The organism is Pelagibacterium lacus (assembly GCF_003345525.1).
Taxonomy (GTDB): domain Bacteria; phylum Pseudomonadota; class Alphaproteobacteria; order Rhizobiales; family Devosiaceae; genus Pelagibacterium; species Pelagibacterium lacus.
This window is the reverse complement of record NZ_QQNH01000004.1, coordinates 1-194,851: the sequence shown is the minus strand read 5'-3', so window position 1 is coordinate 194,851 and position 194,851 is coordinate 1. Positions and strand designations below refer to the sequence as shown.

Below are 194,851 nucleotides of genomic sequence, written 5' to 3'. Positions count from 1 at the left end.
ATAGGTGGACGACTTTTAAGCCGCCCGCAGCAGGACAATCCAGCCGCTACCGTGGACTAATTTTGCACCGCCGTTCTCAATGCTTCCAGCAGGCGCTCTTCGACCTCGCGGGCACGACGAACCGTGCAGACCGGACAGGCCGATATAGAATCGCAGCGATAGACGCCCGACACGGATGCCCTGCGGTCGTTCATCGACATATGCACCGCGACGGCTTCGGCATTGAAGGCTGAAAAACCGCACCCACACACGGCGGGTCCACGCGAACCGTCGCCGGGCTTGAGCAGGCGGGCGATGCCTGAACGTAGGTCGTAGCGGGCTTTCGTCGTCGCGAGCGGCCCGGATTGCTCCTCGGAGTCGGACACCTCCAAAGGCTCCGCCACCTCCTGAGAGCAAAGAGAGGGAAACGGGATACCTCCACTCTCAAGACCCCGCCCCTGGCGGGGTTCTACGCGGCCTTTGGCCTTGCTCTGCCGGCTGTCGCCGGCCGGCGTGGTCACGACTGCCTCCGAAGGTCGGCATCGATTCGGGCGATCTCTTCCTCTTCGGTCGCCTCGATCGCGTCAAAGTCCGGCTCGCCTGCGCGCCATTCCCAATAATCTTGGTACGAGTCGAAATCGGAGGGCTGAAGGCGATAGCGTTCGTCGGTCAGAAATCCGGCGCGATGCTGTTTGACTTTTCGGGTATAATTCGTCACGATTGTTCATCCTTTGAAGATCACCCCCGCGAGGCCCTGGCAGGCCGATGACCGGGGGTGCATCTTAAGGATCGAACTAAATCCCTTATAAATCAAATGCTTGCGCCCGTCCCGACGATCCCGAAAATCGCGTGAGATGCGTCTGGATAGGGGCTACGTGCGCGCAGGTGGATGGGCGTATGGGGATACGAGTGGGGCGCGTTTGGCGCGCTGGTGAGACGCTATCCGCCTCTCAGCCACCCCGGCGATGGGGGATGTCTGAATCGGGCGATTTCGGCCCAAAATAAATTTAGGGCCCCAAAGGACCCCAAGTGCGCGCCAGGAACAGACACTATATCTAGTGGATCGTCTCGCCAGGGGCACAAGCGAGTTTTCGGACATACCCGAACAAGACTCGCTGACCGCCATCATCCTGGGCGGCGCGCTCTAGCTCGGCAGTGAGCGCATCAACGGCCCCGTCAAAAGGCAGGTCGCGAGACGGTTCGATGATCGTCGCCAAGATCGCCTCGGCCGAGGCGTGACGGACGCGGCAAGGCTCCATCCCAGATTCTTCGCAAAGCCATTCGAAACAGGCGTAGGCCCCGGCAGGCCCGTCGTCATCGACGACGTAGTACTCAAGGAGACGAGCCGGGTCCTCGCGGATCGTCCGGAAGATGACTACCTGCCGCGTGCGGCCTTCTGCTGCATCTTGTACCATTCTTTTGCAATCTCTCCCGTTGCCGCCGCGTCGAAAATGGCATCGACCTGGCTCGATAGCCGGAGCCCCGGCATCCCTTCTTCAAAACGCATCGCCCAGGTTTCAAAGCACCTGGCCCTGCGCTCGACCATGGAGTCCATGTAGGCCGAACCCCATGAGAGAGGAATCAGATGCCCGTCTATTTCGTCAAGTATTTTCTTGTCTAAAATCCTCTCTAACTGGTGCCATGCCTCATGATATGCGGTGGAAATCAAATAACCTGACCAACTATACAAGGATAGTGCAATCAATCCTTCATTTCCGAACGATCTTCCGCCCAGTTTAACGTAATTCTTCTCACTATCCCTCCGGCGAAGGAATTCTCTGCATGGATAGTCGTCGTATGTTGCCTCCGCGACCAAGGTTGGCGCGGCGATCACGGTAGCCCAAGGGGTTACACGGTGGATAACGCTGACTGCGTGGTCCAGAACGTGCCAGGCATCGGTCGGCACCGGGCCAGGCAGACCATAGGTCTCGGCACCGATAGACATGGGCGCCCGGACGACCTGGACGGGCTCGCCAGGGCGGAAAATACGGACCTCGTCAGAGAGCAATGAAGGATTAGGGACGAAATTCGGGTATCGCAAGCGGACACTCCGGAAGGCAAAAGGCGGAGGGCGGGTCAAGGGCTTGGCGCGGCCCGCAGCGTAGCGAGGACACGGGCCCTTGACGCGAAGGCAGCCGTCAGACCGTCCCGTTCCCCCGGTCAGATACATCTGACCGGGGAATGCCACCCGGCGAGGGATTTCTGCTTATCGACGCGGCCCGACCGTCGGCTCGAAACCGCGTTCGGCTTGCGCCTCGGCATATGCAGCGCGGATCGCGTCTTCCCGCGAGAGGCCCTCTGTGCGAGCCAACTCACGGGCGCGCTCGTAGATCGCGAGTTTCGCCTTCAAGGCTGCTTCCTCCCGGCGCAGACGCTCTCGGTCTTCCTCGGTGCGGGCTTCTGCTGCCCACCTCGCATGAAGCGCCTTTAGGTCAGCCTGGGCACGCTCGCAATGTCGAGCGAGAGCGGCGTCAGTGTCGGGCCGCACCGGTTCGGCGGGTGCATCGGACTGGGGAGCGGGGGCAATGCCGCCAGGTGCGGGACCGGCAGAAACATCGTCGTCGGGCCGGGCCGAACCGGCACCGCGCATAGATTCCGCCTGCTCGGCTTCCCATTTGGCGATCAACTTCGGGCTCGGCTCGTAACCCGCATATTCAACGCCTTCCCGCTGACATGCGAGCCACAGGCGCTCTTTGTCGCGTTCGGGCCAATCGCGGCCCGGGCCGCGAAGCGCCAGGGCCCCATCCCAATCATCGCGAGCTTTTTGCGCGATGGCGGCAAGTGCCGCGTCCGTCCGAGGACCATGTATATGTACCCGACGCCCGACATCATGAAGCCGGGTTCCATCCGGCAGCGCAACCCAAACACCGCGCTCGTCCTCGATCACATCGGGGTAACCGCGCTTGCGCCAGCCGTCGGCCAGCGTCTTGAGCTTGTCGTCCGACAGAACGGGGGTGCTGCGGATCGGCGCACCCGGCGCGGACACGGCCCCGGCCTCTTCTTCCAGGTGCTCGATAACAGAGCCATCGCCAGCGATGGCCTTGGCCATCTCAGGGGCGGTGTTCCCCCGGCCCCAGGTGCGCACCACGCGACAGGTGGCGGGATCGATCTCGATCCACGAGCCATCGGCACACATAATACGATGCAGGCGACCGGGGCGCTCGGCGGCCTTGATCATGCGGACGCGGCCGGCGAACGCGTTCGCCAGACCGGCGGCGAGGCCAAGCTGTTCCACAAGGAGCTTGGCCTTGTAGGCGACTTTCCGGGCGTCGTTGATGTTTGCGTCGGACATATGAAGGATTCCTTCTCTAATCCTAGCCGCCGCGATCCGAAGACGGATCCGCTGCACGGTGGAGATTTCGGCTAGAGCTTGACGGGCTCGCTCGAAGAGATCGACAAAGCTCCCTCGATCGTGGCCAAGCGGGCTTCGATCTTGGCGAGCAGTTCCGCGATCAACATGATCGGGTCTTCCCCGCTCCCCTCTTGCTCGTGCAGCAGGGCCAAGAGTGGATGGAGGGTCAGCACGTCCTGGTGCGTCGATTCCATTTCGATCATGAGCGGATGCTTCTGCGGTTCGGTCATTTCTCACGGTCTCCTGTAGACGGCGGATGGCGGCGACGGGCGGCAGGCGAAGCCCGGCAAGGGCGGCGCGAACCTCCCGCGCGCGCGGCGGCTCCGAACCGACGGCCCGGCACGCGGCTCGAAGCTCGCGGGCGAGGCTGTGAGCGGTGCCGGTGCTGTCCACGATGACGACGGACTCGGCGCCTTGCGCCAAGGCAAAGCCGGCCCGGGCCAGGGCAGACCGGAACGCATGGGAACTGGACGGCGGCCAGGCAGCGGCCAGGGTCGCACGCAAGTCGACGGCTGCGATTTCGGTTCGGGATTCGATGTGACGGCGTTGGGGCGAGAAATCCGAAATGCGGGCGGCGCGGGCCAGGTCGTAGTGCCTTGCCATCCATTCGGCGGCGGAGTGACCGTCCTTGATGAGAGCGCGGTAGATCGCTCCGGGGCGCGGGACCGGTGGGGGCGGCAATCCAATCTCGGCAGCGGTGATAACGGCGACTTTCTCGCGTCTTCTATAATCGTTGCGGAGGTCGACGACCCTCCCGTCGGGCTTGACCAGCGAGTACGCCAAGTGCGCGTGGGTGCGGCCAGCCTTGGTATGCAAAACGCCGCATCGCGGCTGCTCCCCAAGGCCAAATTCGGTTTCGAAGTGGTGCACGAAGGCACGAAGGGTGTCGGGGTGGTCCCAACCGACAGGCGGGTCAACATGAACATGGTAGACCGGGCGGGCGGTGCGTCCGTGCGCGGCACCTGCAACGAGGCCTCGCAACTGCCCGGCGAGGTCGTCAGCGGCAAGGTGACGGGGCTCGACAAGCCGGACCTGCTGCCCGCTTCTGCGGGAAAGCAGGTGCCGGGCGAGAGCCGGTCCGCCCTTTCCGCGAGTAGCCCCGGAAAGCACGTCATTTCATCCGCTCGATGATGACGGCGAGGTCGGCGGACTGGCGGCGGAGGTCGGCAAGGACCCTCTCGGCCAAAGCGTGGAAACTGCCATGGCCCGCCTCACGCAGGGCTTTTGCGAGTTGGACGGTTGCGCCGGCGCAACGGCCAACGCTGCCCGCCAACGTGGCGACGGCGGTAACGTCTTTGGGTGGAAGCGAGGTTCCGCCGCGCCGTGCCGCCGTCGCGTCAACCTGACCGAGGGCGGCGAGCACATGGCGCCGCGCGAACGCCGCCCGGCTGACGCCAGCGGCCCGGGCCGCCGCGTCTACATGCTCGGCCTCCGCCTGGGTGAGGCCGACATTGATCTGATGCGACAGACGGCGGTGCTGACTGGTGCTCATGCTCGACGGCCTCCTGCGGCGATTGGGCGGGGTTGACGGGGAGGGTTTCCCTCCCCTCGCCAGGTGGAGTCGGACGCGGAGCGTCTAGACACCATGCCTGGCTAACCCCGGTCTCTAAGCCAAAGGATCGGGTGCCAAGACTCTTTAGTCAAGATTGACGAACAATGATTTCTATTCGTTCGTCCAATGTTGACATGCCGCCAGCAGATCGGGCCCGACTGCTCGGTGCCGAGCACCATGTTCACAAGTTCGTGATGCCCTCGCCGGGCTGGCGTGCCCTCCGAACGAGGGTTCGGAGGGCTGCGCGACAGGGTTTTATCGGTGGTGGGCAGCGTCAAGCGGGCCGTGCCTCGCTGCGCTGCGGCCGCACCACCCCGCTGGACCCAGCCCGCCACCTCGCTGTCGTCCAAGCGGGCGCCGCCCCGTTCCAGAAAACGAAAGACCCCGGGTCCTGGGAACCGGGGTCTAGGATTATAGGGCCGCTGAATACGTTAGCTGATAGCCTCTGCCTGTGCGGGCGCATCCAGAACGGCAGGCAGGTCCATCAGGATAGCCTCCGCCTTCTGGTGGAACGCTTCGACAAGCTCTCGAACTTCGTCCTGGTCGTCGTGTCCGACCGACAGCTCATAATCTTCGTCGATGAGCGTATCGACGTAGAACTCGGTGATCACCTCGAAGCCGAGAATTTCGAGATCAACGACCATCGCGCCGAAAGCACGGCGAAACGCGGCGACGAGGTGGCCATGGATGCGCTGGGCATCGGGGTAGTCGGGATCATACTCGGCGTCTTCGTCGCCGCGCAGTGAATAGTAAGCCGCCGCCCCGGACGTGCAAAGGACCAACTTAGCAAAGAGGGGCGAGTTTTTTGTTGTCATGCGAGTACTACCTTTCTGTCGCCTAGGCGTCAGCAAGCGTTCGGGCCCATGCTCGAATTGGCTACTGCGACCTAATCCGCCCGCATGAGGGGCGGTACAGCCACACCTGAAACGAGGGTGGCGACATACCGGACGACAAGAGGTAGCAACTTGCCATCCTAACAGCCACCGTCTCGCCCAGAATTAGAGCCGGTGGCGACAATCCCCGCTTTCACGGGGGAACCATATGACACGAACGTCATGCATGGTGCATCCCCGCTTGCACGGGGAAATTTGCTAGCGCCTAAGAAGGAAACTCCGGTTCACACCTTTATTTCTGTTCTCTAAGCCGCTTACCCAGCGGTTCCGCCTATCCGGCGGTGATCGGCGCTAGCCAATTCAAGATGGGGGTAGCCCCGATTCTCGTCAACCCCTTGATTCTGTCGAATTTTATTCAAACTTTGTAGCGCGGCAGACGAGCGATCTCGCGGGCCATGACGTGAGCCCACAGGTCACCATACTCCTCTCCCACAGTTCGCGGGACATGGCCGGTGATAAGGTCCCGCACGTCGGCATCTATACGAACGTCTCGGCAAACGCTGTTGAACCTATGTCGCCAGCCATGATTTGGCTGCACGGCAGGGTCGTCAACGCCTATGTCGCGGACCCATGCAGCCAATCTTTCTCCGACTTTCTTATATTGCGGATTACCTCCCGATCCGCCGCGGTGTCGTGCCGGCTCGTAAAACAAATGCCGTCCCTTTCGGTTGGCGACGTACCCAAGAAAGCCCTGCTCGATCAGATGAGGATGGATTGCGACGTCCCGATACGAACCGTTCTTTACCGAACCAGCTTCTGGACTGATGCGCATGATCCAAATTTTTTCGCCACCGCTCTCGACCTGCACGATGTCGGACGCTCGAAGCTGTGTAAGCTCGTTCACACGCGCGCCGCTATAGCAACAAAGCCAGGGCACCCACCGACGCGCGCCCGCATACTCCGATGTTGTCCGGGGCGGCGGTTCGGTCATCGTCGCGCGAAGGATTGTAATTGCCTCGGCTTCGGTAAATCCTTTCTGCCTCGTCCTGACCTTCTTCGTTGCTTTAACCGTGATACCGGATGCCGGATTTGCAGAGACCCTTTTGTTGGCAACGCCGTAATTGAATACCGCCTTGAGGCAAGCAAGATGCGAGTTGCGAACGTGCCTGTTGCTCGCTCCGTCTGCGAGAAGCGCGTTCTTCCATCTCAACACGTCGTCTTCGGTGATACGGCGCATATCGTCGTGGCCGACGAATTTGACCAAGGCGGCGAAGATAGCCCGCCATTTTTTCTCTGTGCTCGGGGCGGTCTTGGCTTCGGATTGGTATTCGTCGAAGAGCTCCTTGGATGTAAGACCCGGCGCGGGAGCCTCTAGCTTCACCGGCTCGATCGCGGCAACCGGTGGAAACCGATCTGCGTCAGGATCATCTCGGTAGTCGCCCTGGGCATGTCGCGCCAGCGTTTGGTGTCCCTGCGCCAGGGCGCTCCCTACAGCTTTCCGGATACGCTCGAAACCGTCGCGGTCGACCAGGATGCCCCGCCCGGAAAGAAACGCATGAATGTCATCGTCATTGGCGGCCATGGTCGATGCCATAGCCTTCTGCTCTTCATACGGTCGCAGCGCCGCAAAAGCAGCCAAGCCCTCACGACCCAAGAGCCCATTTGTCTCCGCGTCGTCGTCATGACTTGGCAATGGATCATCGGTCCAGGCAGCGACCAATGTCCGGTAGAACTCACCCGCTATGGCGTGGGCCTGCTTATTGGTGATGGCCTGGACACCTTGGCGCATCCCAGCCCACTTCGCCTCGATCTCGGCGGCAACGGTCGCGTGGGCCGCCTTCGCGGTGGCCGGGTCTTTGGTTCCGAGACTGCGCTTTTCCTCGCGCCGACCGATTACGGCGCGCAAATCTTCGGGCACGGCCCGCCGATAATAATAGACGCCTGTGGTCGGATGCTTCCAGGGACGCGACACGCTCAAGACCATGTTTGTACCACCCGTTTGTACCAGCGGGGGCTTTACAAGTCCTTGATCTATCTTAATTTCCCGGATTTCCGGGCGTCTTGGGGGCTGATGGCGGAGAGGAAGGGATTCGAACCCTCGAGACAGTTACCCGCCTACGCCCTTAGCAGGGGCGCGCCTTCGACCACTCGGCCACCTCTCCGAGGCGGGTGGTAGCCCGTAAGAAGCACGGGTGGCAAGGCCTTTTTTTCCAAGAGGGCCCGATAGCGAAATTTTCCACATCGCCGCGCGCCCTCGCCTTCCCCGGAACCGCGGCGGCGTCCCGTGCCAGCCGCGCCTTGGGTATAATCCGTAACGCTTTGTGGCCGCCGATGTTACCGTTCCCACACATGCGCTGGCTGGAAGCAATCGGAAAGCGCGTCAATTGCACTTTAGGCTGATTGAGTCGCCCCCCTGCCCCATCGACGGTTTTCGCGGACCCGGCGCGTTGGTCGCCCGGGTCATTGTGGAGGAGGAGCAGTTATGGCTAGACGCTTGAGTTGTGGCATTACCGGTGCGATCGCGTTCGCACTCATGGCAGGCATATCTTCGGCCGCTGTCGCGGAAATGTCCTCGGCCGTCCGGTGGGAACAGCGCGAGGTTCCCGGCCTCGAGGACGCCGCCGAAATCATCATCGACCAGTGGGGCATCTCCCACATCTATGCCGAATCCGACAGGGACGCCTTGTTCCTGCAGGGCTATAACGCGGCCAGCGACCGGCTGTGGCAGATCGATCTGTGGCGCAAGCGCGGCCTGGGACTGCTGTCGGAGAATTTCGGCGCTTCCTATGTCGACCAGGACCGTGCGGCGCGCATGTTCCTCTATCGCGGCGACATGGACGCCGAATGGGCCGCCTATGGCCCCAATGGCCGGACCTATGCGGGAGCCTTCGTGGAGGGCGTCAACGCCTATGTCCAGCAGGTGCTGGATGGCGAACTGCCCCTGCCGGTCGAGTTCGAATTGACCGGCACCCAGCCCGATCTGTGGTCGGCCGAGGACGCCGTGCGCATCCGCAGCCACGGCCTCACCCGCAACGCGTCTTCGGAGGTCCGGCGCTCCCAAATCGCCTGCGCCGCCGACCTCGAGGCCGACGCCCTGCGCAGCCGGCTCGAACCGGCATGGGACCCGGCGATCCCGGAGGGGCTGGACCCCTGCGTCATCCCCCCGGACGTGCTGCGCGACTATCAATTGGCGACGCAAGGGGTGGAATTCGTCGCTCCCGAAGGCGATGTAGCCGGCCTCGACTACGACCAGTTCCTGCGCGCTACCCAGGACAATGTCGACCGGATCGGCTCGAACAACTGGACCATCGCGCCAGAGCGCACGTCGACCGGACGGCCCATCCTCGCCAACGACCCGCACCGGGCCCATGGTGCGCCATCCCTGCGCTATATCGTGCATCTCAATTCGCCCGACATGTCGGTGATCGGGGCCGGCGAGCCTGCCCTGCCGGGCATCTCGATCGGCCATAACGGCACCATCGCTTTCGGTCTGACCATCTTCGCGGTCGATCAGGAAGACGTCTATGTCTATGAACTGAACCCGGAAAACCCCAACCAGTACCGCTACAATGGCGAATGGGAGGACATGGAGGAAGCCACCGAGACCATCGCGGTCCGCGACGGCGGATCCCAGGACGTGACCATGCTCTATACCCGGCACGGCCCCGTGCTCCAGGTCGATGAGGAAAACAACCGGGCCTTTGCCATCCGCACGGTCTGGCTCGAACCGGGCACCTCGGCCTATTTCGGATCGGTAGACTACATGACCGCCCAGAACTGGGACGAGTTCTCCACCGCCATCGAGCGCTTCTCGACCCCGTCGGAAAACCAGGTCTATGCCGATACCGACGGCAATATCGGCTGGATCGTGGGCGCCATGACGCCGACCCGCGAGAACTGGGACGGGCTGATGCCGGTGCCCGGCGACGGCACCTATGAATGGGACTTCCTCGACAGGCAGGAACTGCCGGCCTCCTACAATCCCGAAAAGGGATGGTTCGCGACCGCCAACGAAATGAACCTGCCCGACGATTTCGACTATGAGCGCTGGCGTATCGGCTTCGAATGGTCCGATCCCTCGCGCTACCAGCGGATCGAGGAGGTGCTGACCGAAAACGATTCCGTAACCCTCGCCGATGCCATGGCCCTCCAGAACGACGACGTCTCCATGCTCGGGCGGCGTCTGGTCCAACTCGTCGCCGACATTGAGCTCGTCGATGGCGCGGATTCGACGGCCCAGGCAGCGCTCGCCCTGCTGCAGGATTGGGACGGTGCGGTGGAAGTCGACAGCGCCCCCGCCGTGGTGAGTGAATTGATGCTTCGCGGCCACCTCGGCCGGGCCACCGTGCAGCGCGCCGCCCCCGCCGAGGCGGTGAGCCTTATCGGCAATGGCAGCATCTCGAGCGTTCTGGCCCTGCTCGAAAATCCCGACGAACGGCTGGGCGACGATCCCGAAGCCGCCCGCGGCGAAATCCTGCAAGAAGCCTTCTCGGCCGCTGTCGAGGAAGCCATGTCTCTCCTGGGTGGCGCGCCCGAGGACTGGCAGTGGGGGGCGCTCCACAAGGGCTATTTCAAGAGCAACATGGTGCCGCTGCTGCATGAGCGCATGGTCGATCAGTACAATGTCGGACCGATCTCCATGGGCGGCGCCTCCAGCACGCCCCGGGCCGCAAGCTACAATGCCAACTTCGAAGTGACCTCGGGCGCCTCGTTCCGCATGGTGCTCGACGTCGGCAATTGGGATGCGAGCCGGGCCATCAACGCCCCCGGCCAGTCGGGCGATCCCCTGAGCCCGCATTATCGCGATCTGGCTCCGCTCTGGGCGGCGGGGGAATACATCCCGCTGGTCTATTCGCGCGAAGCGGTGGAGGCCAATGCCGCAAGGGTGCTGGAACTCAGCCCCGGCCAATGACAAACCTTGGAGCCGGCGAGACATCGCCGGCTCTTTCCCTTGCCCGACCGCCATCACCAGGAGCATCGGGAACAAGCCGCCCTTCCCCGGCGTTCAGAGCTCCATGCGCCATCTCGATCTCAGAAGCGGCAAGCCCGTCTGGCTGTCCTACAGAACAAGCAACGTCGCGGAACGACCGCTGGAAAAAGACATTTCCACCGAGATCCTGATTATCGGCATGGGCATATCGGGGGCGATGACCGCGGATCTGCTGACCGAGGCTGGCCATCAGGTGGCGATGATCGATCGACGCGGTCCCTCGCGCGGGTCCACCCCGGCCACCACGGCGCTGGTGCAATTCGAGATCGACGTGCCGCTGACAGTCCTCAAGCGAAAGATCGGCAGCGACAAGGCCATCCGCGCCTGGCGCCGGGCCCGGCTCGCGGTACAGAATCTCTCCGATCGCATAAACGAGATCGGCATCGGCTGCCGGCTGGTTGAGCGCCCCACCCTGTTCCTGGCCGGCAATCTCCTCAGCGGCACGGCCCTGCGTGCCGAGGCGGATGCACGCTCGGCGAGCGGCCTCTCGGCCCGCTATCTGACGCCGGCCGAACTCAGGGACCAATTTGGCATCGATCGCAAAGGCGCCATCCTCTCGCATGGAAACCTGGCCCTCGATCCCGTCAAGCTGACGGCGGGTTTGCTGCGGGCCGCTATCGGCCGGGGCGCGAGGCTTTACGCGCCCGAAGAAGCCGTCGCGGTCCATAATGGCCGCGACGAGGTGCGCGTCGATCTGCGCTCGGGGCGCCACATCAGGGCCAACACCGTCGTTCTCGCCACGGGATATGAACTGCTCGATCCCGGCCAGGACGAACGGCACCAGATTATTTCCACCTGGGCCATCGCGACCCGACGCCAGAAGGACCGGCTCTGGCCCGGCGAGGCGCTGATCTGGGAAGCCTCCGATCCCTATCTCTACCTGCGGACCACCCATGACGGCCGCGTCATCTGCGGCGGCGAGGACGCCGAATTCGAGGACGAGGCGAAACGCGACGCCTTATTGCCGCAAAAGACCGACCGCATCGCCGCCAAGCTGGGCAAGCTGCTGCCCCACATCGATCCCAGGCCTGAATTTGCCTGGGCGGGCAGCTTCGGAAACACCGCCACGGGACTGCCGCTCATCGGCCCCCTGCCCGGAAAACCGAGGCTGTTCGCGCTCATGGGCTATGGCGGCAATGGCATCACCTTCTCGCGCATCGCCGCCGAACGCATTCGCAGCCATCTCAATGGTGTGGAAGACACCGACGCCGATATCTTCGCGCTGTGATAGCGTTGCAGGAATAAGCGGTTAGCCTTTGGGCTTCACGTCGATATCGAAGTGCATGACGTCCTCACGCTGCCCGAGCTTGGTGTAGAGCGCAATGGCCGGGTTGTCGCCATAGTCGGCTTGGACATAGACGACCCACGCCCCGCGATCCGCGGCGATCTCGCCAAGATGCGCGATGAGGGCCGTGGCCACGCCTTGGCGCCGATGGGGCTCCGCGACCGCCAGATCGTAGATATAAACCTCCGAACGGGCTTGCTCGAACTTTTCCAGCTCATAGGCCACGAGGCCACCCACCAGCGTGTCGCCCTCCGAGGCGACCACAACGATAACATGCTCCTTGGCCAGCAGGCCCGTGAGATAGTCGTCGTCCGGCGGCTGCGCCGTATAGGTCTCGACATCATCGAACGCCGTACCGAACAGCGCGTTGAGGTGCCGCATTTCGGCAAGCCCCGTTCGGTCCAGCCGCCTTACCCGCATGGTCATCGCAAAGTCTCGTTTGGACGTGGTTGCGTGAAAGCCCGAAGATTGCCCCAAACAAGCATGCAACGCCATAGGCGGCCAGCCTATTTTCGCTTCTTGCGCTCCGCTTCAGTCGGGTGGCGTTCGCATGGCCGGGAACGGGAGATCAGTGGCATGCTCCTTGTGGGTTCTTTCAGATCTCACCGCCGAGCGCTCAGCCTGCTCGGTCTTGTGGACATGCCCGTCCGCTCCTCGCCAGGTCAGGGCGTCGCTATCGGGTTCATGCTGCGGCAGGTCCTTGGCAATCTTGTCGTTCATCGCGCGTACCTCCTCTGGAGGGGATAACGCCCGAAGTGGCGTTTGAGTTCGCCTCTATCACCGTTGCTGGATTCCCATCGCCGTCAGGCCCGCAACAGGGTGGGCCCCACAACCTCCTGCATGGCCACATAGGTGTGATATTCGAGGACGGTGGGGTCGTCGTGGAACATCTCTTTGGCAAATTCCGCATAGTCCGCCATGCTGGCGATCCGCAGATGGACGACGAAGTCGGCGCCTCCCGTGACATAGGAAGCGTGCCGAACCTCCGGCCGCGCTTGAAGTTTGCGCGCGAAGTCCTTGTAAGTGCGCGATCCCTGGTTGATCGAGACGAGCACATGCACCGACATCGGCACGCCGAGAATCGCGGGATTGACGATGGCGACATCGACCGCGATGACCTTTTCGGCCCTCAGGCGGCGCAGTCGCCGCAGCACCGCGCTTGGCGAAAGCCCCACGCGCTCGGCCAGAACCCGGGCCGGCGTCTGGTTGTCCCGCTGCACCTCCCTGAGCAGCGCGTGGTCGAAGCGGTCCAGTGCGACGTTTTTCGCCATATCGATCCCGAAATGCGCTGTAATCAGTCGCAAGATAGCAAATTTCGGCCAAAAATGCCAGCAATCTGGAGGCAGGATAGGAGGCTGAGGACGATGCAGCGAGAGGAAAAGGTCTCCAGATGAGCACGAGGAACGACGACATCATAGCCCGGATGCTTCACCATCGGGCCTCCACCCTTGATGGCGGCGAGCCGGTCCCCGCCCCCATCGCCATGGCCAGCGTCTATATGCTGCCCGGCACCATCGACGTGCCGCATCAGTATGGCCGCTTTTCCAACCCCACATGGGACGCCCTCGAAGAGTCCCTGTCCATCCTCGAAGACGCCGAGAGCGTTGCTTTTCCCTCGGGCATGGCGGCGATTGCCTCGGTCTTCACCGCCCATCTCTCCGCCGGTGATCGCGTTCTCCTACCGAGCGACGGCTATTGGACCACCCGCGCCTATGCGGAAAAATATATCCGGCCCCATGGCATAGAAATCGACTACTGCCCCACCGGCGAATATGGGGCACGCGACCTGTCCGGCTTCGCCATGGTTTATATCGAGACCCCGTCCAATCCGGGCCTCGATATCTGCGACATCGCGGAAATCGCTGCGCGGGCCAAATCGGCCGGGGCGCTGGTGGTCGTGGACAACACCACGATGACGCCTCTGGGCCAACGCCCGTTGGACCTCGGCGCCGACATCGTGCTCGCCTCGGACACCAAGCATGTCAGCGGGCATTCCGACGTGCTCTCCGGCCATATCGCATCGCGCAACAGCGCGCTGATCGGCCCCATCCGCGAATGGCGGAAGTTTTTCGGGGCCATTCCCAGCCCCTTCGATACCTGGCTCGTCTATCGCGGCCTGAAAACCCTCGACGTGCGCTTCGACCGCATGTGCGCCACTGCCGAGACCATCGCCAACCGCCTCGCCGACCACCCGAAAATTGCGGCCATCCGCTTTCCGGGCCTCGAAACCCACCCTGCCCATGCCCTGGCCAGGCGGCAGATGACGCGGTTCGGCAGCGTGCTGGGGCTGACCTTCTCCGACGCGGCCACGGCGGAACGCTTCATCGCCGAGTCGCGCTTCATCGTGCCGGCCACGAGCTTCGGCGGCGTGCACACCTCCGCCGAGCGGCGCGCCCGCTGGGGTGACCAGGTCGCCGAGGGCTATGTCCGCCTTTCGATCGGCTGCGAGCCGGCCGACGCCCTGTGGAGCGACTTCGCCAGCGTTCTGAACGCCTTGTAGCGGAAAGGCACGGATTGTCATTCCCGTGCCTTTCGACCAATCTGCCCTCAAAGCATTGCGCAGCCCCGGGCTGTGAAGGAGGGCATCCTGCGTTTCATCGACTTCACGTCCTGGCAGAGCATACTCGGCACCGTTTTGGGGCTGGCGCTGTTCGCGCTCATTGGCATCGGCATCCGGCTTCTGGTCATGATGACCATCCAGCAGCGCCAGCAGCGCATGAACCGCCAGATCAACGAGCGGCTGAAGACGCTGATCGCGGCCTACAAGGTCTTGGGCGGCTCGTTCACTGGCAATCTCACCGTCGATCCGACCCATTTCCGCGACCTCAAGATCGAGGACGACCCCGAGGCTCCGGAAACCGGCGAGATGCCGCGTCTGTCGCCGCAGATCAGCAGCACCATAGCCGAACGCAAGCGCCTCGTGCGCGATGCGGTCGAAGCAGCCCTGTCGGATATCTTGCTGCTCGGAACCGAGGAACAGGTGCGCCTCGCCAACACCGCCGCGCGCGAACTGCTCGCCGGCAACCGTGTCCATACCCATGAGCTCGTCGTTTCGCTGCGCGATTTCATCCGCAAGGCGCTCGATCTCGATCCGATCCCGGCCGATATCGAGATCGCCATGCAGGGCCCCTCGCGCCCCTCAGGCTCCAGCGGTCGCGGTGGAAGGGGTGGCGATGGCGGTGGCCGCGGGGGCGCCGGCGGAGGGGGTATGGGTGGTGGCGGTGGCGCCGGAGGAATGGGTGGTGGCGGAGGCATGGGCGCACCGGCCGAAACCGATGCGACACGACCCCGCTGAGAGCGCTTATCCCAAACGGGCTTGCCCCCATGGAGGAACCGCTTCGGCGCTGGAGGCGTTTCCTCTCCACACACCGAAAAGGAGATTTCGATGAACCGCGATCAGATGGAAGGCAATTGGAAGCAGTTTACCGGCAAGGTCAAGGAACAGTGGGGCAAGTTCACCGATGACGACCTCGACGTCATCGCCGGCAAGCGCGAACAGCTCGAAGGCAAGATCCAGGAGCGCTACGGCAAGACCAAGGATGAAGCACGCCGCGAAGTCGACGACTGGTTCGATCGCAATCAGTGGTGACCCCTAGGTCACGCACAAAAAAGGCGGCACCAACAGTGCCGCCTTTTTTCATGGGTTATTTGGCGCGCTGGTTGAACAGAACGCCCTGCGCGTCCTTGTCGTCGGCCAGGGCCACCTGATCTTCCTCAGGCAATTGGAGCGCCAAGCCGCGCTCCACGGCGGGACGGGCTTTCAGGCGCTCCTGCCAGGCTGAGACATTGGGGAATTCGGCAAGATCCATCCCCTGCTTTTCCCACCCCAGCGACCAGCTCAGCGTGGCCATGTCGGCGATGGAATATTCGCCGGCCATATAGTCCTGTCCCTCAAGCTGGGTATTGAGCACGCCATACAGCCGGTGCGTCTCGTTGACATAGCGGTCAATGGCATAGGGCAGCTTTTCGGGAGCGTATTGCTTGAAGTGATGGTTCTGGCCGAGCATGGGGCCGAAACCGCCCACCTGCCAGAACAGCCATTCGTCGACCTTCACCCGCGCCCGGGCGTCGGTGGGATAGAATTTGCCGAACTTCTCGGCGAGATATTTGAGGATGGCGCCCGACTCGAACACCGAAATCGGCTGGCCGCCGGGTCCTTCCGGATCGACGATGGCGGGAATCTTGTTATTGGGAGAAATCGCCAGGAACTCGGGCTTGAACTGGTCTCCCTTGCCGATGCGGATCGGATGCATCTTGTAGGGAATCCCCAATTCCTCGAGCATGATCGAAACCTTGTGCCCATTGGGGGTGGGAAAATAATAGAGATCGATCGGTTGGGTCTGTATTGTCATGGCGACTCCTTTGTGCCGGGCCGAAAAGCGATGCCGGCCAACTCATCGTAATTTTACGATCAATTCAACCCCCGGTAGCGCCGGCCCCGTTGGGGGCCGGCGCGGGGATGATCAGTTCCGCCGGGTGATCACCATATGCGGATCGCCGTCACTGGTTCGGCTGGGCGAAATGCCGTCGCGGCTGACAGTGGCGTTGACCCGCTGGCGATAAGCCGAAAAGCTTTCGAACGTCACCACGTCGACGGGTTCGTCGAACTGCACGGTAAGGCGGAACATGTCCCCCGCCCCCAGGGCCGCGACACCGATGATGGTGCCGGTAAAGGGCTGCTTGAGATAGACGCCCTCGATCCTCTGGCTGACGGCAAACACCGGGCCACGGGTCATCGGCAGGACGCCGGCGGCCGTGTTCCAATCGCGGAATCCATGGAACCGCGCCACCATCTCGAGCGACTGGGCATGGGATATGGGACGACCGGCATCGACCTGGGCAGTGCGGTATTCGCGCGCCTCAGTCTTGAGATCAGTCGTGGTCAAATGGGATGCAGGCTTGCGCATCGTCTTGTCTCCACGGCGGATTTCGTCTTGGGTGTCCGCATTGCCAAGCACCGCCAAGAGTTGGGACGATGTTTTGCAGGTCACGCGGCCCGGAAATCCGGGTTGGCGTGGAAGACTTCACCTTGGAGCATGGGCTCCGCGGACGGCCGGCGCTTCAACCAAGGGCGGAGATAGGCACGCGCGGGCAAAAAGTCAATTGCATTGCCACCATGCGGAAAATGCATGCGAGATGCTGGTCCGGGCGGCGTTTCCGGCTATGGTCGCGGCAAACGACGCTCTGCTGGATTCACCGTGACCTTTCTATTGCTGTTCGCCGCCGGACTGCTCGGCGGAATCATCAACTCGCTCGCCGGTGGCGGCTCCTTCGTTATTTTTCCCGCATTGCTGTTCGCCGGCGTGCCGCCGGTGCTGGCCAATGCGTCCAACACCTATGCGTGCCTGCCCGGATATGTGACCGGCGCCATCGGCTATCGCCGGCACATACGGCCGTACCGGAACCGGTTGCTGCTCTATTCAATCCTCGGTCTCGTCGGCGGCTGGCTCGGCTCCGAAGCCCTGATACGGATGTCGGACGCGCAGTTCTCGGGCACCATCCCATGGCTGATGGCCTTCGCCGTGACGATCTACGTCTTCGGCCAGAGGATCAATCGCTTCCTCGCCAGCCGCTCCACCGGATCGAAGCGGGCCGCACGGGCCGGCGCGATGGGGATTTCGCTTCTGCTGCTGGCCATCAGCTTTTACGGCGGCTTCTTCAATGCAGGCCTGGGCATCGTGCTGCTGGCCTGGCTGGCCCTGGCCGGCTTCGACGACGTTCACGCCATGAACGGCCTCAAGCTGCTGATCTCCGCGGTGATTTCTGTCATCGCCATAGTGCGGTTCGCGGCGACGGGCTCGATCGCGTGGGTGGAAGGATCGGTCGCCCTGGCCGGGGCGATGGCGGGTGGTTTCGCCGCCGCCTATTTCGCCCATCTGGTGCCGGCAAGGGCTATCCGCGGCTTCGTCATCGTCTACGGGATCGGGCTGACGGCCTATTTCTTCTGGAGCACCTATTCCTGATCCGGGGCCAGCAGGCCGGGATCGAGCGCTTCGATGGCACATTGATTGGTGAGGCCGATCAGCAGCGCTTCCTGCTCTGGGGTCCGTTCGCCGGCTTCGAGGATGGACCACAGATCCTCCGCCTCGACGCGGTCGAGCGCGCAGGCGCAATAGGCGGTGCAATAGGCCGCATCGCCCGCGCTGTCGCCACAGCTCGCCTCACAGCTTGCCACAAAGCCCTCGGCGCGGCGCGCATCGGCAGTGCCGGTCGCCGCCGAAAGGGCGGTAAGCGCACCGATGAGGATCGGCTGGTGCAGCAGATAGATGATAAGGCTCCAGCGGCCCAGCCTGGCCAATAGCGCGCCGATCGTCTCCTCGGCCCTGTATCTGGCCATCGTGGACGCCAGCCCCGAAGCCAGTGCCCAGCGCGTTGCGGCGATGCCGGCCAATGCGACGCCGAACCAGGGAAACAGCGGCACGAGGTCCTCGCTGGGCGGCGGCACGTCCCACAGGCCGATCCACGACCAGAGCTTTTCGCCAAACACCGGCGACTGCACGAACAGCGGCAGGCCGATGATCACCACGGCCAGCACCGCAACGAGCGCAAGCGGCAGGCGCAGGAAGGCCAGTCCCATGAGCCCGAAGGCGGCAATGGCGTGCAAGACGCCGAAATAGACGAAGGTCTGGGACGAGAAGGCGAACGTCCCGATGGTCACCAAGAGCGCCGCACCGGCGATGAAGGCAAAGCGGCGCCAGAACGCCGGCCAGCGGATCGCGGCGCCATGGGCCAGCACCAGCGACACGCCGGTCAGGAAGATGAACGTGCCGGCGATCGCCTTCTGGAACACCACCCAGGGCAACGATTGCGTGGGATCGAAGGCAACGAACCCCAGATAGGCGAGATCCCAGGTGAAATGGTAGATGATCATCGCCACGATGGCGACGCCCCGGGCAACGTCGATGGCAGCAATCCGCGAGCGCGTGGTGGGCGAGAGCGCGGTCACGACGCCGACGCCCTGATCCAGACCGTCGCGTCGTGGAAGGCCGCGCCGCCGAACGGCTTTACCGGATCGGACCCGATAAGGGTGTTGATCCCCCTGCCCTTGCGGTGCGCCTTGTGGGGATGCACGCCCTCCGCCACCACGACCCCCCTTCTCAGGCCGTCGAACAGCCGCAGGGTCAGTTCCACCTCGCCGCGGTGATTGCCGATGGTGACCGGCGCGCCATCGGCAAGACCGAGCGCCGCAGCGTCTTCCGGATGCACCAGCAGCGAGGGAGGCCCCTCACGCTTCCTTGTGCCGGGGGTTTCCCCGAAGGTGGAATTGAGGAAGGTCCGCGCCGGCGAGGTCGCGAGGCGAAACGGCACCTCGGGCGTCGCCGGCTCGGTCCAGTCGCAATAGGAGACCACATCGGGCATGTCCGAAGGCTCGCACACCCATTCGACCCCGCGCTTGATGCGGGTGGCTTCCCAATCGGGGTGGAAGCGGAAGCGGCCATCGGGCCAGGCGAACCCCTCCTGATAGCGCGCCTTGTCGTCCGGCAGGGCCCGGTCGACGAAACCGGTTTCCGCGATGGCGTCGAGATCGCCATATCGCGACCGCGCGAACACCGCCGCGACCAGTTCGCGGTCCGTCTTCTCGCTGACGGCGGCTTCGGCGCCCACCCGTCTGGCGATCTCGTTGATCACGAAATGGTTGGGCCGCGCCTCGCTCGGCGCATCGATGATCTTGGGCCCATAGAGCACGCGCGTATGACCGCCGCGCGTGTAATAGTCGTTGTGCTCGACGAACATGGTGGCGGGCAGGACGATATCGGCCATCTGCGCCGTTTCGGTCATGAACTGCTCGTGCACCACCGTGAATAGGTCCTCGCGCTCGAACCCTCTGCGGGTCAGCGCGTGATCGGGCGTCACCACCATGGGATTGGTGTTCTGGATCAGCAGCGCCTTGACCGGACCGCCCGATGCGAGCGCTTGCGCGTCGCCGGTGAGGATCGGGCCGATGCGGCACATGTCGAGGGTGCGGACCCCCGGCTGCTTGAGCAAGGGACGGGTGATCTCGGACTTATCCAGCCGCCACGTGCCCGAATTGGAGTGCAGCGCCCCGCCCCCGCGATGGCGCCAGGCGCCGATCATCGCCGGAAGGCACAGCGCCGCGTGCATGTTGGTGGCGCCGTTGCGCTGGCGGGCGAACCCATAGCCGAGCCGGAAGAAGCTGCGCGGGTTTTCCCCGATCAGACGGGCAAAGGCCTCGATCTCGTCGACCAACAGCCCGGTGATCTGGGCGGCCCATTGCGGATCGGCGGCACGGATATGGGCTTCGGTGGTGGACGAGAAGTCGGTGTGCGAGGCAAGATAGGCGCGATCGGCCAGCCCGTCGCGCAAGAGCACATTCATGACCCCCAGCGCCAGGGCGCCGTCGGTGCCCGGCCGGATGAGCAGCGGCATGTCGGCCTGCTCCATGGTGCCCGTGCGGTAGATATCGACCACCACGAGCTTCGCCCCGCGCTCGCGCCGCGCACGGATGGCATGGGTCATGACGTTGATCTGGGTATTGACCGGGTTGGTGCCCCAGATGACCACGCAGTCGCTTTCGGCCATCTGTTCGGGATTGGTGCCGGCCAGAAATCCGGTCCCAGCGACATAGCCGGTCCAGGAAATCATGGTGCAGATGGTGTCGTACTGGCCCGAATATCCCTTGGCATGGCGCAGTCGCTGGATACCGTCGCGCTGCACATGTCCCATCGTGCCCGCGTAATAATACGGCCAGATCGCCTCGGGTCCGTATTCGGCCTCGATCTCGAGGAAACGCCGTCCGATGGTGTCGAGCGCCTCCGCCCAGGAGATGCGCTCGAACTGTCCCGAACCCTTGGGGCCGGTCCGCCGCAGGGGATGGAGCAGCCGGTCGGGATGATGGGCTCGCTCGGCATAGCGCGCCACCTTCTCGCAGATGACGCCGGCCGTATACGGGTCGTCCCGCGCCCCGCGCACGCGGCCTATGGTGCCCGAATCGAGCACCTCGATATCCAGCGCGCATGTCGAGGGACAGTCATGGGGACAGGCAGTCCGCGCAATGCGGCGGACGAGCGGTTTGTTCATAGGCGAGGCTCGATCGTTTCGCGCGGATACTATGCGCCGCGCCCCGCCCTGTCAGCCGGTTGCGCAAGAAAAAAGCCGATCCAGGCGGCAACAGCCTGGATCGGCTCATTGGGCCGAACCTCGAAAGGAGAAAGATTCGACCTATTCGGCGGCCTGCGGCTCGGCCTTGGCCGGGCCGGATCGGCCCTGGCCGGGCTGGCGGTCCGAGAGGGGGATCTCCACCAGGAACCAGCTCAGGATAAACGCCACCACGGCGGCGCCCGCGGCGACCAGATAGATGGGATGCAGCGCCGAGACATAGGCTTGCATCATGGCGGCCTGCTCGCCGGCCGGCATCGCCGCCAGCGCCTCGGCCGCGAAGCCCGCCGTGCCCTCGGGATGGCCGATGGCCAGGGTCTCATAGGCCAGGCGGTTGGCGAAGATGGCGCCTAGGATCGCCACGCCGAGCGACCCGCCGATCTGGCGGAACATCTGCGCGCTGGCCGTCGCCACACCGAGCACCGTATGGGGAACGGCGTTCTGGATGGCGGTCACCCCCACGCTCATCACCGGCCCGATGCCGATGCCGACCAGCAGCATGTAGAACATGACCAGCAGGAAGGGCGTATCGACGGCGAGGGTCGAGAGCAGCAGCGCCCCCACCACCAGGATGGCCGTCGAGACGATCGGCAGATGCTTGTAGCGCCCGGTGCGGGAAATGAAGATGCCCGAGAGCATCGACGACCCCATGAGGCCGATCATCATCGGCAGCAGGGCGAGTCCCGCCTGGGTGGGCCCGAAGCCCTGCACGATCAGCAGGTAGGAGGGCATATAGGTGATGGTGCCGAACATCGCCGTGCCGACGATGAACCCTACCCCGTTCGAAACCCGGAAGGCATTGTTGCGGAACAGCGACAGCGGCAATATGGGCTCGGCGGCGCGGCGCTCGGCGAAAATGAACCCCACCAGCGCAAGGACGCCGACCACCGGCAGGATCAGGGCCTCCGGGGCCAGCCATGGCAGGATCGTCCCGCCGATCGAGGTATAGATCACCAGGGCCGAAAGCGCGGTGGTGAGCAGGATGGCGCCGGCGAAATCGATGCTGCGCTTGACCCCGCGCGTGCGCGTTTCGAACGCGACGGCGATCACGGCGAACGCCACCAGCCCGACCGGGATATTGACCAGGAACAGCCAGCGCCAGTTGAGCATTTCGACGATCAGTCCGCCCAGCAGCGGCCCGACCACGGTCGAGACGCCGAAAACGGCGCCGAGATACCCCTGCACCTTGCCCCGTTCGCGCGGCGACAGCACGTCCCCGACCGCCGCCATCGCCGTGACGATCAGCCCGCCCCCGCCGATTCCCTGGATGAAGCGGCAGAACACCAGCATGGCGAGGTTCACCGACATGGCGGCGATGATCGACCCGACAAGGAAGATGGCGATACCGGCCTGCAGCATCACCTTGCGGCCATACATGTCTCCCAGCTTGCCGAAAACCGGCGCGGAGACTGTCGCCGCCAGCAGATAGCCGGTGATGGCCCAGGAAATGTGCTCGATACCCCCCAAATCGCCCACGATGATCGGCAGCGCCGTCGAAATGATGGTCTGCCCCAGCGAGGCAACGAGAAGGGTGGCCACGACCGCGCCCAGCACCAGCTTGACATTGGTGGGATTGGCATCGGCCGCCGGCTCGAGGTGCGACATGGAAGGCTCCGGAAACAAAACGTACTTGATATATCTGCTACATACATTTACATGTCAATAGCATGCAATTGCACCTTGCATGTATTCAGGAGCCTTCAATGCCCACACGCCACGACCATTTGCGCTCGCTGTTTGGAAAGCTCGGCAAAAGCGCCAGCCTCGCCGATGCCTTGATGCGCATCGATGCGGTGGCGCAGAACTGGCGTCGCCGCATGCACAAGCGCGAACTCGGTCGCCGGGCCCTGGCCGCGCTCGGGCTCGAGATCGATCTCGCCCAGCTCGACGTGCTGTTCGCCATTGCCGCGCCGGACTATGAGTTCGCGACCAACGCGGAAGCCGAAACAATGGTTTCAACCGTCGCCGAGCGCCTGATGATCGACCCCTCGCGGGCCAGCCGCCTCGTCGCCGAAATGGTCAATCTGGAATATGCGCGCCGCATCGCCTCCCAGCGCGATGCCCGGCGCACGATTCTGGAGCTGACCCCGGCCGGCGAGGCCATCGTCACCGCGGTGCGCAACTACAAATGGCTGCTGCTCGGCGAATTCTTCTCCGGATGGTCCGACGACGATCTGGAAAAATTCGTGCCCATGCTGGAGAGCTATTCCGATTGGATGCGCACCAGTGAAAGCAGCGAGGAAAAATTCGCCGGCGAGATCGCCGAGATGGCGCAACAGATCCGCCACATCCGCCAGGAACCGGCGGCAGCCGACAGCCGATAAAAAAGGCCGCCCCGAAGGACGGCCTTTGCAATGCGATAGAGCCGGCCTCAGCCGACGATTTCTTCGTCTTTGAAGAAATACTTGATTTCCTCGGCAGCGGTTTCGGGGGCGTCCGAGCCATGCACCGAATTTTCGCCGATCGACAGCGCGAACTCCTTACGGATCGTGCCGGGGGCGGCATCGGCCGGATTGGTGGCACCCATCACTTCGCGGTTCTTGGCGATTGCGTCTTCGCCTTCGAGCACCTGCACCACCACCGGCTCGGAGATCATGAAATCGACCAGTTCGCCGAAGAAGGGACGCTCCTTGTGCACCGCGTAGAAGCCTTCGGCCTGTTCGCGGGTCATGTGGATGCGCTTGGACGCGACGATGCGCAGGCCGGCATCTTCGAACTTGGCAATGATCTTGCCGGTGAGGTTGCGCTTGGTGGCGTCGGGCTTAATGATCGAAAAGGTGCGCTGAATGGCCATGATGGTCACTGTCCTTGATGAGAAAGCGAAGTTGGAAAGTGGCGCCTTTTAGCGTTAGTCCATGGCAGAGGCAAGACGGGCGACACCCCTGTCCTTGCCATCCAGCGCCTGCGAACGGCACCTGAAATAATGATGTTGCGCCCATCCCGCTGCAAGGCTACTCACCGCCCACCATGCTGACGATCACCAATCTCCATTACAAAATCGCCGGTCGCTCCCTGTTCGAGGGGGCTTCGGTGACTCTGCCCACCGGCTCCAAGACCGGCTTCGTGGGCAAGAACGGTTCGGGCAAGACCACCCTCTTCCAGCTGATCCAGGGATTTCTCGCGCCGGAACAGGGTTCGATCGAACTCAACAAGCGCGCCCGGATCGGCGCCGTCGCCCAGGAGGCTCCGGCCAGCGAGGTGAGCGTGCTCGACATGGTGCTCTTGGCCGACAAGGAGCGCACCGCCCTGCTGCAAGAGGCCGAAACGGCCGAGGACGCCCATCGGATCGCCGAGATCCACACCCGTCTCGCCGATATCGATGCCCACACCGCCGAGGGCCGGGCCAGTTCCATCCTCAAGGGCCTGGGCTTTTCAAACGAGCGCCAGTCAGCGCCTTGCCGTGAGCTCTCGGGCGGGTGGCGCATGCGCGTCGCCCTGGCCGGGGTGCTGTTTTCCCAGCCCGACCTGCTGCTGCTCGACGAACCGACCAACTATCTCGACCTCGAGGGCACCCTGTGGCTGGAGCGCTATCTGGCGACCTATCCCTATACGGTCTTCATGATCAGCCACGACCGCGACCTGCTCAACAAGGCTGTGACCTCGATCATCCATCTCGAACGCGGCAAACTCACCTACTACAGCGGCAATTACGACACATTTGCCGAAACGCGCCGCATGCAGATGGACCTGCAGAACAAGGCACGCGAAAAGACCCTGGGTCAGATCGAGCATATGCAGAAATTCGTCGATCGCTTCCGGGCCAAGGCGACCAAGGCCAAGCAGGCCCAGAGCCGGATCAAGGCCATCCAGAAGCTGCGGCCCCCCGAAGCGCTGTTCGACGAATATGCGGCGCCGTTCAGCTTCCAGCAGCCTAAAAAATCCCCCGCGACGCCGATGATCACCTTCGACAACGTCTCGGTGGGCTATGGCGACACGGTCATCCTCTCCCGCATCACCAATCGCATCGATCCCGATGACCGCATCGCGCTGATCGGGCCGAACGGCAACGGGAAATCAACCTTCGCCAAGCTCCTGTCGGGAGAACTGAGGCCCATGGCCGGCCAGATGCTCAAGGCCAGGACGCTCGAAGTCGCCTATTTCGCTCAGCACCAGCTCGATCATCTGAAGCCCGAACTGACCCCATACGAGCACGTCATCGACCTGATGCCGCAGGACAGCGAGGCCCGCCGCCGGGCGCGCGTGGCACAGATGGGCCTGTCGACCACGCGCATGGATACCAAGGCCAAAAATCTCTCGGGCGGAGAGCGGGCTCGCCTCCTCATGGGCCTGATCACCTTTGGCGGGCCGGGCATGCTCATCCTCGACGAGCCGACCAACCATCTCGACATCGACAGCCGCGACGCCCTCGTGCACGCACTCAACGACTACAAGGGCGCCGTCCTCATCATCTCCCACGACCGGCACCTCATCGAAGCGACCTGCGACACCTTGTGGATCGCCGAGAACGGTACGGTTACCCCGTTCGATGACGATCTCGATGGCTATCAGAGAACGCTGGTCTCCGGCTCCTCCAATGGCGGCGCCCAGGGCGGCGGCCCGGCCTCCGACCGCAAGCGCGAGCGGCAGGAAGCGGCCGCCCGACGCGCCGAACTCGCGCCATTGCGCAAGGAGATCAAGGCGATCGAGCAAAAACTTGAATGGAAGCGCAAGGACCTCGCCAAAGTCGACAAGCAGCTTGAAGACCCCGCGCTCTATTCCGGCGATCCCGACAAGGCGATCCGGCTCGGCATGGAGAAGTCCAAATTCGAGGGCGAGATCGCCACGCTCGAAGATCATTGGCTGGAAAAAAGCGCCGCCCTCGAAGACGCTCAGGCGGACTCGTAAAAAGCCATTTACAGCCATGGGGCGGGCATGATTGCTTTGGATCAAGGATCATCGCGTCCGGCATGGAGGTGCCCGATGAAGCTCAGGACGATTTTGGCCGCCATTCTCGCACTGGCCGCCCTTCCGGCCTCCGCCCAGCAACTGACCAACGCCCAGCGCAGCGCAGCGGTGGATTTCGTCCTCAACAATACCCGGCACACCATGCTCCATGAGATCGGCCATATGTTCGTCGATCAGCTCGACCTGCCGGTGCTCGGCAAGGAGGAAGACGCCGTCGATACCATGGCGACGCTCTTCATGCTGCAGAGCGAAGATCCGGCCGATTTCGTCGCCCTGCGCGATACGGTCGACGGCTGGCTGTTTTCCGAATCCACCCGTCCCTCGCGCGGCTATGTGAATTCCGATTTCTACGGCGAGCACAGCCTCGACATCCAGCGCTCCTTCGCCATTGCCTGCCTCATGGTGGGCAGCGACTATGTCGAGCACACCAGCTACGCCACGCGCGTCTCCCTGCCCATCGATCGCCAGAAGAGTTGCGCCGAAGACTATCGCATCGCCGAGAAGGGGTGGCGGTCGGTTCTCGAGCCGCACCGGCGCGGCCCCGGCATGGACGGGGCTCCCATCACCACCGCCTATCGCGACAGCAGCGGCGAATACGGCCATATCGAGGACATGCTGCGCTCGGCCGGGGTGCTGGAGATGTATGCGGACTGGGTTCGCAAGAGTTTCGTGCTGCCCAATCCCGTCACCATGACCGCCGAAACCTGCGGCGAGGTCAACGCCTTCTACGACCCCGGCGAGCGGCAGGTCATCCTCTGCTACGAATGGGTCGATTTCTTCTACGAGATGTATGTCGACGAAATCATGCCGGTGCGCGAGCATTTCGCCCTGATGCGCAAGCTCAAGCTCGAAAAGCTGGGACGCCGCGACTAGGCCCTTTTACTCCAGCGCCCCTCGGCATCCTGCTGCCAATAGGTGACGCTGTAGGTCTCGCGAAGCGCCCGCCACACGCCCCGCGCCTCGATGACGGCATCCGGATCGTGGCCGTTAAAGATATAGACCAGCCGGTCATAACCCTGCTCCGCGCGCGGGGTGGCGCGATCGACGAAGAAGCGCACGCTGGCCGCGTTGGGGTTCTGCCGCCCATCGGTCAGAATCACCGGCTGCGCCGCATCGGCATCACCGCCCATCGCCACCCCATGGGGCAGGAAGCTGTCATCGGAATAGGTCCACAGCGCTGCGTCGAGCGCCTCGACACGCTCCCGGCTGCCCACTTCGACGACCGCGCGCCAGCCCCGCTCCAGGGTTTTTTCCAGAAGGGTCGGCAGCACCTTTTCCAGGGGCCGGGTCTCGAGGTGATAGAACAGGAGATCGGTCATCGGCGATTTGTGAACGAGGCGAAAGGGTGTGCGGGCATCAAAAGTCCTGACTTGGCCGGCTCAGCATGGGCCTTCCCGGCGGCGGGGTCAACGCAATGTCGGCCTTTTGCCCTTGCGGCGATTGGGCTAGAAGGAGCAGCGACGCTGGCGCCGAAACGGAATCATGGATCGACTCGCACTCTATCTGCAACGTCAGTTCTTTGCCCAGGCGCTCACCATCTTCATCGCCGGGGGCGTCCTCATTTGGCTGATGCAATTGCTGCGGCTCTTCGATCTCGTCGCGGCCCAGGGGCAGAACCTGCTGACCCTGATGGGCCAGAGCGCCCTCACCACCCCGACCTTCGCGCGCTCGATCCTCTATGTCTGCTTTGCCATCGGCCTCGCCCGCGGGCTGCGCGCGCTGCAGGCCTCGCGCGAACTGCACACCATCCATGTGACCCAGAAGACCGGATCGCTGTGGAAGGGCATCGCCGCCTTCATCCTGATCGGCACGGCGGGCGTGACGCTGGTCACCAATATCATCGAGCCCAATGCCCGGCGCGCGTCGGCCGACTGGTCGGCCGAGATCGCCGCCGATATCGTGGGCCGCGCCCTAGTGCCGGGCCGCTTTACCCAGGTCGAGGACGGGCTGGTGTTTTCCATCTCGGCCCGCCGCAGCGACGGAACGCTTGTCGACTTCTTCTTCGACGATACCACCAACCCCACCCGGCGCACCTATTTCGCCCAGACCGCCGCCGTGTTCCAGGACGAGGACGGCTACCAGCTGGTCCTCAACAATGGCGCCATCCAGTATGAGAGCGCCGATCAGGGCAGCCTGAGCCAGATCCGCTTCACCCAATACCATATCAGCCTCGCAAGCCTCCTTGACGCGGCGGCCGTCAGCCGCGGGATCGACCAGGCCGACAGCCTCACGCTTTTTGCCCAGATCCTCTCCGGCGAGGCCACCGGCAGGACTGTCCGCACCCTGCACGAAAGGCTCGCCGATACCATCCGCACCCTGGCGCTCTGCGCCCTCGCGGCGGCCATCTGCGCTTTCCCCGATGGACGCCGCAGCGGGCGTAGCGTGCCAGTCGAACTCGTCCTGCTTCTCGTCGCCTTTGCCGAGCAGGCCGTCAGCGCCTTTTCGGGCGGCGGCGCCGCGCATTACGTCGCGCCCAGCCTGCTGCTCCTTGTTGCCGCCGCGATCTTCTACGCCCGCTTGCGCTGGGCCTTCATCCTGCCGCGCTGGAGGCGGGCGCCATGAGCCGGATCGGACGTCTCATCTGCATCCGGCTCGCCAGCCGCATCGGGCTGGTGGTGGGGATTTTCTTCGGCATCATCCTGCTCGTCGAATTCCTCGATACCGGCCGTTTCAACCAGACGGCACAACTGGCCGGGCCGTGGACGGCGACCTTCCTCGCTTTCCTGAGCGCGCTGCGCTGGAGCCTGCTCGGCCTGCCGGTGACGGTCCTGATCGGCGCCATCCTGGGGCTGATCGACCTGCACTCCAACCGCGAGATGGTCATCGCCTCGGCCTCGGGGCGCTCGATCTGGGCCCTGCTCCGCCTGCCCATCCTCATGATCCTGCTGGCTGGCGTCGTGACCACCACCGTGGTCGACAGCGTCGCCATCCGCCTCTATCAGGGCCTCGACGCCGCCCAGATCGGCTGGGGCCGCGCCTATGGCGTGCAGAATCGCGAAACCTGGTTCGATCAGACCGGCACGGACGGCAATTTCAAGCTGTTCGCGCGCAACGTCTATGGCCAGGGGACCGACCTTTCCGACGTGACCGTGCTGCGCTACAGTCCCGAGCGGATCAACGGCACCCGCATTCATGCCGAACGCGCGCAGCTCGAGGCCGGGCAATGGCGACTCACCAATGGCGTGCTCCTCGATATCGACACGCCGCCCCGGCCGTTTTCCGAACTGACCATTCCCACTGATGCAAGGGCCTCCGAACTCAGCCTGCAACTGGGGACCGCTGAGGACATGTCGTGGTTCACCTTGCGCACGGCACTGCGCAACGGGATCGGCGATCCCTTCGCGCGGGCGGCGGCCGAAACGCGTTTCCAGAAGCTCAATGCCATGCCCTTCGTCCTTGTGGGCTCCTTGCTGATTGCGTTTGCCTTTACCGCCGGTTATCGAAGAGCGGGGCATTATGGATTCACGATCGTCCAGGGCATCGCCCTGGGTCTGTTTATATTCTTGATCACGGAAATGGCCGACCGGGCTGGGTCGGCCGGTGTCCTCGATCCGATTGCTGCGGCATGGGGGCCGGCCCTCATTGCCATTGTCATCGGGCTTACCGTGATCCTGCGTAGGGAAGATGGGCGCGTTTGATGACCAAACCACCCTTTGGGAAAACCGTTGTCCGTCAAACCCTGCTCGGCGGAGTGGCCACTGCGATTCTGCTGGCCCTGTCCCCTTCCGCTGCTGCGCAACAGATCATTCCGGCCAATTTCTTTTCCCAGATTCCTTCGGGCGCCGCGGGCCAGATGGCCGTCGCCGCCGATACGCTGGTCTTCAACGAGACCAATGACACCGTTGTCGCCAACGGCAATGTGGGCATCAGCTTCGAAGGCTTTCGCGCCACGGCCGACCGGGCCGTCTACCATCAATCCTCCGGCCGGGTGGAACTGATCGGCAACGTCGCCGTCGTCGATCCCGACGGGATCGAATATGTAGCCGACCGGGTCGAGCTGGAAGACGGCTTCCGGGAAGGCTTCATCCAGTCCCTCACCGCCGCTTTCCCTGACGGGAGCCATTTTTCCGCCGCCAGCACGCGGTTCAGAGAAGGCGTGCAGAGGGTTTTCGACGATGGCACCTATGCCCCCTGCGGCACATGCATCGACGCCAACGGCAACCGCATCGGCTGGTCGATCAAGGCGGCGCGGATCATCACCGACGAAGCCGAACGGGTGATCTATTTCGAGCAGCCCTCGCTGCAACTGCTCGGCCATACGGTCGTTTCGCTGTCCCATCTCACCCTCTCCACCGACGAGGGGCTGGACCTGCCGATCCTCAGCTATGACCGCAAATATGGCGTCGGCATCTCCCTGCCCTTCTTCACCTATCCAGTGGCCGATGGGCGCCTCGCGCTGACCCCGTCGATCTACACCAATCAGGGCGTCGGCCTCTCGGTCGACTGGCAGCAGGAAATCGGCGCACTGCGCTATGGTGTGGCGACTTCGGGCGTCTATCAGCTCAATCCCGACGCCTACCGCACCGATGCCGGCGTCGACACCCTTGGCGCACGGAAGGTGCGCGGCGCGCTGCAGACGAGCGGGGCCTTCACCGGGCTCGAGACCTGGACCCTGGGCTGGTCCTACACCGCCTTCACCGATCCCGGCTATCTGGTCGACTACCGCATCGCGTCCGACGACTTCCAGACCAACGAGATCTATGCCCGCCATCTCGATGGCGACACCTATGCCGATATCCGCATCGAGCAATTCGTCCCGGTCGATGACGATTATACCAGCTGGGCCCAGTACGACGCCGATTCCGACCGGCAGGCCCTCACCCATCCCAATGCCGAATTCGACCGGGTGATCGAATTGGGCGACGATGCGGGACGGATCGAGCTCGCCGGGCGGCTGCTGGGGCTGTCGCGGGCCGCCGACCATACCGGATCGGGCTATGTGTTCGGCCATGAGGGGCAGTCCGTCCACGCCATGATGCAGGCGAGCTGGACCAACCAGTATATCGTGCCCGGCGGATTTGCCGTGACCCCCTATCTGGGGCTGCGCGGCGACGGCGCCAGCTATGATGGCGCCAGCACCCATCCGGGCGCACCGGCCGCGCAAACCCTCTTTTCGGCCACCCCGATCGCAGCGCTCGACGTCCGTTATCCGCTGATGGCGCGCACCAGCGGCGCGACCACGGTCATCGAACCGATCGCACAATTGGTTTATCGCGGCGGACCGACAGACCCCGGCATCATCAACAACGATTCCCAGAGCCTCGTCCTCGATACGGCGAGCCTGTTCGATTACGACCGTTTTGGCGGCAGCGACCGGCAGGAGACCGGCCTCAAATCCAATGTCGGCGCGATGCTGACCACGAGTTTCGACGCGGGCGGCTGGCTCACCGCCGCCCTGGGGCAATCCTATCACCTCGCCGGCCCCAACGGGGTGGCGAGCGGTGACGGCTCGCCCGCCGGGTTGGGCAGCAGTCTCGATCGGCCCGCGTCTTTCGTCGTCGGCAGTCTCGAAGCCGGTTATGGCGGCCTCTCCGGCGGCGCCCGCGTCCAGTTCGATCCCGAGACCGGGGCGTTTCCCGCGGTCAATGGGCGGCTTTCGGCATCGGTCGATGGCTATTCCCTGTCAGGCACCTATGCCTGGGCAGGTCCGGTTCCGGCCCTGGGCGTGACCGAGAGCCGCCAGGATATCGGCGTCGAGCTCGGCATTCCCGTCGCCGACTACTGGACGGTGAGGACCGGCGTGTCCTACGATCTCATCGGCGACGAATTGATCAAGACCACGGCCTCCGTGGAATATGACGACCGGTTTCTCGCCTATGGCATTGGCGCGCGCTTCAACGGGCCGGTCGGCAATTGGGCCGACGACTTCGCCGTCGCCGTCCAATTCCGCCTGAGCACCGCCGGCACGCGCAACGTGGCCGGATTCGATTACGACTTCGGCGAGGATTGAGGTTTTCCCTGCCGAATTTGGCCGTATTTGTGATAGAGGACGGGCAAGGACTTTGCCTCGGGAGCAGACAATGATGAGACAGTGGCTCGGAATGCGGACGGCTGGCCTGTGCCTCGCGCTTGGCTTCGTGCTGATGGCATTCGCCGTACAGGCCCAGACGGTTCGGGTGACCGTGAATGGCGTCCCGATCACCGACCAGCAGATCGCCGAGCGCGCCCAGTTGCTGCGCATCGAGGGCCAGGGCGGCAATCGCACCCAGCTTGCCACCGAGCAGTTGATCGAGGATCAGGTCAAGCTCGCCGAGGCGCAGCGGATCGGCGTATCGGTCAGCGATCAGCAGGTCGAGTCCGCTTTCGCCAACATCGCCTCCAACATGCGCTCGAGTTCGGCCAATCTCACCAATCTCCTGACGCAGAACGGTGTGAATCCCCAGGCGCTCAAGGACCGGCTGCGGGCCGCCCTTGCCTGGCAGCAGGTGGTGCAGCAGGTGCTGCGCGGCCGTATCCAGCTTTCCGAGCTCGACCTCGAAATGCAGGCCGCCCAGCAGGTCACGGCTGCGATGAATTTCGACTATATTCTCAAGGAAGTCCTGTTCGTGATCCCGCAGGGGTCGGGCATTTCCGCCTCGCGCCGGACGGCGGAGGCGAACCAGTACCGCAACCGGTTCGCCGGCTGCGATGCCGCCGTTGACCTCGCCATCCAGTTCACCGACGCGGCCGTTCGCGATGTGGGCCGCCGTCACGCCACCCAGTTGCCGGAAGCGCTGGCGCGCGAATTGGCCGGGCTGACCGTCGGGCAGATTTCCTCGCCCCGCGTCGTCGATGGCGGCGTCTCGATGATGGCGATCTGCGAGAAGGCGGAAGCGCGCGACCTCACCTTCCTCACCGAGCAGTTGCGTCAGGAAGAAGGCTCTGATGCGTTGCAGACCGAGGCGGAAGCCTATCTCCAGCGCCTGATGGCCGCCGCCAACATCACCCGCCGCTGATGCGCAAGGGCCCGGCGCTCCCACTCGCCATTTCTATGGGCGAACCGGCGGGAGTCGGGCCCGATCTCATCCTGCAGCTCTATGCCGACCGGCAATCCCTGGGATTGCCGGTGTTCGGCGTCTTCGGACATGCCGGCTTCCTCGCGCAACGGGCCCGCCGCCTGGGGCTGGATATAAGAATCGAGCCGGTCACGGCAGAAGAGGTGGTTTCGGCCTTCGACACCGCCCTGCCCGTCATCGCCATCGACGGCGATGTGGAGGATACGCCCGGCACGCCCGATCCCAATGCCGCGCCGGTCGTCGTGGGCGCCATCGCCCGCGCCGTGGAGGCCATCGAGGACGGAGCGTTCCGCGGCCTCGTCACCGCGCCGATCCACAAGGCGGTTCTGTATGGAGCCGGGTTCGAATATCCCGGCCACACTGAATTCCTCGCCGCCCTCTGCGATGCACCCCTGCCGGTAATGATGCTGGCCCATGAGGATCTGCGCACTGTCCCGCTGACCATTCACATTCCCTTGGCCGACGTCCCCCGGGCGATCACCCGGGATCTCATCTGCGACACGGTGCGGATCGTCGCTCGCGACCTCGCGACCCGTTTCCGTGTTGCATCCCCCCGCATCGCGATCGCCGGCCTCAACCCCCATGCTGGCGAGGATGGAACGATCGGACGCGAGGAGGTGGAGACCATCGCCCCCGCCCTCGACCGGCTCCGCGCAGAAGGCCTCGATATCGTCGGACCACTGTCCGCAGATACGCTCTTTTACCCGCCATATTGGCGCAAATACGACTGCATAATCGCCATGTTTCACGATCAGGCGCTCATTCCCATCAAGACCATCGCCTTCGATTCCGGGGTCAACGTGACCCTCGGCCTTCCCATCGTCCGCACCTCGCCCGACCACGGTACGGCCTTTTCCCTGGCCGGAACCGGCACCGCTTCGCCCAATTCCCTCCTGGCCGCCATCCGCATGGCGGACGCCATCGCATGAGCCCCATCGATAGCCTTCCCCCCTTGCGCGAGGTCATCGCCGAGCACGGTCTGCGTGCCAAAAAGGAACTGGGCCAGAATTTCCTGCTCGATCTCAATCTCACCGCCCGCATAGCCCGCAGCGCCGGAGATTTGTCGCAGGTCACGGTGATCGAGGTCGGCCCCGGTCCGGGCGGGCTGACGCGCGCCCTGCTCGCGGCGGGCGCCAGAAAAGTCGTGGCCATAGAACGCGATGACCGCACCATGCCCGCCCTGGCCCAGATCGCGGAGGCCTATCCGGGGGGGCAGCTGGAGGTCATCGCCGCCGACGCCCTGGAGGTGGACTATGCGGCACTGGCGGATGGCCGCACGAAGATCGTGGCGAATCTCCCCTACAATATCGCCACGCCTCTTCTGACCGGCTGGCTTTCCCAGGAGCCCTGGCCCGCCTGGTTCGAAAGCCTCACGCTCATGTTCCAGCGTGAAGTCGCCGAACGCATCGTCGCGCGCCCCGAGGACAAGGCCTATGGCCGGCTGGGCGTCTTGGCCGGCTGGCGGAGCGAGGCCAGAATCGTCATGAACCTCGATCGCAACGCCTTCACACCGCCCCCCAAGGTCACCTCATCGGTGGTCCATCTCGTGCCCCGACCGGTGGATGGCGACGTGCCCGTGCGCGCAGTGGAGGAAGTCACGCGCCATGCCTTCGGACAACGCAGGAAGATGATCCGCCAGAGCCTCAAGGGGCTTGGCGTGCCGCTGGACGCCCTGTTTGCCATGACCGGACTCAAGGGGGACGAGCGTGCCGAAACCCTGCCGGTTCCCACCTATATCGCTCTGGCGCGCGCCGTCGCCCGTCTCAGAGATTAGGCAAGCGCGTCGATCTGCACCTTGAGGTCTTCGACGAAACCGTCGAGCCGCGTCTGCCGTCCGCGCTGCAGGCGCGCCGCGGCGAGAATGGAGCGCACCATCTGGACCGACTGCTCGAGATCCTCATTGACCAGCACATAATCGTATTCCGAATAGTGCTCCATCTCCTTGCGCGCATTGCGCAATCGCTTTTCGATGGTGCCGGAGCTGTCCTGCGCCCGACGCTCCAGCCGTGCGCGCAACTCAGCGATCGAGGGCGGCAGGATGAACACCGTCACCATGTCCTCGCGGCAGTTCTCGTAGAGCTGCAGCGTGCCCTGATAATCGATGTCGAACAGGATATCCTTGCCTGTCGAAAGCCGTTCCTCGACCTTGGAACCCGGCGTACCGTAATAATTGCCGTGGACCTCGGCCCATTCGAGCAGGTCGCCGGCTTCGCGCATCTTCTCGAAAGCCGGCACGTCGATGAAATGGTAATGCGTGCCGTCGATCTCGTCGGTACGCCGCGCCCGCGTCGTGACGGACACCGAAAGGCGGATATTGGGATCCTGTGCGAACAAGGCACGGGAAATCGACGACTTGCCGGCTCCCGACGGCGAAGCGATCACCAGCATGACGCCACGGCGTTCGAAATCCATCATATCGGCGTCTGTCCCTGCCCTGCTGCCGCCAGACCTATTCGAGGTTCTGGACCTGCTCCCGTAACTGATCGATCACCGCCTTGAGGTCAAGGCCGATGGCGGTGAGACTCACATCATTGCTTTTCGAACACAACGTATTGGCCTCGCGGTTGAATTCCTGCGAGAGGAAGTCGAGCTTGCGCCCCACCGGCCCCCCGCGAGCGAGAAGGTCCCGCGCGGCCTTCACGTGAGCCGTGAACCTGTCGAGTTCCTCGGCGATATCGGCCTTGGTGGCAAGAATGAGGGCTTCCTGATGCAGCCGGTCCTCATTCAAGCCGCGCTCGGCGTCCAGAAGGCTGACGACCTGTTCGCGCAGGCGGCCCAATATCGCCTCGCGCGTCCGGGCGGGATGCTGCCGCGCCGCCTCGGCCAAGGCCTCGATCTCATCGATCCTCGCCCCCAGTATTGCACCGATGCGCTGACCTTCGTCCTGCCGCGCCTCGACAAGGGCATTGAGCGCCACCTTGGCGCAATCGAGGATTGCCGCGTTGAGGTGGAGTTCCTCGGCCGGCGTCAAGGCCTGCTCCTCGACTTCCATGACCCCCTTGAGGCCCAATATGGCTTCGATGGACGGTTTTCTGGCGTCGAGGCGGCGTGAGAGCGTGTCGATGACCGACAATACGCTTTCGAGAGCAACCTCGTCGATCACTGGGCGCGCCGCGCTATTGTGGCGCTGAACGGTGAGAAACACCGAGACCGAGCCCCGGGTGATCCGCTCGGCAATAAGCCGCCGCAGGTCGCCATCAAGCATGTCATAGCCGGGACTAAGCCGCATGCGGATGTCGAGGCCGCGGCCGTTGACCGACTTGATCTCGCAGGTGATCGTGCAGTTCTCGGCCTGGGCGCTCGCGCGGCCAAAGCCCGTCATCGAGGAAAGAGGCTGCCCCATCGGCTTTACTCTGCCTCGCCTTCAGCCGGCGTTTCGCTCGGGGCGTCGCCCACTTCAGCGGCTTCCTCGGCAGCCAGCGCATCCATCTCGGCTTGCGCCTCCGCATCGGCGGCGTCCTGAGCCGCCTGCCGCTCGATCGCCCGGTAAGCGGCGACATTTTGCAGGTGCTCGGCATAGGATTCGGCGAACACGTGACCATCCGAGGGTACCGCGCCCTTGGCGACGAAATAGAGATAGTCGTGCGCGTCGGGATGGGCGACCGCGCGCAGGGACTCGATGCCGGGATTGGCGATTGGGCCAGCCGGCAAGCCGTCGATCTGATAGGTGTTGTAAGGCGTGACCTGGTCGATCTCCGAGCGGCGCAGGCCGCGGCCGAGGGCGCTCTGGCCCAGCGTGATGCCATAGATGATGGTGGGATCGGACTGCAAACGCATGCCCACGCGCAGACGGTTGACGAACACGGCGGCAACCTGTGGCCGCTCGCTGGCCAGGCCCGTTTCGCGCTCGACGATGGAGGCGAGGATCACGAGATCCGCCGGGGTTTCGATCGGAAGGTCGGCCTGCCTGCCCTCCCAGACCTCGGCGACCGCGGCGTCCATTGCGGCGGTCATGGTCTCGATCACCGACTGCCGCGAATCGCCGCGGCGATAGGAATACGCTCCCGGCAGGAGCGATCCTTCCGGCGGCAGCACGTCGATATTGCCGGTCAGCTCCGGATCGGCATTGACGCGCTCCACCACCTGCCAGGATGTGAAGCCCTCGGGGATGACCACCTGATGCTGGATCGGGGTCCCCTCGGTCAGTTCGCGAATGATGTCGTGCATCGAGGCGTTGGCGGCAATGTTGAATTCGCCGGCCCGCAGATTGTCGCCGCGGCGCAGCAACCGCGAGCCATAGTTGAAGACGTCGGCGTTGGAGACGAACCCTTGCTCCTCGAGCCGCTGCGCCACAGTCGCCAGCACATTGCCAGGTTCGACGACGAATGTTCGCTCCTGATCGGAAGGGCCCTCGCCGTTAAAGACCGTTATCCCATAGACGAACAAGGCTCCGATGCCGAGCAAGGCGAGCAGCACCAGGGTCAGCAGACCGTTGAGCGCTTCGAAAAATCCGTTGGAAGAGCTGCGCTTCTTACGTTTGCGATCGGCCATGCGGTCGTGCTCCGTCCCGTAGGTCGCGGGCTTTTCCGCCCGTTAATCCGTGTGAATCACGCCGGGCAAACCGCCGACGCCGCGCCCATATGCTCCAACAATCCCGGCAAAAACAAGTGCCAAGCGTCGCAAGGTGGGGCGCTGGTTCAGCCGACCTTGCGGAATATCAGCGAGGCATTCGTGCCGCCAAAGCCGAACGAATTCGACAGAACGACGTCGATCTGCTTTTTCACCGGCGTGTGCGGAGCCAGATCGATTACCGTCTCGACCGATGGATTGTCGAGATTGATGGTCGGCGGCGCTATATTGTCGCGCATGGCAAGCAGCGAAAAAATCGCTTCCACGGCGCCGGCAGCTCCCAGGAGGTGTCCGACGGCCGATTTGGTCGAACTCATGACCACCGAACCGGCCGCATCTCCCAGAAGGCGGGTTACGGCGCCCAGTTCGATCTCGTCGCCCAGCGGGGTCGATGTGCCATGGGCATTGATATAATCGATATCGGATGGGGCGAGGCCAGCCCGCTTGATCGCCGCGGACATCGACCGGAACCCGCCATTGCCGTCTTCGGCCGGGGCTGTGATGTGATGCGCGTCGCCCGACAGGCCGTAGCCGATCACCTCGCCATAGATATGCGCTCCGCGCGCCTTGGCGTGCTCATATTCTTCGAGGACGACAATGCCGGCCCCCTCGCCCATGACGAAGCCGTCGCGGTCCTTGTCATAGGGGCGCGAGGCCTTTTCCGGAGTCTCGTTAAATCCGGTCGAAAGAGCGCGGCAGGCGGCAAACCCAGCCAAGGAAAGCCGATTAACCGGCGATTCGGCGCCGCCGGCCACCATGACATCGGCGTCCCCCAGCATGATCAGCCGGGCCGCATCGCCAATGGCATGCGCGCCGGTGGAGCAGGCGGTGACCACCGAATGGTTCGGCCCCTTGAGGCCGTGCTCGATCGAGACATAGCCCGAGGCGAGATTGATCAGCCGGCCGGGAATAAAAAAGGGACTGATACGGCGCGGGCCTTTTTCGGCCAAGGTGATCGAGGCGTCATAAATGCCCCCGATGCCGCCAATGCCCGAGCCGATGAGAACGCCGGTGCGTTCCTGCTGTTCGAGAGTTTTGGCCTCGTATCCCGAGTCCCGCAGGGCCTGGGTCGATGCGGCCATGGCAAAGACGATGAAGGGATCGACCTTGCGCTGTTCCTTGGGTTCCATCCAGTCGTCGGGGTTGTATTTCCCCTCCGCCGTCTCCCCCATCGGAATCCGGCAGGCGATCTGACAGGGCAGATCGTCTACCTGGAAGTCTGTGACGCGCTGCGCGCCGCTCTTGGAAGCCAGAATATTGGACCAGACAACCTCATGGCCGACGCCAAGGGGGCTGACGATGCCAAGGCCGGTAACGACGACGCGACGCATACTCATATCCTGTCGACGACCGGCTTACGCGGTGGCCTTGGTCAGGAAGGCGACCGCATCGCCAAACGTCTGGATGGACTCGGCGGCATCGTCGGGGATTTCCACGCCGAATTCTTCCTCGAAGGCCATGACCAGCTCAACCTGATCGAGCGAGTCGGCGCCCAGATCGTCCATGAAGCTGGCCTTTTCGGTGACCTTGTCGGCTTCAACGTTGAGGTGTTCCACCACGATCTTACGGACGCGATCTTCGATATCGCTCATGCTGTCTTCCTTTTTTACAGACTGGAGTTCGTGTTTAACGCATTGGTTCAAGGCAGCTATGGGTTTCACCTTGCGGCTCTTGCTGCCCGATGACCGGAATTTCAAGGTTTTCCGCGCTTGTTTCCGCCCGGCCAGCCACAATGTGCCGGCGCAATTATCACACTTTGTTGGGCATGACCATATCGCCAAAGCAGCCGGAAGCAAGCTCTTTTGCCGCGCTAGATCATCACCATGCCGCCGTTGACGTTCAAAGTATGACCGGTGATGTAGGCCGCTCCTTCACTGGCAAGGAACACGGCGCAGGCCGCAACTTCCTCGGCCGTTCCGAGCCTGCCGGCCGGAACCTTCTGAAGAATGGCTTCATGCTGCTTTTCGTTCAATTCGTCGGTCATGGCCGAGGAAATGAAGCCCGGAGCAATGGTGTTGACGGTAATGCCGCGGCTGGCGACTTCATAGGCGAGCGACTTCGACATGCCGGCAAGCCCGGCCTTGGAAGCGGCATAATTGCCCTGCCCCGGATTTCCCACCACCCCCACCACGGAAGTGATCGAGATGATGCGGCCGAAGCGGCGTTTCATCATCCCCTTGATGGCGGAACGGGTCAGGTGGAACGGCGCCGAGAGATTGATCTTGAGCACATCGTCCCACTCTTCATCCTTCATGCGCATGAAGAGATTGTCGCGCGTCATGCCGGCATTGTTGACGAGGATGTCGACGCTGCCCATCGCCTCTTCCGCCTGGGGCACGAGGCGATCGACGGCATCGAGGTCGGAGAGATTGCACGGCAGGACATGGGCCTTGCCGATGATGTCCTTGGCGACGTCCTCGAGCGCGCCCACGCGGGTGCCGCTGAGGGCCACTTCTGCCCCCTGCTTGGCCAGCGCCTTGGCAATGGCGCTGCCGATGCCGCCGCTGGCGCCGGTTACGAGGGCTCGCTTGCCGGAAAGATCGAACATGATGGGACTTCTTTCACTTCTGGGGTTTCAGCCGCGCGCCGCGAGAAAGGCGTCGATATCGGCAGGCGTGCCGATGGCTTGCGCGGTTACGTCCTTGTTGATCCGCTTTGCGAGGCCGGTCAGCACCTTGCCGGTGCCGATTTCAAGGCACTGGCCGACGCCGCCCTCACCGGAGAGCCACGCCACCGATTCCGTCCAGCGCACCATGCCGGTCACCTGCTCGACCAGGCGGCGGCGGATATCCGCCGGATCGGTGATGGGCGCCGCCAGGACGTTCGCCACCAGCGGCACCACCGGCGCCTGCATCGCGACGGCCGCAAGAGCCGCCTCCATGGCCTCGGCGGCTGGCTGCATCAGCGCGCAATGGAAGGGAGCGCTGACCGGAAGCGGGAGCGCCCGCTTGGCGCCCTTTTCCTTGGCCAGGTCGATGGCGCGCTCAACCGCGCCGACATGCCCGGAAACCACGACCTGGCCCGGCGAATTGTCATTAGCGACGTCGCACACCGATCCCTCGCCGGCCGCGTTGGCGATCGCGCGCACATCATCCATCTCGAGGCCGAGAATGGCGGCCATGGCGCCCTGCCCGACCGGAACGGCCTGCTGCATGGCCCGGCCGCGGGTCTGGAGCAGACGGGCCGTATCCGCGAGAGAAAACGTGCCGGCGGCGCACAGGGCCGAATATTCGCCCAGCGAATGACCCGCCACATAGCTGGCCGCCTCGGCGATGGAAACGCCATTGGCTTCCAGGACGCGCACGACCGCCATCGACGCGGCCATGAGGGCCGGTTGCGCGTTTTCGGTCAACCGGAGCGAATCGTCGGGCCCCTCGAACATGATCTCGGAAAGTGCCAGGCCCAGGGCATCGTCGACCTCCTCGAACACCGCCCGCGCCTCTGGATAGGCTTGAGCCAGATCGCGCCCCATGCCGACGACCTGACTGCCCTGGCCGGGAAATGTAAAAGCAGGTTTGCTCATGAGACCTCGTGCATTCCTTGTGTGCCGTTGCAGCAATTTGAACCGGCGGCACACCGATTGGCAAGCGCGCCGATGCGGCGCTTTGGCGGCGAGGTGCCTCCAAATTCGGGTCAAGTCAAGGCAACCATGCCGGAGGCGGCATCTTATCCTGTGGGCGGGCGAGCCCGGCCCGATCGGAATCAGGGTCGGGGGAACCAGCCCAATCCTTGAGGAAATCCTTGCATTCCCGTGCCGCCCGATATAGATCACCCCAGCATTCGTTTGGCCGGGGGCTGAACGGAGGGTTGTCGGCATGCCGGCAATGGATCGTCAGTGCAAGTGATCCGGCCTCCCGTGTTCCCGCTCTTTAGTAGAACCTTTGTTGCCTTTCCATGGGCTGCAAAGAGGCTCCGCGTCGGCGATGCAAGTGAATCTGGAAAAGAGAAAGGCATTCCATGCCCCTTTACGAACACATCTTTCTGTCGCGGCAGGACGTTTCCGCGCAGCAGGTGGAAGACCTGACCAAGACCTATACCGACCTTTTGGTCGAAAACGGCGGCAAGGTCGCCAATTCGGAATATTGGGGCGTCAAGTCCCTGTCCTACCGCATCAACAAGAACCGCAAGGCGCACTACACCCTGCTCAACATCGACGCTCCGGCCGCCGCCGTAGCCGAGATGGAACGCCAGATGCGCATCAACGAAGACGTGCTGCGCTTCATGACCATCCGCGTCGACGAGCATGAAGAAGGCCCATCCGTGATGATGCAGAAGCGCGACCGCGACGACCGTCCGGGCGGCGATCGCCCCCGTGGCCCCCGCCGGTTCTAAGGAGCAGATGAGTTATGGCTATTCGTGATCTTACCCAGTCCCAGACCCGTCGCCCGTTCCAGCGCCGCCGCAAGACCTGCCCGTTCTCGGGCGCCAACGCGCCGCGGATCGACTACAAGGACATCCGCCTTCTGCAGCGCTACGTTTCCGAGCGCGGCAAGATCGTGCCTTCGCGCATCACCGCCGTTTCGGCCAAGAAGCAGCGTGAACTGGCCCGCGCCATCAAGCGCGCCCGCTTCCTGGGCCTTCTGCCCTACGCGGTGAAATAAGCGGATTTGCAATCCGCTGCGTTGGGCGCCCGAATGGTTCGGGCGCTCTAACCGCTCCGTCGGCGTCTCCAAAACAGGAAACGCGCTCGAGGCGGAGCTGGGACAGCATTTGGAGAACTGAAATGAAAGTCATCCTTCTCGAACGTATCGGACGTCTCGGCACCATCGGTGACGAGGTCAACGTCAAGGACGGATTCGCCCGCAACTTCCTCTTGCCGCAGGGCAAGGCGCTGCGTGCTTCCGACGCCAACCGCGCCAAGTTCGAAGCGCAGCGTCAGGTGATCGAGGCCCGCAACGCGGAACGCCGTTCGGAAGCCGAAAAGATCGCCTCCGATCTCGACGGCAAAGCCATCGTCATGGTGCGTCAGGCCGGTGAAACCGGCCAGCTCTATGGTTCGGTTTCGGCCCGCGACATTGCCGATGCCCTGGTGGCCGATGGCGAAAACGTCGAGCGCAGCCAGGTCGATCTGGCCGGCCCCATCAAGACCGTGGGCCTGCATATCGTTCCGCTCGTCCTGCATGCCGAAGTCTCGGTCAACGTCACTATCAATGTCGCCCGCTCCGCCGATGAAGCCGAGCGCCAGGCCGCTGGTGAAGATCTCAGCCGCAAGGACTACAACGACGAGGCGGAACCCTTCGTTTCCCTCGCCGATGTCGACGAGGAAGACCTCGAAGACGATCGCGGCAGCGAAACCGCCGAGGCCGCCGAAGAAGCCGAGCGTCAGGAAGACGCGTAAGCGATCTCCTTCGCCTGAAATTCAAGGCCGGGCCACGTGCCCGGCCTTTTGTTTTCCCCGGACTTGTCCATCCCTTTCCACAGGCGCAAAATAGCTGCTGGATGGCGCCGAATCTATAAGCGTGCATTGAAGTGTGCGCTGCAGCGTTTATGACAGAGACGCCAATCACCCACGTTCACGCAGATCGATCACGATGGAAGCCGCTAGGCGCCTGACGCCCGTCCCGACTGAACCCGAAGCAAAATACAAGATGGCCCCGCACAATATCGAGGCCGAGCAAGCTCTGCTGGGCGCGATTCTGGTCAACAACGAGGCGTTCTATCGGGTTTCGGACTTCCTCGAACCGACTCATTTTTACGAGCCCATCCACCGCGAGATCTTCGAGGTCGGCGGCAAGATCATCCGCGCCGGCAAGACTGCCACCCCTGTTACCGCCAAGACATATTTGCCCGACGACCTGCTCGAGGGCGTCACCATGGCGCAATACCTTGCGCGGCTGGCGGCCGAAGCCACCACTGTCCTCAACGCCGCCGACTATGGCCAAACGATCTATGACCTGGCCATCCGCCGCAACCTGATCCTGATCGGCGAGGAGGTGATGGACACCGCCTATAACGCCGATGTTGAGACTTCGGCCCAGAAGCAGATCGAGGAAGCCGAAAAGCGCCTGTTCGATCTGGCTGAAAAAGGCCGCTATGACGGAGGCTTCCAGGGTTTCAATCAGGCACTGATCGAAGCCATCAACATGGCGGGCGAAGCCTATTCGCGCGACGGGTCGCTCTCGGGCACCGCCACCGGGCTCACCGATCTCGATCGCCTGATGGGCGGATTGCAGCGCAGCGACCTGATCATCCTCGCCGCCCGTCCCGCCATGGGCAAGACGTCGCTGGCGACAAACATCGCCTTCACGGTCGCCAAGGCCTACAAGGCCGAGCCGACCCCCGACGGGCATATGAAGACCGTCAATGGCGGCATCGTGGGGTTCTTCTCGCTCGAAATGAGCGCCGAACAGCTCGCCACCCGTATTCTTGCCGAACAGGCGGAGATTTCGTCCTCGGACATCAGGCGCGGCAATATCCACGAAAGCCAATACGCCAAGCTGGTCGATACTTCCAACCTGATGGCCCAGGTGCCGCTCTATATCGACGATACCGGCGGCATTTCCATCGCCCAGCTTGCAGCGCGCGCCCGCCGCTTGAAGCGGCAAAAGGGTCTCGATCTGCTGATCGTCGACTATCTGCAGCTGCTGTCCGGCTCCAAGAAAGCCGGCGAGAACCGCGTGCAGGAACTCACCGAGATCACCACCGGCCTCAAGGCGCTGGCCAAGGAGCTCGAGGTGCCGATCATCGCCCTCTCTCAGCTATCGCGTCAGGTGGAATCACGTGAGGACAAGCATCCGCAGCTCGCCGACCTGCGCGAATCAGGCTCGATCGAACAGGACGCCGACGTGGTGCTGTTCGTCTATCGCGAGGAATATTACCTCGGCAACAAGGAGCCCAAGGAAGGCACCCAGGAGCATCTCGAATGGCAGGCCGAGATGGAAAAGGTGCATGGAAGGGCCGAAGTGATCATCGCCAAGCAGCGCCACGGCCCCACCGGAACAGTGCAATTGCATTTCCAGGCCAATCTCACCCGCTTTTCCAATCTGGCCCGGGAAGACTATCTACCCACGCGACAGGAGTAAGCCGCCGCCTGCTTGTCCATGCACACGATTTCGCGTTACCTCCAGACTGGCGAATGGGAATCAGTGGGCCGACATGACGGGTTCTAGGACAATACTTGGCGGCGGCATCACCATCGACCTCGACGCCATCGTGCGCAACTGGAAGGCGCTCGATACTGTCTCGGGTAAGGCCCTGACCGGCGCCGTTCTCAAAGCCGACGCATATGGAACCGGCGCCAAGGTGGTTGGGCAGGCGCTCTACAAGGCCGGCGCCCGGTTCTTTTTCGTCGCGACGCCCGATGAAGGCGTCGCCCTGCGCAAGGCCTTGCCGCAGGCGTTCATTTTCGTTCTCGATGGGCTCGTGCCGCGCACCGCCAGGGACTATGCCGCTCACGGCCTGATGCCCGTGCTCGCCTCCATGAGCCAATTGACCGAATGGCTCGACTTCTGCCTCAACCAGGGCAAGGCCGAACCCGCCGCGCTGCATTTCGATACCGGATTCAACCGCGTCGGCTTTCGCATGAACGAGGCCGAAATGGTCAAGCGCGAACTCGAGCAGTCGGGCTTCGAGCCGCAGATGATCATGAGCCATTTCGCCTGTGCCGACCAACCCACCCACGAAATGACCCGCAAGCAGAACGGGCTGTTCCAGGGGGTGCTGAACCTGTTTCCGGATGTGCCGGCCTCCCTCGCCAATTCGGCGGGGCTCATGGCGTCCAAGGACTATCATTATCACATGGTGCGTCCCGGCATCTCCATGTATGGCGGACGCGCCATCAATGGGCGCCCCAACCCCATGGCCGGTGTCATTTCCATGCACGTGCCCATCCTGCAGATCAAGGACGCGCGGATCGGGGAGACGGTCGGCTATGGCGCGGCCTATCGCCTGCGGCGCGATTCCCGCCTTGCCATCATGGCCCTAGGCTATGCCGACGGCTTTTTCCGCTCCCTCTCGGGGATTGGCGGACAGATCGGAGGACGCGTGGCGATCAATGGCCGGACGGTTCCGGTGCTGGGCCGCGTTTCCATGGACATGTCGGTGATCGACATCACCGATGTCGAAGGCCTGGTGCAGCCGGGAGACCTGGTCGAAGTGCTGGGCCCCACCATCGGCATCGATGACGTCGCCGACGCGGCCCGCACCATCGGATACGAGATCCTCACCACCTTGAACGGCCGGTTCCCCCGCGGCTATGTCAACGTCCCCGATGGGGTATCGCTGGACTAAGTTCCTCTTTTGTTCCAGATGTGCTAGCTGTAGCCTCTCTACGTCCTCCAGCGAGTCGGTATCGGTTTGGCCAAGATCAAGACCAGCTATATCTGCCAGTCCTGCGGCAATGTCACCCCGCGCTGGGGCGGGCGCTGCGAAGCCTGCGGCGAGTGGAACACCATTGTCGAGGAGGTCTCCTCCTCCGGCGTAGGCGCCGGGCCCAAAGCCGCCATCGCGTCGGGCCGGCCGGTCGAGCTTGTGCCGCTTTCGGGCGAGAGTGAACAGGCCGTCCGCATCGTTTCGGGCAATGGCGAACTCGACCGCGTGCTGGGCGGCGGCTTCGTCATGGGATCGGCCATCCTCGTAGGCGGCGACCCGGGCATCGGCAAATCCACCCTGCTGCTGCAGGCCGCGGCGGCGCTGGCGCGTCAGGGCAAGCGCGTGGTCTATATTTCCGGCGAGGAGGCCATCGCGCAGGTGCGGCTGCGGGCCAGCCGGCTGGGGGTCGCCGACGCCCCGGTCGAACTGGCCAGCGAAACCCATGTGGAGACCATTCTCGCCACCGTCGAGAAGGGCAAGGCCCCCGATCTGGTCATCATCGACTCGATCCAGACCTGCTGGACCGAACGCATCGATTCCGCGCCCGGCACGGTGACCCAGGTGCGCACATCGGCCCAGGCGCTGACGCGCTTTGCAAAGAAGTCCGGCGCCGCAGTTGTGCTGGTCGGTCATGTGACCAAGGATGGCCAGATCGCCGGCCCACGGGTCGTCGAACATATGGTCGACGCCGTGCTCTATTTCGAGGGCGATACCTCGCTCACCTATCGCATCCTGCGCGGCGTCAAGAACCGCTACGGCGCGACCGACGAGATCGGCGTCTTCGAAATGGTTGGATCGGGGCTGCGCGAAGTGCCCAATCCATCCGCCCTTTTCCTCGACCAGCGCGATTCCGGAGCGGCGGGTTCGGCGGTCTTTGCCGGTGTCGAAGGCACGCGGCCGGTGCTCGTCGAAATCCAGGCGCTCGTCGCCCCCTCGCCCCTGGGAACCCCCCGGCGCGCCGTGGTGGGCTGGGATTCCTCGCGCCTCTCCATGGTACTGGCCGTCCTGGAAACCCGATGCGGGGTGCGGATCGGCGCCAACGACATCTATCTCAACGTGGCCGGGGGATTGAAGGTCAACGAGCCGGCGGCCGATCTCGCTGTGGCCGCGGCCCTGATCTCTTCCCTGACCAATGCTCCCCTCCCCGCCGACGCCGTCTATTTCGGCGAAGTCAGCCTTTCGGGCGGTATCCGCCCCGTGGTGCACGCCAATCTGCGGGTGCGGGAAGCGGCTAAGCTGGGTTTCGGTTCGGTGCATACCGCAAAGCTCAACGCCGCCGACCGGACGGACGGCGTCGCGCTCAATGAATTCTCCGCTCTTGCCGAACTGGTGGGCCGGATCGCGGCCGGAGGCGATCGCGGCGTAGCGGAAGGCGATGGGGTCGACTGACAGCCCTATACTCTTGTGGAAGATGAAACGTCTCTGCCCTCGCCGCTTGGCATTGCCATAATTAGTCGTTAGGGCATGAAGCATTGGGGGGATGAGTGGCAAAAGTGGGTTTCACTTTTGCATCAAACCCACTAAACGAAGCCAATACGGGGCTTGCTGGAGACTTTTCATGCTGACCGCCTTCGACATTGCCGTCGGTATTCTCGTTCTGATTTCGGCGCTGCTGGCGACGGCGCGCGGCCTGACGCGCGAAGTGCTTTCGCTCGTCACCTGGGCCGGCGCGGCCGCCTTCGCCGCCTATATGTTCTTCTACCAGCCCCAGATCGCGCAGGAATTCGTCGCCGACGAATTATGGGCCAATATCGCGACCGTGGTCGTGAGCTTCATCGTCGCGCTGATCGTTCTGCATCTTCTGACCATGAAGATCGGCGACTTCATCACCGACAGCAAGCTCGGCCCGCTCGACCGCACCCTGGGTTTTGTCTTCGGCGCCCTGCGCGGTATCCTGATCGCCGTGGTGGTGGTGATCTTTGCCGACTGGCTCGTGGGAGCCAATCCGCCCAATCTGCCGTGGTATGGCGAGGCACAATCGCTGCCGACCCTGCGCTCGCTGGGCGATGGATTGATCTCCTTGCTGCCGGAAAATCTCGAGGAACAGGTCAACGACCTGCTCCAGGGCGGCGGTCCGGTCGAGGAATTGGGCGACGCGGCCGTGGGCACCGAACTGCCCCCCGAGCCTATCGAACAGACCACCCCCCAGGCCCCTGCCGCTCCGGCCGTCTGATCGCGCTCACATGGCGGTGAACGCTGGCACGGCGGCGGAGATGTTGACTAGTTATGACCGGAGGCGTAAGCCCCCGGTTGAATGACGGGATAGCCTTTTCTTTCCGGCATGCCGCCGGTTATGCCGCTTACCGTCAAGATCATCGCATTCATGGTGGACAGAGTGAACGCATCCCGCGCGACAAGCGACCATCTTTCCGGACCTGCTTTCGATCTCGATGGCGACACGCTGCATGAAGAGTGCGGCGTGTTCGGCATACTGGGCCACAAGGATGCGGCGGCACTGACGGCGCTCGGACTGCACGCCTTGCAACATCGCGGGCAGGAAGCCGCCGGTATCGTCACCTTCGACGGCGAGCGGTTCAATTCCGAACGCCATCTGGGCCTGGTCGGCGACCATTTCACCGATGCGGCGACCCTGGGCCGCCTTCCCGGCGACATCGCCGTTGGGCATGTGCGCTATTCGACCACCGGCGAAACCGTGCTGCGCAATGTGCAGCCGCTGTTCGCAGAGCTGGAAGTCGGCGGCATCGCCATCGCCCATAACGGCAATCTCACCAATGGCCTGACCCTGCGCCGGCGCCTCATCGCGCAGGGCGCAATCTGCCAATCGACCTCCGATACCGAAGTCGTCCTGCACCTCATCGCCCGCTCCCAGCGGACCGGTTCGGCGCAGCGCTTCATCGACTCCCTCGGCGCCATCGAGGGGGCCTATGCCATGGTGTCCATGACGCGGACCAAGCTGATGGGCGCCCGCGATCCCAATGGCATTCGGCCGCTGGTGCTGGGCGAGCTCGACGGCAAGCCGATCTTCGCTTCGGAAACTTGCGCTCTCGATATCATCGGCGCCAAATTCGTCCGCGACGTCGAGAATGGCGAGGTCGTGGTCTGCGAAATCCAGAAGGACGGCTCGATCACCATCGACAGCTTCAAGCCGTTCAAGCCGCGCCACGAGCGCGTCTGCCTGTTCGAATATGTCTATTTCGCACGGCCGGATTCGGTTGTTGCCGGGCGCTCGGTCTACGCGGCGCGCAAGAATATGGGCGCCCATCTGGCCAAGGAAGCGCCGGTCGATGTCGACGTGATCGTCCCCGTGCCCGATGGGGGCACCCCGGCCGCGCTGGGCTATGCGCAGGAATCCGGCATCCCCTTCGAATACGGTATTATCCGCAATCACTATGTCGGCCGCACCTTCATCGAACCGACGCAATCGATCCGCGCCCTGGGCGTCAAGCTCAAGCATTCGGCCAATCGTGCGGTGATTGCCGGCAAGCGCGTGGTCCTCGTGGACGATTCGATCGTGCGCGGAACCACCTCGCTCAAGATCGTCCAGATGATCCGCGATGCCGGCGCCAAGGAGGTGCATATCCGCGTCGCTAGCCCGATGATCTACCACTCCGACTATTACGGCATCGATACGCCGGACCCCGACAAGCTCCTGGCCAACCAATACGCGACCCTTGACGATATGTGCCGCTATATCGGCGCGGATTCCCTCGCCTTCCTGTCCATCGATGGCCTCTATCTTGCCGTTGGCGGCGAAAAGCGCGACCCCAAGGCGCCCCAGTTCACCGACCATTATTTCACCGGCGACTATCCGACGCCGCTCACCGACCTCGAGGGGCGTGACAAGAACGACCCCAAGCAGATTTCCATGCTCAGGGAAGCCGTATGACCGAAACCAGAGATCTTGCCGGCCGTGTGGTGCTGGTAACTGGCGCCTCGCGCGGACTGGGTTTTGCCGCCGCCAAGAATGCCGCCGCGCGCGGGGCCCATATCGTGGCCGTCGCCCGAACCGTGGGAGGGCTGGAAGATCTTGACGATGAAATCCAGGCCGCCGGCTCGTCGGCGACCCTCGTCCCCATGGACCTTACCGATGGCGACGCCATCGACCGCCTCGGCGCGGCGATCTTCGAGCGCTGGGGCCAGCTCGACGGCCTTATCGGCAATGCCGGGGCCCTGGGGGTGCTGACCCCCGTCCCCCACATCAAGCCCAAGGATTTCGCCAATGTCTTCGCCGTCAATGTCGGCGCGAACTACCGGCTGATCCGCTCCGTCGACCTGCTGCTGCGCCAGTCCGATGCCGGGCGGGCGGTGTTCGTCTCGTCGGGCGCGGCCTTGTCCGCCAAGCCCTATTGGGGGCTCTATGCCGCGTCCAAGGCAGCCCTCGATGCCATGGTGAAATCCTATGCCGGGGAAATGGCCATCACCAATGTGAAGGCCAATGTGTTCTATCCCGGCCAGGTGCGCACCGCCATGCGCGCCAAGGCCATGCCGGGGGAAGATCCCCTGACCCTGCCAGCACCCGACGAAATCGCGCCGAAACTGGTCGATCTCATCTCCCCGGCCTATGACAAGTCGGGCATGCGGGTGGATGTGCTCAAAGGCGAAGAGCCGCTTTAGGCCGCGTTGGCGCAGGAAACCCAGCGCCTATTTCCCGTCCTCGTCGACATAGGGATTCTTGCCGCCGCGCACCCACAGCCGGATCGGGGTGCCGGGCAGGTTGAAGTCCTGGCGCAAGCCGTTGACGATATAGCGCTGATACGCCTTGGGCAGCGCATCGGGGCGCGAGGCGAAGATGATGAAACTGGGCGGCCGCGTCTTCGCCTGGGTCATGTAGCGCAGCTTGAGCCGGCGGCCCGACACCGCCGGAGGCGGATGATGCTCCGTCATGGCGGAGAGCCAGCGATTGAGCTTGGCGGTGCGGATCTTGACGTTCCAGGTGCGCTCGATATCGAAGATCGCCTTCATCAGCTTGTCGATATTGCGGCCCTGCAGTCCGGACATGGTCACAAGCGGAATGCCGCGCAACTGCGGCAGGAGCCGCTCGCACTGCTCGCGCAGTTCAAGAATCTTGGCGTTCTTGTCTTCGATCAGGTCCCATTTGTTGACGGCGATGACCATCGCCCTGCCCTCGCGCTCGACCAGATCGGCCAGTGCAAGGTCCTGCTTTTCGAACGGGATGGTCGCATCGAGCAGCAGCACCACGACCTCGGCGTATTGGATCGACCGCAGGCTGTCACCGACCGAGAGCTTTTCCAGCTTGCCCTGCACCCGGGCCTTGCGCCGGATGCCTGCCGTGTCGACCAGGTTGATCACCCGCCCTTCCCACTCCCACGGCACCATGATCGAATCACGGGTGATCCCGGCTTCGGGCCCGGTCAGCAGGCGATCTTTGCCCACCATGCGGTTGATCAGCGTCGACTTGCCGGCATTGGGCCGCCCGACAATGGCCACGTTGAGATAGCGATTGGGGTTCCAGCGCATGGGCGCCGTATCGCCTTCCTGGTCCTCCCCCTCCTCGTCATCGACGTCCACATCGACGGCGGGCTTGTGCACCATGTCGAAATCGGCGGCCTCGGCCTGTTCGGCCTCCACCTTGTCCACCGCTTGCGAGATGATGGAATAGAGATCGGCCAGCCCCAGTCCGTGCTCGGCCGACAGCGGGACGGCTTCGCCAAATCCGAGACTGTAGGCCTCCAGCAGCCCCGGTTCCGAGGCCCTGCCCTCGGCCTTGTTGCCGATGACGTGAATGTCCTTGTCGGCCCGGCGCAGAAGGCGCGCGAAATGCTCGTCGGTCGGGGTGATGCCGGCACGGGCATCGATCATGAACAAGATGACATCGGCCTCGGCGATGGCCATTTCCGTCTGCCGCCGCATGCGGGCTTCGAGGCTGTCGTCATTGGCGTCTTCGTATCCGGCCGTATCGACCAGGGTAAAGGTCAGCTCGCCAATCCGGCCTGTCCCTTCCCGGCGATCGCGGGTGACGCCGGGCGTATCGTCGACGATGGCGATCTTGCGGCCGACGAGCCGATTGAACAGCGTGGACTTGCCGACATTGGGGCGCCCGACAATGGCGACGACGACCGACATGGATTACTCGACCACCGGCGACATGGGGGTGCCAAGAGCATCCAGATCGATCTCGAAGCTCTCCGCATCGTCCTGCGGCGCAACCTCTTCCACAATGTCGTTGCTGACCGCGACACCGGTCGAGGCCAGTTGCTCCAGATAGACATAGGCGCGCAGCTGCATGTCTTGCGCGGCCATGGGATCGGCGGCAATTTCCTCGAAGCGCGCGCGCGCATTCTCGATATTGCCGGCCTTATAATAGGCAAGGCCCAGCGCTTCGCGGGCATTGTTGCGCAGGGCGTTCTCCTCGCCGGTCATGCTCCCTACACGCGCTTCGACGGCCGCGGCATCGAAATGATCGACCGCGATATAGGCGGACATGACATAGGCCAGTTCCCGAAGCCGCGGCTGGTCGAGGCTGGCGGCCAGCGCATCATAAGCTGCGATGGCCTGCTCGAATTGCCCCTGTTCCTTGAGCGCGGCAGCCTGCTGGAAACGCGAGAGAATGGCATAGCCCTGCGGACCGTTGTTCTCAAGATCGGCGAAGGCGGAAAGAGCGCCGTCGACATCGCCCCCGTCGAGCATCTGCACGGCCGCGTAATAGCGATCCGAAGCCTCTGCGGCGGTGGAACTCCGCCACCACTTCCACACTTCGTTCGCCGCAACCAGCAGGACGATCAGCACGGCCCCGCCGATGATGAAGGGCGCGAACCGCCGCCAAAAGGCCTTCAGCTTGTCGCTGCGCAGTTCTTCTTCGATCTCGCGCAGGAAGGAATCTTCACTCATCCGAGGCACCTGAATTGTCCAGAATTTTGCCGGACAATAGAGGCCCGCCCCCTATAATGCAATCGTCACAAAGCCCGGATTCGCAGCGACTTTCGCGTGATGATCGGGAGCCGGTCAGGCCCTCGCCGCCGTCCAGGCGACGACCTCGCGCAACACGCTGTCGAGCGCGGAATTAAGGGCGGCAACCACGGTCGGTTGCTCGAGCGAGGGAGACGGCAACTGCGCCGCGAAATCCTGGCTGGCCATGACCGAACGGCTGCGGTCGTCGACGAGCTGGATATTGAGCCCCACCCGAACGACTGGCACATCAGGCGTGGTATCGAGCTCGAACGAGCGAATATCGGTCGACAAGATGACATCGAGCGCCACCGGATCGGTAGGCTTGCCCACATTCGTGACGCCGGCATCGCGGAAAGCCTGCAGCATCCGGGCCTGCACCAGAAGCGGCAGCCTGTCCGACCACTGGGAATCCTTGAGATAGCTCAGAATGCCCCCCGGTTGCCGCACGACGATGCGCTCGCTGTCATAGGTTGCAATCGTCGAAGGTTCGCGCACGACGACGATCCTGTTGGAGCGCCGCGTGACCCGTTGCGGCGCCCCGGGGGTGAGATCATACGTAACCGGCGCCGTCGCTCCGAGGCCGATGCAGCCGGCCAGGGTCGAGGTCAATCCCAACGCAGAAACGGCCAGAAACGCGCGACGTCCAAGTACAGCCTTCGTCATGTCTTTAGTCCTTGTCTATCGCGTTTCACGGGCGTCGGCAGCACTCACGGGGTGAACTCACGAACCGATTCCCCACCGAACACCAGCACCTGCGGATTGCGCTGGATCTGATCCAGAACGCGGTTGAACAGCTGAAGGCTCCGCATCGCTTCATTGGCGAGGGTCGTATAGGCCCCCAATCCGCTATTGGTGAAGGAGGTCAGACCCAGCGAGATCGCCGCGGTTCGCTCGTCGAGGGCGTTGGCGAGGCTCTCGACGGAATTGGCCGCCGCCCCGATATTGGCGATCAGATGCTCGCCTTCCTCGGAGGCCGCCATCGCATTGAGACGCTCGGAAAGATCGCGGATCGACAGCGCTGCCGCGCTGAAATCGGCGAACAGGGTCTGCCCATCATCCGAAGCGACCATGGAATCGACCCGCTCGACCAACTGCCGGATCGAGGCCGCCGTCTCCCGCACCTCCTCGAACAGCATCTGGCCGTCCTCGGTGGTGACCATGCCGTCGAAGCGGGCAATCAGCGTATCGGCCCGTGCCGTCGCCGTGCCCAGCGTCTCGGTGAACTGCCGCGTATTGGCGAGGATGCCGTCGACATTTTCGGCATTGTTGCCCAGCACGGCCGAAAAGGCATCGATATTGGCCATGGCGCGGGCGATGACGTCCGGATCGACGGCCGCCGAAGCGCGGTCGATCAGGTCGAGCGTATCCTGAAGCCCGTCGGACACGCCCGACAGGTTGCCGGCCAGGAGGCGCGCATCGGTAAAGAAGCCTTCGATATTGTCGGTATTCTGCGCCAGCGTCTGGGCGAACGCCCCGATATCGGCCACGGTCGAGCGGACTTCGTCGGGAGGAATGGCCGCAACGAGCCGCCGCACATCCTGCGTGAGAATCTGCATTTCGTCGGCCAGGGGCCCGATCTGATCGCTTGTGCGGGTCATTGAGGCGAGGAAGCCGTCTATGGCGTCGGAATTGGCGGCAAGCGCCGCCGAGAAGGTCTCGGCATTGGAGATGGTGTTGGAAAGGCTTATCCGGTTGTCCCGCACGAAGACGTCGAGCTCGCCGAAGGTGGAATCGATGCTTTCGAGCGTGGTGCGGACATTGGAGACGATGACGTCAAAATCCGAATCATCGCCGGCTCCCTCCACCAGCCCGGCCAGCCCCGCAGTCAGTTGGTCGATATTGGCCAGTGTCGTGGTCAGGCGGCTCTCATTCTCGGCGAAAAAGGATTCGATGCGCGCGAAGGTCGCTTCGGCGCTTTCGATGATGTTGGTCGCCCCTTCGAGCAGGTTCTGCAACCCGGCCGCCTCGCCCCGGATGGTGGCGATCCTCTGCCCCTCGGGCGGCAGGAGCGGCCCCGCCTCGAGCGAGCCGCCAAGCAGCTGGATATTGGCGATCCCCGTCAGCCCCTGCACTTCGAGGACGGCCCGGGTGTCGTTCATCACCGGCGCGGTCGCCTCGACGCCGATCCGCGCCAGAACCTGGGAGGGATCGTCCGGATTGATCGAGACCGTTTCGACCGTACCTACGGGCAGGCCGTTGAAGAGCACGGTGGTGCCGGCATTGAGCCCGGTCACAGCGCCATCGAAGACGATCCGGTAGCTGACCCGCTCGCGCACCTGATCAGCGATTGCGAACCAATAGACAAAGCCCGCGAACCCCAGCAGGAGCAGCGTCACGAACGCACCGACAATAGCGTAATTGGCCTTGTTTTCCATTGCGTTCAGGTCTTCTCCAGATGGCGTGCACGCGGCCCGTGAAAATATTCTGTCAGCCAGGGGTCGTCCGAAGCAAGCAATTCGTCGAGCGTTCCGACCTGCAACAGCTTTCCTTTGCCCAATGCGGCAATACGGTCGCAGACCGTAACCAGGCTGTCGAGATCGTGGGTGACCATATATACGGTCAGGCCCAGCGCGTCCTTGAGGCTCAAGACAAGTTCATCGAACTTGGCCGCTCCGATCGGATCGAGCCCGGCAGTCGGCTCATCGAGAAAAACGATCTCGGGATCGAGCGCCAGGGCCCGGGCCAGGGCCGCCCGCTTGATCATCCCCCCGGACAGTTCGGACGGATAGAGGTTTTCCGCACCGGGCGGCAATCCGACCTGGTCGATCTTGAACCGGGCGATTTCACGCCTGAGCTTGCGGGGAACATCCAGATGCTCGCGCATGGGAAATTCGACGTTCTCGATCACCGTCAGGGCGGAGAAAAGAGCGCCTTGCTGGAACAGAACCCCCCAATGGCGCTCGATCTCGACGCGCTGCTGGCGCGACAATGAAGCATAGTCGCGGCCGAACACTTCGATGGTGCCGGCGGTCTTGGGCAACAATCCCACAACCGTCCGCAGGGTCACCGACTTGCCCGAGCCCGAGGGGCCAATGATCCCCAGCACCTCGCCCCGCCGCACGTCCAGACTGAAGCCGTCGATGACCTTGCGGCCGTTGAAGCCCACCACGAGGTCGCGGATCGAGATGATGGGATCGGTCGGCGTGATTCGGGTCATGGCCTAGAACCCGATCGCGGCAAAGAACATGGCGAACACGCCATCCGCGACGATAACGAGAAATATGGCGCGGACCACGGAGGCGGTGGTGTGCTTGCCCAGGGATTCGGCGCTACCGGCCACCTTGAACCCCTCATTGGCAGCAACAAGGCCGATGATGATGGCCATGAACGGCGCCTTGACGAGGCCCACCAGCAATGTCCGCACATTGAGCGCATCCTGCAAGCGATCGAGGAAGATATCGATCGGGATGCCGCCATAGACGAACGCAACGATGGCCGCTCCGGCCAGCCCCGACATCGCCCCTATGAAGGCGAGGAAGGGCAAGCCGATCAGCAGCGCCAGCATGCGTGGCAGGATCAGGGCCTGATAGGGGTCCACGCCCATGACCGAAAGCGCATCGAGCTCCTCGCGCATGCGCATGGAACCGATTTCGGCAGTGATCGCCGATCCGGACCGGCCGGCGATCATGATGGCCGCCAGAAGCAGGCCCACCTCGCGCAGCATCAGGATAGCGGCGAGATCGACCACATAGATCGCCACGCCGAAATTGTTGAGCTGCAGGATCGATTGCTGGGTGATGATCGCCCCCACCACCACCGATATGAGCACGACGATGGGAACCGCCCGGAAAACGATGAGATCGAACTGATTGACCAGGGCGGCGAATCGAAACGGCGCGCGCAGCGTAAGCGTCGCAGCGAGGGCCGCGAGCGTCCGCCCGAGCACCGCATGGATGCCGACCAGATCGCCGAGCGCGGCGGCGGTCATGCGTCCCAGCCTCTCGAACGGCCGCAGCAACAGGGGCAGCCGCAGGGGTTTCTCGGGGGCATGAACCTCTATGGCGTTGACGTGCCCCAGGAGATTGGCCTGGGCCCCACTCGCGCCGGCAATGGTGGTCCGTACCGCTTCGCCAAACGAGGCGCGACGCTGCGCCAGCAGCAGTGCTCCGACGGTATCGAGCGCCGTCACCGCTTCGAAGTCGAATTCCAGCGCATCGGGACGGGAATGGCCGGCGAAAGCCTTGTCGAGCGCCGATTGCATCTGCCGCGCCCAGCGCGTCGTCCAGTCTCCCGCCAGCCGTGCCACGAGAACGCCTTCGGAACCCGATATGTCGATCTGTGGCGCCTCAGACTTTGCCATGCGGATTGCCGATCACTCCTCGCCCACGGTCCAAAGAGGGCGCTCTTTCCTAACAGAGCCGGACGGAATGTCATAGGCCGGGCGAGCGCGGGATTGGGGTATTGCACATTTGTGATGTGCCCCTAAGCCGCAGGCATTGCTCGCCGATTTCGTACAGGGCGCGTGCCTATCGGGTCTCGCGGAACCAGCCGCCCACGATGTCGCGATAGGTGCCCTCCCGGGACAATCTCTCGACGAGCGCATCGAGTTGATCTGCCGTCCAGCCCTCCGGCTGGGTGACCGCGATCCACGCCTTCAGATAGTGCTGGGGCGCATAGACATGGCCGAAGCCGATCGGCGAGGTCTGGGCCAGGACCAGATCGAAGGTGACCTGCAGGAAGGTCACCACCGGATACCAGTGCAGATCGGGCGAAACGTCCGGCGCGCGCGGTTCGTCCAGCCAGGCCGGACGGCGATAGAGCATGCCGGGATCGAAGAACACCACCGGATCGCTGCCATATTGCAGGTAGAAGAGCCGCAGGGGGCCCCAGGGATGCCTGGGGGGATCGAGCCCTTCATACTGGTTGGCATAGCGCACGATCGAGCCCTGCCCGACGCGCGGCAACCATGCCGGGCTTTCCGGATCGCGGGCCCCGGTGATGCTGCGCCAGATCTGGCTGGTAAAGGGCGGGCCGACCCAGAGTGCCCCATCTATGGGGTTGGCCAAGATATCGAACAGATTGATGGAGGCCTGGGACGAATAGGCCCCAAGGCTCAGCCCGTGCAGATAGAGTTCGGGCCGCTGGTCGGGGGGCAAGGCCATCCAATGGCCGTAGACCGTATCGAACAGGGCGCGGGCCGCCTCGACCCCGACATTGGGTTCGGACACCAGCGAAAGCCAGCTGGTGAGATAGGAATATTGCAGGGCAACACTGGCGACGTCACCCCCATGCAGGAATTCCAGCGTATCGATGGCCGGAGGCTGCACCCACCCGGTGCCCACCGGCATGATCAGCACCAGCACGGAGCGGTCGAAGGCGCCGATGCGCTCCATCTCGGCCAGGGCCAGTTGGGCGCGTTCCTCGATGGTGGGCGCCGAACGCAACCCCACATAAACCCTTAGAGGCGTCTGAGCCGGCTTGCCGGTCACCGCCTCGATTTCCGCCGCGGTCGGCCCGGACTGGACATAGACGCGCGCATCCAGCCCGATGGTGTTCCAATCGATGAGCGAGGCGGCGCTGCCCGAGCGCAGCGGATCGGTAGGCTGCACCTCATAGATGCCGGCCAGCGTGTCGAGATCGGCATAGAACCGGTCGGCGGCGGCGAAGGCCCAACGGCCCAGCATGCCGTTGACCGTTATGTTGGTGATGATGGTGACGATCAGGATGCCGCCCACAAGGGCGACCCGGGGCGGAATGATAAGGCGCAGCCAGCCCGAGACCAGCAGCACCCCCGAAACGATCAGCGTGCCGATCAGGATGAGCACCAGCGCCGGGAAGGTGGCGATCGCGGCCACATAGACAGGCTGGTTGGTTTCCACCGGCGGCATGTTCATCACCGTGCGGATCGAATTCTGCCAACCGGTGGACAGCCAGAGGCACAGGAGCGCGAACGCCAGGGCAACGGCCAGCAACGCCCAATGGGCATAATAGGCCCAGCGCCGGGTCGGCAGCTTGAGGCCCATGAAGTTCCACAGCCATTCGACGAACACGCCGATGCCGTAGCCGGCGGCGAAGACGCAGCCGGAAAGCACGCTCTGGATGAGGAAATGGCGCGGGATAAGCGAGGGCGTGAGCGAGAGCGCAAAGAACACCAGCCCGAGGAACAGGCCCCCCACGGGAATGCGGTAGATCAGCACCAGCATGCGCCGGATGATGCGCCGCACGGTCATTGCACCGCCTCTATGGCCGCCGAGGCGAGGTGGTAGCCGCCCAGTATGGCCAGCCCGGCGATCGCCAGGCCGATCAGTGCTACGGCAATGCCCAGCCCGATAAGCACGGCATCGCGATTGACCCACCCGAGGCACAGGATGCAGATGCCGGTATTGGGCACGGCGTTGATGAAGGGCACCGGCAACATCATCGGCAGGCTGATGACGATGATGAAGGCTCCGAGCAAGGGCCGCATGGGCGCTGCCGAGAGCAGGGTGAGGCGCGGCCGGGAAAACCGGCCCACCAGCCGAGCGATCCTCGAAAACAGTTCCGTCATGCGGAGCAGCGCCTTGACCGGCAGGCGGCGGCGCCTGATCCATCCGGGCAGGCGCAGCGGATGGCCGATGATCATGGCGAGGGAAAAGCCGATGATGGCGAAGGCCATGGTGCCGCCATAGCCGGGCGGGCCGGGCACCATGTTGAGCACGGAAAACACCAGAATCACCAGAACATGCGAGCGGGTGCCCAGCGCGGCAATCAGGCTCGAAACCGTGAACCGGGGATTGGCCTTCGTCTGGGACACCGCTATGGCGTCGAGCAAGGTATCGATGCGGACTTCCACAGGCGTGGGATCGCGTGCGGTGGTTGCCATTCGCAGATGCCTTACTGAAAAATCACGAGAACGCGCGGCCGCGATCATGCCGATCCAAGGCATCGCAATCAAGTCGCCAGACCCGCAACGCCGCCAATTGCCGTCCATGGCTTTTTTCCGTATTCTCGCACGCCTATGGAAATGCAAGGAGCCCGTCCCATGGCGAAGCTCGTCTTTGCACTGAACCAGTCGCTGGACGGCTATGTGGACCACACGGCCTTCGCGCCCGATCCCGTGCTGTTCCGACATTTCATCGAGGACACGCGCAGCCTGACCGGCAGCCTTTATGGCCGCCGCATGTACGAGGTGATGCGCTATTGGGACGAGGAACATCCCGAATGGGACGCGGCCGAACGCGAATATGCGGCCGCTTGGCGAAGCAAGCCGAAATGGGTCGTCTCGCGCTCATTGACCGCGGTCGGCCCCAACGCCACCCTCCTGTCGGACGACATCGAAGCGGCAATACGCGGGTTGAAGGCGCGACATGACGGGGTGATCGAGGTTTCCGGGCCGGAATTGGCGGCCAGCATGGCCAATATGGGGCTTGTCGACGAATACCGATTGTACATCCACCCCGTGGTGATCGGCAGCGGCAAGACCTTTTTCGCCGGCCCTCGCCCTCCTCTGCGCCTCGTATCGAGCGACCGGATCGGCGACGACGTGATCAGGCTGACATACGTTCCCGCCTAGCCACGCCATCAACCTGATTCAGTTGCGGAAATATAGCGCTACGAGCGCCACGGCATTGAGTGGCGGGTGGGGGGAGATTCGAACTCCCGAGACGTTCTCACGCCCGCCGGTTTTCAAGACCGGTGCAATCAACCACTCTGCCACCCACCCGGCGCAAGCCGGCCGCTTTGGCGGCCGCTGCATGGTCGTTGGCGGTGTAGCGTCTCACCGGGCCGCTGTCCAGTGAATCGCGCCCACGCTGGGGCGCTATGGAATCAGAATCGTCGAACCGACCGTCTGGCGCCCCTCGAGCGCGCGATGCGCGTCGGCGGCCTCGGAAAGGGCGAATCTCTGTCCGATATGCACCTTGATCGCCCCGGATTCCACGGCGGCGAACAGGGCCTTGGCGCCAGTGAGCAGCGCGCTGCGTTCGGCGAAATAATGCGTCCCCAGAGGACGCGTCAGGAACAGCGATCCCTTGCGCGACAGGATGCCGAGGTCGAGGATGGAAACCGGTCCGGTGGCATTGCCGAAGCTCACCATGAGCCCCAACGGCCGCAGGCAATCGAGCGACTTTTCGAACGTCGCCTGCCCGACCCCGTCATAGACTACGTCGACGCCCTTGCCGCCGGTCAGTTCACGCACCCGAACGGCAAAATCCTCCTCGGAATAATTGATCACCTCGTCGCAGCCATTGGCCTTGGCAAGCGCGATCTTTTCGGCGCTGCCGGCCGTGCCGATAACCCTCGCCCCGAGAGCGTTCGCCCATTGGCAGGCGATCAATCCCATGCCGCCGGCCGCGGCGTGAAAGAGGATCGTCTGGCCGGCGCTGACGGGCCACGTGAGAAACAGGAGGTAATAGGCCGTCAGGCCCTTCAGCATGATGGCTGCCGCGGTCTCGTAGTCGATGCCGTCGGGCAGCAGCACGGCCTTGGCGGCGGGCATGATTCGCTCTTCGCGATACGATCCCAGCGTTCCCTGATAGGCGATGCGGTCGCCGGGCTTGAAGCCGGACACGCCGGGGCCGACCTCCACCACCTCCCCTGCCCCTTCCGAGCCCGGAACGAGCGGCAGCGGATTGGGATAAAGCCCCGTGCGATGGTAGGTATCGATGAAATTGACGCCGATCGCACGGTGACGCACCCAGATTTCCCCGGAGCCGGGCTGTCCGGTTTCGGCCTCGCGAAACGCAAGAACGTCCGGTCCCCCGAACTCATCGACGACAATGGCTTTCATGCTGATTCTACTCTCTTCTGCGCCCGGTACGCGGCCGCATGACCCGATTCCGGCGACCGCTTCTCTTGGTGGGGGACTTTGGCACAGCGCGTTCCTGCCCGCCAAGGGTTTCATCGTCGCGGTCCGGCTGATCCGGTTCGTCCGCGTCAACGTCCACCGTGGGAAGTGGAGCGTCTTCTTCCCGAGGCTCCGGGTGCAGCTCCTCCGCTATCTCCGGGGCAGGAACAGGGTCCTCGAAGGCCGGTTCCACGGGCACGAAGACCGGCGCCGGATCGAACCTTGGCTCGATCTGTCCGCCATTCGCCGCCTCGACCACTCTTTTCGTGCCGAGGATCGACCTGACGAGCTTTGCCGCCGCGAGCACGAGGATGGCAAAGATCATCGCGCCGTAAAAATAGGGGCGCATCACGCTGAACCCCAGCCCATCGGCGACCAGCGCCATGCCCACGACCAGCAGGAAACCCAGGGCCAGCGCCTTGACGGAAGGATGCGCGGCGATGATGTCGCCCAAGCGACTGGCCGCAAAATAGAGAAAGCCGACCGAAACCACCACAGCGATGGCCATGGCTTCGACATAGGGTGTCAGCCCGATGGCGGTGATGATGGAATCGACCGAGAAAACGGCATTGATCAGGACGATCTGCAAGACGCCGATCGTGAGGCTTTCCGATATGCGCATCGGCTCCACCGGGGCGGCAGGGGCCGGTTCGATGAGCAGATACAGTTCGATCACGGCCTTGTAGATGAGGAACAACCCTCCGGCCAGCAAGACCAGTTCGCGCCAGGACGGCGCCCAGCCTGCGATGGCGAAGGCCGTGCGCTGCAACCCCATGACCCAGACGACCCCAAACAGCAGCAACAGCCGGAACAGCGCGGCCAGGGCCAGGGCAACCCGCAGCACCTTGCGCCGGTGTTCGGAGGGGATTTTCGCCGCCATGGCGGCGATGAAAACGAAATTATCGGCGCTCAGCACCACTTCCATGCCGACCAGCAGCACGAGGCTGGTCCAGAAGGCGGGTTGAGCAAATACATCCAGCATGTCATGCCCTCGCAATTGCAAACGCGCGCCCGCCCCGGCGCCGCCATGGTCTGCCATGAACAATGGGCAAGAAAGCGGCAGAATTTCCGCTCGCGCAACCGCAATTGCTTGCCGCTGCCGCTATGCACGCCTATGTCAGACGAAACGTCCAAAGGTGCACCATGTCGACGAAAACGCAAATCGCCGTCATTGGCGGCGGCCTGACCGGAAAAGCGGCAGCCGTGGCCAGCGCCCGCGCGGGCTTTGAAACGCTGCATATCGCACCCGCGGCGCCCCCCGACCGGCGGACATCGGCTCTGATGGGGCCATCGGTCGAATACCTGATGCGCACGCGGCTCGTAGTGGACCCGGCCACGATCGGGGTTCCGCTCAAGCGCATCCGCATCATCGATGCCACCGGCCGGCTGCTGCGCGCACCGGAAACCGTGTTCTTATCGGGGGAGATGGGGCTTGAATCCTTTGGCTGGAACCTGCCCAATATTGCCTTGAATGAAGCCTTTGCCGCCGCCGGCCAAACGGAAGCGAATCTTGCGACGCGGGAGGCGAGCCTTGCGCGCGCCCATCGCGAGGACCACCGCTGGTCGCTCACCCTCGATGATGGCAGCGAAGTGACCGCCGACCTGCTCATCGGCGCCGATGGCAAGGGCTCGCGGGTTCGCCAATGGGCCGGTATCACGGTACGGGAGAGGAAATACCAGCAGGCCGCCCTGGTTTGCGATCTGGAACTGCAGCGACCGCTCGATGGCGAATCCGTCGAGTTTCATTACCCCAACGGCCCGTTCACCCTCGTCCCGGCCGGCGGACTTCGCGCCAATCTGGTGTGGATCGACAAGCCCGAAGCGCTGGAAGCGGCACGGCAGTCCCCCGACACCCTCGCCAGGCTTTTGGCGGAGAAATCGCAGAACCTGTTCGGCCAGCCCAGGCCGATGACCCCGACTTTCATTTTTCCGCTTTCCTCGCTGTCGGTCGATATGGCCGGGAAATCGGCCGCCATCCTGGTCGGCGAAGCGGCGCACGCCTTTCCGCCGATCGGCGCGCAGGGGCTCAATCTGGGGCTGCGCGATGTCGAGGACCTCGACGCATGCCTCGCCGCCGCCAATCCCGGCGCCTATGGCTGGGCCGATGCCGTGGCGCGCGCCTATGCGACGATGCGCGCTGCCGATCTGGGACGAACCGGCGCCTTTGTGGATGGCTTGTTCACCTCGCTTCTTTCACCGCACCTTCCGGCCCAAATGCTGCGCAGCGTCGGCCTCTGGGGCCTCAAGACCTTCCCGCCGATGCGAAAGCGCGCCATGGCCTTCGGCCTCGGCAAATAAAAAGGGCGGATCGAACGATCCGCCCTCAAATCATCTGCAAAACCTGTCCCGTTACTGCGCGGGCGCCTCGGTTGCACCGGGGGTAGCCGGCGCGGACTGATTTTCCATCTCTTCGCGCAGCTGGTTGGCGCGATCCTGCAGGACCTGCTCGAGCACGTTCTCGGTCGAATTGGCCTCGTTCAGTTCCTCAATGCTGATGCCTTCCGGATTGTCGTAGGTCGCGGTGAACCCGGCGAGGTTGATGGCGATGGTAATGTCTTCGTTCTGGCGGTTCTTGGCGATCAGCTTGAGCTGATTGCCGCGCTTGAGGCTTTGAATATAGCTTTCATTGACCACGAGCTGGGCCGAGCAGGCATTGGGATCGCACAGCATATAGGGCACGCGCACCGGCTTGCCGCCGTCGATCTGCCAGGTGAGGCCGAAGGGCAGCAGAACGCCGATCGGAACCGAGGCAACGGCCAGCAGGCGGCTTTCCTGGCTCGGATCGTTGCGCAGCAGGAACGAACCGGTGAAGACGCCGGTATTGGTCACCACCTGCCGCATGATGCAGGCCTGCCCACCATCGTCCAGTTCGCTGCACACCTTCAGCCAGTTATTGGTGGCATCGCTTTCCTCGTTCGCCAGGTCGATCATGCCCGCCTCGGCGGAATCTTGTGCGAACGCCCCACCTGCGAATGAGAACATCAGTCCCGCGGCAACAGCGCCTGCAAGTATCGCGTCGAAGAGTTTCATGGAATGTCCTGTTGCTCTGGGCAGGGTTTCCCCGCCGGAATCATTGGGTTTCAGACACGTTCAAGAGCGGCGAATTCGGGCAATAACATGACCTCTCGGCTCTGCCAATGCCATTGCGGCGGCCCTGTTGCCCAACTGTGTCACTGGGCGCTGGCCAAGCTGGCCAGCCGTGACAGGATCGCCGCGCTGCCCTTGAGACGCTGATCGGCCGTCGGCCAGTTGCGCGCAAACATGATTTTCTGATCCGGGCGCAGCCGGGCCGCCTGGCCAGGATCTGCGATATGGCGCACCAATCCGGCAGGATTGGGGAAAACACCGTTCCGCAATGTGATCAATGCCCCCTTGGGACCGGCATCGACCTTTTCGACATTGGCCGTTCGACACAAAGATTTGATCAGCACCACCTTGAGCAGCCCCTCCACTTCCTCCGGCAAGGGACCGAAGCGGTCGATCATCTCGGCGCCGAATGCATCGATCTCGCGCGGGTCGTTGAGGTCACCCAGGCGGCGGTAGAGTTCCATCCTCACCTGCAAGTCGGGCACGAAGCTCTCGGGGATCATGACCGGCATGCCGAGCGAAATCTGCGGCGACCACTGACCGGCGCTCTCCTCCTCTTCCACCTGCCCGGCCCGCAGCGAAGCCACGGCCTCCTCGAGCATAGACTGATAGAGTTCGAACCCGACCTCGCGGATATGGCCGGACTGCTCCTCGCCCAAAAGATTGCCGGCCCCGCGGATGTCCATGTCGTGGCTGGCCAATTGGAAGCCAGCGCCCAGCGATTCCAGCGATTGGAGCACCTGGAGCCGACGCTGCGCCTGATCGTTGAGCTTGCGGTCGGCCGGGACGGTGAAAATCGCATAGGCGCGCGTCTTGGACCGTCCGATACGGCCCCGGATCTGATAAAGCTGCGCCAGACCGAATTTGTCGGCCCGATGCACGATAAGCGTATTGGCGGTCGGCACGTCGAGTCCGGATTCCACGATGGTCGTCGCCACCAGCACGTCGAACTTGCCATCGTAAAAGGCATTCATCGTGTCGTCGAGCTGCTGCGGCGCCATCTGGCCATTGGCCACGACGAAGCTGACCTCGGGCACATGGTCCTTCAGGAATTGCGCGATGTCGGGCTGGTCGGAAATGCGCGGACAGACATAGAAGGCCTGTCCCCCGCGATATTTCTCGCGCAGCAGCGCCTCCCGCACCACGAGCGGATCGAAGGGCGAGACGAAGGTGCGGATCGCCAGCCGATCGACGGGCGGAGTGGCGAGGAGCGATAGGTCCCGGACGCCCGTCAGCGCCAATTGCAACGTGCGGGGGATGGGAGTCGCGGACAGCGTCAGCACATGCACATTGGCCCGCATTTCCTTGAGCCGCTCCTTGTGCGCCACGCCGAAATGCTGCTCCTCGTCGATGATCAGCAGGCCCAGATCGCGGAACCCCACCGATTTGGACAACAGGGCATGGGTTCCGATGACGATATCGACGCTGCCATCCTTGAGCCCTTCCTTGGTCGCCTTGAGCTCGGCCGACGGCACCAGCCGCGATGCCTGACGCACGCGAACCGGAAGACCCGCAAACCGCTCGGAGAAGGTCTTGAAGTGCTGGCGGGAAAGCAAGGTGGTGGGCACGACCACCGCAACCTGCCGACCGCTCATCGCCATGACGAAGGCGGCGCGCAGGGCCACTTCGGTCTTGCCGAATCCGACGTCGCCACAGACCAGGCGATCCATGATCCGCCCGGAGGTGAGGTCGTCGAAAACCGCATCGATGGTCGCGAGTTGGTCCTCGGTTTCCTCATAGGGAAAGCGGGCGCAAAACTCGTCATAGGTGCCGGTCTGGATCTCCACCGGATCGGTCTTGGCCATCTGGCGGGCGGCCGCGATCTTGATCAGTTGTTCCGCCATGTCGCGGATGCGCTTCTTGAGCTTGGACTTCTTGGCCTGCCAGGCGACGCCACCGAGCTTGTCGAGTTCCGCCCCTTCCGCGCCATAGCGGGTCAGCAGCTCGATATTTTCAACCGGCAGGTAGAGCTTGTCGCCCTTGGCGTATTCGATTTCGACGCAATCATGCGGGTGCCCCTGCACCTCGATGGCCTTGAGCCCGATGAACCGTCCAATGCCGTGATCCACATGAACGACCAGGTCGCCGGCCGAAAGGCTGCTGGCCTCGGTCAGCGCATCGGACGCCTTCCTGCGTCGCGTGGCACGAATGATGCGCTCGCCCAGAATGTCCTGCTCGGAGAAGACGGCGATGCCTTCGGCGATGTATCCGCTTTCCAGCGGCATCACGATCAGGCCGAGCTGGCCGACCTTGATCTGGGAAATCTGGTTCCAGTTCTCGAGCTTCTTGACGGCCTTGAGCCCATGATCCTTGAGCACTTGCCCCATGCGGTCGCGTGTGCCCTCGGTCCAGCAGGCAATGACGGTTTTCCGTCCGCCCCGTGCCTCGGTCTTGATGCGCGCGATAACCGCCTCGAACAGGTTGACGTCGGTCGCCTGCCGCTCGGCCGCGAAGCTCGGGGCCATCTGCCCGGCGCAATCGATGACCGGCAGGGTCTCGCCCGCCGGCATGAAGGGCGTCAGCTCGGCGATCTCATGGCCGCGAACGATCTCATAAGGCCCCTGATCGACCGTATAGAGCAGGCGCGGCGCGATGGGCTTATAGGGTGCTCCGGCGGTCGTCCCCTGCTCCCGCGCTTCCTTGCGGGCGTTGAAATAGTCGAGAACCTGATCCCGGCGTTCGCCGAACGCTTCCTGGGCCTGCTCGTCGAACAGGACCGGCGCATCGCCCAGATAGGCGGCCAGGGTTTCCATCTTCTCGTAGAAGAACGGTAGCCAGTGCTCCATGCCGGCGAAGCGCTGACCCGCACTAATCGCCGCATAAAGCGGATCATCCGCCGTATTGCCGCCGAACGCCGTCGTATAATTGCGCCGAAACCGCCTTATGGTCTCTTCGTTGAGCAGCGCCTCGCTCATCGGCACCAGGGTCACGCGCTTGATATTGCCCGTGGTGCGCTGGCTTTCGGTATCGAAAGTACGAATGGTTTCAAGCTGCTGGCCGAAGAAATCGAAGCGCAACGGCGCATCGTGCCCGGCCGGATAAAGATCGACCAGGCCACCGCGCACCGCGAATTCGCCGGCTTCCCGAACGGTCGGCACGCGCAGATAGCCATTATTGGTCGCCCAGCCGATCAGCCGGTCGCTGTCGACCATATTGCCCGCCACGGCCGAAAAGGTCATGGCCTCGACCACGTCGCGCGGCACCACGCGCTGGATGAACGCGTTGACGGCGGTGAGGACGATGGCGCCCTTGATGTTCGGATCGACCAGTTGCGCCAGCGCCGACATGCGCGCCGAGATCGTCACGGCATTGGGCGAGACGCGGTCGTAAGGCAGGCAGTCCCAGGCGGGAAAGGTGAGGATCGTATGTCCCGGCAGCATGGCCGAGAGGGTATCGGCCATGCGTTGCAGGCGCCGCCCGTCCCGCGCCACGAAGGCAATGGAAACCGGCGCTTGCGGCGCTTCGTTCATCCGCGCCTCGATTTCGCGCGCCAGGACCGCCGGCTGCATGCCGTCGGGGACGTTGGCGAGAATGCGGGAGGGCCTGTCGCGCAGCACTTCGATCACGGGCGGGCCTGCCCGAGCTTGTGGTCGCGGATGAGGTCGATCAGCGCCTGGTCGGCTTCTTCGGGCACGCCACGCTGACCGAGCAGCCAGGCCTGCAGGTCGGTCTCCTCATGGTCCATGAGCGCTTCCAGCCGGTCCAGCAGGGCAGAATCGAGCGTCGCGAGATGATCGGCGACAAACCCGCCGATCAAGATATCCATTTCCTGGGTTCCGCGATGCTGGGCGCGGTAAAGCACGCGCTTGCGCCGCGTTTCGATGTCTTCGGTCAAGTTCGTAAAGGCCTGCATGGACAATGGGTGGGAGTTCATAGCGACGATTGGACCGCCTGTCAGCCTTTTGCAACGGCCAATCTGCGGATAGTGTTCCGCATCCGTTCATACATGCCGGAAACGAGTCGTGCCACGCCCCGTCCTGCTCAATCCTCTTTTCAAGTCCCTGAACTCGATGAAAGGCGTCGGTCCGCAATTGGGCGCACTGTTCGCCAGGTTCTTCGGGTCGCCCGAGGGGCAGGACGCCATCGCACTCGACATCCTGATGCACATGCCCACGGGCATCATCGATCGGCGGGCGCAGAACGGCGTCGCCTATGCGCCGGTCGGAGCCATAGTCACCCTGAAACTCCATATCGACGATCATATCGTGCCGCCGCGCAATTCCCGCTCTCCCTTGCGCATCAAGGCCCATGATGAAACCGGCGAGATCACGCTGAGCTTTTTCGGCGCCAAGGGCGGCTGGGTCGAGCGCCAGTTCCCCATCGGCGAGGTAAGGTACGTTTCCGGAGAGATCGGGTTTTTCGGGCGCGAGAAGCAGATGACCCACCCCGACTATATCGTCGCTCCGGACGAACTCGACAAGCTACCCATGGTCGAGCCGGTCTATCCCCTCACCCACGGGTTGTCCTCGAAGGCGCTGCGCAAGGTCATTGCCGCCGCGCTCGACCTTGTCCCGATCATCCCCGAATGGATCGGCAAGGACCGGCGGACGATCATGAACTGGCCGGGCTTTTCCGAGGCGCTGCGGCACATCCACGCTCCCCAGCGCCCCAGCGAAGGTGATATCGTTTCGCCCTCGCGCATGCGGCTGGCCTATGACGAATACCTGGCCGGCCAACTGGCCCTGGGCCTCATCCGCCAGACCATGACCAAGGCCTCCGGCCGTGCGCGGACCATGACCGGCGAGCTGACGCAGAAGGTGGAAACCGCCCTGTCCTTCGCGTTGACCGACGGCCAGCGCCTCGCCGTCGCAGACATCCGCGAGGACCTGGAAAAGCCGGTGCGCATGTCGCGGCTCTTGCAGGGCGATGTCGGCTCGGGCAAGACGGTGGTCGCTCTTATGGCCATGGCCATGGTCGCCGAAGACGGCGCGCAATCGGCGTTGATGGCCCCGACCGAAATCCTCGCCAACCAGCACTTCAGGACCCTAAAGCCATTGGCGGAAGCGGCCGGGCTCGGCATCGTCATGGTGACGGGCAAGATGACCTCCAGCGAAAAACGCGCCGCGCTGGCGGGGCTGGCCGATGGCACCATCACCATTGCCTTGGGGACCCACGCCCTGTTCCAGAGCGGCGTCGAATTCCACAATCTCGGCTTGACGGTCGTCGACGAGCAGCACCGTTTCGGCGTGCATCAGCGACTGGCTCTGTCGGAAAAGGGCGTGAAGACCGACCTTCTGGTTATGACGGCGACCCCCATTCCCCGTACGCTGGTTCTCACCCATTTCGGCGATATGGACGTCTCCGTGCTGCGGGAAAAACCAGCCGGGCGTCAACCGATCGATACCGCCGTCCTGCCGGTTTCCGAATATGACCGGGTCATCGCCCGGCTGGCGCGCAGGCTGGAGGACGGCGCTCAGGCCTATTGGGTCTGCCCCCTGGTCGAGGAAAGCGAAATCCTCGACGTCGTGGCCGCCGAGGATCGCTTCGCCGAGTTGAAGACACATTTTGGCGACCGAGTGGAACTGGTGCATGGCCGGATGAGCGCCGCCGCCAAGCAGGCGGCCATGGAGCGTTTCCAGTCGGGAGACGCCCAGATTCTGGTGGCCACCACGGTGATCGAAGTCGGCGTCGACGTTCCCAACGCGACCATCATCATCATTGAGCACGCCGAGCGGTTCGGCCTCGCCCAACTGCATCAATTGCGCGGGCGCGTGGGCCGCGGTTCGGCCCGTTCGGCCTGCCTGCTGCTCTATTCCGACCCCTTGAGCGAAACCGCCAAACAGCGGCTCGAGGTCATCCGCACAACGGATGACGGCTTCGTCATTGCCGAAAGGGATCTCGAACTGCGCGGACAGGGCGACCTGCTGGGCACGCGTCAGTCGGGCATGCCCGGCTACCGCATCGCCGTCCCGGACGTGCATCGCCATCTGCTCGAGATGGCCCATGACGATGCCCGGGCTGCCCTTGAGCGCAATCCCGGCCTCAAGGGGCCGGACGGCAAAGCGCTGCGCGCCCTGCTCTATCTGTTCCGCAAGGACCTCGCCATTCCGCTGATCAAAGCGGGCTGAATTTCCGCCCCTATTCCACCGTCACCGACTTGGCGAGATTGCGCGGCTGATCCACATCCGTGCCCATGAAGACGGCGGTGTGATAGGCAAGAAGCTGGACGGGGATGGAGGCGAGGATCGGCGCGACGAAGGGATGCACCCGCGGCATTTCGATGATGTCGGAAATCCCATCGCCCGCCTCGGCGACACCCTCCGCATCGGTGATCAGGATGATCTTGCCGCCACGCGCCGCTACCTCGTGCATGTTGGACAAGGTCTTTTCCATCAACTCGTCCGAGGGCGCGACGACCACGACGGGCATTTCCTCGTTCACCAGCGCGATGGGACCGTGCTTGAGCTCACCGGCCGCATAGCCCTCGGCGTGGATATAGGAGATTTCCTTGAGCTTGAGCGCGCCTTCGAGCGCCAGCGGGAACATCTGCCCCCGGCCCAGATAAAGGACATCCGAAGCCCGCGCCAATTGCCGCGCCAGCCCTTCGATGGACTTTTCGTGCCGCAGCGCCTCGGAAATCGCGCTGGGCAACTCGATCAGGGCCCGCACCAGTTCATGCGCCCGGGACGCGCTGAGCACGCCGCGCGCCTCTCCTGCGGCAATCACAAGGCTCGCCAGCGCCGTCAGTTGCGCCGTGAAGGCCTTGGTGGAGGCAACGCCGATCTCGGGTCCGCACAGCGTCGGGAACACCACATGGCTTTCGCGCGCAATGGTCGATTCCTGCACATTGACCAACGCCGCGATGTGCTGGCCTTCCCTGGCGGAATACCGCAGGGCGGCCAGCGTATCGGCCGTCTCGCCCGATTGGGAAATCACCAGGGTCAGCCCATTTTCGGCCAGAGGCGGCTCGCGATAGCGGAATTCCGAGGCCACATCGACATCGACGGCGAGGCGCGCATAGCGCTCGAACCAGTATTTGGCGACAAGCCCGGCATAATAGGCCGTGCCGCAGGCGGTGATGGTAAGCCGCGACAGCTCTGCGAAATCGAATGGCAGGCTTTCCCTCAGCGAAACCGTTTCATTCGAAAGATCGATGTAATGGGCCAGTGTGTGCGAGACGGTCTCGGGCTGTTCCGCGATTTCCTTGGCCATGAAATGACGATGATTGCCCTTGTCGGCCAAAGCCGCCGAGGCCGAAGAGACCTGCCGTATCCGCTCGACCGGCCGTCCGTCGAAATCGAGGATTTCGACCTTTTGCGGCGTGATCACCGCCCAATCGCCCTCTTCGAGATAGGTGATCTGCTTGGTGAACGGTGCGAGGGCGAAGGCGTCCGAGCCCAGATACATCTCCTCCTGCCCATGTCCGATCGCCAGCGGCGAGCCCTGCCGGGCGGCGATCAGCAACTTTTCGTCGCCGGCAAAAAGAAACGCCAGCCCGAACGTCCCGCGCAGCCTGGGCAGCGTCGCCGCCACGGCTTCGCGGGGGCTGGCGCCCCGGTCGAGCTCTCGCGTCACCCACAGGGCGATGGATTCGGTATCCGTCTGGCTCGCGGGTAAATATCCATCCCGCTCAAGATCCTCGAGGAGGTCCTTGAAGTTTTCAATGATGCCGTTGTGGACAACGGCAACCTTGTCGGTGCTGTGCGGATGGGCATTGGATTCGGTTGCACCACCATGGGTGGCCCAGCGGGTATGCCCGATGCCGATCAGGCCATCGAGGGGATCGTTCTCGAGGCGGGACGCGAGATTGTTGAGCTTGCCTTCCGCCCGGCGGCGATCGAGCCCCACCGCGCTCAGCGTGGCAATGCCTGCGCTGTCATAGCCGCGATATTCCAGCCGCCGCAGGGCCTCGACAAGCCGATTGGCGACCGGCTCGACGCCGATGATTCCTACGATACCGCACATGGCGTTCCCCTATTTCTTGTTCTTGATCGCCTTGAAGCGTTCGTTGAGCGCCTTGCCGTAGCCGGGCTTGTTGATCTGCCGCGCCCGCCCGATGCCCAGGGCGTCCGAGGCCACGGGCTCGGTGATCACCGATCCCGATGCGACATAGGCGCCGTCGCCGATCTCGACCGGGGCGACCAGGGCCGAGTTCGATCCGATGAACGCGTTCTCGCCGACCACGGTCCGCGCCTTGTTGTAGCCGTCGTAATTGCAGGTGATCGTGCCGGCGCCGATATTGGAATGCGCACCGATATCGGCGTCCCCGATATAGGAGAGGTGGTTGATCTTGGCCCCCTCGCCTACTTTGGCGTTCTTGATCTCGACGAAATTACCCGCCTTGGCGCCGTTGGCCAGATTGGTGCCGGGGCGCAGCCGGGCAAAGGGCCCCACGCTGGCGCCCGACGCGATCTCCGCGCCCTCGATATGGGAAAAGGCGTGGATGACGGCCCCCGATTCGATCCTCACCCCCGGCCCGAACACCACATGGGGTTCGATCTCCACATCGGCTGCGATCTCGGTGTCGTAGGAAAAATAGACGCTGGCCGGATCGTGCAGGGTCACGCCTGCCTTCATGAAATCCTCCCGGCGCAATTGCTGGAAGGTGGCTTCGGCCCGGGCGAGCTGGCTGCGGTCATTGACGCCCATCACGTTCTCTTCCGGCGCGACGGCATATCCGACCTTGCGCCCGGCCGCATTGGCCAGTTCCACGAGGTCGGTGAGATAATATTCGCCCTGCGCATTGTCGGTCCCGACCTTGTCGATCAGCTCGCGGAACACTTCGGCCCTGAAGGCGAGGATGCAGGCATTGCACAATCCGATCCGCTGTTCGTCCTCGGAGGCATCCTTATGCTCGCGGATGGCCAGCAGCCTGTCGCCATCGGTGATGAAACGGCCATAGCCAGTCGGATCGCGGGGTTCGAAGCCGAGAATGGCCGCATCGAGCCCGGCGTCCAGTCGCTCGGTCACCCGCCTGAAATCGGCGCCCGACAACAGGGGATGATCGCCGTAGACGATGGCCACATAGCCCTCTGCCACCTCGAAAGCCGGTCGCGCCATGGACGCGGCATGGGCGGTGCCGCGTCGTTCCGCCTGCTCGAAAAAGTGCGTCGCGGGTGCGATCTCCTGCATGGCCCGGCGAACGGCATCGTGACCCGGGCCGGTCACCACGGCCAGATGGGTGGCGCCGGCATCGCTGGCGGCCTGCAGCACATGGCCGACGATCGGACGCCCCCCCACCTTGTGCAGGACCTTGGGATGCGCCGATTTCATGCGCGTTCCCTCGCCTGCGGCGAGCACGATTACTGTAAGCTCGGTCATCAAATCGCTCCCGGTCATTCGCCGCATCTATAGGGCAGTGACGCCATCCCTGCCAATAAGCAAGCTTTCGTAACCGTCCCATTACGATTGGGCGCTAGACTTGTAGCGGCACAATAGGAAAGCCTGCGGGATAATAACGTGGCAACGGACAATCTCACCTCCGACGATCTGCACAGGAGCGGCATAACCCGCTGGGGAATCATGGCGTTAGCCTGTGCCGGGCTGGCCATATTGAGTGCCAATGTGGCAAATTTGATTCCGGCCCATGTGATCGGCGCGCTGCATGCGACCCGGGTGCAGAGCGGCAGCTTCAACCAGATGCGCGGCGCGGTATCGGATCTGCACGCCGACAGCCGGCGGCTGGCCAGCGAATATCGGGCACTGCAGGCGCGGTTCAACCTGCTGGATACGGATCGCAACGAGACCATCCGCAGGCTGGCGGCGGTGGAGAACAGCCTGCCGCTGCTCATCGAATCCCTGCCGCTGCAATCGGATATCGACCGCTCGCTGCTGACTGCCTCGATCGCGGCCTCGGCGCCGGAAGTCTATGAAGCACAAGGCGGAACCATCGTCGTGCGGCGGTCGCCGATGTTCGACGATGTCATGGAGCAGCCCATGCCGCCGGCACTGGCCGGGCCGGTTCCCGGGCGCTGATTCGGCTCACAAAGCGGGTTGACAGCGAGGTCGCAGGGTTTATGTTCCGCGCCACGCCAGTCGGCCATTTTTGGTCGCCCGCACGAGGGGCTCGTAGCTCAGCTGGTAGAGCACTCGACTTTTAATCGAGTTGTCACGGGTTCGAATCCCGTCGAGCCTACCACTCTCCTCCTCTTGCCGTCTCCCCGGGCCCGCTTTAAATATCGCCGTAAAAGGGCTCGAAAGGGTGGTTGTGCGCGATGTCGTTGGTGAAAATTGCGGTTTGTGCGGCAGGTTGTTTGGCGCTGGCCTCGGGTTCGGCCCTCGCCCAGAACGTTCACATCTCCCGCCTCTATGAACAGGTGCTGGAAAACATCGAATTTGCCGAGCCGGGCCATCCCCTCGACTCCTTCGGCGTGTTCCGCATCGACGAAGGGCGTACGGTCGAAGTCGAGCTCGACGTGCCCGCCGAGACCTCGATCCAGATCATGGGCGATTGCGACGAGGACTGCTTCGACCTCGACCTCGCGGTCTATGACGCCAGCGGGGCGCTGCTGGCCGAGGACAGGCTCGACGACTACTACCCCATCGTCAACTTCACCACCGGACGCAATGGGCGGATCACCATCGAGCTCGACATGGTCGATTGCGACGCGGTTTATTGCTACACGGCCTATTCCGTGTTCGTCGGTGGTTAGCGTTTGGGCATGAATCCGGTATCGAGCCGCCTCAAAGCCGTCGCCGTGACGGCCCTGTTCTTCGCGCTCAGCGCCTTCTGCCTTCTGGGCGTGGTCTGGCTGGGCGCCATGCTGCCGATTCCGGGCCAGGACGCACTGGCCGGCTACCGGCCGCACGACACCATCGCCCTCCTTTCCGACCTGCGCCTGCCAGTGGCGCTCACCGCGGCCTTCCTCGTGGCGATTGCCATCGTCGTCCTGTTCTCGAGCGCCTATCTCGATCGCATAATCGCGATCTTCGCCGATGTGCTGCTCATGACCATGGCGGCCCTGGCCGGGTTCGTCGGTGGCTACTGGGTGCTGCTGCGCCTGGCGGGCTATGCCAATTTCCTCGACTGGACCTTCGCCCGCGCCGCCATCATCCCGCCGGCCATCGTCTTCGCCCTCTCGCTCGTATCGCCGGGCTGGGCCCGGGCAAGCTGGTGGCGGCGGCTCCTCATCATCATCGCCGCGCTGGCGGCGGCGCCGGCAGTATTGATCGTCCTGCCCTAGCGCTCGATACCGCTTTGCTGCTAGGAAGCGGCCCAACACTTCTGAACGGACACAATACACACCATGCAGGTCATAACATCGACGCAGGCGCTCGAAGCGTTCTGCAAGGATGCTGCCGGCTACGACTTCGTCACGGTCGACACAGAGTTTCTGCGCGAAACCACCTACTGGCCCAAGCTCTGCCTCATCCAGGCAGCGACCCCCGAGCGGGCCGTCATCATCGATCCCCTGGGCAATGGCATCGATCTCGCGCCCTTCGCCGATCTCCTCGCCGACCACCATGTCACGAAAGTGTTCCATGCGGCCCGCCAGGACATCGAGATTTTCGTCAAGCTGTTCGGCGCCGTCCCCCAGCCGCTGTTCGACACCCAGGTGGCGGCCAGCGTCTGCGGCCACGGCGATTCCATTTCCTACGACAATCTGGTGCGCTCCATCGTCGGCGAGCAGATCGACAAGAGCTCGCGCTTCACCGACTGGTCGCACCGCCCCCTCTCCGACAAGCAACTCACCTACGCGCTGGCCGACGTCACCCATCTGCGCAACATCTATGTGCAGCTGCGCGAGGAAATCGCCAAGGCGCGCCGCCAGTCCTGGGTGGCCGACGAGATGGCCATCCTCGAAAATGTCGGGACCTATGTGGTCGAGCCCGAGGACGCCTGGAAGCGCGTCAAGGCGCGGGTGACCAAGCCGCGCGATCTCGCGGCCTTGCAGGCGCTGGCCGCCTGGCGCGAACAGCGCGCCCAGCAGAACGACCAGCCGCGCGGCCGCATCCTCAAGGACGACGCGCTGGCCGAACTGGCGACCCAGCGCCCGACCAAGTCCGATGCGTTCGAGAAACTGCGCGCCGTGCCGCGCGGCTTCGGGCGCTCAGGCGCCGCGGCCGAAATCATCGAGGTGATCCAGAAGGTCGAGGCGATCGACAAGTCCGCCCTGCCCAAGGCGCCGGAGCGGCCCCGTGGCGCCTCGCCCAAGGGCGCCATCGGCGACCTGCTGCGCGTCTGGCTGCGGGCGGTGGCCGATGCGAACGGCGTCGCCACCCGCATCATCGCCTCCTCGGACGATATCGACGCCATCGTGCTCGACGACAATGCCGATGTTCCCGCGTTGAAAGGCTGGCGGCGCAAGCTGTTCGGCGACAAGGCGCTGGCCATCAAGCATGGCCGCCTGGCCCTCGCCGCCACCAGCAAGGGCGTGGTCGAGGTGCCGGTCGACGCCAACTGATCAGTCGACGACGATCGCGCTATCCTTAAAGCCGGCCTCCGACGCCAGTTGGCGCTGGCGGCCGCGCATGCGGTCGCCGTCGAGAAAGGCGAGGTCGGCCGGAAGGTGCAGCACCAGCGCCCTGCCCTCCACCGCGAAATAGGTGCGCGGGATGATCCCCGGCATGGCGGCGGCCAGGGGATAGGCGACGCGGAAATAGGCGGCCAGGAGGCGCGCCCGTTTCCCCAGCGCGAGCCCGGTGAGGTTGAGCAAGCGCGCGCTGTCGCTCTTTTGCTTGAAGCCCATATAGCGGATGGCAAGCGTGCGGGCCAGGAAGGCCCTTCCGGCATGGTTGATCCCGGCAATGTCGGAAAAGGCGATGGCCTGGATGGATTGCTCGCCGCGATAATCGGGATGAGCGCGCCAGCCGATATCGGAAATAAAGCAGCAGGCCTTTCTCAGCCGTTCCTCGTCGTCGCTCTCCTCGACCCCGATCAGCTTGAAGAGCGCGGTGCTGCCCGCGATGAGGTCATGGGCGAATTCCGGCGCCCGCGAGCGCAGGCAGGAGATTTCCTCGGCCGCCTGAAGCAGCGGATCGAGGGCCTGATCGTCGGCCGGCAACCGTTCGTAGAGATAGCCTTCCCGAACGCCAAAGGCCGAGAACACCACCTCTTCGAACGCGCCGGCCCGCAGGATCTCGGCGAGCACCGCCGAGCCATAGGACAACAGCTCCTTGCGCGAGCCCGAAACCGTATCGATGCCCTTGACCGCCTTCTTGTCGCCATTGCCGGCGATCAGTTCGTCGCAGAGCGGCAATATCTCGGCAACCGGCACCACATAATCCTGCACCATGTGCAGCGGATAGTTGCAGCGCGCCTGATGCAGCTTGGCGAGGGCGCGCCAGGTACCCCCGATGGCCCCGAAGCGCTTGCGCCGTCCCGGCTCCAGAAGCGCCGAACCCTTGAGCCGTTCGCGAACGATGGCGGCGGCCCGCTCGGAGGACATCTCGCTGTCGTCCTGGAGGCGGATGACGCCGACCTGATGGGTTTCCCCGCCGGTGTTCTCACCATCCTCGACCTGGGCCAGTTCGAGGCTGCCGCCGCCCAGATCGCCGACCACGCCCTTGAAGCACGGCATGCCCGAGACGAGCCCCAGCGCGGCGTAATGCGCCTCCTCGGCCCCGCTCAGCACGCGCACCGGCACGCCGATGATCTCCTGCACCGCCCGCGCAAATTCCGGCCCATTCTCGGCTTCCCGGGTCGCCGAGGTGGCGATGGGGTAGATTTCGCCCACATCGGTGAGCCGGCAGACAAGGGCAAAGCGCTGGATGGCCTTGAGGGCGCTGGCGATGCTGGTATCGGCCAGCCGCCCGGTGGCCGCCACCCCGCGCCCCAGCGTCGAGGCGGATTTTTCGTTGTAGAGCACGGTCAGGGCACGCGCCAGCCGCTCATAGACGACAAGACGCACCGAGTTCGAGCCGATGTCGAGCACCGCTACCGGCTTGGCACCGGCAAGGCGGCCCTGTCCGGCCGGATCGGCCTCGACACTCCAGAAGCGTATCAAAGTTCAGTGTCCTCGTCGTCTTCATCGCCATGCAACGCGCTGCCGCGCCCCGAAAGCGAAGGATTGGTCATGAAATAGTCATGGGCGTTGAAGATTTCCTCGCCCTCCTCGGGCGTGATGCGCTGGGCGGTGCCATCCGGCAGCACTTCCCAGCTCTGCTGGTTGTCGCGCAGATTGGCCACCATGATGCGCTCGAGAATCTGCCGATGCACCGTGCGGTTCTTTATGGGCACCAAAGTCTCGACGCGCCAGTCCAGATTGCGCGGCATGAGGTCGGCCGAGGAAATATAGACCGCCGCATCGCGCGACGGCATCTCGCGCCCGTTGCCGAAGCAATAGATGCGCGAATGCTCGAGGAAGCGCCCGACGATCGACTTGACGCGGATATTGTCGGAAAAGCCCGGTATCCCCGGTCGCAGGCAGCATATGCCGCGCACCACCAGCTCGACCTTCACCCCCGCCTGGCTCGCGGCATAGAGCGCGTCGATGAGGTCGGGATCGACCAGCGCATTGCACTTGAACCAGATGGCCGCCGGCTCGCCCCGCCGGGCGAATTCGGTTTCCGCCGCGATATGCTCCATCAGCTTGGGGCGCAGCGAGAACGGGGAGATGGCGATGGCTTCCAGCTCGGTCGGGCGCGCATAGCCGGTGATGAAGTTGAAGACCCGCGCCACGTCGCGCGTGATCACCGGATCGGCGGTGAAATAGCTCAGATCGGTGTAGATCTTGGCGGTGACCGGATGGTAATTGCCGGTGCCCACATGGCAGTAGGACACCAGCTTGCCCTTTTCGCGCCGCACGACCTGGCTCAGCTTGGCATGGGTCTTGAGCTCGATGAAGCCGAACACCACCTGCACGCCGGCCCGCTCCAGATCGCGGGCCCAGCGGATATTGGCCTCCTCGTCGAACCGGGCCTTGAGCTCGATCAGCGCGGTCACCGACTTGCCCATCTCGGCGGCGACGATCAGCGCCTTGACGATGGGGGAATCCTTGGACGTGCGGTAGAGCGTCTGCTTGATCGCCACCACATCGGGGTCGCGCGCCGCCTGGGCGACGAACTGCGCCACCACGTCGAAGCTCTCATAGGGGTGATGGACGACGATGTCCTTTTCCTTGATCGCCGCGAAGCAATCGCCGTGGTGATCGCGGATGCGCTCGGGGAAGCGGGCGTGGTAGCGGGGAAATTTGAGCTCGGGGCGGTCGAGGTCGCAGATCTTGCCCGCATCGGCCAGGGCCATGAAGCCGTCGACCTCGAACGTGTCCTCGGTGGAAATCCCCAGCTCCTCGGCGATCAGGCGCTTGAGCGAGCGCGGCATGGGGCGCTCGATCTCGAGGCGGATCACCTGCCCGCGGCGGCGCTGGCGCAGCGCGGATTCGAATTCCACCACCAGATCGGCGGCCTCGTCGTCGATCTCGATCTCGCTGTCGCGCACGATGCGGAACGAGCCGTGCCCGACGATGTTGTAGCCGGGGAAGATCTTGTGGAAAAACAGCTTCACCATGGTCTCGACGGTGACCATCTCCACCTGGCGGTCGGAGATGGCCTTGGTGGGCAGCTTGATGAAGCGGTCGAGATTGGAGGGGATGCGCACCAGGGCATTCAGCCGCGAATTGTCGGTCGCCCGATCGAGCTGGAAGGCGAGGGAAAAGCCGAGATTGGGAATGAAGGGGAACGGATGGGCCGGGTCGATGGCGATCGGCGTCAGGACGGGAAAGATCTCCTCGCGAAAGATCTTTTCGAGGAAGGTCACCTGCTGCGGGGCCAGGGCATCGGCCTCGTGCAGGACGATGTTCTGCTCGAGCAGTTCCTCGCGGATCGCCTGCCACTGGTCCTGCTGCTCGATATGGAGATGCTGGGCGAGGGTGGTGATCTCCTCGATCTGCTCGGACGGGGTCATGCCGTCGGCGCTCTCGCGCGGCAGGCCGGCCCGCAACTGCCCCTTGAGGCCGGCGACGCGGACCATGAAGAATTCGTCGAGATTGCTGGCCGATATGGAGACGAACCGCAGCCGCTCGAGCAGCGGATGGTTGGGATTGGCCGCCTCCTCGAGCACCCGCATGTTGAATTGCAGCCAGCTCACCTCGCGATTGACGAAGCGCGCCGGGCTGGTCTTGAGCGCCTCGATATCGGGCGACACGTCGTCGGTGGTTTCGGGAGTGTAGGCGATATCGTCCATGGACCTCATCCTTCCGGATCAAAATGATCGCCGTCGCCTTGGGCGCGCATGGCGAGCGCTTCCGAGGCCAAGCCCCGCGTGATCGCCCGCCCGCACGTCAGCGACAGCCTGTCGAGCAGCTCGACCAGGGCGACCGCCTCCTCGTTCGAGCGCTCCATGCGGCCGACAAGGTAGGAAATCACTTTCGGATCGATCAGCAACTGCCTGTCAGCGAACAGTTTCACCAGAATCTGCGACAACAGGATGTCATCGGGCACGGTGATGGAAAAATGTGCGGCGAGGCGGGCGCGGGATTTGACGTCGTCGGTGCGATAGGGCCACTCGCCCACCGGCAGGCGCGCCGTCATCAGCACCGGCCGCTCGTCGCGCATGGACTGGTTGAGGAGGTGGAAGAGCCCCGCCTCGTCATAGGGCAGACGATCGGCGTCCTCGATGACCACCGGCCGCGTGCCGCCCCGGCGCGAAAGGGTTTCGAGATCATCGGGCCCGGCGGCCAGCGCCCCGGCGCGCGCCGCCCATATGCCGGCGAGATGGGATTTCCCCGACTTGGCGGCGCCCTCGATCAGGGTCAGCGGACCCGGCCAGTTGGGGAAGGCGCGCACATGACCGAAGGCCAGCGCATTGCCGGCGCAGACCATGAAATCATGCTCGCTCCGCGCCTCCACATGGGCGAATTCGAGGACGAGCTGAGGATGGGCGGACGGCTGGGGCGCGGCGTCGATATCGCGAACCGCCCTAAATGCGCTCTTGGGGGCCATCGGTCCTCTCAATCGCTGCCGTATCGGTTTCCGAGGTATAGAGCGGGCTCTGCTTGTACTTGGTCACCGCCCAGCGCAACAAGACGCCACTGATCGCGGCAAGCGGCACGGCGAGCAGGACCCCCACGATACCGAACAGGGCGGCAAAAGCAAAGATCGCGAACATCATCCACACCGGATGGAGCCGGATGCTCGACCCTACCAGCTTGGGATAGAGGAAATAGCTCTCCAGCAACTGGCCGAACAGGTAGATGGCGCCCACGATGGCGACGGAAATCCAGTCGGGCCAGAACTGGAAGAACCCCACCCCCATGGACAGGACGAGCCCGAGGAACGAGCCCAGATAGGGGATGAAGCTGAACAGCCCCGTGAAGATGCCGATGGCGAGGCCGAAATGCAGCCCGGCAAGGGACAGGGCCGTGCCGTAAAAGACCGCGAGGATCAGAAGGACCGCCCCCTGCCCGCGCAGGAAGCCGCCGATGGCGGTGTCCATCTCGCCCATCAGGGCCCGCGCCTCGCTCTTGTAGCGCGGCGGGAACAAGCCATCGACGCTCTGGACCATGCGGTCCCAGTCGATCAGCATGTAAACGGTGACCACCGGCGTCACGATCATCACGGTCAGCGAGCCGATGAAGCCGGCGCCCGACTGCATGATCTGCCCGGTGAGCGCGGTGGCGATCCCGATGATGTCGGAGAACATCTGCTCGATGCCGGTTTCCAGCTCGGCCATGCGCTGGGGCCCGAGCCATTGCTCGAGACGCGGCACCACGGATTCGACGAAATTCTGCAACTGACCGAAATAGAACGGCATGTTGCCGACCAGCCCGATCGCCTGCTGGATCATCACCGGAACGATGATCAGGATGGCGAGGATGACGATCAGGGCGACGAAGAGCGTCACCACCAGAACGGCGAGCGGCCGCGGAAAGCCGATGCCGGTCAGCTTGCCCACCAGCGGGTTGAGCAGATAGGCCAGCCCGATCCCCAGCACGAAGGGCAGCAGGATGCCCCGGAAGGTCCACAGGAACAGGCCCAGCACGACCAGCAATACACACCAGGCAATGAGTTGGGTTCTCAGCGACATACCCGTCCTCGGTTGTTGTCCTTGCGCCTAGCGTCCCGAGCCGCTATCAGCCATTCGATTATAGCCCCCCGCGGGCCCGATCAACGTCAATCTGTTGCCATGCCCGTTGCCGTGGCAGCCCAGTGGATAAAAGCCGGCCCATGTCCGATAGTCCGAACCTGCCATCGAACGGTCTTTCCTACAAGCAAGCCGGAGTCGATATCGATGCCGGAAACGCGCTGGTGGAAGCGATCAAGCCCGCGGTCAAATCGACGCGCCGCCCCGGAGCCGATGGCGAGATCGGCGGCTTTGGCGGCCTGTTCGACCTCAGGGCGGCCGGCTTTGCCGATCCGGTGCTGGTGGCGGCCAATGACGGGGTGGGCACCAAGCTGCGCATCGCCATCGACGCCGGCGTGCACCATACGGTGGGCATCGACCTCGTGGCCATGTGCGTCAACGACATCGTGGTTCAGGGTGCCGAGCCGCTGTTCTTCCTCGACTATTTCGCCACCGGCGCCCTCGACGTCGCCCAGGGCACTTCCATCGTCGAAGGCATCGCCGAAGGCTGCCGCCAGGCCGGCTGCGCGCTGATCGGCGGGGAAACCGCCGAAATGCCCGGCATGTATCACGGCGGCGATTACGATCTCGCCGGCTTCGCGGTCGGCGCCGCCGAGCGCGGGACGCTGCTGCCGCGCAAGGATATCGCGGCGGGCGACAAGCTGGTCGCCATAGCCTCCTCGGGGGTCCATTCCAACGGCTATTCGCTGGTGCGCAAGATCGTCGCCAATTCCGGGCTCGCCTGGTCCGACCCGGCGCCCTTCGCCGAAGGCCGGACCCTGGGCGAAGCGCTGCTCACCCCGACCCGCATCTACGTCAAGCCGATCCTCGACGCCCTCAAATCCGGGATCGGCATCAAGGCGCTGGCCCATATCACCGGCGGCGGCTTTCAGGAAAACCTCCCCCGCGTGCTCCCCGCCCATCTGGCGGCACGGGTCGACCTCAATGCGGTGACGACGCCTGCCGTCTTCGGCTGGCTGGCCCGGCAGGGCGGCATCGCCGAGCGCGAAATGCTGCGCACCTTCAATTGCGGCGTCGGCATGCTGGTGGCGGTCGCCGCAGAGGACGCCGAAACGCTGGTGGCCCGATTGCAGGACCATGGCGAGACGGCCAGCATCGTCGGCGAACTCGTCGACCGGCAGGGCGACGCGGTGGAATTTTCCGGCTCCCTCGCCCTATGAGCGGGAAAAAGCGGGTCGCCATCCTGATTTCCGGGCGCGGCTCGAACATGGCCGCCCTGATTCAAGCCGCGAAATCCAGCGACTATCCCGCTGAAATCGTGGGCGTTTTCTCCAACAGGGCCGCTGCCGCCGGATTGGAAACCGCGCGCCAGGAGGGCATTGCGACGGCAACGCTGGCGCAAAGCAGGTTCGAGACGCGGCTCGATTTCGAGAACGCCCTCACCGCCATTCTCGACGGCTGGGCGGTCGATTTCGTCTGCCTCGCCGGCTTCATGCGCATCCTCACGCCCCAGTTCACCACCCATTGGCTCGGCAGGGCGATCAATATCCATCCCTCCCTGCTCCCGGCCTATAAGGGCCTCGACACCCATGCCCGCGCCCTGGCGGACGGGGTGGCGGAAGCCGGGTGCAGCGTGCATTTCGTCACCCCCGGCCTCGACGAGGGGCCGGTCATCCTGCAGGCCCGCGTCCCGGTCCGGCTCGGCGACACGCCCGAAGCGCTCGCTGCCCGCGTGCTGGTCGAGGAGCACCGGATCTATCCCGAAGCGCTGCGACGCCTGGCTTCGGGCGAAACCCGGTATCCGGCCGATGTCAAAACCGGGTCGCATCACAGCGATTGATAGCTCAAATCGCCATAAGTGCTTCGACATTGCATCGGCGCGGGCGTAGCGTCGCGCTGGACTAAAAAGGTTATGACCATGGCATTCCGGGATTGGTTCTGGGTCCTCGTCCTCGGCGGGATCTGGGGATTCTCATTCATCTTCAACGCGGTGCTGATCGTTGAACTGGGCCCGATCTGGATTTCGGCGCTGCGGGTCTGCATCGGCGCGCTGGGGTGCTGGGCGGTGCTGTTCGCCCTCGGCAAGCCCCTGCCCCGCGATCCCCTCCTGTGGATCAAGCTCGGCGCCCTGGGCTGGCTCTCCTATTCCATCCCCTTCGCGCTCTATCCTCTGGCCCAGGGGAGCCTGGCGAGCGGCGTCACCGCCATCATCAATGCGCTGACCCCGATCATGACGGTGATCATCTCGCCGCTGTTCCGCGACGGCGAGCGCGCCACCCCGTTCAAGCTGATCGGCGTCGTGTGCGGCTTCGGCGGGGTGGCGATTCTCGCTTCGCCAGCCTTGGCGGCAGGCGGGAGCTCGCAGCTCTGGGCTATCGGGGCCTGCGTGGGCGCGACGATCTGCTACGCCTTCTCGCTCAACATCACCCGCAGCTTCAAGGCGGTGGAGCCCACCGCCTTCGCGGTGATCGCCCTCACCGGGGCCGGCATCAGCTCCGCGATCGCGGCGCTGGCCGTCGAGGGCGTGCCGAGCATCGCCCTGCCCCAGACCTGGGGCGCGGCGGTGGGGATCGGGCTCATCGCCACCACCTTCGCCTTCATCATCATGTACCGCATCCTGCCCCGGATCGGCGCCACGAACTTTTCGACCGTGACCTTCATCGCCCCGATCTCGGCCATCATCTTCGGCTTCATCCTGTTGGGCGAAACCATCCTGCCCATCCACCTCATCGGCATGCTGGCCATCTTCATCGGCCTTCTGATGATCGACGGCCGCCTGCCGCGCTGGCTGGGCGTGAGGCGGCGCGCCGCGCATTAGCGCTTCCGTTTGCCGCGCGCTAGCGGCGCGAGGGCTGGATCGGGTCGCCCGGATGAGGCGGGATCTCGGGCTCGGGCGGATGCGGCACCGGATCGGACGGATTGGGAATCGGGCTATCGGGCGGGGACGGCACCGGGTCCGGATTGGGTCCGGGAATGGGCGGCAGCGGATCGGGATTGGGGATATCGGGTCCGGGATCGTTGGGCGGCGGATTGGTCATAGCGGCTCTCCAACTCCTTATTTTTTCGGAGAACGGTGTTGCGTGCTGCGCGTTCCGTCATTGCGGCGTCGGGGTCGAGATATCCACCACCACCGAATTGGGATCGCGGACGATCATCTGAGTCTGGCCGTAGTCGAGAGGCGTCGGGGGAACCACGATATCGATGCCCATCAGCCGGGCGCGCTCATGGGCGGCGTGGACGTCATCGACGACGATGGTGAGATAGCCGCCGGAAAAATGGCCGCGCGCGGCGCGGGGGACGTTCTCGTGCACTTGATCTATGATACCGAGCTCGTAGCGCATGGCCTCGCCCGCCTCCCCGTCCGGGCTGAGCACGATGTACCAGTTGCTGGTGTAGAGCCGCTTCAAGCCGCACAGGGTTTCGTAGAAGGCGGCGGTCTCCTCGACGTCGCGAGCGAGGATGTTGAAGACGATGCGGTGGGTGCTGGCCATCTTGCGCTCCTTTTGCGAGGGCAATGCACCGGCCAGCGCCTGGTTCCCGCTCAGAGCCATTCTTGATCTGATTGGATCAGATCAAGAGCTCTAAGTCATCGTTTGGTCGCGCTTCCGAACCGAACAAGTGGTATCCACTTGTTCTGGAAGCGCTCAGTGCGAGTCGATCTTGCTCAGGAAATAGGTGAGCGCCACGATGACGAGGGCAATGGCGGCGCCGAGATAGGCGATGCCGGCCCCCTCGGTCCAGGTCAGCGCGCGGCCGAGGAAATAGACCGACATCACGGTGATGACCACGCCCACCAGCTTGGATTTGAGATCGTCCAGCGTGCGGATCTTGAGCCAGGGCGGCAGTTGCAGATCCTGGTGGAAATAGAGCTGGTAGAGCCCGAGGGACACCACCTGCACCACCGTTGCGAGGAGGAACAGGTCGACGATCTCGATGGCCAGCAAGAGGATGTGGTCGTGGTCGGCCTCGCCACCATGGCCGAACACGATGCCATCGACGAAATGCCAGGTCTCGACCGCGCCGTAATAGATCAGCGCGATGGCGGCGAGCTGGATGGCGATCACCGGGACCAGCATGACGAGGCGCACGCCGACCCCCAGGACGCCCATGATGGGCCCCGAGGACGATGGACGCTCGGTCTCCTCCCCGGCCATCGCGGTCACTCCAGGCCGAGGCGGGCCTTGAGGATGTCGTTGACCGCCTGCGGATTGGCCTTGCCGCCGGTCTGCTTCATCACCTGTCCGACGAACCAGCCCAGCAGGCCCGGCTTGGTCTTGACCGCCTCTACCTGGCCGGGATTGCCGGCGATGATCTCATCGACGATCTTTTCGATGGCACCGGTGTCGGACACCTGCTTCATGCCGCGCGATTCGACGATTTTCGCCGGGTTACCGCCCTCGGTCCACACGATCTCGAACAGGTCCTTGGCGATCTTGCCGGAAATCTCGCCGCTGCTGATCAGGTCGACAATGCCGCCGAGCTGGCCGGCATTAAGGGGGCTGTCCTCGATGGCCAGCCCTTCCTTGGACAGCCGGCCGAAGAATTCATTGATCACCCAGTTGGCGGCGAGCTTGCCGTCGCGGCCCCGGGCCACGTCCTCGTAGAAATCGGCATAGCGGCGGTCGGAGACCAGCACCGAGGCGTCGTAATGGGTGACGCCGTAATCGCGGACCAGCCGGGCGCTCTTTTCGTCCGGCAGCTCGGGAAGATCCTTGGCCAGCATGGCGATGAAGGCGTCGTCGAATTCGAGCGGCAGCAGGTCGGGATCGGGGAAGTAGCGATAGTCGTGCGCTTCCTCCTTGGAGCGCATGGAGCGCGTCTGGCCGGTCTTGGGATCGTAGAGCCGGGTCTCCTGGTCGATGCTGCCGCCATCCTCGAGAATGTCGATCTGGCGCCGCGCCTCATACTCGATGGCCTGGCCGGCAAAGCGCACGGAATTGACGTTCTTGATCTCGCAGCGCGTGCCGAACTCCCCGCCCGGGCGGCGGACGGAAACGTTGATGTCGGCCCGCATGGAGCCCTGCTCCATATTGCCGTCGCAGGTGCCCAGATAGCGCAGGATGGTGCGCAGCTTGGAGAGATAGGCCTTGGCCTCGTCCGAGGAGCGCAGGTCGGGCTTGGAGACGATCTCCATCAGCGCCACCCCCGAGCGGTTGAGATCGACGAAGCTCATATTGGGGTGCTGGTCGTGGATCGACTTGCCGGCGTCCTGCTCGAGATGCAGGCGCTCGATGCCGATCTCGACCTCACCGTCCTCGCCCAGATCGAGCAGCACCTTGCCCTCGCCCACGATGGGGTCCTTGAACTGGGAGATCTGATAGCCCTGCGGCAGGTCGGGATAAAAATAGTTCTTGCGGTCGAACACCGAGCGCTTGTTGATCTGCGCCTTGAGCCCCAGGCCGGTGCGCACGGCCTGGCGCACGCATTCCTCGTTGATCACCGGCAGCATGCCCGGCATGGCGGCATCGACGAAGCTGACATTGGCGTTGGGCGGATTGCCGAACTCGGTCGAGGAGCCGGAAAACAGCTTGGATTCCGACGTGACCTGAGCATGCACCTCCATGCCGATGACCATCTCCCAATCGCCCGTGGCACCGGCGATGAAATATTTGGGGTTTGGGGTGCGTGTGTCGACAATGCTCATAGGGGCAAACCTGCTCGATTGCTCGGGCGCGATACCGCGCGGAAATATGGTGTCGGGGATAAATCAAAAGCGGGCAAGAGACTAGTGGGCGGTGACCACGAGTTGCTTTTCCATACGCACTTTTTCCACCCGCTGGCCGAGCATGCGCGAGAATTTGGTGCCCCGCCACACGATGCCATAGCCCTCGCGGGCGTAAAAGCGGATGGCGCCGCCATTTTCCGCATGGGTCTCGAGCACCGAGACATCGTGCCCGGCGCGGAAAATGTCCTGCTCGACCACCGAGAGCAGCGCCCGACCGATTCCCTTGCGCTGATGCTCGGGAGCGACCCAGAGATCGGAAATATAGTCGCTCATCGGCTCGCGCGCCCCCCAGCCGACCAGGACGCCGTCCTGCTCGGCGACGGTGATCGCGTCGGTGGCGGTGATGCAGAAGAGCTGGAAAGACAATTCGAGCGCCGCCCGCTCGGCGGCGATGCCGGCATCGGTTTCCGGATCGATGATGTGGCGCATGCTCGAATCCCAGGCGGCAAAGCCCAGCCGTCCGAGCTTGTCGGCTTCGGCGATGGAGGCGCGGCGCAGGGTCAGCGGATCGAGCATGGTCTCGCTCTACTTTTTCCGGTTCCGGGCGATGATGATGCCCTTTTCATAATTGATATTCCAGTCAATTAATGTGCGCCAGATCAGTTCGGCCTGATCCTCGTCCAGATCGAGCTCCAGCGCCTGCGCGCGACGCTTGGCGATGACCGCATCGATCCGCACCGGATCGTTGGCCTCGTGGGGATCGGTCTTGATCTCGGCCATGCGCGTCACATAGGCGTGCCGTTCGGCGAACAGTTCGACCAGCGCGCGATCGATCCGGTCGATCTCGGCGCGGACATCGTCCTTGGTTTCACAGGCGGCGGGCAGTTTTGTGGCAGTCATCGGCATGGTCCCGGTTTCTTGAAGCGTGAGGTGTGCATCGCCCGCCGGGATTTTTCAACCTTTGGATGGGCGGGCTTGCCAGCCGAACGGCCGCAGCATAAACTTTTGGTCATGTGTAATCTGTCTGAGACCTGCTGATGCCCGGCCAAAAAGGCTGGGCTGAAATCGAACCCACCGACCTCCCGGCGCTATGCGGGGCGGAGCGGTTTTGTTCGACTGGCGGCATGCCGCCTTTTCTGAAGCAGACAGACATTCATGGACATTTCCAGAGACGAACAGCGCGTGCTGCACGCGCTGGCCCAGGGTGGGCACATACACCCCATCAAGGATTCGCGCGGCAAGATCACCGACATCGAATGCTACAATCGCGACGGCTGGCTCTTTACCCAGTGCGACATGGCCCTGTTCAAAAAACTGCGCCGTCGCAAGACGATCGCCTCGCAGAACGGCGGCCCCTACCGCATTACGCGCCGGGGCATCGTTCTGGTGCGCAGCCAGGTCGACAACCGGTAACAACCTTTGGATGGGTGGGGCAGGCTCAGCGCCCCCCTCATCCGACCTTTCGCTATCGCGAAAGCCCACCTTCTCCCACCAGGGGAGAAGGGAAGTCCCGCGGGACCTAAGGCGTCAGTGGCGGGGGGCGTCGGAAAGCATCATGGCCATGTGTTCCCATTCCTGGGATACAGAGGGCGCGGTGCGGCGTTTGCCGGAGCGGCGATACCAGTAGTCGGCATTGCCCATGTCCGCCTCGATCCAGTGCAGCAGCGCATGCACCCAGTCGAATGCCTGGACGCCTTCCATCTGCTGCACGATGCGATGGGCTTCCTCCCATTCGGGACCCATGCGGAATTCGCCCTTGCGCACCCACCACAGCGCCTGAAGCGGCAGGCTGAGATCCTTGGGCGGGGCGGACCAATCGAGGGAGGTGAAGATGTCGGACATGTCGGAAAGCGGAAACCTGTCTGCTGAAAGGGAGATAAAGGGGTTCAGTTAGTCCCTCGCGGGCCCAAGTGCAACATGGGCCAAGTCTATCGGGACCGGGGGAAGGGCCGGATGCCGAGCGGGCGGACGAGGTCGGCCAACTGGTCCTCCGACACCTTCATGCCGGCAAAGCCCGCCATCTGCGTCACGTCGACGCCGAACAGGGTGCAATCGCGCAGGTCGGCATTGTCGAGAATGGCGCCGTTGAGATTGGCTTCGCTCAAATCCGAACCGCGCAGATCGGCGCCGCCCAGCGAGACCTGGCGCAGATCGGCCTGGCGCAGGCTGCATTCGGCGAAGGTGCAGTCGTCGAGCCGCCCGCCCCGCAGGCTCGCCATGTCGAGCAGCGTCGAAACGAAGGTGACGCGGGAGACGGCCAGCCGGCTCGAAGCCTGCTTGGAAAAGCGGGCATCCTCGAAATCGGCCCCGGCCGCCTTGCAGCGGGTGAAGCTGGTGCCGAACAGCCCGGCCAGCCCGAACCGGGCCATGGCCAGATTGCAGTTCTCGAAGGTGGCGCCATCGAGATCGGCACAGCCGAAATCGCAGCCCTCGCGCGCCTCGCCGTCAAAGAAGGTGCATCCGGAAAACACCGCATCGGTGAGGTTGGCGCCGGCGAACCGCACGCGCTCGAAGGTGCAGTTCTCGAACCGGGCGCCGGTCAGTTCCGCATCGACCAGCCCGCAATGGCGGAAAACGCAATGGCGCGCCACAAGCGCGCCATCGGGAAGGTCGGTCCAGTCGATATCCGACAGATCGGCATGTTCGACCGGCTTGCCGGCGAGGAGCAGCCCTTCGAGCTGCCCCTGCCCCATCACCACCATTTGGCTGGAGCCAGATCGAGCGCGGCGCTTCTTTCGATGACGCGGCCAGCGGCGAAGAGGGTTTCCTCGTCGAACGGCTTGCCGATCAGCTGCAACCCCAGAGGAAGCCCCTGCGCGTCCTTGCCGGCCGGCACGCCGATGCCCGGCAGGCCCGCCATGTTGACGGTGACGGTGAAGACGTCGTTGAGATACATCTTGACCGGATCGGCCGCCATGTCCTGATCGGCGACGCCGAAGGCCGCCGAAGGCGTGGCCGGGGTCAGGATGGCATCGACGCCGGCGTTGAAGGCCTCCTCGAAATCGCGCTTGATCAGCGTGCGCACCTTCTGGGCGCGCACGTAATAGGCGTCGTAATAGCCCGCCGACAGCACATAGGTGCCGATCATCACGCGGCGCTTGACCTCGCGGCCGAAGCCTTCGGCGCGGGTCAGCTCGTACATGTCGGTGATGTCCTTGCCGGTGACGCGCAATCCGTAGCGCACCCCGTCATAGCGGGCGAGGTTGGACGAGGCCTCGGCGGGCGAGACCACGTAATAGGCCGGCAGCGCATATTTGGTGTGCGGCAGGGAAATGTCCCGGATCGTCGCGCCCTCGGCCTTGAGCCATTCCAGCCCCTGCTGCCAGAGCGTTTCGATCTCGGCGGGCATGCCGTCCATGCGGTATTCCCTGGGAACCCCGATGACCAGCCCCTTGACGCCGCGCTCGACGGCGGCGGCGAAATCGGGCACGGCGAGGTCGGCCGAGGTGGAATCCTTTGCATCGAACCCGCTCATCGAAGCCAGCATCAGGGCGCTGTCTTCCACCGAGCGGGCGATCGAACCGGCCTGATCCAGTGAGGAGGCATAGGCGACGACGCCCCAGCGCGAGCAGCGGCCATAGGTCGGCTTGATGCCCACCGTGCCGGTGAAGGCAGCGGGCTGGCGGATGGAGCCGCCGGTATCGGTGGCGGTGGCGCCGGCACACATCCATGCGGCGACCGCGGCGGCCGAACCGCCCGAAGACCCGCCGGCCACCAGGGCCTTGCTGCTGCCCTCGCCGCGCCAGGGATTGACGACCGGGCCGTAATAGGAGGTTTCGTTGGACGAGCCCATGGCGAATTCGTCCATGTTGAGCTTGCCCAGCATCACGGCGCCGTCGCGCCACAGATTGGCGGTGACGGTGGATTCATATTCGGGCTTGAAGCCGTCAAGGATATGGCTGGCCGCCTGGGTGTGGACGCCCTTCGTTGCAAAGAGATCCTTGATGCCCAAAGGCACCCCTTCGAGCGGCCCGGCCTCGCCCTGAGCGATGCGGGCGTCGGAGGCCCGGGCCATGGAGCGGGCCGCGTCGGCGGTTATGGCCACATAGGCATTGAGCTTGTCGTTGCCGGCTTCGATGGCGGCGAGATAGGCGTCGGTCGCTTCGAGCGCGGTGAAGTCCTTGCGGACCAGGCCATCGCGCAGGTCCTTGAGGCTGAGGCGGGTGAGATTGTCCATGATCACTCCACCACCTTGGGCACCATGAAGAAATTGTCTTCCGAGATCGGCGCGTTGGCGACGATCTGTTCGGCATAGCCGCCATCGGTGACCGTATCGTCGCGACGGCGCAATTGCATGGGGGTCACCGAGGTCATCGGCTCCACGCCTTCGATATCAACCTCGCCCAATTGCTCGACGAAACCGAGAATGGCGTTGATCTCGCCCTCGAAGGCGGCGACTTCCTCTTCGGTGATCCGGATGCGGGCGAGGCGCCCGATGCGTCTTACGGTATCGGCGTCGACCGACATGCAAGTCTCCTGGTGACTGTATGAAATCGTAATGCGGCTTTTAGCAATGTGGCCCGCGCAAACGCAATCGGCAAATCCCGCTAGACCTCAACCGCCATTCCCGGTTCGAGAACGATAAGGCTCGCATCGCCCAGATGCGACGCCAGCGCCTCGAAGGCAACATCGATCTCCCCCTGGTCCAGCGCCAATGCAATGAGCCGGGGGCGGGCGATATCGAGAAGCGCGGTTCCATGCGCGGCGCATTGGGCGGCACTGCCCGAAAGGACCGCCACCGCGCCATCGGCCCAGATGCCCCATCTTGTGCCGGCATCGGCGTGGTCGAGGACCAGAAGCCCGTCATCGAGGGAATCGGCGACCAGCCCGCTGTCCCCCAGGCGATAGAGCCGCAGCCCCTCCTCGCCCTCCTCGTCGATCAGCCGCATGCGGCGGCGGGGACGCCAGAGTTCGGGATCGAAATCGGCCAGCGCCGGGCTGGTCGACCCGATGACCGTATCGGCGCCCGAAACCAGTTCCCCGGCATCGATTCCCGCCGGGGCGCTCTGGGGGTCGATGACCAGGATGCGGCCGGCGATCTGGATGCGGAAGCTCATGGCGGCAAACCAGGTGATCTTCATTTTCACGTCGTGTCCCTTGCCAGCGCGGTCGGAACCTGCTGATAAGCTGCCAGACACCAGCCCGCAAGGCCAGACGATGACCGATCCAGAAAGCCCCCTCGCCGCCCTCGCCCCCTCGGGCAAGCTGATGGGGCTCGACCTGGGGACCAAGACCATCGGCGTCGCCATCTCCGACGCGCTGCGGATGACCGCCTCGCCCATAGAGACCATCAAGCGCACGAAATTCACCGCCGATGCCGAGCGGCTGATGGCGCTGGTCGCCGGGAACGCGGTGACCGGCATCGTCGTCGGCCTGCCGCTCAACATGGATGGCTCGGAAGGCCCCCGCGCGCAATCGACCCGCGCCTTCGTGCGCAATCTCAAGCAGAAGATCGACCTGCCCATCGCGTTCTGGGACGAACGGCTCTCCACCATGGCGGTGACACGCACCATGATCGAGGCCGATCTGTCGCGGGCGCGGCAGGCCGAAGTGGTCGACAAGCTCGCGGCGAGCTACATCCTACAAGGGGCGCTGGAGCGGCTGCGGCGGGGATAGGCCGGGGAAGTCACAGGAATTTCCGGACCCGGGCTTGCCGCCCCCTGCCCCATGGGGTACGCACCGCCAGTCGAAAGCGGAAATGACGATGGCACGACGACAGCCGGAACACCCCGATGGCCCCAAGGGCGCGTTTCTTCCCTTCCGTCATCGGCACCTTCTGGGCATCGCCCAGCTCAACCCGGTCGAGATCATCGATCTCATCGACCGCGCCGAGGCGATGATCCCCATATCGCGCCAGCAGAAGACCCTGCCCAACCTCGCCGGCAAGACGCAGATCAACCTGTTCTTCGAGAACTCCACCCGCACCCAGGCGAGCTTCGAGATCGCCGGCAAGCGGCTGGGGGCGACGGTGATGAACATGGCCGTCAACACCTCCTCGGTGGCCAAGGGCGAAACGCTGGTCGATACCGCGGCGACGCTGAACGCCATGCAGCCCGACGCCATCGTCGTGCGGCACGGCTCCTCCGGCGCGGTGGAACTGCTGAGCCAGAAGGTCGGGTGCGCAGTGGTCAATGCCGGGGACGGCGCCCATGAGCACCCCACCCAGGCGCTGCTCGATGCCCTGACCATCCGCCGGCACAAGGGGCGGCTCAACGGGCTGACCATCGCGATCTGCGGCGACATCGCCAATTCGCGCGTGGCGCGCTCCAACCTCATCCTCCTCGGAGCCATGCAGGCCCGGACCCGGGTGATCGCGCCGAAATCGCTGCTGCCGCGCGGGGTCGAGCAGATGGCCTCGGAAGTGTTCACCGACATGCGCGAAGGCCTCAGGGGCGCCGATGTGGTGATGATGCTGCGCCTCCAGAACGAGCGCGCCTCAGGCAAGCTCATCCCCTCGGTGCGCGAGTATTACAGGTTCTACGGGCTGGACGCGGAAAAGCTCGCCCACGCCAATGCCGACGCGCTGGTCATGCATCCCGGCCCGATGAATCGCGGCGTCGAGATCGATCCCGCCGTCGCCGACGGGCCGCAATCGGTGATCACCGAGCAGGTGGAAATGGGGGTCGCGGTGCGCATGGCGGTGCTCGATGCCCTGCTCGACAAGGAGGGCGAGGATGCATAGGCCGCTCCTTATCGAAAACGCGCGCATCGTCGATCCGGCCAGCAATGCCGATTTCTCCGGCGCCGTCCTCGTCGAAAATGGGGTGATCGCCGATATCGCGCAAGGCGCCCTACCCGGCGCGCCGGACAAATGCCGGCGCATCGACGCCAAGGGGCTGGTGCTGGCGCCGGGCCTCATCGACATGCGGGTGTTCACCGGCGAGCCGGGGCATGAATATCGCGAGACGCTGCAAAGCGCCGGACGGGCCGCGGCGGCCGGGGGCGTCACCTCCATGCTGGTGATGCCCGACACCCAGCCGGTGATCGATGATGGGGCGCTGGTGGAATTCATCGCGCGCCATGCGGCGGCGACCACCTGCGTCAACGTGCTGCCCTCCGCCGCCATCACCAAGGGCACAGAAGGGTGCGAACTCACCGAATTCGGCCTGCTGCGCGAGGCCGGGGCGGTCTGCTTCACCGAAGGACGCAAATCGCTGCAAAGCGCCGCCGTGATGCGGGCGGCCATGATCTATGCCACCAATTTCGATGCCCCAATCGTCCACCTGCCCCTCGAGGCGAGCCTCGCGGCGGACGGGGTGATGAATGCCGGCCCCCTCGCCACCTTCCGCGGCCTCAAGGGAATCGCGGTGGAGGCCGAGACCATTCCGCTGGACCGCGACCTGCAACTGGCCCTCGCCACCGGCGCCCGCTACCACGCCGCACAGATCTCGACGGCGCGGGCGGCGGAGATTGCCGAGGCCTACAAGGGCCGCAGCGCCGGGGTTTCGGTGGGCGTATCGATCAACGCCCTCTGCCTCAACGAAAACGACGTAGGCTCGTATCGCACCTTCTTCAAGCTGGCCCCGCCCCTGCGCAGCGAGGACGACCGGCTGGCGCTGGTCGAAGCGCTGAGGACCGGGGTGATCGACACCATCCATTCCGATCATGATCCGCAGGACAGCGAGGTCAAGCGCCAGCCTTTCGCCGACGCGGCCATCGGCGCGATCGGGCTCGAGACGCTGCTCCCGGCGGCGCTGCGGCTCCACCACGCCGGCGATGTCGATCTCATGACCCTGCTGCGGGCCATGACCGTGCGCCCGGCCGAAATCCTCGGCCTCGATGCCGGCCGCATCGCCAGGGGTGCCCCGGCCGATCTGTGCCTCATCGATCCGGACTATCCCTGGATCGTCGAGGAAGCTACCATCCGCTCGCGCTCGCGCAACACCACCTTCGAGAACGCGCGCATGACCGGCAAGGTCATGCTGACCATCGTGGGGGGCAAAGTGGTTTTTGAGGAGGACGCCGCCGCATGATCGACTATGCGCTGGCCATCGTCACGGGATATCTGCTCGGCTCGATCCCCTTTGGCCTGATCGCCACCAACGCCGCCGGGCTCGGCGACGTGCGCAAGATCGGCTCGGGCAATATCGGGGCGACCAATGTGGCGCGCACCGGCCGCAAGGACCTGGTCGCCATCACCCTGGTCGGCGATATCGGCAAGGGCGTCGCCGCCGTGCTGATCGCCCGATGGCTGTGGGGCAACGAAGCGGCGCTGTTCGCCGGCGTCGCCGCCTTTCTCGGCCACATCTTTCCGGTCTGGCTCGGCTTCAAGGGCGGCAAGGGGGTGGCGACCTATGTGGGCATCCTCCTGGCGCTCAACTGGACGATCGGGCTGATCTTTTGCGCCGTGTGGCTGCTCATCGCCTTCGCCCAGCGCTATTCCTCGCTGGCGGCGCTGACCGCGGCGGCCACCGCGCCGATGTTCGCCTTCGCCTTTTCCGGCCCCGAACTCACCTGGGCGACGGGCTTTCTTTCCATCATGCTGTTCATCACCCATCGCGGCAACATCAAGCGCCTGATCGCCGGCACGGAAAGCCGGATGGGCGAAAAGAAGACCGCAGGCTAGCCCCATGACGGCCGGGGCGCGCACGAATTCCCTGTCGTCGCAGCGTGTTTCCTGGCTCCGCCTGATCCGGTGCGACACTGTCGGCCCCTCGACCTTCCGCACGCTGATCAACCGGTTCGGCTCCGCCGAAGCGGCGCTTGAGGCCCTACCCGGCCTCGCCCGGCGCGGCGGACGCACCATCTCCATCCCCTCGCTCGCCCAGATCGAGGATGAGATCGCCCGGGTGGAGGCCATGGGCGCGCGCCTCGTCACCATGGGCGACCCCGCCTATCCGCCGCATCTGCGCCATGTGGCCGGCCCGCCCCCGGTCCTCACCCTCATGGGCGGCGCCCTCACGGCGCAACCACGAACGGTGGGCATCGTCGGCGCCCGCAATGCCTCGGCGGCCGGGCGGCGCATGGCCCAGATCCTCGCCACAGACCTGGGCCGCGAGGGCTATGCCGTGGTCTCCGGCCTCGCGCGGGGAATCGACGCCGCCGCGCATCAGGCGGCGCTCGAAGGCGGCACGATCGCGGTGATGGCGGGCGGGTTGGACAGGATCTACCCGGCGGAAAATGTCGGGCTGGCGCAGGCCATCGTCGACCATGGCGGCGCGCTGGTCACCGAAATGCCGCTGGGCTGGGAGCCCCGGGCCCGCGACTTTCCCCGGCGCAACCGGCTGGTTTCGGGGATTTCGCTCGGCGTGGTCATCGTCGAGGCGGCCAAGCGCTCGGGTTCGCTGATCACTGCCCGCATGGCGCTCGAACAGAACCGGGAGGTGTTCGCCGTACCCGGCTCACCGCTCGATCCGCGCGCCGAAGGCGGCAACCTCCTGATCCAGCAGGGAGCAAAGCTGGTGACCGGCGCCGGGGACATCGTCGCCGAACTCACCCATGCCGACCCGTCGCGCCTGCCGCTGTTTGAGGACGACGACCTCGAAAACGCGCCCATCGATGCCGATATGGAGCCCAGCGAGGACGAACGCAGCCGCCTCGTGCAGGCCCTCAGCCACACCCCGACTGCCACCGATGCCCTGATCGAAGCGACGGGCATTCCGGCCGGAACGGTGCAGATTCTGCTGCTCGAACTCGAGCTTGCCGGGCGCATCGAACGCACGGGACAGCTGTTTGCTCTGCGCGGCTGATTGACAGAGCGGGACGTTATCACCATTTTGCCCGGACCTTGAGGGCGGGCCCTTGCCGCCCCATCTCCACCCATTCAGGGCGTTTTTTTTCCAGCTGTGCGGAGCCGTCAAAGGCATGAAAGTCGTTATCGTCGAGAGCCCGGCCAAGGCCAAGACCATCAACAAATATCTGGGCAAGGACTATGAAGTCCTCGCCAGCTTTGGCCATGTGCGCGACCTGCCCGCCAAGGACGGATCGGTGCGCCCCGACGAAGATTTCGCCATGAGCTGGGAGGTCGACACCAACTCCAAGAAGCGCCTGGCCGACATCACAAGGGCGCTCAAGGGCGCGGACGAACTGATTCTCGCCACCGACCCGGATCGCGAGGGCGAGGCGATTTCCTGGCACCTGCTCGACGCCCTCAAGGACAAGAAGGCGATCAAGAAGGACATGCCGGTCAAGCGCGTGGTGTTCAACGCCATCACCAAGGACGCGGTGACCGAGGCGATGAAGAAGCCGCGCGACATCGACGCCCCGCTTGTCGACGCCTATCTGGCGCGCCGGGCGCTCGACTATCTCGTGGGCTTCACCCTCTCCCCGATTCTGTGGCGCAAGCTGCCCGGCTCGCGCTCGGCCGGCCGCGTGCAATCGGTGGCCCTGCGGCTGGTCACCGAGCGCGAGGAAGAGATCGAGCGCTTCAAGCCCCAGGAATACTGGAGCGTGACGCCGACGCTGAACCAGGCCGGCAAGAGCTTCGAGACCCGGCTCTATTCGGTGGATGGCGAGCGGACCGACAAGCTGGCCGTCAAGACCGGCGAGGACGCCGAAGCGCTCAAGGCCGCCATAGAGCGGGGCAGTTTCACGGTGGCCAATGTCGAGCGCAAGCCCACCAAGCGCAATCCCTACGCGCCCTTCACCACCTCGACGCTGCAGCAGGACGCCTCCTCGCGGCTGAGCCTTTCGCCCTCGCGCACCATGCAGATCGCCCAGCGCCTCTACGAGGACGGACTGATCACCTATATGCGGACCGACGCCGTGCAGATGGCCCCCGAGGCGGTCGAGGCGGCGCGGCGGGTGATCGGCAAGGAATTCGGCGCCGAATATGTGCCCGAGAAGCCGCGCTTCTATTCCACCAAGGCCAAGAACGCCCAGGAGGCCCACGAGGCGATCCGCCCCACCGACCTGGGCAAGCATCCCGATACGCTGCGCAATCTCGATCCCGACCAGCACAAAATCTACCAGTTGATCTGGCGCCGCGCCCTGGCCAGCCAGATGCGCTCGGCCGAGATCGAGCGCACCACCGCCGATATCGACGTGGCCGCCGCCGGGCGCGCCATCACCCTGCGCGCCACCGGCTCGGTGGTGACCTTCCCCGGCTTCCTGGGGGTCTATGGGGTCGAAAAGACCGATGAGGACGACGAGGACGCCCGCGACCTGCCCGCCCTCAAAGTGGGCGATACCCCTGCGCTCGAAAAGGTCGAGATCGAGCAGCATTTCACCATGCCGCCGCCGCGCTACACCGAAGCGAGCCTCATCAAGAAGATGGAGGAGCTCGGCATCGGACGGCCCTCGACCTATGCCTCGACGCTGGGGACGCTTAAGGACCGCGACTATATCCGCATCGATAAGCGCGCCATCGTGCCCGAGGATCGCGGGCGGCTGGTGACGGCGTTCCTGCAGAGCTTCTTCACCAAATATGTCGAATACGGCTTCACCGCCGGGCTGGAGGAAGAGCTGGACGAGATTTCGGCCGGCGAGATCGACTACAAGGAAGTGCTGCGCCGCTTCTGGAAGGATTTCTCCCGGCAGACCGAGGAGATCAAGGACCTGCGGGTGTCCGAGGTGCTCGATGCGCTCAACGATCTTCTGGGCCACCACATCTTCCCGCCCAAGCCGGATGGCTCCGATCCGCGCCTCTGCCCCACCTGCGGCACGGGGCAGCTTTCCCTCAAGCTGGGGCGCTATGGCGCCTTTATCGGCTGCTCGAACTATCCCGAATGCCGCCACACCCAGCAACTTGCCGAAAGCGCCACGGGCCAGGCCTCCGAGGCCGCGGCGGGCGATGGCGTGCTCGGCGCCGACCCGGACACCGGCGCGGAAATCTATCTCAAGACCGGCCGCTTCGGCCCCTATGTGCAACTGGGCGAAGACGCCAAGGACGCCAAGCGCGCCAGCATCCCCAAGGGCTGGAACGCCGCCGAGATGACTCTGGAAAAGGCCATCAAGCTGCTCTCGCTGCCGCGCGAGGTGGGCCCGCATCCGGAAGACGGCAAGCCGATCACCGCCGGCATCGGGCGCTATGGCCCCTTCGTCCTGCATGAGAAGACTTACGCCAATCTCCCTGACGTGGAAGAAGTTTTCACCGTTGGCCTCAACCGCGCCGTCGACCTTCTGGCCCAGAAGCGGGCCGGTGGCGGGCGCGGCGGCCGGGCGGCGGCGCAACCAGCGATCCAGACCTTCGAGCATGAGGACGGGGCGATCACCGTGCGTTCGGGCCGCTACGGGCCCTATGTCAACCAGGGCAAGGTCAACGCCACCCTGCCCAAGGACCTGGCACCCGAGGCGGTTACCCTCGAACGCGCACTGGAACTGATTGCCGCCAAGGGGGGTTCCAAGGGCAAGCCCAAGGCGAAAGCCAAGGCACCCGCAAAGAAGGCGGCGGCCAAGAAGCCGGCGAGCAAGTCCAAGCCAGCGGCCAAGAAGAAGACGGCCGAGGCATAAAGGAGAATCATGGCCAAACGCATTTCGCAGCCCAAGGCTCCGTCCGCGAAAACGGGCAAGCGTGCGGCCAGTTTCTCGCCCGGCGAATTGCCGACCCGCGAAGCCATTCTCGAGGCGATCACCGATTTCCCAGAGATCAATTCCAAGCGCGAGATCGCCCGGCATTTCGGCATCAAGGGCGATGACCGCGTGGCGCTCAAGGTGCTGCTCAGGGACATGGAGCGCGAGGGCCTGCTGGCGCGCAAGCGCAAGGAAATCCGCCCGGTCGGCGAATTGCCCGCCGTGACCGTGCTCGATATCCCCGCCGATGCCGATCCCGACGACCTCCACGCCTTCGCGGCCAAATGGAACGACGAGGAGGGCGAAAAGCCGCGCGTCGTCGTGACCGTGGGCAAGGATGCGCGCGTGGTCCCCGCCCCGGGCGACCGCATACTCGCCCGCATCCAGCGCGGCGAGGGCACGGTGCCGCACTACACCGCGCGGCCCATGAAGGTGCTCGACAAGCCGCGCAAGGCCGATCTGGGCATCGTGCGCATGGACGATGACGGCGCGCGCCTGGTGCCCATCGAGCGCAAGGCCCGCGAGATGCGCATCCCGGCCGGCGATCTGGGCGGCGCCCGCGACGGCGACCTGGTCGAGGTCGAGGTGACGGTTTCCGGCCGGCTGATGATCCCGCGCGCCAAAGTGGTCACCGTGGTGGGCAATCCGCAATCGGAAGGCGCGGTGAGCCTCATCGCCCTGCATTCGCTCGACATCCCCTATCGCTTCCCCGCCTCCGTCCTCCAGGAAGCGAGGGCAGCGCGCGAGGCCGACATGAAGGGGCGCGAGGACTGGCGCCACATTGCGCTGGTCACCATCGACCCGCCCGACGCCAAGGACCATGACGACGCCGTCCACGCCGAGCCCGACACCGACCCCGCCAATCCCGGCGGGCACGTGATCCATGTAGCGATCGCCGACGTCGCCTATTATGTCCGCCCCGGCTCCGACATGGACCGCGAGGCCTTCCTGCGCGGCAATTCGGTCTATTTCCCCGACCGGGTGGTGCCCATGCTGCCCGAGCGCATATCGAACGATCTGTGCTCGCTGCGCGAGGGCGAGAACCGCGCCTCCATGGCGCTGCGCATCGTCATCGACGCCGAGGGCAACAAGAAGCGCCATTCCTTCCACCGGGTGACCATGCGGTCGGCGGCCAAGCTGAGCTACCAGCAGGCCCAGGCGGCGATCGACGGGCGGCCCGACGATGCGACCGGCCCCCTGCTCGAACCGGTCTTAAAGCCGCTCTGGGCGGCCTATGAGGCCCTGGCCAGGGCCCGCGACCGGCGGGGGCCGCTGGCCCTCGACCTCCCCGAACGGCGCATCCGGCTCGACGCGAACGGCATGGTGGAAGGGGTTTATGTCCCCGACCGGCTCGAAGCGCACCGGCTGATCGAGGAGATGATGATTCTTTCCAATGTCTGCGCCGCCGAGACGCTGGAAAAGCACAAATCCGGCCTGCTCTATCGCGTGCACGACGCCCCGAGCCAAGAAAAGATCGTCGCGCTCTCGGAATTCCTCCATTCGCTCGATCTGCCCATGCCGCGCAGCGACTCCCTGCGGCCGCGCGATTTCAACCAGATTCTCGCGCGGGCCGAAAAGGCCGACAAGAGCCAGCAGGTGAGCGAAATGGTGCTGCGCAGCCAGGCGCAGGCCGAATATGCGCCGGGCAATTACGGCCATTACGGGCTCAATCTCGACCGCTACGCCCATTTCACCTCGCCTATCCGCCGCTATTCCGACCTCATCGTGCATCGCGCCCTGATCCGCGCGCTGGGCCTCGGCGATGATGGGCTGACCGAGGCCGAGGAGCACCGGCTGGGCTCGATCGGCGAGCATATCTCGGCAACCGAGCGCAGGGCTATGGCGGCGGAGCGCGAAACCGCCGACCGGCTACTGGCGCAATACCTGGCCGCCCATATCGGCGCCCGCTTCCGCGGCACCATATCGGGCGTGGTCGGCGCGGGCCTCTTCGTGCGGCTCGACGAGACCGGCGCCGACGGCTTCGTGCCGGTCTCCTCGCTGGGCCAGGATTATTTCCGCTATTTCGAGGACCAGCAGGCGGTGATCGGCGAACGCACCGGCGAGCGGTTCCGCATCGGCGACAAGGTGGATGTGCGACTGCTTGAAGCAGCGCCCATGGCTGGCGCTTTGCGCTTCGAAGTTCTATCTCAGGGCGAACGGGTCAAGGCGCCCGGCCCCCTGCGTGGCCGCCGCTCGCGTTCGGCAATGCCGGCCCGCTCGTCGCGCGGCAAGCGCGCAAGGAGATAGAGCCATGGGCTTTTCGGACATCACCCAGCGCCCGGTGCGCCCGCTCTGGCCGGCCATGCTCAACGGCATGAAATGCCGCTGCCCGGCCTGCGGCGAGGGCAAGCTATTCGGCAAATATCTCAAGGTCACCGATGCCTGCGCGCATTGCGGCACCGAACTGCACCACCAGCGGGCCGACGACGCCCCGCCCTATATCGTGATCACCATAGTGGGCCATGTGGCCGTGGCCATCCTGGTGCATCTGGAGATGACGCATGCCCTGCACCCGGCGATCTATCTCGCGACCCTCGTGCCGCTGATCATCCTCATGTCGCTCTGGCTGCTGCCGGTGACCAAGGGCGCCATTGTCGGCATGCAGTGGGCGCAATACATGCACGGCTTCGATCCCTCGCCGATTTTCGATGAGATCGAGCACGACGAGCGCGCCTGAGCCGCTTGACTTTCGACGCAAAATGCATAGTTTGCGCCCAACTCAGATTTCGAGCCGTGCGTCCGTCGCACGGCCTGTTCGTTTAAAAGGCATCCGCGATGGCAAAGTCCAACACGATCAAGATCAAGCTGGTTTCGAGCGCCGACACCGGCTTCTACTACGTGACCAAGAAGAACACCCGCACCGCGACCGAGAAGCTCGCCTTCCGCAAGTATGACCCGATCGCGCGCAAGCACGTCGAATTCAAGGAAGCCAAGATCAAATAAGATCGGTTTCCGAGAAACGAAAAAAGCCCCGCCTTCGAGCGGGGCTTTTTTGTTGCGATGAATGAGTGCGGCTGGTCCGGTCCGGTTTGTCGAAGAGGCTACTCTTGTCCGGAGCCGGACCAGCCCCCTACGGAACAGGAGTTGCGGCGGACCTGAATACCGTAGGGTGTTTGCAAGAACGCCCCGTAAAGGCGTCTGTTTCGATGCCCAGACCCTACGCCCCGCCCCGCGCAAAGCCAAGCATATCCGGGGCTTTCCGGCCCTGATTCGAAATTAATAATGAAAGGTTAACCTTACCGGGGAACCGCTAGGCCGCGTCGGCGACGACCCGGTTCCGGCCCGTCCGCTTGGCGTGATAGAGCGCGATGTCGGCCCGCTTGATGATGGTTTCCGAGGTGTCGTTCTCGAAGGCGTTGAAGGCGAGGCCGACGCTGACCGTGATCGACAGCGGCCGGTCGAGGCCAACGGCGAATCCCTCGTCGGCGATGGCGCCTCGCACCCGCTCGGCGATGCTTTCGGCCTGCCGCAGGTCGGTATCGGGCATCACGACGACGAATTCCTCACCGCCATAGCGGCAGGCGAGATCGACGCCCCGTATATTGCGCTGCAGACGGGCGGCGAACTCGCGCAGCACCGCGTCGCCCACGTCATGGCCATGGGTGTCGTTGACCGGCTTGAAGAAGTCGATGTCGAGCAGCATCACCGCCATGTCGCGATTCTGCGTCTGCGCCTTGGCCAGAACCATGGCCATGTGCCGCTCGAAATAGCGGCGGTTGTAGAGCCCGGTCAATTCGTCGATGACCGCCATGGCCATGGTCGAATTGAGGCTTTCGCGCAGTTCGGCGGTATAGCGCTGGCGGCGGATCTGGGTGCGGACCCGCGCCACCAGCTCGTGGCGTTCGAGCGGGCGCATGATGAAGTCATTGACCCCCAGATCGAGCGCCTTGACCACCTTGGGGCGGTCATGCTCGTCGGCCACGAGGATGATGGGCACCGCCCGCGCCTGATCGAGATTGCGAATCTGCGAACAGATGCGCAAGGGATCGACGCCCTCGATGGCCATCGACACGATGACCAGCTCGAATCCGCCGCCCGCCATCTGCAGCACGGTATCGCTCGGCTCGGTAAGGATGGTCACATCGTGGATGTCGCGCAGATAGGACTGGAGCCGCGCCGCGCGGTTGTGGTCGGTATCGACCAGCAGGATGCGGCCGTGATCCACCCCGATCCCGTATTCGGTGCGGCTGGCATCCTCGAAGGCGATCTCGTGGCTGGTACGGGCCCGGGCGCGCAATTCGTCGCTAAGCGTCTTGAGGCGCGTGAGGCTGCGCACCCGCGCCAGCAGCTGGATATCGTCCACCGGCTTGGTGAGGAAATCATCGGCGCCGGCCTCGAGCCCCTTCACCCGGTCGGATGGCTGGTCGAGCGCGGTGATCATGACGATGGGAATATGGGCCGTCGCGGTATCGCGCTTGAGAATCTGGCTGACCTCGAACCCGTCCATGCCCGGCATCATCACGTCGAGCAGCACGATATCGATATCGCGCGAACGGCAGATGGCAATGGCCTCCGGCCCGGACGCCGCCGTCGCAACCTCGAAATATTCCGCCAGCAGCCGGGCTTCGAGCAATTTCACATTTGTCGGGATATCATCGACAATGAGCACGCGTGCAGTCACGGAATGCCTTCCCTCGGCCCCTGATCAAACCAGCCTACTCGGCCTTGCCAATGTAGCTCTCAATGGTTTCCAAAAAATGAGGCACGGAAATCGGTTTCGATATGTATCCCTCGCAACCGCCCTGCCGGATGCGCTCCTCGTCGCCCTTCATGGCGAAGGCGGTGACGGCCACCACCGGAATGGAGGCCAGCTCCTCGTCTTCCTTGAGCCATTTGGTGACCACCAGCCCCGACACTTCGGGAAGCTGGATATCCATCAAGATGAGGTCCGGTCGGTGTTCCCGTGCCAGATCGAGCGCTTCCATGCCGTTGCGGGTCTGGATGGTGCGGTAACCGCGCGACTCCAGCAGATCGTGGAAGAGCTTCATATTGAGCTCGTTATCCTCCACGATCATCACTGTCTTGGCCATGGCGTCCTCGCTGCCCCGCCCATGCGGCGCTTTCGATTGTCGTTAGGTTGCGGTATCAGCAATATCTTACGAAACCAGAAATACCCTGAGTCCCGGCCATGCGCGAGAGCCCCGAAACCGCTGACCTCATGACCGTCGGCGAGGCCTGCCTCAACTGGCTGGTCGCCGACGTCTCCGAGCTCGAACGCTTCATGGCGCTGGCCGGCTATTCGCCCCAGCGGCTGCGCGAATCGGTGGGCACGCCCGCCCTCGCCGAGGGCCTCGTCGACTATTTCGGCCGCAACGAAGCGCTGCTGCTGGCCATGTGCGCCAATGCCGGGCTCGACGTCAATCGCGTGATGCGGCTCTGGCACGGCCTCAACCCGCAGAGCTGAACCCATGGGCGCGGCGGGTCACCTTTGCCGGGACTGCCTCACCCACGCCGAAAGCCGGCGGGCCCCGCAACGCTGCCCGCAATGCGGCTCGCCGCGCGTGCTCTATCATGACGAACTGTTCGCCCTCTCGATCGCCCATATCGACTGCGACGCCTTCTATGCCTCGGTGGAGAAGCGCGACGATCCCAGCCTCGTCGACAAGCCGCTGATCGTGGGCGGCGGGCAGCGCGGGGTGGTCTCGACCTGCTGCTACCTGGCGCGCATGAGCGGCGTGCGCTCGGCCATGCCCATGTTCCAGGCCAAGCGACTGTGCCCCGACGCGGTGGTGATCAAGGTCGACATGCCCAAATATGTCGGGGTCAGCCGGCAGATCCGCGCCAAGATGGATGCGCTCACCCCCCTCGTGCAGCCGCTCTCCATCGACGAGGCCTTCCTCGATCTTTCGGGCACGGAAAAGGTGCACAAGGCCGCCCCCGCCGTGACGCTGGCGCGCCTCGCCAAGGCCATCGAGGACGATATCGGGGTGACGATCTCCGTCGGGCTGTCGCACAACAAGTTCCTCGCCAAGATCGCCTCCGAGCTCGACAAGCCGCGCGGCTTTGCGGTGATCGGAGTGCAGGAGACCGTCTCGCTCCTCGCCACCAAGCCGATCAGCGTCATCTTCGGGGTGGGCAAGGTGATGACCGAGACCCTGCGCAAGGACGGGCTGGTCACCATCGGCGACCTGCAGGCCCGCTCGGCGGAGGACCTGATGCGCCGCTATGGCGAGATGGGCGCCAGGCTCGCCAAGCTCTCCCGCGGCGAGGATTATCGCAAGGTCTCGCCCGAGCGCGAGACCAAATCGGTCAGCACCGAAACCACCTTCTTCACCGATCTCGCCGATTTCGATTCGCTCTCGACCGCACTGTTGTCGCTGTGCGAACGCCTGTCGGAGCGGCTGAAGAAGCAACAACTGGTGGGCGACACCATCTCGCTCAAGCTCAAGACCGCCGGCTTCAGGACCCGCACCCGCGCCCAGCACGTGATGATGCCGACCCAGTTGGCCACCTCGCTTTATGAGGTGGGACGGCAATTGCTGGCGCGCGAGATCGACGGTACGACCTTTCGGCTGCTCGGCATAGGTGTTACGGGACTGGAGCCAGCCGATGGGAGCGACCCGGCCGATCTGATCGAGCCCGGAATCGCCCGCAAGGCCGCGGCGGAACGGGCCATGGACCGGGTGCGCGACAAGTTCGGCCGCGACTCGCTCGTCCGCGGCAAGCTCTATCGCCAGCCCAAAGCACGAGACACCAAACCGGAGACCGACGATGACGATCGAACAGAAACTCAATGACCTGGGCTATGAGCTGCCCAAGCCCGCGGCGCCCGCCGCAAGCTATGTTCCGGTCAGCCGGTCGGGCAATATGCTCTATGTCTCCGGGCAATTGCCGGTCGGGCCTGACGGGATGATCAAGGGTCGGCTGGGGGACGGCACCGACGTGGAAACCGGGCAGAAAGCCGCCGCGATGTGCGCTGTGAACATCCTCGCGCAAGTCGCTCAGGTCGCTGATCTTTCCACGATCAAGTCCGTGCACAAGCTGACGGTTCTCGTGGCCTCCGCGCCCGATTTCTTCGAGCAGCACATCGTCGCCAACGGGGCGTCGGAATTGTTCATAAAAGTGTTGGGAGACGCCGGTAAGCACGCCCGCGCCGCCTTTGGCGTCGCGGCGCTGCCGCTGGGTGCGGCAGTTGAAATCGACGCCGTCATCGAGATCGCCTGAATGACCGACCCTGTTTTCGACACGCCCATTGCCCATCGCGGCCTTCACGACGCAGCCAATGGCGTGATCGAAAACTCCCGATCCGCCTTCGAAGCCGCGATCAATCGCGGCTTCGCCATCGAATGCGACCTGCAATTGACCGCCGATGGCGAGGCGGTGGTGTTCCATGACGGCGACATGGCCCGGCTGACCGGCCAGGCGGGCCGGGTCCGCGAAACCCCGGCCGCCGAAATCTGCGCCCTGCCCCTCACCGGCAGCGCGGCCGGGGATACGCCCCTGCGCTTTTCCGAACTGCTGGCCGGCGTCGCCGGCCAGGTGCCGCTGGTAGTCGAGATCAAGCAGCAGGATTTCCCCTACGATACGCGCGAGCTCACCGAGAAGGCCCTGGCCGATATCGCCGATTATTCCGGACCGCTGGCGTTCAAATCCTTCGACCCGCTGGCCCTGAGCACGCTGCACAAGGCCGGGTTCAAGGGGCCGCTCGGCATCGTGACCTTCGACTATCGCTCCCATGCCGACCACCTTTCCGGATTGCAGAGATTCCTTTTGCGCACCACCTTGCACAAGGCCGTCTCGCACTTCACATTCATATCGTGTGAGCAGACGCATCTGAGCCATCCGATCGTGCGGCTGCGTCGGGCGCTGGGCATGAAGGTCATGAGCTGGACCATCCGAACAGCCGACACGGCCGCGACCGCCAGGCGCCATGCGGACCAGATCGTGTTTGAAGGATTCGATCCCGACCTTGAGTAATGCACCGGAACTGACGATCTCGGTTCACCCCTCGACCGCCTCCATATCGGCATCCACCTGGAACGGGCTGGCCTCGGGCGGCCGGCAGCGGCCCGGCAATCCCTTTCTCGAACACGCCTTTTTCCGCGCGCTCGAAGAATCGGGCTGCGCGACGGGGCGGACCGGATGGCAGCCCCAGCACATCCTCATCTCGCGCGGCGATGCCCCGGTCGGGCTGATGCCGCTGTTCCTCAAATCCCATTCCATGGGCGAATATGTCTTCGACCATGCCTGGGCCGACGCGATCGAACGGGCCGGCGGCAAATATTATCCCAAGCTGCAAAGCTCGGTGCCCTTCACCCCGGCCAGCGCCCCCAAGCTGCTGACCGCCCATGACGACGCCGACGCGAAAATCCTGCTGCTGCAGGCCGCCGAAGCGCTGGCGGAACGGCTCGGCGCCTCCTCGGTGCACGCGACCTTCGTCACCGAGACCGAAGAAGCCATCGCCACCGCCGCCGACTGGCTGGTGCGCCACGACACGCAGTTCCACTGGACCAATGACGGCTTCGCGCGCTTCGAGGATTTTCTCGACACGCTGCAATCGCGCAAGCGCAAGGCCATCCGGCGCGAGCGGCGCGATGCGCTGGCCGACGGCATCACCTGCGAATGGGTGACCGGCAACGACCTCACTGAAGCCCATTGGGATGCGTTCTATGCGTTCTACATGGACACCGGCTCGCGCAAATGGGGCCGGCCCTATCTCAATCGCGAGTTCTTTTCCTGCATTTCGGCCAGCATGGGCGACAGGATCGTCCTGATGCTGGCGCGGGACGGCAGGGACTATATCGCCGGCGCGCTGAACTTTCTCGGTGACGACACGCTTTACGGCCGCAACTGGGGCGCGGTGCGCGACGTGCCGTTCCTGCATTTCGAGCTGTGCTACTATCAAGCCATCGACTTCGCCATCGCCCATGGGCTGAAGCGCGTCGAGGCCGGGGCGCAGGGCCAGCACAAGCTGGCGCGCGGCTATGCCCCGGTGACGACGCGATCGATCCACCACCTCGTGCATCCCGGACTGCGCCGCGCCGTCGCCGACTATCTGGCGGACGAGCGCAAATATGTCGAACTCCAGAATGCCGAGCTGGGCGACTACACGCCGTTCCGGAAGGGCTGACGCATTTGCCGCCCCGGGCCGATGCGCTATAGCTCTCCAAAGTCACAAGGAGAGAACGATGACGGCCTATGACCCGGACAATATTTTCGGAAAGATCCTCAAGGGCGAGATTCCAAGCCACAAGGTCTATGAGGATGACGAGACCCTCGCCTTCATGGACGTCATGCCGCAATCGCAAGGACACACGCTGGTCATTCCCAAATCGGGCTCCCGCAACCTGCTGGACGCCGAACCCGAGGTGCTGGCGGGGCTGATCAGGAAAACCCAGACGGTGGCCAGAGCGGTCAAATCAGCCATGGCGGCTGACGGCCTGCGCATCATGCAGTTCAACGAGGCGGCGGCTGGCCAGACCGTGTTTCACCTGCATTTCCACATCATCCCCATCTATGAGGGCGTGCCGCTCAAGCCGCATTCGGGCGACATGGCCGACCACAGCCTGCTGGCGACACAGGCGGAAAAGATCCGGGCGCTGCTCTGATCGCAAGAGTGGAAAACCCGGTGGACAATTGCAGGGATATGCTGTGCGGAACCGCACGCTGACGGCGCAAAAAAAAACAACCGGCCGCCGGGCTGCCCCGGCGGCCGGTTCGTCATTCAGGCCCCTTTGGGGATTACTGCGCCTCGACCTGTGCAAAAAGCGCGGTGATGCGATCCTGCGCACCCTCGGGAACCTCGACGGCCTTGGCCTCTTCGAGATTGACCGGATCACCCACGACGATCATGGCCACCATGCCCATCATGTAATGGGGCTCGCACTCGATGCCATAGAGGCCCGGCACGTCGAAGGTGATGGTCACCTCCTCGCTGAGCGGGCTGGAGAAGGCCTCGGCCCCCTCGGGGATCATGCCCTCGATGGTCGCCGCATTGTGGTAGGCGTCGGTGGGCACGAAGGTCACCGTATCGCCGGGCTCGATCTTGAGGAAGGCAGGTTCGAACACCATGAACTCGCCATCGCTGCCCTGATCGAGCATTTCGATCCGATGATCGGCGGCATAGGCCGCGGGGAGCGTGAAAGCGGCAAGAACCAGAGCTGTCGCGACAGATTTCAACATATGCATGTCAATCTCCTGACTTATTATGAATAGTTTTATCATATTAAATTGACCCGGCAATTGCCAGCCCAAAAGCGATCCGGCGCCCCAGGGGGCGCCGGATAAAAGGTCGCAGTCAGGAGTCCTGTTCGGCGTCCTTGGGCTTGGCCCTCCGGGTCGGCTTCTTGCCCCCCTTGGGACCGGTGATGGCCTTGGGACGCGCCGGGCGCGGCGGCACCGAAACCAGTTCGAGCCGCGCTTCGCTGCCCTCCCCGACCACGGTGACCGTGACCGAACCGCCCTTCTGCAGCAGGCCGAACAGCACTTCCTCGGCCAGCGGCTTCTTGACGTATTCCTGGATCACGCGGCCCAGGGGACGCGCGCCCATCTTTTCGTCATATCCACGTTCGGCCAGCCAACTGGCGGCTTCCGGGGTCAGCTCGATGGTGATGCCACGCTCGGCCAGCTGGCCCTCGAGCTGTAGGATGAACTTCTCCACCACGCGGTTGACCGTCGAGGGCGGCAGCGGCGCGAACGAGATGATCGCATCCAGCCGGTTGCGGAACTCGGGCGTGAACATGCGGTTGATCGCATCCTCGTCATCGCCCTCCTGCCGCACCCGGCCGAAGCCGATCGGCGACCGGGCCAGTTCGGACGCCCCCACATTGGAGGTCATGATCAGGATGACGTTGCGGAAATCGACCTGCTTGCCCGAATGGTCGGTCAGCTTGCCGTGATCCATCACCTGCAACAGGATGTTGAACAGGTCCGGATGAGCCTTCTCGATCTCGTCGAGCAGCAGCACCGAATGCGGATGCTGGTCGACCCCGTCGGTCAAAAGCCCGCCCTGGTCGAACCCGACATAGCCCGGAGGCGCGCCGATCAGGCGCGACACCGTATGCCGCTCCATATATTCGCTCATGTCGAAGCGCAGCAGCTCGACGCCGAGCGTGTCGGCGAGCTGCTTGGCCACCTCGGTCTTGCCGACCCCGGTGGGCCCGGTGAACAGATAGGAGCCGATGGGCTTTTCCGGTTCGCGCAGGCCGGCACGGGCCAGCTTGATGGCGGACGACAGCGCGTTGATCGCCTTGTCCTGCCCGAACACCACCCGCTTGAGGTTGGTCTCCAGATTGCCCAGCATCTCGGTATCGGACTTCGACACCGATTTGGGCGGGATGCGCGCAATGGTGGCGATGGTGGTCTCGATATCCTCGACGCCGATGGTCTTCTTGCGCTTGTCCTCGGTGACCAGCATCTGGCGCGCCCCGGTTTCGTCGACCACGTCGATGGCCTTGTCGGGCAGCTTGCGGTCGTTGATGTAGCGCGCCGAAAGCTCGACCGCCGCCGTGATGGCGTCGTCGGTGTATTTGAGCTTGTGATAATCCTCGAAATAGGGCCGCAGGCCCTTCATGATCTCGATGGCATCGGGAATGGTCGGCTCGTTGACGTCGATCTTCTGGAAGCGGCGGACCAGCGCCCGGTCCTTTTCGAAGAACTGGCGATATTCCTTGTAGGTGGTCGAGCCGATGCAGCGGATCGCTCCGGACGCCAGCGCGGGCTTCAAAAGATTGGACGCATCGAGCGCGCCGCCCGAGGTGGCGCCGGCCCCGATCACCGTGTGGATCTCGTCGATGAAGAGAACCACGTTCTCCTTCTTTTCGAGCTCCTTCATGATGGCCTTGAGCCGTTCCTCGAAATCGCCGCGATAGCGGGTGCCCGCCAGGAGCGAGCCCATGTCGAGCGCATAGATCACCGCGCCCTGAAGCACTTCGGGGACGTCGCCCTCGACGATGCGGCGGGCCAGTCCTTCGGCGATGGCCGTCTTGCCGACGCCGGGATCGCCCACATAGAGCGGGTTGTTCTTGGACCGGCGGCACAGGACTTGGATGGTGCGCTCGAGCTCGGCGGCACGGCCGATCAGCGGGTCGATCTTGCCGGCCCGGGCCTTGTCGTTGAGGTTGATGCAGAAATCGGCGAGGGCCGAATTCTGCTGCGGCCCACCGCCGGCGCTGCGCTCCTCGCCGGCCTCGAAGCCCGACCCGCCCTCATCGGCGCCACGGACCGGACGATCGGCCCCGCGGCCCGACTTGGCGATGCCGTGCGAGATGAAATTGACCGCATCGAGCCGGGTCATGTCCTGCTGCTCGAGGAAATAGGCGGCATGGCTCTCGCGTTCGGCGAAGATCGCCACGAGCACATTGGCCCCGGTCACTTCCTCGCGGCCGGACGATTGCACATGGATGACGGCGCGCTGGATGACGCGCTGGAAAGCAGCGGTCGGACGCGCGTCCTGGCCGCTGGCCACGATGAGGCTGTCGAGCTCCTCGTCGATGAATTCCTCGAGATCGGTCCGCAGGGCCTCGATGTCCACATCGCAGCCGGTGAGGACCGAAATCGTGTCGCGGTCTTCCGTCAGGGCGAGCAGGAGATGCTCGAGTGTCGCGAATTCGTGCGAGCGCTCGCGTGCGAGGTTCATCGCCTGATGCAGTGCCTTTTCAAGACCACGGGAGAATGAAGGCATGTTGGTCCTATCCTATTGCTTTTCCATCACGCATTGCAGCGGATGGGAGTTTCTGCGCGCGGCGTCCATCACCTGGGTGACCTTGGTTTCGGCCACCTCATAGGGATAGACCCCGCATTCCCCCACACCTTGGTTGTGAACATGCCACATGATCCGCGTGGCATCTTCCCGGGACTTGTTGAACACCTGCTCGAGGATCAGGATGACGAACTCCATGGGCGTGTAGTCGTCATTGAGCAGCAGGACGCGATAGAGACTGGGCTTCTTGGTCTTGGGGCGCGTCTTGGTCGCCACCCCGGTCTGGCCGCTGCGGTCGTCGTCATGCTCCCTGTCCGGCCCGGCGCGCAGCGCCCCTCCGTCGTCGGACGCAAAGGGCCGGATCCGTGTGATCGTGCCGGGGTATCCTAGGATTTTCAAGGTCCGTTCGTCCCAAATCAGAAAGGCGAGCTGGCCCCATTATGTAGGCAAAATCCCGGCCATGTTAAGGGGCCTTCGCGCGATCAATCACCTGTGAACCATCCGCCACAAAAATTGCGTCAAAGTTTATGCACTTTACCGATTTGTAACCGCGGCGCCCCTATCGTTCCGCCAGTTGACGATCCGGCGGCCGGTTGGGGGATGGGCCCGCGCGGATCTTAGAGTTGAGTAACGGTGCGGCGTCATTTTTCGTGCCGGTCCAGTAAAGAGTTGGAGTATCGGGTGCCGACCCTTCTGCGTATCGAATCCGCACGTGCCGCTTTTGCGCGCCATGTCCTCGTCCTCCTCGTAGCGCTCACCGCCGCTATGGCCGTGGCGACCCAGGCCCAGGCGCAGAACGTTCCCCGCGCCTATGCCGGGATCGTCGTCGACGCCAAGACCGGCCAGGTGCTCTACCAGGACAGGGCCAACGAGCTGCGCTATCCCGCATCGCTCACCAAGGTGATGACCCTCTATATCCTGTTCCAGGAGCTCGAAGCCGGACGCCTGCGGCTCGACAGCAAGCTCAACGTCTCCGCCCATGCCGCGGCGGCGGTGCCGACCAAGCTCTGGGTGCGCGCCGGTTCGACCATCAAGGTCGAGGACGCCATCAAGGCGCTGGTGACCATTTCGGCCAATGACGTCGCCCGCGTCGTGGCCGAGAACATTTCCGGCACCGAGAGCAAGTTCGGCGAGCGCATGACCCAGACCGCCCGCGCCTTGGGTATGAGCCGCACCACCTACAAGAACGCCTCCGGCCTGCCCGACAGCGGCCAGGTGACCACGGCGCAGGACCAGGCCATCCTGGCGCGCGCCGTCTATCTGCATTTTCCGCACTATTACGACTACTTCCAGGTGCGCAGCTTCACCTATGGCGGCAAGACCTATAACGGCCACAACGCGCTTCTGGGCCAGAATGGCGTCGACGGCATCAAGACCGGCTATATCAACGCCTCGGGCTACAACCTCATGACCGCCGCCCGCACCGGCAACCGCCATATCGTGGTGATCGGCCTCGGCTTCAACACCGGCGCCTCGCGCAATGCCCGCGTCGCGGAACTGGTGCGCACCTATCTGCCCAAGGCCCGCCAGGGCGACTATTGGCGCGAAGCGATGATCCCCCGTCCCACCCTGCTCGGCAACGGCATCGCCGTGGCCTCGGCCGGGGTCGCTGTTCCCCTCAACGGCCTGCCGCCGCGCCGCCCCAACAGCCTGCTTCCGGTGATCACCGAGGCCGAGGCGGCCTTGCAGGTGGCAGCCGCCACGCCCGCCGCAGCACCGGCACCGGCCCCCGCGCCCCAGCCGGCGTCGAACGAGCCCGAAACCATCCCCTTCCAGGTGGTGGCCGCGGCCGATATCCCATCCCGTCCGGGCGAAAGCGCGCTGGACCAGGCAACCTATGTGGCGACCGGCGTCATGCCCGAAAGCGCCCCTGCCTATCCGGCCAACGACCCGATCGGCGCCTGGATTGCAGAGACCATGAAGCTCGCCGAACCCGATATCGGCACGCTGCAGCCCGGCCAGATCCTCGTTCCGCCCGCCCCTATCGCCCGTCCGACCGATCTCATGACCACCAACAGCGCGGCGACGGTTCCGGGCGGCGGCTGGATCGTCCAGGTCGGCGCGGCCAATTCCGAACAGGACGCGCAGCAGATGCTGGCCACCGCCGCGCAGGAGCACGCCCAGCTTGCCGACCTGCGGAGCTATGTCGAGCCCTTCCAGCGCGACGGCGTCACCTATTACCGCGCCCGCTTCGCCGGCTTCGCCGACCGCACCCAGGCGCGCTCGACCTGCGACGCGCTCAGCCAGTCCGCCATCAACTGCCTGCCGGTACAGGGATAAGCCAAACCGTCATCCTCCGATTGGTGCAAATGTATGGAGTCGCCCCATGAGTGAATCGACCGGACTTTCCGATCTCAAGATCTTCAGCCCGCGATCGCCGCTGGCCTCCGAGGCCGCCGCGGTCCAGTCCGGCGCGCTGCATGCGATCATCCGCGGGCTCGAGGGCAACCGCCCGGTCCGCCGCCGCATGACCGACATGCTCTCGGTGGTGCTGGCGCTTTCGACCCGCACGCGCCGCATGGTGCTCCCCACCGTCTCGATCGACCTCGACGTCTTCGACCCCCAGGGCCAGCGCGCCCTGCGGCTCTACCTGCCCCGCGAGGACTGATCCCCGAGGGAACCGCGCTTCCCCCGCCGGCGTTGCCTCTCCGTCACGAGCACGGAGAGCGGCCATGGACCTCGAGGGAAAAATCGCACTGGTCACCGGCGCCGGGTCGGGACTGGGCAAGGCCAGCGCCCTCCAGCTGGCCCGGAAGGGCGCCGATGTCGCGGTGCTGAGCCGCACGAAAGAAGAGGTCGACGCCGTCGTCGACCAGATCGCGGGCATGGGCCGCACCGCCCTCCCCCTTTATGCCGATGTCTCCGACACCGCCGACATGCAGGCCGCCTTCGACACTATCGCGCAAGATTTCGGCCGCCTCGACATCGTGTTCGCCAATGCCGGGATCAACGGCACCTGGGCCCCGATCGACGAACTCGCCGCGGAGGATTGGGACCAGACCATCGCCGTCAACCTGCGCGGCACCTTCCTCACCCTGCACCATGCGGTGCCCCTGATGACCGCCCGGGGCGGATCGATCGTCATCACCTCATCGATCAACGGAACGCGGACCTTCACCACCGCCGGGGCCTCTGCCTATGCCACCACCAAGGGCGGGCAGCTTGCGCTGGGCCAGATGGCGGCGCTCGAACTGGCTAAGCACCGCATCCGGGTCAACATCATCTGCCCCGGAGCCATCGAAAGCCAGATCGACGAGAACACCACCCGCCAGAACACCGAAAAGGCGGCGGAACCGGCGGTCTATCCCGAAGGAAAAATCCCCCTCACCGATGGGGCGCCGGGAAAGGCCGAGGACGTGGCCGATCTGGTCTGCTTTCTCGGATCGGACGCGTCGCGCCATATCACCGGCACGCCGATCTGGATCGATGGCGGCCAGTCGCTGCTGGTTTAGCGCGCCTAAACCAGGGTATCTGCGAATTTGTGCGAAGAAGGCGCGCCGGATGCGGCCGTCGCCGTCGCCGGCGGGGCCAATCGCAGGTTCAGCGCATCCATGAGCTGGCGATATTCCTGCCGGGCGCCCACATGGCTCATGGTCGGCATGCCGCCCAGCATGGCCTCGTCGAGGGGGTCGAATACCGTCATGCCAATGGGGAACAGCGAGCGGAAGATCACCCGTTCTGCGATGCCGTCGGCGACGCGGCAGCCGACCCGTTCGGCGACCTGCTCGAGGCCTGCCTGGACCAGAATGGCATTGCGCGAATTGAGCGTCGACATGCGATTGCGCACCAGGACCCAGTCGATGGTCCGCCCATCGATGGCCAGCCGCTCGCGCCGCGCCTTCTGCACCAGCCGGGTGTAATGGCTCAGCTCCAGCACGCGGCCGGTGGCCGGATCGACCCGGGCAACCACGTCGAGATCGATCAGGCTGTCATTGATCGGCGTAATCAGCGTATCGGCCAGCGAATGGGCGATCCGGGTGAGATGGGTATCGAAGCCCGGCGTGTCGATGATCAGGACCTCGACCTCGCTCTCCACTTCGGCCACCGCCTGCCGGAATCGCTCGAACTCCATGCGGTTGTTGAGCGCGATGGAATCTTCCCGCATGCGCGGGAGATGGAAGTGGATGGGATGCGGAACCTCGAGCCCATGCGCCTGGGCCCATTCGCGCCGATTGCGGATATAGGCCGTGAAGGTCTGCTGGCGGCTGTCGGCGTCGATGGTGGCGACACGATAGCCTTCGTGCAGCAATTGGATGGCCAGGTGGACGGCGGTGGTCGATTTGCCCGATCCGCCCTTTTCATTCCCCAATACGATGACATGCGCATTGCGCTTCATCTGCATCGCCATCCCCGGCCCGATTTGAACGCGATGCAAACCATGTGTGCTTCGCTGGCATTGAGCAAGTGCGTAAAAGCCGCACCAGAGCAAAGATAGGATGGAATTTATTCAATTTTTATTAATAGATGCCGGAGCGTCTAGCGACGCTCCGGCACGATGATTCGGATGCCTCGGGATCAAATCCAATAGGGCGGGACGCCATAATAGGTATAGATGTCCATGGCCCGTTCGCGGTCGTTCCAATCGAAATCGTCGTCGGACCCGTGGCGCGGTGCCTCATCGAGCTCGGCCTTGGAGAGATCGGTGCGATAGCCGCCGATGCTTTCATCATAGGTTAGCTTGGCCCAGGGAATGGGATAGTGATCGTCCCCGATCCCCAGGAAGCCGCCGAAGCTGAGCACGGCATAGGCGACCTTGCCGCTGGGCTTGTCGATCATCACGCGTTCGATCGTCCCGATCTTGTCGTTGTTGAGGCTGTAGACCGCGGTTCCTTCGACCTTGTCGCTGCCGATCAGATTGCCCGATTCCCGCCGATCCAGATCGCGGGCGTTCAGTCCGTTGTCCATTCTGGGATCCATCGCAACTCTCCGTTCAGTGGTTTCACCACGTAAGGAACGGTCGAGACTCCTGCCGGTTCCTGCCCCGCGTCCTACAGGAGACCCAGCGCCGCCAGTTCCCGCGCCATGGAATCCGATGGCGCATCCTCGGACACGTCCATATCGGGGGGCGCGTCGTCCGGCGCGAGATAGCGCCAGCCCTGGAAGGGGCGCCGCGGATAGGGCTGGGTGCGGATGATGCGGGGGTCCATGACGATCTCGCAGCAGGCCCGCCCCTCGTGATCGGTTGCGGCGTCGAGCGCAACGATCTTCTGCCGGCACCTTATGACGCCGCCCATCACCCAATAGAGCGAGCCCTGCCCGACGATCTCGTCGGCCCTGCGCGGCATCATGCGGGTGCGGTGCACATTGAGCCCATCGGCCCGGCCCAGGCCCTGGGCGCGCCGTTCGGCCCGCCAGTTCACCAGGTCTTCGATGGAGGTCGCTCCGACACAGAGCTTGATGATGTTCATGGCATTCGGGAAAGCAAAATGGGGTGCCCGCTGGCGGACACCCCATTGTCTATCTGACTCAGTTGCCGATCGAAAGGCCTATCAGGCGCCGACAACCACCGAGACAATAAAACCAAGCGAGAGCAGGCCGACACATGTCCAGCTTGCGGCCCGCCAGCATACGGCCTTGGATTGGCTACGCATGCAAGCTCCTTGCGCTGTTGCACTCCGATGGCGGCAGGCGGGCCTGTCCATACCATCGATGAACGGTTAATTAACGACTGCGGCCGCGCTTTGCAAGCCATGGATTTGCCACAATCGAGCGCGGTTTTGCCGCACCCCGCCAGACGCTCAGAACAGGCCGAACCACCAGCCGGCCAGCGTAAGGAAAGCAAAGAACCCGACCACGTCGGTCAGGGTCATGACGAATGTGGACGAAGCCACCGCCGGATCGAGCTTGAGCTTTTCCAGGGTCAGGGGAATGAGGATGCCGCTGCCGCCGGCCACCACCATATTGACCACCATGGCCGCAGCGATCACGATCCCCAGCCCCGCATCGGCGAAGCGGAACCCGGTGATGAGCCCCAGAAGCACGGCGAAGATCGCCCCATTGGTCAGCCCGACCAGCAATTCGCGCCGTATCAGCCGCCAGGCATTGTTGCGGTCGAGCTCGCGCTGCGAAATGGCGCGCACGGTCACCGTCATGGTCTGCGTACCGGCCACCCCGCCCATGGAGGCGACGATAGGCATCAGGACGGCCAGGGCCACCATCTGCGAAATGGTGTCGTCGAACAGGCCGATGACCAGCGATGCCAGCGTCGCGGTGCCCAGATTGACCGCCAGCCAGGTGGCGCGGCTGCGCACCACGCCGGGCACGCTGCGCGAAATATCCTCGTCGCCGACGCCGCCGAGGCGATGGATGTCCTCATTGGCCTCCTCGTTGATGACGTCGACGATATCGTCGACGGTCAGGATGCCGACCAGCCGCCGCCCCTCGTCGACCACCGCCACCTCGATCTCATCATAGCGCTCGAAGATGCGCGCCGCTTCCTCCTGGTCGAGGGTGGCCTCGATCTCGCGGAGCTGGGTGTTCATCAGGTCTTCGATCCGCGTGGCGCGCTGCACGCGCAGGATACGGTCGAGGGGCAGCACGCCCAGAAGCTTGAAACCGGGATCGACCACATAGATCTGGTAGAATTCGTCCGGCAGATCGTCATTGGTGCGCAGATAGTCGATGGTCTGGCCCACCGTCCAGAAGGGCGGAATGGCGATGAATTCGGTCTGCATGCGCCGACCGGCCGAATCCTCGGGAAAATCGAGGCTGCGCTTGAGCGAGATGCGCTCGAACACCGGCATCTGCGCCAGAATCTCGTCGCGATCCTCCGCCTCGAGGTCTTCGAGGATGTAGACCGCGTCGTCGCTGTCCAGATCGGCCACGCCGCGGGCGATCTCGGAATTGGGCAAGGACTCCATGAGGTCGATGCGCACCGAATCGTCGACCTCGGTGAGGGCGAGATAGTCGAAGGCGTCCCCCAGCAGCGTGACCAGCCGGACCCGGTCGTCGGCGGACAGCGCTTCGATGACGTCGCCCATTTCCGATTCGTGCAGGGGCGCCGCCTGCTCGCGCAGGGCCTCGGCGTCGCCGGCCTCGATCGCAGCCCGCAGAGCGTCCAGCCAGTCCGGTCGCAGGCGGCCGTCCTCGTCATAGATCGGTTGCGGTTCGGGGGCTTCCGGGTCGTTGTTCACAGGCTGGTTCATTCCAACTCTCCTTTCCCGGTCATGACGTTCCAACGCCCGTTTCTGATAACACTCCAGCGGCCGACTCGAAACGGCCGAGAGGAAGTGCGCAGGCGAATTCAGCACGCTTATATGTATTTTTTCCGATCGCCCCGGCAGGCCATCCTTATCGATCGCCATGGGAGGCTCGCCGCCAACCCTCGGAGGCGGCGATGAAGGTGATGGTAGAGGACTGGTATCGTATCGGCTTGTGGACCCTGTGCGGACCCCTGCTCTGCATCACCATAGCCGTCGCCTATAACGGCATCGCCTTTGCCGGCGACCTGCCCGATATACGCTACCGCGCCATGATGGCGGCGATCGTCGTCCCCTCGATACTCGGCATTCCGCTGTTTCTGTGTTTCTCGCTCAAGCTGTGCGAACTGGCGGCGGTCAATCGCCGGCTCGGCGTGGTCGCGGCAACCGACGGGCTGACCAATTGCCTCAACCGCAACGCCTTCGCCGAAATGGTCGACCTGCGCATCGAAAGCCTGCTGTCGGCCGGCAAATGCCCCTATGGGGCGCTCCTGATCGTCGATGCCGACCATTTCAAGGAGATCAACGACCGCTTCGGCCATCAGCACGGCGACACGGCCCTCGCTGCCATGGCGCAGGCCATCCGCTCGGCGGTGCGGGCCGGGGATAGCGTTGGCCGGCTGGGCGGGGAGGAATTCGGCGTCTTCCTGCCTGGCGTCGACCGTTCGGCCGCGCAGGCCGTGGCCGAACGCCTGCGGCGCTCGGTCGAGGCGGTGCCCTTCTCCGCCAATGGCGAGCGCCATACGCTGTCGGTGAGCGTCGGCGGGGTGGTCTTCGACGGCGAAGCGCGCTTCTCCCTGCTGTTTCCGCAGGCCGACGAACGGCTCTATCTCGCCAAGCGCGAAGGACGCAATTGCGTGCGGCTGACGGGCTTCGAGGCCAAGTCCCCGACCCTGGCATTCGCCGAGCCCTGACACTATCTTCCGCCGATGAGCGGATTTTCCCTAACCTATTTCGATGATGCGGCCCATCTCGTCGCCGAACGCCTGATCGGCGCCGAGTTCCTGGTCGACGGCGTGGGCGGACGGCTGGTGGAGGTGGAAGCCTATGGGCCGGACGATCCGGCCTCGCACAGCTTTCGCGGCCCGACGCCGCGCAACAGGGCGATGTTCTCGGTGCCCGGCACGATCTATGTCTATCGCAGCTACGGCATCCACTGGTGCGCCAATATCGTGTGCCGGCCGGGCAGCGCGGTGCTGCTGCGGGCGCTGGTGCCCACTGCCGGCATCGAGGCCATGAAGGCCCGCCGCGGCGGCATGGCCGAGCGGCTGCTCTGTGCCGGTCCGGGCCGGTTGACCCAGGCCCTGGCCATCGATCTCAGCCATGACGGGCGCTCGATCGCCGAACCGCCCTTCGTTTTCCGGCCGGCGGCGGCCAATGTCACCGTGGCGCGCGGCCCGCGTATCGGGATCACCAAGGGGGTCGAGACGCCCTGGCGGTTCGCCTTGGCGGAAAGCCCCTATCTTAGCCGCCCGCTCAGGCCTGGATGACCAGCACCCGCGCCCCGCTCGACACCCGCTCATAGAGATCGATGATATCGTGGTTGAGCATGCGGATGCAGCCCGACGACATGGCCAGCCCGATCGATTGCGGCTGGTTGGTGCCGTGGATACGGAACATGGTGTCATTGCCGTTGCGGTAGAGATAGAGCGCCCGGGCACCGAGCGGATTGTTCGGGCCGCCGGGCACGCCGTTGCGGTACGGGCCGTTGGCCTCGGGATCGCGGCGCAGCATGTTGGGGGTCGGCGTCCAGCTCGGCCATTCCGCCTTGCGGCCCACATAGGCATTGCCCCGCAGCGCCAGGCCTTCGCGCCCGACCCCGACGCCGTAGCGGATCGCCCGGTTATTGCCAAGGATGTAGTAGAGATATTTGTTGGGCGTATCGACGACCAGGCTGCCCTTGGCATGGCTGCTTTCATAGTCCACTTCCTGGCGGCGCAGATGCGGCTGGATCAGCCGCGCGTTGAGCCCCGGAAGCGGAAAGCGATCATCGGCGATTGGACCATAAGCGCTGATCATCGAAACGGTAGACGTGGTAGTGGTGCGCGTGGAGCACGCAGCAAGCAGAAGGGGCAGCCCTACAAGAAACCCGCGTCGCGTCAGACTCATCGATTATCTACCCAAACCAGAATCAACAATGAGACGAAGATTAACCATAAGGGTTAAAACTTCGCTCACCATAATTCGGCTCTCGGGCGGCCGGAGCGGCAAAAACGAAAAACAAGCCCCGCCTGTGCTGCAAATCCGCAACACCGGAGATGATGGCCCAAGGCGCAATGCTGGCTGGGAAAGAGATGGTGCGGTCGAGAAGACTCGAACTTCCACGGGAGTTACCCCACAGCGACCTCAACGCTGCGCGTCTACCAATTCCGCCACGACCGCACTGTCTGGGGAATGCCTTGCCCTGGGGGCGAAGCGAGGCTGCATGTAGCAAAACCTTCCCCAACCCTCAAGTGATATTTGGCGTTTTGAGGATAAAGTTCCGAACACCCTGTCAGGCGGGCTTGATGACCTTTTCGGTCACCACCACATGCAACTGGCCGTCATCGACCTGAACCTCGCCCTTGGCGATCAGCGTGTTGTTGGCATAAATGCGCATGGGATCATTCTCGAACGCATCGAGCTCGATCACGGCGCCCCGCCCCATGCGCAGGAGATAATGTATCGGCATGGTCGCGGCGCCGAGCTCCACGGAGACGTCGATTTCGATGGTATCGAGGGTGTTCATCACGGTCTGGTTCAATCGCCTTCGGGCCGTTCGGCCTATGGATGTGGACATTGAATGAGCATGGTTAGCGAAGCGTTAAGACAGACTGCCGACCCCTCCTGCGCGAGCGCGCCAAAACTGCTGCGGGCCGACGCACGGCCGGCCAGATGGTTCATTTCCGAAGGGCTGGTCGGTTACCCCGAGGCGCTCGAAACCATGACGGCCCGGGCCCGCGCCATCGCCGAGGGTGCGGCCGACGAGGCCGTGTGGCTGGTCGAGCACCCTCCGCTCTATACGGCCGGCACTTCGGCCCGGGCCGGCGACCTTCTCGCCCCCGACCGGTTTCCCGTGTTCGCGGCCGGGCGGGGCGGGCAATATACCTATCACGGCCCCGGCCAGAGGGTGGTCTATGTGATGCTGGACCTGCGCGAGCGCGGGCGCGACATACGCTGCCTCGTCTCCGGGCTGGAAAACTGGGTCATCGATACCCTCGCCGCCTTCAACATCACCGGCGAGAAACGCGACGGGCGCATCGGGGTATGGGTGCGGCGGCCGGAAAAGGGCCCTCTCATCGAAGACAAGATCGCCGCCATCGGCGTGCGCGTCTCCCGTTGGGTGAGCTTTCACGGCATTTCGCTCAATATCGCCCCCGATCTCGACCATTATTCCGGCATCGTCCCCTGCGGCATCAGCCAGCACGGGGTGACGAGTCTGGAGGACCTGGGCCATATCGTATCGATGAGCGAGGTCGATTCGGTGCTCAAGGCGACATTCGAGCGCCACTTTGGTTGCGTGAGGCTTGCCAGTGCGCTGTGAGCGCGACACTCTCGCCGCACCGATGCGGCTTTCCGATTCCCCCGTGCAAGGACCTGGCCCATGAAGATGGACGATCTGCGAAAACTGGCCACCGGCAATGTGGTGTTCAACCTCAACCGCATCATCGCGCCCAAGCTGGTGCGGATTTTGTACCTGCTCGGCCTGGCCGCCATCCTTTTGTGGGCCGTGGCGCATTTTTTCGGCACCTTCCGCTTCGGCTTTGGCAGCGGCCTGTGGGGATTGCTGGAGATCGCCGTCTACGGCCTGCTTGCCCTCGTCGTGCTGCGCATCGTCTGCGAGGCGGTCCTCGTCTATTTCGGGACGCATGCGACCGACCCGGAGGAATATACGCCCCCGGCCTCGCGCGGTTCGCTGTTCGATGACGTGCGCGATGCGATCGAGGACCTGGCAGAGACCGAGGACGACGACCGCCCGGTCACGCCTCCCGCTCCTCCGCCGTCAACGCCCGCGTCCCGGCCAGCCCAGCCGGTGGCGGAAGAGCCTGCGGTAATGCCCCGTGCGGACACTCCGACGCCGACCGAAAAGCCAGAGCCATAGAGCTAATCATTCACTTGCATGTGACTCCGGCATGGCTGGGTTGACGCGCGCAATGATTGACCTTTGCGCGCGTTGCGGTATGACACGCGCAAATTCACGCGAGATCGGTATCCAGATCGCCGCCGTCCCTCCGGCACGGCGCTTTCGGCACTCTCGCCACGATAAAGGACAAGGTGCACGCCATGAGCGCACCAATGCAGAACGCCCCCAAGATCGGTCTTGTAAGCCTGGGCTGCCCCAAGGCCCTGGTCGATTCCGAACGCATCCTCACCACATTGCGCGCCCAGGGCTACAGCTTCTCGCCCTCCTATGAAGGCGCCGACGCGGTGATCGTCAATACCTGCGGCTTTCTCGACAGCGCCAAGGCCGAAAGCCTAGACGCCATCGGCGAGGCCATGGCCGAGAACGGCCGCGTCATCGTCACCGGCTGCCTGGGCGGCGAGGAAGAGCTGATCCGCAAGTCGCATCCGGGGGTCCTGGCGATCTCCGGCGCGCATCAGTACGAGGCGGTGGTCGAGGCCGTGCACAAGGCCGTGCCGCCCGTCCCCAACGCCTTTGTCGACCTCGTGCCGGAACAGGGCCTGCGGCTCACCCCACGCCATTACGCTTATCTCAAGATTTCCGAAGGCTGCAACAATCGCTGCACCTTCTGCATCATCCCCTCGATCCGCGGCGACCTGGTCTCGCGCCCCATCGCCTCGGTGCTCTATGAAGCCGAGCGGCTGGTCAAGTCCGGGGTCAAGGAGATCATGGTGATTTCCCAGGACACCTCGGCCTATGGCGTGGACATCAAATACGCCACCTCGCCCTATCGCGGCCGGCAGGTGGAAGCGCGCTTCCAGACCTTGGCCCAGGAACTGGGGCAGCTCGGGGCCTGGGTGCGCATGCATTACGTCTACCCCTATCCCCATGTGGACCATGTGATCCCGCTGATGGCGGACGGGGTGATCCTGCCCTATCTCGACATTCCCTTCCAGCATGCCAGCCCCCAGGTGCTCAAATCCATGCGGCGCCCGGCCAATCAGGAAAAGACCGCCGACCGCATCCGCAAATGGCGCGAGATCTGCCCCGACCTCGCCATCCGCTCGACCTTCATCGTCGGCTTTCCCGGCGAGACCGAAGAAGACTTCCAGATGCTGCTCGATTGGGTGCACGAGACCAAGATCGACCGCGCCGGAGCCTTCCCCTACGAGCCGGTGACCGGTGCCCGCGCCAATGATCTGGGGCTCGCCGAAATCCCCGACGCGGTCAAGCAGGAGCGCTATGGGCGCCTCATGGAAGCGTTGCAGTCGGTATCCGCCGAACGGCTGGCCGCCAAGGTCGGGCGCACCATCGATGTACTGGTCGACGATGTGGAGCCCGAGAACGAACGCGTCATCGCCCGCTCGCAATGGGATGCCCCCGATATCGACGGCAATGTCTTCGTCGAGAACGCCACGGGCATCAAGCCGGGCGATATGATCCCGGTCACCGTGGTCGATTCCGACGAATACGACCTCTATGCGGTACCGGCCGGAACGATGCAGTGACCCACAGCGTCCATGAGATTCCCATGCGCGGCGGCCCGCTCCGGCTCGGCCGCGACGCGCTGGTCATGGGCATTCTCAATGTGACGCCGGACAGCTTTTCCGATGGCGGCGACTTTGCCGCCCGCGACGCCGCGCTGGCCCATGCCGAACTGCTGGCCGCGGAAGGCGCCGATCTCCTCGACCTCGGCGGCGAAAGCACCCGCCCCGGCTCGGAAGAAGTAGGCGTGCAGGCAGAGCTCGACCGCGTGATGCCGGTTCTCGACGGGCTGGCCGAGCGGGGTTTTCCCCTCCCCGTCTCCATCGACACCTATAAGGCACTGGTCGCCGACCAGGCGGTGCAGGCCGGGGCGAGGATCATCAACGATGTGTGGGGATTGCAGCGCGATCCCGAGATCGCCGATGTCGCCGCCCATCACGGCGTGCCGGTTATCGTCATGCATTGGGACACCGAGCGCGACACGGCCAGAGACCTGATCGCGGAAATGACCCGCTGGCTGGAGCGCTCGCTCGCCATCGCCGCCGCCGCCGGGGTAGCCAGGGACCGCATCATCATCGATCCCGGCTTCGGCTTCGCCAAATCGACCGAGGAAAACTACAGCCTTCTCAATCGCCTGGACGAGCTTCTTGCCCTGGGATTCCCGCTTCTGGTCGGAACCTCCCGTAAGCGCATGATCGGCAACCTGCTCGACGTGCCGCCCAAGGACCGACTCTTCGGCACCATCGCCACATCGGTGCTGGGCTATGGCAAGGGCGGGCACATCTTCCGCGTGCATGACGTGCGCGCCAATCGCGACGCCTTGCGCGTGGCCGCCGCCACGCTCTATGGTCCGCCCTCTGGCGCCTGATCCACCAAGGGACCCGAACGTGACCCAGTATGCCGATAAAGACCGCATCGTCCTGGCCGGACTGGCCTTTTACGGCTATCACGGCGTGATGATGGAGGAGAACGCGCTGGGCCAGCGTTTCCGCATCGATCTCGAACTCGGCCTCGACATGGACGAGGCGGCCCGGACCGACGATGTCGGCGCCACCATTTCCTACGCCCATATCTATGATCTCGTGAAAGAGGCCTTCGAGGAAAAACGCTTCAAGCTGATCGAGGCGCTGGGCTACCACATCATCACGCGCCTGTTCGAACGCTTCGAGCGGCTCGAATGGATCCGCATCAAGGTGCGCAAGCCCGAAGCCCCGCTGCCCATCGTCGCCGGGGAAGCGGCCATCGAGATCGTGCGCAGCCGCGGGCAGGTCTGATGCCGAAGGCCGTTCTGGCGCTGGGCGCCAACCAGGGTGACCCCGCCCGGCAACTGGCGCTGGCCGGCGCCGCGATCGCCGCCCATCCCGACATCGAAGTGCTGGCCGAGAGCAGCGTCATCGTCACCCCGCCCTGGGGCAAGACCGATCAGGCGGAGTTCCACAACGCGGCCCTGCTGATCGAAACCGGCCTGTCGCCGCTCGACCTGCTCGATTTCTGCCTTGCCACCGAAGCCGGGATCGGGCGCGTGCGGCTGGAGAAATGGGGCCCGCGGGTGATCGATATCGACCTCATCGCCTATGATCGGCTCGAGATGGAGAGCGAACGGCTCACCCTGCCCCATCCCTACGCCCATCAACGCGATTTCGTGCTGACGCCGCTGCGCGAAATCGCGCCCGACATCGCCGACTGGCTGGTGAATCGGATTGGGACGTCTTCAGCCTAAGAGCGTTTCCAGAATAAGTGGACGCCACTTATTCGGTTCGGAAACGCGACAAAACAATAGCTTAGAGCGCCGATCTGATTCAATCAGATCGGGAATCGCTCTAAGAAGTTGATGACATTGGCCGCCGCATCGAACTCCCGCCGCCGCTGCCGGCGCTTTTCCGCCGCCTCGAAATCCTCGCCCCACAGCGAAATCTGGTAGTCCTCATCCACATGAGCGGCCGTCCAGACGGCGTCGCGATCGACAAGGCCCGCATGGAGCGCGATGGCCAACAGGCCCGACCCGGTCAGCCCGGTGACCGACACCATAGCCGTGGCGGGGACGAAATGGAGGGGTGCGATGGACGCGCGCAGCCGCGCCAGCATGTCCGGGCTTTGCTCCTTGTGGAGGATGCCGACGGTGGGCTGGAAACTGACGGAAAAATGCCGCGCCAGCCGCACCAGAACGTCGTCCCAGACCTTTTCCTGGCGCCGGACGAGTTCGCGCGGGCTGTCGGCGCGATAGAGCAGCAGGTCGTTGGCCGCATATTTGAGCACTTCGTCGACCAGCGCCGGCTGCGCTTCCTCCCCGCCCTCGACGGCGGAGTTGATCAGCTTGACATGGGGCATGCTGTCGGGAGCGATGTATTCGCCCTGCGCGGCCCATTCCGCCTGCATCTTCGCGGCGAGATCGCGATGAGAAGTCGAGACAGTCTTGCCGGTTGGCGTCTTGGTGACGCGCCGGTCGAGGGTCACGACGAACGCGCCGTCCCGCTCCTCGACCTCCACCAAGGTGTAGAACCGCTTGGGCAGTTCGACGAGGCGGTCACGCTGCTGGCGGCCGGCGCCCGCGTCCAGATGCTGGAGGGCGTCTTCGAGAAAATCGCGCATCAGTTGAGAACCTTTTCGATGGCATCGTCGAGATCGGCATAGTCTTCGATGATGATATGGGCGCCCGCCTCCTCGAGGGCAACCCGGGCGTGATAGCCCCAGGTGACGCCGACCGTCTTCGCCCCGGCGGCCTGGCCCAATTGCATGTCGAAACTGGTGTCCCCGACCATGACCGTCGCTTCGGGGTCAATGCCGGTCTGCGCACAGGCGCGCAGGATCATGCCCGGATGCGGCTTGGAAGGATTGTGATCGGGGGTCTGCAGCGTCACGAAATGATCGGCGATCGCGTGCAAGGCCAGGATGCGGTTGACCCCTTCGAGGCCCTTGCCGGTGGCGATGCCGAGGATCGAATGGTCCTGGGCCCGCAGCCGCGCCAGCGCGCTCAGCGCGCCGTCATAGAGCGGTTCGTGGCGCTGCCCTTCGGCCAGCATGGCGCGGTAGTGTCGGCGATAGGTGCCAGCCATGAGGATGGCGGTTTCCGCATCACAGCCGGCCAGGGTCTCCATGGCCAGCTCCAGCGTGAGGCCGATGATCGAATAGGACATGGCCCGCGTCGGCTCGGGAAGGCCATGGTCGCGAAACGTCGCCGCCATGTGCTCGGCGATCAGCGCCCCGGAATCGATCAGTGTGCCGTCCATGTCGAACATGATGAGGCGCGGTTCGGGCGTCATGCGTCGTCCTCCGGATCGACGTTCTGGGCGTCATACTGGTTGGCATCGAAGCCCAGCGTGTCAAAGCTCGCCTTCATATGCGCGGGCAGCGGCGCGGTGATATCGAGCCGCTTGCCGCTGCGCAGAGGCAGGGCAAGACGGCGGGCATGCAGGTGCAGCCCCTGGCCCAGTTCCTCGGGCCGCTCCCAGTTCCAGTTGTCGAGCGTGTTGTAGCGCGGATCGTCGAGGATCGGCGTTCCGAGTTCCATCATGTGCACGCGCAGCTGGTGCGTGCGGCCGGTCACCGGCTTGAGCGTCACCCAGGCGAAGCGGTTGGCGGCGGTATCGGTCACCGAATAATAGCTGACCGAATGCTGGGCACCCTCGGCTCCGTTCTCGACAACCACCATCTGCTCCCCGTCCTGGGTCGCCTGGCGGGCGAGAAAACACGAGATCCGCCCCTGGCGCGGATTGGGGACGCCCACGGTCACCGCCCAATAGATCTTGCGGGCCGACCGCGACCGGAACACCGTGCCGAAATGGCTGGCCGCCGCGCGGGTCTTGGCCACCAGCAGGCAGCCGGAGGTATCCCTATCGAGGCGATGGACCAGCCGCGGCGCCTCGCCCTTCTTGTTGGGCAGCGATTTGAGCATGCCGTCGAGATGGCGCTTGGTGCCCGAGCCCCCCTGCACGGCGAGGCCATGGGGCTTGTTGAACACATAGAGATCGTCGTCCTCGTAAAGGATCAGGTCGCGCAGAAAGGCTGCGTCCTTTTCATTGATGCGGGGGGCGGCATCGGCGGAGGGCGGCGGCGCCTCGCCGAGCGGAGGCACGCGCACCACCTGGCCGGCGGCGAGCCGCGTATTGGTCTGCACGCGTCCGCTGTCGACCCGAACCTGCCCGGAGCGCAACAGCTTCTGCAACCGCCCGAAGGACAGATGCGCGAAATGGATGGAGAACCAGCGATCCACCCGCATCCCGTCCTCATCCCGCGCCACTTCCCGCAACTGCACGCCGCTCATCGCCAAATCCTCTTGATGTTCGCGGCGGTTCTAGCGGGAAAATCCAGCCACGTCACATGCTATCGGGCCACCTTCTTGCCGCATGCCGGACGGCAAGGATATCGGCACCCTCCTTTACCCGATAAACGACGATATAAGGCATGTCGGCAAATACCAGTTCGCGCGTTCCGGCTATCCGGCCGGGACGCCCCGATGAAGGCGCATGGCGAAGGCTGTTTTCCGTACGATCGATGAGCTTGTCGACAAGCCGGAAGGCTGCTGCGGGACTATCAGCTGCAATATAGTCCTCGATGGCCTCGATATCCTCGAGTGCCGGGCGCGTCCATCGGACCCGCATCAGTCCCGGCGATATTTATTACGGACGCGCTCGATCTCCTCTTCGGAGGCAAAACTGCCCGCATCGGCCGCGGCCAGGCCGGCTTCCACCCTGTCGAGATATTGCTCCTGCCATTCGAGGGAATAGCCGTTCTCCAGCGCATCGGCGATAACCTCGGATGCCGAGAGACGCGAACGGCGGGCAATCGCGTCGACGCGTGCCTTGAGGTTTTCCGAAATGTCGAGTGTGATCGCCATGGCCTTAATATGGCGCGTGTGTGGAACGATTGGAAGTCCCTCACCATTTCGCCGGATCACCCCTCCCGCTTCGCCGCCCTCAGCTTGCCGAAATAGTCCATCCTCTTGCGGATTTCCCGCTCGAAGCCGCGCTCGACGGGCTTGTAGAAATCCTGGCGACCGATCTTTTCGGGGAAATATTCCTGCCCCGAAAATCCCTCCGGCGTGTCGTGGTCGTAGATATAGCCTTCGCCATATCCTTGCGATTTCATCATCTTGGTCGGTGCGTTGAGAATGGCCATGGGCGGGGTGGGCGATCCGGTCTTCCGCGCCAGCGCCAGGGCGCGGTTGTAAGCGTTGTAGAGGGCGTTCGATTTGGGTGCGGTGGCGAGATAGACCACCACCTCGGCCAGCGCCAGTTCGCCCTCGGGCGAGCCGAGCATGTGATAGGCGTCCTTGGCTGCAGTGGCGATGGGGAGGGCTTGCGGATCGGCCATGCCGATATCCTCGACCGCCATGCGGATCAGGCGCCGCGCCAGATACATGGGGTCCTCGCCCGCATCGATCATGCGCGCGAAATAATAGAGCGCCGCATCCGGGTCCGATCCGCGCACGGTCTTGTGCAGGGCGGAAATCAGATTGTAGTGCCCGTCCTGTGACTTGTCATAAATCGGAGCACGCCGCTGGACGAGACGGGCAAGACCGGCCGGATCGAGGATCTCGTCAGGCCGGGTCGAGGCCACGATCTCCTCGATCAGCCCGAGCAAGGCCCGGCCGTCGCCATCGGCAAGCCCGATCAGGGTCTGGCGCGCATCCGCGTCGAGCGGCAGGCTGCGCTTGAGCTCGCCCTCGGCGCGCTGGGCCAGGGCGGCGAGGTCATCGGCATCCAGGCTGACAAATTTCAGCACCTGCGCCCGGCTCATCAGGGCCGCATTGAGCTCGAAGCTGGGATTTTCCGTCGTCGCGCCGACCAGCACCACCGTCCCGTCTTCCATGACGGGAAGAAAGCTGTCCTGCTGCGCGCGGTTGAAGCGGTGGATTTCGTCCACGAACAGCAAGGTGCGCTGCCCGGCTCGGCGCGCCGTCCGCGCGGTCTCAAAAACCTTCTTGAGATCGGCCACCCCGGAAAAGATCGCCGATATCTGCTCTAAGCGATAATCGACCGCGTCGGCCAAGAGCCGGGCCACGGTGGTCTTGCCGGTCCCCGGCGGGCCCCACAGGATGAGCGAACCCAGCCGCCCCGAACCGAGCATGCGCCGCAACGTCCCCTCCGGGCCGATGATGTGCTGTTGGCCGATCACATCGTCGAGGGAGCGCGGACGCAACCGATCGGCCAGCGGGCGATCGCCGGCAGGTTCTTCATGGGGACGCAAGGACGGGACGTCCTCGGGAAACAAATCGCTCATCGGTCTCTCATTGTATTAGCCGCCAACGATGGAGCGGATCATGCGCCCTCCCCGCTGGATGACGATCTCCCAGGCCCGGGGCCGCTGGGCGGCGAGGGACTGGAACGTCTCGATATCACGAATCTCCATGCCGTTGAGGGCAAGAATGATATCGCCTGCCTGCAGGCCCAGACGCTGCGCCGGGCTGCCGGGCTCCACCGTGACGATGGCGATGCCCTGGGTGGAAAAGCCGAGCCCCAGGCGCTGCGCCAGAGCCGGGCTCAGCGCCGCCGCCGTCGCGCCGGCAAAGCGTGTATTACCGGATATGGCGACCTCGCGGTCCGATGTCGAGGGCGGGGCGGCAAGGCCGATATCGACCGTCATCTCGCTCCCGTTGCGCCAGACCGTCAAGGCCGCCGTCTCGCCCACCGGCTTGGTCGCGATGCGGTAGTTGAGGGCCTCGGGGTCTTGCACCGCTACGCCATCGATCGCGGTGACCACATCGCCCGAATCCAGCCCGGCCCGTGCCGCCGGCCCATCGGGCGCCACCTCGGTGATCAGGGCGCCTCGCGGGGTATCCAGGCCCAGGCTGTCGGCAAGGTCCGCGTCGAGCATCTGCATCTGCGCGCCGAACCACGGGCGAACGATCTCCCCGCCCGCCGCGCCCGCTGTGGCGATGACCCGGGCCATATTGGACGGGATGGCAAAGCCGATGCCCTGCGAGCCGCCCGAGCGGGTGAATATGGCCGTGTTGATGCCCACGAGATCGCCGTTCATGTCGACCAGCGCGCCGCCGGAATTGCCCGGATTGATCGCCGCGTCGGTCTGGATGAAAAACTGATAGTCGGTGATGCCCATGCCGGTGCGCGCCAGCGCCGAAACGATGCCGCTGGACACCGACTGCCCGACGCCGAACGGATTGCCGATGGCCAGAACCAGATCGCCGACCGCGAGCTGGTCGGAATCGGCGAAGGCCACCGTGGGAAAGACGCGATCGGCGTTCTCGATGGCCAGCACCGCCAGATCGCTGGCGCTGTCGGCCAGAACGAGGCGAACCGGATATTCCCGCCCGTCATTGGTCACCACCCTTATATCGGTGGCGCCCGCCACAACATGGTTGTTGGTGAGGATCATGCCGTCTTCCGCCACGATCACCCCCGATCCCAGCGATTGCGACGTCTGCGGGCGCTGCTGGAAGAAGGGCGAGGTGCCGAAGAAGCGGTCGAAGAACGGATCGCCGGTCAAGGTCCTGCCCTGCTCGACCCGCGTGGCATAGACATTGACCACAGCTGGCGCCACCTCGGCCACCACCGGCGCGTAGGAGAGCTGGATCTGCCCGGTGCTCTGGGGCACCTGCCGCTCGGCCTGCCCATGGGCGGCGAGGGGAAGCAGCGCAAGGGCGACGGCGAAAATCATGGGGCGAAACATGCTGAAACTCCAACAGGTTGGACGCGCCTTCGAAAGTATGCTCATCCCCCTTGGTTTCAAGTGACAATCCGGTAAGTTTTCGACGACGCCAAGGCCCCGCCCCTCTTCCCAAAGAATCGTCACAAGCGGAGGGTAAAGCCATGATTTGGACATTGCAGAGGGGGGCAATGCAGCCTATTAAGCCCGCGCTTCAACCCCCGCAGAAAGGTATCCAATTTCGATGGACCACGCGCCGTCTCGCACCTATGCGAACACTGCCGAACTGATCGCGACCGAGGAGCCCGACTACCCGAGCTTCCTCTTTTCCGAGCGGCTCCTGGTCGAGGCCATTGATACGTTCAAGGCCGGCTTCGACGGGCTCTTGACCTACGCGGTCAAGTCCAACCCCTCCCCCCACATCCTCGAGATCATGCATCGCGAGGGGATCAAGGCCTTTGACGTGGCGTCCAACACCGAGATGGCGCTGATCGAGAAATACGCGCCGGGCGCAGGGCTGCACTACAATAACCCGATCAAGTCGCGGCGCGAAATCAAGCGCGCCTATGAGGAGTTCGGGGTGCGCTCCTTCACCATCGACCACGTGGCCCAGCTCGACCAGTTGGCCGCCGTGATCCCGCCCAGCGAGGATGTCGAGGTCACCATCCGCTTCAAGGCCGGCAAAGCGCTCAAATCCTATGATTTCGGCACCAAGTTCGGCGTGATGGAAGACGGGGCGATCTCCATCGCGACGCTGGCCAAGGCGATGGGATATTCGACCTCCCTGTGCTTCCATGTCGGCAGCCAGTGCGAGGAAGCCTATGCCTATGAGCGCCACATCGCGGCGGCCGGGCGTATCGCGCAGGCTTCGGGGATCGAATTGAAGCGCCTCAATATCGGCGGCGGCTTCCCTGCCCCCTACATCACCAACACCGCCCCGCCCCTGGACGTCTATTTCGAGACCATCAGCACCGCCGTGGCCGATACGTTCGGGTCGAGCAAGCCCGACCTGATCGCCGAGCCGGGCCGCGCGCTGTCGACGGGCTGCACGGCGCTGCTGCTGCGCGTCAAGCATGTGCGCGGCGAACAGTCGGTCTATGTCAATGACGGCGTCTACGGTTCGCTGATGGAGGCCATGATCCTCGAATTCATGCTGCCGATCCGCGTGTGGCGCGGCGACAAGGTGCTGACCGGGGAAAGCTGGGATTTCAAGATCTTCGGGCCGACCTGCGACAGCTATGACGTGATGCCCCAGACCTTCATCCTGCCCGCGGCGATCGCCGAGGACGACTACATCGAATTCGGGCTGATGGGCGCCTATACCCAGGCTTCGCTGACCCCCTTCAACGGCTTCGACCGGCGCGACCTCTATTGGGTCGACGACATTCTGGTGTAGCCAACCGGGCCTGCAAGCGGGCAATAAAAAAGGCGGCCTACGGGCCGCCTTTCGATTCCATGAGAGGAAAGCCGATTATGCGGCTTCGTTCTCGTCGCGCGTGAAATCCGCGGTCGGACCCGAATCCTGGCCCTTGGCATCGACGTCGCGGTCGACGAACTCGATCACGCCCACCGGGGCGTTGTCGCCATGGCGGAAGCCAGCCTTGAGGACGCGGGTGTAGCCACCATTGCGGTCCTTGTAGCGCGGGCCGAGCACGTCGAAGAGCTTGCGGACCATAGCCTCGTCGCCGATCTGGGCGATGGCCTGGCGGCGGGCATGCAGGTCACCACGCTTGCCCAGCGTGATGAGCTTCTCGACGATCGGACGCAGGTCCTTGGCCTTGGGCAAGGTGGTCACGATCTGCTCGTGCTTGATCAAAGATGCGGACATGTTCTTGAACATCGCCTTGCGATGCGAAGAGGTCCGGTTCAGTTTGCGGCCGGCTTTACCGTGGCGCATGGTTCTCTCCTAATATGCTCTTGTCGCCTGGCGGATGATCAGTAGTGATCTTCGTAACGCTTGGCGAGGTCATCGATGTTTTCAGGCGGCCAATTGGCCACGTCCATGCCGAGATGGAGTCCCATCTGGGCCAGAACTTCCTTGATCTCGTTGAGCGACTTGCGTCCGAAGTTCGGGGTGCGGAGCATTTCCGCCTCGGTCTTCTGGATGAGATCGCCGATATAGACGATATTGTCGTTCTTGAGACAGTTCGCCGAGCGGACCGACAATTCGAGTTCGTCCACCTTCTTGAGCAGCGCCGGGTTGAAGGCGAGCTCCGGAGCGGAATCCTCGGACTTCTCCTTGGTCGGCTCTTCGAAGTTGATGAACACCGAAAGCTGATCCTGGACGATGCGGGCGGCATAGGCCAGGGCATCTTCCGGGGTGATCGAGCCATTGGTCTCGATCTGCATGCTGAGCTTGTCGAAATCGAGGTTCTGGCCCTCGCGGGTCTTCTCGACCTTGTAGCTCACCCGCTTGACCGGCGAGAACAGCGCGTCGACGGCGATATAGCCGATCGGGGCGTCCTCGGGCTTGTTGCGGTCGGCCGGGACATAGCCCTTGCCGGTGTTCACCGTGAACTCGATATTGATCTCGGCGCCGTCATCGAGATGACAGATCACCAGGTCGGGGTTCAGCACTTCGATGTCGCCGGTGGTCTTGATGTCACCGGCCGTGACGGCACCCGGACCCTGCTTGGAAAGCGTGAGGCGCTTGGGCCCCTCGTCTTCCATCTTGATGGCGATTTCCTTGATGTTGAGCACGAGATCGGTCACATCTTCCCGCACGCCGGGAATCGAAGAGAACTCGTGCAAAACACCGTCGATCTGTATGGCGGTGATCGCCGCACCCTGCAGCGACGACAACAGAACCCGGCGCAGCGTGTTGCCCAGCGTCAAGCCATAACCGCGTTCGAGCGGCTCGGCGACCACAGAGGCGACGCGCCCGGAATCTCTGCCGGGAACGACGTCGAGCTTGGTCGGCTTAATCAGTTCCTGCCAGTTTTTCTGGATCATCACGTCCAACTTCCTTTCAAAAGAGCGGCCCTGCCCGGCCGCCATGCCGCAAACCGTAAAAGAACCCCGGCTGGCCCCGCCGAGGTTCGATTACATCAGACGCGACGGCGCTTGCGCGGCCGACATCCATTATGCGGAATGGATGTAACGTCCCGGATGGAAGTGACGGTGAAACCGGCCGCCTGGAGGGCGCGCAGGGCAGATTCACGGCCTGAACCCGGACCACGCACTTCGACCTCGAGGGTCTTCATGCCATGTTCCTGGGCCTTCTTGGCGGCGTCTTCGGCAGCCATCTGTGCGGCGTAGGGGGTCGACTTGCGCGAGCCCTTGAAACCCATCGTACCGGCGGAGGACCAGGAGATCGCGTTGCCCTGAACGTCGGTGATGGTGACCATGGTGTTGTTGAACGAAGCGTTTACGTGTGCAACGCCGGCACTGATATTCTTGCGCTCGCGGCGGCGAACGCGGGTTGTTTCACTTTTAGCCATTTACTTCCTCTGTACGATCTCATCGCTGCACTGGCCGCGACGGCGGCACGGGCAGCTCCACCGAAGCTCCTCGCGGAGCTTATTTCTTCTTGCCCGCGATGGCCTTTGCCGGGCCCTTGCGCGTGCGAGCATTGGTATGGGTGCGCTGGCCGCGGACCGGCAGGCCCCGGCGGTGGCGCAGGCCACGATAATTGCCAAGATCCATCAAGCGCTTGATGTTCATGGCGGTGTTACGCCGCAAATCACCTTCCACGGTATAGTCGCGGTCGATGGTTTCACGGATCTGGATGACTTCCGCGTCGGTCAGTTCATTCACGCGGCGCTCGGCCGGAATGGACACCTTTTCGCAGATTTCAGAGGCCATTTTCGGCCCGATCCCGTGAATGTACTGAAGCGCGATCACCACGCGCTTGTTCGTCGGGATATTGACGCCAGCAATACGAGCCACGTCCGATCTCCTAATTGATTATGAGGGCCCAAGCCCCTGCTTCGTTCAACAACAAGGGACCGGCATCCGATCCCCCCTTCTTTGCGGAAAGAACCGAATCCAGCCCTCGAAATTTCTGAGACTGGGCGCGGTTCTAAGGACTCGGGACACCAAAGTCAACTGCCCCTGCCCCTCCATTGATGCTTATTCTATAGCCGACCTGATCGCAGCCGTGACCTCGTCGATGGGGGCCATGCCATCGACCGACTTCAACACGCCCTGCCCGGAATAGAAATTCACCAGCGGAGCGGTCTGCTCGTTATAGACATCGAGCCGCTTGCGCAGCACGTCTTCATTGTCGTCGGCGCGCGCGCCGCCGGACTCCTTGGCCCGGTTGATGATGCGCTCGACGAGCACATCGGGGTCGGCCTTGATCTCTATGACCGCATCGAGATGCAGCCCCTTGCGGTCCAGCATATGCGTCAGGGCTTCTGCCTGGGCGATGGTGCGGGGAAAGCCATCGAGAATGAAGCCATTGGCGCAGTCGGGCCGGTCCATGCGCTCGGAGATGATCCCCGAAACGATATCGTCGGAGACCAAATCCCCCCGATCGACGATTGCCTTGGCTTCCAGCCCGAGCGGCGTCTTGTCGGCGATTGCGGCCCGCAGCATGTCTCCGGTGGAGAGCTGCGGGATGGAATATGTGTCGACCAGGATCTTGGCCTGCGTTCCCTTGCCGGCGCCCGGCGGGCCCAATAGTACCAGTCTCATCGTCTCCGACCCCCTAAACGTGATTTCTTGACCATCCCCTCATATTGCTGGGCGATCAGATGGCTTTGAATCTGGCTCACCGTATCGAGCGTCACGGTCACCATGATGAGCAGCGACGTGCCGCCCAGGAATGCGGAGATATTGAGCTGGCTCAGGAACACTTCCGGGATCAGCGCCACCACCGTGAGGTAGAGTGCGCCAACCACCGTCACCCGCGTCAGCACATAGTCGATATGCTGCGCCGTGCGCTCGCCCGGCCTGATGCCCGGAATGAACCCGCCCGAGCGCTTGAGGTTATCGGCCGTCTCGGTCGGATTGAAAACGATCGAGGTATAGAAGAAGGCAAAGAAGATGATCAGCGACGCGAACAGGATCAGATAGAGCGGCTGGCCGCGTCCCAGCAGGGCGGAAATATATTGCAGCCATTGCGGCGCGTCGCCCTGGGCCGAAAAGGTCGCGATGGTGGCGGGCAGCAGCAGCAGCGAGGACGCGAAGATCACCGGGATGACGCCCGAGGTGTTGAGCTTGAGCGGCAGGTGCGAGGTGTCGCCCTGATACATCTTGTTGCCGACCTGGCGCTTCGGATATTGGATCAGCAATCGGCGCTGGGCCCGTTCGAAGAAGACGATCACCGCGATGACCACCATGGCGCCGGCCAGGATGCCGACCACGGCGATGGTGGGCAGCGAGCCGGTCCGGCTCAGTTCCAGCGTCTGGGCGATGACGCCGGGCAGCGTGGCGACGATGCCGGCGAAAATGATCAGCGAAATGCCGTTGCCGATGCCGCGCGCGGTCATCTGCTCGCCCAGCCACATAAGGAACATGGTGCCGCCGACCAGCGTGATGACGGTCGAGATGCGGAAGAACCAGCCTGGATCGGACACCACGCCCTCGCTGGCCTCGAGCCCGATGGCAATGCCATAGGCCTGCACGGCGCAGAACACCACGGTGAGGTAGCGGGTATACTGGTTGATCTTGCGGCGCCCGCTCTCCCCTTCCTTCTTCAGCGCCTCGAGGCGCGGGGACGCGGTCGACATCACCTGGATGACGATCGAGGCCGTGATGTAGGGAATGAGGTTCAGCGCGAAGATGGCGAGGCGCTCGACGGCGCCGCCGGCGAACATGTTGAACAGGCCGAAAATTCCGCCCTGCGCCTGCTGGAAGGTCGAGGCGAAGGCGTCGGGATCGATGCCGGGAATGGGAATGAAGGTTCCAAGACGATAGACGAGCAATGCGCCTAAGGTGAACAGGATCCGCTTTTGCAGATCCTTGGCCTTCGAGAAGGTCGAAAAGCTAAGGTTGCGGGCCAGTTGCTCGGCTGCAGACGCCATGTTGGCTCCCTCTAGTCGCTCTTGTGAGCAAAGGAAACGGGCCCGGAAGGCCCAAGAACTTCAAAATCGCGCCAGCGGCGCGACGGAACAATGCTCTGATATAGTCAGAGCGCGCCCTCATGCAATCCCCTGTGCGGAGAGAGCGAAGGCGCGCCCGACAAACATGCGATATCTACTCGGCGTCGGCAGCAGGCTTGGCAGCCGTCTCGACCTTGCCGCCCGCCGCTTCGACGGCGGCGATCGCGCCGGCCGAGGCGTGGTCGACCTTGAAGCTCACCTTCTTGGCCGTGAATTCGCCGCCATTGATCAGGCGCACGCCGTCCTTGACGCGGCGGATGACGCCGGCCTTGACCAGAGCCTCGGCATCGACGACGCCCTTGGCATCGAGCTTGCCGCTGTCGATATAGGCCTGGATGCGATCGAGGCGCACCGCATTCCACTTCTTGGCGAACGCATTGTTGAAGCCGCGCTTCGGCATCCGCATGTGGAGCGGCATCTGGCCGCCTTCGAAGCCGTTGATCGAGACGCCCGAACGGGACTTCTGACCCTTGACGCCGCGGCCGCCGGTCTTGCCGAGGCCCGACCCGATGCCACGGCCCACACGGGCCCGGGCCTTGGTTGCGCCGGCCTTATCGGCGATCTGATTGAGTTTCATCTGTCCAAATCCTCTTACTGCTCGTCCACGACGCGGACGAGGTGCGAGACTTTGGAGATCATGCCCCGCACGGACGGTGTATCTTCAAGCTCGCGGCGCTTGTGCATCTTGTTGAGCCCGAGGCCAACAAGCGTAGCGCGCTGGTCTTCCTTGCGGCGGATCGGCGATCCGATCTGCTCGACGGTGATGGTCTTCTTAGCCATTGTCTTACTCCTCGAGCGGCCGGTCAGGCTTCGACGGCGGCTTCGCCGCGACGGGCCTGAAGCTCAGACACCTTGATGCCACGGCGAGCAGCCACCGAACGGGGGCTGTCGACGTTCTTGAGCGCATCGAAAGTGGCGCGAACCATGTTGTACGGATTGGCCGAACCCTGGCTCTTGGCGACGATGTCGTTGATGCCCAGGGTTTCGAACACGGCGCGCATCGGACCACCGGCGATGATGCCGGTACCGGCGGGCGCCGCGCGCAGGATGACCTTGCCGGCGCCGTGACGGCCCTGCACATCGTGGTGCAGCGTCCGTGCTTCGCGCAGCGGCACGCGGATCATCTGGCGCTTGGCCTGCTCGGTCGCCTTGCGGATGGCTTCCGGCACTTCACGCGCCTTGCCGTGACCAAAGCCCACGCGGCCCTTCTGATCGCCAACGACGACGAGCGCGGCAAAGCCAAACCGCCGGCCGCCCTTCACCACCTTGGCGACGCGATTGATATGCACCAGGCGATCTACAAACTCGCTGTCGCGCTCTTGAAAGTCTCTCATCGTTCAACCAGCTCTTTGCAATTTCGGTTTGGCTGAGCTTAGAAGCTCAGCCCGCCCTCGCGGGCTGCTTCGGCCAGCGCCTTGACGCGACCATGATAAATATAGGCACCGCGGTCGAAGACGACCTCGGACAGGCCCGCCTTGGTGGCCCGTTCGGCGAGAACCTTGCCCACCTCGGTCGCGGCCGCCTGGTTGGCGCCGTTGCCGATCTTGAGATCCTTCTCGAGCGAAGAGGCGGACACCAGCGTCACGCCGTTCGCATCGTCGATGATCTGCGCGGAGATATTCTTTTCCGAACGGAAGACCGACAGGCGCGGACGACCGTTGGCTCGGGCCTTGATCACCCGACGAACACGCGCCTTGCGCCGTTCGATACCAGAAAGCTTAGCCATGGCGACCAATCCCTACTTCTTCTTGCCTTCTTTGCGGACGACATGTTCGTCCGCATAACGAACACCCTTGCCCTTATAGGGCTCCGGCGGCCGGAACTCACGAATATCGGCCGCGACCTGGCCGACCTGCTGCTTGTCGATGCCCGAAACGATGATTTCCGTCTGCGTCGGGGCGGCAAGTTGAATCCCGTCCGGCGCCTTGAAGATCACTTCATGGGAAAAGCCGAGCGAGAGCTTGAGGTCCGACCCCTGCATCTGGGCACGATAGCCGACGCCGGTGATGGCGAGCTTGCGCTCAAAGCCAGTGGACACACCGGTGACGATATTCTGCAGCAGCGTGCGCGACATGCCCCAGGCCGAACGGGCCTCGCGGCTGTCGTCCACGGGGGAGACGACGACCCCCTCATCGGACATCTCGGGCTTGACGAGGTCGACGAGCACCACGGAGAGCTCACCCTTCGAGCCCTTGGCGGTGACCTGCTGGCCATCGATCGTGACCGTCACGCCGCCGACCGGTGCTACCGGCTTTTTGCCAATACGCGACATTTTTCTTTGCCTTCTCTTAGTTGGTGGGGTCTCCCCGGCGGCGTCTTAGAAGACGCGGCAGAGGACCTCACCGCCAACATTTTCAGCCCGCGCCTGGTGATCGGCCATCACACCCTTGGGGGTGCTGAGGATCGAGACACCCAGGCCGTTGCCAACAACGGGGATGTTCTTGACCGAAGCGTAAACGCGACGGCCAGGCTTGGACACCCGCTGCAATTCCTGGATCACCGGCTGGTTCTCCGAATACTTGAGCTCGATGGAGAACTCAGGCAGACCCTTTTCACTGGTCTCTTCGGTGTAACCGCGGATATAGCCCTCGGACTTGAGGACATCCAGAACGTGAGCCCGCAGGCTCGAAGCAGGCGTACGAACGGTATCGCGACGGCGCATCTGCGCGTTGCGGATACGGGTCAGCATGTCGCCAAGCGGATCGATAAGAGTCATGATCGTTCTTCCTTACCAGCTCGACTTGACCAGGCCCGGGATCTTGCCCATGTTGCCCAGCTCCCGCAGCGCGATGCGGCTGAGCTTGAGCTTGCGGTAGTAACCGCGCGGGCGACCCGACACTTCACAGCGGTTGCGGACACGAACCGGCGACGCATTGCGCGGCAGTTCGGCCAGCTTGAGCTGTGCAGCGAAACGCTCTTCGAACGACAGCGACTCGTCCTTGGTCAGAGCCTTGAGCGCAGCGCGCTTCCCGGCATACTGCTTGGCGAGCTTGGCGCGGCGCTTGTTCTTTTCGATGGAGCTAACTTTAGCCATCCAAATCTCTCTTTCGTCTCTCTTCCCGTTATCCGCTTACTGGCGGAACGGGAAATTGAAAGCCTTGAGAAGCGCGCGCGCTTCATCATCGGTCTTTGCCGTGGTGCAGACGATCACGTCCATGCCCCAGACCTGCTCGATCTGGTCATAGTTGATCTCCGGGAACACGATGTGCTCCTTGATGCCCATGGCGAAATTGCCGCGGCCGTCGAAGCTCTTGGGGTTCAGCCCGCGGAAGTCGCGGACTCGCGGCAGGGCCACGTTCACAAGGCGGTCGATGAATTCGTACATCTGCGCGCGGCGCAGCGTGACCTTGACGCCGAGCGCCATGCCCTCACGCACCTTGAAACCGGCGATCGACTTGCTGGCATAGGTGGTGATGGCCTTCTGGCCGGCGATCTTCTCGAGATCGGCCAGGGCGGCCTTGATCTTCTTGGAATCGCCGACGGCCTCGCCGACGCCCATGTTCAGGACGACCTTGTCCAGCTTGGGCACCTGCATCGGATTGGCATAGTTGAAGGTCTCGGTGAGACCGGCGCGCACCACATCGTCATAATGCGTGCGCAGGCGCGGAACGTAAGTCTCAGCCATCGATCACTTCTCCGGAACGCTTTGCGACGCGCTTCTTCACGCCGTCTTCGATCTTGAAACCGACGCGGGTCGGCTTGTTTTCCTTGGCATCGACCAGAGCGATATTGCTCAGGTGGATGGGGGCTTCCCGCGTCACGATGCCGGCATCCTGGTTCTGGGTCTGCTTCTGGTGCCGGCGCACCAGATTGATGCCGGTAACGATCGCGCGGGTCTCGGACGGGATGACCTGGGCCACGGTCCCGGTCTTGCCCTTGTCCTTGCCAGTCAGAACGATGACCTTGTCACCCTTTTTGATCTTGGCAGCCATTACAGCACCTCCGGCGCGAGCGAAATGATCTTCATGTGATTTTTCGCGCGCAGCTCGCGAGGAACCGGGCCGAAGATACGGGTGCCGATCGGTTCCTTGTTGTTGTTGATGATGACCGCCGCATTGCGATCGAAGCGGATCACGGTGCCGTCGGGGCGGCGGATATCGGACGCGGTGCGAACCACCACGGCCTTCATCACCTGGCCCTTCTTGACGCGGCCGCGCGGGATGGCGTCCTTGACCGACACAACGATGATGTCGCCAACCGACGCATACTTGCGATGCGAACCGCCCAGCACCTTGATGCACATAACACGACGGGCGCCCGAATTATCGGCGACGTCGAGGTTCGTCTGCATCTGAATCATGACTGGTTGCCTTCTTATTCTTTAATGGTTTCCGCGTCCGTCATGCGGCACGGCACCTGACCTCTTTGGCGTCAAGCCGGCGTGACCACCGACCAGCGCTTGTTCTTCGAGATCGGAGCGCATTCCTCGATCTGCACGATGTCACCGATCTTGGCCGCATTGGCTTCGTCGTGAGCATGGTACTTCTTGGAACGGCGCACCGTCTTTTTCAGGATCGGATGGGTGAAGCGGCGTTCGACGCTCACCACGACCGTCTTGTCGTTCTTGTCGGAGACCACGGTCCCCTGCAGGATACGCTTGGGCATCTCGTGATCTTCCTTACTTGGCTTCCGCGGCCTTCTCGGCCAGCACGGTCTTGACGCGCGCGATATCGCGGCGGACCTTGCGAACCTGAGAAGTGTTTTCCAGCTGCTGGGTAGCGCGCTGGAAGCGCAGGTTGAACTGTTCTTTCTTGAGGTTGACGAGCTCGTCCTTGAGTTCGTCGACCGTCTTTGCCCTAACGTCGCTCGGCTTTGCCATCGCTATATGCCCTTAATCTGCAATGCGGCTGACGAACCGCGTCTTGATCGGCAGCTTCATGGCCGCCAGACGCAGCGCTTCACGCGCAGTCTCTTCACTTACGCCGTCGATCTCGAACATGATCCGGCCGGGCTTGATGCGGGCTGCCCAGAAATCGGGAGCACCCTTACCTTTACCCATACGGACTTCAGTCGGCTTGGACGACACCGGCAGATCCGGAAACACCCGGATCCACACACGGCCTGCGCGCTTCATATGACGAGTCATCGCGCGACGTGCGGCCTCGATCTGGCGGGCGGTTATACGCTCAGGTTCCTGAGCCTTCAAGCCATATTCGCCAAAATTGAGCTCGGTGCCACCCTTGGCGACGCCATGGATGCGTCCCTTGTGGGCCTTGCGGAATTTGGTACGTTTCGGTTGCAGCATTGTTCTTAGTTCCTGTCAGCAGCCGGACGACGACCCTGCCCGCTCGAATCGCCGCCTTCGGTGGCGCGGCGTTCATGGGCCATCGGATCGTGTTCCATGATCTCGCCCTTGAAGACCCAGACCTTGATACCGATGATACCGTAGGTCGTGGAGGCTTCGGCGACGCCATAGTCCACATCGGCGCGAAGGGTATGCAGAGGCACGCGGCCTTCACGATACCATTCGGTCCGGGCGATATCGGCACCGCCGAGACGGCCGCCGACATTGACGCGGATGCCCTGGGCGCCCATGCGCATGGCCGTCTGCACCGCCCGCTTCATGGCCCGGCGGAACGCCACGCGGCGTTCGAGCTGCTGGGCGATGCCCTGGGCGACCAGCGTCGCATCGGTCTCGGGCTTGCGCACTTCAACGATGTTGATGTGCACTTCCGACGAGGTGTACTTCTTGACCTTGTTGCGGATCTTCTCGATGTCCGCACCCTTCTTGCCGATCACGATGCCCGGGCGAGCCGAGTGGATGGTGATGCGGCACTTGCGGTGCGGGCGCTCGATGACGATCTTGGACACGGCGGCCTGCTTGAGGTCTTCCTCGAGCATTTCGCGAATCTTGAGATCTTCCTGCAGGAGCGAGCCGTACTCGCCCTTGTTGGCGTACCAGCGGGAATCCCAAGTGCGATTGATGCCGAGACGCAGCCCGATCGGATTGATTTTCTGGCCCATCAGACGGCCTCCTCGACTTCACGGACAACGATGGTCAGGTGCGAGAACGGCTTCTCGATGCGAGCGCCGCGACCGCGTGCACGGGCGTGGAACCGCTTCAGGACCATGGCCTTGCCGACAAAGGCCTCGGAAACCACCAGCGCGTCCGTGTCGAGACCGTGATTGTTCTCGGCATTGGCGATGGCGCTTTCCAGCGTCTTCTTGACCGAGGTCGCGATCCGCTTGCGCGAGAATTCGAGCTCGGCCAGGGCCTTTTCGACTTTCTTGCCGCGGATCTGGGCCGCGACCAGGTTCAGCTTTTGCGGGCTGGTCCGCACCATGCGCAGGACGGCTTTCGCCTCGGTGTCCTTCAGCGTGCGCTCACGCTTTGCCTTGCCCATACTTACTTCCTCTTCGCCTTCTTGTCGGCCGCATGCCCGTAATAGGTGCGCGTGGGCGAAAATTCACCGAACTTGTGGCCGATCATGTCTTCGGTGACCGACACCGGAACATGCTTCTGACCGTTATAGACGCCGAAGGTCAGGCCAACGAACTGCGGCAGGATCGTGGAACGGCGGCTCCAGATCTTGATCACTTCGTTGCGGCCCGATTCCCGGACCTTGTCTGCCTTCTTCAGCAGATACCCGTCGACAAACGGGCCTTTCCAGACGGAACGTGCCATGGCCCTTACCTGCCCTTCTTCTGATGGCGCGTACGGACGATGAACTTGTCCGTCGACTTGTTGGTGCGGGTGCGCTTGCCCTTGGTCGGCTTGCCCCACGGGGTCACCGGATGACGGCCACCCGAAGTGCGGCCTTCACCACCACCATGGGGGTGGTCGACCGGGTTCATCGCGACGCCGCGAACGTTCGGGCGGCGACCCAGCCAGCGGCTGCGGCCGGCCTTGCCCAGGCTCGTGTTCGAGTGGTCGGGGTTCGAGACCGAACCGACCGTCGCAAGACACGTGCCGTGCACCAGGCGCTGCTCGCCCGAGTTGAGGCGCAGGATCGCCCAGCCGGCGTCACGGCCCACATACTGGGCATAGGCACCGGCGGAACGGGCCATCTGGCCGCCCTTGCCCGGCTTCATCTCGATATTATGCACGATCGTTCCGACCGGCATCCTCTCGAGCGGCATGGTGTTGCCCGGCTTCACGTCCACGGCGTTGCGGGACGAGATCACCTTGTCGCCGGCGCCCAGGCGCTGCGGCGCCAGGATATAGGCCTGCTCGCCATCCGGATAGGTGATGAGCGCGATGAATGCGGTCCGGTTGGGATCGTATTCGAGACGCTCGACCGTGCCCTGGACGTCGAACTTGGTGCGCTTGAAATCGACCAGGCGATAGCGGCGCTTGTGCCCGCCGCCCCGTGCGAACACGGTGATGCGGCCATTGTTGTTGCGGCCACCCGACTTGGTGAGGCCTTCGGTCAGCTTCTTGACCGGCCGGCCGTTCCACAGCTCGGAACGGTCGATGCCGACCAGTTCACGACGGCCCGGCGAGGTTGGATTGTATTGCTTCAAAGCCATTTTCTGGTTTCCCTCTCGCCTTCTTACAGACCGGTCGAAATATCGATGGTCTGACCGTCAACGAGCGTAACGACGGCCTTCTTGACGTCCTTGCGCGTGCCCAGGACGTTGCGGAACCGCTTGACCTTGCCCTTGCGGACGATGGTGTTGACGGCCTTGACCTTGACATCGAACAGCGCCTCGACGGCTGCCTTGATCTCAGGCTTGGTGGCGTCGATGGCCACATCGAACACGACCTGACCGTATTCCGAAGCCATGGTCGACTTTTCCGTCACAACCGGGTTGCGGATGATGTCGTAATGCTTGAGCGCGCTCATTGGAACCGGCCCTCCAGCGCTTCGAGTGCGTCCTTGGTGAGGACCAGCTTCTCGCGGCGCAGAATGTCGTAAACGTTGATGCCCTGGGCCGGAAGCACGTCGATCGAGGGAATGTTGCGCGCGGCAAGCGCGAAATTCCGGTCGAGTTCGGTGCCACCGATGATCAGTGCGTTGGCGAAGCCGAGCTTGCCGAAGACCTCGCGCAGCGCGGCGGTCTTGGGCGCATCGGCGACGGCCTTGTCCAGGATGACGAGATCGCCAGCCTTGGCCTTGGCCGAAAGCGCATGCTTCAATGCCAGCGCGCGCACCTTCTTGGGCAGCTCGATGGCGTGGCTGCGCGGGGTCGGGCCGAAGGCGCGACCACCACCACGGAAGATGTTCGAGCGCCGCGAGCCGTGACGCGCACCGCCGCCGCCCTTCTGGCGACCGAACTTCTTGCCGGTCATGGCGACTTCGGCACGGTTCTTGACGTCGTGCGTGCCCGCCATGCGCTTCAGCAGCTGGTAGCGCACCATGCGCTGGATCAGGTCGGCGCGGGGCTCGAGGCCGAACACGGCTTCGTCGAGCGTCACCTTGCCGGCCGACTTGCCCTCAAGGGTTGTGACCTGGAGTTCCATTATGCACTCTCCCCATTAGCAGCGGCCGGAGCCTTGAACGAACCGGGACGTGCGACACCTTCCGGAAGCGGCTTCTTGACCGCGTCGCGGATCTGGATCCAGCCACCCTTGGAGCCAGGGACCGAACCCTGGACCATGATCAGGCCGCGCTCGACGTCGGTCCTGACGACCTTGACGTTCTGCGTCGTGACACGGACATCGCCCATGTGACCGGCCATCTTCTTGCCCTTGAACACCTTGCCGGGGTCCTGGCTGTTACCGGTCGAACCGTGCGAGCGGTGCGAGATCGAGACGCCGTGCGACGCCCGCAGGCCGCCGAAATTGTGGCGCTTCATCGCACCGGCAAAGCCCTTGCCGATCGAGGTGCCGGTGACGTCCACCAGTTGGCCTTCGACGAAGTGGTCGGCCTGGAGCTCGGAGCCCACCTCGATGAGGTTGTCTTCGCTCACGCGGAACTCGACGACCTTACGCTTGGGCTCGACCTTGGCGGCGGCGTAGTGACCGCGCTCGGCCTTGCTCACATTCTTGACCTTGACGGAACCGGCGCCGAGCTGCAGCGCCACATAGCCGTCCTTGTCCTGCGTCCGCTGGCCCACCACCTGGCAGCCCTGCAGCGCCAGAACGGTAACGGGAACATGAGCGCCGTCATCGGTGAAGATGCGGGTCATTCCCAGCTTCTGTGCGATCAATCCAGAACGCATCGGTTTACCTTCTCTTTTTTAAGCGTTTTTCCGGGTCATTGTTTGTCCAAGAGGACCCACTAAAGCGAAAAGCGCTGGAAACTCGTCTATTTGGAGAGCCTTGGCTCAGAGCTTGATTTCGACGTCGACACCGGCGGCGAGATCGAGCTTCATCAGTGCATCCACCGTCTGTGGGGTCGGATCCACGATGTCGAGAAGACGCTTGTGAGTCCGGATTTCGAACTGCTCGCGGCTCTTCTTGTCCACGTGGGGCGACCGGTTGACGGTGTATTTGTCAATTCGCGTCGGCAGCGGAATGGGACCGCGAACCTGCGCGCCCGTACGCTTGGCTGTGTTGACGATCTCGCGGGTCGAATTGTCGAGCACGCGATGATCGAACGCCTTGAGCCGGATGCGAATATTCTGACCGTTCATTGTGTTCTATCCCAAAAAAAGGACGCGGTGCGCATCAGCGGCGCACCGCACTCTCTGTTGCCTGCTCGATTACTCGACGATCTTGGAGACGACGCCGGCGCCGACGGTACGGCCGCCTTCGCGGATCGCGAAGCGCAGCTTTTCTTCCATGGCGATCGGAACGATCAGTTCCACGTTCATCTCCACGTTGTCGCCCGGCATCACCATCTCGACGCCTTCCTTGAGCGTCACAACACCCGTCACGTCCGTCGTCCGGAAATAGAACTGGGGACGGTAATTGGTGAAGAACGGGGTATGACGGCCGCCCTCTTCCTTGGTCAGGATATAGGCTTCCGCAACGAACTTGGTGTGCGGGGTCACCGAACCGGGCTTGCACAGAACCTGACCACGCTCGACCTGGGTGCGGTCGATGCCGCGGATCAGCGCGCCGATATTGTCGCCGGCCTCACCCGAATCGAGCAGCTTGCGGAACATCTCGACGCCGGTCACCGTCGTCTTGAGCGTCGGCTTGATCCCGACGATCTCGACTTCCTCGCCCACCTTGACGATGCCGCGCTCGACGCGACCGGTCACAACCGTGCCACGGCCCGAGATCGAGAACACGTCCTCGACCGGCATCAGGAACGGAAGGTCCTTGGGACGCTCCGGGGTCGGGATATAGGCGTCAACCTGGCGCATCAGCTCCAGAACCGCGTCATGGCCGATCTCGGGGCGCTTGTCCTCGAGCGCCATCAGCGCCGAGCCCTTGACGATCGGAACGTCGTCGCCGGGGAATTCGTACGAGCTCAAGAGCTCGCGCACTTCCAGCTCGACCAGCTCGAGCAGTTCCTCGTCGTCCACCTGGTCGACCTTGTTGAGGAACACCACAAGCGCCGGAACGCCGACCTGGCGCGAGAGCAGGATGTGCTCGCGCGTCTGCGGCATCGGGCCGTCGGCCGCCGAAACCACTAGGATCGCGCCGTCCATCTGCGCCGCACCCGTGATCATGTTCTTCACATAGTCAGCGTGGCCAGGGCAGTCCACATGCGCGTAGTGACGGTTCTCCGTCTCATACTCAACATGCGAGGTCGAAATGGTGATCCCGCGCGCCTTCTCCTCGGGAGCCTTGTCGATCTGGTCGTAAGCCGAGAACGTCGCACCACCCGTCTCTGCCAGAACCTTCGTGATCGCTGCCGTCAGAGACGTCTTGCCATGGTCAACGTGACCAATCGTGCCAATGTTAACGTGCGGCTTGTTGCGGGTGAATTTTTCCTTGCCCATCACATATCTCCATCTTCAGCAGGAATGCTGCTGATCAAATTTCCAATCCAATCAGGCGTATTTGGCCTGAACTTCGTCAGCAACCGCCTGCGGCACCTGCTCGTAGTGGTCGAACGTCATCGTGTACTGGGCACGGCCCTGGCTCATCGAGCGCAGCGAGTTCACGTACCCGAACATGTTGGCCAGCGGCACGAAGGCGTTGACCACCTGCACGACACCACGGCTTTCCGTGCCCTGGATCTGACCACGGCGAGAATTGAGGTCGCCGATAACGTCGCCCATATAGTCTTCCGGCGTCGTGACTTCGACCTTCATGATCGGCTCGAGCAGCTTGGCGCCAGCCTTGGGCAGGCCTTCGCGCAAGGCGGCACGGGCAGCGATCTCGAACGCCAGCACCGAGGAGTCGACATCGTGGTAGGCACCATCGATGAGGGTAGCCTTGAGGTCGACGATCGGGAAGCCTGCGAGGATACCGGCGCCCATGACGGACTCCAGACCCTTCTGCACGCCCGGCACGTATTCCTTGGGAACCGAACCGCCCACGATCTTGCTTTCGAAGGTGAAGCCAGCGCCCGCTTCATTGGGCTCGATGATGAGCTTGATGCGCGCGAACTGGCCCGAACCGCCGGACTGCTTCTTGTGAGTGTAGTCGATTTCAGCCTGGCGCGTGATCGTCTCGCGATAGGCAACCTGCGGCTGGCCGATATTCGCCTCCACCTTGAACTCGCGCTTCATGCGGTCGACGATGATGTCGAGGTGTAATTCGCCCATGCCCGAGATGATGGTCTGGCCCGATTCCTCGTCGGACTTGACGCGGAAGGAAGGATCCTCGGCGGCCAGGCGCTGCAGGGCAAGACCCATCTTTTCCTGGTCGGCCTTCGACTTGGGCTCGACGGCAATATCGATGACCGGCTCGGGGAAGATCATGCGCTCGAGGATGACCGGCGCGGTCGGCACGCACAGCGTGTCGCCCGTGGTGGTGTCCTTGAGGCCCACGATGGCGACGATGTCGCCGGCGAAGGCTTCGGTGATCTGCTCGCGGGCATTGGAGTGCATCTGGAACATGCGGCCGACGCGCTCGCGCTTGTCCTTGACCGTGTTCAGCAGCTGCGCACCCGCCTCGAGGTGACCCGAATAGATGCGGCAGAAGGTCAGCGAACCCATATGCGGGTCGTTGGCGATCTTGAAGGCCAGCATCGACAGCGGCTCGCCGTCATCGGCGTGACGCTCGATCGGCTCTTCGGTCTTGGCATCGATGCCGTTTATGGCCGGAATGTCGATCGGCGACGGCAGGAAGTCGACCACTGCATCAAGAAGCGGCTGCACGCCCTTGTTCTTGAACGCAGAACCGCACAGAACGCCGAAGAAATCAACGTTACAGACGCCCTTGCGGATCAGCCGGCGCAGCGTGTCGTTGTCCGGCATCTCGCCTTCAAGATAGGCTTCCATGACGGTTTCGTCGAGCTCGACGGCAGCTTCGATGAGCTTTTCGCGATACTCTTCAGCCCGGGCCTGCAGATCGGCCGGAACGTCGACAACATCCCACTTGGCGCCGACTTCTTCACCGGACCAGATGAACGCCTTCATCTCGATGAGATCGACCACGCCGGCGAATTCGGTCTCGGCCCCGATCGGCAGCTGAAGAACGACAGGCTTGGCGCCGAGGCGCGTGTCGATCATGTCGATGCAGCGATAGAAATCGGCACCGATCTTGTCCATCTTGTTGACGAAGATCAGGCGCGGAACGCCGTACTTGTCAGCCTGGCGCCAGACGGTCTCGGTCTGCGGCTCCACGCCGGCATTGGCGTCGAGCAGCGCGACGGCACCGTCGAGCACGCGCAGCGAACGCTCCACCTCGATGGTGAAGTCCACGTGGCCCGGCGTATCGATGATGTTGAAGCGACGACGCTTACCGTCGCGACCCTGCCAGGACGTGGTGGTCGCAGCGGACGTGATCGTGATGCCGCGTTCCTGCTCCTGCGCCATCCAGTCCATGGTGGCAGCGCCATCATGGGTCTCGCCCATCTTATGGTTCTTGCCGGTATAGTACAGGATACGTTCGGTCGTGGTGGTCTTGCCGGCATCGATGTGCGCCATGATGCCGAAATTGCGGTAGTCTTCGATTTGATATTCGCGGGCCATAATGTTCTCTCTTTACCAGCGGTAGTGCGAGAACGCACGGTTTGCATCGGCCATGCGGTGCGTGTCTTCACGCTTCTTGACCGCCTGGCCACGGCCATTCATCGCATCCATCAGCTCGCCCGACAGACGGCCGACCATGGTCTGCTCACCACGCTTGCGGGCGGCGTCGATCAGCCAGCGAATGGCGAGCGCCTGCTGACGCTCCGAGCGCACTTCGACCGGCACCTGATAGGTGGCACCACCGACGCGGCGCGAACGCACTTCGACGGCAGGACGGATATTGTCCAGCGCGCCATGGAAGACCTGGATGGGATCCTGCTTGGTGCGCTCTTCGATGATTTCAAAGGCACCATAGACGATGCCCTCTGCGGACGACTTCTTGCCGTCCTTCATGAGCGAGTTCATGAACTTGGAGACAACCAGATCACCGAACTTGGGATCGGGGTTGATCTCACGCTTTTCTGCACGATGCCGACGGGACATGGCTCACAATCTCCTTATTTCGGCCGCTTCGCGCCATACTTGGAACGGCGCTGCTTGCGATCCTTCACGGACTGAGTGTCAAGCACACCGCGCAGAACGTGATAGCGAACGCCCGGAAGGTCACGCACACGACCGCCGCGGATCAGCACCACGGAGTGCTCCTGCAGGTTGTGGCCTTCACCCGGGATGTAGGTAATGACTTCACGCTGATTGACCAGGCGCACCTTGGCAACGCGGCGCAGGGCCGAGTTCGGCTTCTTCGGCGTCGTGGTATAGACGCGAGTGCACACACCACGCTTCTGCGGGTTGGCCTCCATCGCCGGCACCTTGTTCCGCTTCGGCTTGGCCTGCCGGGGCTTGCGGATCAGCTGATTAATGGTCGGCATATTGCTCGAACCCTCTTTCCATCCGTACAAACAAAATCCTGTTCGACATAACAAGCGAGCGGCGCCCGCACACGCTTCCGCAAGGGAAACCGGCGGCGCCAAGAATGCAGAGGATCACCCCCATTGCGGAAGCAATCATGCGCCCAAGACTTGTTGCGTCTAACTACCCGACAGTGTGTTTGATCGGCTTGAATGCGTCGCATTGGGCGCTTCGCATTCGGTGCCGGATCACGACCGACCGCTTAGGTAGGCGGGTCATACTGGGTTGATTCAGAATCGTCAAGGGTTTCGGGGAAAAAAGCGAAATCCCGCCGCCGATCCCCTGCCCTGCGCTTGACGCATGGCGAGATATGGAGAGGGGCCGGGACGATTTCAAGTTCCCAGGGCCTTGCGGGCCGCACTGGCCAGAAACGCGGCGCGGGAAATGCCCCGCCGCCGCGCGGTTTCGTCGATGGCGCGCAACAGGCCGGCCTCGAACGTGACATTGGCTCGCACTACGCGCCCCTCATGTTCGACCAAGGGTACGCGCACGAGAAAGGCCCCTTCTTCCAGGGCTTCCCTCACGTCCTTGCGTTCGCGCAAGCTTTCGAGTGTGGACGGCACTGGAATCGGCTGGTCCTCGGCCCAGAGTTCCAGCGCCTCTATGGCATTGGCAACCACCGTGTCCTCGTCATCGGCCGCCGAAAAGACATTCGGCAGATCAGGGAACGAAACGCCGAAGGCGCTGTCGTCGTCTTTGTGAACAAGAGCGTAGAATGCAACCATCGCGTTCAAATCCAGCCGGCCAGCGCTTGGCAATGGCACGAGCCGTACCCACCGGCAGGCGCTCCGCTGCGCATCCCAATGCTCACCAAGATAAGGCCCGGCATAATAAAAGAAAAGGGGCCCGAAGGCCCCTTTCCCGATGTTGCGATAATGCGCCGTCTATTCCGCCGGAGCGTCCGGGGTGGCCGGCACGGGCTCGGGCGCCGGAATGGCGATGGTCTCGGCCTGGCGGCGGCGTTCCTCGAGGATGAGGTCGTCGCGCTTGGACGCGATCTGGCGCACATTGGTGATCCGTGCACCGGTGCCGGCGGGGATGAGCCGGCCGACGATGACGTTCTCCTTCAGGCCTTCGAGCAGGTCCGCCTTGCCCGACACCGCCGCTTCGGTAAGCACGCGGGTCGTTTCCTGGAACGAAGCGGCCGAAACGAAGGACCGGGTCTGCAGCGACGCCTTGGTGATGCCGAGCAGGACCGGAACGGCCTCCGCCGGCTTCTTGCCGTCGCCGACCAGCTGCTCGTTGAGCTCATCGAACTCGATGCGATCGATCTGCTCGTCCTTGAGCAGGCCGGATTCGCCCGGATCGGTGATCTCGACCTTCTGCAGCATCTGGCGAACGATCACCTCGATGTGCTTGTCGTTGATCAACACGCCCTGCAGCCGGTAGACCTCCTGGATCTCGTTGACGAGATAGCGGGCCAGCTCCTCGACGCCCTTGATGGCAAGGATGTCGTGCGGGGCCGGGTTGCCGTCGAGGATGTATTCGCCCTTCTCGATCGGGTCGCCTTCCTGCAGATGGAAGGGCTTGCCTTTCGGGATCAGGTACTCGACCGGCTCCAGGCTCTCATCGGTCGGCTCGATGACGATGCGGCGCTTGTTCTTGTAGTCGCGGCCGAAGCGGATCGTGCCGTCGATTTCGGCAATGATCGCGTGGTCCTTCGGACGGCGAGCCTCGAACAGTTCGGCCACACGCGGCAGACCGCCGGTGATGTCCTTGGTCTTGGCGCTTTCGAGCGGAATACGGGCCAGGACGTCGCCCTGGGCCACGCGGACCCCGGGTTCGACGGCAATGACCGCATCCACGCTCATCAGATAGCGCGCATCGGTGCCGCGATCGGTCTTGAAGGGCTGCCCCTTCGAACCGACGGCAATGGCCGGCTTGAGGCCTTCGCCGCGGGCGCTCGAGCGCCAGTCGACGACCAGACGCTTGGTGAAGCCCGTGGTTTCGTCGGTCTGTTCGGAGACCGAGGCCCCGTCGACCAGATCCTCGAAGATCACCTCGCCCTCGACTTCGGACAGAACGGGACGGGTATAGGGGTCCCATTCGGCCAGGCGCTGGCTGCGCTTGACCTGGTCGCCCTCATTGACGCGCAGCCGCGAGCCATAGGCGACCTTATGGGCAGCCCGCTCCTTGCCCTCGGCATCGATGATGACGATGGAGACGTTGCGGCCCATGACCACCACGTGGCCATCCGAGTTGGTCGCGATATTCTTGTTGCGGAAGCCGATGGTCCCTTCGGCGCCGGCTTCCAGATAAGAATTGTCGACGACCTGCGCGGTGCCACCGATGTGGAAGGTGCGCATGGTGAGCTGGGTGCCCGGCTCGCCGATCGACTGCGCCGCGATAACGCCGACCGCTTCGCCCATATTGACCGGCGTGCCCCGGGCAAGGTCGCGGCCGTAGCAGACGGCACAGCAGCCCTGGCGGACCTCGCAGGTCAGCGGCGAACGGATGCGGACCGACTGCACCTTGGCGTTCTCGATCTTCTCGATGTCGGACTCGTCCATCAGCGTGCCCTTGGCGACGAGAACGTCGTCGGTGCCCGGCAGATAGATGTCGTCGGCCGAGACGCGGCCGAGGATGCGCTGGCCGAGCGAGGCCACCACCTGGCCGGAATCGACGATCGCTTCCATGGTAAGGCCGCTCTCGGTGCCGCAATCATCTTCGGTGATGATCGCGTCCTGCGCCACGTCGACGAGGCGACGGGTGAGATAGCCCGAGTTGGCGGTCTTGAGCGCGGTATCGGCCAGACCCTTGCGGGCCCCGTGGGTCGAGTTGAAGTACTCGAGAACGGTGAGGCCTTCCTTGAAGTTCGAAATCACCGGAGTTTCGATGATCTCGCCCGAGGGCTTGGCCATCAGGCCGCGCATGCCGGCGAGCTGCTTCATCTGGGCGACCGAACCACGGGCGCCCGAATGGCTCATCATATAGACCGAGTTGATCTGCTTGGAGCGGCCATCGGAATCCTTCTCGGACGCCGAAATGCGCTTCATCATCTCCTCGGCGACCTTGTCGCCGCACTTGGCCCAGGCATCGACGACCTTGTTGTACTTCTCACCATGGGTGATCAGGCCGTCATTGTACTGCTGCTCGAACTCCTCGACCTGCTTGCGGGTATCGCCCACGATCTTGGCCTTGGTGTCGGGGATGACCATGTCGTCCTTGCCGAACGAGATGCCGGCACGGCAGGCCTGCTTGAAGCCCAGATCCATGACGCGGTCACAGAAGATCACGGTCTCCTTCTGGCCGCAGGCACGGTAGACCGTGTCAATGACCTTGGAGATGTTCTTCTTGGTCATCAGCTGGTTGACCACCTCGAACGGCACGCTCTCGGGCAGGATCTGCCCCAGAATCATGCGGCCCGGCGTGGTCTCGACGATCTGCGAAACCCGATTGCCGTCCTGGTCGACCGTCTTGATCCGGCCCTTGATCTTGGTGTGCAGGGTCACCGTCTTGGTTTCGAGCGCGTGCTCGAGCTCGGCCATGGACGAGAACGCCATGCCTTCGCCCGGCTCGCCATCCGCCATGATGGAGACGTAGTACAGCCCCAGCACGATGTCCTGGCTCGGCACGATGATCGGCTGGCCGTTGGCAGGGTGCAGGATGTTGTTGGTCGACATCATCAGGACGCGCGCTTCGAGCTGGGCCTCGAGGCTCAGCGGCACGTGCACGGCCATCTGGTCGCCGTCGAAGTCGGCATTGAACGCGGCGCAGACCAGCGGATGGAGCTGGATGGCCTTGCCCTCGATGAGGATCGGCTCGAACGCCTGGATGCCCAGACGGTGAAGCGTCGGCGCGCGGTTGAGGAGAACCGGGTGCTCGCGGATCACCTCGTCAAGGATATCCCAGACTTCGGGCTTTTCCTTCTCGACCAGCTTTTTCGCCTGCTTGACGGTCGAGGACAGGCCCTTGGCGTCGAGACGCGAATAGATGAAGGGCTTGAACAGCTCCAGCGCCATCTTCTTGGGCAGACCGCACTGATGCAGCTTGAGTTCCGGACCCACGGTGATCACCGAACGGCCCGAATAGTCGACGCGCTTGCCCAGGAGGTTCTGGCGGAACCGGCCCTGCTTGCCCTTGAGCATGTCCGAAAGCGACTTGAGCGGACGCTTGTTCGCACCGGTGATGGTGCGGCCACGGCGGCCATTGTCGAACAGCGCGTCGACGGCCTCCTGCAGCATGCGCTTTTCGTTGCGGATGATGATGTCGGGCGCCCGCAGCTCGATGAGGCGCTTCAACCGGTTGTTGCGGTTGATGACGCGCCGGTAGAGGTCGTTGAGATCGGACGTGGCGAAGCGGCCACCATCGAGCGGCACCAGCGGGCGCAGCTCGGGCGGGATGACCGGGATGACGGTCATGATCATCCATTCGGGCTTGTTGCCCGAAACGATGAACTGCTCGACGATCTTCAAGCGCTTGGCGAGCTTCTTGGGCTTAAGTTCCGTCGTCGACTCGGCAATTTCGACGCGCAGGTCGGCGGCGAGCTTTTCGAGGTCGATGGCGGCCAGCATCTCGCGCACCGCTTCGGCGCCGATCATGGCGGTGAAGGCGTCCGGACCGTAATTGTCCTGCGCGCCGAGATACTCTTCTTCCGTGATCAGCTGATGCTGGGAGAACGGGGTCAGGCCCGGCTCGATGATCACATAGTTCTCGAAGTAGAGAATGCGCTCCACATCCTTGAGGGTCATGTCGAGAAGCTGCGCGATGCGGCTCGGCAGCGACTTCAGGAACCAGATATGGGCGACGGGCGCGGCCAGTTCGATATGGCCCATGCGCTCGCGGCGCACGCGCGACAGGGTCACTTCCACACCGCACTTCTCGCAGATGACGCCCTTGAACTTCATGCGCTTGTACTTGCCGCACAGGCACTCATAGTCCTTGGTCGGGCCGAAGATGCGCGCGCAGAACAGGCCGTCACGCTCAGGCTTGAACGTGCGGTAGTTGATGGTCTCGGGCTTTCTGATCTCGCCGTAGGACCACGACAGGATCTTTTCCGGGCTGGCGATGTTGATCTTGATCTGATCGAACGTAGGGGCCGCCGCCTGCGAATTGAACGGATCCATGACGTGCTGATGATGGTTCATCTTTTGTCTCCTTGGTGCCCCGCGCGATGCGGCTGAAGATCAGCGCATCGCAACGGAGCTAAGCATCGGTTCGGGGGGACGCGGCGAATTATTCCGCCGCATCCGCAGGAGGCGCGAGCTCGGGATCACCACCCGGCTCGTCATTGTCGGCTTCGAAATCGGTGAGTTCGACATTGAGGCCCAGCGAGCGGATTTCCTTGACGAGAACGTTGAAGCTCTCGGGGATTCCCGCCTCGAAGGTGTCGTCTCCACGCACGATGGCTTCGTAGACCTTGGTCCGGCCTGCCACGTCGTCCGACTTGACGGTGAGCATTTCCTGCAAGGTGTAGGCAGCACCGTAAGCCTCGAGTGCCCAGACCTCCATTTCACCGAAGCGCTGGCCGCCGAACTGCGCCTTGCCGCCCAGCGGCTGCTGGGTCACGAGACTGTAGGGGCCGATCGAACGGGCGTGGATCTTGTCGTCCACCAGGTGGTGCAGCTTGAGCATGTAGATATACCCAACCGTCACCTTGCGGTCGAACTCCTCGCCGGTCCGGCCGTCGAACAATGTCGACTGGCCCGAGCCATCGAGCCCTGCCCGCTCCAGCATCTCGACGATGTCGGCTTCCTTGGCGCCGTCGAACACCGGCGTCGCGATCGATACGCCCTTGGAAATCTGCTGGCCCAGACGAACGATCCCGTCGTCGTCGAGATCGCCGACATAGTCGTCGCCCTCATAGAGCGCGCTGATTTCCTTCTTGAGCGGCGTCACGTCCTTGTTCTGGCGATAGGCCTCCATCATGGCGTCGATCTTGCGACCCATGCCGCGGGCGGCCCAGCCCAGATGGGTTTCGAGGATCTGCCCGACATTCATGCGCGAAGGCACGCCCAGCGGGTTGAGGACGATATCCACATGGGTCCCGTCCTCGAGGAACGGCATGTCCTCGACCGGCATGATGCGCGAGATGACGCCCTTGTTGCCGTGGCGGCCGGCCATCTTGTCGCCCGACTGGATCTTGCGCTTGGTGGCGACGAAGACCTTGACCATCTTCATCACGCCTGGCGGAAGCTCGTCGCCGCGCTGCAGCTTGTCGACCTTGTCGATGAAGCGCTGCTCGAGCATGCGACGGCTTTCGTCGTACTGCGCCTGCAGGGCCTCGATCTCGCTCATCAGCTTGTCGTCTTCGACGGCGAACTGCCACCACTTCGACCGCGCATGCGCCTCGAAGATGGAATCGTTGAGCTTGGTGCCGGCCACATAGCCCTTGGGCCCGGTGGTCGCCGCCTTGCCGAACAGCATTTCCTTCAACCGCGCATAGACGTTGCGATCGAGGATCGACTGCTCGTCGTCGCGGTCCTTGGCCAGGCGCTCGATTTCCTCGCGCTCGATGGCCATGGCACGCTCGTCCTTGTCGATGCCGTGGCGGTTGAACACCCGCACCTCGACCACGATGCCGCCGTCCCCGGGAGGAACGCGCAGCGAAGTGTCGCGGACGTCGGACGCCTTTTCGCCGAAGATGGCGCGCAGGAGCTTTTCTTCCGGCGTCATCGGGCTTTCGCCCTTGGGCGTGATCTTGCCGACCAGGATGTCGCCGGCCTGAACTTCCGCACCGATATGGACGATACCGGCTTCGTCGAGGTTCTTGAGCGCTTCTTCCGAGACGTTCGGAATGTCGCGGGTGATTTCCTCGGGCCCGAGCTTGGTGTCGCGGGCCATCACTTCATATTCCTCGATATGGATCGAGGTGAAGACGTCATCCTGCACGATCTTCTCGCTGAGCAGGATGGAGTCTTCGAAGTTGTAGCCGTTCCAGGGCATGAAGGCGACCAGCACGTTGCGGCCGAGCGCCAGGTCGCCCAGATCGGTCGAGGGACCGTCCGCGATGATGTCGCCAGCCTGGACGTGGTCGCCGACATTGACCAGCGGGCGCTGGTTGATGCAGGTCGACTGGTTCGAGCGCTGGAACTTCATCAGGTTGTAGATGTCGACGCCGGACTTCGACGCATCGGTCTCCTCGGTGGCGCGGATGACCACGCGGGTCGCATCCACCTGATCGACGATACCGGTACGCAGGGCCGCGATCGCGGCGCCGGAATCCCGGGCCACCACCGATTCCATGCCCGTGCCCACGAAGGGGGCTTCCGCACGCAGAAGCGGCACGGCCTGGCGCTGCATGTTCGAGCCCATCAGGGCGCGGTTGGCGTCGTCGTTCTCGAGGAACGGGATCAGCGCCGCGGCGACCGAAACCACCTGCTTGGGCGACACGTCCATGAGGTCGACCTGCTCGCGCGGCGTCAGCGACGGCTCGCCGGCATGGCGGGCCACCACCATGTCGTTGACGAACTCACCCTTGTCGCTGACCGTGGCATTGGCCTGGGCGATGTGGTGCTTGGCCTCTTCCATGGCGGAGAGATAGACCACCTCGTCGGTGACCTTGCCGTCCACGACCTTGCGGTACGGGGTTTCGATGAAGCCGTACTTGTTGACGCGGGCGAAGGTCGCCAGCGAGTTGATGAGGCCGATATTGGGCCCTTCCGGCGTCTCGATCGGGCAGATGCGGCCATAGTGCGTGACGTGAACGTCGCGAACTTCAAAGCCGGCCCGTTCGCGGGTAAGACCGCCCGGCCCAAGCGCGGAAAGGCGGCGCTTGTTGGTGATCTCCGACAGCGGGTTGGTCTGGTCCATGAACTGCGAAAGCTGGGACGAGCCGAAGAACTCGCGTACCGCCGCCGCAGCCGGCTTGGCGTTGATCAGGTCCTGCGGCATCACCGTGTCGATCTCGACCGAGCTCATGCGCTCCTTGATGGCGCGTTCCATGCGCAGCAGGCCGAGGCGATAATGGTTTTCCATCAGTTCGCCGACCGAACGCACGCGGCGGTTGCCGAGATTGTCGATGTCGTCGATCTCGCCCTTGCCGTCACGCAGTTCGACGAGCGTGCGGACCACCTCGACGATGTCTTCCTTGCGCAGCACGCGCACGGTGTCTTCCGCCTCGATGTCCAGGCGCATGTTCATCTTCACCCGGCCGACCGAGGACAGGTCGTAGCGCTCGGAATCGAAGAACAGCGAATTGAGCATCGCTTCGGCGGTTTCGACGGTGGGGGGCTCGCCCGGACGCATCACCCGGTAGATGTCGAACAGAGCATCCTCGCGGGTCTCGTTCTTGTCCACGGCCAGGGTGTTGCGGATATAGGCGCCCACATTGACGTGGTCGATATCGAGGATCGGCAGCTCGTCGAAGCCCTTCTCGATCAGGGTCGCCAGCAGCTTCTCGTCGATCTCGTCGCCGGCCTCGGCAAAGATCTCGCCATTGGACATGTCGACCATGTCATGGCCCAGATACATGCCATAGAGGTCTTCGTCGGTGGCCAGCAGATGCGTCACGCCGGCATCGGCCAGCTTCTTGGCCGACCGCGCGGTGAGGCGCGAGCCGCCTTCATGCACCACGTCGCCCGTATTGGCGTCGATCAGGTCGTAGACCGGCTTGGTGCCCTTGAGCTTTTCGGCATCGAACGGCTTCTTCCAGCCCTTGTCGCTCTTGGCGTAGGACTGGATGTCGTAATAGGTCGAGAGGATTTCCTCGGCATTGAGGCCCAGCGCCTTCAGGAGCGAGGTCACCGGGATCTTGCGGCGGCGGTCGATGCGCGCATAGACGATATCCTTGGCGTCGAATTCGATATCGAGCCAGGACCCGCGATAGGGGATGATGCGCGCGGCGAACAGCAGCTTGCCCGAGGAATGGGTCTTGCCCTTGTCGTGATCGAAGAACACGCCGGGGCTGCGGTGCATCTGCGAAACGATGACGCGCTCGGTGCCGTTGATGATGAAGGTGCCGACCGACGTCATGAAGGGCATGTCGCCCATATAGACGTCCTGCTCCTTGATGTCCTTGACCGAACGCGCGCCGGTGTCTTCATCGACCTCGAAAACGATCAGGCGCAGGGTCACCTTGAGCGGCGCCGCGAAAGTGAGGTCGCGCTGACGGCATTCCTCGACATCGTATTTGGGCTGTTCGAATTCGTAGCTGACGAATTCAAGGCTCGCGGTATTGGAAAAATCGGTGATCGGGAACACCGACTTGAAGACCGACTGCAAACCTTCGGTGGGACGCCCGCCTTCCGGTTCGTCGACCATGAGGAACTGCCCGTAGGATTCCCTCTGGACGTCGATCAGGTTCGGCATCTCCGTGACTTCACGAATGGACCCAAAGGACTTGCGCACCTTGCGGCGGCCGTTGAACGTGGTAGCCATGTACCCGCTTCCTCTCGTTTCCAGCGTTTCCGGCAGAAATGGCGCCCATTTCTGCGCTTCGGAAAACGCGCTATTGCTAACGCATGTCTCGGAGGCAGCTGTTCAAAGAATCGACAATCAGCCGTCGGTTCTTTGAACAGGTGCCCTTTCTGACGTTGTATCGTGCTGGTGTGCTTATCGGCCAATTGTGGCCTTAGGCCGATGGCCCACCGTATTTCCGCAACTTCCGCCCTGCCCTTCCGGGTGGCGTCCGCCTCCATCCTGTTCGCGGAGGCGGGGGACGGGATGGCCCATGGGCCATCCCGAAAATCGTCTCACAAGAGACGAATTACTTGAGCTCGACCTTGGCGCCAGCGGCTTCCAGCTTGCCCTTGAGGTCTTCGGCTTCGGCCTTGTTGACGCCTTCCTTGACGGGCTTGGGAGCGCCTTCGACGAGGTCCTTGGCTTCCTTCAGGCCCAGGCCGGTGATGGCGCGGACTTCCTTGATGACGTTGATCTTCTGGGCACCGGCATCGGTGAGGATCACGTCGAATTCCGTCTGCTCTTCAGCCGGGGCGGCAGCGGCGGCGGCGCCACCGGCAGCAGCAACGGCAACAGGAGCGGCGGCGGAAACGCCCCACTTCTCTTCGAGCAACTTGGAGAGCTCGGAAGCCTCCAGGACGGTCAGTGCGGACAGGTCGTCCACGAGCTTTGCAAGATCAGCCATTTGATCAGCCTTTTCTTTCGTATGGTTTCAGTTTGAACCGTGGATGGTCGCGCCGCCTTATGCAGCGCCCTTTTCCGAGTAAGCGGAGATAACGCGGGCGACGGATGCGCCCGGTTCCTTGGCCAGACGGGCGAGCTGGGCTGCAGGCTGCGTGAGCAGACCGGCGAGCTTGGCGCGCAGTTCGTCCAGCGAAGGCAGATCGGCCAGCGCCTTGATGCCGTCGGCATCGAGTTCGGTCGAGCCCATCGCGCCGCCGAGGATCACGAACTTGTTGTTCGAATCGGCGAACTTCTTGGCAACACGAGGTGCCGTGACGGGGTCTTCCGAAAAGGCGAGGACGGTCGGGCCAGTCAGAAGACCCGAGAAATCCGCAATATCGGTTTCCTTAAGAGCGAGCTTGGCAAGGCGGTTCTTTGCGACCTTCACCTGTCCGCCGGCCTGCTTCATCTGCACACGCAGCTTTTCGAAGTCAGACACCGACAGACCGGCATAGTGAGCGACGACGACCGCGCCCGAGCCGGCGAATGCCTGCTGGAGCGAGGAGACGACCTCAGCTTTTTCCGCTCTATCCACTGCTACTCTCCACGAGTTAGGCACGAACCGAGCAGGATCGTACCCGTTGCAATAAGCCACCCCGATATCGGGGTGGCGGTGCAGTGCCTGTAAACCCGCTGGCGAAGCGACGCTCCGCAACCGGTTCGGTTCAAACCAAAACGAGTGGCTTTCGCCAAAATCTCGTCCGGGTCGTCACCCCATCTCTTGGTGGCCACCGGGAGCCCCCGGCGATTAGGATGGCAAGCCGCCATCACCACACAGTCTCGGACAGGACTTTACCCAAAAGGGTTTTTTGGCCCTTTTGGGTATCCCGGGCGGCCGGAACCGCCCGAAACTGGTTTTCTCGCAGGTCTTAGAGGACCGACGAGGGGTCCACATGGACGCCGGCGCCCATGGTGGAGGAAACGGCGACGCGCCGGACATAGGTGCCCTTGGCGCCCGAGGGCTTGGCCCGGGACACGGCTTCGGCGAGCGCCTTGATGTTCTCGATGAGCTGGTCTTCGGAGAACGAAGCCTTGCCCACGCCGGCATGGATGATGCCGGCCTTTTCCACGCGGAACTCGACCGCGCCGCCCTTGGCGGCCTTGACCGCACCGGCGACGTCCGGGGTCACCGTGCCGACCTTGGGGTTCGGCATCAGGTTGCGCGGGCCGAGGATCTTGCCCAGGCGGCCGACCAGCGGCATCATGTCCGGGGTGGCGATGCAGCGGTCGAAATTGATGTTGCCGTTCTGGATCTGCTCGGCGAGGTCGTCGGCGCCCACGATATCCGCGCCGGCCGCCCTGGCCTCCTCGGCCTTGGCATCCTTGGCGAACACGGCGACACGAACGGTCTTGCCGGTGCCGTTGGGCAGGTTGACGACGCCGCGGACCATCTGGTCGGCGTGGCGCGGGTCGACGCCCAGGTTCATCGCGACTTCGATGGTCTCGTCGAACTTGGCCGTGGCGCGGTCCTTGACCATCTTGATGGCCTCGTCGACGCCATAGAGCTTCTTGCGGTCGATCCCCTCACGGACCTGCTTGGTGCGCTTTGCAATCTTGGTCATGATCGAATTACCCTTCAACCTGCAGGCCCATGGAGCGGGCGGAGCCGGCAACCATGCTCATGGCGGCCTCAACGGTATCGGCGTTGAGATCCTTCATCTTCTTTTCGGCGATCTCGCGCACCTGCGCTTCGGTCAGCTTGCCGGCGCTGTCATGGCCGGGCTTCTTGGAGCCGGACCTGAGGTTGATCGCCTTCTTGATGAAATAGGTCACCGGCGGCAGCTTCATCTCGAAAGTGAAGCTCTTGTCGGCGAACGCGGTGATCACGACCGGAATCGGGGCACCCTTTTCCATTTCCTGCGTGGCGGCGTTGAAGGCCTTGCAGAATTCCATGATGTTGAGGCCGCGCTGACCGAGGGCCGGGCCGATCGGGGGCGAGGGAGTCGCGGATGCGGCAGGCACCTGCAACTTGATGTAACCGGTAATCTTCTTTGCCATGGTCGTTCCTTTCAATAAACCGCCAAAGCGGCCATTTGGTGACGGCGTGGTGCGAGGGGTTCACCGGCGGATGGCAACCGCCGCCCTCTTCCACACTGTTTGCGCAGGGGATCGCCCCGAAACCTCGGAGCCCCGTGCGAAGCGGTCAGACCTTCTCGACCTGACCGTATTCCAGCTCGACCGGCGTCGGCCGACCGAAAATCGATACTTCCACCTTGAGGCGCGAGCGCTCCTCGTCGACTTCCTCGACGACGCCGGAAAAGCTCGCGAACGGCCCGTCGGACACCCGGACATTCTCCCCGATCTCGAAGCTGACGGACGGCTTGGGCCGGTCGACGCCCTCCTGCACCTGCTGCAGGATGTTCATCGCCTCGCTCTCGGAGATCGGCTGCGGCTTGTTGTCCGCGCCCAGGAACCCGGTGACCTTGGGCGTATTCTTGATCAGGTGGAAGGTCTCGTCGGTGAGTTCCATCTTGACCAGGACATAGCCCGGGAAAAACTTGCGCTCGGCATCGACCTTACGGCCGCGGCGCACTTCGGTGACCTTCTCGGTCGGCACCAGCACATCGTCGAACAGGTGGTCGAGCCCGTTGGCCACCACCTTCTGCTTGATGTCCTCGGCGACCTTGCGCTCGAAGTTCGAATACGCCTGAACGATATACCAACGCTTGGCCATACTGCTTTTATGCTCCTCGTCCGCCGCCGGCTTAGCGAATGGACAGAATTAACCCGACAAAGAACTGGATGATCTGATCCGCCGCCAGAAAGAACAGGCTGGCGAAGATCACCATGATCAGAACCATCACAGTCGAGATCAGCGTCTCGTTGCGAGTCGGCCAAACCACCTTGGCGACTTCCGAACGGACCTGCTGAAAGAACGTAAAAGGATTAGTCCGGGCCATATACCGCTCGACGTCTGGTGTTGATTTCGGGGCTTAAAGTCCATAAGCAATTGCCGCGCGAGTCGGATCGCACGGCCAAGAGTGGGTTATCTAGACGCTGAGCCGCCCGAACGCAAGGGCACGGCCAATCTTTTTTGCGCGGGGGCGCCGCTTGTACCCCGGATCGCCGGCTTGCGCCATAGATTGACTTTTTGCCGTAACAGCCTACCTTATTTGTCATGATGATGTCCAAGGATCAGATCAGCCGTCTCGTCCGCCGCGAACATCCCGTCACGGGAGCGCGGCCCTAAGGTCATGCCAGGCGTCGCATGACCTTAGGGTCATCATGAGCCCCATACGCTCCGATCATCCAGACGCCCTTCAAACCTCACTCATTCAGCTCCCGCCCGTCTTGCCGCGGGTCAACCACCCATGGAGAACCCCATGAGCCTTTTTCAAGTCGACGGCGCCCTTCCCGAAATCGTCGTCAGTCGCGATGACTTCATCATTCTCAGCAAGCTGGCCAGCGCCGCCAACACCGAGACGGGAGAAGACCTGATCGGTGAGCTCGAACGCGCCACCATCGCCGAGACCGAAACGCTGCCCGCCAATGTCGTCCGCATGGGCGCCACGGTCAGCTACAGCATCGCCGGCGAGGCCCCGCGCACCGTGCGACTGGTCTATCCCGCCGATGCCGACATCGCCTCGGGCGCCATTTCCGTGCTGACCCCGATCGGTACCGCCCTGCTCGGCCTCAAGCCGGGCCAGTCCATCGGTTGGACCGCGACCGACGGACGCGAATTGCAGCTCAAGGTCATCGCCGTCTTCGGCGGCTCCTACGACGCCGGCCGGCCGCAACAGCGGGCGAGCGCGCCCGAAACCCCGGAAGATCCCGGCCCGTTCGCGGCGTGAGGCAGTTCTGACGATTTGTTGGAAAACTGGCAGGGGCGGAGGGACTCGAACCCCCGGCCCTCGGTTTTGGAGACCGATGCTCTACCAACTGAGCTACACCCCTGCATTGGCGGTTGATCTAATCGCAAAGCGGTCCCGAGGCAAGTCCCTCGGGGCTGAATTATAAAAAAGAAAGGGCGGCCAGATGGCCGCCCTTTTTGCATTCGAACCGGAGGGGTCCGGGATTACTCGACGATCTTGGAGACGACGCCGGCGCCGACGGTACGGCCGCCTTCGCGGATCGCGAAGCGCAGCTTTTCTTCCATGGCGATCGGAACGATCAGTTCCACGTTCATCTCCACGTTGTCGCCCGGCATCACCATCTCGACGCCTTCCTTGAGCGTCACAACACCCGTCACGTCCGTCGTCCGGAAATAGAACTGGGGACGGTAATTGGTGAAGAACGGGGTATGACGGCCGCCCTCTTCCTTGGTCAGGATATAGGCTTCCGCAACGAACTTGGTGTGCGGGGTCACCGAACCGGGCTTGCACAGAACCTGACCACGCTCGACCTGGGTGCGGTCGATGCCGCGGATCAGCGCGCCGATATTGTCGCCGGCCTCACCCGAATCGAGCAGCTTGCGGAACATCTCGACGCCGGTCACCGTCGTCTTGAGCGTCGGCTTGATCCCGACGATCTCGACTTCCTCGCCCACCTTGACGATGCCGCGCTCGACGCGACCGGTCACAACCGTGCCACGGCCCGAGATCGAGAACACGTCCTCGACCGGCATCAGGAACGGAAGGTCCTTGGGACGCTCCGGGGTCGGGATATAGGCGTCAACCTGGCGCATCAGCTCCAGAACCGCGTCATGGCCGATCTCGGGGCGCTTGTCCTCGAGCGCCATCAGCGCCGAGCCCTTGACGATCGGAACGTCGTCGCCGGGGAATTCGTACGAGCTCAAGAGCTCGCGCACTTCCAGCTCGACCAGCTCGAGCAGTTCCTCGTCGTCCACCTGGTCGACCTTGTTGAGGAACACCACAAGCGCCGGAACGCCGACCTGGCGCGAGAGCAGGATGTGCTCGCGCGTCTGCGGCATCGGGCCGTCGGCCGCCGAAACCACTAGGATCGCGCCGTCCATCTGCGCCGCACCCGTGATCATGTTCTTCACATAGTCAGCGTGGCCAGGGCAGTCCACATGCGCGTAGTGACGGTTCTCCGTCTCATACTCAACATGCGAGGTCGAAATGGTGATCCCGCGCGCCTTCTCCTCGGGAGCCTTGTCGATCTGGTCGTAAGCCGAGAACGTCGCACCACCCGTCTCTGCCAGAACCTTCGTGATCGCTGCCGTCAGAGACGTCTTGCCATGGTCAACGTGACCAATCGTGCCAATGTTAACGTGCGGCTTGTTGCGGGTGAATTTTTCCTTGCCCATGTGCTCACAACCGTAATCTAGAAGTTAAAACTGCCGGGCGTTTACCCGGTTGGGCGGGCATAAACAAGTGCTTTTTCCGTCGCGCCGGTTTCGGCCCCGCCCCGCCCATGCAAAAGAGCGGGCAAGCGGCCCCTCGCCTCTTGCCCGCTCCCTTGAGAGCAATTCCACTTATCCGATCAATCGGGCGTTCCGCTCGCCGGACGGCACCTCTTCCGGGCAGGCCATGATCACACGGATATCGTCATAGTCCCGGTCCGAACCGCCGCGCTCGGGCGGACGATCTTCCCAGCCGTAATACATGTAGCGTCCATAGGAGCACCCTTCCGTCGCCGTCTGGGGCGTTCGCCCGGTCTGCCGCGGCGGGATCAGGCCGCCCTTGCTCGGCGGCTCCTTGCATTCCCGAAGGGTGTCGCAAATGATCGTTTCGACGATGGTGAAGGACGCAAGGCCCCGGTGCTCGTCCGCCTTGCCCCGCTCGGAAACCGTATCGGAATAGTAATTATTGCGGGTCCCGCCCCTGTCCCAGCGATCGGCGGTAGTTCGGCGTTGGCGGACATCCTCCAGGGCGTTGATCACGTTCTCCAGCCGCATGCTCAGATGCGAACCGCGCGGACATTGTGGCATCAGATAGGTGTATTTGCGCTGCCCGATGCTTCCGCCTTTGATCTGCCGCCAGACTCCCTCCTCCTGGGTATCGAGCTGATCCACGCCCCACATGGTTCTGTTTTCATATTGCGTACGCAAGACGCTGTCTTGGATCGGCACGTCTTCGATCGGGCTGCCCGGATCGGGCGTGAACTCGGACCCGCCATTATCGGCGATGGGCACCATCTGGGTGCGCCGGGGAAGCAGGGGATCGTTCAGCGGGCGATCCGGCCAATAGCAATAGAGCCAGATCCGATTGAAGTCCCATGCCTCGAATTCCAGCGCGGTGAATTCGGGTGGGCTATAGATGAGATCGGGCTCGGACGCCTGCGCCACCGCCGAAACCGTCACCCGCTGCGTGTCGTCGATGCCCGGCAGCAGGTTTATGAAGGCCAGCGGCACATCAGCGCTCGCGCTCACGCGAACCGTGAACTGCTGCACGATCCATTCCCGGTCCAGTTCGACATTGGACGCCCAGTTCCCCTGATAGGTCCGGCCGATCTCCGCGAGCGTTGCCGTGCGGACCAAATCCCATTGGGCATCCTCCCAGCTTCCCGCGGCCGCCTTGGGATCGCTCTTGTAGGTCGCATCGAGCGCCGCCGAATCCACCTCGGCCTGCAGGAACTGGCGCACATGCTGGATGCGCAGGTAATCGACCGCCCAGCCCGCCATGGCGATGAAGGGAATGGCCATCACCGCGAAGATCACCGCGACGACGCCATCGTCCCGACGAAGGAAATCCCGTAGTCTGCGTCCCATCTGCCTGACCATGTTTGTCTCGGCGCCGGAGCGCCGGGCATTTTCACGACAAGACGGCCGGAAGTGTTCGACCGTAAGCAGATCACACAGTATCGGAATGGATTTTCAGTAAACTTACGCAGTATATGAAAAACACGATGGCAGGATTTACGCCGCGCTAACCCTCTTTGCCATAGAGCGCCGTCGCGCGCGCCACTTCCCGTTTCGAGCCGATGATCACCCCGATCCGCTGATGCAGCCCGCTGGGCTCCACGTCGAGAATGGCCTGCGTGCCGGTCGAGGAGGCGCCCCCCGCCGCCTCGACGATCATGCTCATAGGGTTGGCTTCATAGAGCAGCCGCAGCCGCCCGCCCTTGTCCCGGGTCCCCTCGTCTTCCGGATAGAGGAAGATGCCGCCGCGGCACAGGATGCGGTGCAGGTCGGCGACCATGGCCGCGCACCAGCGCATATTGTAGCTCTTGCCGAACGGACCGGACGTGCCCGCGAGGCAGGCCTCGATGAAATCGGCGGTCGGCCGATACCACTTGCCGCGCCGCGAGGCGTTGATGGAAAATTCGGCCGCTTCCTCGGGTATGCGCAGACCGTCGCGCACCAGCGCGAACCGCTCCGCCGCCTCGTCGAGGCTGAAAATGGTCACGCCCCGGCCGGTCGTCAGCACGAGGAGCGTCGCCGGACCGTAGAGCACATAGCCCGCCGCGACCTGCCGGCGGCCGGACTGCAGCACGTCCCGCTCGGTGACGGGCCCCGCCCCTCCGAGATCGAGCACCGAGAAGATAGAGCCGACCGCGCCGTTGACTTCGAGATTGGAGGACCCGTCCAGGGGATCGAAGATCAGCGCCAGCCGGCCTTCCGAGCCCTCGACCACCACGATATCCTCGAGTTCTTCGGACACCATGGCCGCGAGGACACCGCTCTCCCGCCCCTTTGCCAGGAAAATGTCATTGGCGACCACGTCGAGCTTTTTCTGCTCCTCGCCCTGGACGTTCACCGCCTGGATGGAAGCGGTGTCCCCCGCCAGCGCGGCCGCGCGCAGCGCATCGACGATATCGATGGCACAACCAGCCACCAGTTCGAAAACCGTCCCGATTTCAGAGGACACGCCCGAGGTCTTGATCCAGTCCGTCAACGAAAGCGACATGTTCAGGCTCCTGGCAATTGCGATGGTGCGCCCCCGATACCAGCCGGCGGCGCGAAGTCGAGAGCGACAAAAGTCCTAGGTCCGGCCCCAGCCATCCCGCTTGTGCGCCCGGAAAAGTTGAGAGACCATGGCCGCCCCACTCCTGCGGTAGCTCCCATGCCTCCCACCTCCTCCGGCATCGAACGCAACAGCCCCGACTACTGGCGCGCGTCGATCGCCCTGTTCCTCGCCGCCTTCTCGGTATTTGCGTCCGTCTATTCCGTTCAACCGATTCTGCCCCTGCTGGCTACCGAATTCGACCTCGACGCGGCCACCAGTTCCTTTGCCGTCTCGGCCACCACGGGCACGCTGGCCGTCAGCCTCGTGGTCGTCAGTTGGCTCGGCAATCGCTTCGACCGCAAATCGCTGATGATGGCCACCATGGTCGCAACCGCGCTGATCGGGCTCGCCATTCCGATGATGCAGGCCTGGTGGCCGCTGGTCGGATTGCGGGCGCTGCTCGGGGTCGCGGTCTGCGGCGTGCCGGCCATCGCCATGGTCTATCTCGCCGAGGAGATGTCCACCGAAGCGCTGGGCTTCGGCATGGGCCTGTTCATCGGCGGCTCGGCGATGGGCGGCATGGCCGGGCGGCTGCTGGTCGGCTTTCTCGCCGATCATTTCGACTGGCGCATCGCGCTGTTCGCCCTGTCCGCCGTAGTGGTCGTCAACGCCATCCTGTTCTTCGTCCTGCTGCCGGCCCCGCGCCGCTCGGCGACCGGAACGCTCACCGTCGCCACTTTTGCCGCCAATGTGGCGGACCTCTTCAAGGACAAGGCCCTGCCGCTCCTGTTCCTCGCCGCCTTCCTTCTAATGGGCGGCTTCGTCGCCATCTACAATTATATCGGCTTTCGCCTGCTCGCCCCGCCCTACAGCCTGTCCCAGAGCCAGGTTTCGCTGATCTTCATCGTCTATCTGGTGGGCACGCTGGGCTCGGCCTGGATGGGCGCGCTCGCCGGGCGCCTGGGGCGGCGCCGGGTGTTCTGGCCCATGGTCGTCGTGACACTGTCGGGCATCGTGCTGACACTGGTCTCGGCCATATGGGCCGTGGTCTTCGGCATTGCCGTGATGACCTTCGGCTTTTTCGCCGCCCATTCCATCGCCAGCGCGTGGGTCGCGCGGCGGGCGCAGACGGCAAGGGCACAGGGCAGCGCCATTTATCTGCTCGCCTATTATGCCGGGTCGAGCGTCATCGGCACCTTCGGTGGCTATGGATGGTCGCACGGCGGATGGCCGGGGGTCGTCGCCATTGCCGGCGGCGCCATCCTCGTGACGCTGGCGATCGCCTGGCAGCTCTACCGCATCCCGCCCATCCTGGCCCCGGATCGCCCGCCGCAACCGCCGCAGGGCATCTGAGTCGAAGGCTCAGGCTTCCGGGCCCGGCCATACGGGCACATTGTCGATCAGCCTTACCCCGTCGATCCAGGCGGCAACGAGCAGCCTGGCGGCCGAGCGGTCCACACGCTGGACAGGTGCCAGATCGGCCGCATCGCGCAGTTCGAGATATTCGACCTCCCCGAAACCCCCTTCGAGGATCGACCGGCGCGCCGCCGCGAGAATGGGTTCGGCCTCCGCCCCGCCCGTCAGTTGGTCGGCGGCGGCGGTCAGCGCGGTGATGAGGGCGACGGCCCGCGACCGTCCTTCCGGGCTCAGCCGGGCGTTTCGCGACGAAAGCGCCAGCCCGTCCGCCGCCCGGACGGTGGACGCGCCGATGATCTCGATGGGGATGTCGAGATCCTGCGCCATGCGGCGGATCACCGCGAGCTGCTGGTAGTCCTTCTCGCCGAACACCGCGATATCGGCCTGGGACTGCAGGAAAAGTTTGGCGACCACCGTCGCCACGCCGTCGAAATGCCCCGGCCGGTGGGCGCCGCACAGCCCCTCGCTGACCCCTTTGACCGACACCGTGGTCGAAAACCCCTCCGGATACATCGCCTCGACGCCCGGGGCGAAGAGGAGATCGACCCCTTCCGTTTCCAGCCGTGCCGCATCCTCGGCCTCGCTCCGCGGATAGAGGCGCAGATCCTCGGCGCTGTTGAACTGCCTGGGATTGACGAACAGGGTGACGATGACCCGATCGGCCCTGCCCCGTGCCGCCCGCACCAGCGACAAATGCCCTTCATGCAGCGCGCCCATGGTCGGCACGAGCCCGATCCTGTCCCCCGCCCCGCGCCAGAGCCTCACCTGCGCCCGCAGTTCCGCAACGCTTCTGACGATCGGCAGGCCCATCAGGCGCCCTTCGCGCTGGCGGTCGTTTCGCCGAACACGTGCTCGCTGGAGGGAAACTGCCGCTCGCGCACCTCTGCGGCATAGGCCGCGACCGCCGCCTCCGCGTCGGCTGCGAGATTGGCATAACGCTTGACGAATTTCGGCTTGAAATCGGCGAACATGCCCAGCATGTCATCGACCACCAGTATCTGCCCGTCACACGCCGCCGAGGCGCCTATGCCGATGGTGGGGATACGGATGTCGGACGTGATGCGGCGGGCAAGGATATCGGGAATCTTTTCGGCGACCACGGAAAAGGCGCCGGCCTCCGCCACCGCCTGCGCGTCGTGCAGAATGGCCTGCGCCTCGGCGCCCCGGCCCCGCACCTTGTAGCCGCCCAGCGCGTTGACCGATTGCGGCGTGAGTCCGATATGCCCCATCACCGGGATGCCGCGTTGCACGATATGCCGGATGGTCGGCGCCATATGGGTGCCGCCCTCGAGCTTCACCGCCCCCGCCCCTGTCTCGCGCATCAGGATGGCCGCATTGCGGAACGCCTGCTCCGGGCTTTCCTCATAGGCGCCGAACGGCAGGTCGATCACCATCAGCGCATGGGCCAGCCCGCGGCGGACCGCCTTGCCGTGCAGGATCATCATCTCCATGGTGACCCCGAGCGTGTCGGGCAGGCCGTGCATCACCATGCCGACGCTGTCGCCGACCAGGACCAGGTCGCAATGCCGGTCGACGATCTGCGCCATGGGGGTGGTGTAGGCGGTCAGGCACACGATCGGCGCGCCGCCCTTGCGCGCTGCGATATCCGGCGGCGTCACGGGCGCCGCGGCGCCTTTCGCATAGGTCATCTGCTCTCTCCCCGGACGTCGAAATGGCCTTCACCTATATGGCGGCACTCCTAGACGATCTCAAGGCGGAGGGAAAACCCGACTTTCGATGAATGGGACGAACCGCACATCGATTTGCGACAAACGGCACGGCGGCGCGCGGGCCGGGCCTGTAGAGTCCCCCGAAAAATTTGAAAAGGGATTGCTCAATGTCGAATGGCTCGGCCTCCAGCTTCTTTGCCACCGTGGGTGCGGACAAGACCCTCACGGCGCGGTTTCTGGCCATAACCGAAGGCAAGCATGCCGGGGACGCCCTCCTGGCCATCGCAGCTTTCGCCCAGGAGATCGGCTTCGACCTCACCTTCGAGGATATCCAGGCGGTGTGTTCGTCCCGGTCCCGTTAACCCTCGATTAGCCATGGGCTCCCTAGATTGGCGCTGACGAAGCGATCGGGGGCGAGCATGGCTTCCCATCTTCCCTATTCGAGATTTTCCACCCGCTACCTCCATCCGGGGCGCCGGTTCGAAGCCTGGCGCGAACAATTGTCGGTGCTCTACGAGCCGCGCCTGCCCGAGACGGTCGATCCCGCCACCTTCCAGGTCGATGTCGCGGGGTTCCTGCTGGGGCCGGTCAGCCAGATGCGCTGCGTCGCCGACCGGCAGCATTTCGCCCGCGACAAGCGCAAGGCCGATGCGGACGGCCTCGACAATTACATGATCCAGATTTTCCAGCGCGGCGGCTGCGTCGCCGATCTCGGCAAGGGCGAGGTCGTCCTCAACACCGGCGATATCTGCGTCTTCGACAACACCCAGCCCCTCGCCTCCCGGAACAGCGATTTCGACCTCCTGGCCATCTTCGTGCCGCGAAACCTGCTCGCGCCGCTGATCACCAATCCCGATGGCCGCCACCTGACCGCCGTTTGCGCCGACGATCCCCTCGCCATCCTGTTGCGCAACCACATCCTCAGCCTCAACGCCAATGCCGCGTCGCTGACCCACGCATCCGGCCAGGCGCTCGTGGCGCCGACCCTCGCCCTCATCGCCGCGACCCTCAACGGAGCACCGGATTCGGTGGAGGCCGGCCGCAGCGCCGTCGGTCTCGCCATCGGAACCCGCATCAAGCAATTCATCGACGACCATCTCGCCGATCCCGACCTGGGGGCTGCATGCATCGCCACCAGTTTCGGCATTTCGCGGGCTCGCCTCTACCGCCTGTTCGCCGCCTATGACGGGGTGGCGAGCTACATCCGCAACCGCCGGCTCGGCACGGCGATGACCATCCTGCGCAATCCGCGTCAGCGCCACCGCAAGATCATCGACATTGCGCTTGAAATCGGCTTTGCGTCGGAAAGCAGCTTCATCCGTGCGTTCCGCCGGCGCTATCACCACACCCCCGCCGAATCCCGCTTCGAGAGCCCCAGCCCCCTCTCGGGCGGCTCCACCGAGCATGAGGCCGGCGACGTCGCCTGGCGCGAATGGATCCGCTCGCTTCAGGCCTGACCGATACCCTCTATGGACTCTGCCAATCGCTGGCCGAGCAACAGGGCGCTTCCCGTTGCCAGCACCAGTTGCGGCAGCACCAGCCATTCCAGCGTCCAGGCCGCGCCCGAGCGCTCCTGTTCGTGAACCAGCGCCTGCGCCATGGTCCCGCTGGCGCCCGCGGCGAAACGGGCTAGGGAAACCAGCACTTCGGCGCCAACCGGGTTCTGCTTGTGCGGCATGGCCGATGATCCGCCGCCGCCCGAAAGCCTGATCTCGTCTCCCCCGGCCTGCGCCATCAGGGCCACGTCCTGCCCCATCTTGCCCAGGCTGCCGGCGACAAGGGCCAGCCAGTCGGCGAATTCCACGAGCCTGTCGCGCTGGCTGTGCCAGTTGCGATCCGGCGCATCGAGTCCGAGGCGCCTGGCCAGCCCGGCGGTGACGGCCGGCGCTTCAGGCCCCACCTTGGCCAGGGTCCCGACCGCGCCGCCATATTGCACGACGAAAACCCGCCCCGTCATCTCGGCAAGCCGGGTGCGGTGACGCCGGAGGGGCATGCGCCACGCCGCCAGCCGATCGGCCACGCGGATCTCCAGCGCATCCTGCATGCGGGTCCGCCCCATCAGCCGATGCGCGCCCCAACGGGCGGCAATCTCCCCGATGGCCGCGTCCAGCGCCTCAATGCGCCGGTCGAGTATGAGGGCGGCCTCCCTGAGGCGCAGGACGAGGCTGGTATCGATCACGTCCTGGCTGGTGGCGTCGAAATGAAGATGGGACGCGCTGTCCGGATCGAGGCCGGCCTTGAGCTGCCGCACAAGTTCGGGCACCACCACCCCGTCCCTCGCCACCCCATCGCGCAGCCTGGCGATATCGGGCGCGAATCCATCCAGCCGGGCCGCGATGGTTGCGGCAGCATCCTGCGGGATCACCCCGCATTCCGCCTGCGCCGCCGCCAGCGCGATCTCGAACCGAACCATGGCCGCGATATCGGCCTCTACGGCCAGCAATCCGGCCAGTTCGGGATCGCCGAACAGGCCGGAAAGGATCGGGTGATCGAATGCCGAGAGCCCCATCAGATGTCCAGAAACACCGTTTCGTTCTCACCCTGGAGGTAGATGTCGAACGTTACGCTATCCCCCTCCCGCTGGCCGATCATCGTGCCGTCACGCCCGATCATCCGCGCCTTGGCCAGAATGGGGTCCTTGCGGTTGGCGTCGGCCTCGTCGGAAAAGTACATCCGGGTCTGCAACCCGATATTGATGCCGCGCGCCACGATCCAGAAGGTGATGTGCGGCGCCATGAAGCCGCCATTGGGCGCGGGAACGGCCCCCGGCTTGATGGTATCGAACACAAAGCGTCCATTCTCGTCCGCCGCCTGCCGGCCCCAGCCGATGCAGTGCGGATCGGCGCCGGTGCGGTGTTCGGCCGGGCTGTTGTAGATACCCCCGGCATCGGCCTGCCAGATTTCCACCACGCAGTCGGACACCGGATTGCCGCCGCCATCGACCACCCGCCCGGCGACGGTTATGCGCTCGCCCTTCACGCCATCGGTGACCACCTGGCTCCCCAAATCCTCGGGGATCACCCCGCTGATGCCGCTCCAGTTCGGCGTCATGCCGATATGGACGTAGGGGCCGGCCGTCTGGGACGGGGTTTCCTTGAGATAATCCAGTCGCGTGACCATCAATTGCCCTCCGGACGGTTTTCAAAGAAGGTCGAGCGACGTCCGCGCAGGACGATGTCGAACCTGTAGGCGCGCAGATCCATCGGAATGGTATTGTTCATGTCGAGCCGGGCCACAAGCCGGTCGATCGCCGCCTTGTCGGAAATCGTGTTGACGATGGGACAGATGGCGATCATCGGATCGCCTTCGAAATACATCTGGCTGATCAGCCGCTGGGCGAAGCCCGATCCGAACAGCGAGAAATGGATATGGGCCGGCCGCCAGTCATTGACCCCGTTCGGCCAGGGATAGGCCCCCGGTTTCACCGTCCTGAACCAGTAATAGCCGTTCTCGTCGGTGATCGTGCGCCCGAAGCCGCCGAAATTGGGGTCCAGCACGGCGCGGTAGCCCTCGCGCTTGTGGCGATAGCGCCCGCCGGCATTGGCCTGCCAGAATTCGATCAGCACATTGGGCACCGGCTTGGCGTTCTGGTCGAGCAATTGCCCATGGACCACGATCCGCTGGCCGATCGCCTCTTCGCCCGGCTTGGCGTAGTTGACGATCAGGTCGTTGTCGAGCTCGCCCAGCATGTTGTGCCCGAAGGCCGGACCGGTCTTTTCGCTCAGCGTGCTGGCGAAGCTGATCCGCGCCTGCTTGGGCGCGCGCAGCACCGATGACTTGTATCCCGGCGCATAGGCCGGGGGATGCTGGGAGTGGTCCCGCTCCATGAAGGCGCCGGCCTCGGCGCGGGCATTTGCCAATCTATCGTTCATTGCTCCTCACCTTTCATGCGCGCCAGCGCGCTTTTCGCCAGCTTGATGGCGTGGTTGGCGGTTGGGACCCCGGCATAGATGGCGACATGGAGCATGATCTCCCTTATGTCGTCCTCGGTGGCACCGGTGCGCGCCGTCGCCTCGATATGCATGACCATTTCCTCGTAGTGCCCCAGCGCCGCCAGCAGCGCAATCGTGACGATGGAACGCTGCCGCTTGTCCCAATTGTCGCGCGACCAGACATGCCCCCAGGCCGCCTCGGTGATCAGGCTCTGGAACGGCGCCTCGAACTCGGTCATCATGGCCTGGCGTGCGTCCACGTAATCTTCGCCCAGCACGGCGCGCCGCGTGGTCATGCCCTGGCTGTATCGCGCCGCGGGCTCGTCTTTATGCGTCATTGCGCACTGCTCCTTTGTTCCACCCGGCCGATCAGCCCGGCAATCGCCGCGGCCACCGTGCCGGGCGCTTCCACGCAGGGCAGATGCCCCGCGCCTTCGATGATCTGGAATGTCGCGCCGGGAATGGAGGCGGCGAATGCCTCCACCAGCGCCGGCGGCGTCGCCCCGTCCTCTGAGCCCACGACAACCGAAACCGGCACCGCGATGGCAGCCGCGTCGGCGCGCCGGTCATAGGCGGCGATGGCCGCGCATGTGGCGAGATAGCCCTCGACGGGCTGCCGCTCGAACATGGCCGCCGCCAGCTGGAATTGTGCACCGCCTTTTTCCCGGAACGCGGCACCGAACCAGCGCGCCAAAATGCCCGGCGCCGCCGCGGCCAGCCCCGACTGGCGAATGGTCGCGATGCGCTGGTTCCAGAAATCGGGCTCGCCGATCCGCGCCGCCGTATCGCACAGCACGAGGCCAGCCACGAGGTCGGGCCGCCGGTGATAGAGTTCCTGCGCCACCTGCCCGCCGACCGACAGGCCGCAGATGACCGCCGCCCCGATCTCCAGCGCATCCATCAGGCCGGCCAGGTCGCCGGCCAGATCGGCGATCGCATAGGGCGTGCGGCCGATGCCGGAGAGGCCATGCCCGCGCAGGTCGAAGGCCAGCGTACCGCAATCGAGCTCGGCCCGCACATCGTCCCAGATGCGGAAATCGGTCCCCAGCGAATTGATGAACACCACCGTGGCCCGCCCGGCCGGGGCGGGATCGTGGCGATAGTGGACGACGACGTCGCCGATCTGCTTTGCTTGCATGCCTGTGCTCCTCGATGGTCGTAACTTTGCGCGCACAAAATGGTTTTGTAAAATGAAAGAACGCGCCCTATAAATAACCTATCAGTCATGGATTGAACGATGATCGAAAGCCGCATCCGCTTCCGGCATTTGCGCACCCTGATCGAGACGGCGCGCCAGAATTCGGTCGGCAAGGCTGCCGATGTGCTGGGCGTCAGCCAGCCCGCGGTGACCAAGACCCTGCGCGAGCTCGAGACCATCCTGGGCAAGAAGCTGGTCGAACGCGACGGGCGCGGCATAAGGATCACCCAATATGGCGAAGTTTTCCTGCGCCATGCAGGCGCTTCGGTCGCCGCCCTACAGCAGGGGGTGGACGGCCTCTCCCGCATCGATGCCGGCCCTCCGCTCAATATCGGCGCCCTGCCCACCGTCTCCGCCCACATCATGCCGGCGGCGGTCCAGGCCTTCCTCGCCGAGAAGACCGACAGCCCGATCAAGATCGTCACCGGCGAGAACCGGGTGCTACTGGATCATCTGCGCATGGGGCGGCTCGATCTGGTCATCGGCCGCCTCGCCGCCGCCGAACAGATGCATGGCCTGAGCTTTGAATATCTCTATTCCGAACAGGTGCGTTTCGTCGTCCGCGACGGGCATCCCCTGCTCGCCCGGCCCCGGTTCGATTTCTCGCGCCTGCGCGATTTCCCGATCCTGATGCCCACCCGCGAATCGGTGATCCGGCCCTTCGTCGATCGCTACCTGCTCTCCCATGGCATGGCCGAATTGCCCCACACCATCGAGACCGTGTCGGATTCCTTCGGCCAGGCCTTCGTGGAGCAGACCGACGCGGTCTGGGTGATTTCCGATGGCGTCGTGGCCCGCGATGTTCGCGCCGGGCGGCTGCGCCTCCTGCCGCTCGATACCGCCGAGACCCGGGGCGCGGTCGGCCTCACCCGGCGCGAGGGCGCGCAGACCAATGCCTCCCTCGAAATCCTCAGCCAGGCCCTACGCGCCGTCGCGCGCCGGCTGGCCCGCTAGGCCGTCGCGCAGCGCCTGCGGCCCATAGCCAACGCTGCGAGCAAAGAAGCGGCTGAAATAGGCGGGATCGGGATAGCCGAGCAGGATGCCGATCTCCTTGACGCTCAACGGGCTGAATTGCAGGTATCGCCGCGCTTCCACGATGATGCGCTTTTCGATCACCGCCAGGGCGGAGGTCCCGAGGATCTGCCGGCACACCCGGTTGAGATGGGTCGGCGTTATCCCCAGCTTCCCGGCATAAAAGCCGATCTTGCGCGTGTCGCGATAATGCTGGTCCACAAGGGCGAGAAAGGCGCGCGCATGGCGTTCCGACGTCGCCTGCTGCGCGCTTTGCTGGCGCGCCGCCGCCACGTCGAGCCGATGCGCCGCGATCAGCAAGAGGGTCAGCCGCGCCCGCAGGGCCGCCACCTGTCCCGGCGCCTTCCGGTCGGCCTCGGTCACCAGCCGCTTCACCGTGAGGTCGAGTTCGTCCCTCTCCACCACCCCTTCCATGGGCGAGAGTATGCGCGACTGCATGAGGCCGTTGGCATGGGGGCCGATCTCGGCCAGCGCCGAGCGCACATCCTGCGCGAAGAGCGTCAGGACGAAGCCGGTGACATCGGTGCTGAACACGAAGCTGTGCACCGCCATGGGCGGCACGATGACCAGGGCCGGCGGCGCCACCTCCACCGTGTGGCCATCCAGCATGACGCTGGCCTCTCCCGTCTCGATATAGAGAATCTGATAGAGCTGGTCATGGCGATGCGGCGATATGCGAAACCCGTACAGCCGCGACCGCGACGTGATGGTTTCCCAGTGCAGCCAGCTTTCGTCATGGCTCTGATCTTCGCCGTAAAGGGCGTATGTCGGGATCGCACTCATGTTGTGATAATCCAACTCTATGTTGAGCTTGTCCATTGGCAATCGACATCGCCCCGACCATCCTGACCCGAAAATAGGCCGTGGACCCGGCCAGGGAATGGAGAAGCGATGCGCACCCAAGTTGCAATAATCGGAGCCGGCCCGGCCGGCCTCACGCTCGGCCGCCTGCTCGAGCGGGCCGGCATCGACGCGATCGTCGTCGAGCGCCGCAGTGCCGACTATGTGCTCGGCCGCATCCGCGCCGGCGTTCTCGAGCAGAGCTCGGTCGACCTGCTGCGCGAACTCGGCGTCGGCGCCCGCATGGACGCCGAGGGCATCGTGCATGAGGGCGCGGAGATGTCCTTCGACGGCGACATGCTGCGCATCGACTTCGCCGATCTCGTCGGCCGCCGCGTCATGGTCTATGGCCAGACCGAGGTCACCCACGACCTGATGGATGCCCGCTCCGCCTCCGGCGCCCTCACCATCTACGAGGCCGAGAACGTCGCGCTGCACGATATCGATGGCCCCAATCCGAAAGTGACGTTCGAAAAGAACGGCGAGACCGTCGAAATCCACTGCGATGTCATCGCAGGCTGCGACGGTTTTCACGGCGTCTCGCGCGCATCGGTCCCCGAACGCTCCATCAAGGCGTTCGAGCGGATCTATCCCTTCGGCTGGCTCGGCGTCATGGTGGACCAGCCCCCGGTCGCCGAAGAACTGATCTACGCCCACCACGAACGCGGATTTGCCCTGTGCTCCATGCGCTCGCACACCCGCTCGCGCTATTACGTCCAGGTCGACGCCAGCGAGACCGTGGCGAACTGGTCCGACTCCCGCTTCTGGGACGAATTGCGGGCCCGCCTCAACCCCGAGATCGCCGAGCAGCTCAGAACCGGCCCCTCGATCGAGAAATCCATCGCCCCCTTGCGATCCTTCGTCGTCGAGCCGCTGCGGTTCGGCAAGCTGTTCCTGGCCGGCGACGCCGCCCATATCGTGCCCCCCACGGGCGCCAAGGGCCTCAACATGGCCATCCATGACGTAAAAGTCCTCGGCGAGGCCCTGGTCGAATTCTTCGCCGACAAGTCCTCCGCCGGCATCGATGCCTATTCCGCCCGCGTATTGGCCAACACCTGGCGCACCGAGCGCTTCTCGTGGTGGATGACGCAATTGCTGCACACCTTCCCCGAAAGCGGCGATTTCGGCCGCCGCATCCAGCGCGCCGATTTCGACTATCTCTCCGCCTCCCGCATCGCGCAGCAATCACTGGCGGAAAACTACACCGGATTCAGGCTGTCGGCCGGATAGCACCCCCGCCGCATAGTCCCAAAAAATCATGGGCTTGGCCGGAACAATCGCCGCGCTGCTCCATTGCACATCCATACCGGCTTTCGCTGATCGCCAGAGGGGGATGTCGCGGTCATGGTTTTTGGCACATTGGAGCCTTATTGCGGCCCGCCACCCATTCCGTCCGATGTGTGGACGCGGTGGACGTTCGATCCCGTCGCGATCCTGCTGATCGCCGGGCTCGCCTTGGCTTGGCTCCATGCCGGCCGCCGCGACCGGGTGGGGCGCATGGCCATCTCGGCGGCCCTGGCGCTCATTGCCCTGGCCTTCCTCTCGCCCCTGTGCGCGCTCACCACGGCGCTTTTCTCCGCCCGCGTCGCCCATCACATGGTGCTGGTCGCCGTTATCGCGCCCCTGCTGGCGACGGCCCTGCCCTGGCGCGGAGGGCCGCTGCTGCCGCTGGCCCCTGTAACGCTGCTGGCCGGCCTTACCCTCTGGCTCTGGCACGCGCCCAGCACCTATCAATGGGCCATTTACGGCGCCTTCCCTTATTGGCTGATGCAGGCGAGCCTGCTCGGCACGGCATATCTGTTCTGGCGCGAAATCCTCTCCCCGCTCTCCCGCACCGCCCCGGCCATCGTGGCACTCATCGCCTTCGTGGCGCAGATGGGCCTCCTCGGAGCCTTGCTGGTGTTCAGCCCCTTTGCGATCTACGCGCCCCACCTCGCCACCACCGGCGCCTTCGGGCTTTCCGCTCTCTCGGACCAGCAATTGGCCGGGCTGGTGATGTGGGTCCCCGCCGCCCTGCCCTATATCGGCGTCGGCGTTCATCTGCTCAATCGCCTGGTCGGGCGCGGACCGGAGACGAGGGCCGGATGGACGCGCTGACGACGCTGCTCAAATTCGTCCATATCGCCGCCATCGCCGTCTGGGCCGCCGGGCTGGTCTGCCTCCCCTTTCTCTTTGCCCAGCGCAAGGATGTGGGCCATGAGGAGGCCCTGCACCGGCTGCACGCCATGGTCCGGCTGCTCTATGTCGCGATCCTGTCGCCCACCGCCTTCGTGGCCATCGGCAGCGGCACGGCGTTGATCTTCCTGCGCACCACCTTCGAACCCTGGTTCATGCTCAAGCTCGTCCTGGTGGGGCTGATGGTGGTGATCCACATCCTGAGCGGAGTAATGATCCTCAAGCTGTTCGATAAATCGGCCCGATATTCGCGGCTGCGATCGGTGATCGTCACCGGATGCAGCCTCACCGTGGTCACCGCCATCCTGACCCTCGTTTCGGCCAAGCCCGGCATCGATCTCGATGCCCTGGCCCCCGACTGGCTGGCTCCGGGCCGATTATCCAATCTGGCGTCCCCCGTCCTCGGTTGGGTCGGGCTATGAAACGCGCCCGCATATTGCCGCCCCTCGCCCTGGCTTCCGCCTCGCTCTCGGCCTGCGCCGGACCGCTCTCGACCCTCGATCCGGCCGGTCCGTCCGCCGATGCCGTCGCCAATCTGTGGTGGGTGATGTTCTGGGCCAGCGTGCTGCTGTTCCTCCTCGTCGGCGGTCTTTGGGCGCTTGTCTGGCTCCGGCCCGGTTTCGGGCGGTCCCTCGCCCCCATGCGCTGGGTGGTCCTGGGCGGGTTGGTCATGCCCGGCGTCCTGCTCACCCTTCTGGTCGGCTTCGCCCTCTATATCGGCGAAAGGCTGTTGCCGCATGCCCTCGCCGATCCGCCCCCGCGCGTTTCGGCCCATGGGATCATGTGGCAATGGCAGTTCTCCTATCCCGACATCGCAGGCGCAGCCACCACGCCAACCCTTCACATCCCGGCCGGCGCGCCGGTCGATATCGTCGTCACCAGCGGGGACGTGGTTCATTCCTTCTGGGTGCCGCGGCTGGCGGGCAAGATCGACGCCATTCCCGGCCATCGCAATGTCATCCGCATCCAGGCCGACCGCCCCGGCACCTATGAGGGGGTCTGCGCCGAATTCTGCGGCGACGGACACACCACCATGCGCTTCCGCGTCGAGGCCCACGCCCCCCAAGATTACCGCCAGGCCGTCCTGGAGGCCGCCCCATGAGCGAATCTCCCCCTCTCTCCCCCATTCGCCTGCACAAGGCGCTCGAACGCATCTGGGGCACCGGACCCGGCTGGCAGCGCCTCTCCGCGGTCAACCATACGGTTCTGGGCAAGCGGTTCATGCTGACCGCCTTCGTGTTCTTTGCCATTGGCGGCGTGCTCGCCATGCTGATCCGCGCCCAGCTCGCCAGCCCGCACGCCGCCTTTGTCGGGCCGGAGATCTACAACCAGCTCTTTTCCATGCATGGCACGCTGATGATGTTCCTGTTTGCCATTCCCATGCTGGAGGGGCTGGCCATCTATCTGCTGCCAAAAATGCTCGGAGCCCGCGACATGGCGTTTCCGCGCCTCACCGCCTATGGCTATTGGTGCTATCTGTTCGGCGGCATCATCATCGTCGCGTCCATGCTGTTCGGGGTGGCGCCCAATAGCGGCTGGTTCATGTATACCCCGCTCTCCTCCCAGCCCTACACCCCCGGCATCAACGCCGATATCTGGCTGCTGGGCGTCACCTTCGTCGAGATCTCCGCCCTCTCTGCGGCCATCGAGATCACCGTCTCCATCCTGAAGCTGCGCGCGCCCGGCATGGCGCTGGGGCGCATGCCGCTCTTTGCCTGGTACATGCTGGTGACGGCGATGATGATGGTGTTCGGCTTCCCCCCGCTCATTCTGGGCTCGATCCTGCTCGAGCTCGAACGCGCCTTCGGCCTGCCCTTCTTCGATCCGACGCGCGGCGGCGATGCCTTATTGTGGCAGCACCTGTTCTGGCTGTTCGGGCACCCCGAGGTCTATATCATCTTCCTGCCCGCCGCCGGGGCGCTCTCGACCATCATCCCGGTCTTCGCCCAGCGCCGCATCGTCGGCTACCACGCCATCATCGCCGCCATCGTCGCCCTTGCCTTCCTGTCCTTCGGGCTCTGGGTCCACCACATGTTCACGGTGGGCATCCCGCACCTGGCCCTCGCCTTCTTTTCGGCCGCCAGCGCGCTGGTCGCCATTCCCACTGCGGTGCAGATTTTTGCCTGGCTGGCCACCCTCGCCCATGGCCGCCCGCGCTTCGAGGTGCCCATGCTCTACGTCATGGGGTTTTTCCTCGTTTTCGTCATCGGAGGCCTGACCGGGGTCATGCTGGCCATGGTGCCCTTCGACCAGCAGGCCCATGACAGTTATTTCGTCGTCGCCCATCTCCATTACGTACTGGTGGGCGGCTTCGTGTTCCCCATGCTCGCCGCAGCCTATTACTGGCTGCCGCATGTCACGGGGCGGCAATCGGTGCATCGCATATCGGTGCCAGCCTTCTGGCTGATCTTCATCGGCTTCAACCTCACCTTCTTCATGATGCATCTCACCGGGCTGATGGGCATGCCGCGCCGCGTCTATACCTATCCTTCCAATTTCGGCTGGGATTGGCTCAATCTGCTCTCCAGCGTCAGCGGCTTCATCCTCACCATGGGATTTGCCCTGTTCGCCATGGATATCGTCCTCCATTTCCGCTTCGGCCGCCGCTTCCGCCGCAATCTGTGGCGCGCGCCGACGCTGGACTGGGCCATGCCCACCCGCCCCACATCCTACGCCTTCGCCTCCCTGCCGACCGTGACCGGCCATGCCGAGGAGGCCGATCCCGACACCCTCGGACCGCAATTGGCGGGCGGGCAGGGCTATCTCGGTTTCGTGCGCAAGAACCGCCTCGAAACCCTCGGCGTCGACATGACCACCGGCCGCGTCGAACACGTCGCCATCCTGCCCTCGCCAACCTATCTGCCCTTCATCTCGGGCGCCCTGACCACCGGCGTCGTCCTCGCGATGCTGTTCAAGTTCTACATCATCGCCCTCCTCTTTGCCCTTGCCACCTTTGCCAGTTTCCTCTTCTGGTCGCGGGAGAAGGGGGAGCGGGAGGATTGCGGCCCGATCGCCATCGGCAAGGGCGAAACCGCTCCGCCCGACGCGGAAGTGTCCGGCCCGTCCGCATATTGGGCCATGGTCATTGGCCTCGCCGCGAACGGCACCGGCTTTGCCGCATTGCTGTTCGGCGCGCTCTATCTCTGGCTCGTCGCCCCCGCCTGGCCCCCGCCGCAGATCGTCGGCCCTTCCCTGTGGCTGTGGCTCGTCCTCCCGGCCCTCGGGCTCGCCTCGCTGGCCAGCCGGTGGGCGCAAGGGACAAACGCCTCGGGCCGCGATCCGCGATTGCAGCTTTCGGTCGGCATGGGCCTCGACATCGCCGCCCTCATCGTCCTGTCGCTGGCCCTTGCCGCCCTGCCCGATCCCACCGCCCACGCCCATATGGCCACGATGGCGGCGCTGCTCGGCTATAGCTGGCTGCATGCGGCGCTGGGGCTGTTCTGCGGTCTCAATGCGCTGCTGCGCTATCGCTGGGGCTATGTCTCCGCCCGGCGCCCCCTGCCCCTGCGGCTCAACCTGATGTGGCACGATTTCACTCTCGTGACCGGCCTTCTCGGCGTGGCGCTGATCCTCGCCATGCCCGGCCTGATCGGCGCCCTGGAGGCCGCACGATGAGCCGGAGCGACGTTCCCCCGCTCTATCTGCTGCTGATCCCCCTCGGCTTCGTCATCTGGAGCATCGCCTTCGTGACGCTCTACGCCGCCAATGCCATCGGCTGCGCCTTCGGCTGGGACATGGGGGCGCAGCGCATGGTGCTCATAGCGCTGGCCCTGGGGTTTCTGGCCCTCTCGACGCTCGCATCGTTCCGGATATGGCGCTTCTGGACGGGACGGGCCCGACACCAGCCGGCCCCGGCCGCGAGTCTGGCGCAGATCGGCACCTATACCGCCCTTTCCGCCCTCGCCGCCTCGCTGGGGACATTTGTGCCCGGCCTTGCCGTCTCGCTGTGCATCTGAAACATCGCGGCGATCATTCGTTCGGATCGACCAGTATGCCGACCCCATGATCGAACACCAGCTTGCCGCCATGATATCCCGCAAGGCCGGTGAACAGGGCGGCGAGCACCGAGAGGGCCAGCCCGGCCGGCAGCACCGCATCCTCGAAGGACAGCCGCAACCCCCAATTGGTGCCGGCGATGGCCAGCAATGTCATGGCCGCGATGGCATGGGTCCAGCTGCCCACGCGCCCGCGAATGCCCTTGACCAGAACCAGTTCCGCCGTGCCCGCGAGCCCGGCCGCCACGCCGAACCAGAAGGCAAAGCCTGCCGACCACACCCCGGCCCGCACCCAGAAGGGATCGGCGGTCCACCAGTAGAAGATGTCGGCTCCCAGCGTCGCGAACACCAGCGCAATCGGAAAGTGCACCATCATGGCGTGTATGGGATGCCCCGCGACCGCGACGGCCGATTGCACGCTGTCTTCCATCACCTCGGCGATGACCGGGCTGTCGCGCTTGTCGTCCGCCTCGCTCATGGCTCGTCCTGGGAATCAAGCGGCAGGGTCAGGACGCAATGCAGCGAATCCTCCTCGAGCCGGAACTCGGTTTGCGCCTCCAACTGATAGGGGATCGCCTCCTCGATCAACTGCCGCCCGAAGCCGCGCGGCCGATCCGGATCGATGCGGCGCCGGGGAAACTCCTCGCGCCAGTCGATGATCAGAAGCCCGCCCTCGCCCCCGTCTTCAGTCTTGGACCACGTCACCGCCAGCCGCCCCGCCGGCGAGGCAAGCCCGCCATGCCGGACGGCATTGGTGCTCAATTCGTGGATCACCAGCATCAGCGTCTGCAGGCTGCCATCCGCCACCAGCACCCGCGGCCCCTCGAGGGTGATCTGCTCCCAGTTCGACGCCACCGCCCCGAGCTCGATCCGCAGCAATTGCTCGACGGTCACTGGCCGCGTATCGGTGCGCGACAACAGGCCCTGCACCCGGGAGAGCGCGCCCAGCCGGTTGTCGAAGGCGGTGCGGAAATCGTCCAGCGTATCCACCGCATCGACGGTCTGCACCGCCAGCGAGCGCACCACCGCCAAGAGGTTCCGCGTCCGGTGCTGCAATTCGCCGACCAGGATCGTCTGGCGCTCCTGCAATTCGCGCATGTCGTGGATGTCGGCGGCCGACCCCACCCATTCCTCGGTATTCTCCCCCGAATCGCGCAAGGGCACGGCCCGCGACTGATGCCAGCGATAATGGCCGTCCCAGCGCCGGATGCGATGCTCGCCATAATAGGATTCGCCGTCGCTGGAGGCGTCGTCCCAACTCCCCACCGCCCGCTCGCGATCGTCCGGATGGATGGCTTCCAGCCACCCGAAGCCCTCGGATTCCGCATCGCTCATTCCGGTATAGGCCGCCCATTGCGGGCTGGCCCAGGTGCGCCGTCCGCTGGCCGTCGACCGGAACACCAGATGCGGCACGGTGGTGGCCAGCAGCCGGAAGCGCTCCTCGCTTTCCACCAGGGCGATTTCGCTCCGGCGCCGCAGCGTCATGTCCTGCCCGATCTTGAGGAAGCCCTTGGGCGCCCCGTCGTCGCCGGCGATCGGCCAAACGGCGCCCTCGATGAAGACCCGCGCCCCGTTCCGATGCTGGTGCCAGCGCACATCCGGCGCACGGCCATACCGGAGCGCCGTTTCGAACTCCTGCTCGGGCGCCCCCGCCTCCCGATCCTCGGGCACGAACAAAAGCGCGGCCGGCTTGCCGATAATGGCCTCGGCCGGCCAGCCGAAGACGCTTTCGGCACCCGGCGGCCAGCTATCGACGATCCCGTCGAGGTCGGCGGTGAAGATCGCATAGTCGCGCGCGTTTTCGACGATCAGGCGATAGCGCTCATCGCCCTCGGCAAGAGGCCCCTGCGAACGGCCGGCGGGCACTCTGTCGTTGCTCATCTCAGGCCCTTTCGGTCACTTCCGCAGTCGCATCGCGGCGAGCATCATCCGCGCCCACCGCTCCCTGTCGGTGATGGCGCCCGTGCCGGTCCCATAGGCCACCGGCGCCGCATGGGGAAAAGCCGGAGCGTCGACAACCTGCTTTGTCGGAGGCTGCGGACGGAAATTGGCCACCTTGCGCCGCAGGGTCGTATAGTCGAGCGGCTTGGTCATCACATCGAAGCGCCGATAGCGCGCATCGATCTGGTCGGGCTGGTAGGCGGTGGCAAAGACGATCGGCACGCCGCGCGCCATCAGCACGTCGACGAGTTCGTACACCTCCTCGCCGAACAGCTTGATGTCGAGAATGGCCCCATCGAGCTTGCGCTTGCCCATGATCAGATTGGCGTAATGGACGGTCGGGGCCGGCCCCAGCACATTGGCCCCGTGCCGGCGCAGATCGTTGCACACCTCCCGGGCCAGCACGTAATCGTCCTCCACCACGAGAACGCATTTGCCGGTGATGTCGTTGGTCTCGCTCCGCGCAGCGGTCTGTGTCATGCCACCCTCCCCGTCTCCTTGCACCGCGCCGCCCGCATCAGGGACTGGACCAGTTGGGCCGGATCGGTGGGCTTTGAAAGCCGCGGCACGTCGCCAAAGGCCGGCGGCAGGGTCCATTTGTCATATCCGGTGGCGAAGACGAACGGCACGCCCTCCGCCGCAAGCCGCTCGGCGACCGGAAAGACCGGCGTGCCGGCCACATTGATGTCGAGCACCGCGATATCGGGCAGCCCCATACTGGCCAGATGGTCGAGCGCTTCCGCCACTCTGGGGAAAGGGCCGACGACGCGCGCGCCATGCTCCTCAAGCGCCATCTCCAGGTTGAGGGCGATGAGATATTCATCCTCGACGACCATGACGGTCAATCCGGAGATGCCGGACAGAGTCTCCATTCTGTGCCCCTGCTTCGCGAAATGCCACTGCCTTCTGGCACCATGCGAAATGGAACGTCCGAAACCCATCAACGTTCCCTTGGGACAGCAAGGACCGCTTCAGCGCCTCCGGGTGCCAAAAATCCTTGCGGCGTTAACACAGGTTATTGGGCTCGATTTTCAGGAAACAGCAATGGATAGAGGCCCGGCCGCAATGGCGAACGAACTGCTTATCGCCCGTCTCCATTCCCACGTTTCGCTCAACAGCGCCGAGCGCGCCGCCCTCGCCAATCTGGTTTCCCAATCCCGCTCCTTTTCGGGCCGCAACACCATGCTGGCCGGCAAGCTGCTCGATCACCACGTGCACGTGATCGCCGACGGCTTTGCCTGCCGCTATCGCGATCTTCCCGATGGGCGGCGGCAGATCCTGTCGCTGCTCCTGCCCGGCGACCTCGTCGATCTGCGCCAGTTCGTGCTCGGCGGCCTGCAGCCGCCCGTGGCAGCCCTCTCGCCCATTGGCCTCAACGCCATCCCCAATGACAGCCTCTTTGCCCTGCTCGAACACTATCCCCGAGTCACCACCGCCTTGTGGAGCACGACGCTGGTCGAGGAATCGATCTCCCGCGAATGGCTGGTCAGCGTCGGCAAGCGCTCGGCCATGGAGCGGACCGCGCATCTTTTGTGCGAGATCTATCTCCGCCTCAACGCGGTCGAGCGCTGCGAGGGCGCGCGCTTCGCGCTCCCCCTGACCCAGAGCGAACTGGCCGATGTGCTGGGGCTCTCCACCGTCCACGTCAACCGGACCTTGCAGGAATTGCGGCGCAGCGGCCGCATCGTCTTTCAGGGCGGCATGGTCGAGATCCTCGATTTTCCCGGCCTCGCCGAACAGGGCGTCTTTTCCCCCGCCTATCTGCACCTGCGGGAAACGCCTTCGCTCACCGCCATTCCGGCCTGATCAGGCATCGCGTTTCGGCAGGCCCTGGCGCAGTTCGTGGTAATCGGGCCAGGGATTTTTCCCCAGCGCCCGCGCCACCGCATCGTCGAGCGAAAATCCATTGGCCGCCGTGATCGCCCCGAGCTCATCCCACGTGACCGGCACGGCGCATGGCGCTCCCTCCCGCGCCCGGGTCGAATAGGGCGCGATGGCCGTCGAGCCGCGCTCATTGCGCAGATAGTCGACGAACAGCCGCCCCTTGCGGGCCTTTTTCGAAAGGTTGGCGGTGAAGCGCTCCGGCTCGTCCTCTTCCATCCGCTTGGCAAACCCCGAGGCGAAGGCCTTGACCTGCGGCCATTCGGCCCGTCGCGTCAGGGGCGCGACCACATGGATGCCCTTGCCTCCGGTGAGCAGCGGATAAGTCCGCAACCCCATCGCCTCCAGCCGCTTGCGGATATCGACCGCCGCCGCCTTCACCTCGGAAAACGCCATTCCCACATCGGGGTCGATATCGAAGACCAGCCGGTCGGGCTTTTCCACCTTGTCGCGGCGCGAGCCCCAGATATGGAATTCGAGCACCCCCATCTGCACCCCGGCCAGCAGCCCGTCGAGGCCGTTGAGGGTGAAATAATCGTCTTCCGCCCCGTCCTTTTCCCGGATGGCGATGGTCTGCATGCCCTGGCTGAACCCGCCGGTATCGTGCTTTTGGAAAAAGCACTGCTTGGCGCGCCCGGCCGGGCAGCGCACGAGGCTCAGCGGTCGATCGACGATATAGGGCAGCATGGCGTCGGCCACCGCCGCGTAATAGGCGGCCAGCCGCGCCTTGGTCACCCCCTGGTCCGGATACAGCACCTTGTCGGGGCTGGAGAGCTTGATGCCGGCTTTTTCGGCTGCGGCAATGCCGTCTTCATCGCGAAGCATTTGTGTCCTGGCCTCCGCTTTGACGGGTTTCGGCTTTTCCAGCGCCACGCCCTTGGCCGGCTTGTCCTCGCGCAGCCCCAGAAAGGACGGGTGGCGCAAGACGCCGTCCGGCGTGCGCTCGGCATAGGCGATTTCGGCCAGGAGACGGGGGGTCACCCAGCGCACGCCCCGCGACATCTCCCGCGGCACGCCGGTGAGCGGCGCGGTCTTGCGCGCGTCCTTGTCGAGCATGGCTTGCAGGTCCTCGCGCATCTGGTCGGAAAACCCCGTCCCCACCCGTCCACGATAGACCAGCCTGCCCTCCTCCTCGGTGGCCAGCAGCAGCGAGGCGAATACGCCCTTGCGCTTCTCCGAGGGCGACCAGCCGACGATGATGAATTCCTGCCGCAGCGTGCATTTGACCTTCAGCCAGGATTTGCCGCGCCCCGAAACATATCGCGCATCGGCCCGCTTGGCGATGATCCCTTCATGCCCCGCCTTGCAGATGGCGTCGAACACCTCCTGCCCCTTGCCCGCGATATCGGGCGAATACTGCACCGGATCGTGCCGCGTCCTCCGCCCCAACAGGCTCTCCAGCGCCTGCTTGCGGTCGGAAAGCGGCCGATCGCGCCAGGATGTCCCGTCGCGCTCCAAAAGATCGAAGACGAAGAACACCAGCGGTCCGCCTTCGGAGAGATGGGCCTTCAGAGTGGAAAAATCGGTCTTGCCCTCGGCGTTGAAGGCGCAGATTTCCCCGTCGATCAGTGCCGTGCCCTTGGTCAACTGGCCGAGCGGCGCCACGAGGGGCGCGAATGTGTCGGTCCAATCGTGGCCGTTGCGCGTATAGAGCTTCACGGCATCGCCGGCGATGGCCGCGATGCAGCGATAGCCGTCATATTTCATCTCGAACAGCCAGTCCTTGCCCACCGGCACGCCGTCGACGAGGGTCGCCAATTGCGGTTCGACGAAGCCCGGCAAGGCGCCGCCGCCTTTGCGCGCCCTGCGGGCCGGCGGCTTGCCTTGGGCGATCGCATCCATCTTGCGGCCGGTCGCTACGCTGGTTTCGACGTCGAGCAGCGCGCTGCCGCCCTCGGTGGCATAGCGGTCGTGCTCCTTGATGAGCAGCCAGTTCTCGCCCTTTTCCCCCGCTCTGGGTTTCATCCTGATCAGCGCCCAATCCCCCTTCATCCGCTCGCCGTCGAGCCGGATCTTGAGCTTGCCCGATTTGAAGCCTGCCTTGGGGTCCTCGATCGGCGCCCAGGTGCCGAAATCCCACAGCATGACCGTGCCGCCGCCATATTGGCCCTTGGGAATGGTGCCCTCGAAGGTCGCGTAATCCAGCGGATGGTCCTCGGTCCGCACCGCCAGGCGCTTGTCGGCGGGGTCGGTGCTGGGGCCGCGCGTCACCGCCCAGCTCTTGAGCACGCCTTCGAATTCGAGGCGGAAATCATAATGCAGCCGCGTGGCATCATGCTTCTGGACGACGAAGATATTGCCGCCGGCCGAAGTCCCGCCCTGCGGCTCGCTGGTCTTGGAAAAATCGCGCTTGGCCCGATATGCGTCCAGCAGATCCCGCGCCCGCGCCATTTCAGCTGGCTTTCTTGCGCGTGGTGGAAGCCGATTTCGGCTTGGGTTTGCGGCCTTCCCCTTCAAGGCTCGATTTCAGCGCACCCATCAGGTCGATGACATTGTTCCGGCTCTCGGCGGCGCTGGGTTCGTCGGTGTCCGTGGCGATCGCTTTCCGCTTGCCCTTGGACTTGAGCTTTTTCTGCACCAGCGCCCGCAGGGCGTCGGTGTAGTGATCCTTGAACCGCCCCGCATCGAACGCCGAGGTCTTGCGCTCGATCAGCTCGGTGGCGACGTCCAGAAGCTCCTTTTCCGCCTTGGCCTTGGAGATGCCGGAAAAGAACGGGTCGGATTTGCGGATCTCGTCCTCGTAATGCAGGGTTTCGAGCATCAGCCCGGTCCCGCACGGCTTGATGGCGGCGATATATTCGCGGCCCCGCATGGCGATCTGCCCCAGCCCGACCTTTTCCGTCGCCCGCAGGGCGTCGCGGATCACCCGGAACGCATCCTCGGAAAGCTCGTCCTGGGGCACCACGTAGTAGGATTTGTCGAAATAGATGGGGTCGATCTCGCACCCGCCCACGAACTGCACCAGTTCCAGCGTCTTGCGGGTTTCGAGCTTGACCGCATCGATCTCCGCATCCTGCAGCAGGACGTAATCCCCCTTCTCATATTCGAAGCCTTTCAGGATTTCGTCCGTATCGACCGGGCCCACCCCCGGCACCACCTTCTCGTATTTGATCGGCTTGCCCGAGGGCTCGTGGATTTGCCGGAACGACAGCCGCGCCCCGGTCTTGGACGCCGAATAGAGTTCGACCGGAATGGCGACCAGCGAAAGCCGCAATTGACCTTTCCAGATGGGACGCGCCGACGGCATGGAGATTCCCTCGCAGATTTCCGCACAATGTGCGGAGAACGCCGGTCCCCGGCTTCCGTTCCCCCGGTCTAGGCTGAATCGACATTCATCGCATCCACAGCATTGCTGCGGCGAGTTGCAAGAAGCTTAGGAAGTGGGTCGCGCG

Annotated in this window: 205 protein-coding genes, 5 tRNA genes and 1 pseudogene; 75 read left to right on the top strand and 136 right to left on the bottom strand. The window is 64.0% G+C overall.

Translation table 11 applies throughout. The features are described 5' to 3' along the window. Positions 1 to 56: 56 nt before the first annotated feature. From DVH29_RS16165 to DVH29_RS04975, 11 genes and pseudogenes are all read right to left on the bottom strand, one after another. Entirely contained in the window at positions 57 to 500 is a 444-nt protein-coding gene (locus DVH29_RS16165; RefSeq protein WP_147276001.1) for a hypothetical protein, read from the bottom strand. Continuing rightward, positions 497 to 697, bottom strand: coding sequence for a hypothetical protein (locus tag DVH29_RS05020; RefSeq protein ID WP_114645055.1), 201 nt, complete (start codon positions 695 to 697; stop codon positions 497 to 499). Before DVH29_RS05020 ends, DVH29_RS16165 begins: the two co-directional genes overlap by 4 nt. Positions 698 to 1,034: 337 nt before the next feature. Further along, positions 1,035 to 1,394, bottom strand: a complete 360-nt coding sequence (locus tag DVH29_RS05015; RefSeq protein WP_114645054.1) for a hypothetical protein — start codon at positions 1,392 to 1,394, stop codon at positions 1,035 to 1,037. After that, positions 1,355 to 1,924, bottom strand: coding sequence for a hypothetical protein (locus DVH29_RS05010; protein ID WP_147276000.1), 570 nt, complete (start codon positions 1,922 to 1,924; stop codon positions 1,355 to 1,357). Before DVH29_RS05010 ends, DVH29_RS05015 begins: the two co-directional genes overlap by 40 nt. Positions 1,925 to 2,185: 261 nt before the next feature. Next, positions 2,186 to 3,271 (bottom strand): hypothetical protein, encoded by a 1,086-nt coding sequence (locus DVH29_RS05005; protein WP_114645052.1) that lies wholly within the window; start codon positions 3,269 to 3,271, stop codon positions 2,186 to 2,188. A gap of 71 nt (positions 3,272 to 3,342) precedes the next feature. Next, entirely contained in the window at positions 3,343 to 3,561 is a 219-nt protein-coding gene (locus tag DVH29_RS05000; protein ID WP_114645051.1) for a hypothetical protein, read from the bottom strand. 514 nt (positions 3,562 to 4,075) lie between these two features. Continuing rightward, positions 4,076 to 4,441, bottom strand: a pseudogene (locus DVH29_RS16785) (relaxase/mobilization nuclease domain-containing protein); the annotation flags it as partial. A gap of 1 nt (position 4,442) precedes the next feature. Further along, positions 4,443 to 4,823, bottom strand: a complete 381-nt coding sequence (locus tag DVH29_RS04990; RefSeq protein ID WP_114645049.1) for a hypothetical protein — start codon at positions 4,821 to 4,823, stop codon at positions 4,443 to 4,445. 491 nt (positions 4,824 to 5,314) lie between these two features. Then, positions 5,315 to 5,698: a hypothetical protein gene (locus DVH29_RS04985; RefSeq protein ID WP_114645048.1), complete on the bottom strand. Its 384-nt coding sequence runs from the start codon at positions 5,696 to 5,698 to the stop codon at positions 5,315 to 5,317. Positions 5,699 to 6,131: 433 nt separating this feature from the next. Beyond that, complete coding sequence (locus DVH29_RS04980; RefSeq protein WP_114645047.1) at positions 6,132 to 7,700, bottom strand: DUF6538 domain-containing protein; 1,569 nt, start codon at positions 7,698 to 7,700, stop codon at positions 6,132 to 6,134. An 88-nt stretch (positions 7,701 to 7,788) separates the two neighbouring features. Then, positions 7,789 to 7,878 (bottom strand) — tRNA-Ser (locus DVH29_RS04975). 404 nt (positions 7,879 to 8,282) lie between these two features. On the opposite strand from DVH29_RS04975, the gene DVH29_RS04970 reads away from it, so the two are divergent. Then, the gene (locus DVH29_RS04970; RefSeq protein WP_245944881.1) at positions 8,283 to 10,628 is read left to right on the top strand and encodes a penicillin acylase family protein; all 2,346 of its coding nucleotides are present in this window, start codon (positions 8,283 to 8,285) and stop codon (positions 10,626 to 10,628) included. A 103-nt stretch (positions 10,629 to 10,731) separates the two neighbouring features. After that, the gene (locus DVH29_RS04965) at positions 10,732 to 11,934 is read left to right on the top strand and encodes an NAD(P)/FAD-dependent oxidoreductase (protein WP_114645045.1); all 1,203 of its coding nucleotides are present in this window, start codon (positions 10,732 to 10,734) and stop codon (positions 11,932 to 11,934) included. 21 nt (positions 11,935 to 11,955) lie between these two features. Here the strand turns inward: DVH29_RS04965 and DVH29_RS04960 are convergent, their stop codons facing one another. The 3 genes from DVH29_RS04960 to DVH29_RS04950 all read right to left on the bottom strand — a co-directional run bounded on the left by DVH29_RS04960 (position 11,956) and on the right by DVH29_RS04950 (position 13,262). Then, entirely contained in the window at positions 11,956 to 12,417 is a 462-nt protein-coding gene (locus DVH29_RS04960; RefSeq protein WP_114645044.1) for an AAC(3)-I family aminoglycoside N-acetyltransferase, read from the bottom strand. Between the two features lie 105 nt (positions 12,418 to 12,522). After that, positions 12,523 to 12,711 carry a hypothetical protein gene (locus DVH29_RS04955; protein ID WP_114645043.1) on the bottom strand — a complete coding sequence of 63 codons (189 nt, stop codon included), beginning with the start codon at positions 12,709 to 12,711 and terminating at the stop codon, positions 12,523 to 12,525. Between the two features lie 83 nt (positions 12,712 to 12,794). After that, positions 12,795 to 13,262 carry an Lrp/AsnC family transcriptional regulator gene (locus DVH29_RS04950; protein WP_114645042.1) on the bottom strand — a complete coding sequence of 156 codons (468 nt, stop codon included), beginning with the start codon at positions 13,260 to 13,262 and terminating at the stop codon, positions 12,795 to 12,797. A gap of 119 nt (positions 13,263 to 13,381) precedes the next feature. Here DVH29_RS04950 and DVH29_RS04945 point away from each other — a divergent pair, with 119 nt between their 5' ends. The 3 genes from DVH29_RS04945 to DVH29_RS04935 all read left to right on the top strand — a co-directional run bounded on the left by DVH29_RS04945 (position 13,382) and on the right by DVH29_RS04935 (position 15,580). Further along, positions 13,382 to 14,491, top strand: a complete 1,110-nt coding sequence (locus tag DVH29_RS04945) for a cystathionine gamma-lyase (RefSeq protein WP_114645041.1) — start codon at positions 13,382 to 13,384, stop codon at positions 14,489 to 14,491. 84 nt (positions 14,492 to 14,575) lie between these two features. Next, the gene (locus tag DVH29_RS16485; protein ID WP_199562526.1) at positions 14,576 to 15,286 is read left to right on the top strand and encodes a hypothetical protein; all 711 of its coding nucleotides are present in this window, start codon (positions 14,576 to 14,578) and stop codon (positions 15,284 to 15,286) included. 90 nt (positions 15,287 to 15,376) lie between these two features. Next, the gene (locus DVH29_RS04935) at positions 15,377 to 15,580 is read left to right on the top strand and encodes a CsbD family protein (protein WP_114645040.1); all 204 of its coding nucleotides are present in this window, start codon (positions 15,377 to 15,379) and stop codon (positions 15,578 to 15,580) included. Positions 15,581 to 15,635: 55 nt separating this feature from the next. On the opposite strand, the gene DVH29_RS04930 is transcribed toward DVH29_RS04935, so the two are convergent. Next, on the bottom strand, positions 15,636 to 16,343 hold the full coding sequence (locus DVH29_RS04930; protein WP_114645039.1) for a glutathione S-transferase N-terminal domain-containing protein: 708 nt from the start codon (positions 16,341 to 16,343) through the stop codon (positions 15,636 to 15,638). Positions 16,344 to 16,454: 111 nt separating this feature from the next. Beyond that, positions 16,455 to 16,877 (bottom strand): glyoxalase superfamily protein, encoded by a 423-nt coding sequence (locus tag DVH29_RS04925; protein ID WP_439331612.1) that lies wholly within the window; start codon positions 16,875 to 16,877, stop codon positions 16,455 to 16,457. Positions 16,878 to 17,189: 312 nt separating this feature from the next. On the opposite strand from DVH29_RS04925, the gene DVH29_RS04920 reads away from it, so the two are divergent. Further along, positions 17,190 to 17,954 (top strand): sulfite exporter TauE/SafE family protein, encoded by a 765-nt coding sequence (locus DVH29_RS04920; protein ID WP_114645038.1) that lies wholly within the window; start codon positions 17,190 to 17,192, stop codon positions 17,952 to 17,954. Here the strand turns inward: DVH29_RS04920 and DVH29_RS04915 are convergent. From DVH29_RS04915 to DVH29_RS04905, 3 genes are all read right to left on the bottom strand, one after another. Then, entirely contained in the window at positions 17,945 to 18,937 is a 993-nt protein-coding gene (locus DVH29_RS04915; RefSeq protein ID WP_114645037.1) for an acetyltransferase domain-containing protein, read from the bottom strand. The two genes, DVH29_RS04920 and DVH29_RS04915, sit on opposite strands and share 10 nt — an antisense overlap. Then, a complete protein-coding gene (locus DVH29_RS04910) occupies positions 18,934 to 21,030 on the bottom strand; it encodes a molybdopterin-containing oxidoreductase family protein (protein ID WP_114645036.1) in 2,097 nt (698 codons plus the stop codon). The genes DVH29_RS04915 and DVH29_RS04910 overlap by 4 nt, the downstream gene beginning before the upstream one ends. Before the next feature lie 141 nt (positions 21,031 to 21,171). After that, positions 21,172 to 22,713 (bottom strand): MDR family MFS transporter, encoded by a 1,542-nt coding sequence (locus tag DVH29_RS04905; protein WP_114645035.1) that lies wholly within the window; start codon positions 22,711 to 22,713, stop codon positions 21,172 to 21,174. A 98-nt stretch (positions 22,714 to 22,811) separates the two neighbouring features. Between DVH29_RS04905 and DVH29_RS04900 the strand changes: the two genes are divergently transcribed. Then, complete coding sequence (locus DVH29_RS04900; protein WP_199562522.1) at positions 22,812 to 23,432, top strand: MarR family winged helix-turn-helix transcriptional regulator; 621 nt, start codon at positions 22,812 to 22,814, stop codon at positions 23,430 to 23,432. Positions 23,433 to 23,479: 47 nt separating this feature from the next. On the opposite strand, the gene ndk is transcribed toward DVH29_RS04900, so the two are convergent. Further along, positions 23,480 to 23,902 (bottom strand): nucleoside-diphosphate kinase, encoded by a 423-nt coding sequence (gene ndk, locus DVH29_RS04895; RefSeq protein WP_114645072.1) that lies wholly within the window; start codon positions 23,900 to 23,902, stop codon positions 23,480 to 23,482. Between the two features lie 173 nt (positions 23,903 to 24,075). Here ndk and DVH29_RS04890 point away from each other — a divergent pair, with 173 nt between their 5' ends. Both DVH29_RS04890 and DVH29_RS04885 read left to right on the top strand, forming a co-directional pair. Continuing rightward, positions 24,076 to 25,953, top strand: coding sequence for an ABC-F family ATP-binding cassette domain-containing protein (locus DVH29_RS04890; RefSeq protein WP_114645034.1), 1,878 nt, complete (start codon positions 24,076 to 24,078; stop codon positions 25,951 to 25,953). Between the two features lie 75 nt (positions 25,954 to 26,028). Further along, complete coding sequence (locus DVH29_RS04885) at positions 26,029 to 26,886, top strand: DUF4344 domain-containing metallopeptidase (protein ID WP_158541563.1); 858 nt, start codon at positions 26,029 to 26,031, stop codon at positions 26,884 to 26,886. Here DVH29_RS04885 and DVH29_RS04880 read toward each other — a convergent pair. Next, positions 26,883 to 27,332: a DNA polymerase III subunit chi gene (locus DVH29_RS04880; protein WP_114645032.1), complete on the bottom strand. Its 450-nt coding sequence runs from the start codon at positions 27,330 to 27,332 to the stop codon at positions 26,883 to 26,885. The genes DVH29_RS04885 and DVH29_RS04880 overlap by 4 nt on opposite strands. 163 nt (positions 27,333 to 27,495) lie before the next feature. On the opposite strand from DVH29_RS04880, the gene DVH29_RS04875 reads away from it, so the two are divergent. From DVH29_RS04875 to rsmA, 6 genes are all read left to right on the top strand, one after another. After that, positions 27,496 to 28,575, top strand: a complete 1,080-nt coding sequence (locus DVH29_RS04875) for an LptF/LptG family permease (protein WP_114645031.1) — start codon at positions 27,496 to 27,498, stop codon at positions 28,573 to 28,575. Continuing rightward, the gene (locus tag DVH29_RS04870) at positions 28,572 to 29,651 is read left to right on the top strand and encodes an LptF/LptG family permease (RefSeq protein WP_114645030.1); all 1,080 of its coding nucleotides are present in this window, start codon (positions 28,572 to 28,574) and stop codon (positions 29,649 to 29,651) included. Before DVH29_RS04875 ends, DVH29_RS04870 begins: the two co-directional genes overlap by 4 nt. Positions 29,652 to 29,704: 53 nt before the next feature. After that, the gene (locus tag DVH29_RS04865; RefSeq protein WP_158541562.1) at positions 29,705 to 31,963 is read left to right on the top strand and encodes an LPS-assembly protein LptD; all 2,259 of its coding nucleotides are present in this window, start codon (positions 29,705 to 29,707) and stop codon (positions 31,961 to 31,963) included. A 70-nt stretch (positions 31,964 to 32,033) separates the two neighbouring features. Beyond that, the gene (locus tag DVH29_RS04860) at positions 32,034 to 32,948 is read left to right on the top strand and encodes a peptidylprolyl isomerase (RefSeq protein WP_114645028.1); all 915 of its coding nucleotides are present in this window, start codon (positions 32,034 to 32,036) and stop codon (positions 32,946 to 32,948) included. Next, positions 32,948 to 33,937 carry a 4-hydroxythreonine-4-phosphate dehydrogenase PdxA gene (pdxA, locus tag DVH29_RS04855; protein ID WP_114645027.1) on the top strand — a complete coding sequence of 330 codons (990 nt, stop codon included), beginning with the start codon at positions 32,948 to 32,950 and terminating at the stop codon, positions 33,935 to 33,937. Before DVH29_RS04860 ends, pdxA begins: the two co-directional genes overlap by 1 nt. Further along, positions 33,934 to 34,782, top strand: coding sequence for a 16S rRNA (adenine(1518)-N(6)/adenine(1519)-N(6))-dimethyltransferase RsmA (gene rsmA, locus DVH29_RS04850; RefSeq protein ID WP_114645026.1), 849 nt, complete (start codon positions 33,934 to 33,936; stop codon positions 34,780 to 34,782). The genes pdxA and rsmA overlap by 4 nt, the downstream gene beginning before the upstream one ends. On the opposite strand, the gene gmk is transcribed toward rsmA, so the two are convergent. The 7 genes from gmk to fabD all read right to left on the bottom strand — a co-directional run bounded on the left by gmk (position 34,779) and on the right by fabD (position 41,100). Beyond that, positions 34,779 to 35,423 (bottom strand): guanylate kinase, encoded by a 645-nt coding sequence (gene gmk / locus DVH29_RS04845; protein ID WP_114645025.1) that lies wholly within the window; start codon positions 35,421 to 35,423, stop codon positions 34,779 to 34,781. The two genes, rsmA and gmk, sit on opposite strands and share 4 nt — an antisense overlap. Positions 35,424 to 35,457: 34 nt before the next feature. After that, complete coding sequence (locus DVH29_RS04840; protein ID WP_114645024.1) at positions 35,458 to 36,351, bottom strand: YicC/YloC family endoribonuclease; 894 nt, start codon at positions 36,349 to 36,351, stop codon at positions 35,458 to 35,460. Between the two features lie 5 nt (positions 36,352 to 36,356). Continuing rightward, positions 36,357 to 37,499 (bottom strand): endolytic transglycosylase MltG, encoded by a 1,143-nt coding sequence (gene mltG / locus DVH29_RS04835; protein WP_114645023.1) that lies wholly within the window; start codon positions 37,497 to 37,499, stop codon positions 36,357 to 36,359. A 146-nt stretch (positions 37,500 to 37,645) separates the two neighbouring features. Next, positions 37,646 to 38,908, bottom strand: a complete 1,263-nt coding sequence (fabF, locus tag DVH29_RS04830) for a beta-ketoacyl-ACP synthase II (RefSeq protein ID WP_114645022.1) — start codon at positions 38,906 to 38,908, stop codon at positions 37,646 to 37,648. 24 nt (positions 38,909 to 38,932) lie between these two features. Further along, positions 38,933 to 39,169, bottom strand: coding sequence for an acyl carrier protein (locus tag DVH29_RS04825; RefSeq protein WP_090595791.1), 237 nt, complete (start codon positions 39,167 to 39,169; stop codon positions 38,933 to 38,935). 218 nt (positions 39,170 to 39,387) lie between these two features. Further along, positions 39,388 to 40,125: a 3-oxoacyl-[acyl-carrier-protein] reductase gene (fabG, locus tag DVH29_RS04820; protein WP_114645021.1), complete on the bottom strand. Its 738-nt coding sequence runs from the start codon at positions 40,123 to 40,125 to the stop codon at positions 39,388 to 39,390. Between the two features lie 27 nt (positions 40,126 to 40,152). Then, the gene (gene fabD, locus DVH29_RS04815) at positions 40,153 to 41,100 is read right to left on the bottom strand and encodes an ACP S-malonyltransferase (RefSeq protein ID WP_114645020.1); all 948 of its coding nucleotides are present in this window, start codon (positions 41,098 to 41,100) and stop codon (positions 40,153 to 40,155) included. A gap of 434 nt (positions 41,101 to 41,534) precedes the next feature. On the opposite strand from fabD, the gene rpsF reads away from it, so the two are divergent. From rpsF to DVH29_RS04770, 9 genes are all read left to right on the top strand, one after another. Continuing rightward, positions 41,535 to 41,909 (top strand): 30S ribosomal protein S6, encoded by a 375-nt coding sequence (gene rpsF / locus DVH29_RS04810; protein ID WP_114645019.1) that lies wholly within the window; start codon positions 41,535 to 41,537, stop codon positions 41,907 to 41,909. Positions 41,910 to 41,923: 14 nt separating this feature from the next. Then, a complete protein-coding gene (gene rpsR / locus DVH29_RS04805) occupies positions 41,924 to 42,178 on the top strand; it encodes a 30S ribosomal protein S18 (protein ID WP_439331611.1) in 255 nt (84 codons plus the stop codon). A gap of 122 nt (positions 42,179 to 42,300) precedes the next feature. After that, positions 42,301 to 42,915 carry a 50S ribosomal protein L9 gene (gene rplI, locus DVH29_RS04800; RefSeq protein WP_114645018.1) on the top strand — a complete coding sequence of 205 codons (615 nt, stop codon included), beginning with the start codon at positions 42,301 to 42,303 and terminating at the stop codon, positions 42,913 to 42,915. A gap of 193 nt (positions 42,916 to 43,108) precedes the next feature. Next, the gene (locus DVH29_RS04795) at positions 43,109 to 44,599 is read left to right on the top strand and encodes a replicative DNA helicase (RefSeq protein ID WP_114645017.1); all 1,491 of its coding nucleotides are present in this window, start codon (positions 43,109 to 43,111) and stop codon (positions 44,597 to 44,599) included. Positions 44,600 to 44,672: 73 nt separating this feature from the next. Further along, positions 44,673 to 45,806 (top strand): alanine racemase, encoded by a 1,134-nt coding sequence (gene alr, locus DVH29_RS04790; RefSeq protein WP_114645016.1) that lies wholly within the window; start codon positions 44,673 to 44,675, stop codon positions 45,804 to 45,806. A gap of 66 nt (positions 45,807 to 45,872) precedes the next feature. Beyond that, positions 45,873 to 47,276: a DNA repair protein RadA gene (gene radA / locus DVH29_RS04785; RefSeq protein ID WP_114645015.1), complete on the top strand. Its 1,404-nt coding sequence runs from the start codon at positions 45,873 to 45,875 to the stop codon at positions 47,274 to 47,276. Between the two features lie 169 nt (positions 47,277 to 47,445). Beyond that, positions 47,446 to 48,060, top strand: a complete 615-nt coding sequence (locus DVH29_RS04780) for a CvpA family protein (protein ID WP_158541561.1) — start codon at positions 47,446 to 47,448, stop codon at positions 48,058 to 48,060. A gap of 150 nt (positions 48,061 to 48,210) precedes the next feature. Further along, positions 48,211 to 49,734, top strand: a complete 1,524-nt coding sequence (gene purF, locus DVH29_RS04775; RefSeq protein WP_245944879.1) for an amidophosphoribosyltransferase — start codon at positions 48,211 to 48,213, stop codon at positions 49,732 to 49,734. Next, entirely contained in the window at positions 49,731 to 50,462 is a 732-nt protein-coding gene (locus DVH29_RS04770) for an SDR family NAD(P)-dependent oxidoreductase (protein WP_114645013.1), read from the top strand. The genes purF and DVH29_RS04770 overlap by 4 nt, the downstream gene beginning before the upstream one ends. Positions 50,463 to 50,489: 27 nt before the next feature. Here DVH29_RS04770 and der read toward each other — a convergent pair whose 3' ends face one another. The 8 genes from der to DVH29_RS04730 all read right to left on the bottom strand — a co-directional run bounded on the left by der (position 50,490) and on the right by DVH29_RS04730 (position 59,559). Beyond that, the gene (gene der / locus DVH29_RS04765) at positions 50,490 to 51,932 is read right to left on the bottom strand and encodes a ribosome biogenesis GTPase Der (protein WP_114645012.1); all 1,443 of its coding nucleotides are present in this window, start codon (positions 51,930 to 51,932) and stop codon (positions 50,490 to 50,492) included. Between the two features lie 3 nt (positions 51,933 to 51,935). Beyond that, positions 51,936 to 52,697 carry a tetratricopeptide repeat protein gene (locus DVH29_RS04760; RefSeq protein WP_114645011.1) on the bottom strand — a complete coding sequence of 254 codons (762 nt, stop codon included), beginning with the start codon at positions 52,695 to 52,697 and terminating at the stop codon, positions 51,936 to 51,938. Positions 52,698 to 52,811: 114 nt separating this feature from the next. Continuing rightward, positions 52,812 to 53,420, bottom strand: coding sequence for an ABC-type transport auxiliary lipoprotein family protein (locus tag DVH29_RS04755; RefSeq protein WP_114645010.1), 609 nt, complete (start codon positions 53,418 to 53,420; stop codon positions 52,812 to 52,814). Positions 53,421 to 53,464: 44 nt separating this feature from the next. Beyond that, complete coding sequence (locus DVH29_RS04750) at positions 53,465 to 55,132, bottom strand: MlaD family protein (RefSeq protein WP_114645009.1); 1,668 nt, start codon at positions 55,130 to 55,132, stop codon at positions 53,465 to 53,467. Positions 55,133 to 55,137: 5 nt separating this feature from the next. Beyond that, the gene (locus DVH29_RS04745) at positions 55,138 to 55,914 is read right to left on the bottom strand and encodes an ABC transporter ATP-binding protein (RefSeq protein ID WP_114645008.1); all 777 of its coding nucleotides are present in this window, start codon (positions 55,912 to 55,914) and stop codon (positions 55,138 to 55,140) included. 3 nt (positions 55,915 to 55,917) lie between these two features. Further along, on the bottom strand, positions 55,918 to 57,057 hold the full coding sequence (locus DVH29_RS04740) for an ABC transporter permease (protein ID WP_114645007.1): 1,140 nt from the start codon (positions 57,055 to 57,057) through the stop codon (positions 55,918 to 55,920). Positions 57,058 to 57,223: 166 nt separating this feature from the next. Further along, positions 57,224 to 58,927, bottom strand: a complete 1,704-nt coding sequence (locus DVH29_RS04735) for an alpha/beta hydrolase (RefSeq protein ID WP_114645006.1) — start codon at positions 58,925 to 58,927, stop codon at positions 57,224 to 57,226. Beyond that, complete coding sequence (locus tag DVH29_RS04730; RefSeq protein WP_158541560.1) at positions 58,924 to 59,559, bottom strand: exopolysaccharide biosynthesis protein; 636 nt, start codon at positions 59,557 to 59,559, stop codon at positions 58,924 to 58,926. Before DVH29_RS04730 ends, DVH29_RS04735 begins: the two co-directional genes overlap by 4 nt. Before the next feature lie 159 nt (positions 59,560 to 59,718). Between DVH29_RS04730 and DVH29_RS04725 the strand changes: the two genes are divergently transcribed. After that, the gene (locus DVH29_RS04725) at positions 59,719 to 60,249 is read left to right on the top strand and encodes a dihydrofolate reductase family protein (protein ID WP_114645004.1); all 531 of its coding nucleotides are present in this window, start codon (positions 59,719 to 59,721) and stop codon (positions 60,247 to 60,249) included. A 60-nt stretch (positions 60,250 to 60,309) separates the two neighbouring features. Here DVH29_RS04725 and DVH29_RS04720 read toward each other — a convergent pair. The 3 genes from DVH29_RS04720 to DVH29_RS04710 form a co-directional block, all read right to left on the bottom strand. Then, positions 60,310 to 60,399 (bottom strand) — tRNA-Ser (locus DVH29_RS04720). A gap of 96 nt (positions 60,400 to 60,495) precedes the next feature. Then, positions 60,496 to 61,464, bottom strand: coding sequence for a quinone oxidoreductase family protein (locus tag DVH29_RS04715; protein WP_114645003.1), 969 nt, complete (start codon positions 61,462 to 61,464; stop codon positions 60,496 to 60,498). A gap of 7 nt (positions 61,465 to 61,471) precedes the next feature. Continuing rightward, positions 61,472 to 62,503 carry a TerC family protein gene (locus DVH29_RS04710; RefSeq protein WP_158541559.1) on the bottom strand — a complete coding sequence of 344 codons (1,032 nt, stop codon included), beginning with the start codon at positions 62,501 to 62,503 and terminating at the stop codon, positions 61,472 to 61,474. Positions 62,504 to 62,664: 161 nt separating this feature from the next. Here DVH29_RS04710 and DVH29_RS04705 point away from each other — a divergent pair, with 161 nt between their 5' ends. Beyond that, complete coding sequence (locus DVH29_RS04705; RefSeq protein WP_158541558.1) at positions 62,665 to 63,819, top strand: FAD-dependent monooxygenase; 1,155 nt, start codon at positions 62,665 to 62,667, stop codon at positions 63,817 to 63,819. Between the two features lie 51 nt (positions 63,820 to 63,870). On the opposite strand, the gene DVH29_RS04700 is transcribed toward DVH29_RS04705, so the two are convergent. The 3 genes from DVH29_RS04700 to DVH29_RS04690 all read right to left on the bottom strand — a co-directional run bounded on the left by DVH29_RS04700 (position 63,871) and on the right by DVH29_RS04690 (position 68,443). Then, positions 63,871 to 64,551 carry an invasion associated locus B family protein gene (locus DVH29_RS04700; RefSeq protein ID WP_114645000.1) on the bottom strand — a complete coding sequence of 227 codons (681 nt, stop codon included), beginning with the start codon at positions 64,549 to 64,551 and terminating at the stop codon, positions 63,871 to 63,873. Between the two features lie 140 nt (positions 64,552 to 64,691). Further along, positions 64,692 to 68,117: a transcription-repair coupling factor gene (mfd, locus tag DVH29_RS04695; protein ID WP_114645069.1), complete on the bottom strand. Its 3,426-nt coding sequence runs from the start codon at positions 68,115 to 68,117 to the stop codon at positions 64,692 to 64,694. Positions 68,118 to 68,170: 53 nt separating this feature from the next. Next, positions 68,171 to 68,443: a succinate dehydrogenase assembly factor 2 gene (locus DVH29_RS04690; RefSeq protein ID WP_114645068.1), complete on the bottom strand. Its 273-nt coding sequence runs from the start codon at positions 68,441 to 68,443 to the stop codon at positions 68,171 to 68,173. Positions 68,444 to 68,570: 127 nt separating this feature from the next. On the opposite strand from DVH29_RS04690, the gene recG reads away from it, so the two are divergent. Continuing rightward, complete coding sequence (gene recG / locus DVH29_RS04685) at positions 68,571 to 70,676, top strand: ATP-dependent DNA helicase RecG (RefSeq protein ID WP_114644999.1); 2,106 nt, start codon at positions 68,571 to 68,573, stop codon at positions 70,674 to 70,676. Between the two features lie 10 nt (positions 70,677 to 70,686). On the opposite strand, the gene glmS is transcribed toward recG, so the two are convergent. Together glmS and glmU are read right to left on the bottom strand one after the other, a co-directional pair. Beyond that, positions 70,687 to 72,513 (bottom strand): glutamine--fructose-6-phosphate transaminase (isomerizing), encoded by a 1,827-nt coding sequence (glmS, locus tag DVH29_RS04680; protein ID WP_114644998.1) that lies wholly within the window; start codon positions 72,511 to 72,513, stop codon positions 70,687 to 70,689. A gap of 9 nt (positions 72,514 to 72,522) precedes the next feature. Further along, positions 72,523 to 73,869 carry a bifunctional UDP-N-acetylglucosamine diphosphorylase/glucosamine-1-phosphate N-acetyltransferase GlmU gene (gene glmU, locus DVH29_RS04675; RefSeq protein ID WP_114645067.1) on the bottom strand — a complete coding sequence of 449 codons (1,347 nt, stop codon included), beginning with the start codon at positions 73,867 to 73,869 and terminating at the stop codon, positions 72,523 to 72,525. 138 nt (positions 73,870 to 74,007) lie between these two features. On the opposite strand from glmU, the gene DVH29_RS04670 reads away from it, so the two are divergent. The 5 genes from DVH29_RS04670 (at position 74,008) to rnd (ending at position 76,952) form a co-directional block, all read left to right on the top strand. Beyond that, complete coding sequence (locus DVH29_RS04670) at positions 74,008 to 74,523, top strand: hypothetical protein (protein WP_147275998.1); 516 nt, start codon at positions 74,008 to 74,010, stop codon at positions 74,521 to 74,523. A gap of 87 nt (positions 74,524 to 74,610) precedes the next feature. Further along, positions 74,611 to 74,686 (top strand) — tRNA-Lys (locus tag DVH29_RS04665). A gap of 76 nt (positions 74,687 to 74,762) precedes the next feature. Continuing rightward, positions 74,763 to 75,200: a hypothetical protein gene (locus DVH29_RS04660; protein WP_147275997.1), complete on the top strand. Its 438-nt coding sequence runs from the start codon at positions 74,763 to 74,765 to the stop codon at positions 75,198 to 75,200. Between the two features lie 9 nt (positions 75,201 to 75,209). Then, positions 75,210 to 75,731 carry a hypothetical protein gene (locus DVH29_RS04655; protein WP_114644995.1) on the top strand — a complete coding sequence of 174 codons (522 nt, stop codon included), beginning with the start codon at positions 75,210 to 75,212 and terminating at the stop codon, positions 75,729 to 75,731. A 63-nt stretch (positions 75,732 to 75,794) separates the two neighbouring features. After that, positions 75,795 to 76,952 carry a ribonuclease D gene (rnd, locus tag DVH29_RS04650; RefSeq protein ID WP_114644994.1) on the top strand — a complete coding sequence of 386 codons (1,158 nt, stop codon included), beginning with the start codon at positions 75,795 to 75,797 and terminating at the stop codon, positions 76,950 to 76,952. Here the strand turns inward: rnd and DVH29_RS04645 are convergent, their stop codons facing one another. Genes DVH29_RS04645 through DVH29_RS04630 form a run of 4 tightly spaced genes read right to left on the bottom strand, consistent with a single transcriptional unit; the run spans position 76,953 to position 82,513 of the window. Next, on the bottom strand, positions 76,953 to 78,494 hold the full coding sequence (locus DVH29_RS04645; RefSeq protein ID WP_114644993.1) for a Ppx/GppA family phosphatase: 1,542 nt from the start codon (positions 78,492 to 78,494) through the stop codon (positions 76,953 to 76,955). After that, the gene (locus DVH29_RS04640) at positions 78,491 to 80,671 is read right to left on the bottom strand and encodes an RNA degradosome polyphosphate kinase (RefSeq protein ID WP_114644992.1); all 2,181 of its coding nucleotides are present in this window, start codon (positions 80,669 to 80,671) and stop codon (positions 78,491 to 78,493) included. Before DVH29_RS04640 ends, DVH29_RS04645 begins: the two co-directional genes overlap by 4 nt. 5 nt (positions 80,672 to 80,676) lie before the next feature. After that, the gene (locus DVH29_RS04635) at positions 80,677 to 81,429 is read right to left on the bottom strand and encodes a P-loop NTPase family protein (RefSeq protein WP_114644991.1); all 753 of its coding nucleotides are present in this window, start codon (positions 81,427 to 81,429) and stop codon (positions 80,677 to 80,679) included. Continuing rightward, entirely contained in the window at positions 81,407 to 82,513 is a 1,107-nt protein-coding gene (locus DVH29_RS04630) for an AI-2E family transporter (protein ID WP_114644990.1), read from the bottom strand. Before DVH29_RS04630 ends, DVH29_RS04635 begins: the two co-directional genes overlap by 23 nt. A 140-nt stretch (positions 82,514 to 82,653) precedes the next feature. Here DVH29_RS04630 and purM point away from each other — a divergent pair, with 140 nt between their 5' ends. The 3 genes from purM to DVH29_RS04615 all read left to right on the top strand — a co-directional run bounded on the left by purM (position 82,654) and on the right by DVH29_RS04615 (position 85,328). After that, the gene (gene purM / locus DVH29_RS04625) at positions 82,654 to 83,730 is read left to right on the top strand and encodes a phosphoribosylformylglycinamidine cyclo-ligase (RefSeq protein ID WP_114644989.1); all 1,077 of its coding nucleotides are present in this window, start codon (positions 82,654 to 82,656) and stop codon (positions 83,728 to 83,730) included. After that, positions 83,727 to 84,350 carry a phosphoribosylglycinamide formyltransferase gene (purN, locus tag DVH29_RS04620; RefSeq protein WP_114644988.1) on the top strand — a complete coding sequence of 208 codons (624 nt, stop codon included), beginning with the start codon at positions 83,727 to 83,729 and terminating at the stop codon, positions 84,348 to 84,350. Before purM ends, purN begins: the two co-directional genes overlap by 4 nt. A gap of 78 nt (positions 84,351 to 84,428) precedes the next feature. Continuing rightward, positions 84,429 to 85,328, top strand: a complete 900-nt coding sequence (locus DVH29_RS04615; protein ID WP_158541557.1) for a DMT family transporter — start codon at positions 84,429 to 84,431, stop codon at positions 85,326 to 85,328. Between the two features lie 19 nt (positions 85,329 to 85,347). Here the strand turns inward: DVH29_RS04615 and DVH29_RS04610 are convergent, their stop codons facing one another. From DVH29_RS04610 to DVH29_RS04585, 6 genes are all read right to left on the bottom strand, one after another. Continuing rightward, a complete protein-coding gene (locus tag DVH29_RS04610) occupies positions 85,348 to 85,548 on the bottom strand; it encodes a hypothetical protein (protein WP_114644986.1) in 201 nt (66 codons plus the stop codon). Positions 85,549 to 85,605: 57 nt separating this feature from the next. Beyond that, the gene (locus DVH29_RS04605; protein ID WP_158541556.1) at positions 85,606 to 86,001 is read right to left on the bottom strand and encodes a VOC family protein; all 396 of its coding nucleotides are present in this window, start codon (positions 85,999 to 86,001) and stop codon (positions 85,606 to 85,608) included. A gap of 153 nt (positions 86,002 to 86,154) precedes the next feature. Continuing rightward, positions 86,155 to 86,664, bottom strand: coding sequence for a YqhA family protein (locus tag DVH29_RS04600; RefSeq protein WP_114644984.1), 510 nt, complete (start codon positions 86,662 to 86,664; stop codon positions 86,155 to 86,157). A gap of 5 nt (positions 86,665 to 86,669) precedes the next feature. After that, the gene (gene gatB, locus DVH29_RS04595) at positions 86,670 to 88,154 is read right to left on the bottom strand and encodes an Asp-tRNA(Asn)/Glu-tRNA(Gln) amidotransferase subunit GatB (RefSeq protein WP_114644983.1); all 1,485 of its coding nucleotides are present in this window, start codon (positions 88,152 to 88,154) and stop codon (positions 86,670 to 86,672) included. A gap of 81 nt (positions 88,155 to 88,235) precedes the next feature. After that, on the bottom strand, positions 88,236 to 88,751 hold the full coding sequence (locus DVH29_RS04590; protein WP_114644982.1) for a GNAT family N-acetyltransferase: 516 nt from the start codon (positions 88,749 to 88,751) through the stop codon (positions 88,236 to 88,238). A 9-nt stretch (positions 88,752 to 88,760) separates the two neighbouring features. After that, positions 88,761 to 89,075 carry a chorismate mutase gene (locus DVH29_RS04585; RefSeq protein ID WP_114644981.1) on the bottom strand — a complete coding sequence of 105 codons (315 nt, stop codon included), beginning with the start codon at positions 89,073 to 89,075 and terminating at the stop codon, positions 88,761 to 88,763. Between the two features lie 255 nt (positions 89,076 to 89,330). Here DVH29_RS04585 and DVH29_RS04580 point away from each other — a divergent pair, with 255 nt between their 5' ends. Then, positions 89,331 to 89,588 carry a YjhX family toxin gene (locus tag DVH29_RS04580; RefSeq protein WP_114644980.1) on the top strand — a complete coding sequence of 86 codons (258 nt, stop codon included), beginning with the start codon at positions 89,331 to 89,333 and terminating at the stop codon, positions 89,586 to 89,588. 114 nt (positions 89,589 to 89,702) lie between these two features. Here the strand turns inward: DVH29_RS04580 and DVH29_RS04575 are convergent, their stop codons facing one another. The 5 genes from DVH29_RS04575 to DVH29_RS04555 all read right to left on the bottom strand — a co-directional run bounded on the left by DVH29_RS04575 (position 89,703) and on the right by DVH29_RS04555 (position 93,256). Then, positions 89,703 to 90,017: a hypothetical protein gene (locus DVH29_RS04575; RefSeq protein ID WP_245944878.1), complete on the bottom strand. Its 315-nt coding sequence runs from the start codon at positions 90,015 to 90,017 to the stop codon at positions 89,703 to 89,705. A gap of 86 nt (positions 90,018 to 90,103) precedes the next feature. After that, positions 90,104 to 90,868: a pentapeptide repeat-containing protein gene (locus DVH29_RS04570; RefSeq protein ID WP_158541555.1), complete on the bottom strand. Its 765-nt coding sequence runs from the start codon at positions 90,866 to 90,868 to the stop codon at positions 90,104 to 90,106. Continuing rightward, positions 90,868 to 92,352 (bottom strand): Asp-tRNA(Asn)/Glu-tRNA(Gln) amidotransferase subunit GatA, encoded by a 1,485-nt coding sequence (gene gatA / locus DVH29_RS04565; RefSeq protein WP_114644978.1) that lies wholly within the window; start codon positions 92,350 to 92,352, stop codon positions 90,868 to 90,870. The genes DVH29_RS04570 and gatA overlap by 1 nt, the downstream gene beginning before the upstream one ends. 2 nt (positions 92,353 to 92,354) lie before the next feature. Further along, positions 92,355 to 92,642 (bottom strand): Asp-tRNA(Asn)/Glu-tRNA(Gln) amidotransferase subunit GatC, encoded by a 288-nt coding sequence (gene gatC, locus DVH29_RS04560; RefSeq protein WP_114644977.1) that lies wholly within the window; start codon positions 92,640 to 92,642, stop codon positions 92,355 to 92,357. Between the two features lie 80 nt (positions 92,643 to 92,722). Then, the gene (locus DVH29_RS04555; RefSeq protein WP_114644976.1) at positions 92,723 to 93,256 is read right to left on the bottom strand and encodes a hypothetical protein; all 534 of its coding nucleotides are present in this window, start codon (positions 93,254 to 93,256) and stop codon (positions 92,723 to 92,725) included. 76 nt (positions 93,257 to 93,332) lie between these two features. Between DVH29_RS04555 and ruvX the strand changes: the two genes are divergently transcribed. From ruvX to rpmG, 9 genes are all read left to right on the top strand, one after another. Further along, a complete protein-coding gene (ruvX, locus tag DVH29_RS04550; RefSeq protein WP_114644975.1) occupies positions 93,333 to 93,791 on the top strand; it encodes a Holliday junction resolvase RuvX in 459 nt (152 codons plus the stop codon). Positions 93,792 to 93,879: 88 nt separating this feature from the next. Next, on the top strand, positions 93,880 to 94,857 hold the full coding sequence (locus tag DVH29_RS04545) for an aspartate carbamoyltransferase catalytic subunit (protein ID WP_199562521.1): 978 nt from the start codon (positions 93,880 to 93,882) through the stop codon (positions 94,855 to 94,857). After that, positions 94,850 to 96,148: a dihydroorotase gene (gene pyrC / locus DVH29_RS04540; RefSeq protein WP_114644974.1), complete on the top strand. Its 1,299-nt coding sequence runs from the start codon at positions 94,850 to 94,852 to the stop codon at positions 96,146 to 96,148. The genes DVH29_RS04545 and pyrC overlap by 8 nt, the downstream gene beginning before the upstream one ends. Further along, the gene (plsY, locus tag DVH29_RS04535; protein WP_114644973.1) at positions 96,145 to 96,741 is read left to right on the top strand and encodes a glycerol-3-phosphate 1-O-acyltransferase PlsY; all 597 of its coding nucleotides are present in this window, start codon (positions 96,145 to 96,147) and stop codon (positions 96,739 to 96,741) included. Before pyrC ends, plsY begins: the two co-directional genes overlap by 4 nt. Positions 96,742 to 96,745: 4 nt before the next feature. Then, positions 96,746 to 97,864, top strand: coding sequence for a DNA-processing protein DprA (gene dprA, locus DVH29_RS04530; RefSeq protein WP_114644972.1), 1,119 nt, complete (start codon positions 96,746 to 96,748; stop codon positions 97,862 to 97,864). Positions 97,865 to 97,979: 115 nt separating this feature from the next. Then, complete coding sequence (topA, locus tag DVH29_RS04525) at positions 97,980 to 100,565, top strand: type I DNA topoisomerase (protein WP_114644971.1); 2,586 nt, start codon at positions 97,980 to 97,982, stop codon at positions 100,563 to 100,565. Between the two features lie 9 nt (positions 100,566 to 100,574). Then, on the top strand, positions 100,575 to 102,872 hold the full coding sequence (gene rnr / locus DVH29_RS04520) for a ribonuclease R (protein WP_114644970.1): 2,298 nt from the start codon (positions 100,575 to 100,577) through the stop codon (positions 102,870 to 102,872). 4 nt (positions 102,873 to 102,876) lie between these two features. Beyond that, a complete protein-coding gene (locus tag DVH29_RS04515) occupies positions 102,877 to 103,302 on the top strand; it encodes a DUF983 domain-containing protein (protein WP_114644969.1) in 426 nt (141 codons plus the stop codon). Positions 103,303 to 103,400: 98 nt separating this feature from the next. Next, entirely contained in the window at positions 103,401 to 103,568 is a 168-nt protein-coding gene (rpmG, locus tag DVH29_RS04510; RefSeq protein ID WP_114644968.1) for a 50S ribosomal protein L33, read from the top strand. 307 nt (positions 103,569 to 103,875) lie between these two features. Here rpmG and DVH29_RS04505 read toward each other — a convergent pair whose 3' ends face one another. Continuing rightward, positions 103,876 to 105,246: a PleD family two-component system response regulator gene (locus DVH29_RS04505; protein ID WP_114644967.1), complete on the bottom strand. Its 1,371-nt coding sequence runs from the start codon at positions 105,244 to 105,246 to the stop codon at positions 103,876 to 103,878. 34 nt (positions 105,247 to 105,280) lie between these two features. Next, positions 105,281 to 105,655 (bottom strand): response regulator, encoded by a 375-nt coding sequence (locus DVH29_RS04500; RefSeq protein WP_114644966.1) that lies wholly within the window; start codon positions 105,653 to 105,655, stop codon positions 105,281 to 105,283. A 98-nt stretch (positions 105,656 to 105,753) separates the two neighbouring features. On the opposite strand from DVH29_RS04500, the gene DVH29_RS04495 reads away from it, so the two are divergent. Genes DVH29_RS04495 through DVH29_RS04470 form a run of 6 tightly spaced genes read left to right on the top strand, consistent with a single transcriptional unit; the run spans position 105,754 to position 110,173 of the window. Then, positions 105,754 to 106,029 carry a DUF3572 family protein gene (locus tag DVH29_RS04495; protein WP_114644965.1) on the top strand — a complete coding sequence of 92 codons (276 nt, stop codon included), beginning with the start codon at positions 105,754 to 105,756 and terminating at the stop codon, positions 106,027 to 106,029. A gap of 4 nt (positions 106,030 to 106,033) precedes the next feature. Continuing rightward, complete coding sequence (locus DVH29_RS04490) at positions 106,034 to 107,362, top strand: DNA polymerase IV (RefSeq protein WP_114644964.1); 1,329 nt, start codon at positions 106,034 to 106,036, stop codon at positions 107,360 to 107,362. Then, on the top strand, positions 107,337 to 107,789 hold the full coding sequence (locus DVH29_RS04485) for a RidA family protein (RefSeq protein ID WP_114644963.1): 453 nt from the start codon (positions 107,337 to 107,339) through the stop codon (positions 107,787 to 107,789). Before DVH29_RS04490 ends, DVH29_RS04485 begins: the two co-directional genes overlap by 26 nt. Continuing rightward, on the top strand, positions 107,790 to 108,542 hold the full coding sequence (locus DVH29_RS04480; protein ID WP_114644962.1) for a glycerophosphodiester phosphodiesterase family protein: 753 nt from the start codon (positions 107,790 to 107,792) through the stop codon (positions 108,540 to 108,542). Then, positions 108,535 to 109,695 carry a GNAT family N-acetyltransferase gene (locus DVH29_RS04475; RefSeq protein ID WP_245944877.1) on the top strand — a complete coding sequence of 387 codons (1,161 nt, stop codon included), beginning with the start codon at positions 108,535 to 108,537 and terminating at the stop codon, positions 109,693 to 109,695. Before DVH29_RS04480 ends, DVH29_RS04475 begins: the two co-directional genes overlap by 8 nt. Positions 109,696 to 109,753: 58 nt before the next feature. Next, the gene (locus DVH29_RS04470) at positions 109,754 to 110,173 is read left to right on the top strand and encodes an HIT family protein (RefSeq protein ID WP_114644960.1); all 420 of its coding nucleotides are present in this window, start codon (positions 109,754 to 109,756) and stop codon (positions 110,171 to 110,173) included. A gap of 133 nt (positions 110,174 to 110,306) precedes the next feature. Here the strand turns inward: DVH29_RS04470 and DVH29_RS04465 are convergent, their stop codons facing one another. The 3 genes from DVH29_RS04465 to clpS form a co-directional block, all read right to left on the bottom strand. Continuing rightward, positions 110,307 to 110,753, bottom strand: a complete 447-nt coding sequence (locus DVH29_RS04465) for a pseudoazurin (RefSeq protein ID WP_114644959.1) — start codon at positions 110,751 to 110,753, stop codon at positions 110,307 to 110,309. A 109-nt stretch (positions 110,754 to 110,862) separates the two neighbouring features. Beyond that, complete coding sequence (gene clpA / locus DVH29_RS04460) at positions 110,863 to 113,247, bottom strand: ATP-dependent Clp protease ATP-binding subunit ClpA (RefSeq protein ID WP_114644958.1); 2,385 nt, start codon at positions 113,245 to 113,247, stop codon at positions 110,863 to 110,865. Between the two features lie 12 nt (positions 113,248 to 113,259). Then, positions 113,260 to 113,595, bottom strand: a complete 336-nt coding sequence (clpS, locus tag DVH29_RS04455; protein WP_114645064.1) for an ATP-dependent Clp protease adapter ClpS — start codon at positions 113,593 to 113,595, stop codon at positions 113,260 to 113,262. A 351-nt stretch (positions 113,596 to 113,946) separates the two neighbouring features. Between clpS and DVH29_RS04450 the strand changes: the two genes are divergently transcribed. From DVH29_RS04450 to DVH29_RS04440, 3 genes are all read left to right on the top strand, one after another. Beyond that, complete coding sequence (locus DVH29_RS04450) at positions 113,947 to 115,545, top strand: serine hydrolase (RefSeq protein ID WP_147275996.1); 1,599 nt, start codon at positions 113,947 to 113,949, stop codon at positions 115,543 to 115,545. Between the two features lie 46 nt (positions 115,546 to 115,591). Further along, complete coding sequence (locus DVH29_RS04445) at positions 115,592 to 115,873, top strand: hypothetical protein (RefSeq protein WP_114644956.1); 282 nt, start codon at positions 115,592 to 115,594, stop codon at positions 115,871 to 115,873. A 64-nt stretch (positions 115,874 to 115,937) separates the two neighbouring features. Next, entirely contained in the window at positions 115,938 to 116,717 is a 780-nt protein-coding gene (locus DVH29_RS04440; protein ID WP_114644955.1) for an SDR family oxidoreductase, read from the top strand. Positions 116,718 to 116,722: 5 nt separating this feature from the next. On the opposite strand, the gene DVH29_RS04435 is transcribed toward DVH29_RS04440, so the two are convergent. The 4 genes from DVH29_RS04435 to mgtE form a co-directional block, all read right to left on the bottom strand. Continuing rightward, positions 116,723 to 117,601, bottom strand: a complete 879-nt coding sequence (locus tag DVH29_RS04435) for a division plane positioning ATPase MipZ (RefSeq protein ID WP_114645063.1) — start codon at positions 117,599 to 117,601, stop codon at positions 116,723 to 116,725. A gap of 179 nt (positions 117,602 to 117,780) precedes the next feature. Continuing rightward, positions 117,781 to 118,170, bottom strand: a complete 390-nt coding sequence (locus DVH29_RS04430; protein WP_245944876.1) for a PRC-barrel domain-containing protein — start codon at positions 118,168 to 118,170, stop codon at positions 117,781 to 117,783. 83 nt (positions 118,171 to 118,253) lie between these two features. Further along, a complete protein-coding gene (locus DVH29_RS04425) occupies positions 118,254 to 118,673 on the bottom strand; it encodes a DUF1489 family protein (protein ID WP_114644953.1) in 420 nt (139 codons plus the stop codon). A gap of 330 nt (positions 118,674 to 119,003) precedes the next feature. After that, positions 119,004 to 120,410, bottom strand: a complete 1,407-nt coding sequence (mgtE, locus tag DVH29_RS04420; RefSeq protein WP_114644952.1) for a magnesium transporter — start codon at positions 120,408 to 120,410, stop codon at positions 119,004 to 119,006. Between the two features lie 191 nt (positions 120,411 to 120,601). Between mgtE and DVH29_RS04415 the strand changes: the two genes are divergently transcribed. Beyond that, entirely contained in the window at positions 120,602 to 121,378 is a 777-nt protein-coding gene (locus DVH29_RS04415; RefSeq protein ID WP_114644951.1) for a GGDEF domain-containing protein, read from the top strand. Between the two features lie 15 nt (positions 121,379 to 121,393). Continuing rightward, positions 121,394 to 121,954: a DNA-3-methyladenine glycosylase gene (locus DVH29_RS04410; protein WP_114644950.1), complete on the top strand. Its 561-nt coding sequence runs from the start codon at positions 121,394 to 121,396 to the stop codon at positions 121,952 to 121,954. Here the strand turns inward: DVH29_RS04410 and DVH29_RS04405 are convergent. From DVH29_RS04405 to DVH29_RS04395, 3 genes are all read right to left on the bottom strand, one after another. Continuing rightward, positions 121,941 to 122,573: a L,D-transpeptidase gene (locus tag DVH29_RS04405; protein WP_114644949.1), complete on the bottom strand. Its 633-nt coding sequence runs from the start codon at positions 122,571 to 122,573 to the stop codon at positions 121,941 to 121,943. The two genes, DVH29_RS04410 and DVH29_RS04405, sit on opposite strands and share 14 nt — an antisense overlap. A gap of 186 nt (positions 122,574 to 122,759) precedes the next feature. Next, positions 122,760 to 122,846 (bottom strand) — tRNA-Leu (locus DVH29_RS04400). Between the two features lie 112 nt (positions 122,847 to 122,958). Beyond that, positions 122,959 to 123,192 (bottom strand): FliM/FliN family flagellar motor switch protein, encoded by a 234-nt coding sequence (locus tag DVH29_RS04395; protein ID WP_114644948.1) that lies wholly within the window; start codon positions 123,190 to 123,192, stop codon positions 122,959 to 122,961. Between the two features lie 60 nt (positions 123,193 to 123,252). Between DVH29_RS04395 and lipB the strand changes: the two genes are divergently transcribed. From lipB to folK, 6 genes are all read left to right on the top strand, one after another. Then, positions 123,253 to 123,987 carry a lipoyl(octanoyl) transferase LipB gene (gene lipB, locus DVH29_RS04390; RefSeq protein WP_114645062.1) on the top strand — a complete coding sequence of 245 codons (735 nt, stop codon included), beginning with the start codon at positions 123,253 to 123,255 and terminating at the stop codon, positions 123,985 to 123,987. Positions 123,988 to 124,047: 60 nt separating this feature from the next. Next, on the top strand, positions 124,048 to 124,545 hold the full coding sequence (locus DVH29_RS04385) for a DUF4282 domain-containing protein (RefSeq protein WP_114644947.1): 498 nt from the start codon (positions 124,048 to 124,050) through the stop codon (positions 124,543 to 124,545). Between the two features lie 182 nt (positions 124,546 to 124,727). Beyond that, the gene (gene rimO, locus DVH29_RS04380; protein ID WP_114644946.1) at positions 124,728 to 126,074 is read left to right on the top strand and encodes a 30S ribosomal protein S12 methylthiotransferase RimO; all 1,347 of its coding nucleotides are present in this window, start codon (positions 124,728 to 124,730) and stop codon (positions 126,072 to 126,074) included. Next, positions 126,071 to 126,919 (top strand): dihydropteroate synthase, encoded by an 849-nt coding sequence (gene folP, locus DVH29_RS04375; protein ID WP_114644945.1) that lies wholly within the window; start codon positions 126,071 to 126,073, stop codon positions 126,917 to 126,919. The genes rimO and folP overlap by 4 nt, the downstream gene beginning before the upstream one ends. Before the next feature lie 19 nt (positions 126,920 to 126,938). After that, positions 126,939 to 127,325 carry a dihydroneopterin aldolase gene (folB, locus tag DVH29_RS04370; RefSeq protein WP_114644944.1) on the top strand — a complete coding sequence of 129 codons (387 nt, stop codon included), beginning with the start codon at positions 126,939 to 126,941 and terminating at the stop codon, positions 127,323 to 127,325. Continuing rightward, entirely contained in the window at positions 127,325 to 127,771 is a 447-nt protein-coding gene (gene folK / locus DVH29_RS04365; RefSeq protein WP_114644943.1) for a 2-amino-4-hydroxy-6-hydroxymethyldihydropteridine diphosphokinase, read from the top strand. The genes folB and folK overlap by 1 nt, the downstream gene beginning before the upstream one ends. Positions 127,772 to 127,854: 83 nt before the next feature. Here folK and DVH29_RS04360 read toward each other — a convergent pair whose 3' ends face one another. Genes DVH29_RS04360 through DVH29_RS04330 form a run of 7 tightly spaced genes read right to left on the bottom strand, consistent with a single transcriptional unit; the run spans position 127,855 to position 133,677 of the window. Beyond that, entirely contained in the window at positions 127,855 to 128,640 is a 786-nt protein-coding gene (locus DVH29_RS04360; protein ID WP_114644942.1) for an ATP12 family chaperone protein, read from the bottom strand. Further along, entirely contained in the window at positions 128,640 to 129,311 is a 672-nt protein-coding gene (locus tag DVH29_RS04355) for an HAD-IA family hydrolase (RefSeq protein WP_114644941.1), read from the bottom strand. Before DVH29_RS04355 ends, DVH29_RS04360 begins: the two co-directional genes overlap by 1 nt. Beyond that, a complete protein-coding gene (locus DVH29_RS04350; protein WP_114644940.1) occupies positions 129,308 to 130,312 on the bottom strand; it encodes an RluA family pseudouridine synthase in 1,005 nt (334 codons plus the stop codon). The genes DVH29_RS04355 and DVH29_RS04350 overlap by 4 nt, the downstream gene beginning before the upstream one ends. Positions 130,313 to 130,364: 52 nt before the next feature. Continuing rightward, the gene (locus DVH29_RS04345; protein ID WP_114644939.1) at positions 130,365 to 130,649 is read right to left on the bottom strand and encodes a type II toxin-antitoxin system RelE/ParE family toxin; all 285 of its coding nucleotides are present in this window, start codon (positions 130,647 to 130,649) and stop codon (positions 130,365 to 130,367) included. Beyond that, positions 130,649 to 130,885 (bottom strand): ribbon-helix-helix protein, CopG family, encoded by a 237-nt coding sequence (locus tag DVH29_RS04340; RefSeq protein ID WP_114644938.1) that lies wholly within the window; start codon positions 130,883 to 130,885, stop codon positions 130,649 to 130,651. Before DVH29_RS04340 ends, DVH29_RS04345 begins: the two co-directional genes overlap by 1 nt. Positions 130,886 to 130,941: 56 nt before the next feature. Next, the gene (locus tag DVH29_RS04335) at positions 130,942 to 132,270 is read right to left on the bottom strand and encodes a replication-associated recombination protein A (RefSeq protein WP_114644937.1); all 1,329 of its coding nucleotides are present in this window, start codon (positions 132,268 to 132,270) and stop codon (positions 130,942 to 130,944) included. Positions 132,271 to 132,285: 15 nt separating this feature from the next. After that, a complete protein-coding gene (locus DVH29_RS04330) occupies positions 132,286 to 133,677 on the bottom strand; it encodes a Do family serine endopeptidase (RefSeq protein ID WP_114644936.1) in 1,392 nt (463 codons plus the stop codon). Positions 133,678 to 133,897: 220 nt separating this feature from the next. Between DVH29_RS04330 and DVH29_RS04325 the strand changes: the two genes are divergently transcribed. Continuing rightward, positions 133,898 to 135,049 carry a type III PLP-dependent enzyme domain-containing protein gene (locus tag DVH29_RS04325; RefSeq protein WP_114644935.1) on the top strand — a complete coding sequence of 384 codons (1,152 nt, stop codon included), beginning with the start codon at positions 133,898 to 133,900 and terminating at the stop codon, positions 135,047 to 135,049. A 75-nt stretch (positions 135,050 to 135,124) separates the two neighbouring features. Here the strand turns inward: DVH29_RS04325 and rplQ are convergent, their stop codons facing one another. From rplQ to secE, 40 genes are all read right to left on the bottom strand, one after another. Beyond that, on the bottom strand, positions 135,125 to 135,550 hold the full coding sequence (gene rplQ / locus DVH29_RS04320; RefSeq protein ID WP_114644934.1) for a 50S ribosomal protein L17: 426 nt from the start codon (positions 135,548 to 135,550) through the stop codon (positions 135,125 to 135,127). Positions 135,551 to 135,588: 38 nt separating this feature from the next. After that, on the bottom strand, positions 135,589 to 136,650 hold the full coding sequence (locus DVH29_RS04315) for a DNA-directed RNA polymerase subunit alpha (protein WP_199562520.1): 1,062 nt from the start codon (positions 136,648 to 136,650) through the stop codon (positions 135,589 to 135,591). 50 nt (positions 136,651 to 136,700) lie between these two features. Then, a complete protein-coding gene (rpsK, locus tag DVH29_RS04310) occupies positions 136,701 to 137,093 on the bottom strand; it encodes a 30S ribosomal protein S11 (protein ID WP_114644933.1) in 393 nt (130 codons plus the stop codon). A gap of 79 nt (positions 137,094 to 137,172) precedes the next feature. Further along, positions 137,173 to 137,541: a 30S ribosomal protein S13 gene (rpsM, locus tag DVH29_RS04305; protein WP_114644932.1), complete on the bottom strand. Its 369-nt coding sequence runs from the start codon at positions 137,539 to 137,541 to the stop codon at positions 137,173 to 137,175. A gap of 183 nt (positions 137,542 to 137,724) precedes the next feature. Next, positions 137,725 to 138,291: an adenylate kinase gene (locus tag DVH29_RS04300; protein WP_114644931.1), complete on the bottom strand. Its 567-nt coding sequence runs from the start codon at positions 138,289 to 138,291 to the stop codon at positions 137,725 to 137,727. Continuing rightward, on the bottom strand, positions 138,288 to 139,622 hold the full coding sequence (gene secY, locus DVH29_RS04295) for a preprotein translocase subunit SecY (RefSeq protein ID WP_114644930.1): 1,335 nt from the start codon (positions 139,620 to 139,622) through the stop codon (positions 138,288 to 138,290). Before secY ends, DVH29_RS04300 begins: the two co-directional genes overlap by 4 nt. A 172-nt stretch (positions 139,623 to 139,794) precedes the next feature. Then, a complete protein-coding gene (rplO, locus tag DVH29_RS04290; protein ID WP_114644929.1) occupies positions 139,795 to 140,277 on the bottom strand; it encodes a 50S ribosomal protein L15 in 483 nt (160 codons plus the stop codon). Positions 140,278 to 140,291: 14 nt separating this feature from the next. Further along, entirely contained in the window at positions 140,292 to 140,480 is a 189-nt protein-coding gene (rpmD, locus tag DVH29_RS04285) for a 50S ribosomal protein L30 (RefSeq protein WP_114644928.1), read from the bottom strand. A 23-nt stretch (positions 140,481 to 140,503) separates the two neighbouring features. Continuing rightward, positions 140,504 to 141,034, bottom strand: coding sequence for a 30S ribosomal protein S5 (gene rpsE, locus DVH29_RS04280; RefSeq protein ID WP_114644927.1), 531 nt, complete (start codon positions 141,032 to 141,034; stop codon positions 140,504 to 140,506). Positions 141,035 to 141,072: 38 nt separating this feature from the next. Then, positions 141,073 to 141,426 (bottom strand): 50S ribosomal protein L18, encoded by a 354-nt coding sequence (gene rplR / locus DVH29_RS04275; protein ID WP_114645060.1) that lies wholly within the window; start codon positions 141,424 to 141,426, stop codon positions 141,073 to 141,075. A 12-nt stretch (positions 141,427 to 141,438) separates the two neighbouring features. After that, positions 141,439 to 141,972, bottom strand: coding sequence for a 50S ribosomal protein L6 (gene rplF / locus DVH29_RS04270; RefSeq protein WP_114644926.1), 534 nt, complete (start codon positions 141,970 to 141,972; stop codon positions 141,439 to 141,441). A gap of 45 nt (positions 141,973 to 142,017) precedes the next feature. Then, positions 142,018 to 142,416, bottom strand: coding sequence for a 30S ribosomal protein S8 (gene rpsH / locus DVH29_RS04265; RefSeq protein ID WP_114644925.1), 399 nt, complete (start codon positions 142,414 to 142,416; stop codon positions 142,018 to 142,020). Positions 142,417 to 142,428: 12 nt separating this feature from the next. Then, on the bottom strand, positions 142,429 to 142,734 hold the full coding sequence (gene rpsN, locus DVH29_RS04260; RefSeq protein ID WP_114644924.1) for a 30S ribosomal protein S14: 306 nt from the start codon (positions 142,732 to 142,734) through the stop codon (positions 142,429 to 142,431). 36 nt (positions 142,735 to 142,770) lie between these two features. Beyond that, a complete protein-coding gene (rplE, locus tag DVH29_RS04255; protein ID WP_114644923.1) occupies positions 142,771 to 143,325 on the bottom strand; it encodes a 50S ribosomal protein L5 in 555 nt (184 codons plus the stop codon). Beyond that, positions 143,318 to 143,632, bottom strand: a complete 315-nt coding sequence (gene rplX, locus DVH29_RS04250; protein WP_114644922.1) for a 50S ribosomal protein L24 — start codon at positions 143,630 to 143,632, stop codon at positions 143,318 to 143,320. The genes rplE and rplX overlap by 8 nt, the downstream gene beginning before the upstream one ends. After that, positions 143,632 to 144,000, bottom strand: a complete 369-nt coding sequence (rplN, locus tag DVH29_RS04245) for a 50S ribosomal protein L14 (RefSeq protein WP_114644921.1) — start codon at positions 143,998 to 144,000, stop codon at positions 143,632 to 143,634. Before rplN ends, rplX begins: the two co-directional genes overlap by 1 nt. 71 nt (positions 144,001 to 144,071) lie before the next feature. Then, the gene (gene rpsQ, locus DVH29_RS04240; protein WP_114644920.1) at positions 144,072 to 144,305 is read right to left on the bottom strand and encodes a 30S ribosomal protein S17; all 234 of its coding nucleotides are present in this window, start codon (positions 144,303 to 144,305) and stop codon (positions 144,072 to 144,074) included. A 13-nt stretch (positions 144,306 to 144,318) separates the two neighbouring features. Further along, on the bottom strand, positions 144,319 to 144,519 hold the full coding sequence (gene rpmC, locus DVH29_RS04235; protein WP_114644919.1) for a 50S ribosomal protein L29: 201 nt from the start codon (positions 144,517 to 144,519) through the stop codon (positions 144,319 to 144,321). Between the two features lie 12 nt (positions 144,520 to 144,531). Next, a complete protein-coding gene (gene rplP / locus DVH29_RS04230) occupies positions 144,532 to 144,945 on the bottom strand; it encodes a 50S ribosomal protein L16 (protein WP_114644918.1) in 414 nt (137 codons plus the stop codon). A gap of 5 nt (positions 144,946 to 144,950) precedes the next feature. After that, the gene (gene rpsC, locus DVH29_RS04225; protein WP_114644917.1) at positions 144,951 to 145,664 is read right to left on the bottom strand and encodes a 30S ribosomal protein S3; all 714 of its coding nucleotides are present in this window, start codon (positions 145,662 to 145,664) and stop codon (positions 144,951 to 144,953) included. After that, on the bottom strand, positions 145,664 to 146,044 hold the full coding sequence (gene rplV / locus DVH29_RS04220) for a 50S ribosomal protein L22 (RefSeq protein ID WP_114644916.1): 381 nt from the start codon (positions 146,042 to 146,044) through the stop codon (positions 145,664 to 145,666). Before rplV ends, rpsC begins: the two co-directional genes overlap by 1 nt. 2 nt (positions 146,045 to 146,046) lie before the next feature. After that, the gene (rpsS, locus tag DVH29_RS04215) at positions 146,047 to 146,325 is read right to left on the bottom strand and encodes a 30S ribosomal protein S19 (RefSeq protein WP_114644915.1); all 279 of its coding nucleotides are present in this window, start codon (positions 146,323 to 146,325) and stop codon (positions 146,047 to 146,049) included. A gap of 5 nt (positions 146,326 to 146,330) precedes the next feature. Further along, complete coding sequence (gene rplB / locus DVH29_RS04210) at positions 146,331 to 147,170, bottom strand: 50S ribosomal protein L2 (protein WP_114644914.1); 840 nt, start codon at positions 147,168 to 147,170, stop codon at positions 146,331 to 146,333. A 23-nt stretch (positions 147,171 to 147,193) separates the two neighbouring features. Continuing rightward, positions 147,194 to 147,487, bottom strand: a complete 294-nt coding sequence (locus tag DVH29_RS04205; protein WP_114644913.1) for a 50S ribosomal protein L23 — start codon at positions 147,485 to 147,487, stop codon at positions 147,194 to 147,196. Further along, a complete protein-coding gene (gene rplD / locus DVH29_RS04200; RefSeq protein ID WP_114644912.1) occupies positions 147,484 to 148,104 on the bottom strand; it encodes a 50S ribosomal protein L4 in 621 nt (206 codons plus the stop codon). Before rplD ends, DVH29_RS04205 begins: the two co-directional genes overlap by 4 nt. Further along, positions 148,104 to 148,805 carry a 50S ribosomal protein L3 gene (gene rplC / locus DVH29_RS04195; protein WP_114644911.1) on the bottom strand — a complete coding sequence of 234 codons (702 nt, stop codon included), beginning with the start codon at positions 148,803 to 148,805 and terminating at the stop codon, positions 148,104 to 148,106. Before rplC ends, rplD begins: the two co-directional genes overlap by 1 nt. 105 nt (positions 148,806 to 148,910) lie before the next feature. Then, entirely contained in the window at positions 148,911 to 149,219 is a 309-nt protein-coding gene (gene rpsJ / locus DVH29_RS04190; protein ID WP_014130837.1) for a 30S ribosomal protein S10, read from the bottom strand. Between the two features lie 69 nt (positions 149,220 to 149,288). Beyond that, on the bottom strand, positions 149,289 to 150,479 hold the full coding sequence (gene tuf / locus DVH29_RS04185) for an elongation factor Tu (protein WP_114644899.1): 1,191 nt from the start codon (positions 150,477 to 150,479) through the stop codon (positions 149,289 to 149,291). Between the two features lie 51 nt (positions 150,480 to 150,530). Continuing rightward, positions 150,531 to 152,621 carry an elongation factor G gene (fusA, locus tag DVH29_RS04180; RefSeq protein WP_114644910.1) on the bottom strand — a complete coding sequence of 697 codons (2,091 nt, stop codon included), beginning with the start codon at positions 152,619 to 152,621 and terminating at the stop codon, positions 150,531 to 150,533. A gap of 12 nt (positions 152,622 to 152,633) precedes the next feature. Then, positions 152,634 to 153,104, bottom strand: a complete 471-nt coding sequence (gene rpsG, locus DVH29_RS04175) for a 30S ribosomal protein S7 (protein ID WP_114644909.1) — start codon at positions 153,102 to 153,104, stop codon at positions 152,634 to 152,636. Positions 153,105 to 153,118: 14 nt separating this feature from the next. After that, positions 153,119 to 153,490: a 30S ribosomal protein S12 gene (rpsL, locus tag DVH29_RS04170; RefSeq protein WP_041528652.1), complete on the bottom strand. Its 372-nt coding sequence runs from the start codon at positions 153,488 to 153,490 to the stop codon at positions 153,119 to 153,121. 372 nt (positions 153,491 to 153,862) lie between these two features. Next, positions 153,863 to 154,255 carry a type II toxin-antitoxin system HicB family antitoxin gene (locus DVH29_RS04165; RefSeq protein ID WP_114644908.1) on the bottom strand — a complete coding sequence of 131 codons (393 nt, stop codon included), beginning with the start codon at positions 154,253 to 154,255 and terminating at the stop codon, positions 153,863 to 153,865. Between the two features lie 159 nt (positions 154,256 to 154,414). Further along, complete coding sequence (rpoC, locus tag DVH29_RS04160; protein WP_114644907.1) at positions 154,415 to 158,617, bottom strand: DNA-directed RNA polymerase subunit beta'; 4,203 nt, start codon at positions 158,615 to 158,617, stop codon at positions 154,415 to 154,417. A gap of 88 nt (positions 158,618 to 158,705) precedes the next feature. Continuing rightward, complete coding sequence (gene rpoB, locus DVH29_RS04155) at positions 158,706 to 162,848, bottom strand: DNA-directed RNA polymerase subunit beta (RefSeq protein WP_114644906.1); 4,143 nt, start codon at positions 162,846 to 162,848, stop codon at positions 158,706 to 158,708. Between the two features lie 328 nt (positions 162,849 to 163,176). Next, complete coding sequence (gene rplL, locus DVH29_RS04150) at positions 163,177 to 163,554, bottom strand: 50S ribosomal protein L7/L12 (RefSeq protein WP_114644905.1); 378 nt, start codon at positions 163,552 to 163,554, stop codon at positions 163,177 to 163,179. A 57-nt stretch (positions 163,555 to 163,611) separates the two neighbouring features. Beyond that, entirely contained in the window at positions 163,612 to 164,127 is a 516-nt protein-coding gene (gene rplJ, locus DVH29_RS04145; protein WP_114644904.1) for a 50S ribosomal protein L10, read from the bottom strand. 334 nt (positions 164,128 to 164,461) lie between these two features. Further along, the gene (gene rplA, locus DVH29_RS04140; RefSeq protein ID WP_114644903.1) at positions 164,462 to 165,154 is read right to left on the bottom strand and encodes a 50S ribosomal protein L1; all 693 of its coding nucleotides are present in this window, start codon (positions 165,152 to 165,154) and stop codon (positions 164,462 to 164,464) included. A gap of 7 nt (positions 165,155 to 165,161) precedes the next feature. Then, positions 165,162 to 165,590 carry a 50S ribosomal protein L11 gene (gene rplK / locus DVH29_RS04135; RefSeq protein WP_114644902.1) on the bottom strand — a complete coding sequence of 143 codons (429 nt, stop codon included), beginning with the start codon at positions 165,588 to 165,590 and terminating at the stop codon, positions 165,162 to 165,164. Positions 165,591 to 165,735: 145 nt separating this feature from the next. Then, a complete protein-coding gene (gene nusG, locus DVH29_RS04130) occupies positions 165,736 to 166,266 on the bottom strand; it encodes a transcription termination/antitermination protein NusG (RefSeq protein WP_114644901.1) in 531 nt (176 codons plus the stop codon). A gap of 31 nt (positions 166,267 to 166,297) precedes the next feature. After that, on the bottom strand, positions 166,298 to 166,492 hold the full coding sequence (gene secE, locus DVH29_RS04125; RefSeq protein ID WP_114644900.1) for a preprotein translocase subunit SecE: 195 nt from the start codon (positions 166,490 to 166,492) through the stop codon (positions 166,298 to 166,300). Between the two features lie 423 nt (positions 166,493 to 166,915). On the opposite strand from secE, the gene rnk reads away from it, so the two are divergent. Further along, the gene (rnk, locus tag DVH29_RS04120; protein WP_114645059.1) at positions 166,916 to 167,383 is read left to right on the top strand and encodes a nucleoside diphosphate kinase regulator; all 468 of its coding nucleotides are present in this window, start codon (positions 166,916 to 166,918) and stop codon (positions 167,381 to 167,383) included. 27 nt (positions 167,384 to 167,410) lie between these two features. On the opposite strand, the gene DVH29_RS04115 is transcribed toward rnk, so the two are convergent. The 4 genes from DVH29_RS04115 to DVH29_RS04100 form a co-directional block, all read right to left on the bottom strand. After that, positions 167,411 to 167,486: transfer RNA gene (locus DVH29_RS04115), tRNA-Trp, on the bottom strand. Between the two features lie 121 nt (positions 167,487 to 167,607). Continuing rightward, positions 167,608 to 168,798, bottom strand: coding sequence for an elongation factor Tu (gene tuf / locus DVH29_RS04110; RefSeq protein WP_114644899.1), 1,191 nt, complete (start codon positions 168,796 to 168,798; stop codon positions 167,608 to 167,610). A gap of 168 nt (positions 168,799 to 168,966) precedes the next feature. After that, positions 168,967 to 170,202, bottom strand: a complete 1,236-nt coding sequence (locus DVH29_RS04105) for a TadE/TadG family type IV pilus assembly protein (protein ID WP_158541554.1) — start codon at positions 170,200 to 170,202, stop codon at positions 168,967 to 168,969. 157 nt (positions 170,203 to 170,359) lie between these two features. After that, positions 170,360 to 171,340, bottom strand: coding sequence for a class 1 fructose-bisphosphatase (locus tag DVH29_RS04100; protein WP_114644897.1), 981 nt, complete (start codon positions 171,338 to 171,340; stop codon positions 170,360 to 170,362). 156 nt (positions 171,341 to 171,496) lie between these two features. On the opposite strand from DVH29_RS04100, the gene DVH29_RS04095 reads away from it, so the two are divergent. Beyond that, complete coding sequence (locus DVH29_RS04095) at positions 171,497 to 172,732, top strand: MFS transporter (RefSeq protein ID WP_114644896.1); 1,236 nt, start codon at positions 171,497 to 171,499, stop codon at positions 172,730 to 172,732. 9 nt (positions 172,733 to 172,741) lie between these two features. Here DVH29_RS04095 and panC read toward each other — a convergent pair whose 3' ends face one another. Together panC and panB are read right to left on the bottom strand one after the other, a co-directional pair. After that, positions 172,742 to 173,605 carry a pantoate--beta-alanine ligase gene (panC, locus tag DVH29_RS04090; protein WP_114644895.1) on the bottom strand — a complete coding sequence of 288 codons (864 nt, stop codon included), beginning with the start codon at positions 173,603 to 173,605 and terminating at the stop codon, positions 172,742 to 172,744. Beyond that, positions 173,605 to 174,444, bottom strand: coding sequence for a 3-methyl-2-oxobutanoate hydroxymethyltransferase (panB, locus tag DVH29_RS04085; protein WP_114644894.1), 840 nt, complete (start codon positions 174,442 to 174,444; stop codon positions 173,605 to 173,607). Before panB ends, panC begins: the two co-directional genes overlap by 1 nt. Positions 174,445 to 174,632: 188 nt before the next feature. On the opposite strand from panB, the gene DVH29_RS04080 reads away from it, so the two are divergent. Both DVH29_RS04080 and DVH29_RS04075 read left to right on the top strand, forming a co-directional pair. Further along, on the top strand, positions 174,633 to 174,827 hold the full coding sequence (locus DVH29_RS04080; RefSeq protein WP_114644893.1) for a hypothetical protein: 195 nt from the start codon (positions 174,633 to 174,635) through the stop codon (positions 174,825 to 174,827). 57 nt (positions 174,828 to 174,884) lie between these two features. Continuing rightward, positions 174,885 to 175,922, top strand: a complete 1,038-nt coding sequence (locus DVH29_RS04075) for a helix-turn-helix domain-containing protein (RefSeq protein ID WP_114644892.1) — start codon at positions 174,885 to 174,887, stop codon at positions 175,920 to 175,922. Here the strand turns inward: DVH29_RS04075 and DVH29_RS04070 are convergent. From DVH29_RS04070 to pcaD, 5 genes are read right to left on the bottom strand one after another with little or no spacing between them, the layout of a single operon-like run. After that, positions 175,913 to 176,974, bottom strand: a complete 1,062-nt coding sequence (locus tag DVH29_RS04070; RefSeq protein ID WP_114644891.1) for a 3-carboxy-cis,cis-muconate cycloisomerase — start codon at positions 176,972 to 176,974, stop codon at positions 175,913 to 175,915. The two genes, DVH29_RS04075 and DVH29_RS04070, sit on opposite strands and share 10 nt — an antisense overlap. Then, the gene (pcaG, locus tag DVH29_RS04065) at positions 176,974 to 177,585 is read right to left on the bottom strand and encodes a protocatechuate 3,4-dioxygenase subunit alpha (RefSeq protein WP_114644890.1); all 612 of its coding nucleotides are present in this window, start codon (positions 177,583 to 177,585) and stop codon (positions 176,974 to 176,976) included. The genes DVH29_RS04070 and pcaG overlap by 1 nt, the downstream gene beginning before the upstream one ends. Next, entirely contained in the window at positions 177,585 to 178,337 is a 753-nt protein-coding gene (gene pcaH, locus DVH29_RS04060; protein WP_114644889.1) for a protocatechuate 3,4-dioxygenase subunit beta, read from the bottom strand. Before pcaH ends, pcaG begins: the two co-directional genes overlap by 1 nt. Then, entirely contained in the window at positions 178,334 to 178,735 is a 402-nt protein-coding gene (gene pcaC / locus DVH29_RS04055) for a 4-carboxymuconolactone decarboxylase (RefSeq protein WP_114644888.1), read from the bottom strand. The genes pcaH and pcaC overlap by 4 nt, the downstream gene beginning before the upstream one ends. Further along, entirely contained in the window at positions 178,732 to 179,535 is an 804-nt protein-coding gene (gene pcaD / locus DVH29_RS04050) for a 3-oxoadipate enol-lactonase (RefSeq protein ID WP_114644887.1), read from the bottom strand. Before pcaD ends, pcaC begins: the two co-directional genes overlap by 4 nt. Before the next feature lie 99 nt (positions 179,536 to 179,634). Between pcaD and pcaQ the strand changes: the two genes are divergently transcribed. Next, positions 179,635 to 180,549, top strand: a complete 915-nt coding sequence (pcaQ, locus tag DVH29_RS04045; protein ID WP_114644886.1) for a pca operon transcription factor PcaQ — start codon at positions 179,635 to 179,637, stop codon at positions 180,547 to 180,549. Here pcaQ and DVH29_RS04040 read toward each other — a convergent pair. Beyond that, complete coding sequence (locus tag DVH29_RS04040; protein WP_114645058.1) at positions 180,517 to 181,410, bottom strand: helix-turn-helix domain-containing protein; 894 nt, start codon at positions 181,408 to 181,410, stop codon at positions 180,517 to 180,519. The two genes, pcaQ and DVH29_RS04040, sit on opposite strands and share 33 nt — an antisense overlap. Positions 181,411 to 181,518: 108 nt before the next feature. On the opposite strand from DVH29_RS04040, the gene pobA reads away from it, so the two are divergent. The 6 genes from pobA (at position 181,519) to DVH29_RS04010 (ending at position 187,598) form a co-directional block, all read left to right on the top strand. Beyond that, positions 181,519 to 182,697: a 4-hydroxybenzoate 3-monooxygenase gene (gene pobA / locus DVH29_RS04035; protein ID WP_114644885.1), complete on the top strand. Its 1,179-nt coding sequence runs from the start codon at positions 181,519 to 181,521 to the stop codon at positions 182,695 to 182,697. 114 nt (positions 182,698 to 182,811) lie between these two features. Beyond that, the gene (locus DVH29_RS04030; RefSeq protein WP_114644884.1) at positions 182,812 to 183,564 is read left to right on the top strand and encodes a cytochrome c oxidase assembly protein; all 753 of its coding nucleotides are present in this window, start codon (positions 182,812 to 182,814) and stop codon (positions 183,562 to 183,564) included. After that, complete coding sequence (locus tag DVH29_RS04025) at positions 183,552 to 184,064, top strand: CopD family protein (protein WP_245944875.1); 513 nt, start codon at positions 183,552 to 183,554, stop codon at positions 184,062 to 184,064. The genes DVH29_RS04030 and DVH29_RS04025 overlap by 13 nt, the downstream gene beginning before the upstream one ends. Beyond that, positions 184,061 to 184,744, top strand: coding sequence for a cytochrome c oxidase subunit II (gene coxB / locus DVH29_RS04020; protein WP_114644883.1), 684 nt, complete (start codon positions 184,061 to 184,063; stop codon positions 184,742 to 184,744). The genes DVH29_RS04025 and coxB overlap by 4 nt, the downstream gene beginning before the upstream one ends. After that, positions 184,741 to 187,257 carry a cytochrome c oxidase subunit I gene (ctaD, locus tag DVH29_RS04015; RefSeq protein ID WP_114644882.1) on the top strand — a complete coding sequence of 839 codons (2,517 nt, stop codon included), beginning with the start codon at positions 184,741 to 184,743 and terminating at the stop codon, positions 187,255 to 187,257. The genes coxB and ctaD overlap by 4 nt, the downstream gene beginning before the upstream one ends. Then, on the top strand, positions 187,254 to 187,598 hold the full coding sequence (locus DVH29_RS04010) for a hypothetical protein (protein WP_114644881.1): 345 nt from the start codon (positions 187,254 to 187,256) through the stop codon (positions 187,596 to 187,598). Before ctaD ends, DVH29_RS04010 begins: the two co-directional genes overlap by 4 nt. 13 nt (positions 187,599 to 187,611) lie before the next feature. Here DVH29_RS04010 and DVH29_RS04005 read toward each other — a convergent pair whose 3' ends face one another. Genes DVH29_RS04005 through DVH29_RS03990 form a run of 4 tightly spaced genes read right to left on the bottom strand, consistent with a single transcriptional unit; the run spans position 187,612 to position 190,450 of the window. Further along, positions 187,612 to 188,115 (bottom strand): DUF2231 domain-containing protein, encoded by a 504-nt coding sequence (locus DVH29_RS04005; protein ID WP_114644880.1) that lies wholly within the window; start codon positions 188,113 to 188,115, stop codon positions 187,612 to 187,614. After that, a complete protein-coding gene (locus DVH29_RS04000) occupies positions 188,112 to 189,518 on the bottom strand; it encodes a PAS domain-containing HWE histidine kinase family protein (protein ID WP_114644879.1) in 1,407 nt (468 codons plus the stop codon). Before DVH29_RS04000 ends, DVH29_RS04005 begins: the two co-directional genes overlap by 4 nt. 15 nt (positions 189,519 to 189,533) lie before the next feature. Further along, positions 189,534 to 190,058, bottom strand: a complete 525-nt coding sequence (locus DVH29_RS03995; RefSeq protein WP_158541553.1) for a response regulator — start codon at positions 190,056 to 190,058, stop codon at positions 189,534 to 189,536. Continuing rightward, a complete protein-coding gene (locus DVH29_RS03990) occupies positions 190,055 to 190,450 on the bottom strand; it encodes a response regulator (protein ID WP_245944874.1) in 396 nt (131 codons plus the stop codon). Before DVH29_RS03990 ends, DVH29_RS03995 begins: the two co-directional genes overlap by 4 nt. A gap of 193 nt (positions 190,451 to 190,643) precedes the next feature. Here DVH29_RS03990 and DVH29_RS03985 point away from each other — a divergent pair, with 193 nt between their 5' ends. After that, positions 190,644 to 191,384, top strand: coding sequence for a Crp/Fnr family transcriptional regulator (locus DVH29_RS03985; protein ID WP_158541552.1), 741 nt, complete (start codon positions 190,644 to 190,646; stop codon positions 191,382 to 191,384). On the opposite strand, the gene ligD is transcribed toward DVH29_RS03985, so the two are convergent. Further along, a complete protein-coding gene (gene ligD / locus DVH29_RS03980) occupies positions 191,385 to 193,850 on the bottom strand; it encodes a DNA ligase D (protein ID WP_114644876.1) in 2,466 nt (821 codons plus the stop codon). Between the two features lies 1 nt (position 193,851). Further along, positions 193,852 to 194,706 (bottom strand): non-homologous end joining protein Ku, encoded by an 855-nt coding sequence (gene ku, locus DVH29_RS03975; RefSeq protein ID WP_114644875.1) that lies wholly within the window; start codon positions 194,704 to 194,706, stop codon positions 193,852 to 193,854. Between the last annotated feature and the right edge of the window lie 145 nt (positions 194,707 to 194,851).

Excerpts from the sequence above, each read along its gene's own strand:
- DVH29_RS05015 (WP_114645054.1), bottom strand. The coding sequence starts at position 1,394 with ATGGTACAAGATGCAGCAGAAGGCCGCACGCGGCAGGTAGTCATCTTC.
- DVH29_RS05010 (WP_147276000.1), bottom strand. The coding sequence starts at position 1,924 with ATGTCTATCGGTGCCGAGACCTATGGTCTGCCTGGCCCGGTGCCGACC.
- DVH29_RS05005 (WP_114645052.1), bottom strand. The coding sequence starts at position 3,271 with ATGTCCGACGCAAACATCAACGACGCCCGGAAAGTCGCCTACAAGGCC.
- DVH29_RS05000 (WP_114645051.1), bottom strand. The coding sequence starts at position 3,561 with ATGACCGAACCGCAGAAGCATCCGCTCATGATCGAAATGGAATCGACG.
- DVH29_RS04990 (WP_114645049.1), bottom strand. The coding sequence starts at position 4,823 with ATGAGCACCAGTCAGCACCGCCGTCTGTCGCATCAGATCAATGTCGGC.
- DVH29_RS04985 (WP_114645048.1), bottom strand. The coding sequence starts at position 5,698 with ATGACAACAAAAAACTCGCCCCTCTTTGCTAAGTTGGTCCTTTGCACG.
- DVH29_RS04980 (WP_114645047.1), bottom strand. The coding sequence starts at position 7,700 with ATGGTCTTGAGCGTGTCGCGTCCCTGGAAGCATCCGACCACAGGCGTC.
- DVH29_RS04970 (WP_245944881.1), top strand. The coding sequence starts at position 8,283 with ATGTCCTCGGCCGTCCGGTGGGAACAGCGCGAGGTTCCCGGCCTCGAG.
- DVH29_RS04965 (WP_114645045.1), top strand. The coding sequence starts at position 10,732 with ATGCGCCATCTCGATCTCAGAAGCGGCAAGCCCGTCTGGCTGTCCTAC.
- DVH29_RS04960 (WP_114645044.1), bottom strand. The coding sequence starts at position 12,417 with ATGACCATGCGGGTAAGGCGGCTGGACCGAACGGGGCTTGCCGAAATG.
- DVH29_RS04955 (WP_114645043.1), bottom strand. The coding sequence starts at position 12,711 with ATGAACGACAAGATTGCCAAGGACCTGCCGCAGCATGAACCCGATAGC.
- DVH29_RS04950 (WP_114645042.1), bottom strand. The coding sequence starts at position 13,262 with ATGGCGAAAAACGTCGCACTGGACCGCTTCGACCACGCGCTGCTCAGG.
- DVH29_RS04945 (WP_114645041.1), top strand. The coding sequence starts at position 13,382 with ATGAGCACGAGGAACGACGACATCATAGCCCGGATGCTTCACCATCGG.
- DVH29_RS04935 (WP_114645040.1), top strand. The coding sequence starts at position 15,377 with ATGAACCGCGATCAGATGGAAGGCAATTGGAAGCAGTTTACCGGCAAG.
- DVH29_RS04930 (WP_114645039.1), bottom strand. The coding sequence starts at position 16,343 with ATGACAATACAGACCCAACCGATCGATCTCTATTATTTTCCCACCCCC.
- DVH29_RS04910 (WP_114645036.1), bottom strand. The coding sequence starts at position 21,030 with ATGAACAAACCGCTCGTCCGCCGCATTGCGCGGACTGCCTGTCCCCAT.
- DVH29_RS04905 (WP_114645035.1), bottom strand. The coding sequence starts at position 22,713 with ATGTCGCACCTCGAGCCGGCGGCCGATGCCAATCCCACCAATGTCAAG.
- DVH29_RS04900 (WP_199562522.1), top strand. The coding sequence starts at position 22,812 with ATGCCCACACGCCACGACCATTTGCGCTCGCTGTTTGGAAAGCTCGGC.
- ndk (WP_114645072.1), bottom strand. The coding sequence starts at position 23,902 with ATGGCCATTCAGCGCACCTTTTCGATCATTAAGCCCGACGCCACCAAG.
- DVH29_RS04890 (WP_114645034.1), top strand. The coding sequence starts at position 24,076 with ATGCTGACGATCACCAATCTCCATTACAAAATCGCCGGTCGCTCCCTG.
- DVH29_RS04885 (WP_158541563.1), top strand. The coding sequence starts at position 26,029 with ATGAAGCTCAGGACGATTTTGGCCGCCATTCTCGCACTGGCCGCCCTT.
- DVH29_RS04880 (WP_114645032.1), bottom strand. The coding sequence starts at position 27,332 with ATGACCGATCTCCTGTTCTATCACCTCGAGACCCGGCCCCTGGAAAAG.
- DVH29_RS04875 (WP_114645031.1), top strand. The coding sequence starts at position 27,496 with ATGGATCGACTCGCACTCTATCTGCAACGTCAGTTCTTTGCCCAGGCG.
- DVH29_RS04870 (WP_114645030.1), top strand. The coding sequence starts at position 28,572 with ATGAGCCGGATCGGACGTCTCATCTGCATCCGGCTCGCCAGCCGCATC.
- DVH29_RS04860 (WP_114645028.1), top strand. The coding sequence starts at position 32,034 with ATGATGAGACAGTGGCTCGGAATGCGGACGGCTGGCCTGTGCCTCGCG.
- pdxA (WP_114645027.1), top strand. The coding sequence starts at position 32,948 with ATGCGCAAGGGCCCGGCGCTCCCACTCGCCATTTCTATGGGCGAACCG.
- rsmA (WP_114645026.1), top strand. The coding sequence starts at position 33,934 with ATGAGCCCCATCGATAGCCTTCCCCCCTTGCGCGAGGTCATCGCCGAG.
- gmk (WP_114645025.1), bottom strand. The coding sequence starts at position 35,423 with ATGATGGATTTCGAACGCCGTGGCGTCATGCTGGTGATCGCTTCGCCG.
- DVH29_RS04840 (WP_114645024.1), bottom strand. The coding sequence starts at position 36,351 with ATGGGGCAGCCTCTTTCCTCGATGACGGGCTTTGGCCGCGCGAGCGCC.
- mltG (WP_114645023.1), bottom strand. The coding sequence starts at position 37,499 with ATGGCCGATCGCAAACGTAAGAAGCGCAGCTCTTCCAACGGATTTTTC.
- fabF (WP_114645022.1), bottom strand. The coding sequence starts at position 38,908 with ATGCGTCGCGTCGTCGTTACCGGCCTTGGCATCGTCAGCCCCCTTGGC.
- DVH29_RS04825 (WP_090595791.1), bottom strand. The coding sequence starts at position 39,169 with ATGAGCGATATCGAAGATCGCGTCCGTAAGATCGTGGTGGAACACCTC.
- fabG (WP_114645021.1), bottom strand. The coding sequence starts at position 40,125 with ATGTTCGATCTTTCCGGCAAGCGAGCCCTCGTAACCGGCGCCAGCGGC.
- fabD (WP_114645020.1), bottom strand. The coding sequence starts at position 41,100 with ATGAGCAAACCTGCTTTTACATTTCCCGGCCAGGGCAGTCAGGTCGTC.
- rpsF (WP_114645019.1), top strand. The coding sequence starts at position 41,535 with ATGCCCCTTTACGAACACATCTTTCTGTCGCGGCAGGACGTTTCCGCG.
- rpsR (WP_439331611.1), top strand. The coding sequence starts at position 41,924 with ATGGCTATTCGTGATCTTACCCAGTCCCAGACCCGTCGCCCGTTCCAG.
- rplI (WP_114645018.1), top strand. The coding sequence starts at position 42,301 with ATGAAAGTCATCCTTCTCGAACGTATCGGACGTCTCGGCACCATCGGT.
- DVH29_RS04795 (WP_114645017.1), top strand. The coding sequence starts at position 43,109 with ATGGAAGCCGCTAGGCGCCTGACGCCCGTCCCGACTGAACCCGAAGCA.
- alr (WP_114645016.1), top strand. The coding sequence starts at position 44,673 with ATGACGGGTTCTAGGACAATACTTGGCGGCGGCATCACCATCGACCTC.
- DVH29_RS04780 (WP_158541561.1), top strand. The coding sequence starts at position 47,446 with ATGCTGACCGCCTTCGACATTGCCGTCGGTATTCTCGTTCTGATTTCG.
- purF (WP_245944879.1), top strand. The coding sequence starts at position 48,211 with ATGGTGGACAGAGTGAACGCATCCCGCGCGACAAGCGACCATCTTTCC.
- DVH29_RS04770 (WP_114645013.1), top strand. The coding sequence starts at position 49,731 with ATGACCGAAACCAGAGATCTTGCCGGCCGTGTGGTGCTGGTAACTGGC.
- der (WP_114645012.1), bottom strand. The coding sequence starts at position 51,932 with ATGTCGGTCGTCGTCGCCATTGTCGGGCGCCCCAATGTCGGCAAGTCC.
- DVH29_RS04760 (WP_114645011.1), bottom strand. The coding sequence starts at position 52,697 with ATGAGTGAAGATTCCTTCCTGCGCGAGATCGAAGAAGAACTGCGCAGC.
- DVH29_RS04755 (WP_114645010.1), bottom strand. The coding sequence starts at position 53,420 with ATGACGAAGGCTGTACTTGGACGTCGCGCGTTTCTGGCCGTTTCTGCG.
- DVH29_RS04750 (WP_114645009.1), bottom strand. The coding sequence starts at position 55,132 with ATGGAAAACAAGGCCAATTACGCTATTGTCGGTGCGTTCGTGACGCTG.
- DVH29_RS04745 (WP_114645008.1), bottom strand. The coding sequence starts at position 55,914 with ATGACCCGAATCACGCCGACCGATCCCATCATCTCGATCCGCGACCTC.
- DVH29_RS04740 (WP_114645007.1), bottom strand. The coding sequence starts at position 57,057 with ATGGCAAAGTCTGAGGCGCCACAGATCGACATATCGGGTTCCGAAGGC.
- DVH29_RS04735 (WP_114645006.1), bottom strand. The coding sequence starts at position 58,927 with ATGACCGTGCGGCGCATCATCCGGCGCATGCTGGTGCTGATCTACCGC.
- DVH29_RS04730 (WP_158541560.1), bottom strand. The coding sequence starts at position 59,559 with ATGGCAACCACCGCACGCGATCCCACGCCTGTGGAAGTCCGCATCGAT.
- DVH29_RS04725 (WP_114645004.1), top strand. The coding sequence starts at position 59,719 with ATGGCGAAGCTCGTCTTTGCACTGAACCAGTCGCTGGACGGCTATGTG.
- DVH29_RS04715 (WP_114645003.1), bottom strand. The coding sequence starts at position 61,464 with ATGAAAGCCATTGTCGTCGATGAGTTCGGGGGACCGGACGTTCTTGCG.
- DVH29_RS04710 (WP_158541559.1), bottom strand. The coding sequence starts at position 62,503 with ATGCTGGATGTATTTGCTCAACCCGCCTTCTGGACCAGCCTCGTGCTG.
- DVH29_RS04705 (WP_158541558.1), top strand. The coding sequence starts at position 62,665 with ATGTCGACGAAAACGCAAATCGCCGTCATTGGCGGCGGCCTGACCGGA.
- DVH29_RS04700 (WP_114645000.1), bottom strand. The coding sequence starts at position 64,551 with ATGAAACTCTTCGACGCGATACTTGCAGGCGCTGTTGCCGCGGGACTG.
- mfd (WP_114645069.1), bottom strand. The coding sequence starts at position 68,117 with ATGCAGCCGGCGGTCCTGGCGCGCGAAATCGAGGCGCGGATGAACGAA.
- glmS (WP_114644998.1), bottom strand. The coding sequence starts at position 72,513 with ATGTGCGGTATCGTAGGAATCATCGGCGTCGAGCCGGTCGCCAATCGG.
- glmU (WP_114645067.1), bottom strand. The coding sequence starts at position 73,869 with ATGACCGAGCTTACAGTAATCGTGCTCGCCGCAGGCGAGGGAACGCGC.
- DVH29_RS04660 (WP_147275997.1), top strand. The coding sequence starts at position 74,763 with ATGTCGTTGGTGAAAATTGCGGTTTGTGCGGCAGGTTGTTTGGCGCTG.
- DVH29_RS04655 (WP_114644995.1), top strand. The coding sequence starts at position 75,210 with ATGAATCCGGTATCGAGCCGCCTCAAAGCCGTCGCCGTGACGGCCCTG.
- rnd (WP_114644994.1), top strand. The coding sequence starts at position 75,795 with ATGCAGGTCATAACATCGACGCAGGCGCTCGAAGCGTTCTGCAAGGAT.
- DVH29_RS04640 (WP_114644992.1), bottom strand. The coding sequence starts at position 80,671 with ATGGACGATATCGCCTACACTCCCGAAACCACCGACGACGTGTCGCCC.
- DVH29_RS04635 (WP_114644991.1), bottom strand. The coding sequence starts at position 81,429 with ATGGCCCCCAAGAGCGCATTTAGGGCGGTTCGCGATATCGACGCCGCG.
- DVH29_RS04630 (WP_114644990.1), bottom strand. The coding sequence starts at position 82,513 with ATGTCGCTGAGAACCCAACTCATTGCCTGGTGTGTATTGCTGGTCGTG.
- purM (WP_114644989.1), top strand. The coding sequence starts at position 82,654 with ATGTCCGATAGTCCGAACCTGCCATCGAACGGTCTTTCCTACAAGCAA.
- purN (WP_114644988.1), top strand. The coding sequence starts at position 83,727 with ATGAGCGGGAAAAAGCGGGTCGCCATCCTGATTTCCGGGCGCGGCTCG.
- DVH29_RS04615 (WP_158541557.1), top strand. The coding sequence starts at position 84,429 with ATGGCATTCCGGGATTGGTTCTGGGTCCTCGTCCTCGGCGGGATCTGG.
- DVH29_RS04610 (WP_114644986.1), bottom strand. The coding sequence starts at position 85,548 with ATGACCAATCCGCCGCCCAACGATCCCGGACCCGATATCCCCAATCCC.
- DVH29_RS04605 (WP_158541556.1), bottom strand. The coding sequence starts at position 86,001 with ATGGCCAGCACCCACCGCATCGTCTTCAACATCCTCGCTCGCGACGTC.
- DVH29_RS04600 (WP_114644984.1), bottom strand. The coding sequence starts at position 86,664 with ATGGCCGGGGAGGAGACCGAGCGTCCATCGTCCTCGGGGCCCATCATG.
- gatB (WP_114644983.1), bottom strand. The coding sequence starts at position 88,154 with ATGAGCATTGTCGACACACGCACCCCAAACCCCAAATATTTCATCGCC.
- DVH29_RS04590 (WP_114644982.1), bottom strand. The coding sequence starts at position 88,751 with ATGCTCGATCCGCTGACCCTGCGCCGCGCCTCCATCGCCGAAGCCGAC.
- DVH29_RS04585 (WP_114644981.1), bottom strand. The coding sequence starts at position 89,075 with ATGACTGCCACAAAACTGCCCGCCGCCTGTGAAACCAAGGACGATGTC.
- DVH29_RS04580 (WP_114644980.1), top strand. The coding sequence starts at position 89,331 with ATGGACATTTCCAGAGACGAACAGCGCGTGCTGCACGCGCTGGCCCAG.
- DVH29_RS04575 (WP_245944878.1), bottom strand. The coding sequence starts at position 90,017 with ATGTCCGACATCTTCACCTCCCTCGATTGGTCCGCCCCGCCCAAGGAT.
- DVH29_RS04570 (WP_158541555.1), bottom strand. The coding sequence starts at position 90,868 with ATGGGGCAGGGGCAGCTCGAAGGGCTGCTCCTCGCCGGCAAGCCGGTC.
- gatA (WP_114644978.1), bottom strand. The coding sequence starts at position 92,352 with ATGGACAATCTCACCCGCCTCAGCCTCAAGGACCTGCGCGATGGCCTG.
- gatC (WP_114644977.1), bottom strand. The coding sequence starts at position 92,642 with ATGTCGGTCGACGCCGATACCGTAAGACGCATCGGGCGCCTCGCCCGC.
- DVH29_RS04555 (WP_114644976.1), bottom strand. The coding sequence starts at position 93,256 with ATGAAGATCACCTGGTTTGCCGCCATGAGCTTCCGCATCCAGATCGCC.
- ruvX (WP_114644975.1), top strand. The coding sequence starts at position 93,333 with ATGACCGATCCAGAAAGCCCCCTCGCCGCCCTCGCCCCCTCGGGCAAG.
- DVH29_RS04545 (WP_199562521.1), top strand. The coding sequence starts at position 93,880 with ATGGCACGACGACAGCCGGAACACCCCGATGGCCCCAAGGGCGCGTTT.
- pyrC (WP_114644974.1), top strand. The coding sequence starts at position 94,850 with ATGCATAGGCCGCTCCTTATCGAAAACGCGCGCATCGTCGATCCGGCC.
- plsY (WP_114644973.1), top strand. The coding sequence starts at position 96,145 with ATGATCGACTATGCGCTGGCCATCGTCACGGGATATCTGCTCGGCTCG.
- dprA (WP_114644972.1), top strand. The coding sequence starts at position 96,746 with ATGACGGCCGGGGCGCGCACGAATTCCCTGTCGTCGCAGCGTGTTTCC.
- topA (WP_114644971.1), top strand. The coding sequence starts at position 97,980 with ATGAAAGTCGTTATCGTCGAGAGCCCGGCCAAGGCCAAGACCATCAAC.
- rnr (WP_114644970.1), top strand. The coding sequence starts at position 100,575 with ATGGCCAAACGCATTTCGCAGCCCAAGGCTCCGTCCGCGAAAACGGGC.
- DVH29_RS04515 (WP_114644969.1), top strand. The coding sequence starts at position 102,877 with ATGGGCTTTTCGGACATCACCCAGCGCCCGGTGCGCCCGCTCTGGCCG.
- rpmG (WP_114644968.1), top strand. The coding sequence starts at position 103,401 with ATGGCAAAGTCCAACACGATCAAGATCAAGCTGGTTTCGAGCGCCGAC.
- DVH29_RS04500 (WP_114644966.1), bottom strand. The coding sequence starts at position 105,655 with ATGGCCAAGACAGTGATGATCGTGGAGGATAACGAGCTCAATATGAAG.
- DVH29_RS04495 (WP_114644965.1), top strand. The coding sequence starts at position 105,754 with ATGCGCGAGAGCCCCGAAACCGCTGACCTCATGACCGTCGGCGAGGCC.
- DVH29_RS04490 (WP_114644964.1), top strand. The coding sequence starts at position 106,034 with ATGGGCGCGGCGGGTCACCTTTGCCGGGACTGCCTCACCCACGCCGAA.
- DVH29_RS04485 (WP_114644963.1), top strand. The coding sequence starts at position 107,337 with ATGACGATCGAACAGAAACTCAATGACCTGGGCTATGAGCTGCCCAAG.
- DVH29_RS04480 (WP_114644962.1), top strand. The coding sequence starts at position 107,790 with ATGACCGACCCTGTTTTCGACACGCCCATTGCCCATCGCGGCCTTCAC.
- DVH29_RS04470 (WP_114644960.1), top strand. The coding sequence starts at position 109,754 with ATGACGGCCTATGACCCGGACAATATTTTCGGAAAGATCCTCAAGGGC.
- DVH29_RS04465 (WP_114644959.1), bottom strand. The coding sequence starts at position 110,753 with ATGCATATGTTGAAATCTGTCGCGACAGCTCTGGTTCTTGCCGCTTTC.
- clpA (WP_114644958.1), bottom strand. The coding sequence starts at position 113,247 with ATGCCTTCATTCTCCCGTGGTCTTGAAAAGGCACTGCATCAGGCGATG.
- DVH29_RS04445 (WP_114644956.1), top strand. The coding sequence starts at position 115,592 with ATGAGTGAATCGACCGGACTTTCCGATCTCAAGATCTTCAGCCCGCGA.
- DVH29_RS04440 (WP_114644955.1), top strand. The coding sequence starts at position 115,938 with ATGGACCTCGAGGGAAAAATCGCACTGGTCACCGGCGCCGGGTCGGGA.
- DVH29_RS04435 (WP_114645063.1), bottom strand. The coding sequence starts at position 117,601 with ATGAAGCGCAATGCGCATGTCATCGTATTGGGGAATGAAAAGGGCGGA.
- DVH29_RS04430 (WP_245944876.1), bottom strand. The coding sequence starts at position 118,170 with ATGGACAACGGACTGAACGCCCGCGATCTGGATCGGCGGGAATCGGGC.
- DVH29_RS04425 (WP_114644953.1), bottom strand. The coding sequence starts at position 118,673 with ATGAACATCATCAAGCTCTGTGTCGGAGCGACCTCCATCGAAGACCTG.
- mgtE (WP_114644952.1), bottom strand. The coding sequence starts at position 120,410 with ATGAACCAGCCTGTGAACAACGACCCGGAAGCCCCCGAACCGCAACCG.
- DVH29_RS04415 (WP_114644951.1), top strand. The coding sequence starts at position 120,602 with ATGAAGGTGATGGTAGAGGACTGGTATCGTATCGGCTTGTGGACCCTG.
- DVH29_RS04410 (WP_114644950.1), top strand. The coding sequence starts at position 121,394 with ATGAGCGGATTTTCCCTAACCTATTTCGATGATGCGGCCCATCTCGTC.
- DVH29_RS04405 (WP_114644949.1), bottom strand. The coding sequence starts at position 122,573 with ATGAGTCTGACGCGACGCGGGTTTCTTGTAGGGCTGCCCCTTCTGCTT.
- DVH29_RS04395 (WP_114644948.1), bottom strand. The coding sequence starts at position 123,192 with ATGAACACCCTCGATACCATCGAAATCGACGTCTCCGTGGAGCTCGGC.
- lipB (WP_114645062.1), top strand. The coding sequence starts at position 123,253 with ATGGTTAGCGAAGCGTTAAGACAGACTGCCGACCCCTCCTGCGCGAGC.
- DVH29_RS04385 (WP_114644947.1), top strand. The coding sequence starts at position 124,048 with ATGAAGATGGACGATCTGCGAAAACTGGCCACCGGCAATGTGGTGTTC.
- rimO (WP_114644946.1), top strand. The coding sequence starts at position 124,728 with ATGAGCGCACCAATGCAGAACGCCCCCAAGATCGGTCTTGTAAGCCTG.
- folK (WP_114644943.1), top strand. The coding sequence starts at position 127,325 with ATGCCGAAGGCCGTTCTGGCGCTGGGCGCCAACCAGGGTGACCCCGCC.
- DVH29_RS04360 (WP_114644942.1), bottom strand. The coding sequence starts at position 128,640 with ATGCGCGATTTTCTCGAAGACGCCCTCCAGCATCTGGACGCGGGCGCC.
- DVH29_RS04355 (WP_114644941.1), bottom strand. The coding sequence starts at position 129,311 with ATGACGCCCGAACCGCGCCTCATCATGTTCGACATGGACGGCACACTG.
- DVH29_RS04350 (WP_114644940.1), bottom strand. The coding sequence starts at position 130,312 with ATGAGCGGCGTGCAGTTGCGGGAAGTGGCGCGGGATGAGGACGGGATG.
- DVH29_RS04345 (WP_114644939.1), bottom strand. The coding sequence starts at position 130,649 with ATGCGGGTCCGATGGACGCGCCCGGCACTCGAGGATATCGAGGCCATC.
- DVH29_RS04340 (WP_114644938.1), bottom strand. The coding sequence starts at position 130,885 with ATGGCGATCACACTCGACATTTCGGAAAACCTCAAGGCACGCGTCGAC.
- DVH29_RS04335 (WP_114644937.1), bottom strand. The coding sequence starts at position 132,270 with ATGAGCGATTTGTTTCCCGAGGACGTCCCGTCCTTGCGTCCCCATGAA.
- DVH29_RS04330 (WP_114644936.1), bottom strand. The coding sequence starts at position 133,677 with ATGTTTCGCCCCATGATTTTCGCCGTCGCCCTTGCGCTGCTTCCCCTC.
- DVH29_RS04325 (WP_114644935.1), top strand. The coding sequence starts at position 133,898 with ATGGACCACGCGCCGTCTCGCACCTATGCGAACACTGCCGAACTGATC.
- rplQ (WP_114644934.1), bottom strand. The coding sequence starts at position 135,550 with ATGCGCCACGGTAAAGCCGGCCGCAAACTGAACCGGACCTCTTCGCAT.
- DVH29_RS04315 (WP_199562520.1), bottom strand. The coding sequence starts at position 136,650 with ATGGCGGCCGGGCAGGGCCGCTCTTTTGAAAGGAAGTTGGACGTGATG.
- rpsK (WP_114644933.1), bottom strand. The coding sequence starts at position 137,093 with ATGGCTAAAAGTGAAACAACCCGCGTTCGCCGCCGCGAGCGCAAGAAT.
- DVH29_RS04300 (WP_114644931.1), bottom strand. The coding sequence starts at position 138,291 with ATGAGACTGGTACTATTGGGCCCGCCGGGCGCCGGCAAGGGAACGCAG.
- secY (WP_114644930.1), bottom strand. The coding sequence starts at position 139,622 with ATGGCGTCTGCAGCCGAGCAACTGGCCCGCAACCTTAGCTTTTCGACC.
- rplO (WP_114644929.1), bottom strand. The coding sequence starts at position 140,277 with ATGAAACTCAATCAGATCGCCGATAAGGCCGGCGCAACCAAGGCCCGG.
- rpmD (WP_114644928.1), bottom strand. The coding sequence starts at position 140,480 with ATGGCTAAGAAGACCATCACCGTCGAGCAGATCGGATCGCCGATCCGC.
- rpsE (WP_114644927.1), bottom strand. The coding sequence starts at position 141,034 with ATGAGAGACTTTCAAGAGCGCGACAGCGAGTTTGTAGATCGCCTGGTG.
- rplR (WP_114645060.1), bottom strand. The coding sequence starts at position 141,426 with ATGGCTAAGCTTTCTGGTATCGAACGGCGCAAGGCGCGTGTTCGTCGG.
- rplF (WP_114644926.1), bottom strand. The coding sequence starts at position 141,972 with ATGTCGCGTATTGGCAAAAAGCCGGTAGCACCGGTCGGCGGCGTGACG.
- rpsH (WP_114644925.1), bottom strand. The coding sequence starts at position 142,416 with ATGACTCTTATCGATCCGCTTGGCGACATGCTGACCCGTATCCGCAAC.
- rpsN (WP_114644924.1), bottom strand. The coding sequence starts at position 142,734 with ATGGCTAAAGTTAGCTCCATCGAAAAGAACAAGCGCCGCGCCAAGCTC.
- rplE (WP_114644923.1), bottom strand. The coding sequence starts at position 143,325 with ATGGCTGAGACTTACGTTCCGCGCCTGCGCACGCATTATGACGATGTG.
- rplX (WP_114644922.1), bottom strand. The coding sequence starts at position 143,632 with ATGGCTGCCAAGATCAAAAAGGGTGACAAGGTCATCGTTCTGACTGGC.
- rplN (WP_114644921.1), bottom strand. The coding sequence starts at position 144,000 with ATGATTCAGATGCAGACGAACCTCGACGTCGCCGATAATTCGGGCGCC.
- rpsQ (WP_114644920.1), bottom strand. The coding sequence starts at position 144,305 with ATGCCCAAGCGTATCCTGCAGGGGACCGTGGTCTCCGACAAGAACGAC.
- rpmC (WP_114644919.1), bottom strand. The coding sequence starts at position 144,519 with ATGGCAAAGCCGAGCGACGTTAGGGCAAAGACGGTCGACGAACTCAAG.
- rplP (WP_114644918.1), bottom strand. The coding sequence starts at position 144,945 with ATGCTGCAACCGAAACGTACCAAATTCCGCAAGGCCCACAAGGGACGC.
- rpsC (WP_114644917.1), bottom strand. The coding sequence starts at position 145,664 with ATGGGCCAGAAAATCAATCCGATCGGGCTGCGTCTCGGCATCAATCGC.
- rplV (WP_114644916.1), bottom strand. The coding sequence starts at position 146,044 with ATGGGCAAGGCAAAGCGTGAGCGCACGCTGAAGGACACCGAGGCGAAA.
- rpsS (WP_114644915.1), bottom strand. The coding sequence starts at position 146,325 with ATGGCACGTTCCGTCTGGAAAGGCCCGTTTGTCGACGGGTATCTGCTG.
- rplB (WP_114644914.1), bottom strand. The coding sequence starts at position 147,170 with ATGGCTTTGAAGCAATACAATCCAACCTCGCCGGGCCGTCGTGAACTG.
- DVH29_RS04205 (WP_114644913.1), bottom strand. The coding sequence starts at position 147,487 with ATGAGCGCGCTCAAGCATTACGACATCATCCGCAACCCGGTTGTGACG.
- rplD (WP_114644912.1), bottom strand. The coding sequence starts at position 148,104 with ATGGAACTCCAGGTCACAACCCTTGAGGGCAAGTCGGCCGGCAAGGTG.
- rplC (WP_114644911.1), bottom strand. The coding sequence starts at position 148,805 with ATGCGTTCTGGATTGATCGCACAGAAGCTGGGAATGACCCGCATCTTC.
- rpsJ (WP_014130837.1), bottom strand. The coding sequence starts at position 149,219 with ATGAACGGTCAGAATATTCGCATCCGGCTCAAGGCGTTCGATCATCGC.
- tuf (WP_114644899.1), bottom strand. The coding sequence starts at position 150,479 with ATGGGCAAGGAAAAATTCACCCGCAACAAGCCGCACGTTAACATTGGC.
- fusA (WP_114644910.1), bottom strand. The coding sequence starts at position 152,621 with ATGGCCCGCGAATATCAAATCGAAGACTACCGCAATTTCGGCATCATG.
- rpsG (WP_114644909.1), bottom strand. The coding sequence starts at position 153,104 with ATGTCCCGTCGGCATCGTGCAGAAAAGCGTGAGATCAACCCCGATCCC.
- rpsL (WP_041528652.1), bottom strand. The coding sequence starts at position 153,490 with ATGCCGACCATTAATCAGCTGATCCGCAAGCCCCGGCAGGCCAAGCCG.
- DVH29_RS04165 (WP_114644908.1), bottom strand. The coding sequence starts at position 154,255 with ATGGTTGCATTCTACGCTCTTGTTCACAAAGACGACGACAGCGCCTTC.
- rpoC (WP_114644907.1), bottom strand. The coding sequence starts at position 158,617 with ATGAACCATCATCAGCACGTCATGGATCCGTTCAATTCGCAGGCGGCG.
- rpoB (WP_114644906.1), bottom strand. The coding sequence starts at position 162,848 with ATGGCTACCACGTTCAACGGCCGCCGCAAGGTGCGCAAGTCCTTTGGG.
- rplL (WP_114644905.1), bottom strand. The coding sequence starts at position 163,554 with ATGGCTGATCTTGCAAAGCTCGTGGACGACCTGTCCGCACTGACCGTC.
- rplA (WP_114644903.1), bottom strand. The coding sequence starts at position 165,154 with ATGACCAAGATTGCAAAGCGCACCAAGCAGGTCCGTGAGGGGATCGAC.
- rplK (WP_114644902.1), bottom strand. The coding sequence starts at position 165,590 with ATGGCAAAGAAGATTACCGGTTACATCAAGTTGCAGGTGCCTGCCGCA.
- nusG (WP_114644901.1), bottom strand. The coding sequence starts at position 166,266 with ATGGCCAAGCGTTGGTATATCGTTCAGGCGTATTCGAACTTCGAGCGC.
- secE (WP_114644900.1), bottom strand. The coding sequence starts at position 166,492 with ATGGCCCGGACTAATCCTTTTACGTTCTTTCAGCAGGTCCGTTCGGAA.
- rnk (WP_114645059.1), top strand. The coding sequence starts at position 166,916 with ATGAGCCTTTTTCAAGTCGACGGCGCCCTTCCCGAAATCGTCGTCAGT.
- tuf (WP_114644899.1), bottom strand. The coding sequence starts at position 168,798 with ATGGGCAAGGAAAAATTCACCCGCAACAAGCCGCACGTTAACATTGGC.
- DVH29_RS04105 (WP_158541554.1), bottom strand. The coding sequence starts at position 170,202 with ATGGGACGCAGACTACGGGATTTCCTTCGTCGGGACGATGGCGTCGTC.
- DVH29_RS04100 (WP_114644897.1), bottom strand. The coding sequence starts at position 171,340 with ATGTCGCTTTCGTTGACGGACTGGATCAAGACCTCGGGCGTGTCCTCT.
- DVH29_RS04095 (WP_114644896.1), top strand. The coding sequence starts at position 171,497 with ATGCCTCCCACCTCCTCCGGCATCGAACGCAACAGCCCCGACTACTGG.
- panC (WP_114644895.1), bottom strand. The coding sequence starts at position 173,605 with ATGGGCCTGCCGATCGTCAGAAGCGTTGCGGAACTGCGGGCGCAGGTG.
- panB (WP_114644894.1), bottom strand. The coding sequence starts at position 174,444 with ATGACCTATGCGAAAGGCGCCGCGGCGCCCGTGACGCCGCCGGATATC.
- DVH29_RS04080 (WP_114644893.1), top strand. The coding sequence starts at position 174,633 with ATGTCGAATGGCTCGGCCTCCAGCTTCTTTGCCACCGTGGGTGCGGAC.
- DVH29_RS04075 (WP_114644892.1), top strand. The coding sequence starts at position 174,885 with ATGGCTTCCCATCTTCCCTATTCGAGATTTTCCACCCGCTACCTCCAT.
- DVH29_RS04070 (WP_114644891.1), bottom strand. The coding sequence starts at position 176,974 with ATGGGGCTCTCGGCATTCGATCACCCGATCCTTTCCGGCCTGTTCGGC.
- pcaG (WP_114644890.1), bottom strand. The coding sequence starts at position 177,585 with ATGGTCACGCGACTGGATTATCTCAAGGAAACCCCGTCCCAGACGGCC.
- pcaH (WP_114644889.1), bottom strand. The coding sequence starts at position 178,337 with ATGAACGATAGATTGGCAAATGCCCGCGCCGAGGCCGGCGCCTTCATG.
- pcaC (WP_114644888.1), bottom strand. The coding sequence starts at position 178,735 with ATGACGCATAAAGACGAGCCCGCGGCGCGATACAGCCAGGGCATGACC.
- pcaD (WP_114644887.1), bottom strand. The coding sequence starts at position 179,535 with ATGCAAGCAAAGCAGATCGGCGACGTCGTCGTCCACTATCGCCACGAT.
- pcaQ (WP_114644886.1), top strand. The coding sequence starts at position 179,635 with ATGATCGAAAGCCGCATCCGCTTCCGGCATTTGCGCACCCTGATCGAG.
- DVH29_RS04040 (WP_114645058.1), bottom strand. The coding sequence starts at position 181,410 with ATGAGTGCGATCCCGACATACGCCCTTTACGGCGAAGATCAGAGCCAT.
- pobA (WP_114644885.1), top strand. The coding sequence starts at position 181,519 with ATGCGCACCCAAGTTGCAATAATCGGAGCCGGCCCGGCCGGCCTCACG.
- DVH29_RS04030 (WP_114644884.1), top strand. The coding sequence starts at position 182,812 with ATGGTTTTTGGCACATTGGAGCCTTATTGCGGCCCGCCACCCATTCCG.
- DVH29_RS04025 (WP_245944875.1), top strand. The coding sequence starts at position 183,552 with ATGGACGCGCTGACGACGCTGCTCAAATTCGTCCATATCGCCGCCATC.
- coxB (WP_114644883.1), top strand. The coding sequence starts at position 184,061 with ATGAAACGCGCCCGCATATTGCCGCCCCTCGCCCTGGCTTCCGCCTCG.
- ctaD (WP_114644882.1), top strand. The coding sequence starts at position 184,741 with ATGAGCGAATCTCCCCCTCTCTCCCCCATTCGCCTGCACAAGGCGCTC.
- DVH29_RS04010 (WP_114644881.1), top strand. The coding sequence starts at position 187,254 with ATGAGCCGGAGCGACGTTCCCCCGCTCTATCTGCTGCTGATCCCCCTC.
- DVH29_RS04005 (WP_114644880.1), bottom strand. The coding sequence starts at position 188,115 with ATGAGCGAGGCGGACGACAAGCGCGACAGCCCGGTCATCGCCGAGGTG.
- DVH29_RS04000 (WP_114644879.1), bottom strand. The coding sequence starts at position 189,518 with ATGAGCAACGACAGAGTGCCCGCCGGCCGTTCGCAGGGGCCTCTTGCC.
- DVH29_RS03995 (WP_158541553.1), bottom strand. The coding sequence starts at position 190,058 with ATGACACAGACCGCTGCGCGGAGCGAGACCAACGACATCACCGGCAAA.
- DVH29_RS03990 (WP_245944874.1), bottom strand. The coding sequence starts at position 190,450 with ATGGAGACTCTGTCCGGCATCTCCGGATTGACCGTCATGGTCGTCGAG.
- DVH29_RS03985 (WP_158541552.1), top strand. The coding sequence starts at position 190,644 with ATGGCGAACGAACTGCTTATCGCCCGTCTCCATTCCCACGTTTCGCTC.
- ligD (WP_114644876.1), bottom strand. The coding sequence starts at position 193,850 with ATGGCGCGGGCGCGGGATCTGCTGGACGCATATCGGGCCAAGCGCGAT.
- ku (WP_114644875.1), bottom strand. The coding sequence starts at position 194,706 with ATGCCGTCGGCGCGTCCCATCTGGAAAGGTCAATTGCGGCTTTCGCTG.